Origin of the sequence: Candidatus Sulfotelmatobacter sp., from assembly GCA_035504415.1 — a bacterium.
GTDB lineage: Bacteria > Vulcanimicrobiota > Vulcanimicrobiia > Vulcanimicrobiales > Vulcanimicrobiaceae > Vulcanimicrobium.
On sequence record DATJRY010000010.1, the window covers coordinates 56,686 to 287,371 of the forward strand.

216 protein-coding genes, 10 tRNA genes, 1 other RNA gene, 1 pseudogene and 1 riboswitch (1 of these 229 cut by a window edge) are annotated in these 230,686 nt (G+C 70.9%); of the genes and pseudogenes, 111 read left to right on the forward strand and 117 right to left on the reverse strand.

Annotation, left to right across the window (positions count from 1 at the left end):
* On the reverse strand, positions 1–277 hold the 5' portion of the coding sequence (locus VMD91_05130) for an LAGLIDADG family homing endonuclease (GenBank protein HTW83436.1). 4,370 nt of this gene lie to the left of the window's left edge; only the first 277 of its 4,647 coding nucleotides appear in the window; its start codon is at positions 275–277; the stop codon falls past the left edge of the window.
* Between the two features lie 275 nt (positions 278–552).
* Here VMD91_05130 and VMD91_05135 point away from each other — a divergent pair, with 275 nt between their 5' ends.
* From VMD91_05135 to VMD91_05150, 4 genes are read left to right on the forward strand one after another with little or no spacing between them, the layout of a single operon-like run.
* The gene (locus VMD91_05135) at positions 553–1,038 is read left to right on the forward strand and encodes a YqeG family HAD IIIA-type phosphatase (protein HTW83437.1); all 486 of its coding nucleotides are present in this window, start codon (positions 553–555) and stop codon (positions 1,036–1,038) included.
* Positions 1,039–1,704, forward strand: coding sequence for a haloacid dehalogenase type II (locus tag VMD91_05140; protein ID HTW83438.1), 666 nt, complete (start codon positions 1,039–1,041; stop codon positions 1,702–1,704).
* Between the two features lie 52 nt (positions 1,705–1,756).
* Complete coding sequence (locus tag VMD91_05145) at positions 1,757–1,993, forward strand: hypothetical protein (protein ID HTW83439.1); 237 nt, start codon at positions 1,757–1,759, stop codon at positions 1,991–1,993.
* A 44-nt stretch (positions 1,994–2,037) separates the two neighbouring features.
* A complete protein-coding gene (locus VMD91_05150) occupies positions 2,038–4,710 on the forward strand; it encodes a valine--tRNA ligase (GenBank protein ID HTW83440.1) in 2,673 nt (890 codons plus the stop codon).
* On the opposite strand, the gene VMD91_05155 is transcribed toward VMD91_05150, so the two are convergent.
* Entirely contained in the window at positions 4,707–5,156 is a 450-nt protein-coding gene (locus VMD91_05155) for a DUF2214 family protein (GenBank protein ID HTW83441.1), read from the reverse strand. The two genes, VMD91_05150 and VMD91_05155, sit on opposite strands and share 4 nt — an antisense overlap.
* A gap of 103 nt (positions 5,157–5,259) precedes the next feature.
* Between VMD91_05155 and VMD91_05160 the strand changes: the two genes are divergently transcribed.
* Positions 5,260–6,762, forward strand: coding sequence for a CoA-acylating methylmalonate-semialdehyde dehydrogenase (locus tag VMD91_05160; protein ID HTW83442.1), 1,503 nt, complete (start codon positions 5,260–5,262; stop codon positions 6,760–6,762).
* A 9-nt stretch (positions 6,763–6,771) separates the two neighbouring features.
* Here the strand turns inward: VMD91_05160 and VMD91_05165 are convergent, their stop codons facing one another.
* A complete protein-coding gene (locus tag VMD91_05165; protein HTW83443.1) occupies positions 6,772–7,389 on the reverse strand; it encodes an ATP-dependent Clp protease proteolytic subunit in 618 nt (205 codons plus the stop codon).
* A gap of 120 nt (positions 7,390–7,509) precedes the next feature.
* Here VMD91_05165 and VMD91_05170 point away from each other — a divergent pair, with 120 nt between their 5' ends.
* Positions 7,510–7,746 carry a hypothetical protein gene (locus VMD91_05170; GenBank protein HTW83444.1) on the forward strand — a complete coding sequence of 79 codons (237 nt, stop codon included), beginning with the start codon at positions 7,510–7,512 and terminating at the stop codon, positions 7,744–7,746.
* Here the strand turns inward: VMD91_05170 and VMD91_05175 are convergent.
* Positions 7,743–8,225: a helix-turn-helix domain-containing protein gene (locus VMD91_05175; protein HTW83445.1), complete on the reverse strand. Its 483-nt coding sequence runs from the start codon at positions 8,223–8,225 to the stop codon at positions 7,743–7,745. The two genes, VMD91_05170 and VMD91_05175, sit on opposite strands and share 4 nt — an antisense overlap.
* Before the next feature lie 56 nt (positions 8,226–8,281).
* On the opposite strand from VMD91_05175, the gene VMD91_05180 reads away from it, so the two are divergent.
* From VMD91_05180 to VMD91_05230, 11 genes are all read left to right on the forward strand, one after another.
* A complete protein-coding gene (locus tag VMD91_05180) occupies positions 8,282–8,773 on the forward strand; it encodes a PaaI family thioesterase (GenBank protein HTW83446.1) in 492 nt (163 codons plus the stop codon).
* Between the two features lie 28 nt (positions 8,774–8,801).
* Entirely contained in the window at positions 8,802–9,353 is a 552-nt protein-coding gene (pyrR, locus tag VMD91_05185) for a bifunctional pyr operon transcriptional regulator/uracil phosphoribosyltransferase PyrR (GenBank protein HTW83447.1), read from the forward strand.
* Entirely contained in the window at positions 9,340–10,254 is a 915-nt protein-coding gene (locus VMD91_05190; protein HTW83448.1) for an aspartate carbamoyltransferase catalytic subunit, read from the forward strand. Before pyrR ends, VMD91_05190 begins: the two co-directional genes overlap by 14 nt.
* Before the next feature lie 78 nt (positions 10,255–10,332).
* Complete coding sequence (locus VMD91_05195; protein ID HTW83449.1) at positions 10,333–11,640, forward strand: dihydroorotase; 1,308 nt, start codon at positions 10,333–10,335, stop codon at positions 11,638–11,640.
* Entirely contained in the window at positions 11,637–12,710 is a 1,074-nt protein-coding gene (gene carA / locus VMD91_05200; GenBank protein HTW83450.1) for a glutamine-hydrolyzing carbamoyl-phosphate synthase small subunit, read from the forward strand. Before VMD91_05195 ends, carA begins: the two co-directional genes overlap by 4 nt.
* Positions 12,689–13,573: a hypothetical protein gene (locus tag VMD91_05205; protein ID HTW83451.1), complete on the forward strand. Its 885-nt coding sequence runs from the start codon at positions 12,689–12,691 to the stop codon at positions 13,571–13,573. The genes carA and VMD91_05205 overlap by 22 nt, the downstream gene beginning before the upstream one ends.
* Complete coding sequence (locus VMD91_05210) at positions 13,570–14,487, forward strand: AAA family ATPase (GenBank protein HTW83452.1); 918 nt, start codon at positions 13,570–13,572, stop codon at positions 14,485–14,487. The genes VMD91_05205 and VMD91_05210 overlap by 4 nt, the downstream gene beginning before the upstream one ends.
* Positions 14,484–15,272, forward strand: a complete 789-nt coding sequence (locus tag VMD91_05215) for a DUF58 domain-containing protein (GenBank protein ID HTW83453.1) — start codon at positions 14,484–14,486, stop codon at positions 15,270–15,272. The genes VMD91_05210 and VMD91_05215 overlap by 4 nt, the downstream gene beginning before the upstream one ends.
* Complete coding sequence (locus tag VMD91_05220; protein HTW83454.1) at positions 15,269–16,189, forward strand: VWA domain-containing protein; 921 nt, start codon at positions 15,269–15,271, stop codon at positions 16,187–16,189. The genes VMD91_05215 and VMD91_05220 overlap by 4 nt, the downstream gene beginning before the upstream one ends.
* Positions 16,186–16,827, forward strand: coding sequence for a pyridoxamine 5'-phosphate oxidase (gene pdxH / locus VMD91_05225; protein ID HTW83455.1), 642 nt, complete (start codon positions 16,186–16,188; stop codon positions 16,825–16,827). Before VMD91_05220 ends, pdxH begins: the two co-directional genes overlap by 4 nt.
* A 9-nt stretch (positions 16,828–16,836) precedes the next feature.
* Positions 16,837–17,763, forward strand: a complete 927-nt coding sequence (locus VMD91_05230; protein HTW83456.1) for an alpha/beta hydrolase — start codon at positions 16,837–16,839, stop codon at positions 17,761–17,763.
* Between the two features lies 1 nt (position 17,764).
* On the opposite strand, the gene VMD91_05235 is transcribed toward VMD91_05230, so the two are convergent.
* Together VMD91_05235 and VMD91_05240 are read right to left on the reverse strand one after the other, a co-directional pair.
* Positions 17,765–19,423: a helix-turn-helix domain-containing protein gene (locus tag VMD91_05235; protein ID HTW83457.1), complete on the reverse strand. Its 1,659-nt coding sequence runs from the start codon at positions 19,421–19,423 to the stop codon at positions 17,765–17,767.
* Positions 19,420–21,054, reverse strand: coding sequence for a LuxR C-terminal-related transcriptional regulator (locus tag VMD91_05240; GenBank protein ID HTW83458.1), 1,635 nt, complete (start codon positions 21,052–21,054; stop codon positions 19,420–19,422). The genes VMD91_05235 and VMD91_05240 overlap by 4 nt, the downstream gene beginning before the upstream one ends.
* Before the next feature lie 293 nt (positions 21,055–21,347).
* Here VMD91_05240 and VMD91_05245 point away from each other — a divergent pair, with 293 nt between their 5' ends.
* From VMD91_05245 to VMD91_05255, 3 genes are read left to right on the forward strand one after another with little or no spacing between them, the layout of a single operon-like run.
* Positions 21,348–22,337 (forward strand): aliphatic sulfonate ABC transporter substrate-binding protein, encoded by a 990-nt coding sequence (locus VMD91_05245; protein HTW83459.1) that lies wholly within the window; start codon positions 21,348–21,350, stop codon positions 22,335–22,337.
* Complete coding sequence (locus VMD91_05250; GenBank protein ID HTW83460.1) at positions 22,330–23,073, forward strand: ABC transporter permease; 744 nt, start codon at positions 22,330–22,332, stop codon at positions 23,071–23,073. The genes VMD91_05245 and VMD91_05250 overlap by 8 nt, the downstream gene beginning before the upstream one ends.
* A complete protein-coding gene (locus VMD91_05255; protein ID HTW83461.1) occupies positions 23,070–23,771 on the forward strand; it encodes an ATP-binding cassette domain-containing protein in 702 nt (233 codons plus the stop codon). The genes VMD91_05250 and VMD91_05255 overlap by 4 nt, the downstream gene beginning before the upstream one ends.
* A 19-nt stretch (positions 23,772–23,790) precedes the next feature.
* Here VMD91_05255 and VMD91_05260 read toward each other — a convergent pair whose 3' ends face one another.
* Both VMD91_05260 and VMD91_05265 read right to left on the reverse strand, forming a co-directional pair.
* Positions 23,791–24,291 (reverse strand): SRPBCC domain-containing protein, encoded by a 501-nt coding sequence (locus tag VMD91_05260; protein ID HTW83462.1) that lies wholly within the window; start codon positions 24,289–24,291, stop codon positions 23,791–23,793.
* Positions 24,288–24,632, reverse strand: coding sequence for a metalloregulator ArsR/SmtB family transcription factor (locus VMD91_05265; protein HTW83463.1), 345 nt, complete (start codon positions 24,630–24,632; stop codon positions 24,288–24,290). Before VMD91_05265 ends, VMD91_05260 begins: the two co-directional genes overlap by 4 nt.
* A gap of 86 nt (positions 24,633–24,718) precedes the next feature.
* Here VMD91_05265 and VMD91_05270 point away from each other — a divergent pair, with 86 nt between their 5' ends.
* The gene (locus VMD91_05270) at positions 24,719–25,102 is read left to right on the forward strand and encodes a hypothetical protein (GenBank protein ID HTW83464.1); all 384 of its coding nucleotides are present in this window, start codon (positions 24,719–24,721) and stop codon (positions 25,100–25,102) included.
* Positions 25,103–25,106: 4 nt separating this feature from the next.
* Positions 25,107–25,904 carry a phosphodiesterase gene (locus VMD91_05275; GenBank protein HTW83465.1) on the forward strand — a complete coding sequence of 266 codons (798 nt, stop codon included), beginning with the start codon at positions 25,107–25,109 and terminating at the stop codon, positions 25,902–25,904.
* A 3-nt stretch (positions 25,905–25,907) separates the two neighbouring features.
* Here the strand turns inward: VMD91_05275 and VMD91_05280 are convergent, their stop codons facing one another.
* Together VMD91_05280 and VMD91_05285 are read right to left on the reverse strand one after the other, a co-directional pair.
* Complete coding sequence (locus VMD91_05280; protein ID HTW83466.1) at positions 25,908–27,068, reverse strand: MFS transporter; 1,161 nt, start codon at positions 27,066–27,068, stop codon at positions 25,908–25,910.
* On the reverse strand, positions 27,050–27,784 hold the full coding sequence (locus VMD91_05285) for an NTP transferase domain-containing protein (GenBank protein ID HTW83467.1): 735 nt from the start codon (positions 27,782–27,784) through the stop codon (positions 27,050–27,052). The genes VMD91_05280 and VMD91_05285 overlap by 19 nt, the downstream gene beginning before the upstream one ends.
* Before the next feature lie 99 nt (positions 27,785–27,883).
* Between VMD91_05285 and carB the strand changes: the two genes are divergently transcribed.
* From carB to VMD91_05325, 8 genes are all read left to right on the forward strand, one after another.
* Positions 27,884–31,069: a carbamoyl-phosphate synthase large subunit gene (carB, locus tag VMD91_05290; GenBank protein HTW83468.1), complete on the forward strand. Its 3,186-nt coding sequence runs from the start codon at positions 27,884–27,886 to the stop codon at positions 31,067–31,069.
* A gap of 167 nt (positions 31,070–31,236) precedes the next feature.
* Positions 31,237–33,048 (forward strand): thiamine pyrophosphate-requiring protein, encoded by a 1,812-nt coding sequence (locus tag VMD91_05295; GenBank protein ID HTW83469.1) that lies wholly within the window; start codon positions 31,237–31,239, stop codon positions 33,046–33,048.
* Entirely contained in the window at positions 33,045–34,151 is a 1,107-nt protein-coding gene (locus VMD91_05300; protein ID HTW83470.1) for an enolase C-terminal domain-like protein, read from the forward strand. Before VMD91_05295 ends, VMD91_05300 begins: the two co-directional genes overlap by 4 nt.
* Positions 34,152–34,190: 39 nt before the next feature.
* Complete coding sequence (locus VMD91_05305; protein ID HTW83471.1) at positions 34,191–37,313, forward strand: FAD-binding and (Fe-S)-binding domain-containing protein; 3,123 nt, start codon at positions 34,191–34,193, stop codon at positions 37,311–37,313.
* The gene (locus VMD91_05310; GenBank protein ID HTW83472.1) at positions 37,310–38,305 is read left to right on the forward strand and encodes an SDR family oxidoreductase; all 996 of its coding nucleotides are present in this window, start codon (positions 37,310–37,312) and stop codon (positions 38,303–38,305) included. Before VMD91_05305 ends, VMD91_05310 begins: the two co-directional genes overlap by 4 nt.
* 109 nt (positions 38,306–38,414) lie before the next feature.
* Positions 38,415–39,632 carry an ABC transporter substrate-binding protein gene (locus VMD91_05315; protein HTW83473.1) on the forward strand — a complete coding sequence of 406 codons (1,218 nt, stop codon included), beginning with the start codon at positions 38,415–38,417 and terminating at the stop codon, positions 39,630–39,632.
* 40 nt (positions 39,633–39,672) lie between these two features.
* Complete coding sequence (locus tag VMD91_05320; GenBank protein ID HTW83474.1) at positions 39,673–40,512, forward strand: branched-chain amino acid ABC transporter permease; 840 nt, start codon at positions 39,673–39,675, stop codon at positions 40,510–40,512.
* Positions 40,509–41,453 (forward strand): branched-chain amino acid ABC transporter permease, encoded by a 945-nt coding sequence (locus VMD91_05325; protein HTW83475.1) that lies wholly within the window; start codon positions 40,509–40,511, stop codon positions 41,451–41,453. Before VMD91_05320 ends, VMD91_05325 begins: the two co-directional genes overlap by 4 nt.
* A 24-nt stretch (positions 41,454–41,477) precedes the next feature.
* Here VMD91_05325 and VMD91_05330 read toward each other — a convergent pair whose 3' ends face one another.
* From VMD91_05330 to VMD91_05345, 4 genes are all read right to left on the reverse strand, one after another.
* The gene (locus VMD91_05330) at positions 41,478–42,548 is read right to left on the reverse strand and encodes a PHB depolymerase family esterase (GenBank protein HTW83476.1); all 1,071 of its coding nucleotides are present in this window, start codon (positions 42,546–42,548) and stop codon (positions 41,478–41,480) included.
* Positions 42,549–42,643: 95 nt separating this feature from the next.
* A complete protein-coding gene (locus VMD91_05335) occupies positions 42,644–42,847 on the reverse strand; it encodes a hypothetical protein (GenBank protein ID HTW83477.1) in 204 nt (67 codons plus the stop codon).
* A gap of 67 nt (positions 42,848–42,914) precedes the next feature.
* On the reverse strand, positions 42,915–43,607 hold the full coding sequence (locus VMD91_05340; protein ID HTW83478.1) for an ABC transporter ATP-binding protein: 693 nt from the start codon (positions 43,605–43,607) through the stop codon (positions 42,915–42,917).
* The gene (locus VMD91_05345; protein HTW83479.1) at positions 43,607–44,359 is read right to left on the reverse strand and encodes an ABC transporter ATP-binding protein; all 753 of its coding nucleotides are present in this window, start codon (positions 44,357–44,359) and stop codon (positions 43,607–43,609) included. Before VMD91_05345 ends, VMD91_05340 begins: the two co-directional genes overlap by 1 nt.
* A 17-nt stretch (positions 44,360–44,376) precedes the next feature.
* Here VMD91_05345 and VMD91_05350 point away from each other — a divergent pair, with 17 nt between their 5' ends.
* From VMD91_05350 to VMD91_05360, 3 genes are all read left to right on the forward strand, one after another.
* Entirely contained in the window at positions 44,377–45,648 is a 1,272-nt protein-coding gene (locus tag VMD91_05350) for a hydroxyacid-oxoacid transhydrogenase (GenBank protein ID HTW83480.1), read from the forward strand.
* Complete coding sequence (gene dtd, locus VMD91_05355; GenBank protein ID HTW83481.1) at positions 45,645–46,094, forward strand: D-aminoacyl-tRNA deacylase; 450 nt, start codon at positions 45,645–45,647, stop codon at positions 46,092–46,094. Before VMD91_05350 ends, dtd begins: the two co-directional genes overlap by 4 nt.
* Positions 46,095–46,165: 71 nt before the next feature.
* Complete coding sequence (locus tag VMD91_05360) at positions 46,166–46,936, forward strand: hypothetical protein (GenBank protein ID HTW83482.1); 771 nt, start codon at positions 46,166–46,168, stop codon at positions 46,934–46,936.
* 25 nt (positions 46,937–46,961) lie between these two features.
* Here the strand turns inward: VMD91_05360 and VMD91_05365 are convergent, their stop codons facing one another.
* On the reverse strand, positions 46,962–47,732 hold the full coding sequence (locus tag VMD91_05365; protein HTW83483.1) for an enoyl-CoA hydratase: 771 nt from the start codon (positions 47,730–47,732) through the stop codon (positions 46,962–46,964).
* Positions 47,729–48,934 (reverse strand): CoA transferase, encoded by a 1,206-nt coding sequence (locus tag VMD91_05370; GenBank protein HTW83484.1) that lies wholly within the window; start codon positions 48,932–48,934, stop codon positions 47,729–47,731. The genes VMD91_05365 and VMD91_05370 overlap by 4 nt, the downstream gene beginning before the upstream one ends.
* Before the next feature lie 73 nt (positions 48,935–49,007).
* Between VMD91_05370 and VMD91_05375 the strand changes: the two genes are divergently transcribed.
* Entirely contained in the window at positions 49,008–50,018 is a 1,011-nt protein-coding gene (locus tag VMD91_05375; GenBank protein HTW83485.1) for a TRAP transporter substrate-binding protein, read from the forward strand.
* Positions 50,019–50,030: 12 nt separating this feature from the next.
* Here VMD91_05375 and VMD91_05380 read toward each other — a convergent pair whose 3' ends face one another.
* From VMD91_05380 to modA, 3 genes are all read right to left on the reverse strand, one after another.
* Entirely contained in the window at positions 50,031–50,444 is a 414-nt protein-coding gene (locus VMD91_05380; protein ID HTW83486.1) for a hypothetical protein, read from the reverse strand.
* A 128-nt stretch (positions 50,445–50,572) separates the two neighbouring features.
* On the reverse strand, positions 50,573–50,947 hold the full coding sequence (locus VMD91_05385) for a LysR family transcriptional regulator (GenBank protein HTW83487.1): 375 nt from the start codon (positions 50,945–50,947) through the stop codon (positions 50,573–50,575).
* Between the two features lie 6 nt (positions 50,948–50,953).
* Complete coding sequence (modA, locus tag VMD91_05390) at positions 50,954–51,736, reverse strand: molybdate ABC transporter substrate-binding protein (GenBank protein HTW83488.1); 783 nt, start codon at positions 51,734–51,736, stop codon at positions 50,954–50,956.
* Positions 51,737–51,849: 113 nt separating this feature from the next.
* On the opposite strand from modA, the gene VMD91_05395 reads away from it, so the two are divergent.
* The 14 genes from VMD91_05395 to VMD91_05460 all read left to right on the forward strand — a co-directional run bounded on the left by VMD91_05395 (position 51,850) and on the right by VMD91_05460 (position 70,579).
* On the forward strand, positions 51,850–52,611 hold the full coding sequence (locus VMD91_05395; protein ID HTW83489.1) for a hypothetical protein: 762 nt from the start codon (positions 51,850–51,852) through the stop codon (positions 52,609–52,611).
* Positions 52,608–54,002 carry a penicillin-binding protein 2 gene (locus VMD91_05400; GenBank protein ID HTW83490.1) on the forward strand — a complete coding sequence of 465 codons (1,395 nt, stop codon included), beginning with the start codon at positions 52,608–52,610 and terminating at the stop codon, positions 54,000–54,002. Before VMD91_05395 ends, VMD91_05400 begins: the two co-directional genes overlap by 4 nt.
* A 13-nt stretch (positions 54,003–54,015) precedes the next feature.
* Positions 54,016–56,139, forward strand: coding sequence for a Stk1 family PASTA domain-containing Ser/Thr kinase (pknB, locus tag VMD91_05405; protein ID HTW83491.1), 2,124 nt, complete (start codon positions 54,016–54,018; stop codon positions 56,137–56,139).
* Positions 56,136–56,684 (forward strand): crossover junction endodeoxyribonuclease RuvC, encoded by a 549-nt coding sequence (locus VMD91_05410; GenBank protein ID HTW83492.1) that lies wholly within the window; start codon positions 56,136–56,138, stop codon positions 56,682–56,684. The genes pknB and VMD91_05410 overlap by 4 nt, the downstream gene beginning before the upstream one ends.
* A 45-nt stretch (positions 56,685–56,729) precedes the next feature.
* Complete coding sequence (gene ruvA / locus VMD91_05415; protein ID HTW83493.1) at positions 56,730–57,362, forward strand: Holliday junction branch migration protein RuvA; 633 nt, start codon at positions 56,730–56,732, stop codon at positions 57,360–57,362.
* Between the two features lie 126 nt (positions 57,363–57,488).
* Positions 57,489–58,574, forward strand: a complete 1,086-nt coding sequence (ruvB, locus tag VMD91_05420; protein HTW83494.1) for a Holliday junction branch migration DNA helicase RuvB — start codon at positions 57,489–57,491, stop codon at positions 58,572–58,574.
* The gene (locus VMD91_05425) at positions 58,571–59,566 is read left to right on the forward strand and encodes a SpoIID/LytB domain-containing protein (protein ID HTW83495.1); all 996 of its coding nucleotides are present in this window, start codon (positions 58,571–58,573) and stop codon (positions 59,564–59,566) included. Before ruvB ends, VMD91_05425 begins: the two co-directional genes overlap by 4 nt.
* Positions 59,559–59,903 carry a PilZ domain-containing protein gene (locus VMD91_05430; GenBank protein ID HTW83496.1) on the forward strand — a complete coding sequence of 115 codons (345 nt, stop codon included), beginning with the start codon at positions 59,559–59,561 and terminating at the stop codon, positions 59,901–59,903. Before VMD91_05425 ends, VMD91_05430 begins: the two co-directional genes overlap by 8 nt.
* A gap of 4 nt (positions 59,904–59,907) precedes the next feature.
* Positions 59,908–60,984 (forward strand): tRNA preQ1(34) S-adenosylmethionine ribosyltransferase-isomerase QueA, encoded by a 1,077-nt coding sequence (gene queA / locus VMD91_05435; GenBank protein ID HTW83497.1) that lies wholly within the window; start codon positions 59,908–59,910, stop codon positions 60,982–60,984.
* Positions 60,985–61,007: 23 nt separating this feature from the next.
* A complete protein-coding gene (locus tag VMD91_05440; GenBank protein HTW83498.1) occupies positions 61,008–63,668 on the forward strand; it encodes a response regulator in 2,661 nt (886 codons plus the stop codon).
* A 38-nt stretch (positions 63,669–63,706) separates the two neighbouring features.
* Positions 63,707–66,400, forward strand: coding sequence for an MASE4 domain-containing protein (locus VMD91_05445; GenBank protein HTW83499.1), 2,694 nt, complete (start codon positions 63,707–63,709; stop codon positions 66,398–66,400).
* 60 nt (positions 66,401–66,460) lie between these two features.
* Positions 66,461–69,220 (forward strand): response regulator, encoded by a 2,760-nt coding sequence (locus VMD91_05450; GenBank protein ID HTW83500.1) that lies wholly within the window; start codon positions 66,461–66,463, stop codon positions 69,218–69,220.
* Positions 69,210–69,563, forward strand: a complete 354-nt coding sequence (locus VMD91_05455) for an Hpt domain-containing protein (GenBank protein HTW83501.1) — start codon at positions 69,210–69,212, stop codon at positions 69,561–69,563. Before VMD91_05450 ends, VMD91_05455 begins: the two co-directional genes overlap by 11 nt.
* Positions 69,560–70,579: an HD domain-containing phosphohydrolase gene (locus tag VMD91_05460; GenBank protein HTW83502.1), complete on the forward strand. Its 1,020-nt coding sequence runs from the start codon at positions 69,560–69,562 to the stop codon at positions 70,577–70,579. Before VMD91_05455 ends, VMD91_05460 begins: the two co-directional genes overlap by 4 nt.
* Here VMD91_05460 and VMD91_05465 read toward each other — a convergent pair.
* A complete protein-coding gene (locus VMD91_05465; protein HTW83503.1) occupies positions 70,525–72,165 on the reverse strand; it encodes an NFACT RNA binding domain-containing protein in 1,641 nt (546 codons plus the stop codon). The two genes, VMD91_05460 and VMD91_05465, sit on opposite strands and share 55 nt — an antisense overlap.
* An 87-nt stretch (positions 72,166–72,252) precedes the next feature.
* Between VMD91_05465 and gmk the strand changes: the two genes are divergently transcribed.
* The 12 genes from gmk (at position 72,253) to VMD91_05525 (ending at position 86,253) form a co-directional block, all read left to right on the forward strand.
* Positions 72,253–72,852, forward strand: a complete 600-nt coding sequence (gene gmk, locus VMD91_05470) for a guanylate kinase (protein ID HTW83504.1) — start codon at positions 72,253–72,255, stop codon at positions 72,850–72,852.
* 2 nt (positions 72,853–72,854) lie between these two features.
* Positions 72,855–73,073, forward strand: coding sequence for a DNA-directed RNA polymerase subunit omega (rpoZ, locus tag VMD91_05475; protein ID HTW83505.1), 219 nt, complete (start codon positions 72,855–72,857; stop codon positions 73,071–73,073).
* Between the two features lie 281 nt (positions 73,074–73,354).
* Positions 73,355–75,193, forward strand: a complete 1,839-nt coding sequence (gene glmS, locus VMD91_05480; protein HTW83506.1) for a glutamine--fructose-6-phosphate transaminase (isomerizing) — start codon at positions 73,355–73,357, stop codon at positions 75,191–75,193.
* A 5-nt stretch (positions 75,194–75,198) separates the two neighbouring features.
* On the forward strand, positions 75,199–75,918 hold the full coding sequence (gene rph / locus VMD91_05485) for a ribonuclease PH (GenBank protein ID HTW83507.1): 720 nt from the start codon (positions 75,199–75,201) through the stop codon (positions 75,916–75,918).
* Positions 75,911–76,246 (forward strand): hypothetical protein, encoded by a 336-nt coding sequence (locus VMD91_05490; protein HTW83508.1) that lies wholly within the window; start codon positions 75,911–75,913, stop codon positions 76,244–76,246. Before rph ends, VMD91_05490 begins: the two co-directional genes overlap by 8 nt.
* A complete protein-coding gene (locus tag VMD91_05495) occupies positions 76,243–77,019 on the forward strand; it encodes an ABC transporter permease (GenBank protein HTW83509.1) in 777 nt (258 codons plus the stop codon). Before VMD91_05490 ends, VMD91_05495 begins: the two co-directional genes overlap by 4 nt.
* Positions 77,019–77,774, forward strand: a complete 756-nt coding sequence (locus VMD91_05500) for an ATP-binding cassette domain-containing protein (GenBank protein HTW83510.1) — start codon at positions 77,019–77,021, stop codon at positions 77,772–77,774. The genes VMD91_05495 and VMD91_05500 overlap by 1 nt, the downstream gene beginning before the upstream one ends.
* 5 nt (positions 77,775–77,779) lie before the next feature.
* Positions 77,780–79,339 (forward strand): MlaD family protein, encoded by a 1,560-nt coding sequence (locus tag VMD91_05505; protein HTW83511.1) that lies wholly within the window; start codon positions 77,780–77,782, stop codon positions 79,337–79,339.
* A gap of 7 nt (positions 79,340–79,346) precedes the next feature.
* Positions 79,347–80,045 carry a rhomboid family intramembrane serine protease gene (locus tag VMD91_05510; protein ID HTW83512.1) on the forward strand — a complete coding sequence of 233 codons (699 nt, stop codon included), beginning with the start codon at positions 79,347–79,349 and terminating at the stop codon, positions 80,043–80,045.
* Positions 80,045–80,974, forward strand: coding sequence for a 2-dehydropantoate 2-reductase (locus VMD91_05515; protein HTW83513.1), 930 nt, complete (start codon positions 80,045–80,047; stop codon positions 80,972–80,974). The genes VMD91_05510 and VMD91_05515 overlap by 1 nt, the downstream gene beginning before the upstream one ends.
* Positions 80,975–81,009: 35 nt before the next feature.
* Positions 81,010–82,341 carry an efflux RND transporter periplasmic adaptor subunit gene (locus tag VMD91_05520; GenBank protein ID HTW83514.1) on the forward strand — a complete coding sequence of 444 codons (1,332 nt, stop codon included), beginning with the start codon at positions 81,010–81,012 and terminating at the stop codon, positions 82,339–82,341.
* On the forward strand, positions 82,342–86,253 hold the full coding sequence (locus VMD91_05525; protein HTW83515.1) for an efflux RND transporter permease subunit: 3,912 nt from the start codon (positions 82,342–82,344) through the stop codon (positions 86,251–86,253).
* Between the two features lies 1 nt (position 86,254).
* Here VMD91_05525 and VMD91_05530 read toward each other — a convergent pair whose 3' ends face one another.
* Positions 86,255–87,271, reverse strand: a complete 1,017-nt coding sequence (locus tag VMD91_05530; GenBank protein ID HTW83516.1) for a hypothetical protein — start codon at positions 87,269–87,271, stop codon at positions 86,255–86,257.
* A 135-nt stretch (positions 87,272–87,406) separates the two neighbouring features.
* Between VMD91_05530 and VMD91_05535 the strand changes: the two genes are divergently transcribed.
* Positions 87,407–88,207, forward strand: coding sequence for a hypothetical protein (locus tag VMD91_05535; GenBank protein HTW83517.1), 801 nt, complete (start codon positions 87,407–87,409; stop codon positions 88,205–88,207).
* Positions 88,208–88,211: 4 nt separating this feature from the next.
* Here VMD91_05535 and VMD91_05540 read toward each other — a convergent pair whose 3' ends face one another.
* The 4 genes from VMD91_05540 to VMD91_05555 all read right to left on the reverse strand — a co-directional run bounded on the left by VMD91_05540 (position 88,212) and on the right by VMD91_05555 (position 92,756).
* Complete coding sequence (locus VMD91_05540; protein HTW83518.1) at positions 88,212–89,198, reverse strand: tyrosine-type recombinase/integrase; 987 nt, start codon at positions 89,196–89,198, stop codon at positions 88,212–88,214.
* Between the two features lie 194 nt (positions 89,199–89,392).
* Positions 89,393–89,986: a DUF4142 domain-containing protein gene (locus VMD91_05545; protein ID HTW83519.1), complete on the reverse strand. Its 594-nt coding sequence runs from the start codon at positions 89,984–89,986 to the stop codon at positions 89,393–89,395.
* 93 nt (positions 89,987–90,079) lie between these two features.
* On the reverse strand, positions 90,080–91,093 hold the full coding sequence (locus VMD91_05550) for an iron-containing alcohol dehydrogenase (protein ID HTW83520.1): 1,014 nt from the start codon (positions 91,091–91,093) through the stop codon (positions 90,080–90,082).
* Positions 91,094–91,106: 13 nt separating this feature from the next.
* Positions 91,107–92,756 (reverse strand): glycosyltransferase, encoded by a 1,650-nt coding sequence (locus VMD91_05555; protein HTW83521.1) that lies wholly within the window; start codon positions 92,754–92,756, stop codon positions 91,107–91,109.
* A gap of 71 nt (positions 92,757–92,827) precedes the next feature.
* Between VMD91_05555 and VMD91_05560 the strand changes: the two genes are divergently transcribed.
* Together VMD91_05560 and VMD91_05565 are read left to right on the forward strand one after the other, a co-directional pair.
* Positions 92,828–93,307 carry a hypothetical protein gene (locus tag VMD91_05560; GenBank protein ID HTW83522.1) on the forward strand — a complete coding sequence of 160 codons (480 nt, stop codon included), beginning with the start codon at positions 92,828–92,830 and terminating at the stop codon, positions 93,305–93,307.
* A gap of 21 nt (positions 93,308–93,328) precedes the next feature.
* Complete coding sequence (locus VMD91_05565; protein ID HTW83523.1) at positions 93,329–94,234, forward strand: AIM24 family protein; 906 nt, start codon at positions 93,329–93,331, stop codon at positions 94,232–94,234.
* 13 nt (positions 94,235–94,247) lie between these two features.
* On the opposite strand, the gene VMD91_05570 is transcribed toward VMD91_05565, so the two are convergent.
* Genes VMD91_05570 through ilvD form a run of 4 tightly spaced genes read right to left on the reverse strand, consistent with a single transcriptional unit; the run spans position 94,248 to position 98,539 of the window.
* Positions 94,248–94,667: a hypothetical protein gene (locus VMD91_05570; protein HTW83524.1), complete on the reverse strand. Its 420-nt coding sequence runs from the start codon at positions 94,665–94,667 to the stop codon at positions 94,248–94,250.
* A 55-nt stretch (positions 94,668–94,722) separates the two neighbouring features.
* Positions 94,723–95,607 (reverse strand): homoserine kinase, encoded by an 885-nt coding sequence (gene thrB, locus VMD91_05575; protein HTW83525.1) that lies wholly within the window; start codon positions 95,605–95,607, stop codon positions 94,723–94,725.
* Complete coding sequence (gene thrC, locus VMD91_05580) at positions 95,604–96,857, reverse strand: threonine synthase (GenBank protein ID HTW83526.1); 1,254 nt, start codon at positions 96,855–96,857, stop codon at positions 95,604–95,606. Before thrC ends, thrB begins: the two co-directional genes overlap by 4 nt.
* Positions 96,854–98,539: a dihydroxy-acid dehydratase gene (gene ilvD / locus VMD91_05585; protein ID HTW83527.1), complete on the reverse strand. Its 1,686-nt coding sequence runs from the start codon at positions 98,537–98,539 to the stop codon at positions 96,854–96,856. Before ilvD ends, thrC begins: the two co-directional genes overlap by 4 nt.
* A gap of 35 nt (positions 98,540–98,574) precedes the next feature.
* On the opposite strand from ilvD, the gene VMD91_05590 reads away from it, so the two are divergent.
* Positions 98,575–99,921, forward strand: a complete 1,347-nt coding sequence (locus VMD91_05590; GenBank protein ID HTW83528.1) for a (Fe-S)-binding protein — start codon at positions 98,575–98,577, stop codon at positions 99,919–99,921.
* On the opposite strand, the gene VMD91_05595 is transcribed toward VMD91_05590, so the two are convergent.
* The 10 genes from VMD91_05595 to VMD91_05640 all read right to left on the reverse strand — a co-directional run bounded on the left by VMD91_05595 (position 99,918) and on the right by VMD91_05640 (position 106,479).
* Positions 99,918–100,310: an STAS domain-containing protein gene (locus tag VMD91_05595; GenBank protein HTW83529.1), complete on the reverse strand. Its 393-nt coding sequence runs from the start codon at positions 100,308–100,310 to the stop codon at positions 99,918–99,920. The genes VMD91_05590 and VMD91_05595 overlap by 4 nt on opposite strands.
* On the reverse strand, positions 100,307–100,654 hold the full coding sequence (locus VMD91_05600) for a nuclear transport factor 2 family protein (protein ID HTW83530.1): 348 nt from the start codon (positions 100,652–100,654) through the stop codon (positions 100,307–100,309). The genes VMD91_05595 and VMD91_05600 overlap by 4 nt, the downstream gene beginning before the upstream one ends.
* On the reverse strand, positions 100,651–101,661 hold the full coding sequence (locus VMD91_05605) for a tetratricopeptide repeat protein (protein HTW83531.1): 1,011 nt from the start codon (positions 101,659–101,661) through the stop codon (positions 100,651–100,653). The genes VMD91_05600 and VMD91_05605 overlap by 4 nt, the downstream gene beginning before the upstream one ends.
* Positions 101,662–101,713: 52 nt before the next feature.
* Positions 101,714–101,788 (reverse strand) — tRNA-Gln (locus tag VMD91_05610).
* Positions 101,789–101,847: 59 nt separating this feature from the next.
* The gene (locus VMD91_05615; protein HTW83532.1) at positions 101,848–102,243 is read right to left on the reverse strand and encodes a hypothetical protein; all 396 of its coding nucleotides are present in this window, start codon (positions 102,241–102,243) and stop codon (positions 101,848–101,850) included.
* A gap of 16 nt (positions 102,244–102,259) precedes the next feature.
* Positions 102,260–102,802 carry a C40 family peptidase gene (locus tag VMD91_05620; GenBank protein ID HTW83533.1) on the reverse strand — a complete coding sequence of 181 codons (543 nt, stop codon included), beginning with the start codon at positions 102,800–102,802 and terminating at the stop codon, positions 102,260–102,262.
* Positions 102,803–102,910: 108 nt separating this feature from the next.
* Positions 102,911–103,053, reverse strand: a riboswitch (cyclic di-AMP (ydaO/yuaA leader).
* A gap of 139 nt (positions 103,054–103,192) precedes the next feature.
* On the reverse strand, positions 103,193–104,539 hold the full coding sequence (glmM, locus tag VMD91_05625; GenBank protein HTW83534.1) for a phosphoglucosamine mutase: 1,347 nt from the start codon (positions 104,537–104,539) through the stop codon (positions 103,193–103,195).
* Positions 104,540–104,589: 50 nt separating this feature from the next.
* Entirely contained in the window at positions 104,590–105,327 is a 738-nt protein-coding gene (locus VMD91_05630; GenBank protein ID HTW83535.1) for a hypothetical protein, read from the reverse strand.
* Positions 105,293–106,159 (reverse strand): diadenylate cyclase CdaA, encoded by an 867-nt coding sequence (gene cdaA / locus VMD91_05635; protein ID HTW83536.1) that lies wholly within the window; start codon positions 106,157–106,159, stop codon positions 105,293–105,295. The genes VMD91_05630 and cdaA overlap by 35 nt, the downstream gene beginning before the upstream one ends.
* Positions 106,156–106,479: a hypothetical protein gene (locus tag VMD91_05640; GenBank protein HTW83537.1), complete on the reverse strand. Its 324-nt coding sequence runs from the start codon at positions 106,477–106,479 to the stop codon at positions 106,156–106,158. Before VMD91_05640 ends, cdaA begins: the two co-directional genes overlap by 4 nt.
* A gap of 18 nt (positions 106,480–106,497) precedes the next feature.
* Here VMD91_05640 and rsgA point away from each other — a divergent pair, with 18 nt between their 5' ends.
* Entirely contained in the window at positions 106,498–107,409 is a 912-nt protein-coding gene (gene rsgA / locus VMD91_05645) for a ribosome small subunit-dependent GTPase A (GenBank protein HTW83538.1), read from the forward strand.
* Between the two features lie 34 nt (positions 107,410–107,443).
* Complete coding sequence (gene rpsT, locus VMD91_05650; protein HTW83539.1) at positions 107,444–107,689, forward strand: 30S ribosomal protein S20; 246 nt, start codon at positions 107,444–107,446, stop codon at positions 107,687–107,689.
* A 47-nt stretch (positions 107,690–107,736) separates the two neighbouring features.
* Here the strand turns inward: rpsT and priA are convergent, their stop codons facing one another.
* Positions 107,737–110,127, reverse strand: a complete 2,391-nt coding sequence (priA, locus tag VMD91_05655; protein HTW83540.1) for a primosomal protein N' — start codon at positions 110,125–110,127, stop codon at positions 107,737–107,739.
* 39 nt (positions 110,128–110,166) lie between these two features.
* On the opposite strand from priA, the gene VMD91_05660 reads away from it, so the two are divergent.
* Positions 110,167–111,228 (forward strand): uroporphyrinogen decarboxylase family protein, encoded by a 1,062-nt coding sequence (locus tag VMD91_05660; protein ID HTW83541.1) that lies wholly within the window; start codon positions 110,167–110,169, stop codon positions 111,226–111,228.
* Here the strand turns inward: VMD91_05660 and VMD91_05665 are convergent.
* The 3 genes from VMD91_05665 to VMD91_05675 are packed head-to-tail and all read right to left on the reverse strand — an operon-like array spanning position 111,225 to position 115,806.
* Complete coding sequence (locus tag VMD91_05665; GenBank protein ID HTW83542.1) at positions 111,225–112,373, reverse strand: GGDEF domain-containing protein; 1,149 nt, start codon at positions 112,371–112,373, stop codon at positions 111,225–111,227. The genes VMD91_05660 and VMD91_05665 overlap by 4 nt on opposite strands.
* 34 nt (positions 112,374–112,407) lie before the next feature.
* Positions 112,408–113,088 carry a Crp/Fnr family transcriptional regulator gene (locus VMD91_05670; protein HTW83543.1) on the reverse strand — a complete coding sequence of 227 codons (681 nt, stop codon included), beginning with the start codon at positions 113,086–113,088 and terminating at the stop codon, positions 112,408–112,410.
* 45 nt (positions 113,089–113,133) lie between these two features.
* Entirely contained in the window at positions 113,134–115,806 is a 2,673-nt protein-coding gene (locus VMD91_05675) for a hypothetical protein (GenBank protein ID HTW83544.1), read from the reverse strand.
* Between the two features lie 83 nt (positions 115,807–115,889).
* On the opposite strand from VMD91_05675, the gene VMD91_05680 reads away from it, so the two are divergent.
* Both VMD91_05680 and VMD91_05685 read left to right on the forward strand, forming a co-directional pair.
* A complete protein-coding gene (locus VMD91_05680; protein HTW83545.1) occupies positions 115,890–118,622 on the forward strand; it encodes a hypothetical protein in 2,733 nt (910 codons plus the stop codon).
* A complete protein-coding gene (locus VMD91_05685) occupies positions 118,619–118,990 on the forward strand; it encodes a hypothetical protein (GenBank protein ID HTW83546.1) in 372 nt (123 codons plus the stop codon). Before VMD91_05680 ends, VMD91_05685 begins: the two co-directional genes overlap by 4 nt.
* On the opposite strand, the gene VMD91_05690 is transcribed toward VMD91_05685, so the two are convergent.
* A complete protein-coding gene (locus VMD91_05690) occupies positions 118,975–119,475 on the reverse strand; it encodes a YbhB/YbcL family Raf kinase inhibitor-like protein (protein ID HTW83547.1) in 501 nt (166 codons plus the stop codon). The genes VMD91_05685 and VMD91_05690 overlap by 16 nt on opposite strands.
* Before the next feature lie 51 nt (positions 119,476–119,526).
* Between VMD91_05690 and VMD91_05695 the strand changes: the two genes are divergently transcribed.
* Complete coding sequence (locus tag VMD91_05695) at positions 119,527–119,964, forward strand: hypothetical protein (GenBank protein HTW83548.1); 438 nt, start codon at positions 119,527–119,529, stop codon at positions 119,962–119,964.
* A gap of 30 nt (positions 119,965–119,994) precedes the next feature.
* On the opposite strand, the gene clpX is transcribed toward VMD91_05695, so the two are convergent.
* The 6 genes from clpX to VMD91_05725 all read right to left on the reverse strand — a co-directional run bounded on the left by clpX (position 119,995) and on the right by VMD91_05725 (position 124,585).
* On the reverse strand, positions 119,995–121,263 hold the full coding sequence (gene clpX / locus VMD91_05700) for an ATP-dependent Clp protease ATP-binding subunit ClpX (protein ID HTW83549.1): 1,269 nt from the start codon (positions 121,261–121,263) through the stop codon (positions 119,995–119,997).
* A gap of 9 nt (positions 121,264–121,272) precedes the next feature.
* Positions 121,273–121,884: an ATP-dependent Clp protease proteolytic subunit gene (locus VMD91_05705; GenBank protein ID HTW83550.1), complete on the reverse strand. Its 612-nt coding sequence runs from the start codon at positions 121,882–121,884 to the stop codon at positions 121,273–121,275.
* Positions 121,885–121,909: 25 nt separating this feature from the next.
* Positions 121,910–123,214 (reverse strand): trigger factor, encoded by a 1,305-nt coding sequence (tig, locus tag VMD91_05710; GenBank protein ID HTW83551.1) that lies wholly within the window; start codon positions 123,212–123,214, stop codon positions 121,910–121,912.
* Between the two features lie 60 nt (positions 123,215–123,274).
* Positions 123,275–123,349: transfer RNA gene (locus VMD91_05715), tRNA-Gly, on the reverse strand.
* Between the two features lie 95 nt (positions 123,350–123,444).
* Positions 123,445–123,526: transfer RNA gene (locus VMD91_05720), tRNA-Leu, on the reverse strand.
* 57 nt (positions 123,527–123,583) lie between these two features.
* Positions 123,584–124,585 carry a fumarylacetoacetate hydrolase family protein gene (locus VMD91_05725; protein HTW83552.1) on the reverse strand — a complete coding sequence of 334 codons (1,002 nt, stop codon included), beginning with the start codon at positions 124,583–124,585 and terminating at the stop codon, positions 123,584–123,586.
* 125 nt (positions 124,586–124,710) lie between these two features.
* Here VMD91_05725 and VMD91_05730 point away from each other — a divergent pair.
* Positions 124,711–124,787, forward strand: a tRNA-Pro gene (locus tag VMD91_05730).
* Between the two features lie 9 nt (positions 124,788–124,796).
* A tRNA-Arg gene (locus VMD91_05735) sits at positions 124,797–124,869 on the forward strand.
* A gap of 9 nt (positions 124,870–124,878) precedes the next feature.
* On the opposite strand, the gene VMD91_05740 is transcribed toward VMD91_05735, so the two are convergent.
* A complete protein-coding gene (locus VMD91_05740; protein ID HTW83553.1) occupies positions 124,879–125,847 on the reverse strand; it encodes a hypothetical protein in 969 nt (322 codons plus the stop codon).
* 563 nt (positions 125,848–126,410) lie between these two features.
* On the opposite strand from VMD91_05740, the gene VMD91_05745 reads away from it, so the two are divergent.
* From VMD91_05745 to VMD91_05755, 3 genes are all read left to right on the forward strand, one after another.
* Positions 126,411–126,486 (forward strand) — tRNA-His (locus VMD91_05745).
* A 31-nt stretch (positions 126,487–126,517) separates the two neighbouring features.
* Positions 126,518–126,589 (forward strand) — tRNA-Lys (locus VMD91_05750).
* Positions 126,590–126,654: 65 nt separating this feature from the next.
* A tRNA-Lys gene (locus tag VMD91_05755) sits at positions 126,655–126,729 on the forward strand.
* A 45-nt stretch (positions 126,730–126,774) separates the two neighbouring features.
* On the opposite strand, the gene rdgB is transcribed toward VMD91_05755, so the two are convergent.
* The 6 genes from rdgB to ffs all read right to left on the reverse strand — a co-directional run bounded on the left by rdgB (position 126,775) and on the right by ffs (position 131,103).
* Positions 126,775–127,383, reverse strand: a complete 609-nt coding sequence (gene rdgB / locus VMD91_05760) for an RdgB/HAM1 family non-canonical purine NTP pyrophosphatase (GenBank protein ID HTW83554.1) — start codon at positions 127,381–127,383, stop codon at positions 126,775–126,777.
* 56 nt (positions 127,384–127,439) lie between these two features.
* A complete protein-coding gene (lepA, locus tag VMD91_05765; protein ID HTW83555.1) occupies positions 127,440–129,266 on the reverse strand; it encodes a translation elongation factor 4 in 1,827 nt (608 codons plus the stop codon).
* A gap of 4 nt (positions 129,267–129,270) precedes the next feature.
* Positions 129,271–129,540 (reverse strand): YggT family protein, encoded by a 270-nt coding sequence (locus tag VMD91_05770; GenBank protein ID HTW83556.1) that lies wholly within the window; start codon positions 129,538–129,540, stop codon positions 129,271–129,273.
* Between the two features lie 5 nt (positions 129,541–129,545).
* On the reverse strand, positions 129,546–130,496 hold the full coding sequence (locus tag VMD91_05775; GenBank protein ID HTW83557.1) for a peptidoglycan DD-metalloendopeptidase family protein: 951 nt from the start codon (positions 130,494–130,496) through the stop codon (positions 129,546–129,548).
* Complete coding sequence (locus VMD91_05780) at positions 130,493–130,984, reverse strand: DUF4446 family protein (GenBank protein ID HTW83558.1); 492 nt, start codon at positions 130,982–130,984, stop codon at positions 130,493–130,495. Before VMD91_05780 ends, VMD91_05775 begins: the two co-directional genes overlap by 4 nt.
* Positions 130,985–131,004: 20 nt before the next feature.
* Positions 131,005–131,103: signal recognition particle sRNA small type (gene ffs, locus VMD91_05785), an RNA gene on the reverse strand.
* A gap of 128 nt (positions 131,104–131,231) precedes the next feature.
* Here ffs and VMD91_05790 point away from each other — a divergent pair.
* The 3 genes from VMD91_05790 (at position 131,232) to deoC (ending at position 133,691) form a co-directional block, all read left to right on the forward strand.
* A complete protein-coding gene (locus VMD91_05790; protein HTW83559.1) occupies positions 131,232–132,389 on the forward strand; it encodes a diguanylate cyclase in 1,158 nt (385 codons plus the stop codon).
* An 8-nt stretch (positions 132,390–132,397) separates the two neighbouring features.
* The gene (locus VMD91_05795; protein ID HTW83560.1) at positions 132,398–132,712 is read left to right on the forward strand and encodes a hypothetical protein; all 315 of its coding nucleotides are present in this window, start codon (positions 132,398–132,400) and stop codon (positions 132,710–132,712) included.
* Between the two features lie 88 nt (positions 132,713–132,800).
* Positions 132,801–133,691, forward strand: coding sequence for a deoxyribose-phosphate aldolase (gene deoC, locus VMD91_05800; protein HTW83561.1), 891 nt, complete (start codon positions 132,801–132,803; stop codon positions 133,689–133,691).
* Between the two features lie 3 nt (positions 133,692–133,694).
* Here deoC and VMD91_05805 read toward each other — a convergent pair whose 3' ends face one another.
* The 3 genes from VMD91_05805 to VMD91_05815 are packed head-to-tail and all read right to left on the reverse strand — an operon-like array spanning position 133,695 to position 135,948.
* The gene (locus VMD91_05805; GenBank protein ID HTW83562.1) at positions 133,695–134,078 is read right to left on the reverse strand and encodes an ATP-binding protein; all 384 of its coding nucleotides are present in this window, start codon (positions 134,076–134,078) and stop codon (positions 133,695–133,697) included.
* Positions 134,075–134,404 (reverse strand): STAS domain-containing protein, encoded by a 330-nt coding sequence (locus VMD91_05810; GenBank protein HTW83563.1) that lies wholly within the window; start codon positions 134,402–134,404, stop codon positions 134,075–134,077. Before VMD91_05810 ends, VMD91_05805 begins: the two co-directional genes overlap by 4 nt.
* Complete coding sequence (locus tag VMD91_05815; GenBank protein HTW83564.1) at positions 134,401–135,948, reverse strand: SpoIIE family protein phosphatase; 1,548 nt, start codon at positions 135,946–135,948, stop codon at positions 134,401–134,403. The genes VMD91_05810 and VMD91_05815 overlap by 4 nt, the downstream gene beginning before the upstream one ends.
* Before the next feature lie 80 nt (positions 135,949–136,028).
* Here VMD91_05815 and VMD91_05820 point away from each other — a divergent pair, with 80 nt between their 5' ends.
* The 4 genes from VMD91_05820 to oxlT all read left to right on the forward strand — a co-directional run bounded on the left by VMD91_05820 (position 136,029) and on the right by oxlT (position 143,077).
* Positions 136,029–137,462 (forward strand): aldehyde dehydrogenase family protein, encoded by a 1,434-nt coding sequence (locus VMD91_05820; GenBank protein ID HTW83565.1) that lies wholly within the window; start codon positions 136,029–136,031, stop codon positions 137,460–137,462.
* Positions 137,459–140,341 (forward strand): EAL domain-containing protein, encoded by a 2,883-nt coding sequence (locus tag VMD91_05825; GenBank protein HTW83566.1) that lies wholly within the window; start codon positions 137,459–137,461, stop codon positions 140,339–140,341. The genes VMD91_05820 and VMD91_05825 overlap by 4 nt, the downstream gene beginning before the upstream one ends.
* Before the next feature lie 9 nt (positions 140,342–140,350).
* A complete protein-coding gene (locus VMD91_05830; GenBank protein HTW83567.1) occupies positions 140,351–141,622 on the forward strand; it encodes an SUMF1/EgtB/PvdO family nonheme iron enzyme in 1,272 nt (423 codons plus the stop codon).
* 159 nt (positions 141,623–141,781) lie between these two features.
* Positions 141,782–143,077, forward strand: a complete 1,296-nt coding sequence (oxlT, locus tag VMD91_05835) for an oxalate/formate MFS antiporter (GenBank protein ID HTW83568.1) — start codon at positions 141,782–141,784, stop codon at positions 143,075–143,077.
* Positions 143,078–143,155: 78 nt separating this feature from the next.
* On the opposite strand, the gene VMD91_05840 is transcribed toward oxlT, so the two are convergent.
* From VMD91_05840 to VMD91_05855, 4 genes are all read right to left on the reverse strand, one after another.
* Complete coding sequence (locus tag VMD91_05840; protein HTW83569.1) at positions 143,156–145,303, reverse strand: acetate--CoA ligase family protein; 2,148 nt, start codon at positions 145,301–145,303, stop codon at positions 143,156–143,158.
* A gap of 14 nt (positions 145,304–145,317) precedes the next feature.
* On the reverse strand, positions 145,318–146,580 hold the full coding sequence (gene frc / locus VMD91_05845; protein ID HTW83570.1) for a formyl-CoA transferase: 1,263 nt from the start codon (positions 146,578–146,580) through the stop codon (positions 145,318–145,320).
* A 10-nt stretch (positions 146,581–146,590) separates the two neighbouring features.
* Complete coding sequence (locus VMD91_05850) at positions 146,591–148,297, reverse strand: thiamine pyrophosphate-binding protein (protein ID HTW83571.1); 1,707 nt, start codon at positions 148,295–148,297, stop codon at positions 146,591–146,593.
* A gap of 62 nt (positions 148,298–148,359) precedes the next feature.
* Entirely contained in the window at positions 148,360–149,037 is a 678-nt protein-coding gene (locus VMD91_05855) for a GntR family transcriptional regulator (GenBank protein HTW83572.1), read from the reverse strand.
* Positions 149,038–149,222: 185 nt separating this feature from the next.
* On the opposite strand from VMD91_05855, the gene VMD91_05860 reads away from it, so the two are divergent.
* Entirely contained in the window at positions 149,223–150,386 is a 1,164-nt protein-coding gene (locus VMD91_05860) for a PrpF domain-containing protein (protein HTW83573.1), read from the forward strand.
* Here VMD91_05860 and VMD91_05865 read toward each other — a convergent pair.
* The 3 genes from VMD91_05865 to VMD91_05875 are packed head-to-tail and all read right to left on the reverse strand — an operon-like array spanning position 150,383 to position 153,486.
* Positions 150,383–150,979 (reverse strand): hypothetical protein, encoded by a 597-nt coding sequence (locus tag VMD91_05865; GenBank protein ID HTW83574.1) that lies wholly within the window; start codon positions 150,977–150,979, stop codon positions 150,383–150,385. The two genes, VMD91_05860 and VMD91_05865, sit on opposite strands and share 4 nt — an antisense overlap.
* A 3-nt stretch (positions 150,980–150,982) precedes the next feature.
* A complete protein-coding gene (pfp, locus tag VMD91_05870) occupies positions 150,983–152,245 on the reverse strand; it encodes a diphosphate--fructose-6-phosphate 1-phosphotransferase (protein HTW83575.1) in 1,263 nt (420 codons plus the stop codon).
* Entirely contained in the window at positions 152,242–153,486 is a 1,245-nt protein-coding gene (locus VMD91_05875; GenBank protein ID HTW83576.1) for an NADP-dependent isocitrate dehydrogenase, read from the reverse strand. The genes pfp and VMD91_05875 overlap by 4 nt, the downstream gene beginning before the upstream one ends.
* A 44-nt stretch (positions 153,487–153,530) precedes the next feature.
* Here VMD91_05875 and VMD91_05880 point away from each other — a divergent pair, with 44 nt between their 5' ends.
* The gene (locus VMD91_05880) at positions 153,531–154,376 is read left to right on the forward strand and encodes an ABC transporter substrate-binding protein (protein ID HTW83577.1); all 846 of its coding nucleotides are present in this window, start codon (positions 153,531–153,533) and stop codon (positions 154,374–154,376) included.
* Between the two features lie 652 nt (positions 154,377–155,028).
* Here VMD91_05880 and VMD91_05885 read toward each other — a convergent pair.
* Positions 155,029–155,568: an inorganic diphosphatase gene (locus VMD91_05885; GenBank protein ID HTW83578.1), complete on the reverse strand. Its 540-nt coding sequence runs from the start codon at positions 155,566–155,568 to the stop codon at positions 155,029–155,031.
* 82 nt (positions 155,569–155,650) lie between these two features.
* On the opposite strand from VMD91_05885, the gene VMD91_05890 reads away from it, so the two are divergent.
* The gene (locus VMD91_05890) at positions 155,651–157,393 is read left to right on the forward strand and encodes a chloride channel protein (protein ID HTW83579.1); all 1,743 of its coding nucleotides are present in this window, start codon (positions 155,651–155,653) and stop codon (positions 157,391–157,393) included.
* 9 nt (positions 157,394–157,402) lie between these two features.
* Here VMD91_05890 and VMD91_05895 read toward each other — a convergent pair whose 3' ends face one another.
* From VMD91_05895 to VMD91_05920, 6 genes are all read right to left on the reverse strand, one after another.
* A complete protein-coding gene (locus tag VMD91_05895) occupies positions 157,403–157,759 on the reverse strand; it encodes a VOC family protein (protein ID HTW83580.1) in 357 nt (118 codons plus the stop codon).
* 37 nt (positions 157,760–157,796) lie between these two features.
* The gene (locus tag VMD91_05900) at positions 157,797–158,513 is read right to left on the reverse strand and encodes an adenosylcobinamide-GDP ribazoletransferase (protein ID HTW83581.1); all 717 of its coding nucleotides are present in this window, start codon (positions 158,511–158,513) and stop codon (positions 157,797–157,799) included.
* On the reverse strand, positions 158,510–159,574 hold the full coding sequence (gene cobT, locus VMD91_05905) for a nicotinate-nucleotide--dimethylbenzimidazole phosphoribosyltransferase (protein ID HTW83582.1): 1,065 nt from the start codon (positions 159,572–159,574) through the stop codon (positions 158,510–158,512). Before cobT ends, VMD91_05900 begins: the two co-directional genes overlap by 4 nt.
* Positions 159,571–160,173, reverse strand: a complete 603-nt coding sequence (locus tag VMD91_05910) for a histidine phosphatase family protein (GenBank protein HTW83583.1) — start codon at positions 160,171–160,173, stop codon at positions 159,571–159,573. The genes cobT and VMD91_05910 overlap by 4 nt, the downstream gene beginning before the upstream one ends.
* Positions 160,174–160,179: 6 nt before the next feature.
* Entirely contained in the window at positions 160,180–160,707 is a 528-nt protein-coding gene (locus VMD91_05915; GenBank protein HTW83584.1) for a ferritin-like domain-containing protein, read from the reverse strand.
* An 81-nt stretch (positions 160,708–160,788) separates the two neighbouring features.
* Positions 160,789–161,598: a DUF429 domain-containing protein gene (locus tag VMD91_05920; GenBank protein HTW83585.1), complete on the reverse strand. Its 810-nt coding sequence runs from the start codon at positions 161,596–161,598 to the stop codon at positions 160,789–160,791.
* A 42-nt stretch (positions 161,599–161,640) separates the two neighbouring features.
* Here VMD91_05920 and VMD91_05925 point away from each other — a divergent pair, with 42 nt between their 5' ends.
* Both VMD91_05925 and VMD91_05930 read left to right on the forward strand, forming a co-directional pair.
* Entirely contained in the window at positions 161,641–161,874 is a 234-nt protein-coding gene (locus VMD91_05925) for a hypothetical protein (protein ID HTW83586.1), read from the forward strand.
* 37 nt (positions 161,875–161,911) lie between these two features.
* A complete protein-coding gene (locus tag VMD91_05930; protein ID HTW83587.1) occupies positions 161,912–162,778 on the forward strand; it encodes an aldehyde dehydrogenase family protein in 867 nt (288 codons plus the stop codon).
* A 3-nt stretch (positions 162,779–162,781) separates the two neighbouring features.
* On the opposite strand, the gene VMD91_05935 is transcribed toward VMD91_05930, so the two are convergent.
* Both VMD91_05935 and VMD91_05940 read right to left on the reverse strand, forming a co-directional pair.
* Complete coding sequence (locus tag VMD91_05935; GenBank protein HTW83588.1) at positions 162,782–163,309, reverse strand: uracil-DNA glycosylase family protein; 528 nt, start codon at positions 163,307–163,309, stop codon at positions 162,782–162,784.
* A 7-nt stretch (positions 163,310–163,316) separates the two neighbouring features.
* Positions 163,317–163,404 (reverse strand) — tRNA-Ser (locus tag VMD91_05940).
* A 133-nt stretch (positions 163,405–163,537) separates the two neighbouring features.
* Between VMD91_05940 and VMD91_05945 the strand changes: the two genes are divergently transcribed.
* On the forward strand, positions 163,538–164,953 hold the full coding sequence (locus tag VMD91_05945; GenBank protein HTW83589.1) for an FAD-dependent oxidoreductase: 1,416 nt from the start codon (positions 163,538–163,540) through the stop codon (positions 164,951–164,953).
* Here the strand turns inward: VMD91_05945 and VMD91_05950 are convergent.
* From VMD91_05950 to glp, 6 genes are all read right to left on the reverse strand, one after another.
* Positions 164,920–166,056 (reverse strand): P1 family peptidase, encoded by a 1,137-nt coding sequence (locus VMD91_05950; protein ID HTW83590.1) that lies wholly within the window; start codon positions 166,054–166,056, stop codon positions 164,920–164,922. The two genes, VMD91_05945 and VMD91_05950, sit on opposite strands and share 34 nt — an antisense overlap.
* Before the next feature lie 14 nt (positions 166,057–166,070).
* Positions 166,071–166,595, reverse strand: a complete 525-nt coding sequence (locus VMD91_05955) for a hypothetical protein (GenBank protein HTW83591.1) — start codon at positions 166,593–166,595, stop codon at positions 166,071–166,073.
* A 145-nt stretch (positions 166,596–166,740) separates the two neighbouring features.
* Positions 166,741–168,531 (reverse strand): aldehyde ferredoxin oxidoreductase C-terminal domain-containing protein, encoded by a 1,791-nt coding sequence (locus VMD91_05960; GenBank protein HTW83592.1) that lies wholly within the window; start codon positions 168,529–168,531, stop codon positions 166,741–166,743.
* Positions 168,531–168,800, reverse strand: a complete 270-nt coding sequence (locus tag VMD91_05965; GenBank protein HTW83593.1) for a hypothetical protein — start codon at positions 168,798–168,800, stop codon at positions 168,531–168,533. Before VMD91_05965 ends, VMD91_05960 begins: the two co-directional genes overlap by 1 nt.
* Positions 168,797–170,743 (reverse strand): molybdopterin biosynthesis protein, encoded by a 1,947-nt coding sequence (locus VMD91_05970; GenBank protein HTW83594.1) that lies wholly within the window; start codon positions 170,741–170,743, stop codon positions 168,797–168,799. Before VMD91_05970 ends, VMD91_05965 begins: the two co-directional genes overlap by 4 nt.
* Positions 170,740–171,984 carry a gephyrin-like molybdotransferase Glp gene (glp, locus tag VMD91_05975; protein ID HTW83595.1) on the reverse strand — a complete coding sequence of 415 codons (1,245 nt, stop codon included), beginning with the start codon at positions 171,982–171,984 and terminating at the stop codon, positions 170,740–170,742. The genes VMD91_05970 and glp overlap by 4 nt, the downstream gene beginning before the upstream one ends.
* A 68-nt stretch (positions 171,985–172,052) precedes the next feature.
* Between glp and pckA the strand changes: the two genes are divergently transcribed.
* On the forward strand, positions 172,053–173,696 hold the full coding sequence (pckA, locus tag VMD91_05980; GenBank protein ID HTW83596.1) for a phosphoenolpyruvate carboxykinase (ATP): 1,644 nt from the start codon (positions 172,053–172,055) through the stop codon (positions 173,694–173,696).
* A 10-nt stretch (positions 173,697–173,706) separates the two neighbouring features.
* Here the strand turns inward: pckA and VMD91_05985 are convergent, their stop codons facing one another.
* Both VMD91_05985 and VMD91_05990 read right to left on the reverse strand, forming a co-directional pair.
* A complete protein-coding gene (locus VMD91_05985) occupies positions 173,707–174,921 on the reverse strand; it encodes a hypothetical protein (GenBank protein ID HTW83597.1) in 1,215 nt (404 codons plus the stop codon).
* Between the two features lie 96 nt (positions 174,922–175,017).
* Positions 175,018–175,443, reverse strand: coding sequence for a secondary thiamine-phosphate synthase enzyme YjbQ (locus tag VMD91_05990; protein HTW83598.1), 426 nt, complete (start codon positions 175,441–175,443; stop codon positions 175,018–175,020).
* Between the two features lie 172 nt (positions 175,444–175,615).
* Here VMD91_05990 and VMD91_05995 point away from each other — a divergent pair, with 172 nt between their 5' ends.
* From VMD91_05995 to VMD91_06010, 4 genes are read left to right on the forward strand one after another with little or no spacing between them, the layout of a single operon-like run.
* The gene (locus VMD91_05995) at positions 175,616–177,022 is read left to right on the forward strand and encodes a GspE/PulE family protein (GenBank protein ID HTW83599.1); all 1,407 of its coding nucleotides are present in this window, start codon (positions 175,616–175,618) and stop codon (positions 177,020–177,022) included.
* Positions 177,019–178,092 (forward strand): PilT/PilU family type 4a pilus ATPase, encoded by a 1,074-nt coding sequence (locus VMD91_06000; protein HTW83600.1) that lies wholly within the window; start codon positions 177,019–177,021, stop codon positions 178,090–178,092. Before VMD91_05995 ends, VMD91_06000 begins: the two co-directional genes overlap by 4 nt.
* Positions 178,089–179,315, forward strand: a complete 1,227-nt coding sequence (locus tag VMD91_06005) for a type II secretion system F family protein (GenBank protein HTW83601.1) — start codon at positions 178,089–178,091, stop codon at positions 179,313–179,315. The genes VMD91_06000 and VMD91_06005 overlap by 4 nt, the downstream gene beginning before the upstream one ends.
* The gene (locus VMD91_06010) at positions 179,312–180,025 is read left to right on the forward strand and encodes a sigma-70 family RNA polymerase sigma factor (GenBank protein ID HTW83602.1); all 714 of its coding nucleotides are present in this window, start codon (positions 179,312–179,314) and stop codon (positions 180,023–180,025) included. Before VMD91_06005 ends, VMD91_06010 begins: the two co-directional genes overlap by 4 nt.
* A 17-nt stretch (positions 180,026–180,042) precedes the next feature.
* Here VMD91_06010 and VMD91_06015 read toward each other — a convergent pair whose 3' ends face one another.
* The gene (locus tag VMD91_06015; GenBank protein HTW83603.1) at positions 180,043–181,221 is read right to left on the reverse strand and encodes an MBL fold metallo-hydrolase; all 1,179 of its coding nucleotides are present in this window, start codon (positions 181,219–181,221) and stop codon (positions 180,043–180,045) included.
* Positions 181,222–181,322: 101 nt separating this feature from the next.
* Between VMD91_06015 and VMD91_06020 the strand changes: the two genes are divergently transcribed.
* Positions 181,323–181,754, forward strand: coding sequence for a ChaB family protein (locus tag VMD91_06020; protein ID HTW83604.1), 432 nt, complete (start codon positions 181,323–181,325; stop codon positions 181,752–181,754).
* A gap of 35 nt (positions 181,755–181,789) precedes the next feature.
* Positions 181,790–183,154 (forward strand): MFS transporter, encoded by a 1,365-nt coding sequence (locus VMD91_06025; protein ID HTW83605.1) that lies wholly within the window; start codon positions 181,790–181,792, stop codon positions 183,152–183,154.
* A gap of 5 nt (positions 183,155–183,159) precedes the next feature.
* Here the strand turns inward: VMD91_06025 and VMD91_06030 are convergent, their stop codons facing one another.
* On the reverse strand, positions 183,160–183,924 hold the full coding sequence (locus VMD91_06030; GenBank protein ID HTW83606.1) for an SDR family NAD(P)-dependent oxidoreductase: 765 nt from the start codon (positions 183,922–183,924) through the stop codon (positions 183,160–183,162).
* A 31-nt stretch (positions 183,925–183,955) separates the two neighbouring features.
* Positions 183,956–184,699, reverse strand: coding sequence for a methyltransferase domain-containing protein (locus tag VMD91_06035; GenBank protein HTW83607.1), 744 nt, complete (start codon positions 184,697–184,699; stop codon positions 183,956–183,958).
* Positions 184,700–184,776: 77 nt separating this feature from the next.
* On the opposite strand from VMD91_06035, the gene VMD91_06040 reads away from it, so the two are divergent.
* Positions 184,777–185,616, forward strand: coding sequence for an alpha/beta hydrolase (locus VMD91_06040; GenBank protein HTW83608.1), 840 nt, complete (start codon positions 184,777–184,779; stop codon positions 185,614–185,616).
* Positions 185,616–186,350 (forward strand): SDR family oxidoreductase, encoded by a 735-nt coding sequence (locus VMD91_06045; protein ID HTW83609.1) that lies wholly within the window; start codon positions 185,616–185,618, stop codon positions 186,348–186,350. Before VMD91_06040 ends, VMD91_06045 begins: the two co-directional genes overlap by 1 nt.
* 3 nt (positions 186,351–186,353) lie before the next feature.
* Here VMD91_06045 and ygiD read toward each other — a convergent pair whose 3' ends face one another.
* From ygiD to VMD91_06060, 3 genes are read right to left on the reverse strand one after another with little or no spacing between them, the layout of a single operon-like run.
* Positions 186,354–187,130 (reverse strand): 4,5-DOPA dioxygenase extradiol, encoded by a 777-nt coding sequence (ygiD, locus tag VMD91_06050; GenBank protein HTW83610.1) that lies wholly within the window; start codon positions 187,128–187,130, stop codon positions 186,354–186,356.
* 35 nt (positions 187,131–187,165) lie between these two features.
* Positions 187,166–188,383, reverse strand: coding sequence for a beta-ketoacyl-[acyl-carrier-protein] synthase family protein (locus VMD91_06055; GenBank protein HTW83611.1), 1,218 nt, complete (start codon positions 188,381–188,383; stop codon positions 187,166–187,168).
* Between the two features lie 15 nt (positions 188,384–188,398).
* A complete protein-coding gene (locus VMD91_06060) occupies positions 188,399–188,959 on the reverse strand; it encodes a CGNR zinc finger domain-containing protein (GenBank protein ID HTW83612.1) in 561 nt (186 codons plus the stop codon).
* 88 nt (positions 188,960–189,047) lie between these two features.
* Between VMD91_06060 and VMD91_06065 the strand changes: the two genes are divergently transcribed.
* Positions 189,048–189,323, forward strand: a complete 276-nt coding sequence (locus VMD91_06065) for a hypothetical protein (GenBank protein ID HTW83613.1) — start codon at positions 189,048–189,050, stop codon at positions 189,321–189,323.
* Between the two features lie 13 nt (positions 189,324–189,336).
* Here VMD91_06065 and VMD91_06070 read toward each other — a convergent pair whose 3' ends face one another.
* From VMD91_06070 to VMD91_06090, 5 genes are read right to left on the reverse strand one after another with little or no spacing between them, the layout of a single operon-like run.
* Positions 189,337–189,924: a class I SAM-dependent methyltransferase gene (locus tag VMD91_06070; GenBank protein ID HTW83614.1), complete on the reverse strand. Its 588-nt coding sequence runs from the start codon at positions 189,922–189,924 to the stop codon at positions 189,337–189,339.
* Between the two features lie 2 nt (positions 189,925–189,926).
* Positions 189,927–190,769, reverse strand: coding sequence for a sulfite exporter TauE/SafE family protein (locus VMD91_06075; protein HTW83615.1), 843 nt, complete (start codon positions 190,767–190,769; stop codon positions 189,927–189,929).
* Positions 190,766–191,569, reverse strand: coding sequence for a hypothetical protein (locus tag VMD91_06080; GenBank protein ID HTW83616.1), 804 nt, complete (start codon positions 191,567–191,569; stop codon positions 190,766–190,768). Before VMD91_06080 ends, VMD91_06075 begins: the two co-directional genes overlap by 4 nt.
* A gap of 20 nt (positions 191,570–191,589) precedes the next feature.
* Positions 191,590–192,459 carry a 2-oxoacid:ferredoxin oxidoreductase subunit beta gene (locus VMD91_06085; GenBank protein HTW83617.1) on the reverse strand — a complete coding sequence of 290 codons (870 nt, stop codon included), beginning with the start codon at positions 192,457–192,459 and terminating at the stop codon, positions 191,590–191,592.
* A gap of 1 nt (position 192,460) precedes the next feature.
* Positions 192,461–194,227: a 2-oxoacid:acceptor oxidoreductase subunit alpha gene (locus VMD91_06090; GenBank protein HTW83618.1), complete on the reverse strand. Its 1,767-nt coding sequence runs from the start codon at positions 194,225–194,227 to the stop codon at positions 192,461–192,463.
* A gap of 147 nt (positions 194,228–194,374) precedes the next feature.
* On the opposite strand from VMD91_06090, the gene VMD91_06095 reads away from it, so the two are divergent.
* Positions 194,375–196,042, forward strand: a complete 1,668-nt coding sequence (locus VMD91_06095) for a long-chain-fatty-acid--CoA ligase (protein ID HTW83619.1) — start codon at positions 194,375–194,377, stop codon at positions 196,040–196,042.
* Positions 196,043–196,326: 284 nt separating this feature from the next.
* Here VMD91_06095 and VMD91_06100 read toward each other — a convergent pair whose 3' ends face one another.
* From VMD91_06100 to VMD91_06135, 8 genes are all read right to left on the reverse strand, one after another.
* Positions 196,327–196,611: a hypothetical protein gene (locus tag VMD91_06100; GenBank protein HTW83620.1), complete on the reverse strand. Its 285-nt coding sequence runs from the start codon at positions 196,609–196,611 to the stop codon at positions 196,327–196,329.
* A gap of 52 nt (positions 196,612–196,663) precedes the next feature.
* Positions 196,664–197,284, reverse strand: coding sequence for a cytidylate kinase-like family protein (locus VMD91_06105; GenBank protein ID HTW83621.1), 621 nt, complete (start codon positions 197,282–197,284; stop codon positions 196,664–196,666).
* A 196-nt stretch (positions 197,285–197,480) separates the two neighbouring features.
* Positions 197,481–198,338, reverse strand: a complete 858-nt coding sequence (locus VMD91_06110) for a CHAD domain-containing protein (protein HTW83622.1) — start codon at positions 198,336–198,338, stop codon at positions 197,481–197,483.
* Positions 198,338–199,831, reverse strand: a complete 1,494-nt coding sequence (locus tag VMD91_06115) for a retropepsin-like aspartic protease (protein HTW83623.1) — start codon at positions 199,829–199,831, stop codon at positions 198,338–198,340. Before VMD91_06115 ends, VMD91_06110 begins: the two co-directional genes overlap by 1 nt.
* On the reverse strand, positions 199,828–200,370 hold the full coding sequence (locus VMD91_06120; protein HTW83624.1) for a CoA pyrophosphatase: 543 nt from the start codon (positions 200,368–200,370) through the stop codon (positions 199,828–199,830). The genes VMD91_06115 and VMD91_06120 overlap by 4 nt, the downstream gene beginning before the upstream one ends.
* Before the next feature lie 4 nt (positions 200,371–200,374).
* Complete coding sequence (locus VMD91_06125; GenBank protein ID HTW83625.1) at positions 200,375–202,327, reverse strand: S9 family peptidase; 1,953 nt, start codon at positions 202,325–202,327, stop codon at positions 200,375–200,377.
* A 40-nt stretch (positions 202,328–202,367) separates the two neighbouring features.
* On the reverse strand, positions 202,368–203,183 hold the full coding sequence (locus tag VMD91_06130; protein ID HTW83626.1) for an SDR family oxidoreductase: 816 nt from the start codon (positions 203,181–203,183) through the stop codon (positions 202,368–202,370).
* A complete protein-coding gene (locus VMD91_06135; GenBank protein HTW83627.1) occupies positions 203,183–204,148 on the reverse strand; it encodes an alpha/beta hydrolase in 966 nt (321 codons plus the stop codon). Before VMD91_06135 ends, VMD91_06130 begins: the two co-directional genes overlap by 1 nt.
* A 56-nt stretch (positions 204,149–204,204) precedes the next feature.
* Between VMD91_06135 and VMD91_06140 the strand changes: the two genes are divergently transcribed.
* The gene (locus VMD91_06140; GenBank protein HTW83628.1) at positions 204,205–205,518 is read left to right on the forward strand and encodes a DUF2252 domain-containing protein; all 1,314 of its coding nucleotides are present in this window, start codon (positions 204,205–204,207) and stop codon (positions 205,516–205,518) included.
* Here the strand turns inward: VMD91_06140 and VMD91_06145 are convergent.
* Positions 205,508–205,969 carry a GNAT family N-acetyltransferase gene (locus VMD91_06145; GenBank protein HTW83629.1) on the reverse strand — a complete coding sequence of 154 codons (462 nt, stop codon included), beginning with the start codon at positions 205,967–205,969 and terminating at the stop codon, positions 205,508–205,510. The genes VMD91_06140 and VMD91_06145 overlap by 11 nt on opposite strands.
* An 82-nt stretch (positions 205,970–206,051) precedes the next feature.
* Between VMD91_06145 and VMD91_06150 the strand changes: the two genes are divergently transcribed.
* Positions 206,052–209,024 (forward strand): hypothetical protein, encoded by a 2,973-nt coding sequence (locus tag VMD91_06150; protein ID HTW83630.1) that lies wholly within the window; start codon positions 206,052–206,054, stop codon positions 209,022–209,024.
* A gap of 5 nt (positions 209,025–209,029) precedes the next feature.
* On the opposite strand, the gene VMD91_06155 is transcribed toward VMD91_06150, so the two are convergent.
* Positions 209,030–210,703 carry a hypothetical protein gene (locus tag VMD91_06155; GenBank protein ID HTW83631.1) on the reverse strand — a complete coding sequence of 558 codons (1,674 nt, stop codon included), beginning with the start codon at positions 210,701–210,703 and terminating at the stop codon, positions 209,030–209,032.
* A gap of 146 nt (positions 210,704–210,849) precedes the next feature.
* Between VMD91_06155 and VMD91_06160 the strand changes: the two genes are divergently transcribed.
* Entirely contained in the window at positions 210,850–211,110 is a 261-nt protein-coding gene (locus VMD91_06160; protein HTW83632.1) for a hypothetical protein, read from the forward strand.
* A 7-nt stretch (positions 211,111–211,117) separates the two neighbouring features.
* On the opposite strand, the gene VMD91_06165 is transcribed toward VMD91_06160, so the two are convergent.
* Positions 211,118–211,588, reverse strand: coding sequence for a hypothetical protein (locus VMD91_06165; protein ID HTW83633.1), 471 nt, complete (start codon positions 211,586–211,588; stop codon positions 211,118–211,120).
* On the opposite strand from VMD91_06165, the gene VMD91_06170 reads away from it, so the two are divergent.
* Positions 211,582–212,409, forward strand: a complete 828-nt coding sequence (locus VMD91_06170) for a YihY/virulence factor BrkB family protein (protein ID HTW83634.1) — start codon at positions 211,582–211,584, stop codon at positions 212,407–212,409. The two genes, VMD91_06165 and VMD91_06170, sit on opposite strands and share 7 nt — an antisense overlap.
* A 32-nt stretch (positions 212,410–212,441) precedes the next feature.
* Positions 212,442–213,413, forward strand: a complete 972-nt coding sequence (locus tag VMD91_06175; GenBank protein ID HTW83635.1) for a hypothetical protein — start codon at positions 212,442–212,444, stop codon at positions 213,411–213,413.
* A gap of 3 nt (positions 213,414–213,416) precedes the next feature.
* Here the strand turns inward: VMD91_06175 and rimM are convergent.
* The 9 genes and pseudogenes from rimM to VMD91_06220 all read right to left on the reverse strand — a co-directional run bounded on the left by rimM (position 213,417) and on the right by VMD91_06220 (position 219,866).
* Positions 213,417–213,914, reverse strand: a pseudogene (gene rimM, locus VMD91_06180) (ribosome maturation factor RimM).
* Between the two features lie 13 nt (positions 213,915–213,927).
* A complete protein-coding gene (locus tag VMD91_06185) occupies positions 213,928–214,488 on the reverse strand; it encodes a KH domain-containing protein (protein ID HTW83636.1) in 561 nt (186 codons plus the stop codon).
* Between the two features lies 1 nt (position 214,489).
* The gene (rpsP, locus tag VMD91_06190) at positions 214,490–214,783 is read right to left on the reverse strand and encodes a 30S ribosomal protein S16 (GenBank protein HTW83637.1); all 294 of its coding nucleotides are present in this window, start codon (positions 214,781–214,783) and stop codon (positions 214,490–214,492) included.
* A gap of 21 nt (positions 214,784–214,804) precedes the next feature.
* Positions 214,805–216,133 (reverse strand): signal recognition particle protein, encoded by a 1,329-nt coding sequence (gene ffh / locus VMD91_06195; protein ID HTW83638.1) that lies wholly within the window; start codon positions 216,131–216,133, stop codon positions 214,805–214,807.
* Positions 216,134–216,190: 57 nt separating this feature from the next.
* On the reverse strand, positions 216,191–216,439 hold the full coding sequence (locus tag VMD91_06200) for an acyl carrier protein (GenBank protein ID HTW83639.1): 249 nt from the start codon (positions 216,437–216,439) through the stop codon (positions 216,191–216,193).
* A 38-nt stretch (positions 216,440–216,477) separates the two neighbouring features.
* Positions 216,478–217,218, reverse strand: coding sequence for a 3-oxoacyl-ACP reductase FabG (gene fabG, locus VMD91_06205; GenBank protein ID HTW83640.1), 741 nt, complete (start codon positions 217,216–217,218; stop codon positions 216,478–216,480).
* Positions 217,215–218,162 (reverse strand): ACP S-malonyltransferase, encoded by a 948-nt coding sequence (fabD, locus tag VMD91_06210; GenBank protein HTW83641.1) that lies wholly within the window; start codon positions 218,160–218,162, stop codon positions 217,215–217,217. The genes fabG and fabD overlap by 4 nt, the downstream gene beginning before the upstream one ends.
* Before the next feature lie 5 nt (positions 218,163–218,167).
* Positions 218,168–219,175, reverse strand: coding sequence for a beta-ketoacyl-ACP synthase III (locus VMD91_06215; protein ID HTW83642.1), 1,008 nt, complete (start codon positions 219,173–219,175; stop codon positions 218,168–218,170).
* A gap of 175 nt (positions 219,176–219,350) precedes the next feature.
* A complete protein-coding gene (locus VMD91_06220; GenBank protein HTW83643.1) occupies positions 219,351–219,866 on the reverse strand; it encodes a DUF177 domain-containing protein in 516 nt (171 codons plus the stop codon).
* Positions 219,867–219,973: 107 nt separating this feature from the next.
* Between VMD91_06220 and VMD91_06225 the strand changes: the two genes are divergently transcribed.
* From VMD91_06225 to VMD91_06240, 4 genes are all read left to right on the forward strand, one after another.
* Positions 219,974–220,348, forward strand: coding sequence for a hypothetical protein (locus VMD91_06225; protein ID HTW83644.1), 375 nt, complete (start codon positions 219,974–219,976; stop codon positions 220,346–220,348).
* A 9-nt stretch (positions 220,349–220,357) separates the two neighbouring features.
* Complete coding sequence (locus VMD91_06230) at positions 220,358–220,729, forward strand: hypothetical protein (protein ID HTW83645.1); 372 nt, start codon at positions 220,358–220,360, stop codon at positions 220,727–220,729.
* Positions 220,729–221,040 carry a hypothetical protein gene (locus VMD91_06235; GenBank protein HTW83646.1) on the forward strand — a complete coding sequence of 104 codons (312 nt, stop codon included), beginning with the start codon at positions 220,729–220,731 and terminating at the stop codon, positions 221,038–221,040. Before VMD91_06230 ends, VMD91_06235 begins: the two co-directional genes overlap by 1 nt.
* 82 nt (positions 221,041–221,122) lie before the next feature.
* Positions 221,123–221,199: transfer RNA gene (locus VMD91_06240), tRNA-Ile, on the forward strand.
* Between the two features lie 2 nt (positions 221,200–221,201).
* On the opposite strand, the gene VMD91_06245 is transcribed toward VMD91_06240, so the two are convergent.
* A complete protein-coding gene (locus VMD91_06245; protein HTW83647.1) occupies positions 221,202–223,049 on the reverse strand; it encodes a bifunctional diguanylate cyclase/phosphodiesterase in 1,848 nt (615 codons plus the stop codon).
* Positions 223,050–223,270: 221 nt separating this feature from the next.
* Here VMD91_06245 and VMD91_06250 point away from each other — a divergent pair, with 221 nt between their 5' ends.
* From VMD91_06250 to cysC, 3 genes are all read left to right on the forward strand, one after another.
* The gene (locus tag VMD91_06250; GenBank protein HTW83648.1) at positions 223,271–225,847 is read left to right on the forward strand and encodes a BTAD domain-containing putative transcriptional regulator; all 2,577 of its coding nucleotides are present in this window, start codon (positions 223,271–223,273) and stop codon (positions 225,845–225,847) included.
* A gap of 84 nt (positions 225,848–225,931) precedes the next feature.
* Entirely contained in the window at positions 225,932–226,732 is an 801-nt protein-coding gene (gene cysD, locus VMD91_06255) for a sulfate adenylyltransferase subunit CysD (GenBank protein ID HTW83649.1), read from the forward strand.
* Positions 226,732–228,561 (forward strand): adenylyl-sulfate kinase, encoded by a 1,830-nt coding sequence (gene cysC, locus VMD91_06260; protein HTW83650.1) that lies wholly within the window; start codon positions 226,732–226,734, stop codon positions 228,559–228,561. Before cysD ends, cysC begins: the two co-directional genes overlap by 1 nt.
* 18 nt (positions 228,562–228,579) lie before the next feature.
* On the opposite strand, the gene VMD91_06265 is transcribed toward cysC, so the two are convergent.
* Positions 228,580–230,643, reverse strand: a complete 2,064-nt coding sequence (locus VMD91_06265) for a prolyl oligopeptidase family serine peptidase (GenBank protein HTW83651.1) — start codon at positions 230,641–230,643, stop codon at positions 228,580–228,582.
* Positions 230,644–230,686: the final 43 nt, after the last annotated feature.

Genomic DNA, 230,686 nt, shown 5'->3' on the forward strand with positions numbered 1-230,686 from the left:
CGATGAAGGTCGCGTCGGAGGCCGGCTCCGAGCGCCAGAGCCACTCCGGGATCCCCTCTTCGGGCACACGCACCGTCGCCGTCGGGACCCCGGCCCGCCGGAAATACTTCTGGGCCAGGATATCCGCCGCCACCTGGCTCCAGGCGCTCGGAATCTGGACGTCCTTGGCCTCGAAGACGACCTTGCCATCCGGGTTGGCGATGCGCGAGGTCCGGGGCTCGAAGGTGATGCCGGCGTAGGGATCGCCGGGTTGAGAATAGGTGCGCGCGAACTTCATGCCGGCTGCGTCCTCACGAGGGAGATGCGTGGCGGAGGGACGACCATTCTCGAACATGCGTTCGAGAATGTCAATCCCCGCCGAGTTGCCCCTGGGCGGGCTTCGGCACCAGATATGGTGGCCGTCCCCGTCGGGCTGTACTAGATATTGTACACCGTCCGAAGTCCCTTGTGAATGATGGGGGACACGAATCATATTCCCGTGGACAACCCGACCGGGCGCTGTGGAGGCCCGGCGAGCGGGGTGAGGGCCCTGTGGACGGAATCGGGGATAGCGTGGAGAGGCTTCGCGCGGACCATCACGCGGACACGCTGCCCGAGGTCTCGCTCGACCGGCTCGCCGCCTGGGGGATCCGCGGCATCGTCGTCGATCTCGACAACACGGTCTGTGCCTATCACCAGCCGGAGCTGGCGCCCGGCGTCGCCGAGTGGGTCGCAGCCGCGCGGGGACGCGGTTTTTCGCTCGTCCTGGTTTCCAACAACTTCACCGAGCGGGTCGCCTCGGTCGGTGCGCGGCTCGGCATCCCGGTGGTGCCGAACGCCCTCAAACCCTTGCCGTTCGCGTTTTTGCGCGCGTTGCGGCTGCTCGGCACGCCGCGCCGCGACACCGTCGTCATCGGCGATCAGCTCTTCACCGACGTGCTCGGCGCGAAGCTGGTCGGCCTGCGCAGCGTGTTGACGCGACCGCTGGTCGCGCACGATTTCCCGCTCACGCGCGTACTGCGCTATCTCGAACGCACCATCGCAGGAAGGACACCCTGAGTGGCCACCCGTGCCGTCGTCTTCGATCTCTATGGAACGGTCTTGCGGCTCGAAGGCCTGCAAGACGCGGCCGCCGTCGCCGGCGCGGCCGACCCGGCCGCGTTCGTCGCGACCTGGCGGCGCAAGCAGCTGGAGTACGCCTTCCTCAGCTCGCTGGCCAATGCGTACCGCAACTTCGACGAGCTGACCGGTCTCGCGCTCGAGCACACCTGCGCGCAGCTGGGACTGCGGCTCGACGCGATCGGCAAGGCGCGGCTGTTCGAGGCGGCGAGCTCGTTGCCGGCGCACGCCGACGCGCTGCCCGCGCTGCAAGCGCTGCAGGCGCGCAACGTGCCGCTGGCGGTGCTGACGAACGGCGTGCAGGCGTCGGCGCAGCGCGCGATCGCGAACGCCGGCTTGGGCGGCCTGTTCTCGGCCGTGCTGAGCGTCGAGACCGTGCGCGCGTACAAGCCGGATCCGCGGGTTTACGGCATCGCGACGACGCACTTCGACTGCGCGCCGCTCGAGATCGCGTTCGTCTCCTCGAACCCGTGGGACGCGTGGGGCGCCGCGCACTTCGGCTTCCGCGTACTCTGGTGCAACCGCACCGGCGCGCCCCCCGAGCTGCTCACCCCGGCGCCCGAAGTGACCATGACCAGCCTCGCCGAGCTGCCCGCGCACGTCTAGCGGGCGGCCGCCGGGATGGCGCCCGCCGTTCGGCGGGTAGAATCCGGACGTCATGGCAAGCGAGGACACGACGCGGGACGATGTGACCAAATCGACGACCGACGTGACGAGCGGCGCGCGCAGCGAGCCGGATCTGACCGAGGTCAACTCGGAGACGGTCCGCGAGGAGATCGACCTGAGCAACCAGAGTGCCCCGCCGCCCCGCAGCGGCGCGATCCCGTCTTCGTACGGTGCGCCGGGCGGGACGGTGCGCGGCGAGTCCGACGAGCGGGCGCGTAAGCAGCAGTAGCGCCCGAGGGAGTCGGGGCCGCCGGGCCCGTAGATTGGCGGGTTGTGAACGGTCGTCCCGAGCTCCCGAAGACCTTCGATCCCGCCGAGGTCGAGCCGCGCCTGTACGCGCGCTCGCTCGCGGCCGGGGTCTTCCACGAGGAGCCCGACCCGGCGCGGCCGCCGTTCATCATCTCGATGCCGCCGCCGAACATCACCGGCCGCGCGCACCTCGGTCACGGCTCGACCTACACGCCGATGGACGTGCTCACGCGCTACCATCGCATGCTGGGCGACAACGCCGACTGGATTCCCGGCCAAGATCACGCGGCGATCGCGACCGAGGCCGTGTTGGTTCGCGAGCTGGCGAAGGAAGGCCTCACGCGCGACGGCCTGGGCCGCGCGGAATATCTCGCCCGCGCCTGGGCGTGGCGCGAGCAGTACGGCGGGGCGATCAACGAGCAGTTCCAGCGGCTGGGTTTCGGTCCCGATTGGGCGCGCGAACGCTTCACCCTGGACGAGGGACTCTCGAACGCGGTCGTCGAGGTGTTCGTCGCGCTCTATCGCGACGGGCTGATCTATCGCGGCACGCGCCTGGTCAACTGGGATCCGCAGGCCGGCGGCACGCTCTCCGACGCCGAGGTCGAGAACGAAGACGTCGACACGTTCCTGTGGCACATCCGCTACCGCGCGCAGGACGGCGGTGACGGACTGGTCATCGCGACGACGCGGCCCGAGACGTTCCTGGCCGACGTCGCGGTCGCGGTCAATCCGGACGATCCGCGCTACGCGAGCCTGATCGGCAAGCACGTCGTGCTGCCGTTGATCGAGCGCGCGATTCCCGTCATCGCCGATCCGGCCGTCGAGTCGGGTTTCGGCACCGGCGCCGTCAAGGTGACGCCCGCCCACGACCCGACCGACTACGAGATCGGCCAGCGCCACGGCTTACCGATGCCGACCGTCATCGACTACGACGGCACGATCGCGGCACCGCTGTGGCGCTACGACGAGACGCCCGAGCGCCGCGCGCCGATCGACGCGCAAGCGCCGCGCATGGCCGCGTTCGTCGGGCTCGACCGGTTCGAGGCACGCAAGCGAATCGTCGCCGCCCTGCGCGCGGCCGGCGCCCTGGTGAAGGAGGAGCCGTACCACACGACGGTCCCGACCAGCTCGCGCTCGGGCGCGATCATCGAGCCGCTGCTCTCGCTGCAGTGGTTCGTCGCCGTCGCCGAGCTGGCGAAGCCGGCTCTGGAGGCGTATCGCGACGGGCGCATCACCTTCGTTCCCGAGCGCTTCGGGCGCACCTACGCGGCCAGTCTCGAAAACATCCGTGACTGGAACATCTCGCGCCAGGTGTGGTGGGGGCACCAGCTGCCGGTCTGGTACACGCCGAACGACGACATCGTGGTCGCGCACGACGAGGCCGAGGCCCGCGCCATCGCGCAGCGCGAGCACGGCACGACCGAGCTGCGCCGCGATCCCGATACGCTCGACACCTGGTTCTCCTCGGGCCTGTGGCCGTTCTCGATCCTGGGCTGGCCGGACAAGACGCCCGAGCTGGCGCACTGGTATCCCAATCAAGTCATGATCACCAGCCGAGACATCATCTTCTTGTGGGTGACGCGGATGGTGATGCTCGGCATGCGCTTCGCCGGCGGCATCCCGTTCAAGACCGTGTTCGTCACGCCGCTGGTGTTCGACATGCACGGTCGCAAGATGTCCAAGTCGCTCGGCAACGCGATCGATCCGATGACCGACCTCGTGCCGAAATACGGCGCCGACGGGACGCGCTTGGGGATCCTGCGCCAGATGCGGCTCGAATCGCAGGAGCTGCGCTTCGACGAGCGGGTGTGCGACGAGGCCAAGCGCTTCGGCACCAAGCTCTGGAACGCGCTGCGCTATACGGTCGCGCTCGAGGAAGGGTTGCCGACGGCGTACACGCTGCCGCCCGCGGCGCAGCTGACGGTCGCGGATCGCTGGATCCTCACCGAGCTGCACGAGCTCGTCGCGACCGTCGAACAGGCCTACGACGGCTTCGCGTTCGGCGTGGCCGCGGACGCGCTCGTGCAGTTCGGCTGGTACACGTTCTGCGATTGGTACGTCGAGGTCACCAAGGCGCCCGCGCAGCGGGCGACGCGCGCGGCCGTGCTCTCGTACGTGCTCAACGCGCTGGTGCGCGCGCTGCACCCGATCGCGCCCTTCATCACCGAAGAGATCTGGCTCAACCTGCCGCACGACGGCACCACGATCGTGACCACCTCGTGGCCGGACCTAGCCGAGATCCCGACCTTCCCCGAGGACGCCGCCACCTTCCGCGCGGCGATCGCGAAGGTCGAGGAGCTGCGCAACGCGCGCGCCGCCTGGGGCATCCAGCCCAAGGAGACGATGCGGCTGGAAGCGCCGGCCGCATTGCTCGCGAGCGCGCCGCAGTTGGTCGAAGCGATCGCGACCTTGGTGCGCGGCGAGGTCAGCGCCTACGACGGCGCCGCGCAGGGCTCGCTGCGCGACCAGGTCGCGAGCATTCGCGCCGTCGCCGACGCGGCGAAGCTGCGCGAGCGCTACGCGAAGGACCTCGAGCGGCTCGAAGGCGAGGTCGCGCGTTCGGAGAAGAAGCTCGCCAACCCCGGCTTCGTCGAACGCGCCGCGCCGGACGTCGTCGCCGCCGAGCGCGAGAAGCTCGACGGCTACAAGCGCGACCTCGAGCGCGTGCGCTCGGCGCTGGAGACCGTCTCGGCTTAGATCCCCCGCGCCATGAAGGTGGCGCAGAGCGGGATGAAGACGAAGATTCCGATCTGCAGGTAGACCAAGCCGCGGATGCGCTCGTACTCCGCTTCCTCGAGCGCGAGCGAGCCGTCGGGCTCGGTGCGCTTCTCCCAGCGCAGGTACGCGACGGTCGGGACGATCGAGATCAGCCCGACGATGACGAACAGCGAGATCTTGGCCCAGAACACCGCGTTGCCGCTGTAGAACGCAACGCCTTTGGGGCTGGTGAACAAGCGCAAGAGGCCGGTGACGATGACCAGGCCCGCGATGATGCCGTACCATCGGTCGACCGCCAACAGTCGCCGGAACGTACCGGCGGGCAGCGTGCGGCGCAGCAGCAGCGCCTCACCGACCAGCACGCACGCCAGCGCGAAGATGGCCAGGAAGTGCGCATACGCCACCAGCGCATCGCGGACGAGCATGGCGCGCACTTCCGTGCGGCCGGCTCGGCCGCCTGGTCCCTTGGTACAGCCGCCGGGGCGGCCGGTTGGAGCGTTCGTTCGACCGGGCGGCGAACGGGCGGACATGCAGATAGCGGTGCGCGAGCTCGGCCACTACGTCGCAGGCGCGGAGGTGCCGGGCACCTCGGGGCGGTTCGGTGAGGTCTACGACCCGGCCACCGGCGAGGTCACCAAGCGGGTGGCGTTCGCCACCGGCGCCGAGGTCGACGCGGCCGTCGCCGCCGCCCGCGCCGCGTTCGACGAGTGGTCGCAGACGCCGTCACCGCGGCGGGCAGCGGTCATGTTCGCGTTTCGCGAGCGGCTGCGCACGGAGTCGGACCGGATCGCGCGCCTGATCACCAGCGAGCACGGCAAGACGCTCGACGACGCGCGCGGCGAGGTCACCCGCGGCTTGGAGGTCGTCGAGTTCGCGTGCGGCATTCCAACGCTCCTCAAAGGCGAGTACAGCGAGAACGTCGGCCGCGGCATCGACGTCAAGGCGGTCCGGCAGCCGCTCGGCGTATGTGCGGGCATCTCGCCGTTCAACTTTCCGGCCATGGTCCCGATGTGGATGTTCCCGGTCGCGATCGCGTGCGGCAACACGTTCGTCATGAAGCCCAGCGAGAAGGACCCCTCGTGCGCGCTCGAGCTGGCGAAGATGCTGGCCGAGTGCGGACTGCCGGCCGGCGTGTTCAACGTCGTCAACGGCGACAAGGACGCGGTCAACGCGATCCTCGAGCACCCCGGGATCGACGCGGTCAGCTTCGTCGGCTCGACGCCGATCGCGCAGCACGTGTACACGCGCGCCGCCGCGACCGGCAAGCGCGTCCAGGCGTTGGGCGGCGCCAAGAACCACTTGGTCGTCATGCCCGACGCCGACCTCGATCAGGCCGTCGACGCGCTGATGGGCGCGGCCTACGGCTCGGCCGGCGAGCGCTGCATGGCGATCTCCGTCGCCGTCGCCGTCGGCGAGGAAACGGCCGATGCGCTGGTCGCGCGGTTGCGCGAGAAGATCGCCAAGCTCGCGGTCGGCCCCGGGCTCGAACCCGGGGTCGAGATGGGCCCGCTGGTCACCGGCGTGCACCGCGATCGCGTGCGCGGCTTCGTCGACCTGGCGAGTGAAGAAGGGGCGACGGTCGCGATCGACGGCCGCACCGCCGACCTGCCCGCCGACGGATTCTTCTTCGGGGCGACGCTGCTGGACAACGTCACCCGTGACATGCGCGTCTACAAGGAAGAGATCTTCGGGCCGGTGCTCTCGCTGGTGCGCGCCAAGACCTACGACGAGGCGCTGACGCTGATCAACGAGCACGAGTTCGGTAACGGCGTCTCGATCTTCACCCGCGACGGCGACACCGCGCGGCACTTCGACACCAACGTCAAAGCCGGCATGGTCGGGATCAACGTCCCCATCCCCGTCCCGGTCGCCTTCCACAGCTTCGGCGGCTGGAAGCGTTCGCTGTTCGGCGACACCTACGTCCACGGCAACGAAGGCGTCCACTTCTACACCCACCTCAAGACGACGACGATGCGCTGGCCGACCGGCATCCGCGCCGGCGCCGAGTTCCACTTCCCGACGATGAAGTAGCGGCCGCGCTTAAGTCTCGACCGGCGGCAGCGTACCGTTGCGGTTGTCGCCGTTGAGCACGGTGTCGATCAAGCCGTAGGTCTTGGCCTCCTCGGCACTCATGTAGAAGTCGCGCTCGAGGTCGCGCAGGATCTCGTCGACCGGCTTGTGCGTCGTGCGGTGGTACAGCTCGGCGATCTGTAGCCGCGTCGCGACCAGCTCGCGGGCGTGGATCTCGATGTCGGTCGCCTGGCCGCCGATCTGACCGATCGACGGCTGATGGATGAGGATCTTCGAGTAGGGCAACGCCATACGTTTGCCGGGCGCGCCGCCGGTCAGCAGCAGGGTCGCGGCCGACGCGGCGAAGCCGGCGCAGATGGTCGCGATCCCCGGCTTGATCAGCTGCATCGTGTCGTACATCGCGAGCGCGGCGCTGACGCTCCCGCCCGGGCTGTTGATGTACACGTCGATGTCGCGGTCGGGATCGCTGCGTTCGAGAAACAGCAGCTGCGCGATGACCAGATTCGCCATCCCGTCGTCGATCGGACCGGTCACGAACACGATGCGCTCTTGCAGCAGCCGCGAATAGATGTCGTACGAGCGCTCACCGCGTGCGGTTTGCTCGACGACGATCGGAACCAAGCTCATGCGCGCAGTATACGCGCGGCCCACGCGCTCGGATACGCCGCACCGGCCAAAAGCGGCCAGGCGCGCAAAAGCGGCCACCGCGCGCGGGGATGCGAGCGCATCGCGGGCGAAGCGCCGTTCATGAACACGCTGACGGACGCGCAGCGGGACCGCATCCTGGCCCTGCTGCGCGAGGGGAAGACGCTCCGCCGCATCGAGCACGAGACGGGCCACCGGCGCGAGACGATCGCGGCCTACGGCCGGCGTGCCGGTCTGCTGCCCGAACCGACCGTGACGCGGCTCGACGACGTGCGCCCGACGACGCTGCCGGCGACGACGACCGGAACGTCGAACGGCACGCAGATGCGCGCGGCCTAGGCGCTCGGAACCAGGCTGGGCGCGTCCTCTGCGGCACCGCGGCCCGGCAGCGCGCGTGTTTGGCGCGCGTCGATGCGCTCGCCGCAGTGGTCGCAGACCATGACCGCCCGGGTGCGGTGGCCGCAGGGGATGTGCTCGAGCGCGACCGGAGGCCCGTCCTGGGCGTACCAGCGGTCACCCCACTGCAAGAGCGCCAGCAGCACCGGGAAGAGCTCGCGCCCCTTGGGCGTCAGCCGGTACTCGACGCGCAGCGGACGCTCCTGATACACGCGCTCGGCGAGGACGTCGTGCTCGACCAAGCGGCGCAGCCGCGCGGTCAGGATGTTGGACGCGATCCCCAGCCGGTCGGCGAAGACGTCGAAGCGGCGCACGCCGCGAAACGCCTCGCGCACGATCAACAGCGTCCACCACTCGCCGATCACGTCGAGCGAGCGCGCGATCGAGCAGTTCATGTCCTCGAAGCTGCGGCGTCGGGCCATCGGTGCGTCCCCCTTTGCAGGAGGTATCGACGGCACGGCGATAGGTCCCTTGCGTCATGCAATCGACGCGCGAACGCATCGTCCGCTGGGACGACCCGGCCGGAGTGGTCGAGCTGGTGCGAACCAGCGCGGGGCTGGACGCGCTGCGCCGGCTGGTCGCCGGCGAAACGCCGCCGCCGCCGATCGCGCAGCTGATGAACTTCCGGCTGGTCGAGGTCGCCGACGGCTATGCCGTGTTCGAGGGCGAGCCGGGAGAGGAGCACTACAACCCGATCGGCAGCGTGCACGGCGGCTTCGCGCTCACGCTGCTGGACTCGGCCCTCGGCTGTTCGATCCATACGATGCTGCCGGCCGGCATCGGCTACACGACCAGCGACGTCCAGGTACGGTTCGTGCGCGGGATGACCAAGGACACCGGAACCGTCCGCTGCGAGGCGACCGCGCTGCACGTCGGCCGCTCGACCGCGGTCGCCGAAGGCAAGCTCTATGACCGCGAACGGCGGCTGTTGGCGGTCGGCACCACCGCCTGCGCGATCCTGCGAGGCTGACCCCCCGCGCACGCCGAAGCCCAGCGCGATGCAGACCGCCGCCCGGCGACGCGTGCTCATGTCGCCCGACGAGATCGAGCGGGCGATCGCGCGTATGGCCCACCAGATCGTCGAGCCCGAGGATGCCCAGGACGGCCTGCTGTTGATCGGGATCCGGCGCGGCGGCGAGGCGCTGGCGCGCCGGCTGGCGGCGCGGGTGGGTGAGATCCGCGGCACGGTTCCCCAGCTGGGCTTTTTGAACGTCAACCTGTACCGTGACGACGACGTGGCCCGCGAGCTGCCCGAGTCGGAGATTCGCAGCGCGATCACCGGCCAGACGGTGGTGCTGGTCGACGACGTCCTCTATACCGGTCGCACCGTCCGGGCGGCGATGGACGCGATCACCGATCTCGGCCGCCCGCGCGCGATCCGGCTGGCGGTCCTGATCGACCGCGGCCTGCGCGAGCTGCCCATCCAGCCCGACTACGTCGGGAAGGCGATACCGACCAGCCGGCGCGAGCACATCGACGTCGTCCTAGCCGCCCAACAGGCGGCCGCCGACGCGGTGACGCTCTCCGTCGACGACCGTGCCGCCTCGTAGCCTGCTCGACGTCGACGACCTCACGCCGCAGGAGCTCGTCGCCGTCTTGGACCGCGCGGTCGCCTTTCGCGACGCGCCGCCCGCGCGCGACCTGCTGGCCGGCGTCCCGGTCCTCAACCTGTTCTTCGAGGCCTCGACCCGGACCGCGACCTCGTTCACGCTGGCCGAGCAGCGGGTGGGCGCCGACGTCATCTCGTTCGCGCCCGGCGCGTCGAGCCTGGGCAAGGGCGAGACGATCGCCGACACCGCGCTGACGCTGCGCGGCATCGGCGTGCGCGTCATCGTCGTGCGCCACGGCGAGTCGGGCTTCGCGCGCCGGCTGGCCGACGCGTTCGACGGCCACGTGATCAACGCCGGCGACGGCACGCACGCGCACCCGACCCAGGCGCTGCTCGACCTGATGACGCTGCGCCAGGAATTCGGCCGTTTCGCCGGCTTGCGCGTCGCGATCGTCGGCGACATCCTGCACTCGCGCGTCGCGCGCTCCAACATCGTCGGGATGCGCGCGCTCGGCATCGACGTCGTCCTGGTCGGCCCGACCACCCTGCTGCCGCACTCCTTCGGCGGCGGCGGCGTGCGGATCGAGCGCGACTTCGACGCCGTCCTGCCGCAGGTCGACGCCGTGATGATGCTGCGCATCCAGCGCGAGCGAATCGCCGGCGGCCTGTTGCCGACCCTCGACGACTACACGCAACGCTTCCAGCTCAATCGCAGCCGGCTGCGCGCGCTGCGCAGCGACGCGGTCATCCTGCACCCCGGTCCCTACAACCGCGACGTCGAGCTGACCGACGACGTCCTGGCCGACCCGCGCTCGCGCTACGTCGCCCAGGTCCACAACGGCGTCTTCGTCCGCATGGCCGTGCTCGATACGCTCGTCAACGGGGCACCGGTCGCGGCATGACGGTTCGTTGCGAGGCCGCGTTCGGGGGCCCCACGCGAAGCGTGGGGGGCGCGGAGCCTGGGGCGGAGCGCCGTTAAAATGAGCACGACCTTGATTCGTGGCGGGCGCCTGATCGATCCGGTGTTGGGGATCGATGCGCACCGCGACGTGCTGATCGAGAACGGGTTCGTGGCGCGGATCGGCGAGCACCTCGAGGCGGGCGACGCGCGCGTCGTCGACGCGTCGAACGCGATCGTGGCACCGGGCTTCATCGACATGCACGTCCACCTGCGCGAACCGGGGCAGACGCACAAGGAGACGATCGCGACCGGGGCCGCGGCGGCGGTGGCCGGCGGCTTCACCGCCGTCGCCTGCATGCCCAACACCGAGCCCGCGCTCGACAGCGCGGCGATCGTCTCGGAGGTCGTGCGGCGCGGCGAGGCGGCGGGCTTGGCGCACGTCTATCCGGTCGGCGCGATCACGCGCGGACGCGCCGGCCACGAGCTGGCGCCGTACCACCTGCTGGCCGCGGCCGGCTGTGTCGCGTTCAGCGACGACGGCTCGACGCCGCGCGACGCGCGCGTGCTGCGCAACGCCGCCCGCTACGCCGGCGACCTGGGCCAGGTGTTCATCTCGCACTGCGAAGACCCCGATCTCAAGGGCGACGCGGTGATGAACGAAGGCGCGGCCTCGGCGCGCCTCGGGTTGGACGGCTCGCCGGCGCTGGCGGAAGACGTCATCGTCGCGCGCGACCTGCTGATCGCCGGCGAGACGGAGAAGAGCTGGCACATCGCGCACGTCTCGACCGCGACCTCGCTCGATCTGATCCGCTGGGCGCGCGCGCGCGGCGTGCGCGTGACCTGCGAGGTGACGCCGCACCACCTGGTGTTCCTCGACGACCGCTTCGACGACTACCGCGCGGACTCGAAGGTCAACCCGCCGCTGCGCGCCGCGCACGACCGCGACGCGCTGCGCGCCGCCGTGCTCGACGGCACGATCGACGTCTTCGCGACCGATCACGCGCCGCACGGCGCCGACGAGAAGGCGCAGCTGCTCTCGCAGGCGCCGGTCGGGTTCAGCGGGCTGGAGATCGCCGTCGGAGCGTACGCGCTGGCCTTGCGCGAGCTGCCGCTGGCGCGCTTCGTCGCGATGCTCTCGAGCAATCCCGCCCGCATCCTCGGGGTCCCGGGCGGCACGCTCGACGTCGGCAGCCCGGGCGACGTGACGGTCTTCGCCGAGCGTCCGTGGACGGTCGACGCGCGGCTGTTCCGCTCGAAGGGGAAGAACACGCCGTTCGACGGGATGACGCTCCCGCGCCGCGCGCTCGCGACGGTCGTGCAGGGTGCGGTCGTCTACGAGCACGGCCAAATCGTACCGCGCGAGACCTTCGTGGAGACGCACGCGTGAAGGCGACCCTGTTGTTGGCCGACGGCACCCGCTTCGACGGCGAGGGCTTGAGCACGACCGGGACGGCGCTCGGCGAGGCGGTGTTCTTCACCGGCATGACCGGGTACGAAGAGGCGCTGACCGACCCGTCGTACGCGGGGCAGATCCTCACGTTCACCTATCCGCTGATCGGCAACTACGGCGTGAGCGGCGACGTCTCGCAGCACCCGCACGCGTGCGTCGCCGGCGCGGTCGTGAAGCACCTCGCCGCGCATCCCTCGCACCACGCCGCGCGCTTCGATCTGGGCAGTTGGCTGGACGCGCAGGGCGTCCGCACGATCGTCGGGATCGATACCCGCGCGCTGACGATCGCGCTGCGCGAGCACGGCACGATCGCCGCCGCGCTGGCGGTCGGCGACGAGGCGATCGCGAGCGTCGAGGCGACGCTGGCCGAATACGCGCGGACGGCCACGACGCAAGGGCTGGTCGCCTCGGTCGTCGACGCCTACACGCCGGGTCAAGAGATCGGCGCCGGGCGCAAGCACGTCGTGCTGCTCGATTGCGGCGTGAAGAAGAACATCATCCGCGATCTGACCGCGCTCGACGCGCGCGTCACCGTGCTGCCGTACGGTGCCGGCAGCGCCGAGATACTTTCGCACGCACCGGACGCGGTCGTCGTCTCGCCGGGGCCGGGCGATCCGCGCGACTTGGGCGAGACGGTGATCACGCTGCGCGAGCTGGTCGGGAAGACGCCGGTGTTCGGCGTCTGCCTGGGCCACCAGCTGCTGGCGCTGGCGTTGGGGGCCCAGACCTACAAGCTGCCCTACGGGCACCGCGGCGGGAACCAGCCGGTCAAGGACCTCATCCGCGACGAGGTGCTGGTCACGGCGCACAATCACGGCTACGCGGTCGACGGCGCGACGCTGCCGCCCGAGCTCGAGCCGACGATGGTCAACCTCAACGACGGCACGAACGAAGGCTTTCGCCATCGCACGCTGCCGATCGAGGCGGTGCAATTCCATCCCGAAGCGTCGCCCGGCCCGTTCGACGCGCGGAGCCTGTTCGCGCGATGGCTCGACCGCGTCCCGTAATTGCGGGCGCCGCGGCGCTGCTGACGCTGCTGACGGCGTCGGTGAGTCCGGCGTGGGCCCAGCGGTACCGTACGCTGCACGTCGACGCGCTCTCGATGGTCGCCGACCGCACGCGCGTGCCGGTCGGACAAGTCTTCCACATCGCGATCCACGTACACGTGCGTGAGAACGTGTCGAATCTGGACGAGCTGGTGATTCCGGATCTGGGCCGCATGGAACCATTGGGCGACGAGCGCACCGTCTCGCACGCGCGCGGCGGCACGGACGTCGTCGAAACGTTGACGCTGGCACCGGTCCAGCCGGGCACGTTCGCCTTTCTGCCGGCGTATCTGGACGCGATTGACGCGCGGACCGGTCGCCCCTCGCGGTTCTCCTCCCGGGCGGTGCGCGTCACGGTGATCGCGGCGCGTCCCGCTCTAGGCGCGAGCGTCGTCGACGCCGGTGTGCGGCCGCTGCTGCTGCGCGTGGTCCAGTGGGCGGTCGGGATGATCCTCGCCCTGATCGCGCTGATCGCCGTCCTGCGCATCGAGCGCGCGCGGCGCCGCGCGGTCGTCGTCGCCGCCGCTCCGGTGGTCGTGGCGCCCCCCGAACCCGTGCGCACGCCGCGCGACGAGGTCGCCGCGGCCCTGCGGCGTTACCGGACCTCGCCCGCGAACGGCGTGCTGCTGGAGCTGCGCGCGGCGCTGTTCGCGGCGGCCGGCGTGCCGGCCGGGGCGACCCTGCGCGACGCGCTCGCCGCTGCGACCGATCCGTCGTTGCGCGCGGCGCTGAACGCGGCCGAGCAGGCGGCGTTCGGGCCGGCCGCGCTGCGCGACGTCGCGTCGGCGGAGCTGATCGGCGCGACGGAACGGTGGCTGTCGTGAGCACGCCGCGTGCGGTGCTCGAGGCCTTGCACGCCACCATCGTCGGCCAAGACGAGGTGTGCGAAGGCCTGGTGCTGGCCGTCGTCGCCGGCGGTCACGTCTTGCTCGAAGGTGCGCCCGGCGTCGCCAAAACGCTGGCCTGCCGCGCGCTGGCCGCCGCCGTCGGCGGGGTGTTCCGGCGCGTGCAGTTCACCCCGGACCTGCTGCCCTCCGACGTCACCGGAACGCGTATCTTCGACCAGAAGACGGGCGAGTTCGCCACCGTCTTCGGACCGCTGTTCGCCAACGTCGTGCTGGCCGACGAGATCAACCGCGCGCCGGCCAAGGTGCAGTCGGCGCTGCTCGAGGGGATGCAGGAGCGGCGTGCGACGATCGGGCCGCAGACGTACGACTTGCCGGCGCCGTTCGTCGTCCTGGCGACGATGAACCCGTACGACGCCGAAGGCACCTACCCGCTCCCGAGCGCGCAGCTCGACCGGTTTCTGGCCAAGCTGGTGGTCGCGTATCCCGCGATCGAGGAGGAGCGCGCGATCGTCGACCGCTTCGGCGCCGGCGAGCCGCCGCTGGTCGCCAACGTCTGCACGCTCGACGACGTCCGGCGCTGGCAAGGCGCGGCGCACGAAGTCTTCGTGGACGCCAAGGTGCGCGACTACGCGGTGGCGATCGTGCGTGCCAGCCGCGGCGCCGAGCTGGTCGTGCACGGCGCCTCCCCGCGCGCGGCGCTGGCCCTGATCGCGCTGGCGCGGGCGCGCGCGTATCTCGTCGGACGGCCGTATGCCACCCCCGACGACGTGCGCGACATCGCGCCGTCCGTACTGCGTCATCGGCTCTCGTACGACGACCGCATCGCGCTGCGCAGCGAGGATCCCGAAGCGGTCGTGCGGCGGATCATCGCCGCGGTGCCGGCGCCGTGAACGCGCTGCGGGCGGCGATCCTGCGCGGCGCCCGCGCCACCCCGCGTCCCGGCGGCGCCACCCGCGGGTCGCGTCCGGGCGACGGCTTCGTGTTCTCGCAGCTGCGCGCGTACGTCGAGGGCGACGATCCTCGGCGCATCGACCATGCCGCCAGCGCGCGGGTGGGGGCGCTGCAGACGCGCGTGTACCTCGAAGAGACCGCGCTCGTGCTGGCGGCGATCGTCGACGAGTCCGGCTCGATGCGCGTCGGCCGGCGCAGCACCTTGGCGGCCACCGCCGACGACGCCGTCCGCGCGTGGTTCGGCGCGGCGGAAGGCGAAGACCGGGCCGCCCGCGTCGTCGACGAGCGCGTCGTGCGCGACAAGCGAGCCGCGCCGCTCGTGCACGCCGCGGCGCCGTTCCGCTTCGCGCCCGCGCTGACGCTCGCGCTGCGCGCGCTGCCGCGCGGCGCCTCGTTGCTGGCGATCGTCGACGGCTTCGATCTGCCCGACGACGAGCTGCTGGGCCGCGCCGCGCTGCGGTTCGACGCCACGGTGCTGCTCGCGCGCGACCCCTGGCAGGACGATCTGCCGCTGCGCGGCTTCGTCCGCTTGCGCGATGCCGAGAGCGGCCGCGTGCGTCGCGCGTTCGTCGGCACGCGAACGCGTGCCCGTTACCGCGCCGCCAGCGAGCGGCGCGCGCGCGCATTGGAGACGCGTTTCCGCACGGCCGGCTGGCGGGTCGGCGCGCTGGTCGAAGGCGACGGCCGCGGCTCGCTCCATCGCGCCTTCGGTCTCGCGCCGTGACGCTGGCGCATCCGCTCTGGCTGTTGATCGGGCTGCTCGCGGCGGCGGCCTTCCTCGCGCTGGCCCACCTCGCGTCGCGCCGCGGTGCCGCGGCCGCGCTCGCCTACAGCGACCTCGCGTTCTTCGAGTCGGCGACGGCGCGCCGGATCGACCCGGCCCTGGTGCTGGCGTTGCTGTGCGCGGCGGGGATCGTGCTGCTCGGCGGCGCGCTGGCCGGACCGCACATCGTCGCCAACCTGCCCGCGCGCGGCGCGGTCGTGCTGTGCGTCGACGTCTCGGGCTCGATGCGCTCGACCGACGTCACGCCGACGCGGGCCGAAGCCGCGGACGCGGCGGTGCGCGCGTTCATCGACGAGGCGCCGGCCGGAACCCGCATCGGGATCGTCGCGTTCTCGAGCGGGGCGGGGGTCGTGCAGGCGCTCAGCGACGACAAAGACGCGCTGCGCGACGCGGTCGCGCGCATCCCGCCGCCCAACGGCGGGACCGCGATCGGCGACGCGCTGATCACCGCGGCGCGGCTGCTGCCGGCGAGCGGAAAACGAGCGATCGTGCTGATCACCGACGGCGTGAACAACCTGGGCGCGGACCCGCTCGCGGTCGCGCCGCAGATCGGCGCCGCCGGGATCGAGATCGACACGATCGGGATCGGTACCAGCGACTCCGGGCAGCTGGTGCCGGGCACGGACGAAGAGGCGACGATCGACGAGGACGCGTTGCGGCAGATCGCCGCCGCCGCGAACGGCGCGTACGCGCGCGTCGCCGACGCCGGCAGCCTGCGCAGCCGGCTGGCGTCGCTGGCCTCGTCGACGACGCGCGAGCGGCGGCGCGTCGACGCGTCGTTGCCGCTGGCGCTGGCGGGCGGCGTCGTGCTCGTGCTCGGCCTGGGGGGCGGGATGGTGGCGGGGAAATTTCCATGAGCGACGACTTCAGCGCCCGCCGCGTGCACTACGAGCGCGGCCACCTCGACGAGGCGGACGTCGCGACCGATCCGTTCGCGCAGTTCGGCGCGTGGTTCGCCCAAGCGCTGGAGACCCCGGAGATCGACGAGCCGTACGGCATGAGCGTCGCGACCGTCGATCCCGACGGCCGGCCCTCGTCACGCATCGTGCTGCTGCGCGGCTGGGACGAGCGCGGCTTCGTGTTCTACACCAACTACGAGAGCCGCAAAGGCGCGGCGCTCGCCGCGCACCCGCGCGCCGCGCTGCTGTTCTGGTGGGGCATCCTGCAGCGCCAGCTGCGCGTGGAGGGCACCGTCGAGCGCGTCGCTCCCGCCGAGAGCGACGCGTACTTCGCCAGCCGCCCGCGCGGTCATCGGCTCAGCGCGTGGGCGTCACATCAGAGCACGCCCGTCGCCGCCGCGAGCGATCTCGAACGCGCGATGGCCGACGCCGAAGCGCGCTTCCCCGACGCGGTACCGCGGCCGCCGTATTGGGGCGGCTATCGCGTCGTCCCCGAGCGCTTCGAGTTCTGGCAAGGCCGGCCCAACCGCGTCCACGACCGCCTGGTCTACGAGCGCGACGGCGCCGCCTGGCGGCTGATCCGGCTCTCGCCGTAGGAGGTTCGCATGCGGCTCGCTCACGTCGTCGTGTTGACGACGACATTGCTCGTGGCGACTCCGTGCGTCGGCATGGCGGCGACGCTGCCGCCCGCGCCGCTCGCGGCGTCGTCCTTCCAAGTCGGCACGCTCCACGTCGACACGTATGGGACCGGCGGCGAGCCGATCGTCCTGCTGCCGGAGCTTGCCTGCGGCACCTGGGAGTGGTACGGGCTGATCCCGCACCTTGCCGCGACGCACACGGTGTACGCCGTGACGCCGGCCGGTTTCGCGGGTCAGCCGCCGCAGGGGACGCCCTCCGTTGCCGGCTTCGTGCGTGACCTCAACGCGGTGCTCGATCGCGCACACGTCGAGAAGGCCGTGCTCATCGGGCACAGCCTGGGCGGCACGCTGGCGCTCGCCTTCGCGGAGCAGCATCCGACGCGGGTCCGCGGCGTCGTCGCGGTCGACGCGCTGCCGATCTTCCCCGACACCGACGACCTCACGCCCGCGCAGCGCAAAGAGGCCGCCGGGCGCAGCGCCTCGACGTTACGGCTGCAAACACCCGCACAGCTGGTCGAATACGAGACGGGGTTCATGAGCGCGCAGGGCGTGACCGATCCGGCGTTGGCGACGGCGATGGCCGCACTCGCCGCACAAAGCGACGCGACGACCGCTGCCGACTGGATCGCGGCCGATCTCGAGGTCGACCTGCGCCCGCGCCTGGGCGCGATCACCGCGCCGATCGAGGAGATCGTACCCTACGATCCGTCGGAGGCGAACCCGCAGGTCGCCGTCCACTATACCGAGCCGGAGAAGGCCGCAGCGTACAAGGCGCTCTTCGCGCACGCCCGCAAGCTGACCGTGGTCTCGATCGCGCCCGCGAAACACTTCGTGATGCTCGATCAGCCCGACCGCTTCCTGGCCGCGGTCGACGCGTTCTTGACGACGCTCTAGATCACCCGGATCGTGGCCATGTAGGTTCTGCGCTCACCGATACCACCGGTACGCCAGGGCTGCCGTACGGGGGATTCGGCGGGCCGATGCCGCGGCGTCGCGCGGCGACGATGAGCTCTTGCATCGAGTGGGCACCAAAGGCTGCTTGGATCTCGCCGATATGATTGCGCACCGTCCCGATGGCCAGGCCGAGCAACGCTGCCGTTTCTTTCGGGCTGACGCCGTCGAGCAGGCGGCGCAAGACGTGTCGACGCATCGGCGAGAACGCCGCGACGATGGGATCGTCGTACGCGCGCAGCCACGGTCCGAGACGATCGGCGAGGAACGAGGCCGGGTAGTCGCTTCGAACCAACCGGGCTGCGCGGTCGAGATGCGCTGCGGCATCCCCACCCGGCATCGGCACCGTATCGAGCTCGACGAGCGTTCGGGCGACGCGCCAGTGATTCGATATCCGGGCAAAGAGATTGCTGGCGTCCAGGAAGGAGCGGTGAGCACCAGCGAGGTCACCGTCCGTCCGGCGCGCAAGGCCGTCGATAAACGCAAAGTGCGCGGCGATCCGGTCGTCGTCGCGATTGTTCGTATTCGGATCCAGCGTTCGCAACGCGATCTCGACCATCCCCAGCAGCTCACGCGCGGCCGCAGGGTTGCGCGTTGCGAGCGTCTCGGCGACCAGAACCGGAGCGTGACCGTCGAACTCGTCGTGACGCGCCCAATCGATCCGCCGGCACAGCTGAAGGGCTTCATTCGCGTAATCGAGAGCGGCCTCGCGATTGGCCAGGACGTCGGCGAGCAGCGCGCGTTGGCCCAACGCCCAGACGAGTCTGGCCGGCGAGTCCGCCAAGTCGACGGCACGCCGACTCAGGCGCAATGCTTCGGCGCGGTCACCGTCGAGCGCGGCGAGCCACGCATCCATGCCGAAGGTGATGTGGCCCAGGAAGCGCATACGCTTCGAGGCCGTATAGTCGAGCGCGCTCCGACGCCGCACCGGTCTGGTGTCACGGACCTCTGCCGATCGCAAGACCAGCTCGAGCTGTGTGATGTTCGAGTGGTACAGCGCTTCAGCCACGTCGTCGCGATCCCCACCGCGCTGGTAGGCGGCCACGGTCTCGCGGAAGAGCGCGAGTGCCTCATGGTATTCGCCTCGTCTCAGCCTGCGAGAGGCGAGGGTCGACCGCGCGTGGATGGACCAGGTCGGATGCTCGTACGCCCGGGCGATCGAGGCGCGCTCCTCGCACGTCACGTCGTCGCCGGCGACGAAATAGGCGTACCCCTCGTGATAGGCGCACTGCGCTTCGAGATCCGGCGTGTCGACCGCGCCGGGGGTTCGGCGAAGCTCCGCGAGCAGGGCGAGCGCGCGATCCGGCTGACCGCTGCGCGTGAGTCCGGCCGCGAGCATCAGCCGTACGCGCGCGGCGTCCCGCGGATCTGCGAACACCCTGGGGTCGACGTCGAGGCAGGCCACCATCGCGCTGAACGCTCGCGTGCGCCAAAGCGCGAACGCGCGCAGGACGAGGACGTCAGCCGCGGCTGAGCCGGTGAGGCCGCCGCTTGCCTCGAGTGCGTCGAGGGTTTCCAAGCAATGCTCGAACGCCGCGCGCGACCAGAGCTCGCGCGCGGCGCGCAGGGCGCGCTCGGGATGGACGGCGATCGCCGCGTTCATCGGTTCCAAGACTGCGGCGGACCGAGGCCGCGCAGGCGCGCGGCGACGAGCAGCCCTTGCATCGAGTGCACCCCGAAGGCTGCCTGGATCTCGCCGATGTGGTTGCGTACCGTACCGATGGCCAGGCCCAGCAGCGCGGCGATCTCCTTCGGTTTCACGCCGTCGAGCAGACGCCGCAAGATTTGGCGACGCATCGGTGAGAACGCGGCCGTCACGGGGTCGTCGTATGCGCGCAGCCATGGGCCGAGCAAGTCGGCGAGAAACGACCGCGGGAAGTGAAAGCGTACTGCCTGCACGGCGCGTTCGAGCAGTTCCGCGGCGTCGCCATCGGGAACCGGAACGGTGTCGAGCTCGATGAGGGCGTGCACTTCACGCCACAGGAAGGTGACCGAGGCGAAGAGTCGACTCGCGTCGAGCAGATCCCGGTGTGCGCCGGCGTGATCGCCCTCGGTGCGACGGATGAGGCCGGAAACGAACGCGTACATGCCGGCATTGCGACGATCGTCGACGTTGGTCGAGTACTGTTCGATCGTCTTGACCGCCAGCTCGTACATCCCGAGGAGCTCACGCGCGACCGCCGGATTTCGCCGCGCGAAGAACTCCGCCAGGAAGAGCGGCCCGTAGGCCTGTCCCTCGGTCATTTGCGCCCAGTCGATGCGCCGCGCGTACGAGAGCCCTTCCGCCGCAACGTCCGCGGCGGCTTCTCCGTTGTCGAGCAAGTCCATCACGACCGCGCGCGTGGCCATCGGCCAGATGCTCCGCTCGGGCTCGGGATTGAGGTCGACCGCTCGTCGCAGCAGTCGGAACGCTGCCGGACGGTCGCCATTCAACGCCGCGAGCCAGGCGTCGACGCCGCACACGGTGCTGGCCAGCCTGCGGGATACGAGCGATGCGGTGTAGTCGAGGCCGGCCTCGCGCCGCGCGACGTAGGCGCCCGCAACGCCGGCGCTGCGCAGGTGCAGTTCGAGTGCCGCGACGTGAGCGACCAGCAGCAGCTCGTGATGGTCGTCGCGATCGTGCTCGCGGCCGCGGTCGTACGCGGCGAGCGCGTCCCGAAGCAGTCGCAGCGCAGCCGGATAGTCGCCGTGGCGCTGTCGCCACCACGCGCGCACTTCTCTGCTCGAGACCGACCAGTGCGGATCGTCGAACGCTTCGCACGTCAGCGCGGCGTGGACGCTCGCGTCCTCCGCACCGAGCACCCAATGCATGACCGCCTCGCGGTAGGCGCACTCGGCAGCCAGGCGCGGGTTGTCCAGGGCGCCCGGCGTCCGGCGAAGTTCCGCCAGCATGTCGAGCGCCCGTTCGACGTCGCCGGTGCGTGTAAGCGCCGCGGCGCGTTGCAGCTGTACGCGAGCGGCGTCCTCGATGGTCGTCACCGTTGCAGCGTCCAAACGCGCGAGCGTCTCGCTATACCTGCGTAGGCGCAGGAGCGCGCGCGCGCGCAGGATGAGTGCATCCGCTGCCGTCGCCGTCCCGGCCACGAGGCCACCGCTCGCCTCCAGAGCGTCGAGGGCCTCCAGGCAGCGCTCGAAAGCGCCACGCGCCCAGAAATCGGTCGCCTCGCGCAGGGCCAACCCCGGGTGGATGACCAGAGCGGCGCTCACCGCCGCGCCGATCCGAGCCGTGGTCATCCTTGACGATTCTGCTAACGAGCAGCCTCGTCTTTTCGACGTCCCGCGCCGCTCCGGCCGGCCTCCGACCGAACAACTTGACGCCGCGCCGGGCACATGGTATGGTCGGCGCACTCATGCGTTCGATGAGCTGTCGGCTCGCAATGTCCATGTGCTGCTCCCCCGGGGGTCGGCCAGGGTCCGTATGAGCTGATCGCGCGCCGCGCGACCACCGTCTACAGAGCCCTCGCCGACCGGCGGGGGCTTTCGTTTTCGCTCCGCTCGCTTTCCCATCGCATCAGGAGGCGTCCACCGTGACCTCGTTCCCTCGCTCTCGATTTCTCGGCCTAACCGGCGGCGTCGCGCTCGCCGCGGCCGTCCCGCGCGCCGTGCGCGCGGCGGAGCCGGACCGCATCGGCGTCGACTACGCCTACTACAACCCGCCCAGTCTGGTGCTCAAGTCCAAGGGTTGGCTCGAAGAGGCGCTCCTCAAGCGCGGGACCGCGGTCGACTGGGTGCTCTCGCTCGGATCCAACAAGGGCAACCAGTTCGTGCAGGCCGGGACCGTCGCGTTCGGCTCGACGGCCGGCAGCGCCGCCTTCCTCGCGCGCGCCAACGGCACACCGCTGCACACGGTCTTCCTCTATTCGCGGCCGGAGTGGACCGCGCTGGTGGTGGCCAAGGACTCCCCGCTGCGCTCGCTGCGCGATCTCAAAGGGAAGAAGATCGCCGCGACGCGCGGGACCGACCCGTGGTTCTTCCTGCTGCGTTCGTTGGCGACGGTCGGCCTGACGCAGGACCAGGTCACCATCGTCGATTTGCAGCACCCCGACGGGCGGGTGGCGCTCGAACGCGGCCAGGTCGACGCCTGGGCGGGCCTCGACCCGCACATGGCGGCCTCACAGCTGGAGGCCGGATCGCGGCTGCTCTATCGCAACGTCGCGTTCAACACCTACGGCACGCTCAACGCGCGCGAGGACTTCCTCGCGCAGCATCCCGATCTGACGCGCATCGTGTTGCAGCAGTACGCGCGCGCTCGGCAATATGCGGCCGCGCACGTCGACGAGACGGCGGCTCTGTTGGCCGACGCCTCGCACCTGGACCGCAGGGTCGCCGAGCTGCAGCTGCGTGAGCGCACGAGCTACCCGGGCACGGGCGTCCCGGACCGGGACTTCCGCGCGGCGATCGGCGGAGTGGTCAGCTTCGTGCGCTCGGAGAAGCTCGCGCGGCCCGACGCGGACCTGGACGCTTCGGCGGCGAGCTTGGCCGACGCGGCGCCGGCGACGTTGGCGCTCCGTGGCTAGGTTCGCGCTGCCGCTCGCGTTGCTCGCCGGCTGGTGGCTGGCGACGGCGCGCGGCTGGGTGAAGTCCTACCAGTTCGCCTCGCCGCACGACGTGCTCGCCGAGCTCGGAAACCTCGCGGCGACCGGCGCGTTGTGGCACGACTTGGCGGCCAGCGTCGCGCGGGTCGCAGCCGGGTTCGCGATCGCGCTGGCGGCGGCGATCGTGCTGGGCGCGGTGGTGGGCGGCTCGCGCACGTTCGAACGCGCGCTGGATCCGACGCTGCAGGCGATCCGTGCGGTTCCCTCGCTGGCCTGGGTGCCGTTGATCTTGCTGTGGCTGGGCATCGGCGAGTCGGCGAAGATCACTCTGGTCGCGATCGGCGCGTTCTTTCCGATCTACGTCGCGCTCGTTGCCGGCATTCGCGGCGTCGACCGGAAATTGGTCGAGGTCGGCACCAGCTTGGGGCTCTCGCGCGCCGCCCTGATCGCGCGCGTGCTGGTGCCCGCGACGCTGCCGCAGCTCTTGGTCGGTGCGCGCATCGGGCTCACGCAAGCGTGGCTGTTCTTGGTGGCGGCAGAGCTGCTGGCGGCGACGAACGGCATCGGGTTCTTGCTGACCGACGGGCAGCAGACCACGCGCACCGACGAGATCTTGGTCGCGATCCTGCTGTTCGCGGCGTGCGGCAAGCTCTCGGAGAGCGGGATGCGCTGGCTCGAGCGGCGGCTGGTGGGCTGGACGGACACGGTGCCGGCATGAGTCTGGCGGCGCGCATTCGCGGCCTGCGCAAGGCGTACGGCAACCACTTGGTGTTCGACGGACTCGAGCTCGATGTCGCGCGCGGCGAGCGCGTGGCCATCCTCGGCGCGAGCGGCTGCGGCAAGTCGACGCTGCTGCGCTGCATCGCGGGACTCGACGCGCCCGACGCGGGCACGATCGCGACCAGCGGTGAGGTCGGCGTCGTCTTCCAAGAGCCACGGCTCTTCCCGTGGCTGGACGTCGCGCGCAACGTCGCGTTCCCGGCCCGCACCGACGCGGAGCGCGCGCGGGTGGACGGCGTGCTGGGGCTGGTCGGGCTCGCGCACGCGGCGAAACGCTTGCCCAAGCAGCTCTCGGGCGGGATGGCGCAGCGGGGGGCGCTGGCGCGGGCGCTCGTGCGCGATCCGCAATTGCTGCTGCTCGACGAGCCGTTCGCCGCGCTCGACGCGTTGCGGCGGATCGAGCTGCGCAGCGCCGTGCGCGAGATCCTCGAGTTCACCCGCGCTTCGGCGATCCTGGTGACGCACGACGTCGACGACGCGCTCGCGCTCGCCGACCGCGTCGTGGTGCTCGCGGGCACGCCGGCCGAGATCGCCTTCGCGGGGACGGTCGGCGAGGATGCGACGCGCGCGGCGATCCTCGGCGCGCTGGGAGTCGCCGAGCACGACGGCCGGGTGCGTCGCGCCGCGTCGCGCTAGCGGCGGCGCGCCGCGCCGGTCAGGGCGTCGCCAGCAGCGCGGCGAGGTGGTTGAAGCCCATCGTCCAGCCCGCGCGCATCTGGTCGCGCTCGGGGAAGTCGCGGGGGACGGTCTGCTCCATCGTCATCTCGGTCCGGCCGTCGCGTTCGACGAGCGTCACGGTGACGACCGTTTCGAGCGGATGCTGTTCGCTCAATCCGTACGTCGTCGCATGAACGCGGTTGCCGGCTTCGTCTTGGAAGCCCCACCGCAAGACGATCCGTTCCGGGGCGACGACCTCACGGTAGGTGCCGCCGATCCACGGCTCCATGCCCTCGCAGAGCATGTGGAAGCGCAGGCTGCCGCCCGGGCGCGCGTCGAGCGTGCACGCCTCCGTCGTACAGCCGTCGGGACCGAACCAGCGCGCGAAGTGCTCGGCGGTGGTCCAGGCGGCGAAGACGCGCTCGCGCGGGGCCGCGAAGACGCGCTTCATCACGATGCGCTCGTCGGCGGCGGGAGTGGTCGGGCTATGGTCGATCACGAATTCGTCTCGTTTCTCTGCATCGTCTGCAGGTAGTCGTCCAGGCGATCGAAGCTCTGCGCCCAGAGCTGCTCGTAGTAGCGAATCCAATTCGCGAGCGGGGCCAGTCCGCGCGGGTCGGCGCGGTAGAACACGTTACGGCCTTCCCGTCGGCCGACGATCAAGCGCGCGTCCTGCAGCGCCTTGACGTGCTGCGAGACGGCCGGCTGTGAGACGCGTCCGGCCCGGGTGAGCACGCCGACCGTCGTCTCGCCGCCGCGCGCGATCCGTTCGAAGATCGCGCGCCGGGTCGGATCCGACAGCGTGCGCATGAGCATCGAGACGTGCGGCGACGGGGTCACGCCTGATATATAAGTTGATACTTATGTGTTTGTCAAGCGGTGGTCGAACCCGCGCCGTGGGGAAGAAGAAGGCTGGAGGTCACCGCATGCCCGAGGCATCGTCGCCACGCCCCAACCGGGCGGCGTTGAACAACATCGTCTGCGGTCTGCTCGTCTTCGCGTCCCACTGGACGGCGACGCCCGCGACCGCGCCGCGCGAGAACCTATTCTGGTGCGGTATCGCGATCGTCGGGGTGGCCCTGGCGACGCTGATCGCGCACGGCCAGGTCCCGCACAACTACTGGTCGGCGCTCAACGTGGGGCTGGGGATCTGGGTCATCGTCTCGGCCAGCATCTTCGTGCCGCCGGCCGGGATCGGCTGGGCGCAGACGTGCCTGGGCATCCTCACGACCACACTGGCGCTGACCTCGCTGGCCAACGAACGCGGGGCCCGCGTGCCACCCAGTTGGCACGTCGCCGACCGATCATAGGGGCGTGCTGATCGCGCAGATCACCGACTTGCACGTCCGCCCGAAGGGGGCCGTCGTGCACCACATGGTGCCGACGGCACCGTACCTGCGGCGCGCGCTCGAAGCGATCGATGCGCTCCAGCCGCGACCCGATCTGGTGCTGGCCACCGGCGACCTGACCGATCGCGGCAAGCCCAAGGAGTACAAGCGCCTGCGCAAGCTGCTCGCGCACGCGAGCGTTCCGGTCTTCGTCCTGCCGGGCAATCACGACGACCGCGCGGCGTTGCGCGCCGCGTTCGCGGACCACGCCTACCTGCCGGCGCACGGCCCGCTGCAGTGGTGCGTCGACGCCGGGCCGCTGCGCGTCATCGGCCTCGACACGGTGCGCAAGAAGCACCCCGGCGGCGAGCTCGACGCCGAACGGCTCTCATGGCTGGCCGAGCGGCTCGAAGAGGCGCCGACGCGACCGACGCTGCTCGCGATGCACCACCCGCCGTTCGCGATCGGGGTCGCTCCGGTCGACGCGCACGGCTTCCGCGGCGTCGAGGCCCTCGCCGAGCTGATCGCCGCGCACCCGCAGGTCGCGCGCATCGTCTGCGGTCACGTCCACCGCGCGGTGACGGTCGCCTTTGCGGGCTCGGCCGCGTCGACCGCGCCCAGCACCGCGCCACAGCTCGTCCTCGACCGCGCGGGCGTGCTCTATGGGTTGCGCCTCGAAGCACCGGGGTTCGCGCTGCACCGATGGACCGGTTCGCGCGTCGTCACCGAGGTGCGGTATCTCGGCGGTCGCTCCGCCGAAGAGCGCATCCAGCTGCGCGCCTGAGCGCTAGCGCGCCTCCGTGCGCGGCAGCCGCCACAGCCACGCGGTGCCGATCGCGAACTCGACGATCACGCAGCAGAGCGCGACCCGTGGGCCCCATCCGAGCGCGCGCGCGTCGAGCGCGGTGACCAGCGGCGCGGTGATCGCCGGGGCGAGCACTTGCGGGATCGCCGCCGCGAGGTTCCAGACGCCCATCGCGGCCGCCAGCGCGCCGCGCGGCAAGACCGCGTACGCCAGCGCCCAGTCGGCGGTGAAGAACGCGCCCCAGGCCGCGCCCGCGCCGGCGGCACAGACGAGTGCGACCGGCACGGTCGGCGCCGCCGCGAAGGCACCGACGGCGAGCGCGATCGCGCCGCCGGCGATGCTGACCACCACGCGCTTGTCGAGGCGATCGGCCGGGCGACCCGCCAGCGCGGCGCCGGCCACGCCGGCGACCGTGAAGAGCAAGAACAGGATGCCGGTCGTCGTGCGCGCGTCGGCGACGCCGAGCGATTCGCGCACGAAGAAGAACAAGAAGCCGAACAGGGTGTAGAAGCCGACGTTGATCGCGGCTCGTGCCGCGATGAGGGTGCGCGCGCTCGCGTCGAGGCGCAGCGGGACGTGCGCGTCCGCGATCAACGGCAGCCGCCGCGCCTGCGCGTCGGTGACGGCCCAGCCGGCGAGCAGGCAGGCCGCGAGCGTCACACCCAGGGGAAGCCCGTGCAGCAGCGTCGCCAGCACCAAACCGGCGACGCTGCCGCAGAATTGCGCCGTGCTCATCCACGACGACGCGCGTCCGACCTGATCCGCCGCGACGTAGTCGCCGACGACGGCCTGGTACGGGCCGCCGGCCAGGTTCATCCCCAGCTGCAGCACGATCGTCGCGACCCACAGCCAGCCCAGCGAGCCGGCCGCCGGGAACGCGACGATCGCGGGCAGCGCGAGTGCCACGCCGGCGGCGTAGAACGCGCGCCGGCCGCCGGCCGACGTGCGCATCCGGTCGGAGGCGAAGCCGGCCGCGACTTGCACGACCGACGCGAGGGCGGCCCCGACCGCGGCCAGCAGCGCGTACGTGTCGACCGCGTGCGGCGCCAACGCGCTCACGCGGTCTTGCAGCACGACGCCGAGGATCGCCGTCCAGACCGCTTGGATGCCGAACCACAGGCCCGCTAAGCGCGCAGCGCGCACGCGTACCGGTAGTCGTCGAGCGCGTCGACGTCGTAACAGAGTCCGGGGTCGCAATCGCGAATCGCGCCGACGGGGATGCCCAGTCGCCGCGCCGCGAACGCTTCGACGCCGGCCACCTCGAGCCGCCGCAGCGCGAAGCGCAGCGTCATCGCCGGGCCGAGCAGCAGGGCCATCCGCAGCAAGCTCTTGCGCGCCGCGAAGAACCGCGTCGCGAAGCCGCGCAACGGCGCGACCGCCTCGGGCGCGATCACGAAACCGCAGGCGTTGACGACCCGCTCGCGTCCCAGCCGCACCGCGCGATCCGCCGCGCCGGGGAAGCGCGCGCGATACGCGCCCGCGCCGGCGATGCCCATGGTGAGCGCGTAGGGCGCGCTGCGCGCGATCAGGTCGCGCACGCCCGCGCTGCCGGCGAACGGCAAGTCCGAGGTCAGGTAGACGATGCGTTCGCCGGGCCACGCGTCGAGCGCGTGCAGCACGTTGACGGATCCGTCGTCGACGGCGTCGAGCACGCGCACGTCGTCGCGCCCCGCGAGGTGCGCGCGCACGGCCGCGCCGCCAACGACCGCCGTGCGTTCGACGCCCGCACCGGCACATGCGGCGAGCACGGCATCGAGCAGCGTCCCGGTTCCCCACGGCGCGAGCGCTTTGACCGGCGTGCCGATCGCCTCGGCGAACGCGCCGTCCACGGTTCCGCCGGCGGTGATGACGGCACGCATCGACGAGCACGGTTGCGAGCGCCGGGCCAGGGCTCCTCTCGCCGAGCGAGCGAGAGAGCGGGGCAGGACCTCGCATCAGCCGGCCGTATCCTGGACTGGATGTCCCGGCGAACCGTCATGGTGATCGGCTCGGGCCCGATCGTCATCGGGCAGGCCGCCGAGTTCGACTACGCCGGCGTGCAAGCGTGCCGGGCGCTGCGCGAGGAAGGCCACCGGGTCGTCCTCGTCAACTCCAACCCGGCCACCATCATGACCGATCCGGAGATCGCGGACGCGGTCTACCTCGAGCCGTTGACGGTCGCGTCGGTCGAGCGGATCATCGCGCGGGAGCGCCCCGACGCGCTGCTGCCGACGCTGGGCGGGCAGACGGGGTTGAACCTCGCCGTCGAGCTGGCCGAGGCCGGCGTCATCGAGAAGTACGACGTGGAGCTGCTCGGGACGCCGCTCGACACGATCAAGCTGGCCGAAGACCGCGAGCGCTTCAAGGCCAAGATGATCGAGATCGGCGAGCCGGTGCCGCGCTCGGAGATCGTCACCCAGGTCGAGGAAGGCGTCGCGTTCGCGGCCGAGGTCGGCTATCCGCTGGTCGTGCGCCCGGCGTACACGCTGGGCGGGACCGGCGGCGGCATCGTGCGCGACGAGGCCGAGCTGCGGGCGACGCTGCGCACGGGTCTGGACGCCTCGCTGATCCACCAGGCGCTGGTCGAGACCTCGCTGCTGGGCTGGAAAGAGATCGAGTACGAAGTCCTGCGCGACCGGGCCGGCAACTGCATCGTCGTGTGCAACATGGAGAACATCGATCCGGTCGGCGTGCACACCGGCGACTCGATCGTGGTCGCGCCCTCGCAGACGCTCTCCGATCTCGACTACCAGATGCTGCGCACCGCCAGCATCAACGTCATCCGCGCGCTCAACGTGCAGGGCGGCTGCAACATCCAGTTCGCGCTGCACCCCGATCGCAACGAATACCAGATCATCGAGGTCAACCCGCGCGTCTCACGCAGCTCGGCGCTGGCCTCCAAAGCGACGGGCTATCCGATCGCCAAGATCTCGACCAAGATCGCGCTCGGCCAGACGCTCGACGAGATCCCCAACCCGGTCACCGGCGGCCGAACGAAAGCCGCCTACGAACCGACGCTGGACTACTGCATCGTGAAGTTCCCGCGCTGGCCGTTCGACAAGTTCCCGCTGGCGGATTTCCGGCTCGGCACGCAGATGAAGTCGACCGGCGAGGCGATGGGGATCGGCCGCACGTTCAAAGCGGCGCTGATGAAAGCCGTGCGCGGCCTGGACCTCAAGTTCGAGACGCTGACCGGCGGCACGTACGAGCAGTGGAGCGACGACGAGCTCGAGCGCGCGACGACGGAGCCGACGCACGACCGGCTGTTCGCGGTGACCGAGCTGTTGCGCCGCGGCCGCGACCTCGACGCGCTGCACGCGCTCTCCACGATCGACCGCTTCTGGCTGTGGGAGTTCGCCGAGCTGGTGGCCCTCGAAGAGCGGTTGCGGGCCGGCGCGAACGACGCCGATCTCACCGCGGCGGTCCGGGCGGGGTATTCCTCGCGCGGCATCGCCTCGTTGACCGGCGGCGCCACCGTGTTGCCGGACAACGGGCAGTTCCGCATGGTCGACACCGCGGCGGCCGAGTTCCCCGCGCGCTCGCCCTACTATTACCTCTCGCGCGGCGAGAGCGACGAGATGCGCCCCGCGCCCGGCGAAGCGGTCGTCGTGGTCGGCAGCGGTCCGATCCGCATCGGCCAAGGGATCGAGTTCGACTACTCGTGCGTGCACGCGGCCTGGGCGCTGCGCCAGGCCGGCCGCGCCGCGGTCGTCATCAACAACAATCCCGAGACCGTCTCGACCGATTTCGACGTCTCCGACGTGCTGGTGTTCGAGCCGCCGGGCGCCGACGAGGTCGAGATGGTCGCGCGCGCGACCGGCGCGCGAGGCGTCATGCTCGCGTTCGGCGGACAAACGGCGATCAATCTGGCCGGCCAGCTGGCGGCGCGCGGCATCGCGATCGTCGGCAGCGACCGCCGTTCGCTCGACCTGGCCGAGGATCGCGAGAAGTTCGAAGCGGTACTCGAGAAGCTGGGCGTCGCGCGCCCCAAGGGACGCGCCGCCAACACGTTCCGCGAAGCGCGCGCGATCGCGCGCGAGATCGGCTTCCCGGTGCTGGTGCGGCCGTCGTACGTGCTGGGCGGCCGCGGCATGGAGATCGTCTACAACGAAGGCCAGCTGGCCTCGTACGTCGAGTCCGCTCCGCCGATCACGCCCGGCGCGCCGCTGCTGGTCGACAAGTACATGCGCGGCCGCGAGGTCGAGGTCGACGCGGTGTTCGACGGCGACGACGTCCTGATTCCGGGCATCTTCGAGCACGTCGAGCGCGCCGGCATCCATTCCGGTGACTCGATCAGCGTCTACCCGACGCAGACGGTCTCCGACGCGATGGAGGCGCGCATCGCCACCGTCACCGAGGCGATCGCGCGCGAGCTGGGCATCCGCGGGCTGATCAACATCCAGTTCGTCATCCCGGCCGGCACCGACGAGCTGTTGATCATCGAGGCCAACCCGCGCGCCAGCCGCACGGTGCCGATCATCTCGAAGGCGACCGGGATCAACCTGGTCGCGGCGGCGACGCGCATCGCACTGGGTGAGAAGCTGCGCGATCTGCCCTGGGGCACCGGCTTGGCGCCCAAGCCGAACTACGTCGTCGTCAAAGTGCCGGTCTTCTCGTTCGCCAAGATGCGTGGCGTCGAGACCGCCCTCGGGCCGGAGATGAAGTCGACCGGTGAGGTGCTGGGGATCGACGAGACGTACGCCGGCGCGCTGCGCAAGGGCTTCGTCGGTGCCGGCATTCGGCTGCCGCGCGAGGGCGGGCGCGTGCTCGTCTCGATCAGCGACGAGGAGAAGGGCGAAGCCGTCGACCTGATGCGGCGCCTGGTCGCGCTCGGCCATACGCTGGTCGCCACGCCCGGCACGTACGACGTGCTGACCGCCAACGGCATCCTCGCCGAGCGGATCGACAAGATCGGCGAGGGCACGCCCGACGTGCTGACGATCATCCAGCAGCGCACCGTCGATCTGGTCATCAACGACTTCCGCACCGGTCGCGGTCCGACGGACAACTACCGCATCCGCCGCGCGGCCGTCGAGGCGTCGATCGCTTCGCTGACCTCGCTCGACACCGCGCGCGCGCTCGTCACCGCGTTGGAGTCCGAAGCCGGGCCGCCCCGCTCGCTGCAAGAGTACCAAGCGGCGCACCGCGGAGCGCTCGCGACCTAGCGCCTGCGGACGCGCGAGCGTTCCGATTGAACCGCGTCATCGTCGGGGTACGTAGCCCCCGAGGAGAACGCGCGTGCAGTCGATCGGGGGAACGGTATGGGTGATCGCGGCCCGCGAACGCGCCGCGCACCAGCATCACTACCGCGCCGCCTGAAGAGGAACGAGCCGTGTCTGCTACCGTCAGCGATTTTCTGATCGAACGCCTGATCGCTTGGGGCGTCAAGCGCATCTACGGCTATCCGGGCGACGGCATCAACGGCATCATCGCCGCAATCGATCGCGCGCACGATCGCATCGACTTCGTCCAGGTGCGTCACGAGGAGCAAGCCGCCTTCATGGCGACCGCGCACGCCAAGTACACCGGCGAGCTGGGCGTGTGCCTGGCGACCTCGGGTCCGGGCGCGATCCATCTGCTCAACGGGCTGTACGACGCGAAGAACGATCACACGCCGGTGCTGGCGCTGGCGGGTCACACCGCGACCAGCGCGATCGGCAGCGAGTACCAGCAAGAAGTCGACCTGCACGCGCTCTACAAAGACGTCGCGAGCGAGTATCTGGTCACGGTTACCAACCCGGCGCAAGCACGTCATGCCATCGATCGCGCGATGCGCGGCGCATTGTCCGAGCGCACGGTCACGGCGCTGATCTTCCCCAAGGACGTGCAGGAAGAGAAGGCGATCGCGCAGCCGCCGCACGCCATGAACTTCACCTCCTCGAGCATCGGGATCGCGCTCGGCCGCATGCTGCCGTCGGATGCCGACCTGCGGCGCGCGGCCGACGTCCTCAACGCGGGGAGCAAGGTCGCGATCCTGGTCGGAGCCGGCGCGTTCGGCGCCCAGGAGGAGCTGATCGCCGTCGCGGATCGGCTGCAAGCGGGCTGCGCGAAGGCGCTGCTCGGCAAGGCCGTGCTGCCCGACGACTTGCCCTGGGTGACCGGCACGATCGGATTGCTCGGCACCAAGGCCTCGAGCGACCTGATGCGCGAGTGCGACACGCTGCTGATGGTCGGGACGAACTATCCGTACGCGCAGTTCTTGCCGCGGCCGGGTCAGGCACGGGGCGTGCAGATCGACGTCAACGGCTCGCGGCTGGGCGTGCGGTACGCCACCGAGGTCAACCTGCAAGGGACCGCGCGCGACACGCTGGCCGCGCTGTATCCGTTGCTGGCCGAGCAGACCGACACGTCGTGGCGGGCGACGATCGCCCGGCACCGCGACGAACAAGCGCGCGTCGACGCCGGCCGCGCGCGTATTTCGGGCACCGACGGGCAGGTCAACCCGGAGGACGTCTTCGTCGAGCTGAACCGGCAGCTGCCCGATCGCTGCATCCTCAGCGCCGACGCCGGAACCTCGACGAACTGGTCGGCACGCCATCTGCAGATGCGGCGCGGCATGCGCTGGTCGCTCTCCGGCGGCTTGGCGACGATGGGCTCGGCCGTCCCGTACGCGATCGCCGCCAAGTTCGCGTTTCCCGATCGGGTGGCGATCGCCATCACCGGTGACGGCGCAATGCAAATGAACGGCATGAACGAGCTGATCACGGTCGCCCGCTACTGGAAGACCTGGAGCGATCCGCGGCTCGTGTTCGTGGTGGCCAACAACCGCGACCTCAACCAGGTGACCTGGGAGATGCGCATCGAGAGCGGCGCGCCGGACTTCCCGGCCTCGCAGCACCTGCCCGACGTCTCGATGGCGCAGTTCGCGCGCACCCTGGGCTTCGAGGGCATCCGCGTGGAGCACGTCGACGACCTGGCGGCGGCGTTCACGCGCGCGCTGGCCGCCGATCGTCCGGCGGTGGTCGAGGTCATGACCGATCCGAACATCTCGATGCTGCCCCCGTACATCGAGCCGGAGCAGGCGCGCAGCTTCACGGCTGCGATGCTGCAGCACGATCCCGAGGCGGGGCCGGCCATCGTGCAGTCCGTCAAGGGCGTCTTGGCCGGCATCATGCCGGGCCGCGGCGAGAAAACGAAGCGGTGAGCGTCGCGGCGGCCCCGGCCGGGACGCTTCCGATCGATCGCATCACCGTCAGCGCGTATCGCATCCCGACGCGGACGCCGGAGTCGGACGGGACCGCGCGCTGGTCCGCCACCACGCTGGCGCTGGTCGAGCTCGAGGCCGGCGGCGTCGTCGGGACGGGGTGGACGTACGCCAGCGCGGCAGCGGCGCTGTTCGTGCACGAGCGGCTGGCCGAGGTCGTGCGCGGCGCCGATGCGCTCGGCGTGCGCGCGCTCTGGCGTACGCTGATCGACGCGGTGCGCAACGACGATCGGCCGGGCTTGGCGTCGTACGCGATCGCGGCGGTCGACGTCGCGCTGTGGGACCTGTGCGCGCGGCTGCACGGCGTTCCGCTGTGCGACCTGCTCGGCCGCGCGCGCGAGAACGTGCCGGTGTACGGCAGCGGCGGCTTCACCTCGGAAGACGAACGCTCGCTGTGCGACCAGCTCGCCGGCTGGGCGCGCGACGGCTTTCGCGCGGTGAAGATGAAGGTCGGCCGCGATCCGCAGGCCGATCCCGCGCGGGTCGCCGCGGCGCGGCGCGCGATCGGGCCGGCGTGTGCGCTGTTCGTCGACGCCAACGGCGCGTACGACGTACCGCAAGCGCTGGCGATGGCCGAACGGTTCGCCGCCCATGACGTCACCTGGTTCGAGCAGCCGGTGGATCCGGCCAATCACGCCGGCTTGCGCCGCGTGCGCGAACGCGCGCCGGCCGGCATGGCGATCAGCTCCGGCGAGTACCTCACCGACAGCTCCGACGCCGCCCGCGTCGCGCCGAACGTCGACGTGCTGCAAGCCGACGCCACCCGTTGCGCCGGGTACACCGGCCTGGCGGCGATCGACGGGTACTGCGAGGTCGTGCGCGCTCCGCTCTCGACCCACTGCGCGCCGGCGCTGCATCTCCACGTGGCCGCCGCGCTGCTGCGGCTGCGGCACGTCGAGTGGTTCGCCGATCACGTCCGCATCGAGCGCGAGCTGTTCGACGGTTTCGTCGAGCCCGTCGGCGGCGTGCTCCGGCCGGATCGCTCGCGCCCCGGCCACGGCCTGACCTTCAAGCGTGCGGACGCGCAGCGCTACGCCGTCTGAGGGGCGCGCGGCCGCCACCACCGAGCGGAGGGCCTCGCCGTGCTGATCGACCTCATCGCCGGCGTCGAACGGACGCGGCTGGCCGCGCTGACGCCGCCGCCGTCCGGGGCACGGCCGGACGCGCGCGGCGCCTGGCACGGTGATACGGCGGCCCTCGAGGCCGCGTTGCGCGCGCGGGTGGCCGGCGAGGTCCGGTTCGACGCCGGCAGTCGCGCGCTCTACGCGACCGACGCGTCGAACTACCGCCAAGTGCCGATCGGCGTGGTCGTCCCGCGCGACGCCGACGACGTGCTGGCCGCGCTCGCGGTGGCCCGTACGTTCGGCGCGCCGATCTTGGCGCGCGGCGGCGGGACCTCGCTGGCCGGGCAGTGCTGCAACGTCGCCGTCGTGCTGGATTGCTCGAAATACTTCAACCGGATCCTGGAGATCAACCCCGAGGAAGGCTGGGCACGCGTCGAGCCGGGCTTGGTGACCGACGAGCTGAACAAAGCGGTCGCGCAATACGGCTTGATCTTCGGACCCGACCCGGCGACGCACGATCACAACACGTACGGCGGGATGATCGGCAACAACTCGTGCGGGATGCACGCGCAGATGGCCGGCAAGTGCGAGGAGAACGTCCTCGAGCTCGACGTGGTCACCTACGACGGCGTGCGGCTCACCGTCGGTCCGACGAGCGACGCCGAGCTGGCGGCGCTGTGCGGGCGAGCGGACCGGGTGGGAGACCTCTACCGCCAGATGCGCGCGATTCGCGACGCCTACGCCGAGGAGATCCGGCGCGTCTTTCCCGACATCCCGCGCCGCGTTTCGGGTTATCCGCTGCAGGAGCTGCTGCCCGAGCACGGCTTCAACGTCGCCCGCGCCCTGGTCGGAACGGAGTGCACCTGCGCGTTCGTGCTCTCGGCGAAGGTGCGGCTCGTCCACAACCCGGCGCATCGCGTGCTGCTGGTGCTCGGCTTCGCGGACATCTTCGAAGCGGCCGACCGCGTTCCGCAGATCAACGCGTTCCGCCCGCTGGCGCTCGAGGGGCTCGACGAGACGCTGATCGACGACATGCGGTTGAAGAAGATCGAGCTGCAGGACATGCAGCTGCTCCCGCGCGGCGCGGCGTGGCTGATGGCCGAGTTCGGCGACGACGACAAGGACGCGGCGATCGCAGCCGCGCAGGCGTGTCAGCACGCCTTGCGGGGCGAGTACGAGCATGCGATCCTGCACGCCGATCGCGCGCCGCAGCAGGACCTCAAGGAGCTGCGCGAAGCGGCGCTCGGCGCGTCGACGAAGCGGCCCAACAAGCCCGAGAACCACGAGGGCTGGGAAGACTCCGCCGTCCCGCCCGACAAGCTCGGCGCGTACTTGCGCGACCTGCGCGCGCTGTTCGACAAGTACGGCTACGATTCGCCGATGTACGGTCACTTCGGACAGGCCTGCGTGCACTGCCGGATCACCTTCGACTTCGCCAGCGCGCCGGGCGTGGCCGCGTACCGCTCGTTCATGCTCGAAGCCGCGCACCTGATCAAGCGCTACGGCGGATCGCTCTCCGGCGAGCACGGCGACGGGCAGGCCAAGGCCGCCTATCTGAACATCATGTACTCGGACGCGATCGTCGACGCGTTCCGCGCGTTCAAGCATGCCTGGGACCCCGAGCACAAGATGAACCCGGGCAAGGTCGTCGACCCGTATCCGCCCGAGAGCAACCTGCGCGAAGGCCCGCACTACGAGCCCTGGAACCCGCGCACGCGGCTGCGCTTCCAGCAGCAGGACTACGGCTCGTTCGCGTACGCGGCGAACCGGTGCGTGGGGGTGGGCAAATGCCGGCGGCACGAGCAGGGCACGATGTGTCCCTCGTATCGCGTGACTCGCGAAGAGATGCACTCGACGCGCGGCCGCGCGCGGCTGCTGTTCGAGATGCTGGAAGGCGAGCCGCTGCGCGAGGGCTGGCAGTCGGAGGCCGTCAAAGAGGCGCTCGACCTGTGCTTGGCCTGCAAGGGCTGCAAGGGCGACTGTCCGGTCAACGTCGACATGGCCTCGTACAAGGCCGAGTTCCTCTCCCACTACTACGAGCGCAAACGCCGGCCGATCTGGGCCTATGCGTTCGGGCTCATCCCGTGGTGGGCGCACCTGGCCTCGTTCGCGCCGCGGGTCGTCAACGCGGTCAGCCAGACGCCGCCGTTCTCGAGCGTGGCCAAGGCGCTGGTGCGCATGGCACCGCGGCGCACGGTGCCGCTGTTCGCCGAGCAGTCGTTCCGGGCGTGGTGGCGCGCGCGCGGTCCGCGTGGCGAGGGGCGCAAGGGCCGCGTCGTGCTGTGGGCCGATACGTTCAACACCTACCTCCACGCGACGACGGCGCAGCACGCGGTCGAGGTGCTCGAGGCGGCGGGTTACGCGGTCAGCGTGCCGGCGGGGACCTTTTGCTGCGGGCGCCCGCTCTACGACTACGGCATGCTCGACCTCGCGCAGATCATGCTGCGGCAGATCCTCGACGGGCTGCGCGAGGAGATCGAGGCCGGCACGCCGATCGTCGTGCTGGAGCCCTCGTGCGCCAGCGTCTTCGTCGACGAGCTGATGAACCTGCTGCCCGACGATGAGGACGCGAAGCGCCTGAGCCGCCAGGTCACGCTGCTCGGCGACTTCTTGACCCGCGATCCCGACTGGACGCCGCCGCAGCTCGACCGCGAGGCGATCCTGCACGGCCATTGTCATCAGAAGGCGGAGCGCGCGCTGGGGATGGCCGGGACGCAGCGCGCGCTCGAACGCAGCGGCGTGCGCGCGCGCTTCCTCGACGACGGCTGTTGCGGAATGGCGGGGGCGTTCGGCTTCGAGGCCGGCGAGCACTATGACGTCTCGATCGCGGCCGGTGAGCTGGCGTATCTGCCCGCGGTGCGCGAAGCGCCGCCGGAGCAGCTCGTCGTCGCCGACGGCTTCTCGTGCCGCGAGCAAGTGATGCAGACCGGCGAGCGGCAACCGCTGCACCTGGCCGACGTGCTGTGGCTGGCGCTGCACCCGGGGGCGCACCGGGCGGGAGCATATCCGGAGTCGGCCGCGATGCCCGACCGGCGCGCGCAACGACGCCGGGCGCAGCGCGACGCCGCCGTCGGCTTGGCGGCCGCGACGCTCGTGCTCGGCGGCGTGCTCGGCACGCTGATCGCACGGGGGCGCCGGTGAGCGGCCAGCGCAAGGTTGCGGTCGTCACCGGCGCTTCGGCCGGCGTCGGGCGCGCCGTCGTGCGGGAGTATGCGCGAGCCGGCTACGACGTCGGGCTGATCGCGCGCGGCGTCGACGGCCTGGCGGCGGCGCAGCGCGAGGTCGAAGCGCTGGGCGGCCGCGCCCACGCGGTCCCCACCGACGTCGCCGACGCCGACGCCGTCGAGCGCGCGGCCGCGGAGATCGAAGCCGCGCTCGGGCCGATCGAGGTGTGGACGAACGTCGCGTTCTCGAGCGTCTTCGCCGAGTTCGTCGAGCTGACGCCCGCGGAGTACCGGCGCATCACCGAGGTCAGCTACCTGGGCTACGTGTGGGGAACGCAGGCCGCGCTGCGGCGCATGCTGCCGCGCGATCGCGGCACGATCGTCCAGGTGGGTTCGGCGCTGGCTTACCGCAGCATCCCCTTGCAGGCGGCGTACTGCGGCGCGAAGTCCGCCATCCGCGGCTTCACCGACAGCATCCGCTGCGAGCTGTACCATCGCCGCAGCAAGGTCCGCATCACGATGGCGATCCTGCCGGCCGTCAACACGCCGCAGTTCAGCTGGCTGCGCAACAAGCTGCCGCGCAAGGCGCAGCCGGTTCCGCCGATCTACCAGCCCGAGGTCATCGCGCGCGGCGTGGTCTGGCTCGCCGAGCACCGGCGGCGGGAGCTCGTGATCGGGTGGTCGGCGCTGCAAGCGCTGGTCGGGCAGATCCTCGCACCGGGCTACACGGACCGCTACCTCGGTCGGACCGGCTACGCCAGCCAGCAGTACGACGGCGGCGACCCGCCGGGGCGGCCCGACAACCTCGAGCGGCCGCTGCCGGGCGACTGGGGCGCGCACGGCGCGTTCGACGACCGCGCGCGCACGACCAGCTCGCAGCTATGGTTGTCGACGCACCGCGCGACGGCCGGGATCGCGTGCGCCGCGGCGCTGGTCGCGGTGCTGGCGACGGCGCGCCGGCGCGGGTAGCGCGAGCGCGCACCGATACACCCGAACGGGTGCATTCGGACCGCCACCGGAGGAACGTGCGCACCGGCGGGAAACCGACGACGCAACTCATCTTCACGAGGTGATTCGAATGCGCATTCATTCTTCCGTCCCGGCGGCGTTGGCCACGGCGCTGCTGGTGACGTCCCTGGGCGGCCCGACGCCGGTCGCCGCCGCCGACAACGGGCCCATCAAGATCGCCGTCATCACCGACATGAGCGGCGTCTACTCCGCGTTGTCGGGACCGGGCGCAGTCGACGCGGTCAAGATGGCCGTGGAGGACTTCGGCGGCAAGGTGCTCGGGCGCGAGCTGGTCGTCGACGGGATCGATCATCGCAACGACGGCCCCACCGCCGCGGCGAAAGCGCGCGAGGAGTTCGACAGCGGCGCCGAGCTGGCGCTCGACCTGACCAACTCGGCGACGGCGCTGGCCGTCGACGGCGTGGCGAAGGAGAAGCACAAGCTCGAGATCGTCACCGGCGGCGCGTCGTCGGCGCTGACCAACGAAAACTGCAGCAAGTACACCTACCACTACGCCTACGACACGTACGCGTTGGCTCACTCCACCGGATCGTACATCGCCAAGACGGGTGGGAAGACGTGGTACGGCTTCGTCGCCAATTACGCGTTCGGCAAGCAGATGCTGGCAGACTTCAGCGCCGCGATCCAGCCGTTCGGCGGATCGTTCATAGCGAACAGCGAGATTCCGCTGGGTACGACCGACTACAGCTCGTACGTGATCGCGGCGAAGAACTCGCACGCGCAAGTGCTGGGCCTGCTCAATGCCGGCGCGGACACGGTCAACAGCATGAAGGCCGCGCATCAGTTCGGCCTCGACCACGACATGAAGATCGCCGTCGGGTTGCTGTTCCTCAGCGACGTCGACGCGTTGCCGGACGTGTTCGCCGGATCGCGCATCACCACGTCCTGGTACTGGGACGAGGACAAGGCCGCGCGCGCATGGGCGGACCGCTGGAGCGCGCGCAATCACGGTCTTCGTCCGACCGACATCCAGGCCGCCGACTACTCCGCCGCGACGCAGTGGCTCAACGCGGTCAAGGCGGTCGGCTCGACCGACGCGGACAAGGTCGTCGCGTACCTGGACGGTCGCAAGTTCAACGACTTCTACGCGCACCACGGCGAGTGGCGCGCGCGCGACCATCGCGTTCTGCACGACATGTACGTCGTCGACGTGCTCCCGAAGGGCGAAGTCAAGGAGCCGCACGCGTGGTTCAAGATCCTGCAGACGATCCCGGGCGAGGAGGCCTTCCGTCCCGTCTCGCAGTCCAAGTGCGTGAAGGACTGGTAGCCTGAGCCCAGACTACCTCGTCACCCAGGTCTTCAACGGGCTGGCGAGCGGCGCGTTCTTCGCGCTGCTCGCCCTCGGGCTGAGCGTGATCTTCGGCATGCTGCGCGTGGTGAACTTCGCGCACGGCACGATGTACATGCTCGGCGCGTTCGCGACCTACTACGGCGCGCAAGAGCTGCACCTCCCGTTCTACGCGGCGCTGATCGTGGCGCCGGTCGTCGTCGGCGCGTTCGGGATCCTGCTCGAGACGACGCTGCTGCGCCGCCTGTACGGGCTCGATCCGCTCTACAACCTGCTGCTGACCTTCGCGCTCACGCTGGTCATCGAAGACCTGATGCGCATCCTGGCCGGACCGCTGGGCTCGCCCTACTCGGCGCCCGACGCGCTGAGCGGGATCGTCAACCTGGGCTTCACGCTCTACCCGCTCTACAAGCTGTTCGTCATCATCGTCGCGCTGCTCGTCTGCGCGGGGACCTGGTGGATCGTCGAACGCTCGCCGGTCGGTGCGCGCATCCGCGCCGCCACCGAGAACCCGGTGCTGGTGCGCGCGCTCGGCATCGACACCCGGCGCCTGGTCACCCTCACGTTCGGCTGCGGCGTGGCACTGGCCGCGCTGGCCGGCGTGCTGGCCGCCCCGACCACCAACGTCCAGCCCAGCATGGGCGACAGCATCATCATCTATACGTTCGCGATCGTCGTCATCGGCGGCCTCGGTTCGGTGCTCGGCTCGATCGTGGCGGGCTTCGCGCTGGGCGTGCTTCAGGCGCTGGGCAGCGTGTTCTACGCGCCCATCTCGACCACGCTGATCTTCATCGTCATGGTGATCGTGATCGTGCTGCGGCCGGCCGGCCTGTTCGGGCGAGCGGAGGGGAGCCGGTGAAGCGGCCGCTGCTGCTCATCGGTGCGGCGCTGTTGCTGCTGGCGATCGTCCTGCCGCTGCCGCCGATTCGCGTCTACCCGGTGGTCGCGATCGACCTGGTGTGCTTCGGGCTGTTCGCGGTCTCGCTCGACTTGCTGTTCGGCTTCGTCGGGCTGCTCTCGTTCGGTCAGGCGATGTTCTGGGGAGGCGGCGGCTACGTGACGGCGATCTTGCTCGCGCGCACGCAGCTGGACGCGGTGCCGGCGCTGTGCATCGGCGTGGCCTACGCGCTGGTGCTGGCGTTCGTCGTCGGCCTGATCTCGGTCCGGCGCTCGGGCATCTACTTCGCGATGGTGACGCTGGGCATCGCGATGATCCAGTATTTCTGCGTGTTCCAGATGACCGACGTCACCGGCGGCGAGAACGGGCTTTCCTTGAGCTCGCGCGGCCATTACTTCGGCCTGCCGCTGGAGAACGACGTCGCGTTCTACTACATCCTGGTCGCGGTGGTCGCGATCAGCGTGTGGCTGACGTTGCGGCTGGTCGCCTCGCCGTTCGGCATGGTGCTGCGCGGGATGCGCGAGAACGAGCAGCGCATGGTCGCGTTGGGCTACCGGGTCAACCGCTACAAGCTGGCCGTGTTCACCATCGCCGGTGGTCTGGCGGGCTTCGCCGGCGCGCTCTACGCGCTGGGCAACCGGCTGGCCGGGCTCGACATGGTCGACTGGCACACCTCGGGCGCGGTCGTCATGATGACCGTGTTGGGCGGCATCGGCACCATCGTCGGCCCGATCGTCGGCGCCGGCTTGTTCGAGTCCCTCGACTACTTCGTCTCGAAGACGCCGATCGGCGACAAGACGAACTTGGTGATGGGGACCATCTTCGCGCTGTGCGTGCTGCTCTTCCGGCGCGGCATCGTCGGCGAGCTGCTGGCGAAGCTGGGACGGCGCGCGGAGACCTGACCCCGCGCGCCGCACCGCCGGCGGTCAGATCAGGTGTTGGACCATCCCGTCGATGGCTTCCATCTGGATACCCTCGGTCGCCGAATAGTCGGAGCCGGTGTAGCCCCACCAGTCCCAGCACCCGTAGGGGTTGTACGACGTCGGGATCGCCTGCGGGTAGAGCACGATCAAGTCGTTCGTGTCGGCCCACTCGTTGAGCCCCGACTTGGTGATGAACGCGTTGCCGACGTCGGTGTAGCTCTGCGCGCACCCGTGCAGCGCGACCAGCAGCTTGCAGGTCGTGCCGCTCGCGCACGCGGCGGGGACGTACAGCCAGCCGTTGCTGTCCATCGAGTAGGTCGCGGCGACGCCGCCGGCCACGAACGGGTTCTGGTTGAACTCCAGCAGCGAGCCCGTCAGCGTCCCGTTGTTGCGCGCGTTCAGCGTGCCGTAGAGCAGCGTGAGGAACGTCTGTTCCGCGTCGAAGCCGCAGTTGATCAGGTACGGGCTGGCGGTCGTGCCGCAGGCGGTCGAGACGTCGGGGGTCACCCAGCCGTGGCCGGCGGCGGTGGTGAAGTTGGTCGTCGTCGCGATGCCGTAGTGCTGGTCTTCGGTGTTGAGCGCCTTCACCACGCTCTGGTACACGGTCGTGTCCTGCGTGCCCGAGAAGAGATAGCTCTTCTGGCCGTTCAGATTCGAGGTCGGGTTGTCGTACCCGAAAGCGGCGGCGTTGTTGAAGTCGGTCTCGATCGTGCCCAGCGGGATCGTCGGCGAGTCGTCGGTGCACTGCGTGAGGGCGAGATCTTCGTTGTCCTCGGCGCAGAAGTACGGGCCGCCGGCGAAGATCGCGGAGCCCTTGAACGTCTTCGAGTACGCGTAGTCGAGCTGGACGGCCATGAACGCGCCCGACGAGAGGCCGGCGACCATGATCGACGACGTGTTGATGTGATAGGTGCCCAGGCTCGCGCTTTGCGCGGAGCGCTGTTGGTGCGTCGCGTCGAGCGCGGCGGTCGGCGTGTTCGCGCCGCCGGACGCGCCGCCCGAACAGGCGGCCAAGCTCAAGCCCGCGAGGGCTGCGACGGCGGCGATACCGGCGCGAAGGTGCGTAGAACTCATCCCCACTCCCTTTCGTGGATGAACGCTGGTCGGAGTGGCAAGCCCCGCCGAATCCTTCGGCACCTTCGCGCTACGCGCCGGAACGCGGAGTTCCTTCAGCCGCCGTACGTCGTCATCTGATGGTCGAAGGGATACAGGAGCGGGTCGATCGGGTTGGCCTCGCGCATCGCGTGCGGCGCGGGCGCCGGCGGCGCATCGGCCGCTCGACACGCGGAAGCGCCGGCGCTCGCGTCGGCGAAGCCGGCGGTCGGCGTGGTGAGGAGCGCGGCGAGGGCGAGCCCCGCGAGAGTGAGTCGCATCATGTCCTCGGATGGAAGAGAGGGTGTTGATGCGAGGAGTACGGCGCCCGCGGCGCGCGCGGATCAGTCAGACGCCCAGGAGATCGAGCAGCTCGCGCTCGCGCGCGACGACTTCCGCGTTGTCGAGCGTCTGCGCGACGCGGCCGTGAACGACGATGTGATGGCGGTCCGCGACCCCGGTCGCGAAGCGGACGTTCTGCTCGACCAGCAAGACGGTCATCCCGTCGGCCTTCATGGTGCGGATCAGCTCGCCGATGCGCTCGACGATCACCGGCGCGAGGCCTTCGGTCGGTTCGTCGAGCAAGATCGTGCGCGCGCCCGAGCGCAGCACGCGCGCGATGGCGAGCATCTGCTGCTCGCCGCCCGAGAGCGTCGTGCCGGGCGCCCGCGCGCGCTCGCGCAGGTTCGGGAAGGCCTCGTAGACGCGCTCGACGCTCCAACCGTCGGCGCCGACGATGGGCGGCAAGGTCAGGTTTTCCTGCACGCTCAGGCTGGCCAAGATGCCCCGCTCTTCGGGCACGTACCCGACGCCCAGCCGCGCGATGCGGTCGGACGGGCGATCGGTGAGCGAGACGCCGTCGAGCTCGATCGTACCGCTGCGCGGCGGCAGGATCCCCATGATGGTGCGCAGCGTCGTCGTCTTGCCGACGCCGTTGCGGCCCACCAGTGTCGCCACCTCGCCGGTGCGGACCTCGAAGGTCATGCCGTGCAGGACGTGCGACTCGCCGTAGTACGCCTGTACGTCGCGCAGCGCCAGCATCAGTGCGTCCCCGCGCCCAGGTACGCGGTCACCACGCGCGCGTCGGCGCGCACCTCGTCGTACGTCCCTTCGACCAGCACCTTGCCGCGTTGCATGACGGTCACCCGATCGCACAGGTGGTTGACGACCTGCAAGTTGTGCTCGACCAGCACGATCGTGCGGCCGGGCGCGATGCGGCGAATCAGCGCGACCGTCGCGTCGACGTCCTCGAGGCCCATCCCGGCCGTCGGCTCGTCGAGCAGCAGCACGCGCGGCTCTTGCGCCAGCGCGATCGCCAGCTCGAGCGAACGCTTGCGGCCGTAGGGCAGATTGACCGCCAAGCGGTCGCGCTCGCCGTCCAGGCCGACCGCGTCGAGCGCGGCGCGGGCGGGGTCGTCGAGGACCGCGGTCACGCCCGGCGAGGCCAGCAGCCGGCGCGAGAGCGCGGTCTTCGCCTGCAGCGAGAGCTTGACGTTGTCGAGCACGGTCAGGTGCGGGAAGATGCTGTTGATCTGGAAGCTGCGCACCATCCCCAAGCGCGCGATCGCGGCCGGGTCGAGCTGCACGATCTCTTCACCGCCGAAGCGCACGCTGCCGCGGGTGGCCGGTGCGAACCCCGAGAGGACGTTGAAGAGGGTGGTCTTGCCGGCGCCGTTGGGGCCGATGACGGCGTGGATCGCGCCGGCCGCCACGTCCAGCGAGACGCCGTCGAGCGCAACGAAGCCCGCGTAGACTTTGACGACGTTGCGCGTCGAGAGGATCGGCTCGGCCACGAGGGGGACTTCCCACCGTGCACGAGACGGTCCTGGAGATCGAAGCCCCGCGAGTCAAGTTCGGTCGCGGGGCGATCGACGAGCTCGGCGCCGAAGCCGCCGCGCTCGGCCTGCGACGGGTCGCGCTGTTCACCGATCGCAACGTCGCCAAGCTCGAGCTGACGGCGCGCGCGCTGGCGTCCTTGCGCGCGGCCGGCGTCGACGTCGCGCTGTTCGATCGCGTTCGCATTGAGCCGACCGACGGCTCGTTCCGCGATGCGGCCGCCTTCGCCATCGACGCCAAGGTCGACGGGTACATCTCGGTCGGCGGGGGCTCGACGATCGACACCGCCAAGGCGGCCAACCTGTACGCGACCCATCCGGCGCCGTTCGAACGGTACGTCAACGCGCCGCTGGGCGAGGGCGCGGCGGTGCCGGGCCCGCTCGCGCCGCACATCGCCTGCCCGACGACCTCGGGGACGGGCAGCGAGTGCACCGGCATCACGATCTTCGATTTCGAGGCGCACGCGGTGAAGACGGGGATCTCCTCGCGCCGCCTGCGGCCGACGCTCGGGCTGGTCGATCCCGACGCGACGCGCACGCTGCCGGCCGGGGTCGTCGCCTCGAGCGCTTTCGACGTGCTCGCGCACGCGCTCGAGTCGTTCACCGCCAAACCCTACCGGCAGCGGGTGCGGCCGGCGACGCCGCTCGCGCGGCCGCTCTCGCAGGGAGCGAACCCGTACAGCGATCTCGCCTGCGTCGAAGCGCTCGAGCTGTTGGCGCGGCACTTGGAACGCGCGGTCGTCGACGCCGGCGACGAGGAGGCGCGCGAGAAGGTCATGTACGCCGCGACGCTGGCCGGCATCGGCTTCGGCAACGCCGGCGTGCACGTGCCGCACGGGATGGCGTACGCGGTAGCCGGCCTGGTGCGCGACTTCCATCCCATGGGCTACGATGCCGATCATCCGATGGTGCCGCACGGCATGTCGGTGATCGTGAGCGCGCCGGCCGTCGTGCGCTTCACCGCACCGGCCGCGCCGGAGAAGCATCGACGCGTGCTCGGCATGTTCGCGCACCACAAACGCCTGGCCGACGACGAGGTCGGCGAGGCGCTGGCCGGCGCGCTGATCGCGTTGATGCGCAAGACCGTCATGCCGGTCAGCTTGCGCGAGCTCGGCTACGCGCCGAACGACGTGCCGGCGCTGGTCGAGGGCGCGTACGCGCAGCAGCGGCTGCTCGCCAACGCGCCCTTGCCGGTCGAGCGCGAGCATTTGGTCGAGCTGTTCACCGACGCGCTGCGCATTCCGTGAGGGCGGTCGTCCAGCGCGTCACGCAGGCCGCGGTCACCGTCGCGGGCGAGCGGATCGCCGGCATCGAACGCGGCTTGCTGGTGCTGGTCGGGGTCGCCGTCGACGACGACGAGCGCGCCGCCGCCGCGCTCGCGAGCAAGGTCGCCGGGCTGCGCGTCTTCGACGACGGCGCGGGCGCGATGAACCTGGGACTGGCGGACGTCGGCGGCGCGGTGCTGCTGGTCTCGCAGTTCACCTTGCTCGGCGACGTGCGCAAAGGCCGCCGGCCCTCGTTCATCACCGCCGCGCGCGGCGAGCCGGCCGAGCGCCTGTACCTGCGGGTCGCCGACGGCTTGCGCGCGGCCGGGATCGCCGTTCAGACCGGCCGTTTCGGCGCCGACATGGCGGTCGCGCTCGTCAACGACGGTCCGGTCACGATCCTGATCGACACCGAGCGGAGCTTCTGAACCGTCTACAGCGTAGACAAACGGGCCCGCCGGCAGCAGCCGGCTCGCCGCGTGGCGTAGGGGAAGCGGATATGATCGGTGCGGCCGCATTCACCGTCTTCGCACTCGGGCTGCGCCACGGCGCCGATCCCGATCACCTGGCCGCGATCGACAACGTGACGCGCAACGCGTATCCGCGCACGCCGCGGCTGAGCCGCTTCGTCGGCGCGCTGTTCGCCGGCGGCCATAGCGTGATGGTGCTGGCGATCTCGATCTTGCTGGGCGCGCTGGGCGCGCGCCTGGCCGGGCACGGCGCGCTGATCGAGACGGTCGGGACGTGGATCTCGATCGTCGTGCTACTGCTGGTCGCGGTGCTGAACCTGCGCGCGCTGCGCGGCGGCGCGCCGCAGCCGGCCGGCCTGCGCGCGCGGCTCGTCCCGCGCGCGTGGCGCGAGAGTGCGAACGCGCTGTGGGCGATTCCGATCGGGCTGTTGTTCGGCTTCGGCTTCGAGACCTCGAGCCAGATCGCCGCGTATGCCGTCGTGTTCGGCGCCGACGCCGGCATCGCCGGCGCGCTGATCGTCGGCGCGACGTTCTCGGTCGGGATGATCGTCACCGACACGCTCGACTCGCTGCTCGTGCACCGGCTCGTCTCGCACCACGGCACGCAGCTTCCCGCGGTGATGCGCTTGTGGATCGGAACGGTCAGCGCGCTGGCGGTGCTGGTGGCGGCGTACGAAGCGGCGCAGCTGTGTGGGTGGCAGTCGCCGTTCGGCGACCTCGCCCTGAGCTTGGCCCTCGTGCTGGCACTGATGGCGGTCTTCGGGATCGTCCTCTTGCGCACGCGCACCCGCACCGCTTGACGCCGCCTTCGCTCTGCCGGTCGGGCTAGGTGCCGCTCCAGCGCGGCGCGCGCTTTTCGAGAAAGGCCGTGACGCCTTCGCGGAAGTCGTCGCTGCCGTAGCACGCGCGGATCAGATCGCTGCCGGCGGGCAGCGCGCGCGCGGCGCGCAGGCGGCGAAAGCCCTCCTTCGTCGCGCGCAGCGTCAGCGGCGCGAGCGCAAGCATCCCGCGCGCGATCTCGTGCGCGCGCGGGAGCAGCGCGTCGACGTCGAGAACGACCTCGTTCAACAGACCGGCGTGCAAGGCCGCCTGCGCGTCGAGCAGCCGCGCGCTGAACAAGAGCGCCTTGGCCGCCGGAACGCCGACCAGGTCGGCGACTCGGGCCAGGTTGGCGATCGACAGACAGTTGCCCAGCGTGCGCGCGATCGGGACGCCGATGCGTACCGCCGGCTCGCCGATGCGCAGGTCGCAGGTCGAGGCGATCGCGACGCCGCCGCCCGTGCAGGCGCCGGCGATCGCCGCGATGACCGGGACGCGGATCGCTTCCAGCGCCTCCATGACGGCGTCCATGCGCCGTTCGTACGCGGCGCCGTCGTCGGCGGTGAAGCCGCGGAACTCGGTGATCGCGGTCCCGCTGACGAACGCCGCGCCGCCCGCCCCGGTGATGACGACGACCCGCACGCTCGGATCGGCGTCGAGTGCGCGCGCGTGGTCGCGCAGCGCGTCCCACATCGCGAACGTCATCGCGTTGCGCGCGGCCAGGTTGTCGATGGTGACGGTCGCGATCCCCTCGCCGTCGTGCTCGACCCGAATCACGCCTGCACCGTCACGCCGGCGGCGGCCAGCGCGTCCAGCTCACCGTCCGCGAAGCCCAGCTCGCGCAAGACCGCCAGCGAGTCCGCTCCCAAGAGCGGTCCCGCACGCTCGATCCGCGGCGGCGTTTCGCTCAGACGCAGCGGCGAGCCGATCTGCCGCACCGCGCCGAGCGTCGGATGCGGCGCGTCGCTGAAGAACCCGCGTTGCTGCAGGTGTGGATCGGTGAACACGCGGTCGTAGCTCCAGATCGGTCCGCACGGGATCCCGGCCTGCGTCAGCGCCGCGATCCAGTCCTCGACCGGCCGCGTCACGGTCACCGCTTCGAGCGCGGCGATCAGCGCGTCGCGATGCGCCACCCGCTGCTGGTTGTCGGCGAAGCGCGCGTCGTCGGCGAGCGCGGGCACCCCGAAGACCTCGCACACGCGCAACCAGTGCGCCTGCGTGTTGGCGCCGAAGGTGAAGAACCCGTCGGCGGCCCGCACGGCTTGGTACGGCGCGATCGACTGATGCGCCGAGCCCGTCGGCTGCGGGACCTCGCCGGTCGCGAACCAGCGTCCGGCCTCCCAGACCGCGAACGAGACGGCCGACTCGAGCAGCGAGACGTCGATCGACTGTCCGCGGCCGTCGCGCTCGCGCGCGCGCAGCGCCGCCAGGACGGCGATCGTCGCGTACAAGCCGCAGGTCAGGTCCGCGATCGGAACGCCGACCTTGACCGGGGGCCGACCGGGTTCGCCGGTGATGCTCATGAGACCGGACATTCCCTGCGCGATGATGTCGAGCCCCGGTCGATCCGCGTACGGACCGTCGGCGCCGAAGCCCGAGGCAGCGCAGTAGATCAAGCCGGGATTGCCGGCTCGCAGCACCGGCTCGTCGAGCCCCAGATCGCGCATCGTGCCGGGCCGCAGGTTCTCGATCACGACGTCGGCGCGCGCCGCGAGCCGGCGGAACACGTCCTTGCCGGCCTGCGCCTTCAAGTCGAGCGCGAGGCTGCGCTTGTTGCGGTTGAGCCGCACGAAGTTCGAGCTCTCGCCCGCGACGAACGGGCCGGTCGCGCGCGTCAGGTCGCCGCCGTGCGGGTTCTCGACCTTCACCACATCTGCACCGAGATCGGCCAGCTGCATCCCGCAAAACGGGACCGCCATGAAGTTGCCGACCTCGACCACCCGGAGGCCGTGCAGCGGGGGAAGGCTCGTCGTGGGCATGGCGGAGGAGATTTCTTCGGCGAGACGCTACTCCTTGGTGCACATTATACCGAGCTCATCGGGGAGGCCAGAGATGCAAGGCAAGACCACGCGCGGTGCATTCATCACGTCGTCGGCGGCGGCGTTCGCCTCGATCGCCGTCGTGCGCAGCCCCGCGCGCGCGGCGCAATGGACGTACAAGGCGGGCACGAATCAGCCGGTCGACCATCCGCTCAGCGTCGCGATGAAGAACCTGTGGGACACGGTGCGCGCGGAGACCGGCGGCAAGCTCGACGTCCAGACCTTCCCCAACAACCAGCTGGGCGGCGATACCGCGATGCTGCAGCAGATGCGCTCGGGCGCGCTGCAGTTCATGACGCTCGACGGCGCGATCCTGGCCTCCGTCGTGCCGGTCGCCGCGATCCAGGGCGTCGGCTTCGCGTTCAAGGACTCGGCTCAAGCCTTCCAGGCCTTCGACGGCAAGCTGGGCGCGTACATCCGCAACGACATCGCGAGCAAAGGGCTCTTCGCGTTCGACCTGATCTGGGAGAACGGGATGCGGAACATCACCTCCTCCACGCATCCGGTCAAGAACGCCGCCGACCTGTCGGGCTTCAAGATTCGCACGCCCGAAGGCCGCCTGTATCTGGATCTGTTCAAATCACTGGGCGCGGCGCCGACGCCGATCAACTTCAGCGAGCTCTACACCTCGCTGCAGACGCACGTCGTCGACGGACAGGAGAACCCACTGCTCAACATCGAGTTCGCGCGCTTCTACGAGGTGCAGAAGTACCTGAGCATGTCGGCGCACATGTGGAGCGGCTATTGGCTGATGGGCAACGCCGACGTCTGGAAGGGCCTGCCGCCCGACGTACAGGCGATCGTGAGCAAGAACGCGCGCCTGGCCGCGCAAAAGCAGCGCACGGCCGTCGTCAACTACAACAACAGCTTGGCCGGCAAGCTCCGCTCGCAGGGGATGGCGATCAACGAGGTCGACCGGGAAGGCTTGCGCGCCAAGCTGGGCGCGTTCTACGGCCGCTGGAAGGACGAGTTCGGGCCGACGGCGTGGGGACTGCTCGAGGAGTACAGCGGCAAGCTCGGCTGACGCCGCCGGCGATCAGGGCGTCGTCGCCGCGCTGCGCGCGACGACGCCGTCCGCCTCGAGCCAGCGATCGAGGTGGGCCACGTACGCCGGACCGAACGTGTCGAGCAGACAGCCGCGATAGGTCTGGTAGCGCGCCGGCTCGCCGGCCGCGAGGTCTTCCAGCACGCGGCGGTGCACGGCCATGTAGCCCTCGCGCAAACGCAGTCCGCCGTGGATCAGCTCGAGCAAGATCTCGCTGACCGAGCGGTCGCGATGCACGAGCAGCCGCGACTCGAGCCATGCGTCGAGCTCGGCGGGCAACCGCGTCGAGCGGGTCGGTCCCATCTTGCCGCGCCGCGGACGGTGGTCGGGATCGGTGCGATCGTGCGGATGACGATGCGTCGTCCCGTCCGCGTGCGTGTGCACGTGCTCGGCGATGGGTTCCATCGCGCACGCTTGCCGATGCGCGCGAGCGTGCCCTGCCGCCAAACGCAGCACCGCCCTCGGACGCTCAGGGAGGGCGTACGAGGGCGGTCCGGTGGTGCGGTTCCCCGCGGCCGTCGGCAGGTCCTCCGTTATGTCCGACGAGATATAACGACGGATCCGCGGCGGGCCCGCCGCACGGCGTGCTCGAGCGCCGCGACGTGGGGCTGCCCGTCCTCGCGCAGGAGCGCTTCGAGGGCGCGATACTCGCGCACCACCAGCTTGCCCAGCGCGGTCACCTGCGCGCCGCCGCCCTGCGCGCCGCCCGGCCGAGCGCGCACGAGCGGCGTGCGGAAGAGCGCGTTGAGCTCCTCGACCAGGGTCCAGGCACGCCGGTAGGACATCTTGAGCGCGCGACCGGCGGCCGAGATCGAGCCCGACTCGGCGATCGCCTCGAGCAGCGCGATCTTCCCCGGCCCCACGGCGGCGGCTTCCCCGAAGACGACGCGGATCGTCAGCCGTGCCACGAGGCGCTACGGAGCGGCGAAGCCGCGGTCGTGCAAGAAGCGCTGTCCCTCGGGAGCGAGGACGAACGCGACGAACGCCTTCGCGCCGGACGGGTTCGGCGCGGCCTTGAGGGCCGCGATCGGATAGACCGCGTCGGGCGAAGCGCCCGGCGGATACGGGATCATCGTCACCTGCGGCGCCAGCGCGGGCGTCACGTCGGTCAGGTAGACGATGCCGACGTCGCCTTCGCCCAGCGCGATCTTGGTCGCGACGGCCTTGACGTCGATCTCCTCGGAGACGACGTTCTTGGCGACGGCGGCGGCGAAGTCGGCCGGATAGCCCGGCTTGCCGGCGACGGTGGTGAACGAGGTGCGCGCGTAGCTGCCGACCGGGACCGTCGGCGCGGCCAACACGACTTTGACGCCGGGGTGCGCCAAATCGGCCAGGCCGGTGATGTGGGCCGGATTCGCCTTGGGGACGATCAGCACGAGCCGGTTGCGCACGAAGGTGCGCGCCGGCGCGGCCAGGAGTCCCGCGGCGGCCACGGCCGCCATCTGTTTCTCGTTGGCGGAGGCGAAGACGTCGGCCGGCGCGCCTTGACGAATCTGCGTCGCGAGCGTGTCGGAGCCGCCGTACGAGAACGTCACGCTCACGCCGGTGGCTTTGGTGAAGGCGGGCGCCGCGGCGTCGAATGCTTCTTTCAGCGACGCGGCGGCGAAGACGGTGATCGAGCCGGGCGCGGCGGTCGCCGGCGCGCCGAGCGTCACGATCGCCGCGAGCGCGGCGACGAGTGCGGAGGATCTCTTCATGGCGCGCCGCCTTCGACGCCCCCACGCGATATCCGCCGGAACATAACGCATGCCGCGCGCGCGGTGGCCCTTCCAGCGGGAGCGTTTGCGCCGGGTGCCGTACGCCAGGGCCGATGAACGAGCGTCCCGACGAGCCCGCCGCCCGCGCTTTCGTGCTGGGCGGCAACGCGAGTACGCTCGCCTTCACCGCGAGCCTGGTGGCGGAAAACCGTCAGGTGACGGCATGGCTGGTGCCGCTGGCATGGACGCCGATCGGCGTCGTGCTCGGCGAGGCATGGCAGCGCGTCGGGATCGCGGCCGACAACCTGGCCGCGTGGACCGATCAGACCTTCGAGCCGTCGGACGAGCGCTCGTTCGTTTCGTCGCTGCGCGAGCTCGAGCTGTTGGCGCGCGTCGGTTGGCAGGCCGCCGTGCCGGAAACCTTGAGCGACGAGACGGTCGTCAACGCCGACGACGTCCCGGAAGACATCCTCGACGCGCTCGGCCGGCCGGCCGAGGCGCTCGCGCAGTGCGCGATCTGCCGTCGCACCTGCGTGCGCGACGACTTCGTGTGGAACGAGCGGCGCTTGTGCGCGTGGGACTATCACGCCAGCGTGTTCGGGAAGCGCGGACCGTGGCGCGAGGAACCGTACGAGGAGCGTTTGTTCGAAACGCTGCCGCGCGCAGCGTACGTCGCCGGCCCGCTGCTCGAGGAGGTCGGCGTCGACGCGGTGCTCGCGATCGACGGCGTCGACGACGAGCTGGCGCACCGCTTGATCAACGAGGTCATCGCCGCCGGTGCCGGCGGCGGCGCGTATCTGGCGGTGCGCACGGGCGCCACCGGCTACACGCTCTTGCGCGAGCGGCCCGCGGCCGCGGCGAGCGAGGAGGCTTGACCGACCGGGCGATCGCGCGGCTGGGCGTCCTATTCCTCGCCCTGTTCGCGCTGCTCGCACTCCGGCAGGTATGGCTGCAGGTCGTCAGCGGCCCGCAGCTGGCCGAGAGCCGCTACAATCCGCGCACGACGGCGATCGCGGTCGGGCGCGGCTCGATCCTGGCCTCGGACGGGACCCCGCTGGCCGTCAGTCACGGCAACCGGCGCACCTATCCGCTCGGCGCGCTGGTCGCGCAAGCGGTCGGCTACGCCTCGCCGCGCTACGGCACGACCGGGATCGAGGGCGCGTTCGACGCCGACCTGACCGCGCACCGCAAGTCCGACGACCCGATCGATCAGCTGCGCGAGATGTTCAGCGGTCGCGGCGGCACACCGCGCGGCGCGGACGTCGTCACGACGCTCGATCTGCCCACGCAGCGCGCGCTGGTCGCCGGCCTGGCGCGCTTCCACCGCGCCGCCGGGATCGTGCTCGATCCGCGCACCGGCGCGGTGCTGGCGCTGGCGTCGATCCCCTCCTACGACCCCAACCGGCTCGACGCGCGCTGGAAGAGTCTGGTCGACGATCCGGCGGCGCCGCTGCTGGACCGCTCGACCAACGGTCTGTATCCGCCCGGCTCGACCTTCAAGATCTTCACCGCCGCCAGCGCGCTGCAGAACGGCGTCGTGACGCCGCAGTCGACCTTCGAGGATCCGGGCTACTTCACGATCGGCAACGCGACGATCCACGACGACGAGGAAGAGCGCACCGGCACGCAAGACCTGGCCGGCGCGTTCGCCCTCTCCTCGAACGTCGACTTCGCGCAGATCGCGCTCAAGATCGGCGTCGACAACTGGCTGGCCGACGCCGCCAAGTGGGGGCTGGGCAAGAGCGTCGAGTTCGACCTGCCGGTCGTGCGCGACCGCATCCCCACCCGCGCCGAGCTGCAGCCCGGCGTGCTGGCGCAGCTCGGCTTCGGCCAAGCCTCCCTGCTCGTCACGCCGATGCGCATGGCGCTGATCGGCGCCACCATCGCCAACGGCGGCACGACGCCGCGGCCGTACATCGTGCGCCGCATCGCCGGCGCCGAGACCTCGCTGGCGGTGCAGCCGGCGCCGCTGGCCACGCCGATCGACACCGACGTCGCGAACGAGGTCCGCGATCTGATGATCCAGGTCGTCAAGCGCGGGACCGGCACGGCCGCGCAGCTGCCGAACGTGGTCGTCGCCGGCAAGACCGGCACCGCGACCAACCCGCACGGCGCCTCTCACGCTTGGTTCGTGGCCTTCGCGCCGGCCGGCCACCCGCGCGTCGCGGTCGCGGTCGTGATCGAGAACGTGGGGTACGGTGGAACCTACGCGGCGCCGGTCGCGCGCGACGTCCTGCGGGTCGCGCTGAGCCGGTCGCGAAGCTAGCAGCCACCTCCCCGTGCAACAAGAACAGCTTCTGAACAACCGCTATCGCGTCGACGGGCTCCTCGGCAACGGGGGGATGGCCATCGTGTACGTCGGGACGGATACGCTGCTGCGGCGGCGCGTCGCGATCAAGGTGCTGCGCGACCAATACGCCTCCGACGACGACTTCGTCAAGCGCTTCTCGTACGAGGCGCAAGCCGCGGCCAAGCTCTCGCACCCGAACATCGTCAACATCTACGACTTCGGGCAGGAGAACAACGCCTACTACATCGTGATGGAGCTGGTCGACGGCGTGACGCTGGCCGACCTGTTGCGCGACGAGCACGTCCTGCCCGAACCGGTCGCGATCGACTACGCGATCCAGGTCGCGAGCGGCCTGGCCTATGCGCACCGCCAGGGCCTGCTGCATCGCGACGTCAAGCCGGCCAACATCCTGGTCACCACCGACGACGTCGTCAAGCTGAGCGACTTCGGCATCGCGCGCGCCGTCTCGGAGCACACGATGGGCGTCACGCAGCCCGGCATGGTGATGGGCAGCGTCGCGTACCTTTCGCCCGAGCAGGCGCAGAACCACGAGCTCGACGAGCGCAGCGACCTCTACGCGCTGGGCGTCGTGATCTACCAGATGCTGACCGGAACGCTGCCGTTCACCGGCGACACGCCGGTCGCGGTCGCCCTCAAGCACGTGGCCGAACCCGCGCCGCCGATCGATCCGCGCGCGACCGGCGTCAGCCCGGCGCTGACGGCGATCGTCGCACGGCTGCTGCGCAAGCGCCCCGACGAGCGTTTCTCGTCGGCGACCGAGCTGGCCAGCGCGCTGCGTGAGGCGCGCGAGCGCCCGCAGGGCGGCGGCGAGTTCGTCATGCCGGAAGCACCGCTCGGCCGGCCGCCCAAGCCGCCGCCGCCGCGCGCCTCGCAATCGCCCGACCGCTCCGCGACGCCGGCGCACGGCATCGAGGTCGTCGAGACGCAGGGGTTCGACCGCCGCTGGGTCGTCATGCCGATCCTGTTGCTGCTGACGATCGCGCTCGGGTTCTTCATCGCGCGCGGCGGCATGTTCGGCCCGGTCCCGAACATCGCCGTGCCGGACCTGACCGGCCAGGAGTCCAACGCGGCGCGCGAGGCACTCTTCCACCTCGGCTTGCAGTCGACGATCACCGATGCCGACAGCGAGACGGTTCCGCCCGACCACGTGATCAGCCAGACGCCGGCGGCGGGCGAGAAGCTGGCGCACGACGGCAAGGTCAATCTGGTCGTCTCCGACGGGTTGCCGAAGGTCGGCATCCCCGACGTCAAGGGCTTCGCGGTCGCCGATGCCCAGCGCAGCCTGCAGAACGCGAAGCTGCGTTCGAGCATCAAGAGCGTCTACGATTCGACCGTCCCGGCCGGCCAAGTCGTCAGCCTCGACCCCGACGTCGGCTCCCAGGTCCGCGAGGATCAGGTCGTCACCCTGACCGTCTCCAAAGGCGTGCAGCCGATCGACGTGCCGAGCGTGGTCAGCCTGTCGCTCGACGACGCGCGCAAACGGCTGGGCGCGAAGGGCCTGAGCCTGACCGTCGGCCAGCAGACCGCCAGCGACGCCGTCCCGGCCAACGTCATCGCCTCGCAAGAGCCGCCGCCCGGCGCGCAGGTCCCGCCCCGTTCGTCGATCACCGTCGTCGTCAGCACCGGGCCGACCGCCGTCGCCGTCCCCGACGTCGTCGGCCAGGATCCCGACGCGGCGCAGACGGCGCTGCGCAACGCCGGGTTCTCGCCGCAGCTGGCCTACAACGTCGACGCCACCGACGCCGACGGCAAGATCGCGATGCAGAGCCCGGACGGCGGGACGCAGGCCAAGCGCGGCTCGGCGGTGACGATCTACGTCAACGTACCCGGCAGCGTCCCCGACGTGACCGGGATGCCGCTGGCCGACGCGGAGCGCGCGCTGCGCGCGCAAGGCTACCAGATCGGCAACATCGCCTACACCACCGACGGCACCGGCCAGCCCGGCCAAGTCGTGCGGACCGAGCCCGAGGCCAACAGCTCGCTGCGCCCCGGTGAGTCGGTGAACCTGACCGTGTTCCAAGCCGCGACGCCCGGCGCTCCCGGGCAGCAGCCGCAGCAGCAGCAAAACCAGGACCAGCAGCAGCCGCGATGAGCGGCCGGGTGATCCTGGGGATCGATCCGGGACTGCGTACCACCGGCTACGGCGCGATCGAGGCCGGGCCGGCCGGCCTGCGGCTGGTCGAGGGCGGGGTCGTCCAGCCCGACCCGGGGCTGCCCCTCGAGCAACGGCTGCTGCAGCTGCACGACGGGATCGTCGAGGTGCTGCGCGCCGTCCGGCCGGCCTGCGTGGTGATCGAAGAGCTGTGGACCGACTACGCCCACCCGCAGACGGCCGTGCTGATGGGACACGCGCGCGGGGTGATCGCGCTGGCGGCCGGCGCGCACGGGGTCGCCGTCCACGCGTTGGCCCACGCCATGGTGAAGCGCGCCCTCGCCGGCAGCGGCGCCGCCCGCAAGTCCCAAGTCAGCGGCATGGTCGTCCAGCTGCTCGGCCTGACCGCGCCCCCGCGTCCCAACGACGTCTCGGACGCGTTGGCCTTGGCGATCGCGTTCGCGTTCCGGTTTGAAGGCGCTCCGCCCCAGGCTCCGCGCCCCCCACGCCTTCGGCGCGGGCCCCCCGCGCTACGGGGCGCTTGACGAATTGCGGCGAAGCGCAATTCCCCGAGGGCGCCCCCCAACACCATGTTCTCTAGAATAACCGGCACCGTTCTCGAACAGACGGGCGAGCTCGTGCGCATCGACGTCGGCGGCCTGGTCTACGACGTTACCGTGCCGCCCAGCGTCGCCGCCAAGGTGCCCGCGAGCGGTGAGACGACGCTCGAGATCTTCCCACACTTCGCGCTCGACGGCAACGCCGGCCGGTTCACGTTCTTCGGCTTCAGCAACGGGATCGAGCGCGAGTTCTTCGAGGCGCTGCTCTCGGTCGCGTCGATCGGACCGAAGTCGGCGGCGCGCGCGTTCTCCGCGCCGATGGCGCGCATCGCGCGCGCGATCGACGAAGGCGACCACGTCTTCCTCAAGACGCTGCCGGGGATCGGGCAGCAGAAGGCGCGCGACATCGTCGCCAAGCTGCAGGGCAAGGTCGCGCGCTTCTTGCTGATCCAAGACGCGCCCGCACGTGCCGTCCCCGACGCGCCGCCGATGCCGGAGTTCGCGGGCGAAGCGCTGGCGGTGTTGCTGCAGCTGGCCTACAAGCGCGCCGAGGCCGAGGCGATGATCGCGCAGACGCTCGAGCGCGCGCCGCAGATCGCCGACGCCGAGACGCTGCTGGCCGAGATCTACCGCCAACGCCACGCCGCCGGAATCACCGCATGAGCGGCAGGCAGGGTGGTGTTGCGCGCGCCCTCGGGGAATGTCCCCCGGTGACATTCGTGAGCGCGCGCTCCGGCTGGGGGACCCACGCGTAGCGTGGGGGGCGCGGAGCCTGGGGCGGAGCGCCCTGTGCGCAGAAAGGTCGTCGGGCCTACAGACGCAACGCCGGCATCATTCGAAAACCAAGAAGAAGACGTCGCCGAACGTGTAGTCGGTGCCGACGCGAGCCTCGAAGACGAGGTCTACGGCGCGACGCTGCGGCCGCGCACGTTCGAGGACTATGTCGGGCAGACGCAACTGGTCGAGAACCTGCGCATCGCGATCGACGCGGCGGCACGGCGCGGCGAACCGCTCGAGCACGTGCTGTTCTCCGGACCGCCGGGGCTGGGCAAGACGACGCTGGCGAACTTGATCGCGCGCGCGACCGGCGGCACGCTGCGCCCGACCTCGGGGCCCACCCTCGAGAAGCCGAAGGACCTGGTCGGCATCCTGACCGCGCTCGAGCCGGGCGACGTGCTGTTCATCGACGAGATCCATCGCCTCGGCACGGTCGTCGAAGAGTATCTCTACCCGGCCATGGAGGACTTCCAGATCGACTTCGTCGTCGATCGCGGCGCGTACGCGAAGACGTTGAAGCTGCCGCTCAAACGCTTCACCCTGGTCGGCGCGACGACGCGAGCCGGGATGCTCTCGGCGCCGCTGCGCGACCGCTTCGGGATCGTGCACCACCTGGCGTACTACGAGCCGGCCGAGCTGCAGGCGATCGTCGAGCGCAGCGCGCGCGTGCTCGGGATCGCGATCGAGCCCGCCGGCGCGCACACGATCGCCGCGCGCAGCCGCGGCACGCCGCGCATCGCGAACCGCCTGTTGCGCCGGGTGCGCGACTTCGCCGAGGTGCGCGCCGACGGCGTCGTCACCGCGGCCGTCGCCGACGAAGCGCTGCGCCGCGAAGGCGTCGACACGGCCGGTCTGGACCGCCTGGATCGGGCGTACTTGGAGACGATCGCGCAGCAGTACGGCGGCGGCCCGGTCGGGATCAACGCGATCGCCGCGACCCTGACCGAGGACCTCGAAACGCTCGAGGACGTCGTCGAGCCGTACCTGCTCAAGATCGGCTTCGTGCAGCGTACCGCCAGCGGCCGCAAGACGACGCCGGCGGCGCTGGCGCACCTGGGGATCGCGCCGCGCGGCGGCAGCCAGCCGCGGCTGCTGTGATCGATCGGCTGGGCTTCCTGCAGCTGCTGGGCGCCGGGGTCGTCGCGACCGGCGGCCTGGACGTGTGGGAGCCCGACGGCACGCAGATCCGGGTGCTGGTCGCGAGCGATCTGCGCGGCGAGCAGCCCACGCTCTACCCGGACGGGACCTTCGCCTTCGGGGGCCGGCGTTGGCGTGGCGCGCCCTCGACCGTCCCGGTGAATGGAGACCGGCTGGGTCTGGTGACCGCGCTGGACGTCGACCAGTACCTGCTCGGGGTCGTCCCGCTCGAGCTCTCGCCGAGCTGGCCGGCGGCGGCGCTCCAGGCGCAGGCGATCGTGGCCCGGACCTACGCGCTCGCGCACCGGACGCTCTCCCGGCCGTGGGACGTCACCGCCGACGAGGGCGACCAGCGTTGGGGTGGCGTCGACGCGGAAGCGCCGGCCGCCACCGCCGCCGTGCAGGCGACCACCGGACAGGTGCTGGGCTACGCGGGCGGCCCGGCCGCGATCTTCTATTCGGCCTGCTGCGGCGGCCATACCGCCGACGTCGCCGCGATCTGGGGCCACAGCGCGATCCCGTACCTGCGCGGCGTCGCCGACCCGTACTGCGTTCCGGCACCCGACTATCGCTGGAGCCGGACCGCGCCGGTCGAGCGCGTCTTGGCGAGCGTGGGCGATCGCATCGGCGGCAGCCTGGTCGGGGCGGCGCTGGGCGCGCCCGACGACACCGGCCGGCCGACCAGCGTGACGCTCGAAGGCGCGCGCGACGCGACGCTCTCGATCGAAGAGTTCCGCCGCGCGGTCGGCGGCGATGTCGTGCGCAGCAGTTGGGTGCGCACCGTTCGCGTCGACGGTACGCAGGCGGGGGCGCGCCTGGTCATCGAAGGGTCCGGCCGTGGACATGGTGTCGGCCTCTGCCAGTGGGGAGCGCGATATTGCGCCGCCGCGGGCGCGTCGGCGGCACAGATCTTGGCGTTCTATTTTCCGGGTACGTCGGTGAACGGTGCCTGAGGAAAAACGATCCGACGGAAGCGTCCGCCTACGCAAGTTCATCGACGTCGTCGTCGAGGACAAGCTCTCGTTCACGCTGTTCCGCGGTGCCATCGCCGACCTGAGCGTGACCGGGATGCGGCTGATCTCGGACCAGTACTTGCCCAAGGGGACGCGCTACACGTTTCAGATGAAGCGCGCGCCGATGCTCACCTTGCGCGGCGAGGTGCGCTGGATTCGCGCCTTCGAGCGCGACACGTTCCAGTGCGGCATCCAGTTCGTCGACGTCGACGACGAGGACCGCAAGCGCCTGCAGTCGTTTCTCGACATCGAGCGCCAGCGCGTTCCGACCTCGTAGCCCGGTGGCGGCCGAGGACGGGCCGCGCGAGGTCGCCGCATACGACTACGCGCTGCCCGACGCGCTGATCGCGCGCCAGCCCGCCGACCGGCGTGAAGCGGCGCGGCTGCTGGTGCTGCGCGCCGACGGCAGCCTCGAGCACGCGACGTTCGCGGCGTTCCCCACGCTGCTGCGCGCGGGCGACGTGCTGGTGCTCAACGAGACGCGGGTCGTGCGCGCGCGCCTGCGCGGCGAGCGCGAGGGCGGGGGCGCCGTGGAGTTGCTGCTGCTGCGCCCGCACGCGCACGCCGCGTTCGATCCCTCGGCCCGCGAGTGGCTGGCGCTGGTCAAGCCGGGACGGCGGGTCCGGGCCGGCGTGCGGTTGCGGATCGGCGAAGCCGGCGCCCAGGTCGTCGCGGTATTGCCGGACGGCCCGCGGGTCGTCCGCTTCGACGAGGGGGTCGAGGTCGGGGCGCTGCTCGAGGCGCACGGCGAGGTCCCGCTGCCGCCGTACGTCGGCCCGGGCGACGCGGCGCGCGAGGCGCGCTACCAGACGGTGTTCGCGCGGGTGCCCGGCAGCGTCGCGGCGCCGACGGCGTCGCTGCACTTCACCCCCGAGATCCTCGCCGCGCTGCGCGCGCGCGGCGTGGTGCTCGCGCCGCTCGTCCTGGACGTCGGCATCGGGACGTTTCGGCCGATGAGCGGCGCCGGCATCGACGAGCACGTGATGCACGCCGAGCGCTACGCGATCCCGGCCGAGACGGCGCGCGCGGTCGCCGACGCGAAGCGCGAGGGACGCCGCGTGATCGCGGCGGGCACCACCGTTCTGCGCGCGTTGGAAGGCGCCGCCGTGGAGAGCGGTCTCCCGCCGGCCGGCGAGGGCGAGACGGCGCTGTTCGTCACGCCCGGCTTCCCGTTTCGCGTGGTTGACGTTTTGCTCACGAACTTCCATCTGCCGCGCTCGACGCTGCTGGTCTTGGTGGCGGCGTTCGGCGGCTACGCGCGCGTGCGGGCCGCATATCGGGCCGCGATCGCCGATCATTACCGCTTCTTTTCATTCGGGGACGCCATGCTGGTCGAACGCGACGGGGAAAACGCCTAGCCGCGCGGGAGTTCGCAAGCGGGATGACGGGCCCGCCACAGAACCCCAGCCTCTCGACCTTGCCCGCCACGCGCCGCCAACGCGTGACGGCCTTCGTCGTGCTGGCGCTGATCGGCACGGTCGTTCTGGCGCTGCTGCCGTGGGCGCGCCATCCGGTGCCGGCGGTGACGCCGTTCCTGCCGACCTTCGCGACCTTCGTCGCGCTGACCGATCTGCTGACCGCGATGCTGCTCTATCGCGACGCCGCGCACGCCCGCTCGATATCGTTGACCGTCCTGGCCAGCGGATATTTCTACAGCGCGCTGATCGTCATCGGCCACGCCGCGACGTTTCCCGGCGTCTACGCGCCGGGGGGGCTGTTCGGCGTCGGGCCGCAGGCCACCGTGTGGCTGTGGTCGGCATGGCACGCGGGGTTCGCCGCCTTCGCGATCGTCTTCGCGGCGCTCGAGCGCTCGTCGCCGCGCCTCGACGCGCGCGCGGCACAGCTGACGCGCATCGTCGCGCCGCTGGGCACGCTCGCGCTCGGCTTCGGCGTCGACGTGCTGGTCGTGCTGCGCAGCCACCGTCTCCCCGCGCTGCTCAGCGACAGCGGTCCGCACGCGATCGTGACCTGGCACGGCGGCTGGTTCTTGTTGGGCGCGTCGGCGGTGGCGATGATCGCGCAGGTGGCGCTGCCCGGAACGCGCACCGTCGCGCCGCTGTGGCTGTGCGTCTCGGCCGGGGCGATGGTACTCGACGTCGCGGTCTCGCTCGACGGCGGGGCGCGTGACAGCGTCGGCTGGTATCTCGCGCGCAGCATCTCGCTGGTGTCGGCCGGCGTCGTGCTCTCGGCGCTGTTGGCCGAGACGAGCCGGCTGCTGACGATCGTCACCGGTGCCGAGAGCCGGCTGCGCCGCATCGTCGACGGCGTCGGCGACGCGTTGCTCGGATTGGACGACCAGGGCCGCATCCTCGACGCCAACCCCGCCGCGATCGCGCTGCTGGGGCTGAGCGAGGACGAGCTCCGCTTGCGCTCCGCCAGCGAGGTTCTGGGCGCCAGCCTCGTCCCGCTCGAGCTGAGCGTGGGCGAGAACGTCGTCATCGCGCGCGACGTCACCGAACGGCGGCGCGCCGAGGCGGCGACGCTGGAGGCGATCGCGCGCGCGAACGAGGCGGCCGAGGTCAAGAGCCGGTTCCTGGCGACGATGAGCCATGAGATCCGCACCCCGATCAACGCCGTGGTGGGGATGTCGGAGCTCATGCTGCAGACGCCGCTGACCGACGACGCGCGCGACTACGCGCACACCGTGCGCGAGTCGGCCGAAGCGCTGCTGGGTGTCATCAACGAGATCCTCGACTACTCGAAGATCGAAGCGGGCGCGACCGAGCTGGAGACCATCGCGTTCTCGCCGTTGCTGGCCGTCGAGGGGGCGGCCGACATCCTCGCGACCACCGCTCGCAAGAAGCAGCTCGCGCTGGCCACCCACGTCGCGTCCGACGTCCCGGGCCAGGTGCTGGGCGACGCGCACCGGGTGCGCCAGATTTTGCTCAACCTGATCGGCAACGCGGTGAAGTTCACCGCCGCCGGCTACGTCACGGTGCAAGCGACGCTCGTGCGCGCCGGGGATCCGCGCCGCGCGCTGGTGCGCTTCGCGGTCACCGACACCGGCCCGGGCATCTCCGGCGACGCCGTCGAGAGCCTGTTCGAGCCGTTCCGGCAAGCCGACGCGGGGACGACGCGCCGCTTCGGTGGCACCGGCCTGGGTCTCTCGATCTCCAAGCGGCTCGTCGAGCTGATGGGCGGGGAGATCGGCGTCGAGAGCGTCCCGGGCGCCGGCGCGACCTTCTGGTTCACCGTCCCGTTCGAGCGCGCGCCCGACGAGCACCCACGCGACGCGGCGCCGGCGCTGCGCGGGGCGCGTATCCTGATCGTCGAGCCGGAAGACGCGACCCGCGTGGTCGCCGAGCGCTATTTGCAGGCATGGGGTGCGCACCCGCTGGGGGCGGCCGGGCTGGAACAGGCCATCGCGTTGGCGCGCGGCGCTCCTGATGGCGGCCACGACGTCGACGCGGTCCTGCTGGCCGCGCCGCCCGGCGCGGATCCCGCCGAGGCGCTCACCCGGTTGCGCCGAGAGAGCGGCAGTCACGCCCCGGTGGTGCTGGTGACCACCGGCGAGGAACCGGGGCGCACGGCGCGGGCGTTGGCCGCCGGGTACAGCGCGCACGTACGCAAACCGCTCAAACAGTCGATGCTGCACGACGCCCTGGCCGAGGTGCTGGCCGGTGTGGCGCCGGTCGCGGTGCCCCCGGCACGGGAAATGGCGGCGCCGGTCGAAGGGTTGGTCATCCTGGTCGCAGACGACAACGCTGTCAATCGCAAGCTCACCCTCCAACAGCTCAAGAAGCTCGGCTATCACGCCGACGCGGTCGAGGACGGCCGCGCGGCAGTCGACGCCGTTTTGCGCGGTCGGTACGACCTCGTCCTGATGGACTGCGAGATGCCCGAGCTCGACGGCTTGGCGGCCACGCGCGCCATTCGCGACGAGGAGCACCGGCGCGGTGGACACGTGCGGATCGTGGCGATGACGGCGAACGCGCTCGACGGCGATCGCGAGGCGTGTCTGGCCGCCGGGATGGACGATTATCTCGCCAAGCCCGTGCTCTTGGACGCCCTGCGCGGCGCCCTCGAGGGACAGCCGACGTAACGAATGCGACCCGTCACGACGCGGGGTCCGTCGACGGCATGAGGAGCGTTGCGGCCGTCGGGAGTCTGTCGACGTTTCCGGCCTCGCGTTTGCAGCGCACGTGGGCCTGCGCGGTGCTGGTCGTGCTCGGCCTGTTCGTGCTGGCGATCGTTCCGATCGCGGGCCGACACTTGCTCGCGATCCCGCCGTTCTTGCCGACCTTCACGACGTTCGTCATCGTGACGGACCTGCTGACCGCCGCGCTGCTCTACCGCGATGCGTGGAACGCCCGTTCGCTCTCGCTCAACGTGCTGGCTTCGGGCTACCTGTTCAGCGGCCTGATCGTCATCCCGCACGTGCTCACGTTTCCCGGCGTCTACGGGTCGACCGGCTTCGCGTCGGCGAGCTCGCAGACCGCGGTCTGGCTGTGGGCCGCCTGGCACGCGGGCTTCCCGGCGTTCGCGCTGGCGTCGGCGATCTTCGCGCGCTGGCACCCGCGGCTGGCCGCGAGCGGCGGCATGCGCTCGCGCCTGGCCGCGCCGGCGGCGACGATCGTGCTGGCGGTGCTGGTCGCCGCGCTCGTCCTCGGCAACGCCGCGCGCCTGCCGGTGCTGCTGGTGGGCTCCGATTATCACCGCATCATCATCTCGGGTGTCGGACCGGCGATCGTCGTTCTCTCCGCGCTGGCGATGATCGCGCAAGTCGCGCTGCCGGGGACGCGCACCGTCGCGCCGCTGTGGGTCACCGTCGCCGTCGGCGCGATGCTGCTCGACACCGTGCTCACGCTCGACGGCGGGGGCCGCTACAGTGCGGGCTGGTACCTCTCGCGCTGCATCGCGGTGTTCGGCTCGGGCATCGTCCTGTTCGCGCTGCTGCGCGAGACCGGCCGGCTGGTGGAGAGCGCGACGCAGGCCGAACGGCGCCTGCGCACCATCGTGGACGGCGTCGGCGACGCGCTGCTGGGGCTCGACGACGAAGGCCGCATCGTGGACGCGAACCCAGCCGCCATCACGCTCTTCGGCGTGCCCGAAGCCGCGCTGCGCGCGCGTTTGGCGAGCGAGGTCGTGCGCACCAGCCCGGTGCCGCTCGAGCTGAGCGTGGGCGAGAACGTCGTCATCGCGCGCGACGTCACCGAACGACGCCGCGCCGAGGCGGCCGCGCGCGAGGCGATCGCCAGCGCGACCGAGGCGGCCGCGATCAAGAGCCGGTTCCTGGCAACGATGAGCCACGAGATCCGCACGCCGATCAACGCCGTGGTCGGGATGTCGGAGCTGATGCTGCAGACCCCGCTGACCGACGAGGCGCGCGACTACGCGCACACCGTGCGCGAGTCGGCCGAAGCGCTGCTGGGCGTCATCAACGAGATCCTCGACTACTCGAAGATCGAAGCCGGCGCGACGGAGCTGGAGCGCATCGCGTTCTCGCCGCTGCAAGCGGTCGAGGCCGCCGCCGACATCATCTCGACCGCCGCGCGCAAGAAGCACCTTGCGCTCGCCACCCACGTCGCGCCCGACGTCCCGCGCCGCGCGCTCGGCGACCCGCACCGGCTGCGCCAGATCCTGCTCAACCTGATCGGCAACGCGGTGAAGTTCACCGCGGCCGGCTACGTGACCGTGCGCGCCAGCGTCGAGCGCACCGAAGGCGAACGGATCTCGGTGCTGCGCTTCGCCGTCAGCGACACCGGGCCGGGCGTCTCGCCCGACGCCGCCCCGCGGCTGTTCGAGCCGTTCCGGCAAGCCGACGCGGGGACGACGCGCCGCTTCGGCGGCACCGGCCTGGGTCTTTCGATCTCCAAGCGGCTCGTCGAGCTGATGGGCGGCGAGATCGGCTTCGAGAGCGCGCCCGGCTCCGGCGCGACGTTCTGGTTCACCGTTCCGTTCGAACGCTGCGCCGAGGACGAGCCGGGCGGCGACGTCGTGCCGGCGCTGCGCGGCGCGCGCGTGCTGGTCGTCGACGGCGAAGACGCGACGCGGGGCGTCGTCGAGCAGTACCTGTTCTCGTGGGGCGCGATCGCGATCGGCGGTTCGAGCGTGCAGCAGGCGATCGATCTCGCCTCGGCGGCGCTGGGCCGCGGCACCGACCTCGACGCGATCCTGATGGCCGAGCAGCCGGGCAGCGATCCGGGCGCGGCACTGGCGCGTCTGCGCGAAGCGACCGGGACGCGCGCCCGCGCGCTGCTGCTCACCGAGAACGATCAGCCCGGTCAGGCCGAGCGCGCGTTCGGCGCCGGCTACAGCGGCAGCGTGCGCAAGCCGCTCAAACAGTCGATGCTGCACGACGCGCTGGCCGACACGCTGGCGGGGACGCCGGCGCCGGCGGCGCCGGTCGAACCGGTCCGCGCGGCGCCCATCGACGGCCTGGCGATCCTGATCGCCGACGACAACGCGGTAAACCGAAAGTTGACGTTGCAGCAGCTCAAGAAGCTCGGGTATCAGGCGGAGGCCGTCGAGGACGGCAAAGAAGCCGTCGACGCCGTGCTGGCCCGCCACTACGACTTGATCTTGATGGACTGCGAGATGCCGCGTCTGGACGGGTATGCGGCCACGCGCATGATTCGCGCCGCCGAACGGCACGGCACCACCCACATCCGCATCGTCGCGATGACCGCGAACGCGCTCGACGGCGACCGCGAAGCGTGCCTGGCCGCCGGGATGGACGACTATTTGGCCAAGCCCGTGCAGTTGGAGTCGCTGCGCGGCGCGATCGAACGCGGGGCGTCCGCCCGCTTCTCTCACCAGCGATCCGAGAGGTAAACCATTCTTCACACCCGGGTGCGGGCGTCGCGCCCGTGAGCTGAGAAAAACAGGCCTAGCGTGACTGGCTGGGGCGTCGACATCGTGACCCTCCCCGCGTCCAACGAGCAACGGCGCCTGGCGCTGATCGCGGTGGGCGCGCTTGGCATTTTCGCGCTGGCGATCGCTCCCTTCGCACGCATCCCGGCCGGCGTCTTCCCGGGCTTCCTGACCCTGTACGGCGGCGCCGGGCTGATGACGCTGGCGATCACCGGCGCGATCCTGTTCGTCCAGTTCACGCTCTCGCGCAAGCCCTCGCTGCTGGCGCTGACCTGCGGCGTGCTGTTCTGCGAGATCATCTTCGGCGCGTACATTCTGACCTTTCCGGGGACGGAGACGACGGCGCTGTTCGGCGCGTACGGCTCCGCGTTCGCCTATCTGTGGGAGCTGTGGCACACCGCGCTGCCGCTCGCGTTCGCGGCCTACGTCGTGCTGCGCCGGCTCGGCGATCGCGGCCGCGTCTCGAACGCCGCCACCGCCGCCGCCCTGACCGGCACCATCGTGGTGGCCTGGATCGCCATCGCGGTGCTGGGCGCATACGACCGCACCTTGCCCAGCCTGGTCCACCACGCGCGCTACGGACCGTGGGCCTACGTGCTCACGCTGCTGGTCGCGCTGCTCGCGTTCGGGGTGGCGATCGCGCTGCTGCGCCGCGGCAAGGGACAGACGATGCTCGACGCCTGGCTCGCCGCGCCGGCGATGGCCTTCGCGGTCGACGCGTTCATCAATTGCGTCGGCGGAGCGCAGTACAGCGTCGGCTGGTACGGTTCGCGGCTGGGCGTCATCCTGGCGACGTGCTTGTTCGTGGTGGCGCTGCTGCTCGAGACCAACCGGCTGGCGCGCTTCCTGGGCACCAGCGAGAACCGCTTGCGCGGGATCGTCAACGGCGTCGCCGACGCGCTGGTGGTCGTCGACGCGCGCGGCGCCGTCGCGTCGGTCAATCCGGCCGCTGCCGCGCTGTTCGGCTTCGTCGCCGAGGACCTCACCGGCACCCCGATCACGCGCCTGTTGCCGGAGTTCCCGACCGCGGCGCAAGCGCCCGAAGCGACGGTCGTCGAGACGACCGCGCGCGACGCGCGCGGGACGCCGTTCCCGGTCGAGTTCGCGCGCGGGCGCGACACGACCAGCGCGTCGGGCGAGACGATCCTGATCTTGCGCGACATCACCCAGCGCAAGCACGCCGACGAGGCGATCCGGCTCGCGCACGACCGTGCGGTCGAAGCGGCCGAGGTCAAGTCGCAATTCCTGGCCACGATGAGCCACGAGATCCGTACCCCGATCAACGCGGTCGTCGGCATGTCGGAGCTGCTCCTGCAGTCGAACCTCGACGACGAAGCCCGCGAGTACGCCTCGACGGTGCGCGACTCGGCCGAGTCGCTGCTGGCGATCGTCAACGACATCCTCGACTTCTCGAAGATCGAGGCCGGCCGCATGGAGCTGGAAGTCGTGCCGTTCTCGCCGGTCGTCGCGGTCGAGAACGCGACCGACATCCTCGGCGCGGCGGCGCGGAAGAAGGGGCTCTCGCTCTCGACCTACGTCGCGCCGGACGTGCCGGCCCGCGTGATCGGCGATGCCGACCGCTTGCGCCAAGTGCTGTTGAACCTGCTCGGCAACGCGGTGAAGTTCACCGGCACCGGCAGCGTGACGGTCCGCGCCATCGTCGACGCGCACGACGGCGAGTCGACCGTGCTGCGCTTCTCGGTCACCGACACCGGCCCGGGCATCGCCACCGACGTCGCGGAGCGCCTCTTCGAGCCGTTCCGGCAGGCCGATCAGTCGACGCGCCGGCGCTACGGCGGGACGGGCCTGGGGCTGTCGATCTCGCGCCGCATCGTCGAGCTGATGGGCGGCAAGATCGGCTTCGACTCGAGCCTGGGCCGCGGCTCGACGTTCTGGTTCACCATTCCCTTCCCGCGCGTGCCCGACGAGGCGAAGGCCGCCAACGACGCGGTGCGCGGCGCGCGCGTGCTGCTGGTCGACGACGAGCCGGTCGCGCGCCAGGTCGTCGATCAGTATCTGCTGGCCTGGGGCGCGATCGCGTCGAGCACCGGCAACGCGCCGCACGCGCTCGAGCTCGCGCGCGCGATGGCCGCGCGCGGCAACGCCTTCGACGTCGTGCTGATCGATCGCAACGCCGGCGGCGACGGCCTCGCCTTCGCCAGCCGTCTGCGCGCGCTGCCGGGCCTGAACAACATCCCGCTGGTGCTCATCAGCGGGACGGACGAACCGGCCTCGGCGCCCGAAGTGCGCGCGCGCGGCTTCAGCGCGGTCGTGCGCAAGCCGATCCGCCAGAAGAGCCTGCACGACGCGCTGGTCGGCGCGCTGTTCGGCGCCGCCTCCGGCACGGTGCCGCCCGACATGCGGTCGGCGTACACCGCGACCGCCGCGCGCGCGCAGGCGCGCGTTCTGGTCGCCGAAGACAATCCGGTCAACCGCAAGTTGGCGCTGCAACAGCTCAAGAAGCTCGGCTACGGCGCCGACGCGGTCGCGGACGGACGCGAAGCGATCGAGGCGATCGCGCACGGTGACTACGACTTGGTCTTGATGGACTGCCAGATGCCCGAGGTCGACGGTTTCGAGGCGACCCGCGAGATCCGGCGGGCGGAGAACGTACGCGGCGGCCACGTGCCGATCGTGGCGATGACGGCCAACGCCCTCGAGGGCGATCGCGAAGCGTGCCTGGCCGCGGGGATGGATGACTACCTCGCGAAACCGGTGCAACTGTCCGCGCTGCGCGCGACGGTGGAACGTTTCGTGAACGGAGTCGGAGTTGCCGGATAAGCAGATCCTCGACATCACGCGCCTCGAGGAGGCCTTCGAAGACGACACCGCCGGGATCGTCGAGCTGCTGGAGATGGCGCTCGAGACCGGCCGCAAGCATTGCGTGGTGCTGGGCGAGGCGATCGCGGCCGGCGACGCGACCGCGGCCGCTCGCGCTGCCCATGGGATCAAGGGCAGCGCCGGCAACATCGGCGCCAACGGCGTGATGGGGCTCGCAGCCGAGCTGGATAGCCGGGCCCGGACGGGCGATCTGACCGGAGCTGCCGATCAATTACGTGAGATCGAGCGCGGCTACGCGCAGGTCGCGGAACAAGTACGAATATACCGGGAGAGCCTCTCGTGAGCGAAGTTCTGGTCGTCGACGACCACGAGCCCAACCTCTTGCTCTACGCCAAGGTGCTGGCGAAGATCGAGGGCGTGACGCCGCGCTGCTTCACCGATCCGCGCGCCGCGCTGGCCTACGCGGAAGCCAAGGTGCCGCTGCTGGCGGTCCTCGACCAGACGATGCCGGGGATCAGCGGGCTGGATTTCGCGACCCGCTTGCGCTCGATTCCGGGCCGCGAGAGCACGCCGTTCCTGATGGTCACCGCGACCGACGAGCGCGAGCTGCGCCGCGAAGCGATGCGCCGCGGCGCATTGGGCTTTCTGACCAAGCCCGTCGATCCGGTCGAGTTCCTCGCGCTCGCGCAAAACGTGCTGACCACCGACCGCGACCGGCGCGACGCCGTCGCGCGCGCGGAACGGCAGGTGCTGCGCGTGCGCGAGATCGAGGACCTGCTCGACGAAGGCGCCGGACGCATCATCGACGCGCTCGTCGCCGCGATGCGCGCGCGCGATCCGGCCTTGGTCGAGCACGAAGAGAAGGTCGCCGCGTTGAGCGTGAAGCTGGCGCAACGGCTCGGGGTCGCGCCCACCGAGCGCGAGCTGCTCGCGCGCGCCGTCGTCGTGCACGACGTCGGCAAGCTGAGCTTCTCCGACCGTATCCTGCGCGCCACCCCGCGCATGGAGAAGCCCGACGCGCTCGACGTGCAAGCCCACGTCGCGCACGGCCGCGCGATCCTCTCGGCGGTCGGCGACGCCGCGAGCCCGCTGCTGCGGATGGCGCTGGTGCTGGCCGGGACGCACCACGAGCGCTTCGACGGCGCCGGCTATCCCGGTGGTTTGCGCGCCGAGGCGATCCCGTTCGTGGCCCGCATCGTCGCGGTCGCGGACGCATATGCCGCGATGACCGCGCCGCGGCCCTGGCGCGCGGCGATCAGCCCGGGCCACGCGCTCGCGCAGATCGAAGGCCAGCGCAACACGGCCTACGATCCGCGCGTCGTCGCGGCGTTGCGCGAAGCGCTCTCGACCGGCGCATAATCCGCGGGCACGACGCCCAGCCGTGTGCGGGCGTGCGTGTACCACACCAGTCCCGGCGCCGCGTCGCGCTGCTTGCGCACGTGCTTGCGCTCGGTGTAGTCGACCTCGACGCGGCCCGCGGCGCGGCCGCGGCTGTGCGCCGCGGCGAGGTCCGCGGCGGCGGCCAGATCGTCGTCGGCCGGCGTGCCGCCGGCCGGCGCCTGCAGCACGACGTGCGAGCCCGGCATCCCCCGCGCGTGGAACCACAGATCGTCGGGCCGCGCGATGCGGAACGTCACCTCGGCGTTCTCGCGCGGCGAGCGGCCGACGTAGATGCGCGCGCCGGACGGACGGTCGACCCGTAACGGCGCGCGCTTGCGGCCCGGTGCCGCGGCGCGCTGCGCCGGGCGTCCTTCCAGCGCATCGAGGTCGGCGGTCAGCTCGGCCAGCGTCGCGCCGTCGCTCGCCCGCTCGACCTCGAAGGCCAGCTCGTCGAGCGCCTCCGCGCGCGCGCGCAGCGCGGCGGCCCGGCGTTCCAGGTGCGGCAGCGCGTCCGTCGCTTTGCGGTACTGCGCGTAATAGCGCAGCGCGTTGGCCTTGCCGTCGAGCTCCGGGTCGAGCGCGATCGTGAGCGTGGGATTCGTCGCCGGGACGAACGTCGTCGCGCCGCCCGGAACCTCGTGCGCGTGGGTGAACAGCGCGTCGCCGCTCGCGCGCAGCCGGTCGCGGCGCGCGGCGTCCTCCTGACGCTCGCGCAGCGCCTGCAGCTCCTCCGCCGTGGCCTCTCGCCGGCGCGCGACCCGGCTCGCCAGCGACGCGCGCAAGCGCTCGCGACGGTCGCCCAGCTGCGCGGCCGTCCGCGTGCCGCGTTCGCGCGCCCACAGCGGCAGCAGCAGCGGCTCCTGGTCGTGGATCGCCGCGGCGAACTGGTCCAGCGGGACGACGTGCGCGGCCAGCAGCGCGCCGGTCTCGTCGCGGTAGACGTGGATCGGGCCCAGCTGCTCGGCGGCCGCCTCGGCCTCGCGCCACAGCACGGCGGTCGCGTCGGCGTCGCCGTCGCGGCCGTCGGCGACGAGCGACGCTTCGAGAGCGCGCGGCAGCCGCACGAGCGGCAGCGGCGGGGGCTGGTACGGCATGCCGACCTGGACCGAGCGCTCCGGGTTCTCGGCCGGCGAGAACTGCTTGGCGGCCGCGACCACCGTCCGCTCGCGCAGCACCAGGACGTTGCCGTAGCGGGGCACCAGCTCGAGCACCAGCCGCGCCCCGCTCTCGACCCCGAAGCGGGACGCCGAGCCGAACAGCAGAACGAGGAGGCGATCTCCGCGCCGGGCTTGCACGGTTGAGAGGCGCATCCCGCGCAGCGCGGTGCTCGCGGCCCGCAGCCACCCCGGATCGGCGGCCAGCGCCGGCTCCGCGTCTTCGAGCGTCACCAGCGGTGGGGTGCCGAAGGCGTCGACGACCAGCGTCGCGGGCCCGCGCCGGACGCCGCCGAAACGCAAGGCGACCCGCCCGTCCTCGAGCAGGCCGGCGTCGTCCAAGCGGGCGCCGCGTAGGGCTGCCTCCAGTTCGGTCGCCGCCCGGCGGATCAGCATCCAGTCGGTGGTCATCGCGGGCAGGTGCTTTCCCGCCCTCTCCGTATTTGTCCGGTTTGACCCTAGCGGAGGAGGGAGCTGGTCCTGACGGGGCCCGGTCTGTTGTTCGTCGTGTCGGGGCCGTCGGGGGCGGGGAAGGACACGTTGGTGGAAGGCCTCAAGGCCCGGCACGAACGTCTCTTGTACTCGGTCTCCGCGACGACTCGTGCACCGCGCGCGGGTGAGCGCGACGGGGTTGATTACTTCTTTCTGACCCGCGAGGAGTTCGAGCGGCGCCGTGATGCCGGCGGCTTTCTCGAACACCGCGAGTACAACAGCCACCTCTACGGCACGCCGCGCTCGTTCATCGACGAAGCGCTGCGGGCCGGTTACGACGTGGTCTCCAAGCCCGAGGTCAACGGGGCGCTGGCCGTCCAGCGCGCGTTCCCGGGCGCCGTCCTGATCTTCATCGTCCCCGACAAGTTCTCACACCTCCGCTCGCGTCTCGAGGCCCGCCGGACCGAGACCAACGAGCAGATCGCCGCGCGCCTGGAGATTGCGCACGACGAGTTCACCTTCGTACGACACTTCGACTATCTCGTCATCAACGAAGAGGCCCGCCCGCAGCAAGCGGTCGACGACCTCGAAGCGATCGTGCGAGCCGAACGGTACCGCATCAACCGGTATGCCGACACCCGACTGAAAGAATTGGAAAGTACCTGATCATGAGCGATAGCGTTTTCGGCGATCTCGACGGCCTGCTGCAGCACGTCGACTCGAAGTTCTCCCTGGTCAACGTCGTGACGAAGCGTGCCAAGCAACTCAACAACGGCGCGCCGCCGCTGACCGAGCGGGTCAACCCCAACAAGCCCGTCTCGACCGCCTTCAACGAAGTGCGCTCGGGCAAGATCCCCTACCACCGCACCAAAGAAGGCATCAAGTAACCCCTCTGCGCTGTCTGAGGTCTAAAGATAGCAACATGGTGATGGACCGAGCGCAGCAGAATAGTGCCCCGATGAAACGCTGTTGCGAGGTCGGACCCGGGGGCCCCACGCTACGCGTGGGGGGCGCGCAGCCCAGGGCGGAGCGCCGCTAAAATGTGCAACATGGTGATGGACCGAGCGCAGCAGAACAGCGCCCTGATGAAACGTCGTTGCGAGGTCGGACCCGGGGGCCCCACGCTACGCGTGGGGGGCGCGCAGCCTAGGGCGGAGCGCCTTTAAACATGTGCGGCATCGTTGGGTACGTCGGGAAGCGTGACTCGGTTCCGATCATTCTCGACTCGCTCGGGAAGCTCGAGTACCGCGGCTATGACTCCGCCGGTATCGCGGTCATCGATGCCGACGGGCGGTTGACCGGGTCGAAGGCCGAGGGGAAGCTGGCGAATCTGACCGCGCGCCTGCGCGACGGCCAGACGCTGGCGGGCACGACCGGCGTCGGGCACACGCGCTGGGCGACGCACGGGCGGCCCTCCGACGCCAACGCCCACCCGCACATGGACTGCAGCGGACGCTTCGCGGTCATCCACAACGGGATCATCGAGAACTACGCCGGGCTGCGCGCGCAGCTGCTGGCCCACGGTCACGTCTTCAAGAGCGAGACCGACACCGAAGTGCTCGCGCACCTGATCGAAGCGCACTACGGCGGCGACCTGGTCGCCGCGGTGCGGCAGACGCTGGGCGAAGTCCGTGGCGCGTTCGCGCTGGGCGTCATCTCGCAGGACGATCCCGAGACGCTGATCTTCGCGCGCAACGGCGCCTCGCCGCTGATCGTCGGCTTGGGCGAGGGCGAGATGTTCGTCGCCTCCGACATCCCCGCCATGCTGCCGTACACGCGCCGCGTGGTCATCCTGCAAGAGGGCGAAGTCGTCACCGTCGGGCGCGACGGCTACCAGGTGACCGCGTTCGACGGCGAGCCGATCGAGCGCGAGGTGCAGCAGATCGCGTGGGACGCCAGTGCCGCCGAGAAGTCCGGCTACAAGCACTTCATGCTCAAGGAGATCTTCGAGCAGCCGACGGTCATCAAAGAGACGTTGGCGGGCCGGATCGACGAGAGCCACGACGTGCAGCTTGGCGCGGAGCTGAAGATCGACGAGATCGTGCTGCGTGCGATGACGAAGATCTCGATCACCGGCTGCGGGACCGCCTATCACGCCGGCATGGTCGGGATGTACCTGATGCGCGCGCTGTGCAAGCTGCCCGTCGAGATGGAGTTGGCCAGCGAGTTTCGCTACGGCGACCGCTACATGGACGCGCGCACGCTGACCGTCGCGATGTCGCAGTCCGGCGAGACGGCCGACACGATCGAGGCCGTCAAGATCGCCAAGGAGCTGGGAACGCCGATCATCGGCATCTCGAACGTCGTCGGCTCGGCCTTGACGCGGCTGGCCGACGCGACGGTGTACACGCGCGGCGGCCCCGAGATCTCGGTCGCGGCGACCAAGACCTATGTCTCGCAGGCGATCGCGGCGACCCTGTTGGCGCTGTACCTGGCGCGCGTGCGCAAGTCCGCGCCGATCGAGCGGCTGCGCGAGATCGCCGAGGGAACCAAGCTGCTGCCGGCGGCGATCGACGTCGTGCTCGACACCTCCGAGGCCATCAAGAAGGTCGCCAAGCGCGTTCGCAAGGCGCGCTCGGCGCTGTTCCTGGGCCGCTACGTCAACTACCCGACCGCGCTCGAAGGCGCCCTCAAGCTCAAGGAGATCTCCTACATCCACGCCGAGGGCTACGCCGCCGGCGAGATGAAGCACGGGCCGATCGCGCTGCTCGACAGCAAGACGCCGGTCATCGGGATCGTCACCGAAGGCCGCGTGCGCGAGAAGATCCTCTCGAACATCGCCGAGTCACGGGCGCGCGAAGCACCGATCATCCTGGTCGCCAATCACGGCGACGAAGAGGCGGCCGCGCTGGCCGACCACGTCCTGTGGGTGCCGCGCGTCGACGAGATGCTCTCGCCGATCGTCAACGTGATCCCGCTGCAGCTGCTGGCGTACCACATCGCGGACATCGACGGCAAGGACGTCGACCAGCCGCGCAATCTCGCCAAGACCGTCACGGTCGAGTAGTCCGCGTGCGTCCCGACGGCCGCGCCGACGACGCGCTGCGTCCCATCTCGATCGAGCCGGGGTACCTCGCCTTCGCCGACGGCAGCGTGCTGATCTCGCTCGGCCGCACCCGCGTCATCTGCGCGGCGACGATCGAAGATCGCGTGCCGCCGTGGATGCGCGGGCGCGGGACCGGCTGGATCACCGCCGAGTACGCGATGCTGCCGCAGGCTACGCCCGAGCGCAACCAGCGCGAGTCCGTCAAGGGCCGGCCGGGCGGCCGCACCCACGAGATCCAGCGGCTGATCGGCCGCGCGCTGCGCGCCGTCGTCGACCTCTCGAAGCTGGGGGAGCGTTCGGTGCTGATCGACTGCGACGTCATCGGCGCCGACGGGGGGACGCGCACCGCCTCGATCACCGGCGCCTGGGTGGCGCTGGCGCTGGCGCTGCGTAAGCACGTCGATCCGGCCAAGACCGCGCTGTGGCCGCTGCGCGGCCAGATCGCCGCCATCTCGGTCGGCATCGTCGACGGGACGCCGGTGCTGGACCTGCCCTACGAGGAGGACAGCCGCGCCGCGGTCGACATGAACGTCGCCATGACCGACGCGGGCGGCTTCGTCGAGCTCCAGGGGACGGCGGAAGGAGAACCGTTCAGCCGCGCCCAGCTCGAGAGCTTGTTGGGGCTGGCCGAAGGCGGAATCCGCAGCCTGTTCGCCGCCCAGCGTGACGCGCTCGATCGTGGCTGACCGCGAGCGCCTGGCGGCGCTCGTCGCGGCCGTCGGAGCGTTCCACGTCACCGACCGCGCCCTGCGCGCGGCGCAGGCGCGCATCACCGCCGCGCTGGCCGCCGGCGACGCCGACGCGGGCGCGGTCCGCGCCTACCTACAGGCCGTCCGGCGCTACTTCGAGCCCTACGAGCGCGAGGCGCAGGGGCAGTTGCGCTACGTCGACCGCGAGCTCGAGCGCCTCTATCAGACGCAGTACAACCTGAGTGCCGAGCGCGGCGTGGTCGGCAAGCGGGTCGAAGCCGTGCGAGGCGTCCTCGACGCGGTCGCGGAACTGCGAGAGGAATGAAGGTCCTCGAGAAGGTCGGCCGCGAGACGTCGGACGTCTTCGCCTATGCCGGCGGTGTCAGCGAGTTGCTCGCCGACACCCTGCGCTTCGTCCTTCAGCTGCGCATCCGCATGGGCGAGACCTTCGACCAGGCCTACCTGCTGGGCGTGCAGTCGTGGCCGATCGTCCTGTTGACCTCGCTCTTCACCGGCATGGTGTTCTCGCTCGAGAGCGCGGTCCAGGCCGTGCAGTACGGGGTCGGCAACCTGGTCGGCGGCGTCGTCGCGTACTCGACCTTGCGCGAGCTGGGCCCGATGCTCTCGGCCGTCGTCGTGGCCGGCCGGACCGGGGCCGCGATCGCCGCCGAGCTGGGCTCGATGGTCGTCACCGAGCAGATCGAGGCGCTGCAGTCGCTGGGCCTCTCGCCGACCCGCATGCTGGTCGTGCCGCGGCTGGTCGCGCTAGTCGTGATGCTGCCGCTGCTGACGATCCTCGCCGACGTCGTCTCGATCTTGGGCGGCGCGTGGGTCGCGCACATCTACGCGCACATCTCGTACGAGTCGTTCCTCGAATCGATGCGCTCGACGGTCGGGATCAACGACCTGTTCAAAGGTCTGGTGAAGTCGGTGGTGTTCGCCGTCATCATCGCGATCGTCGGCGCGTATCAAGGCTTGAGCACGCGCGGCGGCGCCGCCGGCGTCGGCCGCTCGACGACCAGCGCGGTCGTCGTCTCGATCATCCTGATCTTCATCTTCAACTTCACCCTCTCGTACCTGCTCTACGGTGGCAGCTGATGCCGCAGATCTGGGCGCGGCTCGAGGACGTGAGCGTGCGGTACGGTCCGAAGATCGTGATGGAGAACCTGACGCTCGACATCGTCGAAGGCGCGATCACCTGCATCATCGGGCTCTCCGGCGCCGGCAAGTCGACCACGCTGCGTCTGCTCAACGGGCTCAAGCGCCCCGACAGCGGCCACGTCTACGTCGGGGGCCGGGACATCACGCAGATGCACGAGCGCGAGCTGATCGAGCTGCGCCGCTCGATCGGCTTCTCGTTCCAGTTCGCGGCGCTGTTCGACTCGCTCACCGTCGGCGAGAACATCGCCCTGCCGCTGCGCGAGAACACCAAGATGTCCGAAGCCGAGATCGCCAAGGCCGTCGCCCAGACGCTCGAGTCGGTCGGTTTGGCGCACCTCGAGAACCGTTATCCCGCCGAGCTTTCCGGTGGCATGGTCAAACGCGCGGGCTTCGCGCGGGCGGTCGTGAGCAACCCCCACGCCGTGCTCTACGACGAGCCGACGACCGGACTCGATCCCATCATCACCCACGTGCTGACCGATCTGATCGTGACGCTGCGCCGGCGCCTGAACGGGACCGCCGTCGTCGTCTCCCACGACCTCGCGAGCATCTACCTGATGGCGGACTACATCGCGTTGCTCTTCGAAGGGGCCATCGTCGCATACGGACCGACCGACGAGATCCGCCGGTCCGAGAACCCGATCGTGCAGCAGTTCTTGCAGGGGAGCGAAGTCGGGCCGATCCCGATCTGAAACGCATGAGCAGACAGGCCGTCGTCGGACTCTTCACCATCATCGCGCTCCTGGCGCTGTTCGGCATCTTCCTGGTGCTCGAGAACATCGGCACGCAGGGGCGCTACCAGGTCGGCATCCACTTCAAGTCGGCGGCCGGGCTGCACAAGGGCGCGCTGGTCTACGAGAGCGGCGTGGTCGTCGGCGTCGTCGACCAAACGGTGCTTCAGCCGGACTTCACCGTCGAGGTGATCCTGGCGATCAACAACAGCGTCGACGTGCCGCGCGACGCGCGGTTCCTCATCCAGGCGCCGCTGACCGGCGACTCGTCGCTCGAGATCGTCCCGGTCTCGACCGAGCGCGTCGTGGCCGCCAACGTGCTGCCGCGCCAGGTGCTGCCGATCGACCAGCAGCCGACCGGGACGAATCCGGCGACCCTGCAAGACCTGCTCGATCAGGGGCAGGGCGAGGTGCACCGGCTCGACGCGATGCTGGCCGAGCTCGAGACGCGCGAGCCGAAGCTGCTCAACACGCTGCAGTCGGCGCTCGACAACGCCAACCAGGTCGCGGTCACGACCAATCACACCTTCGGCAAGCTCTCCGCGCGCATCGACTCGCTGACCGACACGCTGCAGCTGGCCTTGCAGCAGGGCAGCGCCAACATCACCGACATGACCTCGCAGCTCGACCAGGCCGTGCACCGCAACACCGGCCACTTCGACTCGATCGCGCTGGCGCTGGACAACTCGGCGCGCGACCTCAACCGCACCGCCGACCGCATCCAGCAGCTGGCCGCGGATCCGAAGCTGCACGACGACATCCTGCAGACGACGCACGGTCTGGCGCAGACGGCGACGACGTTCGCTTCGCTGGCCGCCGACCTGCGCACCGTGACCAGCAATCCGCAGACGCAGGCGCAGCTGCGCGACACGATCGCCAGCGCCGACGCCGCGATGCAGAAGGCGGACTCGCTGCTGGGCAAGCTCGGCGGCACCTCGAGCGTCTACGGCATCGACGCCGGCGCGACGCCGGCCCCGCACGGCGCGGGCGCGTCCGGCGCCGCGCCCGTTCCGGGGACCTCGCCCGCTCCGCACGGCGCCTCGCCGCAGGCACTCAAGTTCAAGGTCGGCGATCTGGTCCACCAGCTGATCGCGCTGCAGGTGCGCGTCTCGGAGCTCGACGCGGAAGAAGTCGGCAGCAACTCCTCGCCGCTGCTGACCAAGGATCGCGGGCCGTCGACCGACGTCAACGCGATCCTCTTCCCGCACGGCAGCACCTACCTGTACACCGGCGTCAACGACGTCGGCGGTCCGTCGGCCACGGCCAACGTCGCCGCGATGACGCACGTGTCGTCGCACCTGCTGTTCGGTGGCGGCCTGCTCTACTCGCGGCTGGGGATGCGGGCGGACTACGACCCGGGCTCGAGCGGCGTCGGCGTCGAGGGGCTGGTCTACGATCCGCGCCACCCGACCGCCGACGGGTATCTCAACCTCAAGCTGGGCGGCGGCCTCGAGCTGTTCGGGGGCGAGCGCGACATCTTGCACACCGGTCGCCGCACGACGTTCGGACTCCAGTACCAGTTCTGAGCCCGGCGTGATCCCGCTCTGGGGCAACCGGCGGATTCCGATCACCGCCTGGAGCGTCTACCTGATCGTCGCGCTCAACGTCTGGGCGTACGTGCAGGAAGCCGGCGCCGCGCACCCCGACGCGCTGATCTCCAGCTTCGCGGTCATCCCGTACGACGTCACGCACGACGTCGTGCTCGCGCCGCCCTCGCCCCCGGTGCCGTCGCTCACGCTCCTGACGGCGCAGTTCTTGCACGCCGGACTCGCGCACATCGGCTTCAACATGCTCTTCCTGCTGGTGTTCGGGCCGGTCGTCGAGTACCGCTGCGGGCACCTGCGCTTCTTGGCGTTCTACCTGCTGTGCGGGATCGTCGGCGGCGTCGCGCAGATCGCGGCCGCGCCGGGCAGCCACGTGCCGGAGATCGGCGCGTCGGGCGCGATCGCCGGCGTGCTGGGCGCGTTTCTGGTCATGGACCCGTTCGCGAGCATCGAGACGGTGACCCCGATCGGGTGCTTCCCGCTGTTCCTGCGGCTGCCCGCGCTGCTGGTCATCGGCGTGTGGGCGGTCGCGCAGTTCCTGGCCGGCTACGGTGCCCTGACCGCCCGCGCGGCGGAGTCCAGCGGCGGCATCGCGTATTTCGCTCACATCGGAGGGTTTTGCACAGGCGTGTTGCTGATCGGTGTGTTCGCTCGACCCATGACGACGCGGCCGCGGGTGCGGCACTGATGCGGGTCGGCATCGTCGGAGCCGGCGCGCTCGGCACGCTGTTCGGCCACCGGCTGGCGGCCGCCAACGAGGTCGTGCTGCTCGAGCGCCGGCCGGAGATCGTGGCGGCCGTCGAGTCGGCCGGCCTGCGGGTCGACGGGGACGCGCGGCGCGTGCAGATCAGCGGCGAGCCGCGCGCGCTGTTCGGCGTCCAGGTCCTGTTCGTGTTCGTGCGCGCGACCGACACGCTGCGCGCGCTGCGGCCGTTCGCCGGCGAGCTGAGCCCGACGACCGCGATCGTCTCGCTGCAGAACGGCCTGGGCAACGAAGAAGCGATCAAGACGTCGTTGGGCGGCGCGATCCCGCTGGTCATCGGCGCGACCACCGAGTCTGCGCTCACGACCGCACCGGGCGACGTGCGGCGCGTCGGCGACGGCACGACCGTCTTGGGCACCGCCGGCGCGTCGCCCGAGGTGGTCAACCGCATCGTGCGGCTGTTGGCCGACGCGGGTCTGCGCGCGAGCGCCGCCTACGACATCCGCCCGCACCTGTGGGGCAAGCTGATCGCGAACGCCGCCATCAATCCGGTCGCGGCGCTGCTCGAACGCCCCAACGGCGTCGTGCTGCGCGACGCGCATGCCGGCGAGGTCGCGCGGTCGCTCGCCCAGGAGGCGGCCACCGTCGCCAACGCGATGCGCATCCCGTTGCCGTTCACCGACCCGTGGACCTACGTGCGGGGCATCGTCGAGCAGACCGCCGAGCTCGACAACTCGATGCTGTACGACCTGCGCATGGGCGCGCCGACGGAGGTGGACTTCATCAACGGCGCGGTGGTCGCCGCCGGACGCCGGGCCGGTGTGCCGACGCCCTACAACGAGACCCTGGCCGATCTCGTGCGCGCTCGCCAAGCGACGCGCAACATCCTGGGAGAAGGCTTGGAAAGCGTTTAAGCTGGCGGTCGCGGGGCAGAACATGCCTGACCGCCGTGAACCACCGCTCTCTTTTTTGCAGCCTGACGATCGCGCTGCTCGCGTTCGCGAGCGGTTGCGGCGGCTCGTCGGGACGAGCGGACGCGAAGCCCTCACCGCTGCCCTACGTGGCGACCGTCGTCGCGCAACAGGGGACGCTCCAGCCCAAGCTCCTCATCGCCGGCGTGATCGCGCCCTACCGGCAAGTCGGCATCGCCGCCGACCTGTCCGAGCCGATCACCGAAGTCGACGTCCAGGAGGGCGACCGTGTCCGCGCGGGTCAGGTCCTGGCACGCCTGTTGACCGACGACTTGGAAGCGTCGCTGGCCTCCGCGGAGCGCGTCGTCGCCGAAGACGTCGCACGCTACAGTCAGACCTCGTATCAAACCACTGCCGTCAACGCGCAGGACGCGGCCGCGATCCGCTCGGCTCAAGCGACGCTGCACCAGGCCGAGGTCAACTTGTCCGGCGCGCGCACGGACCTCAACCGCTATCTGCAGCTGCAACGCCAAGGCTACATCGCCAACCAAACCGTCGACCAGCAGCGCACCTCGGTCGCCAGTGACGCCGCGGCGGTCTACTCCGCCCGCGCCGCGCTCAATCAAGCGATCGCGAACGCGAACGCCAACGGGAGCGGCGCCAACGCCGGCGAGCAGCAGCAAGAGCTGGCGGCCGCGCGCGAAGCCGCCAACGCCGCCGAGGCCAGCGCCGAACAATTGCGCCGCGAGATCGCGCGCGCGACGATCGTCGCGCCGGTCGACGGCGTGATCGACGCGGTCAACGCCAACCCCGGCGAGTATCCCTCGGGCCGCCAGCTGTTCACCGAAGAGCAGGTGAACCAGGTCTACGCGATCTTGCCGGCCTCGACCGCGCAAGCGGTGCAGATCCGCAACGGCGCGGCGGCGACGATCACCGCCACCGGCAGCACGCGCACCGACCACGGGACGGTCGCCGCGGTGCTCGACCAAGTGCAGCCCGGCACGACGAACTTCACCGTCAAGGTCCTGGTCGCGAACCCCGACGACCACCTGCGCGCCGGCATGCCGGTCACCGGCGTCGTCGACGAGCCGCCGCTCAGCGGCGTCATCGTGCCGTTGACCGCGTTCCTCGACGACAGCCGCACCGCCGTGTACGTCGTGAGCAACGGCGAAGTGCGCACGCAGACCGTGAGCGAGGTCAACGACGACGGCACGAACGCCGTCGTGCGTGGTCTTGCGGCCGGCGCGCACGTCGTGAAAGACGTCACGACCGCGACGGTCGGGAACGGCGATCGCGTGACCCTGGTCAGCCCGGCGCCGCGCCCGAGCGGGAGCGGTGCGCCCGAGGCCGGCGCGACGACGGGTCCGTAGATGGGGCTGACGCGGCTCTTCCTCAAGCGTCCGACGCTGGTCTTCGTGCTGGTCATGCTGACGCTGCTCGGCGGCATCATGGCGCTGCGCAATCTGGTGGTCCAGCAGCAGCCCAACAGCGGGCTGCCGGCCGTGTCGGTCAGCGCGTCCTATTCGGGTGCGTCCACGACGGAGCTGGTGACCGAGATCGCCGAGCCGATCGAAGACCAGTTGGCGGGCACGCCGTACCTCGATCACATCAACACGACGATTCAGACCGGTCAGGTCAGCATCACCGCGTCGTTCACCACGCAGTCGACGGACACCGAGAACATCGCCAACGTCGAGAAGGCCGTGCAGGCGGCGTCGCGCAGCCTGCCGACGACGATCGCCGCTCCGACGCTGCGCGTCTCCGACCCCAGCGAGCCGACCGTCGTCTCGCTGGCGCTGGTCTCGGCGAAGTATCCGCAAGCGGTGCTGGCGTCGATCGCCAACAACTCGATCGTCCCCGTCATCGAGCAGCTGCCGGGGATCTCGAACGTCAACGTGACCGGCACGACGCAGCCGGCCTTCATGGTCACCGTCAACCCGCAGCTGCTCGCCGCCGACAACCTGACCTTGACCGACGTCGTCAACGCGATCACGCCCAACAACGTGCGCGCGCCGGGCGGCTACGTCTACGGCCCAGGCCACGAGACGCAGCTCGACGTCCGCGGCGACCTGCCCAACCCGCAAGCCGTGGCGAACCTGCCGATCCACGTCACCTACACCGCCGCCAGCGGCGGCGGGACCGGGGCCGCCGGCGGCACCACCTCCGGCACGGGCGGCGGCGCCGCCGCGGCGGCACCCGCGGCGGCGGCCGCGACGAGCGGCACGGGAGCGGCCGGCGCGGGGACGACCAGCACCACCGCGAGCGCCGCGGCGCCGACCTACACGGTGCCGCCCGCGCAGTTCGTCGCGCCGGGCAGCGGGACCACGGCGGTCGCGAACGCGACGATGCCGCCGGTCCCCGCCGGCGCGGTCGGCTCCGCGAGCGGCGCGACCGGCACGTCCGCCGGCGGCACGAGCGCCGGCACGAACGCCGGCACCGGCGGGACGTCGACGAGCGGTGCCACCGGCACCACGGGGACGACCGGCACCACCGGCACGACGGGGACGACCGGCACGTCCGCGACGCGCAGCACGGCGGCGCAGACCGCCGGCGGCAGCACAACGTCCACCACGAGTACCGGCTCGACGACCACGGCCGGTGGAGCCGCGTTCGCGTCGGGGACCTCGACGACCGGCTCCTCGAGCACCAGCGGCACCAGCGGCGCCAGCACGTCCAGCGGCAGCATCGTGCAGGGCGAGAGCCCGGTCGCGAACGCCCCGATCGCGCAGCCGGTCACGCCGGGGACGATCAACTCGAACGCCAGCGCCGTCACCGCGACCAGCGGTGCGGGCGCGCTGCCGTCGGGCGGCTCGAGCTCGTTCGGCAGCGGCGCCGGCACGACGACCTCGGCGTTCGTCGGCGCGCTCGATCCGTGGGCGGTCCCCAGCGCGGACAAACGGATCTCCGACGTCGCGACCGTCGTCGACGGCAGCGTCGTGCAACGCGTGTTCTCCTCGCAGAACGGGCGCCCCGGCGTGACGCTGCTGGTGCAGAAGGCCACCCAAGCCAGCGAAGTGACCGTCGCCAACGAGGTCATCGCCGCGCTGCCCGCGCTGCGCCAGCAGTTCCCCGGCGTCGACTTTCAGCTCGCGCACGTGCAAGCGACGTACACCGAGCAGCAGGTCGAAGGCGTCGAGCACACGCTGGTCGAGGGCATCGTCCTCACCGCGATCGTCATGCTGTTCTTCCTGGGCTCGTGGCGCAACGCCGTGGTCGTGATGATCGCCATCCCGACCTCGCTCGGGGTGACGTTGTTCGTCATGATGGTCATGGGGCTGACGCTCGACACGATCTCGCTGATGGCGATGACGCTGGTCATCGGCATCCTGATCGACGACTCGACCGTCGTCTTGGAGAACATCGAGCGCCACCGTGCGCTGGGCGAAGCGCCGGCCGACGCCGCGCTCAACGGGCGCAGCGAGATCGGTCTGGCGGCGATCGTCCTCACGCTGGTCGACGTGATCGTCTTCCTGCCGATCATCTTCGTCGGCGGCCAGGTCGCGCAGCTGCTGACCGAGTTCGCCATCGTCGTGACGGTGGCGACGCTGACCTCGCTGTTCGTCTCGTTCACGATCACGCCGACGCTGGCCGGCCTGTGGTCGATGCAATCGACCTGGCGGCCGTGGCCGGCGATCCGCTGGTTCGACGCGCGCTTCGACGCCGTGCGCGCACGCTACGCGGAGCGCTGGCTTCCGTTCGCGATCCGCACGCCGTGGCCGTTCGTCATCGGCGCGGCGATCGCGTGCGTGCTGGCGTTCCTGCTCGTCCCGACGGGTTTGGTCGGCGAAGAGTACTTGCCGCCCGCCGACCAAGGCATCGTCACGGTGCAGGTCACCTTCCCGGCCGGCTATCCGCTGGCCGACACGCACGCGACGATGGAGCGGCTCGAAGCGGAGACGCGCAGCGTCATCCCGGCCAAGATCCTGCAGTACGAGACGACCGTCGCCGGCGCGTACAGCGCCGCGTTCGGGGGCTTCGTGCAGGAAGGCAACGTCGGGCAGATCTCGGCCTACCTGTACGACGCGACGAAGACGCAGGACGTCGTGCAGCTGCTCACGCAGCACCTGCCCGGGCTGGTGCACGGCGGTCAGGTCGCGGTGACCGCCGCGACGGGACAAGGCGGCAGCGCGCAGCAGCCGATCGACGAGGAAGTCTCGACCACCGACAACTCCGATCCGACCGCCGACGCGGCCAAGATCTTCGCCGTGCTGCAGCACACGCCGGGGGCGACCGGCGCGCAGGACAGCGCCAGCAACGCGGCGCCGCAGATGGAGGTCGACTTCGACCGGGCGCGGCTGCAAGCGCTGGACGTCAGCGACGGCACCGCCGCGGCGGCGGTCGAAGCGTCGTTCGGCGGCGACGTCGCCTCTCAGATCGAGACGCCCGATCGCGGCTTGACCGACATCGAGGTCATCTATCCGACCTCCGCGCAGACCTCACTCGCCGACGTGTTGGCGATCCCGCTGCGCACCGAGGACGGCGGCATCATCCATCTCGGCGACGTCGCGTACCTGAAGTGGTCCCCGGCGCCGCTGCTGATCACCCGCGAGAACCGCGCCACGATCATCCACGTCTCGGCCAACCTCGCGCCGGGCGCGAACCTCTCCGACGTCACCAAGGACTTCTTGCAGCGCGTGCGCGCGAGCCACTTGCCCAAGAACGTGCGCGTCAAGCCGGCGGCGCAAGGCCAGCAAGACTTGATGGGCCAGGCGCTGCGCACGCTGGGCGCGAGCCTGGCGGTCTCGATCGTGCTGGTCTTCCTGATCATCGTGGCGCTCTACAACAGCTACCGCACGCCGTTCGTGACGCTGTTCGCGATCCCGGTCGCCGCGATCGGCGGCTTGGGCGCGCTGTGGATCACGCACCAGACGCTGAACCTGTACTCGCTGATCGGCACCATCCTGCTCGTCGGGCTGGTGACGAAGAACGGCATCCTGCTGGTCGACTACGCCGATACGGTGCGCGTGCGCGACGGCCGGTCGCGTTCCGAGGGTATCGCCGAAGCCGCGCAGACGCGATTCCGCCCGATCGTGATGACGACCGTCGCGATGGTGGCCGGGATGCTGCCGCTCGCGCTCGGGCTCGAACCGGGCGCCGGTCAGCGCGCCTCGCTGGCGATCGTGGTGATCGGCGGCCTGCTCAGCTCGCTCGTGCTCACGCTGTTCATCGTGCCGATCATGTACAACTGGCTCGCACCGGCCAAGCTGCGCGAGGAGACGCACTTCGCCGACGAGGCGCCGCGGCAGCCGCCCCAGCCGCCGCCGCACCCGCAGCCCGCCTAGCTCAGACCGCGATCAGCGTCCGGGTGCGCGGCAGCGCGCGCACCAACAGCGCGATCCCGCGCAAGAGGTCGTGCGCGCGAGCGGGATCTTCGAAGGTCGTGAGCGGAACGTGCAGCCCCTCGACGACGAACGGCGCGCCCTCGAGCGCGTCGAGCTGGCCGATCGCGGCGTAGGCGGCGGCACTGCGCGCCAAGCTGTCGGCGTAGGCGCTCTCGATGCGCCCCAGCGTCTCGCGCGTCTGCCGGTTGCGCGCGGCGATGCGTTGCGCTTGTTCGCGCAAGTTGGGCGCGGCCTCGCGCAGCGCCGCCAGCTGTCCGTTGACGGCGGTGTCGAAGCGCGCCTGGCGCGCGCGCACGAGCTCGCTCTCGCGCAGCTCGCCGCGGCGCCGTTCGGTGGGGTTCGACGAGGCGCGGCTGGCGCGCGCTGCGTCCATTTGCAGGCGTTCGAGCGCGGTGTAGTCGCTCTGCCGCTCGGCGTCGCGACGAATCGCTTCGGTTCGCTCGCGCAGCAGCACGTCCAGCGCGGTGTCGGCGGAGAGCGCCGGGAGGCAACGCCGCTCGACGGCCAGGCGGTCGCGCCGCGCGACCTCGCTGGTGCGGATCAGCGCGATCGCGTTGCGCAGGGTCTCGACCCAACGGCGGTCGTCGGGGAGTATCGCCTGCCGTTCGAAGCGCACTTCGGCGGCCAGCCGGAACGGCTCGTCGACCAGCAGCTTCCAGGTCGCATCGCCGTCGTAGGCGCCGACCAGCCGCACCGCACTGGCGACGGGCGGCACCGCCGGGAACCGGCCGACCGCCGCCACCAGCCGGTCGCCGCCGTCGACCACGACCAGGGTGCGGACGGGGTCGATCGTATGCGCGTAGACCAAAATGCCGGCGTAGAGCCGGTCGATGAGCGGGCGGGCGTGGTCGATGTCGACGTGGCCGCGCATGTACGCCAGCCGCCAAAGATCGTCGCTGACCTCGCGAGGGACGCGAACGCCCAAGGCGTCGGTGATTCCCACGAACCCTATCGCCATGCCGCGATCGTACATGCGGTCGCCCGCATTCCCACGTAAGCTGCATCACAGCGAGAAGAAGAAGGGGCGCCGATCACACGGGCGAGCGGTTCCGATCCGTGGTTAAGATCGGCGTGCGACCATCCGGTCGACGTGATGTACCGAACGCTTCTTCGGCTCGGCGCCACCCTCGTCGCAGCAGGCGGCACCCTCGCCGCGAGCGCGGCGCCCATCCCACCGTTCGTCCCGAGTCAGCCCGCGGCGAGCGTCGTCTACGGCTACCGGGTGGACGGCGCCGGCCCGCGCGGAACGCAAAGTGAGCAGGGCGTCCTGGTGATTACCCGTCTGGCCGGCGGCCGCGCGGTGGCGACGCTCGTGCCCGACGGCGGCACGGCATCGGCCGTCGCCTTCGCGGTCACGGCGGACGGGACGCTGCACGCGCTCCCGCCGGCGGCCGACGCCGGCGCCGAGGAATGGCGCGGCGGGACCGCCACGACGCTGCCCGGGTTGCGCGCCCTCGCCGCGCTGCTCGCGACGCCGGCCGCGGGTGCCGCGTGGCCGGTCGCGGTCGAAGCCGGCGACCCGGGCGCGCCCGCGACGATCGGCCTGACCGCGCACCTCACGCTGCACGGCACCGACCGGACCATCAGTGCCGACGGCAGCGGAACGGTCGACGTTCTGCAGCCACCCTCGTCCACGGGCGGGCGGGGCGGCTTCGGACGGGGCGGCGGATTCCCGGGCGGTGGCGGCGGCGGTTTCCCCGGCGGGATGGGCGGCGGACGGCGGCGCGGCGGCGCGAGTACGGCGCCGCAACGGGTCTCGGCGACGCTCGCGGTCCACGTCGAAGCGACGTTCCGCAACGGGGCGTTCTTCGGCGCCCGCGGGACGGAGACGACGACCCCGCAATCCGGCGACACCACCCCGCGCACCGCGACGTGGGAGCTCTCGCCGACCTAATCGATCAGTCGCCGTCCTCGCCCTGCGGGTGAAATTTCTCGAATTCGGCGCGCAGCCGGTTGTGAGCGAGCTTGGTGTAGATCTCGGTCGTCGCGGTCGACTCGTGGCCGAGAAACTCTTTGAGGAACAGCAGATCCGCGCCGTGCTCGCGCATGATCGTCGCGACGGTGTGGCGCCAGGTGTGCGGCGAGGCGTGGTCGGCGATGCCGGCCAGCTCCATGTAGGTGCGCACGATCTTGTAGAGCCCGGAGGCGCTCAGCCGGCGGTCGCCGCGGCCCAAGAACACGGCCGGCACGGCGCTCGCGGGCCGCAGGTCGAGGTACGCGCGCAGGGTCGCGGCAGCCGGCACCGTCAACGGCACGAGCCGGTCTTTGTTGCCCTTGCCTTTGACGACCCGGATCAGACGGTTCTCGAGGTCGACGTCGGTCAGGTCGAGCCCGATCAGCTCCGCGCGCCGCATCCCACATGACCACAGGCACGCGAACAGCGCCCGGTCGCGGCGGCGCTGCAGCTCGCTCTGCCCGGCCAGCCCGCGCGTCACCAGGCCGAGCACGTCCTCGACGTCCTCGCGGCGCAGCGCCTTGGGCAGCGGCTTGCCGATCTTGGGCAGGATGGCGTCGGCGGCCGGGTTGTCGTCGCGCCGCCCGGCCATCCGCAGCGACTTGTAGTACGTGCGGATCGAGGCGATCTTGCGACGGACCGACCGCGGCGCGTAGCGGCGCGAACGCGCCAAGTGCGTCTGGTAGGCCAGCACGTCGGCGTACACCGCGCCGGCCAGCTGCTCGTACGGCGGCGGCTGCTTGACGTCCGGCTTCGCGTCGAGCGCGCGCGCCTTGAGGAACGATCCGAAGTGCTCGAGGTCGCGCTGATACGCTTCGCGGGTGCGCGCGGTCGTGCCGCGGATCAGCAGGTGCTGCTCGGCGAAGCGGGCGATCTCCGGATCGGCGGAGGCGTACTCCGGCGCCTCGTAGACCGCTCCGCGCTTCTTCATCGATCCCTCCAGGGTGACGATAATCGGTATTTCCGTTACTGAGCGAGAAGCAGAATCCCTCCCGCCGGCGGTGTGTCGCGGACCCATGACGGCGAAGCGACGCCGATACGTTGGTCGCGCACCCGCGCGGCGGCGCGCCGGTGACGGTCGGGCGCACCCGCCGCAGATCGGCGCGGCCGCGCAGCTCTGAGCCGTTAGGGCGTCGGCGAGGGCATCGGCATCGACATGCTCGATCCGCCGTTCGCCGAGCCGCCCATCGCGGCGTCGCTGTGGCGGAGTCCCGCCAGCACGCTCTTGGCCGCCGTCAGATGCGCGTTCACGATCGGCAGCGTCGACTTCGCGAACGCGACCAGGGCCGGATTCTTGCCGCCGTTGATCTCCGTCTGCATGAGGACCTGCATCGACTCGTGAGCGGACACCTGGCCGTGCATGTAGGCGAGGTTGAACGCGTGACCGCTCAGGCCTTGCAGCTTGGCCATCGCGGCGCGGCTGTCGGCGTCGAGCCCCGCGGGCGCGGGGATGCCTTGCGCCTTCATGATTCCGGCCAGCTTCGCGTTGTTGGGCGTGTGGTCGGCGATCATCCGGTGTGCGAAGGCGCGGACGTCGGGATTGTGCGAGGTCTGCAGCGCCAGCTGCGCCATGCTGACCTCGGCCGTGCCGCCTTGTGCGGCACGGTGCGCGAACTGCACGTCGGGCGACATCGTCGCCATCGACGATTGGGCGAACGCGGGCATCGCCACGGCCGCGAGCGCGAGCGCCATGCCGGCGCGAACGAGACTACGAATCACCGAGGACCTCCGGACGAGAACGAGTGCAAGGTCGTACCGGAGGTCTTGTATCGTCTCAGGCCGCCGTTCAAACCGGGCAGGCGCCGGCGCGCGTCAGCCGTAGGCGGCGGTGAGAACGGTGCGAACGGTCGCTTCATCGACCGGCGCGGCGTTGTTGGCCAGCAGCGGCGAGGCCATCACCCGCGGCAGCGCGCGCTCGATCAGATCGGCCGGTGCGCCGAGTTCCGCGAACGTGCGCGGTAACGCGAACGCCCGCGCGATCGCTTCGGCTTCGCCGGCGAGGTCCGCGATACCGAACCAGTCGGCGACCGCTTCGACGACGTTCGGATCGAGCCGCGCGTTGCCGCGGACCGCGTGCGGCAGGACGATCGCGTTGACGATCCCGTGCGGGATCTGGGTGAGGCCGCCGATCACGTGACAGATCGCGTGGTGCAGCCCCATCGAGCGCGTGTCGAGCGCGTAGCCGGCGAGGTGCGCGGCTTGGAAGAGCGCGCCGTCCAGCGTCCAGTCGCGCACCTTCGCCGCGGCGCGCAACAGCGCCGGCAGGCGGCCGCCGGCGAACACCGCGGCGGCCAAGCCGGTCGCGTGCTCGGTCCGAGCGTAGGCGGCCTCGATGCAGTGCGCCCAGGCGTTGATGCCGATCGAGCCGAGCTCGCGCTGCTGCAGCGATGCGAGCAGCGTCGCGTCGTAAATCACGACGGGCGGCGGCGTCTTGAGCCGGCCGCCGCCTTTCACGTCGCCCGCGAGGAACCCGTAACCGCGCGACATCTCGGCGCCCCCGAGCGCGGTCGGGATCACCACCAGCGTCAGCGCGCGTCCGTCGGACACGGCCTTGCCCAGATCGATCGCGCTCGAGCTGCCGATCGCGACGAGCGTCTCGATCTGCTGCTCGTCGACCAAACGGGCGACGGCGTCGATGCCGGTGCGCGGGTTGTGCGGGCGCACGTCGTCGTACACCGTCGTGACGGTGACGGCTCCCGGCGGTATCAACGCCACCGACCGCCGCGTCCCGACCAGCCCGATCGGCTCGGCCGGCGCGATCGCGCGCAGCGCCTCCTCGAGCGGACCGAAGACGATCCGGCGCTGGTCGATCCGCTCTTCGTGCATCGTCCGCCCTTCTTCAGCCGGCCGGCGCGCGCCCGCGCAGCGCGCGCAAGCGCTCGGCCGCGACCCGCGCGGCGTCGTCCCACGTCCAGGCGCCGCGTGCGCGCGCCGCGCCCAACGCGGCCTTGGCGCGTGCAGCCGCCGGCTGCTCCGCGACGGCGCGCAGCGTGCGCGCGAGGGCGTCGACGTCGGGCTCGAGCCACCATCCGGCGCCCGCCAGCGGCGCGCCGACCACCTGCGCCGGCACCGCGCGCCGCTCGGCCGGGATGAGAAACGCGACGCTCTCGTCGAGGAACGCATCGGCGGCGCCGCCCGCGGTCGCGATCACCGGAACGCCGCACGCCAGCGCCTCGAGCATCGGTAAGCCGAAGCCTTCGCCGCGATACGGCGCGACCAGCGCATCGCAGCTGCGGTAGAGCCGCGCGACGTCGTCGTCGGCGACCTCGGTCTCGACGACCTCGAGCTCCGGTGCGCGCGCGTCGGCGAGGAACGATCGCAGCCGCTCCGCCAGCGCGCCGAGCGGGTAGAACGAGCGCGTTCCGAACAGCTTGAGCACCAGCACGACGTCGTCGTCGCGGGTGAAGGCGCGCCGATAGCCGTCGAGCAGCACGTCGACGCCCTTGCGCGGCAGCGCGCCGCCGACGTACAAGAACTTCGTCGTCTTGCGCGTCGCGAACGGATACGGCGCGAACGCGCGCTCGGGTGAGAAGCGTGCCGGGTCGACGCCGTTGGGCACGATCGCCACCCGCTCGGCCGGAACGCCGGCGTCGAGGAACATCCGGCGGCAATACGCGGACGGCGTCCAGACTTCGTCGGGCGGCCGCGCGTGCAGCGCGTCGACCCAGGCTCGCGGCAACGCGCCGTACTCCCACGGCAGGATCTGCACGAGCGCGCCGGCCGCCGCCGGGTGGGCGAAATCCGGCGCGCCGTTGGACTGGCGGACGAGCACCTCGCAGGGCGGCACGCCGCGGCGCACCCGCTCGCGCAAGCCCGCGTAACGCACGTCGGCGAGCACGGCCGGCTCGGGCACGGGCTCGTCGGGGACGATCAGCGGTGCGAGATCGCCGTGCGCCGCGAGCGCACGCGCCAGCTCGCGATTGACGACCGCCATCGAGTTGTAGGCGAAGAACTCGCCTTCGAAAGCGACCGGCACGCGCGGCGCGTCCGAAGCGACGGCTGCCGGCGCGCGACCGAGCACGTAGGTGTGCTGCCAGCCGTCGGGCTCGTTGCCGGCACCGACGATGCGTAACCCGTGCGCGCGCAGCTGCGCGTGCAGCGTCTCGAGCGGCCATGGCGTGACGTTGGCGGAATCGCGGCGAAAGCCGCCGGCTTGCACGACCGCGCTGCGCGGGTTGAGCGCGCGCACGATCAGCACGCCATCGGACGCGAGCAGCGCCGCCGCGTCGCGCAACGCGGCCGTCCCGGTCGGCACGTCCATCGTCTCGAGCACGAAGCTGAGGTAGACGCCCTCGAATCGTTCGCCGACTGCCGGCAAACCGTCGCGCACGTCGGCACGCGCGATCGCGACGACGCGACCGACGCCGCGCTCGTGCAGCGCGCGGTGAAAGACCGGGTCGCCGCAGCCGACGTCGAGCACCGCGCGCGCGCCGCGGAAGACGTCGGCGAAGGCGGCGTATGCGGCCAGCTCCGCCGGGCGCTCGCTCACCCCGGCCCGCGCCTCGCGTTTTCGCCCGCGCGGCGATACCTTTGCCGTCCCTCCGGGTACACGAACGCTCGATGTTCCGCATCATCGCCGGGGTGGTCCTGGCCCTGGTCCTCACCGCCGGCGTCGCGCTGGCCGTCGCGCCCGGCCAGCACCTGCGGGTCGACCTGAGCGCCGGCAGCCCGTCCGTCGAGCGCCAGGGCGACTACGCCAGCTCGCAGCCGATCGAGCTGCGCGTCCGCGCGCCGCGCGCCTCCTCCGCCAGCGTCGTCGGGGTCGGCCCGGACGGTTCGAACCTCAACGTCCCGCTCGCGCGCGAGGCCGACGGCTCGTTCCGCGGCGCGTTGCGTCTGGCGATCCCCGGCGCGTGGTCCCTGGCGGTCGCGACGCTGGCCGGCGACGAGGGAACGACCACGCAGAGCTTTCCGATCGACGTCGCCGACGGCGACGCGCTGTTCGGCCAGGCCGGACTCCTCTTCTTCCTGGCGGCGGCCTCGATCGTGGCCGGGATCGCAGTCTTGCGGCGGCGGCCGCACCCCGCACCGTCTAGCTAGGGAAGCGACCAAGGCCGCCGAATGGCGGCCGGCATGACGTGCCCGAGCTGCCAAGCCAACGTTCCCGACGGCGCGCGCTTCTGCCCCAGCTGCGGCGCGCCGGCGCCGCAACCGGTCGCGGTCGGAAGCTGGACCGAGCCGGTCGCCGAGGGCGACAATCCCAAAGCGCCGCTGCAGATCGGCGACACGACCGTGCGCATCGAGGGCGAGCTGGTCCCGGTGGTCGACGTCGAGCTCGGGCCGCGCACCGCGGTCTACTTCGAGCACCACATCCTGCTCTGGAAGCAGCCGGCCGTCAAGCTCGGGTTCATGGGCGTGCAGAACGCCGGAAAGCGCTTCTTCGCGGGGCTGCAGATCTTCATCTCGACCGCGCAAGGGCCGGGCAACATCGCGTTCTCGCGCGAGGCGCCGGGACAGATCGTCTCGCTGCGCTTGCGTCCGGGACAGACGATCGACGTGCGCGAGCACCAGTTCTTGCTGGCGACGCATGCGATCGACTACGACTTCTACTGGCAGCAAGGATTGGCGAACGTCTTCTTCTCCCGCTCGGGACTGTTCATCGATCGCTTCACCGCGCGCAACGAGGAAGGCTTGTTGCTGCTGCACGGCTACGGCAACGTCTTCGAGAAAACGCTGGGCCCCGGCGAGTCGATCGACGTCGAACCCGGCGCGTGGCTGTGGAAGGACGCGAGCGTGAAGCTCGACACGGTGACCGTGCTGCAGTCGGGCGGCGGCGGCGGGATCATGGGCGCGCTCGGCGCGCTGGTCGGCGGCTCGTCGCTCGTGCTCAACCGCTTCACCGGTCCGGGCCGGCTCGGCTTGCAGTCGATGACGTATCACGAACCGCAGGCCGAAGGCGCGCAACAGGCAGGCGGCACGAGCAACATCGGCGGCGTGCTCGGTTCGTTGTTCAACAACCGTCAGTGACGACGGCTAGCGTCTACGAAACGTAGCTGACGTTGACGCTGAAGCCGCCGGCTTCGGCCTGACGGAGCACCCCGAGCACCGCTTCGATCTCGGCGTCGATCGCGATCATGTCGACGGCGCTGATGCCGACCGGTCCGGCGTTGGTCCACAGCAGGCGGCGCGCGGTCTGAAACGCGGCTCGCAGGCGCTGCGGGGTCGCTTCGAGCACCGGCCAGTCCTCGTAGGACGCCGCGGGGACGATGCGCCAGCCGTCGCCGGAGCACTCTTCTTCGTCGGCGTAGGCGTGCGGCACCGCCGCGAGCACGTCCAAGTGCGCGCGATCGATGGGGCTGACCGAGACGGGAGCTTCGGCGAGGCGCAGGACGTAGCGGTAAAACGCGGGGTTCGCGACGCTACACATCCCGGCCGGCGAGCCGACGCTCACGCTGATCACGCCTCACCCGTTCTCTCGCGCCCCGGCGGCCCCTCTCGACCGGTTGGTCGCGAAGTCAAGAAACGGTGATTCCAGTCACGGCCAGCGCGGGCGTGAGAACCTCGACGGCGAGGCCGTGCGCGCGAAAGCGCGCGGCCAGGTCCTCGCCGATGCGACGCGCCTCGCCGCGCACGAGCGCCAGCACCGACGGCCCCGCGCCGGAGAGCGCCAACGCGACCAGCTGCGGGTCGTCGTAGCCCAGGACGTCCTCCAGGCCGGGGATCGCCTTGGCCCGGTAGGGCTGGTGCAAGCGGTCGCGGACCGCCGCGCGCAGGAGGTCGAGCCGGCCGCTGGCCAGCGCGGCACCGAGCAGCGCGGCGCGCTGGATGTTGTGGACCGCGTCGGCGCGGATGTAGGCCCGCGGCAGCAGCGCCCGCGCCTGCGAGGTCGGCAGCGTGAAGGCCGGGACGACGACGACCGCCTCGGCGGCCGGCGGGGCGAAGCGCACCGAGGTCAGCCCGTCGTCGGCCAGCGCGGCCACGATCGCGCCGCCGTACCACGCCGCCAGCGCGTTGTCGGGATGTCCTTCGAGCTCGGCGACCGCCAGCGCCAACGCGTCGTCGTCGGGCGCTCGTTCCGCCAACCGCGCGCCCAAGGCGACGCCGATCGCGTAGGCGGCGGCGCTGCTGCCCAGTCCCGCGCCGAGCGGGATCGCGTTGGTCAGGGTGACGTCCAGCGGCGGGGGCACGGGGACGATGCGCGCGAGCGCCGTCTCGACGCAGCCGCGGATCCCCTCGTGGGTCGGTGCGTGCGGGCCGGCGTAGCGCCACACCGAGCTCGCACCCGGCTCGAGCACGCGCACGCGAGCGCTCATGCGAATCTCGATTCCGACGCCGACCGCGTCGAAGCCCGCGCCCAGGTTCGCGCTGGACGCGGGAGCGGAGACGAGCAGTTCCCTCACGCGGTGGTGGCCAGCAAGGATTCCAGATAGTCGGCCAACCCGCGGCCGCGCACGATCGCGTTCGCGAGCGGTGCGTTCGACGCGTGGAAGCGGGTCGCGTACGCGCTGTCCTTGAGCAGGTGCCCGGTCAGCACGCAGACGACGTCGGCGTTGTGCTCGATCTCGCCGCGCGCGACGAGCAGCTTGAGCCCGGCCAGCGAGGCGGCCGACGCCGGTTCGCAGCCGACGCCGTCGCGACCGATCACCGCCCGCGCCTGCGCGATCGCCTCGTCGTCGACGTCGAGCACCGTCCCGCCGGACGCGCGCACTTCGGCGCGCGCTTTCTTCCACGACGCCGGCGCGCCGATGCGAATCGCCGTCGCGTCGGTTTGCGCGCGCACCGGAACCAGCTCGTTCCCCGCGCGCCAGAGGCGCGCGAACGGCGCCGCGCCCGACGCTTGCACGACCCCGAGCTTGGGCGTGTGGGTCGCCAAGCCGATCTCGACCGCTTCGCGAAAGCCCTTGCCCAGCGCGCTGGTGTTGCCGAGGTTGCCGCCCGGGAGCATCACCCAGTCGGGCGGCCCCCACGCGCGCTGCTCGAGCAGGACGAAGGCCGCGGTCTTCTGCCCCTCGATGCGGTACGGATTGACGCTGTTGACCACCGCCACGCTGGCCGGGTCGAGCGCGCGCACCGCGCGCAGCGCGTCGTCGAAGTCGCCGTCGACGGCGACGACGTGCGCACCGTAGTCGAGCGTCTGCGCGACCTTGGCCTCGCTGATCCCGTCGACCGGCGCGACGACGACCGCCGTCAGTCCGGCGCGCGCCGCGTAGGCCGCCATCGACGAGGACGTGTTGCCGGTGCTGGCACAGACGACGATCCGCGCGCCGCGCTCGCGCGCCCGCGAGATCGCGACCGTCATCCCGGTGTCCTTGAACGAGGCCGTCGGGTTCATCCCCAGGTGGTAGTACGCGACGCGTTGGACGCCGGCGTACGCCGCGCCGCGCGGGCCGTCGTAGAGCGGGACGTCGCCTTCGCGCAGCGTCGTGATCGCGTCGTGCGCGATCGGCGGCAACAGCTCGCGGAAGCGCCAGACGCCGCTGCGATCGATCGCGGCGAGCGACGCGCGCCGCGCGCGGGCGGTCGTGTCGACCGTGTGCGCGTCGATCCGCGCGGCGTCGAGCTCGAACGCGAGCAGCTCGCCGCACGCCGCGCACGCGAGCAGGTCGGGATCGGCGGCCGGAATGCCGCACTCGCTGCAGCGCAGCGTCACGCGGGGGGCCGGGTGATGGCGCCTTCCGCCGCCGAAGAAACCAGGGCCGCGTATTTAGCGAACACGCCGCTGGTGTAGCGCGGTGCGGGCTGCTTCCAGCTCGCCAGCCGTTGCTGCAGCTCGGCGTCGCTCACGTCGAGCTGCAGGCGGTTGTGCTCGACGTCGATCGTGATGGGGTCGCCGTCGCGCACCGCCGCGATGGGGCCGCCGACGAACGCTTCCGGCGCGACGTGCCCGATCATCAGCCCGCGGGTCGCGCCGCTGAAACGGCCGTCGGTCACCAGCGCGACGCTGTCGCCGAGCCCTTGACCGACGATCGCCGCCGTCACGCCGAGCATCTCGCGCATCCCCGGCCCGCCTTTGGGCCCTTCGTAGCGGATGACCACGACGTCGCCGGGGACGATCTCGCGCGCGTCGACCGCGTGCATCGCGTCTTCCTCGCGCTCGAACACGCGCGCACGGCCCGCGAACTGGGTCGGCTCGTGCCCGGCGACCTTGACGACGGCGCCGTCGGGAGCGAGGTTGCCGCGCAGGATGCGCAGGCCGCCGGTCGGCTTGAACGGACGCTCGACGGTCGCGACGACGTGCTGTCCCGGCGTCTCGGTGGCGCTCGCCGACGCGTCGCGCAGCGTCTGACCGGTCGGCGTCAGCGTCGACCCGTCGACGACGCCGCCCTCGATCATGCGCTTGGCGATCAGTTGGATCCCGCCCGCCGCGTCGACGTCGAGCGCGACGAACTCGCCGCCCGGTCGCAGGCTGGCGACGATCGGCGTACGCTCGGAGATGCGCGAGAAATCTTCCAGCGAGAGCGGGACGCCGGCTTCGCGCGCCATCGCCATCAAGTGCAGCACGCTGTTGGTCGAGCCGCCGGTGCCGGTCGCGGCGGCGATCGCGTTCTCGAACGCGGCCCGCGTCGCCAGCTTGCGCGGGGTCAGATTCGAGCGCAGCATCTCCATCACGGTCACGCCCGCGCGGTACGCTTCGGTGTCCTTGCGCGGATCGACCGCACCGGGACTGGCGCTGCCGACCATGGAGAGGCCGAGGAACTCGAACGCGGTCGCCATCGTGTTGGCGGTGAACATCCCGCCGCACGCGCCGGCGCCGGGACACGCCGCCCACTCGATCGCCTTGAGCTCCTGGTCGTCGATCTTGCCGGCCGCGTGCGCCCCGATCGCTTCGTAGACGTCGCCGATCGTCAGATCGCGGCCTTGGTACTTGCCGGGCGCGATCGAACCGCCGAACAGGACCAGCCCCGGGATGTCGAGCCGCAGGAGCGCCATCCCGGCCGCCGGGATCGTCTTGTCGCACGCGACCAGCGCCACCATCGCGTCGAAGCCGTAGCCGCGCGCGACCAGCTCGAACGAGTCGGCGATCACCTCGCGCGAAACGAGCGAGGCTTTCATGCCCTCGGTGCCCATCGTGATCCCGTCGGAGATCGCGATCGCGTTGAACTCCATCGGCGTCCCGCCGGCCGCGCGAACGCCGGCCTTGACGTGATCGGCCAAGGCGCGCAAGCCGAAGTTGCACGGCATCGCGTCGGTCCACGTGTTCGCGATGAGGACCAGCGGTTTGGCCAGGTCGGCGTCGTCGAACCCGACGGCGTGGTAGAACGAACGGGCGGCGGCGCGGTCGCGGCCGTCGACGACGACGGAGCTGCGGGCGCGGGTGTGGTCGGCGGGCATGGTCGCCGTTTCGCGTTCGCGAACCGAGGTTCATCGTGATCGAACAGATCGATTTGACGGCGCTCCGCGGCTTCACCGCGCCCGACGTCCCGCCCGACGACGTCTACGACCGCTGCGTGCGCTGCGGGCTGTGCTTGCCGACCTGTCCGACCTATGTCGAAACGCTGGTCGAGACCTCGGGACCGCGCGGCCGGATCGCGCTGATCAAAGCGGTCGCCGAGGGCAAGCTGGACCTGACCTCACCCGGCTTCGTCCACCAGATGTCGGAGTGCTTGGACTGCCGCGCCTGCGAGGCCGTCTGCCCGTCCGGCGTGCGCTACGGCGAGATCCTCGAACCGGCCCGCACCCAGATCGTCCGCGCCGGCGACGCGACCCGTTCGTGGCAGGCGCGGCTCGGCCGGGCGGTGCTGATCGGCCAACTCTTCGGCCGGCTCGGCCATATGCGCGCCGCTGCCACGCTGCTGCGCTTCTACCAGCGCAGCGGCCTGCGCGATCTGGTGCGGCGCAGCGGTCTGCTGCGCGCGCTGGGCCTGCAAGACGCCGAGGCGCTCGCCCCGCGCATCTCGGACCGTTTCTTCGTCCCGCGCGATCAGCGCTTTCCGGCGGCGGGCGCGGCGCGCGCGACGGCCTTCCTGCACGCCGGCTGCATCATGCACGTCGCCTTCGCCGACTGGGACGAGGCGACGGTGCGGGTGCTCAACGCCGCCGGCGTCGACGTCGTCGTACCGTCGGACCAAGGCTGCTGCGGCGCGATCACGATCCACGCCGGCGATCTGCCGCGCGGCCGCGAGCTGGCCAAACGCAACATCGCCGCGTTCGAACGCAGCGGGGCGGACGTGTACGTCATCAACGCGGCCGGCTGCGGCTCGGCGCTCAAGGAGTACGGCCACCTGCTCCACGACGATCCCGACTGGGCGGAGCGCGCGCGCGCCTTCTCCGCCAACGTGCGCGACGTGCTCGAGTACGTCGACGAGCTCGGCTTTCCGGCAGGCGCGCTGGGGCCGCTGCGCGGCATCGTCACCTACCAGGACGCCTGCCACCTCGCGCACGCGCAGCGCATCACCGCGCCGCCGCGCCGCCTGCTGGCGGCGATTCCGGGCCTGGAGCTGCGGGAGATGAGCGAGTCCTCGCTGTGCTGCGGCTCGGCCGGGATCTACAACCTCACCCAGCCCGAGATGGCGCAGCGGCTGCAGCGCCGCAAGGTCGAGCACGTCCTCGAGGTCGCGCCCGAGATCGTGGCCACCGCGAACCCCGGCTGCGCGCTGCAGCTGCGCAACGGCCTCGACCGCGCCGGCGCACCCGCCGTCGCGATCAAGCACGTCATCCAGCTCCTGGACGAGAGCCTCGGGGTAGCGCTCGCAGACCGAGCGCCCTTGACCTAGAGGTCGCCGACGCGGGCGCCGTCGCGGGCGGCGTCTTCGAGGGTCGGGTAGACGGCGAAGACCTTGAGCAGACCGGTGATGCGCAGCAGGCGCAGGATCTGCCCTTCTTTCGCCACCAGGCGGACTTCGCCGTGGAACTCGCGCGCGCGGCGTTGTGCGCCGATCAGCGCGCCCAGGCCGGTCGAGTCGAGGAAGTCGACGCGCGTCAGGTCGACGATCAGGCGATGGTCACCGCGTTCGGACGCGTCGGTGAGCGCGGCGCGCACGCTCGGCGAAGTCGCGATGTCGAGCGAACCGACGAGATCGAAGACCTGCACCCCGTCCACGGCGTGCACGCGGATCGAGATATCCTCGTGCTGATGCGGCGTCGTCGAGCCGTTTACGTTCATCCTTCGTACTCCCGCCATAGCGCTATCTGGCCACGTTCATCCACCCGCACGATCGCGCACCCGCCGCGTTCGCTCCAAGCGGCCTCCTCGCCTTCGCGTACGGCAAAACGGTACACCACGCACGCTCGCGCGCCGTCCTCGATCACCTCGTCGAGCAGGAAGCGCCACGCGACCGGCGCCGCCGCGTACGCGGCGAAGTGGAGGGCGATCGCGGCGCGGCCGTGCACGGCCGGCTTGTGCGGTTCACGGTAGACCGCATCCTCGCTGAAGCAGGCAGCCGCTTCGTCTAGCGCACGCGGGCCGCGGGCGAACGCCTCGACCAGCGTGCGCAAGGTGGAGCTCATGGCGCCAGCGGCGCTCCGGCCTGCACGGCCTTGCGCAACGCGGTGACCTGCTCGATCTCGGCGCCGTCGCCGCCCTTGCGGTAGCCGTGCAAGGCCGCGTCGAGATCGGCCAGCGCGCCGTCCTTGTCGCCGCTTCCGTAACGCGCGATCGCGCGCTCGCGGTAGCCGTCCGGATCGTCGGGCGCGCGCTGGACGTACGTCTGCGCGTCTTCGAGCGCGAGCCGGTAGCTCTGCACGCGGTTGTAGGCCAACGCACGATAGTAGTAGCCGCTGGTCGAACCCGTCGGATCCTGTTCGATGTACGCGTTGAGCGCTTGAATCCCGTCGCGGTAGCGGCCTTGGCTGAGCGCGAGCCGCCCGCTGGCCCACAGCCCGCGCCGGTTCTTCGGATCGAGCGCCAACGCGTGCACGCAGTCGGCCGCGGCCTGCTCCGGCTTGCCGACGAGCCGTTCGACGTCGCAGCGCGCGGCGAACAGCCACGCGCCGCCTTCGCCCAGCGTGACGGCCTGGTTGTCGTCGGTCAGCGCGGCGTCGTACGCACCCGACGAGAACTCGACCTCGGCCCGGTCCTTGTACGCCAAGCCGTCGCGCGGATCGAGCTGGATCGCGCGGCTGCAGTCCGCCAACGCGCCGGCCGCGTCGTCGACGTCGAGCCGCGTCTCGCAACGCGTGACGTAGGCGTACTCGTACTCCGGATCGATGCCGATCGCCGCGTTGTAGTCTTGCAGGGCCGCGTCGTCGTCGTTCAACTCGGCTTTGGCGTCGCCGCGCATGACAAGCGCCCGCGCGTCGCGCGGATGCGCGCCCAGGTACTCGGTCAGCTCGTCGACCGACTCCTTGTACTTGCGCTCGCGAAACAGCAGCTGCGCGTGCGCCAGCGGATCGGCCGGCTCGCTCGCCGGCGTGACGAGCGCGGGCGCGGCGGGCGTATCGGCGCCCCGGGCGGGCGCGCCGAGCAGCAGCGCGCCGGCGAGAGAAAACACGGTGGCGGCGACCCGAAGGCGCATGCGCCCGACTTGCGCGCGGCCGGCCTCGCTCCTGCGGACACGAGAACGGTGATGGCTGGGGCGGCTGGATTCGAACCAACGCATGGCGGAGTCAAAGTCCGCTGCCTTACCGCTTGGCTACGCCCCAATGGTGCCCGAAGGCAGCAATGGTGCTGCGCTCGCGCCGGGCCGTTGTCCTGCTTGCGGCTAGCTCGTGAGGCGGGCCAGCCAGTCGGCGATCGGACTGACCAGCGGGATGGTGAACAGTTCCCCGTGCAGCGTCTTTTCCCGGAACGTCATGGCCAGGCCGAAGAGGGCGAAGGCGCCGATCAGGTCGGCGAACAGCCCCAGGGCGTAGATCCATACCACCGGGGTGAGGCCGACGCCGGGGATCGCCAGCACGATCAGCAGCGGGAGCGCCAGCAGCACGAGGTAGCCCAGCGCGGCGAGGATCCCGAACACGAACGCCTGGCGGACATGAACGCGCGACCAGTCGGTCGCGTCCGGCCGGTCGCGGAGCAGATCGAGCACGGCTAACGGCCAGACGATGTACGCGCTGGCCGTTCGCTCACGCAGGTCGGAAGACGATTCGCCGCCGGTCATGCCGACGGCGGGTCTTCTACTCGACGATCCGTTTCGCCCCGAGGTAGCGCGCCGCCCAATAGCGGTCGTGCAGGCTCGAGACGGTCACGCCGTGGCTGGACGAGGCGTGGATGAACCGGTCGCCGCCCAGCGAGATGCCGACGTGCGACGCGCCGGCGGCGTAGGTCTGGAAGAACACCAGGTCGCCCGCTTTGGGCGTTCCGTGGATGCGGTGGGCGACGTCGAACTGCGCGTCGGCCGTCCGCGGCAAGTGCCTGCCGATCATGGCGAACACGTGCTGGACGTAGCCCGAGCAGTCGAACCCGTTCGCCGTCGTGCCGCCGAAGACATACGGCACGCCCAGAAACCGCATCGCGTTGCGGGTCAGCGCCGACGCCATCGCGGCGCCGCGGGCGGCGATGCCGCTGGCGAACTTCTGAATGTGCAGCAGACGCGAAACCTTGGGCGTCGACTCGCTCGACAGTTCCGTCTTGGGTTCCGCATTCCACATCGCGAGGTCGGCGCCGTCGGTGGGCGCCGCGACGTCGGCCGAAGCCGAGCTGGCGGCGGCCGCGCTCATCGCGGCCGTAGACCCGGGATCACCCGTCTGCGCTGCGCTGGCCAGAGCCGGAATACCGGCCGCGAGCATGCACGCAAAAAACCCGGTCAGGATGGAACGTAGCAACAGCTGCTCCTTCTTCCACACGTACGGGGTTAGTTGACGGGTTCGGACGGAAGAATCGCCCGCGCGCCGACCGGCGCGTTCACCCCTGCCCTGGGAAGTCCCCCGCTCCGGTGCGTTGCGGGCACCGGACTCCGTGATCCGTTAGCAGGATAACGACGTATCCGGCGGAGCGATAGACGCTTCACCGAACCGGTGACCCGAATCCGGGCCACGCGGCATGGATAGGACCCGGAGCTCCCCGTCTCCTCCCGGGCTCGGCCGGGGATCGTAAAGAATCCCTGGGAGCTACCCGGCGATGCCGCGAATCGTTCGGGCGACCGCCTCCGCCACGGCGTGCGTGCGCGCTTCATCGCGGCTCTCGACCATCACCCGCACCAGCGGCTCGGTCCCGGAGGGCCGTACCAGGATGCGCCCCTGCCCCGCCAGCTCGCGCTCCGCGGCGCTCACGGCGGCCCGAACCGCGGGGTGCTCCCACACGCCGCGGTCCTCGACCCGGACGTTGACGAGCACCTGCGGATAGACGTCGAGCCCCGCCGCCAGCTCGTGCAGCGGCGTGCGGGTACGCGCCGCAACGGCCAGCAGCGCCGCTGCGGTCATCGGGCCGTCACCGGTCGTTCCCCGCGTCAGGTCGATCACGTGGCCCGACTGCTCGCCGCCGAACCGGTACCCGCCCGCGCGCAGCGCCTCGAGCACGTACCGGTCGCCGACGGCGGCGCGGACCAGCTTCACCCCGGCCGCGCGCAGCGCGACCTCGAAGCCCATGTTCGCCATCACGGTGCCGACGACGGTGTCGCCGGGCAGCTCGCCGCGCGCGTGCAGATCGCGCGCCAAGATCAGCATCGCGTGATCGCCGCTGAGCAGCTCGCCGGACTCGTCGACGAACAGCGCGCGATCGGCGTCGCCGTCGAACGCGACGCCGACGACCGGTCCGGTGCTGCGCGCGATCTCCTCGCGCACGCGCGCTTGCAGCGCCCGCAGGTTGGTCGCGCCGCAATCGACGTTGATGCGGCTGCCGTCGTCTTCGGCGTGCAGCGCGATCACGCGCGCGCCCATGCGTTCGAAGATCGCCGGGCCCACTAGATACGCCGCGCCGAACGCCGCGTCGACGACGACCGTCATTCCGTGCAAGTCGGCGCCGGCCGCCACCACCTTGGCGAACCAGCTGTCGATCAGCCCGCGGTTCGCGCCGACCGTCCCGACGCCCACGCCGGTCGGACGCGGCAGCGAGGGATCGTCGAGCAGCGACTCGATCTCCGCTTCTTCCGCGTCCGAGAGCTTGAAACCGTCGGCACCGAACAGCTTGATCCCGTTGTCCGCGATCGGGTTGTGCGAAGCCGAGATCATGACGCCGGCCGCCGCTTCGATCGCGGCGGTGATCGACGCCACCGCCGGCGTCGGCACGACGCCGAGCTGCACGACGTTGCGCCCGGTCGAGGTGATCCCCGCGACGATCGCGCCCTCGAGCATCGGGCCCGACAAGCGCGTATCGCGCCCGACGACGATTGGCTTGTCCAGCGCCTGCGCGTGCGCGATCACCGCCGCCCCCGCCCGACCGACCTTGAACGCCAGCTCCGGCGTCAAATCCGCGTTCGCAACCCCGCGCACGCCGTCGGTGCCAAAAAGCCGTTTCATGGTTCGCAGACCCGACGATGGTGATGGACCGAGCGCAGTAGCATCGTGCCTTATCCGTGTCGTTGTTGCGAGGTCGGGCGGGGGGCCCCATCGCTGTGCGATGGGGGGCGCGCAGCCCGGGGCGGAGCGCCTTGAGACGACACGAACTTCACTTGTACGCGAACTAGGTTCGGGGAGACTTGGATGCCGGGGATCTCGTGGCCGTCGGCGTCGGTCGGGGTGGGGCTGATCATCTCGTCGAGGTCCTGCGGCTTGCGCGGGATCGGCACCTCGACGCGCACGGCCGCGACGTGGTCGAGCGCGGTCGCGACGCCGCGCACGACGGTCGCGGCCGGCGTCACCGCGGCCGAGTCGACGACGATCCCCGCGCGCTGGCCGGCGTAGTCGAGGCTGACCGGCATCGCGCGCTGCTCGAGCCGGTCGAGCGAGACGATCACCGAGGCCGGCGAGAGCGAACGGATCGCGACGTCCGGTGAGACGACGTGGACCGGAACGTTGTGGAAGCCCGGATCGAGCAGATCGCTGACGTCGACGACGGCCTGGAACTGATCGGTCCGGAACGACTCGCCGTTGCGCGGCACGTCGATCACGACGGTCGCGGTCTTCTCGTTGCTGGTCGCCTGGTAGCCCGCGCGCACCCCGGTCACCACGATCGGCACCGCCAGCGTCTGGTCGAAACGGGCGAAGGTGCCGGGCGCCGCGGCGAGATGGAAATACGCCCAAGCAGCGACGGCCAGCGTGAGCGAGAGGAGCTTAAGTCCGAAGTTGTTCCTGAGGCGACTGAGCACGCGGAATCCGGGTCAGCAGATTGGCCAGCGGCCCGCCTTCGGCCTGGGAGCGCCGGCGCGAAGGTCGCACGCAAGCCGCCAGCACGCGCCGCAGCCGCTCCTCGTCGTCGATCGGGACCGAGAGCCGGCCGGCTCGGGCGACCGAGATCGAGCCGTGCTCTTCGCTGACGACGACCACCACGGCGTCGGTCTGCTCGGTCAAACCGACGGCCGCGCGGTGGCGCGTCCCCACGTGGCGGTCGACGGCGATCGCGTTGTCGGTCAGCGGCAAGAAGCACGAGGCGCCTTCGACGATCAAGTCGCGCACGATCGCGGCGCCGTCGTGCAGCGGCGAGCTCTTGGTGAAGATCGCCAGCAGCAGGTCGAGCGACAGCCGCGCGTCCAGCGCGGTCCCGCTCTCGACGTACTCGCGCAGCCCGGTCTGCTGCTCGATGACGATCAGGGCCCCGATCCGCTCGCGCGCCAGCAGCGCGCCGGCATGGGCGACGATGCGGATCTGCTCGGCCGCGATCTCGTCCTCGGCCAGCCGGTCGCGCACGAACAACCGCCCGCGGCCGAGCTGCTCGAGGCCGCGGCGCAGCTCGGGCTGGAAGATGATCGGCAGCGTGACGGCCGTGCCCAGCAGCAGGTACTGCATGACCGTGGCCAGGACCAGCAGGTGCAACAGGTTCGAGCCGGCCAGCACGACGACCAGCGCGAAGAGGCCCAGCATGATCTGGACCGCGCGCGTCCCGCGAATCAGGAGCAGCAGATAATAGATGAGCAGCGAGGTCGCGATGATGTCGATCGCGTCGCTGAGGCCGAAGCGAATCGACCCGATCGGCCAGCTCACGAGCGCCTCGCTCGCAGGGCGGCCTCGATGGTGCGGCTCGCGTCCAGCTCCGGATCGCCCAGGCCGGCGGCCGCGATCGCGGCGGCGCCGTCTTCGGTCAGCGGCTCCGTGACGCGCGCGGGGACGAACACCGACTCGATCGCGATCAGGTCGTCGACCAGGTCGCTCGAGGTGATCGCGTCGTCGAAGCGCACGGTCACCGCCGCGCCTTCCTCGACCACGTCGAGTACGCCGACGGGCGCGCCCGGCCCGCGCAGCGCGTCGACGACGTTCGCGCGCGCGAGCGGATCCAGAACGGATGCGGTCCGGGTGACGATCACGGTCACGACGACCTTCGCGTGAGCGAGGACGGACTCCGCCGCGCGCGGGTGATCGCCGTCGGCCGCAACGCGGCATGGATCGTCGCCGACGACGAGGTCGAGCCCCAACTGGCCTCGCTGCGCAAGGGCAAGGGCCACGTCATGCTGGCGCCCGGCGACCTCGTCGCCGCGCACACGATCGCCGACGACCGCGTCGTCGTCGACGCGCTGCTGCCGCGCGCGTTCGCGCTCGAACGCCGCACGCCGGGCGGCCGCACCAAGACGATGGCCGCCAACGTCGACACGCTGGCGATCGTCGCCGCGCTGGTCGAGCCCTCGCTGCACCTGGGGCTCGTCGACCGGCTGCTCGCGTTCGCGGAGCAGCACGGCTTGGCGCCGCTGCTCCTGCTGACCAAGGTCGACCTCGCCGGCGAAGCGGCTGGCGCCGAGATCGCCATGCTCTACCGTGGTCTGGGCATCCCCACGCTGCTGCTGCACCCCAAGAGCGGTCGCGGGCTCGACGACCTGCGCGCGCAGCTGGCCGCCCGTCACGCGCTGCTGGTCGGCAACTCCGGGGTCGGCAAATCCAGCATCTTCCGCGCGCTGGGCGGGATCGCCGTGGTCGGCGACCTCTCGCGCTTCGGTCGCGGCCGGCAGACGACGACCTCGGCGCGCCTGGCCCGCCTGGGCGAGGGCTGGCTGATCGACAGCCCCGGGATCGGCGAGTTCGCGCTGGATCCGATGCCGGCCACCGCGGTGGCCCAACTCTTTCCGGAGATCGCCGAACGAGCCCCCGACTGCCGCTTCGCCGACTGCCGGCACCTGAGCGAGCCCGACTGCGCGGTTCGCGCCGCGGTCGACGCGGGCGCGATCGCCGCCAGCCGCTACGCCTCGTATCGCGACGTGGTCCTGGAGGGCGGCGCGGTGCCGGAATCCTTCCGGCGACCGTAGACTGGACCCCCTTCGGTGTGGTAGTCTACTCCTCGTGCCCAACATCAAAGCCGCCGAGAAGTGGGTTCGGCAGAGCGAGACCCGCACGCAGCGAAACCTCGCGACCAAGACCAAGCTCAAGACGCTCTTCAAGAAGGCCGTCAAGGCCGCCGATGCCGGCGTGACCTCCGCCGTCGAGGGGCAGTTCGACAAGGCCGCGCGCAAGGGGATCATCCACCCCAACAAGGCCGCCCGCAAGAAGGCGCGCCTGGCGCGCGCCGTCGCCGCCGCCGCCAAGTAGCGGCCGGCCGGCTCGACCCCGCACGGCCGCCCGACGGGCGGCCTTTTTCATGCCTCGACGGCAATGACCAGCCGGACGCCCGGGCTGCCGGCCGCCAGCGGTACGATCCGCTCGCGGATCGCGGTCCGGATCGCGTCGTTGTCCTTGGCACGGACGGCCAGCCGGTAGCGCCACTCCTCGTTGACCCGTGCCACCGCGTACGGCGCCGGGCCGAGGACCTCGAAGCGCGGGTCCTCGCGCAGCACGGCCGCCCAGCCGCCGATCGCGTCCTCGACGGCGCGCCGCGAGCGCCCGATCGCGCCCAGCTGGGCCAGCCGCACGAACGGCGGCCAACGCAGACCGCGCCGTTCGGCCAGCTCCGCGCGCGCGAAGCCGTCGTAGTCGTGCCGGGCGGCGAACGCGATCGCCGGGTGCTCGGGGGAGTAGGTCTGCACGATGGCCGTGCCGGGCCGGGCACGCCCGCTGCGGCCGCAGACTTGCGTGAGCAGCGCGAAGGTCCGCTCCGCGGCGCGGAAGTCGGCGACGTGCAGATCGAGATCGGCGGCCAGCGCGCCGACCAGCGTCACCTGCGGAAAGTCCAGCCCTTTGGCGACCATCTGGGTGCCGACCAGGATGTCGCCTTCGTGCGCGAAGCGCTCCAGCAGCCGCGCGTGCGCGCCGACCCGCGTCGTCGTGTCCGAGTCCATGCGCACCACCACGGCGCTGGGGAACAGCCGCTCGAGCTCCTCGACGACCCGCTGCGTTCCGGCCCCGAACTCGCGGATCGGACCGTCCCCGCACTGCGGGCACACTACCGGTACCGGCTCGCGATGGTCGCACCAGTGGCAGCGCAGCAGCGCTTCGCTGCGGTGCAGCGTCAACGCGGTCGAGCAGCGCGGACACTCCGGCACGTGGCCGCAGCCGCGGCAGAGCACGAAGCGTGCGCTGCCGCGCCGGTTGATGAACAGCACGGTCTTCTCCCGCCGCGCCAGCCGCTCGTCGATCGCCTCGGTCAGCGCGCTCGAGAACACGCGCTTGTTGCCGGCCGCGAACTCGGCGCCCATGTCGACGATCCGCACCGCCGGCAGCGGCTGCGCGGTCGCGCGCTGCGTCAGCCGGATCAGCGGGATGCGCCCGGCGATCGCGCGCGCGTAGTCGTCGAGTGCCGGGGTCGCGCTGCCCAGCACGACGACGCCGCCGGCGCGGCGCATGCGCTCGCGCGCGACCGCGACCGCGTCGTAGCGCGGGACGCTGTCTTGGCGGTACGAGCCCTCGTGCGCTTCGTCGACGACGATCAGCCGCACGTCCTCGAGCGGCGCGAAGACGGCGCTGCGCGCGCCGACGACGACGTCGATCTCACCGCGCGCCGCCGCCTGCCAGGCGTCGAAACGCTCGCGTTCCGAGAGCGCGGAGTGGAGCACCGCGACCCGGTCGCCGAACGCGTCCTCGAAGCGCGCCGCCGTCTGCGGCGTCAACGCGATCTCGGGGACCAGCACGATCGCACGACCGCCTTCGCGCAGCACCCGTTCGATGGCGTGCAGGTAGACCAGCGTCTTGCCGCTGCCGGTCACGCCGACCAGCAGCACCTGCGCGAAGGCGCGCTCGTCGAGCAGCGCGCCGATCCGCTCGATCGCCGCGCGCTGCTCGTCGGTCGGCGTGAAGGCCGGCAGACGCACGTGCGCGCTGCGCTCGCGCCGCAGCTCGCGCACCTCTTCGCGCAACGCGCCGGCCTGCAGCGCGCGCCGGATCACCGCGTCAGAGAACCCGGCCAGCACCGCGTCGCTGCGCCGCAGCTCGCCCGAGGCGCAGACCAGCGCCACCAGCGCGGTGACCTTGGCGCCGCGCACCGCGCGGTCGCCCGGGACCAGCACGCGGACGGTGGCGGCGCCGATGCGCGCGCCGCCCAGCACCCGCCGCCGCGCCAGCGCGCCGGCCCGCACCAACGCGTCGATCGCGCGCAGCAGCGTCGTGCGATCGCCGGCGCGGCGCGCCTCGGGATGCCGCAGCAGCGCGTCGGGCGAGACGCCTTCGCGCAGGTCGGTCCAGAGCAGCCGGATCAGCCGCTCGGGAACCGCGGCAAAGCGTTCCGGGAGCGGCGGCTCGCCCTGCGGCACCAGCCGCTCGACGGCGCGCGGGACGGCGGCGGCCAAGACGAGGACGCCCAGCGCCTCGCGCAGCGAGCACACGTAGCGCTCCGCGATCCAGCGCGCCAGCGCGAGGCCGCTCCGGTCGAACGCGCGCGGCCCCTCGACGCGCGCGGCCACCTCCTTGACGGCGCGCTGCTCGCCGTACGCGTACGGCGCGGTGACGACGTAGCCGTACACCTGGCGCGTTCCCAGCGGTACGCGGACGACCTCGCCGACCGCTAGTGCCATACCGGCGGGGACGCGATACGTGAGCGCTTGATCGAAGCGCGCGGTGCGCAGATGCGGCAGGACGTCGACGACGAGCACGCTCACCGAGCAGGACCCGCGCAGAGCGGACGCGAGGACATTCAGGTGACGATTCCCGCGAGCGCCCTGACCGCCCCGCTGCGCACGACCGTGGTCGGTAGCTACCCTCAGCCGGACTGGCTGGTCGACCGCGACCTGCTCGGCGCGCGGCTGCCGCCCCGCGTTCGCGCGCGAGAGATCTGGCGCGTCCCCGAGCAGTGGCTCGAGGCGGCGCAAGACGACGCGACGCTGATCGCGATCCGCGACATGGAGCGGGCCGGCGTCGACATCATCAGCGACGGCGAGATCCGCCGCGAGAGCTACTCGAACCGCTTCGCGACCGCGCTCGAGGGGATCGATCTGGAACACCCCGGCACCGCGCTCGACCGCACCGGGCATCCGAATCCCGTCCCGCGCATCGTCGGCGAGATCCGGCGCCGCGAGCCGGTCATGGTGCGCGACGTGCAGTTCTTGCGCGCCAACACCGACCGGCCGATCAAGATCACCGTCCCCGGGCCGTTCACCATGTCGCAGCAGGCGCAGAACGACGCCTACCCCGACCTCGCGTCGGCTGCGATGGGCTTCGCCGCCGCCGTCAACGCGGAGCTGCACGATCTGGTCCGCGCCGGCGCCGACGTCGTGCAGATCGACGAACCGTACCTGCAAGCGCGCTCCGACGCGGCGCGCGAATACGCGCTGCCCGCGATCGCGCGCGCGCTCGAGGGGATCGGCGGCGTGACCGCGCTGCACACCTGCTTCGGGTACGCGCACGTCGTGCACGCGCGTCCCGAGGGCTATCCGTTCCTCGACGAGCTCGACGGCGTCCCCGCCCGGCAGATCGCGATCGAGTCGATGCAGCAGCACGTCGACCTGGGCGTGCTCGAGAAGCTGCCGCACAAGACCGTCATCTTGGGCGTGCTGAACCTGGACGACGGCGCGGCCGTCGAGACGCCCGAGCAGGTCGCCGCGCAGATCCGCGCCGCCCTCGTGCACACGACGCCGGAGCGGCTGATGATCGCGCCCGACTGCGGCATGAAGTACCTGCCGCGCGCGACCGCGTTCGCGAAGCTGCAAGCGATGGTCGCCGGCACCAAGCTCGTCCGCCGCGAGCTGGGGATCGCCGACTAGAGCCGCGTCAGCCGGCCGTCGACGCCGTAATACGAGACGGCGTCACGGCCGCCGCGTTTGCTGTGATACATCGCGGCGTCCGCGTTCTCGAGCAGCGCGCTCGCGGTGGCGGCGTCGGCCGGAAAGCAGGCCACGCCGATCGAGGCCGTGATCGTCACCGGTTCCGGCGCTTGCGCCGGCCGCAGGTGCGCGAGGTCGAGCGACGCGATGCGCGCGCGCAGCGCTTCGGCGCGTTCGATCGCGTCGGCCTTCCCGCTCTCGCCGAACACCAGGCAGAACTCGTCGCCGCCGTTGCGGGCGACCAAGTCGGCGTCGCTGCGCGCGGCGCCGCGCAGCACGCGCGCCAGCTCGCGCAACAGCGCGTCGCCGGCGGCGTGCCCGTAGCGGTCGTTCCAGGCCTTGAAGCCGTCGGTGTCGACGAACAGCAGGGCCGACTGCGCCAGCGGGGCGTGCCGCGCGGCCTCGATCAGCGCACCCAGCCGCTGCCGGAGCGCGCGCGGCCCGAGCAGACCGGTCAGCGCGTCGTACTCCGCGCGGTGACGATCGATGGCGCGATCGAGCGCGATCACGTACGCCGGCGAGGCGTGGTCGGCCAGCGCCGCCACCCGGTCGACGGCGTCCGCGTCGAGCGGCCTGCGCGACGATGCGACCAGGACGCACGACCGGCCGCCGTCGAGCGCCAGCGGCACCGCCACCGCGCCGGCGTCGCTCGGGTGCACCGGCCGCGGCGGCGTCTTCCCGTTCAGCTGCACCCGATGGCCGGCCCGGTAAGCCAGCACCGGCAGCGCGGTCGCGTCGTCGAGCGCGAGCGCGGTCCCCGCGAAGTACGCCGTTCGTTCGCCGGCGGCGAAGACGCAGCGCAGCTCGCCCTCGTGCGCCTCGAACAGCAGCACGGCGTCGATCGCGGGCACGAGCCGTCGCACCGCGAGCGCGATCTCCGCGCGCACGTCGTCCACGCAGCTGCGCGCGGCGTCGGCCAGCCGCCGCGCGGCGTCGACGAAACCCGCTTCGCGTTCGCGGGCCAGCCGCAGCGCGAGCCGATCCGCGCGGCCGCCGGCGCGCGTGCGCAGCGCGACGAACAGGCCGCCCAGCCCGACGGCGAGGCTGCCCGCGCACGCGATCTCGAGCGCCGCGGCCGCCGCCATGACGCGCACGGTGCCCGCCCGCGCGGACGCGCAGTTACGGGATCAGCGCGCGCAGCTTGTCGGGCTCGGTGACCACGACGTGCGCGGTGCGCATGTCGACCAGTCGATCGTCCCAGAACCGGTTCAAGGTCCGGTTCACGGTCTCGCGCGTCGTCCCGATCATGTTCGCCATTTCCTGGTTGGTCAGGCGAAGCGTGATGCGCGTCCCGTTCTCGACGTGCTCGCCGAATTGCTCGCTCAGGTTCAGCAGCAAGGAGGCGAGCCGGGCGCGGATGTCTTGCGAGGTGGTGGCGGCGATCAGCGCGTTGGCCGCCCGCAGGCGCTCGGAGAGCTCGATGACGAGCAGCTTCCCGATCTGTGGATTGCGGTCGATCAAGCCCAGGAAGTCGTCGCGGCGGACGGCGCCCACCTCGACGTCGGTCAGCGTCTTGATCGACGCCGAGCGCAGGGAGCTGTCGAACATCGACATCTCGCCGAAGAAATCGCCTTCCTTGAGGATCGAGAGGATCGTCTCGCGCCCGTCCGGACCGACCCGGCAGACCGCGACCGAACCGGCCGCGATGACGAAGAACGTGTCGCCGGGCTCGCCCTCGCGCACGATGAACTGGTGCTTGGGATACCGCCGCTCGGCGACGGTAGCCAGCACCTGCCCCAGCTGTTCGTCGGAGAAATCCCGAAAGAGCGGGATCCGACGCAGGGTGGCGAGGTCGATCATCGCGTGGTCATTCGCAGGGGCTGTACGGCGCGCCCTCTCGACCGCTCATTTGACCTTGACGCGGAAGCAGATCGTGCCTTGGGAGGTCCCGGTGGCCCCGCTGGGGACGATCTTCCCGGTCGTGCCGCCGATGGTGACCGTGAACGACTTGGACCCGGCGGTCCCGCCGGTGAACGTCGAGCCCGCCGTCGTGTCGCCGTAGGACGTCCCCGAACACGTGGCGCCGGCGACCAGCGCCTCGTTCAGGCCGTTCGAGTTCACGCCCCAGGTCGCGGTTCCGTTCTCCGTGATCGTGAACGAACCGGCCGTCGTGGTCGGATACGCGCCGGCGATCGTGCTCTCGCTCGAGCCGCCCGCGATGACGTTGCGGTAGTCGATCGTGTAGAGCACGATCCCGCCCGGACATACCGTACCGGCCGGCGGGCTGCCGCTGCAGCCGCTGCTCTGGATCGTCTCGTTCTTGGTCAGCACGATGTAGCCCGGATAGAGCTCGTTGTGCGTGTAGTTGATGTTGGTGCCCTGGCTGGCCGCGATGACCGCGTCGTAGCGCGAGAACGCGACCACATCGGCCGGCGCGCTGTAGACCGCGTAAACGGTGATCTGGCCGTTCGTGCGGCGCGGCACCGCGTACGTCCCGGTCGACGTCGCGCCGGCCACGCCGTTCGTGAAGTCCGTGCCCGTACCGCACGTCGTGCCGGTGACCGCGCCGCAGATGCGCACGGTCCAACCGCTCGGCACGGTCGGCGCGGTGCCCGTCACCGTCACGTCGACGGTCGCATTCGTGGTGTTGTCGTACTCGAGGTCGTTCTGCACGACGAACGTCGTCGGCCCTTGCGTGATCGTATTGCCGATCGGCGACCCGGCCACCGTTCCGCTGTTCGTCAGCGTCGCGCCGGTCGGAAAGAATCCCACCGCGGTGAAGTCGTTGTTGTTGTTCACCGCGACGTTGCCGTCGTAGCTGCCGGTCGCGTCGTAGTTGCCGGTGCCCGGCGGCCCGATGTACGGCACCGTCCCGGTCGAGCCCGCCGTGTAGCACTCCGCGCCCGACGCGACGCCCGGGATCTGCGCGGCGCTGACGATCTGCGCGCTGCCGGCGGTGCCCGCCGTCGCGCCGTAGGAGTCGGCCATCGTCGTCGTCGTGCCGTTGGCGCCGCCGGCGACGGTCGCCGTCACGCTGCTGCTGGTCAACACGGTGCCGCCGCCGCCGCCGCCGCCGGGGCCGTGCTGGATCGCGTACGTCGTGTCGCTGCTCGTGTCCGCGGCGGTCGTCCCGGCAGCGCCGTCCGCGTGGACGGTGATCCCGGTGAACGTGTTCGGCGAGGTGATCTCGACCGTGCCGCCCGCGCCGCCGCCGCCGCCGCCGTCGTTGTCGGGCGCAAGGCCGGTCGTGCCGTCCGCGTAGACCGTGGCCGCGGTGCCGCTGGTGTCGGCGATGCGCATCATGACGATGCCGCCGCCGACGCCGCCCGAGCTGCCGTAGTTGCCGACGCTGTTGTTGTTCGAGCCGTTGTTGTTGGTACCCGCGCCGCCGCCGCCGCCCATGAACACGCGCGTGACGGACGGGGTGAGCGCCGCGGCACCTCGGCCGCCGATGTCACCGGTATTGGTCGTGCTGTAGTTCGCAGCCGTGTGCAAGCCGGGCGAGCTCTGCGAGTACTCCGAGGTGTTGCCGCTGTAGTTCGGGGTCCACGGGTAGCCACCGTTCCCGCCGGCGCCGCCGTTACCGCCGCCGCCGCCGCCGCTGTTCTGGTCGTTCGCGACCGGGTCCATGTCGTTGCCGCCGCCACCGGCGTTGGCCGGCGCGCCTTTCCCCATGTCGCCGCCGGGATAACCGTCGGCGGTGCCGTGCGTCACGGTCGGTGAAGCGGGGGTCGACGGCGTCGTGAAGCTCGTGTAGTAGAACAAATAATCCGGCGTGCCCGCGACGCCTTCGCCCTTCGAGCCGAAGCCCGGTGCGTTGCCGGCGCCGTTCATCTGCGAGGAGTCGGTCCAGTCGCTGTTGAGCACGCTGGTCGGCGTGGTCGATGCGACGCTGACGCCGCCGCCGCGGAAGCCGTTGCCGGTCGCGTAGATCGTCGCCCCGCCCAAGTTGAGCGTCGTCGCTATGTCGAGCGCGGCGACGCCGCCGGTCTTGCCGTCCCAATATGCCGCGTGGAACGTGCTGCTCAGCGTGGCGGAGACGTACTGCGGCACGCGAACGATTTGATAGGTCTGCTGTCCTTGACCGGCGTTGCCGGCGCTCTTGACGTAGGTGTTGATCAGGCCGTTACCGCTGCCGGCGCCTTCGATCGTCGCGGTCGTCCCCGTCACGCTCTGCACGCCGACGTACTCGTAGAGTCCCGCCTGCCCGAGCGTCTGATAGCCGCTCCCGCTCGCGCCGTCACCGTAGGCGCTCGAGTTGCTGGTGCTGATCGTCCCGTCTTGCATCTGGATGATCAGCAACAGGTCACCGGCCGCGACCGCGGTGCTGGCACCGCCGCCGCCGGTGTCGATCGTCCCCAACGAGACCGTGGTCGCGCCGGCAGCGAGCGTTCCGCTGGGCGGACTGTAATACGTGTCGTAGACGCCCGAGAGCGTGCCCGGCGAGCCGTCCTTACCTGCGGTCGAGGCGCATATCGGAGCGGCCAGCGCCGGCTGCGCGCGAAACGTCGCCGGCGCGAGTACGACGATCTGCGCGCACGCAATGAGGAACGCGACGAAACGGCGACGCGAGAGCACGAGGTCCATTCTACGTCGCCGCTGCGTACCGCGTCCCCTTGCTTGGGGAACTTTTTGCACTCGAGGCGGGCACCACGCACGGCGTGGACGCCGACGAACCGAAACTTTACGCCCTGGCGGTGACGCCGCGCCGCGTGCGACCCGGGGAGACCGCTCGCCTGCTCTTCCGAACGGCGAACCTGTCCGGCGCCGCGCACGAGGCGCGCGTGCGCTTCGTGCTCGACGCCGGGCTCGAGCCGCTCGGCCCGACCGAGGTCGCCCTCACTCCGGTCGCGCCCGGCGACGCGTACGCCGCGCAGCTCGACGTACGCGCCGTCGCGGCGTCCGCGTCGGAGCTCGCGGCGAGCGCCGTCTTTGCGCTGGGCGAGCGGTGCTTTCCGACCAACGACTGCACGCTGCGCGTGTGCGGGCGCGCGGTGCTCGACGGCGCCGCCAGCGGCGTACGGGTCGAATGGCTCGACGCGCACACGGTGCGCGTCGAAGCGGTCCTCACCAACGAGGGCGACGCCGACGCGCACGATCTCGAACTGATCGTACCGGCGCCGCGCGGCACGCGCGCATGCTCGTCGCCGGCCGCGACGAGAATCGCGGTGCTTGCGCCGGGCGCATCGGCGCGCACGGCGTTCGAGGCGTCACTCGTCGCGCCGGTGCCGCTCGTGCGGTGCGAGGACGCGTACGTCGTCGCCGGCGACGGCACGCGCTACGCGTTGCCCGCCCGCGCGCACGTCCGGACCCAAGCCGCGTTGGCACCGCCCGCGGTGAGCGTGCGCTGCGTGGCGCGCACGCTCGACCTCGCGATCGAGCTGAGCAACGACGGTTGGGCCGACGCGCTGGGCGTGCCCGTCCAGCTGCAGCTGCCCGGCGGCGTACGCGAGGTGCCGGGCAGCCTGCGGCTGGACGACGTGCCGCTGCGTCGCGTGCGCGGCGAGCCGATCGTGGTGCCGCGCGTTGGCGCCCGCGGCAGGTGCCGTGTCTCGCTGCGCGCGACGGTGCCGCCCGGCACGGGGCCCGGCTCGCTGTCGGTGCTCGCGGCCGAGCACGCCGTCAGCGCCGCGTTCGTTCCGGCGGTGATTCGCGAGCTGCGGCTGCGCTGGTTGGACGGCCTCGCGCACGCCACGCCCGGCGAACCGGCCGCCGTCGTGCTCGAGCTGCACAACGCCGGCGACGTCCCCGTGCGCGCGGACGTCGCCGTCGGCGAGCCGTGGACGATGCTCGGCCACGACCTCGCGCCCAAGCCGCTCGCCGCCGGCGCGCATGTCGTGGTGCGCGTCGAGCTGCGTCTGGACGAGCAGGTGGCGGACGGCGAGGAGGTTCCGTTGACCGTGACCGGTACCGAGGCGGCGGGCGAGGCGCACGCATGCGTCGAGGCCTGCGTGCTCGTTCGCGACCGCCCCTGGCTCGCGCTCGACGATCTCCCGGTGCGTGACGGCGACGACGCGGTGCGCTACACCGTGCGGCACGTCGGGACGACGCCGGCGCGCGCGCTGACCATCCATGCCGGCGACCTGACGCGGCCGCTGGACGACCTGGATCCCGGCGAGCGCGCCGAGGTCGTGCTGCCGCTCGAGGTCGCACGACGCGGCGCCGCCGTGCACGTGCGTGGGCGGCACGCCCTGCAGCTGCCGGCGCGCGACGGCCGGCCCGCCGCACGCGTCGAGCTCGACGCCGAGCTGCCCGACGCGGTCGTCGCCGGCGCGCCGTTCGCGTTGCTGATACGCTGCGCAACGGCCGACGACGTCGATGCGCTGCGGCTGCGCCTTACCGGCATGCGCGGTGTTCGGCACGTCGCGGGTTCGACGGTGCTCGACGCGGTGCCGTTGCTCGACCACGGCGACCGCGCTCCGCTGGCCGAACCCGGCTTGCAGTTGCGCGGCCTGGCTGCCGGCACCCGGTTCGTGGTGCGCTGCCTGTTGGTCGCGGATGCCGGCGAGGGTGAGCGCACGCTCCAGCTCGCGGTCGACGTCGACGACGAGCCGGGGCCGATGCTCGCGCGTACGCTGACCGTTACGGCGTACGACGGTTTCGCCACGCGCCCGCAGGGTCTGGCGTACCACGTCGACGCGTGCAGTCTCGTCTGCGCCGCCGTGCCCGCGCCGGCCGCGCCGAGCGAACCCGCGGCGTTGCAACCCGAACCGGTCGTGGCGGGCGGCGAACAAGTCGAGGACTATACGCTGCTGCACCGCTTCGACGACGACCGGGTCGCGTTGCTGGTGCGCGCGCTGCGCGCGGCGGCACCGCGCGGGTTGGCCAGTCGATTGCTCCCGCTGCGCGCGCTCTTCCCCGACGCGGAGGGTGGAGGCGATGCCGACGCGCAACGCGCGCTCGCCTGCGCGGGCGAGGCGTTGGGCGACGTCTTCGACCGGCTTTCGGTCAAGCTGTGCATCCCCGGCTTCGCCGCCGACGGCGACGACCTCGAGGACGGCGTGCTGCGTGTCGCGCTCGACGCGCTGTGCGCGCAGCTGCTGGCGACGCCCACGACGAGCGCGGCGGGTGACGCGGCCTGCGTGCAGCTCAGCGCGTCGCGCGTGCGCGAGGCGCGCGCGACCTTGGCGGTCGCGCCCTACGGCGCCCCCGAGGTCGTGCAGCTGCTGCTCGATCTGGTGCCGAACCGCTGCGAGGACCCGCTGCTCGGCGCCGCGCTGACGCGCTGGGCGCAGGCCGCGCGCGCAGCGGTCGACGCCGCCGCGGCCGGCGGCCGGCTCGCCTTCGACGACGCGCTCGCGCGCGGCCCGATCGCCGACGCGCTCGACGACGCCGGCGCGAGCGTGCTGGCCGCCCTGCGCGCGCGCGGCGCCGTGTCGGGAGGTGTCGCGTGATCGAGCTCTCCTCCGCGCTGGCGGTGGCCGGAACGGGCCTGGCCGCCTTCGCCATCCTCGCGCCCCGCACGGTGGCGCTCCTCCCCGCCGCGGCACCGGCTCCACTCTCCCGCCCGCGGCCGCCCTCGTACGACGAGGGCTGGCCGCCCCCGTTCGTCGCGCTCGGCCCGGAACCGCCGGCGACCGCGCGCTGGCCGGCGTGGGTCGATCCCGCGGCGACCGGCGCGGACCTGCAGCTCCGCGGCGTCCTGATCGACGCGCTCGGCGCGGCGCGCACGACGTGGGCGCGCTCGATCCTCGAACGCGCCCTCGACGACGAACCCGATGCCGCGCTGCGCGCGGCGATCCGCGACTACGTGCGCTCGTAGATGCCGACGAGCTCGCCGCTCGCCAGCACGTGCGCGTTCGAGACGAACTTGAACTTCGCATAGCTGGTCGTCTTGTCGAGGCCGAGCTGCGGAACGTCCAGCGCGTAGACGGTGATGTGGTAGTGGTGCGGGCCGTGGCCGGGCGGCGGACACGGACCGCCGTAGGCTTGTGTCCCGAAATCGGTCGTGCCGTGGATGCCGCCGACGCCCGCGTCGGACTTCGCGCCCGCACCCTCCGGCAGCGACGTCGTCGTGGCCGGGATGTCGAACAGCACCCAGTGGACGAAACCGACACCGGTCGGCGCGTCCGGATCCCAAATCGTGATCGCGAAGGACTTGGTGCCGGCCGGCGCACCGGACCACGACAACTGCGGGCTGCGGTTACCGCCGGTGCACCCGAACCCGTCGAACACCGCCGTGTCCGGAATCGTCTGGCCGTCTTTGAACGACGTGCTCGTCACAGCGAGCTTCGTTTTCGTCTCCATGCGACCGAGTGTACCCGAAACAGATGCGCCGCGGGTGAGGTAGTATCGCGCGTGATCGCCGTGCCTGGCCTCCGCGTCGTGCTGCCGCTGGCAGCGGCCGCGGTGCTCGCGGCCTGCTCGGGCCCCGCCGGCTCGGCCGGGACGTCGGCCGTCGCATGCCCGCAGGTGATCGCCGCCACCGATCTCGTCTATCCGGCATCCGGCTCGAGCGGGATCCCCGACGCGATCGGGCAGGTCGTCGTCTCCGGTCCGGCCAGCACGGTGGCCTTGACGCCGTCCGGCGGCGCCGCCGTCACCTCCAGCACGCAGGTCGCCGTCCCGACCCCGCTGCCGAGCCCCAACACGCAGCCGGTGAACTGGCAGACCGCGTTCGCGTTCCCGACCCTCGCGGCCGGCACGACCTACACCGTGAGCATCACCAACGCGGACGTCGCGCCGGGCTGTCCCGGTGCCGGCCCGACCGACCTGGGAACGTTCACCACGAAATGAAGAGGGTTCGCCTTTCGGCGAACCCTGCGTCTACGCGCTCTGGTCTTTGGGGCGTTCGGCGAAGATGAGCGTCGGCTGCTCTTTCTTCTCGACGACCTCTTTGTTGATGACGCACTTCTTGACGCCTTGCAGCGAGGGCAAGTCGTACATCACGTCGAGCATGATCTCTTCGAGGATCGAGCGCAGGCCGCGCGCGCCGGTCTTGCGCGACTGCGCCTTGACGGCGATCGCGATCAGCGCTTCTTTGGTGAAGGTCAGCTCGACGCCGTCCATCCCCATGATCTTCTGGAACTGACGGACCAGCGCGTTGCGCGGCTCGACCAGGATGCGGCGCAGCGCGAGCTCGTCGAGCGCGTCCAGCGTCACCACGATCGGCAGGCGGCCGATGAACTCCGGGATCAGCCCGAACTTGAGCAGATCCTCGGGCATCAGCTGCTGCAGGAGCTTGGCCTGGCGCGCGTCCTTCTTCGATTCCGGGCTGGCCCGGAAGCCCAGCGAGTTCGAGGCGACGCGGCCTTCGATGATCTTCTCGAGCCCGTCGAACGCGCCGCCGCAGATGAACAGCACGTTGGTCGTGTCGATCTGGATGAACTCTTGGTGCGGATGCTTGCGCCCGCCCTGCGGCGGCACGTTGGCCGTCGTCCCTTCGAGGATCTTGAGCAGCGCCTGCTGCACGCCCTCGCCGCTCACGTCGCGCGTGATCGACGGGTTCTCGCTCTTGCGAGCGATCTTGTCGATCTCGTCGATGTAGACGATGCCCTTCTCGGCGCGCTTGACGTCGTAGTCGGCGGCCTGAATGAGCTTGAGCAGGATGTTCTCGACGTCTTCCCCGACGTAACCGGCCTCGGTGAGCGAGGTGGCGTCGGCCATCGCGAGCGGGACGTCGAGGATCTTGGCCAGCGTCTGCGCGAGGTACGTCTTGCCGCTGCCGGTCGGCCCGACGAGCAAGATGTTGCTCTTCTGCAGCTCGACCTCTTCGGGGCTGCCCGTCGCCGCGCCGCCGTTGACCCGCTTGTAGTGGTTGTAGACGGCGACCGCCAGCGACTTCTTGGCCCGCTCCTGGCCGATGACGTACTGGTTGAGGATGTGGTTGATCTCCTTCGGCTTCGGAATGTTCCGCAGCCGAAGGTTCTCATCGACGTTCTTGTAGAGCTCTTCCTCGATGATCTCGTTGCAGAGCTCGATGCACTCGTCGCAGATGTAGACGCCCGGGCCCGCGATCAACTTGCGCACCTGCTCCTGCGATTTGCCGCAGAAGCTGCACTTCAGCTGACCCTTCTCGTCCCCGAAACGAAACATGCGTTGACCCTACAGGCTCTGGGAGTTGGGCGAGACCGTGCGATTCTCTTTGGAGAAGACCTGGTCGACGATCCCGTACTCCTGCGCTTCCTGCGAGGTCATGTAGTAGTCGCGCTCGATGTCTTTGAGGATCTTGTCGATGGGCTGCTTGGTGGTCTGCTCGTAGATGCCCGCCAGGGTCCGCCGGGTCGCGATCAGGTCGCGTGCGTGGATTTCGATATCCGTCGCCTGGCCACCCACCTGCTGGACCCAGGGTTGGTGGATCAGGATCTTGGCGTACGGGAGCGCGAAGCGCTTCCCGGCCGCCCCGCCCGTGAGCAGGATGGAGGCCATGGACGCGGCCATGCCGGCGCAGATCGTCGCGACGTCCGGCTTGATGAGCTGCATCGTGTCGTAGATCGCCAGACCCGCGGTCACCGACCCGCCGGGGCTGTTGATGTACATGTCGATATCTTTATCGGCGTCCTCGCGCTCCAAGAAGAGCAGCTGCGCGATGACCAGCGAGGCCATGCCGTCGTCGATCGGTCCGTGGACGAAGACGATGCGTTCTTTGAGTAGGCGCGAGTAGATGTCGTACGCGCGTTCACCGCGTGCGCTCTGCTCGACAACCATCGGTACCAAGTGTCCCATGTGCGCCCTCCGTGACCTACTCGGATGCGACTTCAGTTGCAGGCACGCGTTTGGCCTGCTCGATCAGCCGGTCGATGGTCTTGGTACGGACGATGCCGTCGATCATGGCCCCCACGTTCGACTGCAGCGCCTGGATGATCCGCTCGCGCGGCTGCCCGTATTGGGCCGCCAGGGCGTCCAGCTCGGCTTCGACGTCCGCCTCGGTCGCCTGGACGCCTTCCTTCTTCGCGATCGCTTCGATCAGCAGCGTGGTCTTGACCCGGCGCTCGGCCTCGCCGCGGAAGGTCTCGCGGATCTCGGCCTCGCTCTTGCCGCTCTGCGCGACGTAGTCGTCCCACGGCACGCCGGCCCGGGCGATGTACTGCTTGGACTCCTCGAGCAGGGCGTCCAGCTCGCGCTCGACCAGCACCTCGGGCAGCGGGAAGTCGTTGGCCGCGACGATCTTGTCCAGCAGCTCCGAGGACATCCGCCGGCGGCCGTTGGTCCGCACCTGGTCGTCCAAGCGGCGCCGCAGGTCGGCCTTGAGCTCGTCGAGCGTCTCGAAGCGCGAGACGCGCTTGGCCAGCTCGTCGTCGAGCGGGCTCAGCTCCGGCTCCTTGACCTCGTGGACGGTGATGGTGAAGACGGCGTCCTTCCCGGCCAGGTCGGCGTTGCCGTAGCCCTTGGGGAAGCTCGCCGAGACCTCTTTCGTCTCGCCGGCGCGCATCCCGACCATCCCGGCGGCGAAGCCGGGGATGAACTGCTCCTCGCGGACCTCGGTCTCCTGACCCTGGGCCGTCCCGCCGTCGAAGGCGACGCCGTCGATCTTCCCTTCATAGTCGACCGTGACGACGTCGCCGAGCTGCACCGGCCGGTCGGCCGGGACCAGGGTGGCGGCGTTGCGGCGCAACTGGTCGAGCGTCCGCTCGACGTCCTCGTCCGAGGCCGTCTCCGGAACGTCGGTCACCTCGACCCCCAGGTAATCCTGCGGCTCGATCGGCGGGCGGACGGTGACGACCGCCTTGAAGCTCGGCGGCTCGCCGCCCTCGCCGCCGACCAAGTCGACGGACGGCTGCGCCAAGGGCTCGAGCTGATGTTCCTCGATCGCGGCCCGGTACTTCGTCGAGAGCAGCTCTTCGAGCGCCCGGTCGATGATCTGGGCGTTGCCGTAGGCGCTCTCGAAGACTTTGCGCGGCACCTTGCCGGGGCGGAAGCCCGGCACTTTCACGTTGCGGACCAGGCGACGGAACGCGGCATCCTGCGCCGCGCTGTACTCTTCCGGCGTGATGCTGATCTCGAGCTCGACGCGAGTGGGGTCGAGCGGCTTCAGCGTCGAGGGCACGAGCGAGGAAAACCTCCGGAAGCGGGGACGGCGGGCAAGCGCCCGCCGTCGAATCGTACATGGAGCGGAAGACGAGATTTGAACTCGCGACCCTCGCCTTGGCAAGGCGATGCTCTACCGCTGAGCTACTTCCGCGCGAGCCGGACGCACACTTCGTGGCCCCCGGCGCGAACCCTCGGAGTGTACCCAACCGCCACAACCCGCGTCAAGCAGGAGCGGGACCTTCAATCTGGGCGCACTGAGACTCGAACTCAGACGGGTTGCCCCACGGGAACCTAAATCCCGCGCGTCTACCGATTTCGCCATGCGCCCGTCGCTGAGGCGGGCGTTTCGCCCCGAGCGGCGAGGACACCGCCCGGGGCGCGGCCTTCACACGAGGCTGAAGTGGAGCTCGCCGAGCTTCGAGATCGACGTGCGCACGCGATCGCCCGGCTTGAGCCAGACCTGCTTGTCCTTGGGATAGCCGAGGATCACGCCGCTGGGCGTGCCGGTGAAGATGATGTCGCCCGGCTGCAGCGTGACGAACTGCGAGGTGTAGCTGATGATGTGCGCGACGTTGAAGATCATCAGCGAGGTGTTCATGTTCTGGCGCGGCGTCGTCTCGTCGTTGACGAACGTCTGGATCTGCAGCGTCTGCGGATCGGGGATCTGATCGGCGGTGACCAGCCACGGCCCGAGCGGCGCGAACTGATCGGGCGTCTTGCCGGTCATCCACTGCGACACGCGCATCTGCGCGTCGCGCGCGGTGAAATCGTGGCCGCACGAGTAGCCGAAGACGTAGTTCAGCGCTTGCGCTTCCGGCACGTTCTGCGCCGTCTTGCCGATGTAGACGACCAGCTCGGACTCGTAGTCGAACTGCGAGACGGGCAGATGGCTGACGGCGACCGTGCCCTTGTGGCGGTTGAGCGCGGTGTTGAACTTGTTGAACAGATCGGGATAGGGCGGCAGCTTTTCGCCCGTCTCCGCCAAGTGCGCGCGGTAGTTCAGGCCGACGCAGACGATCTTCGGCGGGCTGCCGACCAGCGGGCCGAACTCGGCCGTGCTCTCCGAGCGCAGCGCGCTGGCCGGTGCGTTCGCCGCGATGCGCTGCAGGGCGCCGACGTTGCCGCGGCCGGCGATCACGTCGTCGACGGTGCGCGGCGGGTCGGTGACGCCGAGCGCCGCCGCGGCCGCCGCGACGTCGACGATCCCGCGCGAGGTCCGCACGCCGACGTGGTCGACGCCGTGGTCGCGCAAGGTGGTCAGGGTCAGGCCGCGGGTCGCCGCGGCGACCTCGTCGGGGCCGGCCATCGCGGCCAGGGTGGGCGCCGCGGCGGCCGCCGCGAGCGAGCCGGCGGCGCCGGCGAGAAATGTTCCGCGAGAAGGCTTCATGACTGCAATTCCCCTCCAGTGATGAGCGTCGGGGGCTTCTCTGCTCGTCGTGTGGGCCCTGGCATACCAGAGCGATTCCGGCCCGCGGCGCTCGGTTGGCGCCGCGTGGTACGATGGGCCGGTCGCGGGACGTAGCTCAGCTTGGTAGAGCGCTTGCTTTGGGAGCAAGAAGTCGCAGGTTCAAATCCTGTCGTCCCGACCATGTCCGCTCGCGCCGGTGGTCTAACGGATAAGGCATCCGCCTTCTAAGCGGAACGATGGGGGTTCGATTCCCTCCCGGCGTACGACGGTCGTCAGCTGAAGTACCGGCGCGGGTTCTCGACCAGCATCGTCGCGATCTGCGCCTCGGTAACGCCGCGCTCGCGCAGCGCCGGCAGCACGTCGTCGTGGATGTGCACGTAGGTCCAGCGCGGCATCGCCGCCTCGCGCTGGGCGGCCGGCATCCAGTCGATGAAGCACGCGGCGTCCTGCGAGAGGACCATGCGCTCCGCGTAGCCGCGCCGGCACAGCTCGGCGACCGTGTCGACGCGCTGCTCGAACGGCAGCAGCCGATCGATCCCGAACCGGTCCATCCCCAGGTACGAGCCCGCGTCGGCGAGCTCGGTCAGATAGGCCAGGTCCGTCGAGTCGCCGCTGTGACCGATGACGACCTTGGTCAGGTCGACGCCCTCTTCGCGGAAGACGCGCTGCGCTTCCAGGCCCGAGCGCGTGTGGACGTTGGTGTGCACCGTGATCGGCGCACCCGTCTCGCGGTGTGCCGCCGCGACCGCGCGCATCACGCGCTCGACGCCGCGCGTCAAGCCTCGCCGTTCGATCACGCACTTGAGAAAGGCGGCCTTGACGCCGGTGTCGGCGATGCCCTCGCGGATGTCGTGCACGAACATCTCGACCAGCGGCTCCTCGCCGCCGTAGGGCAGCCCGGGGCCGACCAGGTGGAACGCGAACGGAACCTCGTCGTAGGTGTAGAGCCCGGTCGCGACGATGATGTTCAGGTCGACCTCGGCGTTGATGCGCGCGATGCGCGGGATATACCGGCCCAGGCCGATCACGGTCGGATCGACGATCGTGTCGACGCCGCGCGATGCGAGGTCGCGCAGCTTCCGGACCGCGTCGCGCACCCGCTCTTCTTCGTCCCAGTAACCCGGATAGTTCTGGCGGATCTCCTCGTTGAGGACGAAGACGTGTTCGTGCATCAGCGTCGTCCCAAGCCGATCGACGTCGACCGGACCGCGAACGGTCTCCACGCGTGCGTGCGCGCTCATCGTTCGCGGCGCTTCGGGCCGCGAACCGGCCGTCCTTGCGACACCCTGGGATTGCAGGATGCCACCCCGTTGGCATCGTCGAGCGCGACAATAAAACATGCGCATTTGCGGTCACTGTCGCGAACAGCGGCAGGACGAGGACTACGGGATTCGCGACCGGAGGACGGGCCGCCGGCACACGATCTGTGTCCACTGTCGCCGCGCCTATGCGAACGCGTACGCGCGTCGCCACCGTGTCCGCTACAACGCCGAGAAGCGGCGACGCGTCGCGTTGGTGCGAGCTCGCAATCGCGCGATCCTCGACGCTTATCTCGCAACGCATCCGTGCGTCGACTGCGGCATCACGGATCCGCTCGTACTCGAGTTCGACCACGTCCGCGGCGTCAAGATACGCGACGTTACCACCTTGGCGCACGAGGCCGCTCGCGTGGACCGCCTCTCTACGGAGATCGGGAAGTGCGAGGTGCGTTGCGCGAACTGTCATCGGCGGCGTACGATGGTGCAACTTTGGGGCAGGAAACCGTGTCCACCATGTCGATCCTAGTCGGGTCGCGCGTGTCGCGGTGACTGTAGCTCAGCTGGTAGAGCGCTCGACTGTGACTCGAGAGGCCGCGGGATCATGCCCCGTCAGTCACCCCAAAACTCGCTTGCGCGGCTCCTCCGGCGGGACGCGCCCGTAGCTCAGTGGTAGAGCATCCGCCTTTTAAGCGGTTGGTCGATGGTTCGATCCCATCCGGGCGCAATTGCCCCAACAACTCCGAGGTGCTTGACGAACCCCGACCTGCCCGGTAACCTACTGTATCGTTCGCACCGCTAGCTCAATGGTAGAGCAGTTGACTCTTAATCAATTGGTTGTAGGTTCGAGTCCTACGCGGTGCACCAGTCCCGACGGCGGCCGAGGTCGAGAGACCCGGCCGCCGCCGCTTTTCAGCCGACGCCGGCGCGGCTGAGGGCGGCGACCAGCGCCGCCGCCGCGATCGCGCGGTGGCTGACCCGGTTCTTCTCGTCGCCGCGCATCTCGGCGAACGTCTTCCCCGTCGGTGGATACAGGAATACCGGATCGAACGAGAAGCCGGCCTCGCCGCGCTCCTCGGGCGCGATCGCGCCGTCGACCGTCCCCATCGCCGCGAACTCGCGGCCCTGATCGTCGATGAAGTGCAGCGCGCTGACGAACCGCGCGCGGCGGTCGGTCAACCCGTGCGGCGCGTCCGCGAGCTCGGCCAGCAGCTTCTTGCGCCGCTCGCCCCACGACACTTCGGCGCCGCCGTAGTACGCCGTCAGCACGCCGGGCCGGCGGTCCAGCGCGTAGACCTCGAGTCCGGAGTCGTCGGCCAGCACGTTGGCCGGCCGGCCTGCCCGGGCGAGCTGCGCGGAGAGTGCGCGCGCCTTGAGCGCCGCGTTCTCGGCGTACGAGACGTCGCCTTCGATCGGATCCTCGTAATCACCGTACGTGGCCAACTCGAAGCCCGCGTCGGTGAAAAGGGATTCCATCTCGCGGAGCTTGCCGAAGTTGGTCGTCGCGACGTAGACGCGCATGACCCGATTCTACGCGATCGGACCCGCGATCACCGTCCGGACGACTGTCCCGACGACTACGATTCGTCGAGCCGCAGCACGGCCATGAAGGCTTCCTGCGGCAAGTCGACGCGGCCGACGCGCTTCATCCGCTCCTTGCCGGCCTTCTGCTTCTCGAGCAGCTTGCGCTTGCGGGTGATGTCGCCGCCGTAGCACTTGGCCAGGACGTTCTTGCGCATCGCGCTGACCGTCTCGCGGGCGACGATCTTGCCGCCGATCGCGGCCTGGATCGGGACGTCGAACATCTGGCGCGGGATCAGCTCCTTGAGCTTCTCCGTCAGCGCGCGCCCGCGCGAGGCGGCCTTGTCGCGCGCGACGATGAACGAGAGCGCGTCGACCGGCTCGCCGTTGAGCAAGATCTCCAGCTTGACCAGGTCGCCCTCTTTGTAGCCCGCCAGCTCGTAGTCGAGCGAGGCGTAGCCCTTGGTGCGGCTCTTGAGCTGATCGAAGTAGTCGACGATGACCTCGGCCAGCGGCATGTCGTAGGTCAGGATCACCCGGCCGTCGTGGAGGTACTCCATGTTGCCCAGCGCGCCACGGCGGTTCTGGGTCAGCTCCATGATCGTGCCGACGTACTCGGGCGGCGTGATGACGGTCGCCTTGACGTACGGTTCTTCCATCACGGCGATCTTGTCGCGCGGCGGCAGCTTCGCCGGGTTGTCGATCGTCTCGACCGTCCCGTCCGTCATCGTCACCCGGAACACGACCGACGGCGACGTCGCGATCAGGTCGAGGTTGAAGTTGCGCTCCAGCCGCTCCTGGACGATCTCCATGTGGAGCAGGCCCAGAAAGCCGCAGCGGAACCCGAAGCCCAGCGCGATCGAGGACTCCGGCTCGAAGTGCAGGGCCGAGTCGTTGAGGGCGAGCTTCTCGAGCGCGTCGCGCAGCTCGGAGACCTCGACGCCCTCGTTCGGGTACAAGCCGCAGTAGACCATCGGGACGATCGGCTTGTAGCCGGGCAGCGGCTCGGAGGCCGGATCGGCGGCCAGCGTGATCGTGTCGCCGACGTCGAGCTCGCCCAGCGACTTGATGTTGGCGATCACGTAGCCGACGCTGCCCGCGCTCAGGCTGCCGGTCTTACGCATCTCGGGCTTGAAGACGCCGACCTCGGTCGCCTCGTAGACGCGCCGGTGCGCCATCGACATGAAGCGCGAGCCGACTTTCAGCTCGCCGTCGACGACGCGCACGTACGCGACGACGCCGCGATAGGTGTCGAACTGCGCGTCGAAGATCAGCCCGCGCAGTTTCTGCTCGGTGCCGCGCGGCGGCGGGATGCGGGTGACGATGGCCTCGAGGATCTCCTCGATCCCGATCCCTTCCTTGGCCGACGCGGGGATCGCCTCGGAGCCCTCGATGACCAGCATCTCCTCGATCTCGCCCTTGACCCGCTCGACGTCCGCTGCCGGCAGGTCGATCTTGTTGATGACCGGGATGATGGTCAGGTTCTGCGCCAGCGCGAGGTGGTAGTTGGCCAGCGTCTGCGCTTCGATGCCTTGCGCGGCGTCGATGACCAGCAGCGCGCCCTCGCAGGCCTGCAGCGAACGCGAGACTTCGCTCGAGAAGTCGACGTGGCCGGGCGTGTCGATGAAGTTCAGCTCGTACGTGTTCCCGTCGTGCGCCGTGTAGGTCAGCGTGACGGGGTGCATCTTGATCGTGATCCCGCGCTCGCGCTCGAGATCCATCGCGTCGAGCATCTGCTCTTCGATGTCGCGCTGCGCGATCGTCGAGGTGAACTCCAACAGACGGTCGCTCAGCGTCGTCTTGCCGTGATCGATGTGCGCGATGATGCAGAAGTTGCGGACACGGGACGCGTCCACGCCGACCGCGGCGTCGGGCTGGGTCACGGGCTCAGAAGCACGCGTGGGCCTGCGGGCTGACGATCCCGTTCTCGACCAGCAAGATGACCAGCATCACCACCAGGAACGAGAGATCGAGTCCTCCCATCGGCGGGATGACGCGGCGTACCGGCGTGATCACGGGTTCGACCAGCATCGCGAGGTAGTCGCTCCAGCGGCCGCGCAGGCTCGGCACCCACGAGAGCAGCGCGTACACGAACAGCACGAGCAAGTAGAGCTTGAAGAGGACGTCGAGGACCGACCACAGCTGACAAGTGAGCACGTTGCTTATACGCCCGACCCGTCGGGAAGTGTCGCCAGGACGTGCGGCGGGACGCCGTTGAGGAACGGTGCCGGGTCGATCGCATGTCCCTCGTACATCACCTGATAGTGCAGGTGCGGCCCGGTCGACTCGCCGGTCGAGCCGGTGTACGCGATCGGCGCGCCCTTGGTGATGTGCTCGCCGACGGTGACGATCGTGCGCGAGAGGTGGCCGTACCAGGTCTGGTAGCCGTTGCCGTGGTCGATCGCGACCTTGATCCCGAAGCCGCCGTCCCAGCCGGCCGTGACGACCGTTCCGGCCGCGGCCGCTCGCACCATCGTCCCGTAATCGACCGCCAGGTCGACGCCTTGGTGGTACTCGGGCCACGGCGTGCTGCGCCAGCCGAAGCCGCTCGCGATCCGCGCGCCCTGAACCGGCATGAGCGAGGGAATCGAAGCGATCATGCGGTCGCGGGCCAGCGAGGCCAGCCGGCGCACGTTGAGCACGCGCAGCGCCAGCGCTTGCAGCGCCCGCGCGTCGCGCTGCGTCGCCGCGCTCTGCGAGGCCAGCTGGCGCAGCCGCGACTGCACGCTGGCGAGGTTCGCACCCGCGCCCGGGCGCGCCGGGGCCATCGCGTGCGGTTTGCGCGCGCTCGGGCCGACGCCCATCAGCCGCTTGATCTCGGCGTTCTCGTGCTGCACCGTGCGCAGCTGCGTCGCCAGCGCGTCGGCCTGCTTGTCGAGATTCTGCAGCTGCGCTTGCTGCGCGGTGGTGACGCCCTGCAGCGTGCGCACGTCGACCTCGGCGACGTGCAGCTCGTAGGTGTGCACGCCGATCGCACCCAGCACGACCGCGATCAGCGCCGCCGCCGCCAGCGCAAGGTGGCGGCGCGTGAAAGCCAGCCGATAGACGGAGTAGCCCGTCGGCGGGATGATCTTGATCAGGAAGGTCGACTTGGTCGACTTGGTCTGGTTCACGTCGCGGCAGTCCGAGCTTTGGCGATTGCGGCCAGCTCTTCTTCTGAAGGGTCTTGGGCCGGCTTGAACGCCGTCACCGCCTTGCCGTAGGTGCGCGTCTCCTCGCGCGACCAGATGCTGCTGAGCACCACCCCGTCGCCGTCTCGGTTGAGCAGAGCGAGCGCGTACGAGAGGTCGCTCCCGACGTCGCTGAAGGCGTTGTAGCGCACGAAGCCGACCCGCGGGACCTCGCTGCGCGCGATCCGCTCGAGCGCGTCGATCCTCGCCAGCTCGGCGGCCCGAGCAGCCGTCTGTGCAGCCGCCTCACGCTCCAGCGCGGTAAGGCGGTCGGTTGCGCGGCTGGCGCCACCGCCGAGCATAGCGTCGTGCGTGTCGAGTGTGGCCGTGAGGCGGCGCAAGCGCGGTCCGAGGACGAGCAGATGATATCCGCCCGTCACGAGGAGCGCGCTGCCCAAACCCACGAGCAGGGCCGTGATGAGTTGCTGCATCGCAAAGAAAAAACCAGGACGAGGGCCAGGTGGCTCGCGGCACACGGGAAGGTCCGCTTACCGTTGCTCCCTTCCGGGCCTGGCGGGGTTCACGGGTTGCCGTTGCGCGAGGCCCAACCCTCGTCGAGGCTCCGCTCATCATACCGATTGACGCCGGGTTCGGGAACCCCTTCGATCGCAGCCCCTCCGCTGCACGCCTCGTGCAGCCGCGGGGGGAGCGGCCAACCTCCGGGTATACCGACCGTACGTGCCGCTCCTACCGAGCTCCGCCGCGTTCTTCTTGGGCTTCTTCGTCGCCATCGGCGCGTTCAATGCCCTCCTCTACCTGGTCGCACGTGATGCGCCGTTCGGCTGGTATGCGGCTGCGATGTTCGCGCTGGTCGGCGTCACCTCGGTCGCGGCCGGCGCCAACTTCCCCGCGCCCGAGCTGGTCTCGGCGACCTCGCTCTCGCTCTACTGGCTGACGCTGACGGGCTTCTGCCGTGCGTTCCTGGGCGTGCGGCGAACCATGCGCGGCTTCGACGTGCTGACCGTGCCGGTGCTCTTGGCCGCCGGGGCCGCGCCGTTCGTCGCCGCCGGCGCGCCGCCGCACGGTCTGCGCGACGCGTTCGGCGACGTCGCGCAAGCGGCCCTGATCGTGTTGCTGGTCGCGCGCGGCATCTCGGCGCGCGCCGAAGGCTTTCGACCGGCGCGCTTCTATTTGCTCGCCTTCGCCTTTCTCGCCGTGGGCGTCGCGATCGACGACACCAACCATTGGGGCCCGCTGCTGCACGGGCTGGACTTGAGCGCCGCCTTCGACGGGGGCCTCGCCTTGCAGGCGCTGCTGTTCGCGCTCGCGTTGGCCGACCGCGGCCGCGCCGTCACCGCGCTGGTCGCGCTCGACGGCTTGACCGGCATCCCGAACCGCCGTTCGTTCGACTCCGTCTTGCGCGAGGCATGGGAACGCGCGCGGCGCGCGCACCTCCCGCTCGGCGTGCTGATGATCGACGTCGATCACTTCAAGCGCTACAACGACGGCTACGGTCACCAGGCCGGCGACGAGGTGCTGCGGCGCGTCGCGCGGGCGGTGCAAGACGCCGCGCTGCGGCCCGATGACGCGGCCGCGCGCTACGGCGGCGAAGAGTTCGCCGCGGTGCTCCCGTTGGCCGACCTCGAGTCGGCGCGCGCGATCGGGGAGCGCGTGCGGCACAACGTGCGTGCCCTGGCGATCCCGTATCCGGCGGTGGTGGCGGGGATCATCACCGTGAGCATCGGCGCGGCATCGGTCCGGCCGACCCGGGCGCTGACGCCCGAGCAGCTGCTGACCGCCGCCGACCGCGCGCTCTACCGCGCCAAGGAAGAGGGCCGCGACCGCGTCGTGGCCGGCGACGTCGGCGCCTCAACTCCCGATCCCGGACTCCGATAACGAAGCCAATGAGGGATCGCACGTTCGCCGACTTCATGGTCGGCGCACTCGCCTGCATCTCCGTGCTGGGCGTCTACGCCGTGCTCAAGGAGTCCGAACTCTACCGGGCCGAGCAGCGGCGCCGCGCCGCCCTGCGCTGGGAGCTGCCGCGCCCGCGCCGCCGCCGCCGCTCGCCCGAAGACGACTGCCGGCACTGCGCCGGCAGCGGGACCTGTACCGAGTGTGCTCCGGTCGCTTGCCGAGTCTGCTCGGGAACGGGACTGCAGCCGCGCGACGAGACGCTCTCGCGCCGGCTGACCTCGATCTGGGACGGCGCCGCCTAGCCGGCTTCGGCTCCGCCGAAGCCGTGGCGGTCCTCGCTGCGCTGCGGTCCGCACGGGGCGTTATCGCCGGAGAGGCGAACTTCGTCTGGTGACCGTTACCTTTGCATCCGCGTCGCCGACCGTCGACGCGGTGATGCTCGAAGCGCGCGCGGCCGGCTTCACCAAACGCTCGATCAAGAACGAAGCCAAGCTGGCGGCGATCGACCTGGCCATCCGCTGCATCGATCTGACCACCCTGGAAGGGCGCGACTCGCCCGGACGCGTGCGCTCGCTGTGCGCCAAGGCCGCGCTGCCGGCACCGGGCGCGCCACGCGTCGCCGCGGTCTGCGTCTACCCGAACCTGGTGGCCGTCGCGAAGGACGCGCTGCGCGGGACCGGCGTGCTGGTGGCCTCGGTCGCGACCGCGTTTCCCAGCGGCCTCTCCTCGCTCGACGTCAAGCTGCGCGACACCGAGGCGGCCCTCGCGTCCGGTGCCGACGAGATCGACATGGTGATCGATCGCGGCGCGTTCTTGGCCGGCGACGAGGCGCGCCTGGTCGAGGAAGTCGCCGCCGTCAAAGCGCTGTGCGGCGACGTGCACCTCAAGGTCATCCTCGAAACCGGCGAGCTGGGCTCGTACGACGCGATCCGGCGCGCCTCGGATCTCGCGCTCGACGCGGGCGCCGACGTCATCAAGACCTCGACCGGCAAGATCGGCACCTCGGCGACGCTGCCGACGGCGCTGGTGATGGCCGAGGCGTTGCGCGACTTCCACCGCCGTACCGGTCTGCGCCGTGGCTTGAAGGTCGCCGGCGGTGTGCGCAACACCAAGACGGCCATCGCGTACCTCGTGCTCATCGACGAGACGCTGGGCGGCGCGTGGCTCTCGCCCGATCTGTTCCGCATCGGCGCGTCGGCGCTGCTCGACGACCTGCTGCTGCAGCGCGAGAAGCTCGCGACCGGACGCTACGGCTCGCTCGACTACGTCGCCAAAGACTGACCGCTAGCGCGCGTCGAACGTCATCGAGATGCGCGTCCCGCCGTTCCGCTCGATGCGCACCTCGCGCGCGATCGCGCGCACGATCTGCAGCCCCAACCCGCGATCGGGATGCCGCGCGCGCTCGGTGAACACGCCGCGGTCGCGCACGTCGACCTGGAGCGTCGCTTCGTCCTCGGCCAGCGCGTGCAGCTCCACCGTTCCGGGTTCGCCGGGATAGGCGTGCTCGACCGAGTTCGCCAGCGCCTCGCCGACCGCGACCAGGATGTCCTCGCTGACGATCTGCTCGACCTCGAGCGCGCGCAGGAACGCCGCCAAGGCGCCGCGCAGCGGCCGCGGCGCCTGCACGGTGGCCGTGCACAGCACCCGCAGCTCCGAACCGCGCGTCACGCCGGCCCTCCCGCCAAGAACGTCAGCGCGCGCCCGCGGTCGTCGAACACCGCGAACGCGTCGCCCAAGCCCGCGTATTGCAGCAGACGCCGGAATTGCGGGCTGCCGATCAGCAGTGCGATCTTGCGGCCGCGGGCTTCGGCCTCGTTGCGGAATCGCAGCAGCTGGCTGATGACCGTCGAGTCGGCGTAGGAGACCTCGCTCAGATCGATCAGCACGGGGCCGCCGCCCGCGTCGAGCTGGAGGGCGGCCTGCACCGCTTCGCGTTGCGCGATGTCGAGCTCGCCGGTCAATTTGAGCACGGTCAGCGACGATTGTGGGCTCACGACGCGATCCTCCGCGGCTCGGAAACGCCCGGCGGCCGGCGCCGCCGGACCCGGTCGTACAGCGAGACGATGGTGCCGCCGATCGACGCCGAGCCGCCGCGCGTGCCCTCGGCGACGATGCGCGACGCATCCCGGTCGCCGGTGCGCATGTCGCCGGGCGCGGCGAAGCTGACCGTCAGGATCGCCACGTCGTCGCCGACCGCGCGGCCGTCGAAGATGCGCGCGTGGATCGCCGCCGCGACGTGCTCCACCGGGTCGCCGCCGCAGACGCTGGCGACGGCCTCGAGCAGCCGCTGCTCGCCCTCGAACACGTCGCGCGAATGCTCGACGGCGCCGTCGGTGTAGAGCACCAGCATCGCGCCGGGCAGCGTCTGGACGCTGTGACTGCGATAGACCGCGGAGTCCATTACCGCCAGCGGCAGGCCGCCGAACTCGAGCAGCCGCGGCGCGCGACCCGGCTCGACGAGCACCGGCGGCGGATGACCGGCGGTCGCGTAGGTGAAGACGTAGTTCTGCGAGTCGGCGTAGCCGCACACGGCGGTCACCATGCGCGAACGGTCGCGCATCAGCTCGGCGTTGACGCGCGACAACAGGCTGGCCGGATCGGCGTCGAGCACGGCGGCCTGCACCAACGCTTGACGCGTCCGGTTCATCGCGACGGCCGCCTCGAGCCCGTGGCCGGCGACGTCGCCGATGACGAACATGACCCGGCCGCGGGAGAGCTCGACGCCGTCGTACCAGTCGCCGCCCACCTTGGCTTCCTCGCTGGCGGGCACGTAGGTCGCGCTGAAGCTGACCGAGGCCGTCGTCGGCAGCGGCCGCTGCAAGAACGCGTCCTGCAGCGTCTCGGCGACCCGCCGTTCCGTCTCGTAGGCGACACGCAGCTCGCCGGCCAGCCGCTCTTCGGCCTCCAGGCGCTGGACGGTGCGCGTCTGCACGATCCCGAAACCGAGCGCGGCCAGCGAGACCGCGACGACCGCGACCAGCACCAGCAGGTTGATGCGATCGATCGCTGCGCGGGTCGAGGCGTCTTGCAGCGCTTGCCGGGCCGCGATCATCGTATCGACCCGGTCGGCGTCGAGCCGGAAACGGTCGATCAGCGCCTTGCCGTGCAGTTGGATCACGTCGCCGTCGCGCGCGTTGCGCAGCAAGGGCTCCGCCACCAGACGCTGCCACCGCTGGTTCGTCGCGCGCATGTCGGCGATCGCCGTGCGATCGTCGAGCTGCAGCGCAGCCGCGTCGCGCTCGACCGCCGCCATGCTGCCCGCGAAGTCGTCGCGGCCGTGCTGATACGGCGCGAGAAAGAGGCGATTGCCGGTCGCCGCGTAGCCGCGAACCCCGGTCTCTTCGTCGAGCTGCGCGTTGAGCACCGAGCCCAGGTCGAGTTGGGCCTGATGCACGCGCAGCTCCGCGCCGAAGCCCCGGTCGACCAGCTGCCGCACGAGGGCGCCCCCGCCGATCAAGATCGGGACGACGACAATGAGCAGCAGCGCCGTTACCGCAAGCGGGCGTGCCGACGTGCGCGACATCTCGTAGCGCGACATTCCGACGCGCATTTGCGCCGGCCGGGTCGACTCCCTCCGCGCGCGGGGTCGCTGCGCTCGGCGGCGAACTCCTACGCGACATGGCCCTCGCCTACGCTCCTTCGCCCGAAACCGCACCGGTCCGTCTCCGGGAGCGCTACGACCACTTCATCGGCGGGCGCTGGGTGCGCTCGTCGGACGAGGAGACCTTCGCGACGGTCAACCCGGCGACCGAGGCGGAGCTGGCCCGCGTGGCCGTCGGCACCGCCGCCGACGTCGACCGCGCCGTCGCCGCCGCGCGCGAAGCGTTCGAGCGCTACTGGCGGCCGATGCGTCCCGCCGACCGGGCCAAATACGCCTATCGCATCGCTCGGGCACTGACCGAGCGCTCGCGCGAACTGGCGGTGCTCGAGTCGATGGACGGCGGCAAGCCGATCAAGGAGTCGCGCGACTTCGACCTGCCGCAGGCCGCGGCGCACTTCTTCTACTACGCGGGCTGGGCCGACAAGCTGCGCTATGCGATCCCCGGCGTCCCCGATCCGGCGCCGCTGGGGGTCGTGGGCGCGATCGTTCCCTGGAACTTCCCGCTGCTCATGGCCGCCTGGAAGATCGCCCCGGCGATCGCGACCGGCAACACGATCGTCCTCAAGCCGGCCGAGACGACGCCGCTGACCGCGCTCGTGCTGGCCGAGATCTGCGAGGAGGCCGACCTGCCCCCCGGCGTGGTCAACGTCGTCACCGGAGACGGCCGGACCGGGGCGGCGCTGGTCGCTCACCCCGGGGTCGCCAAGGTCGCCTTCACCGGCTCGACCGAGGTCGGCAAGATCATCCAGCGCACGCTGGCCGGGAGCGGCAAGAAGCTGACCCTCGAGCTGGGCGGCAAGGCCGCCAACATCGTGTTCGCCGACGCTCCGCTGGACCAAGCCGTCGAAGGGATCGTCAACGGCATCTACTTCAACCAGGGCCACGTCTGTTGTGCGGGCTCGCGCCTGCTGGTGCAAGAGTCGATCCACGACACGATCGTCGAACGCCTGACCGATCGCATCGAAACGCTGCGACTGGGCGACCCGCTCGACAAGAACACCGACATCGGCGCCATCAATTCCGCCGCGCAGCACGCGAAGATCCGCGAGCTGGTGCAGAGCGGGATCGACGAGGGCGCAACGCTCGTGCAGCAGAGCTGCGCGCTGCCCGACCGCGGCTGGTTCCACCGCGCCGCGTTCTTCACCGGCGTCACGCAAGCGCACCGCATCGCGCGCGAGGAGATCTTCGGACCCGTCCTCTCGATCATGACCTTCCGCACCGCCGACGAAGCGATCGAGAAGGCCAACAACACGCCCTACGGGCTCTCGGCCGGGGTGTGGACCGACAAGGGCGCCAAATCGATGTACGTCGCGCAGCGTTTGCACGCCGGCGTCGTCTGGTGCTCGACCTTCAACCAATTCGATCCCAGCTCGCCGTTCGGCGGCTATCGCGAGTCCGGCTTCGGCCGCGAAGGCGGCATCGAGGGACTGCGACCGTACCTCACGGCGTGAGCACGGCGGCCGTGGACGGGTGGGCTTGGCTGGCCGACGCCTGGTACGACGCGCTCTTCGCCGTCGACGCGCAGTATCGCGTCGTCGCGATGAGCACGCCGGCCGCCGCGCTGTTCGGCCTCGCACGCGACGCCGCGGTCGGGCGGCTGCTGCGCGAGCTCTCGCCGCGCGCCGCCGACCTGATCGACCCGCTGATGGCGCGCGCCTTGACCGACGGCCGCGCCTCCGGCACCGGGCTCGAACCGTTCGCCCCCGGCGAAGCGTACACGATCGTCGCGATTCGCACCCCCGACGGCAGCGCCGTCGGCGTGACGGTGCACCGCGCCGCCGACGCGACCTGGCCCACCGACGACGGCTTCGTGCGCGCCGAGCTCGACCTCGCCTACGCGCAGCTGCGCGCCTACACCGACAACGGGTCGCTGGCGTTCGTGCGCTGGGACGCGCAGCTGCGCATCGTCGAGTGGTCGGAGCGCGCGACCCAGCTGTTCGGTTGGCGCTTCGAGGACGTCTTCGGCAAGACGTACGCCGAGCTGGGCCTGGTCCTCGACGAGGATCGGGCGCAGGTCGAAGGCGCCGCTCGCGCCCTGCTCGACGGCACCTCCAACGTCTCGGAGAACCGCAACCGCACCCGCGACGGCCGCATCATCGACTGCCGCTGGTTCAACTCGGCGATCCGCCGTCACGACGGCTACCACATCGTCTCGCTGGTCGAGGACGTCAGCGACGTGCTGCGGGCGCGCGCCGCGGCGCAGGAGAGCGAAGAGCGCTTTCGCTCGCTGTTCGACTGGAGCCCCGATCCGATGTTCGCGCTCACGCGCGAGGGGATCATCACCCGCGCCAACGGCGCGGCGGCGCGCAACCACGGCTACGACGAAGCGCAGCTGCTGGGGCGGCCGATCGTCGACCTGATCGCCCCCGGCGACGAGCGTGACGCGAGCGAAGTGCTGCGCCGGGCCGCCGACGGGCGCGCGGCCAGCGTCGAGCTGCTGGCCCGCGGGGCGCGCGGCACGACCTATCCGATCCTGGCCACGATGGTGCCGATCGTGCTGCGCGGGCAGATCGCCGGCGTCCACCTGGTCGCGCGCGACCTGACCGCGATCCGGCGCGCCGAGCGCGCCGTCGCGACCCACACGGCGCGCCTGCGCGAGCTGTACGTCGTCGCCGCCGCCGCGAACGCGACCGCCGAGAACCAGATTGCGGCGACCATCGAAGCCGGTTGCCGGCTGCTGAACCTGACCTGCGGCGCGCTCTACGACGCCGAAGCGGACCGCTGCGTGGCCACCGTCGGCACGCCGATCTCGACCGCGTTCTGCCGGTTGGCGCTGGCGACCGACGGCGCGCTGGCGATCGAGGACCTGCGCGAGCTGCCCAAGCTCGACGAAGAGTGCGCGATGCCCGGTTCCTACATCGGCACGACGATCGAAGTCGGCGGTGCGCCGTACGGCTCGCTGTGCTTCGTCGCCCCCGAGCCGCGCGCCGAGCCGTTCACCGAGAGCGACCGCGACCTGGTCCAGCTGATGGGCGCGCTGGTCGCCTCGGCGATCGAGCGCAGTCGCGCGCGGGCGCGCCTCAAGCATCTGGCCTACAACGATCCGCTGACCGCGCTGCCCAACCGCGCGTGGTTCACCGAGCGGCTGCGCGACGAGCTGGAGCTGGCGCGCGTCGACGGCGCGCGGGTCGCGGTCATGTTCCTCGACCTCGACCGGTTCAAGGACATCAACGACACGCTCGGCCACGCGCTCGGCGACCGGCTCTTGCGCCAGATCGGCGACCGTCTCACGACCGTCGTGGGGGGCGAAGGACTGGTCGCGCGGATGGGCGGCGACGAGTTCATCGTGCTGGTCGCGCACGACCCGACGACGGCGCGGCTGGACCGACTCGCGCAGCGCATCGTCTCCGCCATCGACCAAGTGATCTTGCTCGACGGGTACGAGCAATACGTCACGACGTCGATCGGGATCGCGGTCTTCCCGACCGACGGCGACGACGCCGACACGCTCATCAAGCACGCCGACGTCGCGATGTATCGCGCCAAAGAACGCGGCCGCAACACGCACCAGTTCTTCACGCCGGCGCTGGGCGCGGGCTTGCGCACCCGCATCTCGCAGGAGAAATCGCTGCGCCGCGCGCTCGAGCGCGAAGAGTTCGTCATCCACTATCAGCCGCAGATCGATCTGTCCAGCGGCGAGATCGTCTCGGTCGAGGCGCTGGTGCGCTGGCAGCACCCCGAGCTGGGCTTGGTGATGCCCAACGACTTCATCCCCAGTGCCGAGATGAGCGGCCTGATCGTGCGGCTCGGCGACTGGGTGCTGGAGACGGCCTGCCGCGACGTCCGCGAATGGGAGACGGTCTCGCCGGAGCTGCGGCTGGCCGTCAACCTGTCGGGGCGGCAGTTCCACCAAGGCGCGCTGGCGGCGAAGATCGGCGAGGTGCTCGCGCGGACCGGTCTGCGCGCCGACCGGCTGGAGGTCGAGATCACCGAGTCGGTCGCGATGAGCGACGCCGCGCTGTCGGTCCAGATCCTCGAAGAGCTCGGCCGGACCGGCGTGCGCGTCGCCGTCGACGACTTCGGCACGGGCTATTCCTCGCTGGGGTATCTGCGCCGCTTCCCGCTCGACTCGCTCAAGATCGACCAATCGTTCGTGCGCGACGTGATGACGGAGCCCGACGACGCGACCATCGTGCGTACGGTGATCGCGATGGCCCATAGCCTCGGGCTCGAGGTCTGCGCCGAAGGGGTGGAGACCGAGGACCAGCTGGCCTTCCTGCGCCGCGAGCGCTGCGACCGGGTTCAGGGCTTCGCGATCGCGCGGCCGATGCACGCCGGGGCGATGACCCTGTTCCTGGCCGCCCGCGGGATTCGGCGCGCAGTCGGGTAAGCTCTGGCCGTGGACACGCTCGCGCCCCCTCTGATCGATCGGGAGGCCATGGCGTCCCGCTATCGCGCGAACCGCCGGCGCACCGCCGGTCTGTTCGCGACGATCGCTCCCGACGCATACACCGACGCCCCGATTCCGTTACGCCACCCGTTCGTCTTCTACGACGGACACCTGCCCGCGTTCGCGTACATCACGCTGGTGCGCGACGCGCTGCACCGCCCCTCGCTCGACGCCGCGCTCGAGACGCTCTTCAACCGCGGCATCGACCCGCGCGACGCGGCGCTCGCGGCGCAACACAAGCGGGCCGTCTGGCCGGAGCGCGCGGCGGTCGAAGCGTTCGGCGCGGCCTGCGACGCGGCCGTGCTCGACGCCTACGCGCACGCGACGCTCGAAGACGACGACAATCCGAACCTGGTCCGCGGGCAAGCGGCGTTCAACATCCTCGAGCACGAGGAGATGCACCACGAGACGCTGACGTACATCATTCACCGCCTGGAGCGCGCGAAGCAGCGCGGACCGCGCACCGCGCATCGCGACGTCGCGCCGCCGCGCCGCGACCCGATCGCGATTCCGGCCGGACGCGCAACCCTGGGCGCACGCCGCGACGTGCTGCCGTTCGGCTGGGACAACGAGTTCGAGGAGACCGTCGTCGACGTCGCCGCGTTCGGTATCGACCCCTACGACGTCACCAACGGCGACTATCTGGCCTTCGTCGACGCCGGCGGACCGGTACCCCCGAACTGGTTCCGGCGCGATGGCGCCTGGTGGCTGCGCGCGGTCTTCGACGACCTGCCGCTGCCGGCGTCGTGGCCGGTCTACTGTACGCAGGAGCAGGCCGACGCCTTCGCTCGCTGGAGCGGCGCCCGGCTCATGACCGAACCCGAATACCATCGCGCCGCGTACGGCACGCCCGCGGGCGCCGAGCGGCCGCAGCCGTGGGGCGACGCGGAGCCCGACCCGGCCCGGCACGGGAACTTCGGCTGGCGCCGGTTCGACCCCGAGCCCGTCGGGAGCTCGCCGGGGGGCGCCAGCGCCTGGGGCGTCGAGGACCTGGTCGGCAACGGCTGGGAGTGGACGTCGACCCCGTTCGGCCCGCTACCCGGCTTCGCGCCGATGGCCTCCTACCCGCCCTACTCGACGGACTTCTTCGACGGCGCCCACCTGGTGATGAAGGGCGCCGCGCCGGTCACGGCCGCGACCCTGGTCCGCCGCTCGTTCCGGAACTGGTTCTACCGGGACTATCAGTTCATGTACGCGACGTTTCGGCGGGCGTATGGGTAAGGACGGAGAAACGGACGCTCGCTCGGTCTCCGAGGAACCTGCCCGATCGGGGGGCCTCCTCGCCTCGCTCTTGCCCTGGTATACCAGCTTCGAGTAGACTTTTGTCCAAGTGTAAGAAAGTTGCTGCAGCGCGCAGTTACCGCGACGGAGGAAAACGCTTTGACTGACTCCTCACCCTTGCGCAACCGATGGCTCCAGCTCGCGTTGGCCGTCCTCGCGATGATCTGCATCGCCAACCTTCAGTACGGTTGGACCTTGTTCGTCAAACCGCTGACCGATGCGACCCAGAACGGCGGCCACCATTGGACGAAGGCCGCGGTCCAGTCCGCCTTCACGCTGTTCGTCCTGTTCGAGACCTGGATCGTGCCGTTCAACGGCTGGTTCGCCGACCGTTTCGGCCCCAAGCCGATGGTCGCGCTCGCCGGCATCCTGGTCGCCGCCGGGTGGATCGTCAACGCGCACGCCGGCAGCATCGGCGGGCTGCTGACCGGTGAGGCGCTCAGCGGCATCGGCGCCGGTCTGGTCTACGGCACGATGGTCGGGGTCGCGGTGAAGTGGTTCCCCGACAAGCGCGGCCTCGCGGTCGGCCTGACGGCGGCCGGCTTCGGCGCCGGCGCCGCGCTGACGGTCATTCCGATCGCCCACATGATCCACGACAAGACGGCCGGCTACCAGGCCGCCTTCCAAACCTTCGGCATCGCCCAGGGCGTGGTCGTCCTGATCATCGCCGCGTTCTTGGCCTTCCCGCGCCAAGAAGAGATCGTCGCGGTGACGCCGGTCAACGGCGGCGCGCTCGCGCGGCAACGCAAGAACAGCTACACGCCGCTGCAGATGCTCTCCAGCCCCTCGTTCTACTTGCTCTACATCATGATGACGATGATCGCGACGGGCCTCTTGTTCGTCACCGCGCAGGTCGCGCCGATGGCGGGCGACTACGGCGTCGCGGCGATCCTGCCGCTGGCACTCGTCATCGACAACCTCACCAACGGCGGCAGCCGCATCTTGTTCGGCTGGATATCCGACCGCATCGGGCGTGAAGCGACGATGGCGATCGCGTTCACGTGCGAGGCTCTTGGGTTGCTGGGCCTGATCTTCGCGGCGCACAACCCGGCGCTGTTCATCATCTGCGCCGCCGCGACGTTCCTCGCGTCGGGTGAGATCTACAGCCTGTTCCCCGCCAGCTGCACCGACCTGTTCGGCACGAAGTACGCGACCACGAACTCGGGGCTGCTCTACACCGCGAAGGGAACGGCGTCGTTCGTCGTTCCGATCGCGAGCCTGATCTACGCCTCGACCGGTTCGTGGTCGGCGATCCTGGGCGTGCTGGTCGCGTTCAACATCATCGTCGCCGCGCTCGCCTTGGGCGTCCTCAAGCCGATGCGCGAACGCGCGGTGGCGTCCGAAGCGTCTCCCTCGCCCGTGCTCGGTGCGGCCGGCGCAGCTCCTGCTCGCTAGCGCTCGGACCGACCCGAACAAAGAACGCCCCCGGCTCCGGCCGGGGGCGTTCTTCGTTTCGGCTCCGTGCGAGCGCGACTACAAGAGTCCCGCGCCGCGGGCCCACTTGTACTTGGCGCCCAGCGCCAGGACCGGCGTCTCGCAGTTGTACGGATACGCCGGGATGCCGTGGTCGAACAGGTACTCCGAGGCTTCCTCGACCTCGACGTCGCCGGCCAGCGAAGCGACGACGGGCTTGTTGATGCCCTTGGCCCGCAGCTCCTCGACGACCTCGGTGATGACCTTCGCGAACACCATCGGCGGCGTCACGATCGTGTGCCAGTAGCCCAGGATGAGGGCGTGAATGCGGTCGTCCTCGAGGCCGAGGCGGACCGTGTTCTGATACGTCTTCGGCGGTTCGCCCCCGGTGATGTCGACCGGATTGCCCGACGCGCCGAACGGCGGGATGAACTTCTTGAACGCCTCGTCGAGGTCGTCCGGGAACTTCATCAGGGAGAGGCCGGCGTCGACGCACGAGTCGGAGAGCAGCACGCCCGAACCGCCGGCGCCGGTGATGATCACGACGTTCTCGCCCTTGGGCGTCGGCAGGATCGGCACCGCGCGCGCGAACGCCAGCATCTCGTTGAGGCCGCGGGCGCGGATGACGCCGCTCTGGCGCAGCACGTCGTCGTAGACCTTGTCGTTGCCGGCCAGCGCGCCGGTGTGCGAGCTGGCCGCGCGCGCGCCGAGCGAGGTGCGGCCGGCCTTGAGGACGATGACCGGCTTCTTCTTCGAGACGCGCTTGGCGACGTCGGCGAAGGAGCGGCCGTCCTTGAGGTCTTCCATGTGCATCGCGATCGCCTGGGTCGCGTCGTCCTGCTCGAAGAACGTCAGCAGGTCGTCTTCGTCGATGTCGGACTTGTTGCCCAAGCCGACGATGGCCGAGACACCCATCTTCGCCGAGCGGCTGAAGCCGACGATCGCCATGCCGACGCCCCCGCTCTGCGAGGAGAGCGCGACGTGGCCCTTGACGTCGTACGCGGTGCAGAAGGTCGCGCACAGGTTCTTGGGCGTGTAGTAGAAGCCGTAGATGTTGGGGCCCATCAAGCGCACGTTGTACTTGCGCCCGATGGCCTGGATCTCGAGCTGACCTTCGACGTTGCCGGTCTCGGCGAAACCCGAGGGAATCAGCACCGCGCCGGGGATCTTCTTCTCGCCGACTTCGGTCAGCGCGGCGGCGACGAACTGCGCCGGGATCGCGAAGATCGCGACGTCGACCTCGCCCGGGATGTCCTTGACGGACTTGTACGCCTTGAGGCCGAGGATCTCGTCGGCTTTGGGGTTGATCGGATAGATCTTGCCCTGATAGCCCCCGTTGATGAGGTTCTTCATCACCGAGTTGCCGATCTTGCCGTCTTCCCCCGACGCGCCGATCACCGCGACCGCGTCCGGCCGCATGATGCGGTTCATCGCGGTGACGATCTCGTCTTGGCTGGGCCGATAGCGGGGCGGTGCCGGGTTGAAGTCGACCAGGATGCGCACGTCGACCGCGGTCGCGCCCTTGGCCGTCGCGAAGACCGGGTTGAGGTCGACCTCGCTGATCTCGGGGAAGTCGGTGACGAGCTGTGAGACGCTTTCGATGATGTTCGCCAGCGTCTCGCGGTCGACGGGCTCGGAGCCGCGCACGCCGGTCAGCATCTGCGCCGCTTGGATGCCGTCGAGCATCGAGAGCGCGTCCTCCCGGGTGGCCGGCGCGAGCCGGAAGGTGACGTCCTTGAGGACCTCGACCAGCACGCCGCCCAGCCCGAAGGCGACCAGCTTACCGAAGCTGGGATCGGTGACGGCGCCGACGATCACTTCTTGCGCGCCGGTCGGCAGCATCTGCTGCACCTGCACGCCGGTGATCGTCGCGTCGGCCTTGTACTTCTTGGCGTTGGCGACGATCGTCTCGTAGCCGGCGCGCGCGGCCGCCGCGTCGGCGACGCCGACCAGCACGCCGCCCGCCTCGGTCTTGTGCAGGATGTCGGGCGAGACGATCTTCAGGACGACCGGAAAGCCGAGCTTCTCGGCCAGCTTCGCGGCCTCGTCGGGCGAGGTCGCGAGCCCTTCCTGCGGGACGGGGATGCCGTACGCGTCGGCGACGGTCTTCGCTTCGGGGGCCGAGAGCGCATCGCGCTTCTCGGCTTTGACGCGATCGAGAACAGCGCGAACCGCAGCTTGGTCGCGCGAGGTGCGCTCGAGCAGCATGGTAAGGGTGCCTCCTACAGGACGCCGGCGGCTTGGAGTTCCTGGACGCCGTTGCCGGTCCAGCCGATTTCTTTGAGGATCTGTTCGTTGTGCTCGCCGAGCAGTGGTGAACGCTTCACCTCGACCGGAGTGTCCGACAGGTTGAGCGGACAGCCGACGGTGACGTACGTCCCGCGTTCGGGGTGCTCGACCTCGGCGATCATGCCGCGCGCGCGCAGCGATTCGTCTTCGATGAGGTCTTTGGTGCTCAAGATCGGTCCGCACGGGACGTCGATCGAGTTGAGCTGATCCAGCACTTCGTGCTTGGTGAGCGTTTGCGTCCACTGCTCGATCACGCCGAACACCTCGTCGAGGTGCTTGAGGCGTGCTTCGGGCGTGGCGTACTCCGGGTGTTCGACCAACTCGTCGCGGCCGATGAGCTTGGCCAGCGGCGCCCACACCGGCGGCTGGATGATCACGTAGACGTAGTCGTTGGGGCCGCCCGGCTTGCAGCGCAGCGCCGCGCCCGGTTGTCCGCCGCCCGACGCGTTCCCCGAACGCGGGACGAAGTCGCCGAACTCTTTGTTCGGGTACTCGTTGAGCGGCCCGTGCGCCAAACGCTGCTGATCGCGTATCTTGACGCGGACCAGATTGAGCACGGCGTCCTGCATCGCGACGCTGACGCGCTGGCCGCGACCGCTGTGCGTGCGCTGGAAGAGTGCGGCCAGGATCGCGGCGACCATGTGGATGCCGCTCCCCGAGTCGCCGATCTGCGCGCCGGTCGAGGTCGGTGGGCCGTCCTCCCAGCCGGTCGTGCTCATCGAGCCGCCCATCGCCTGCGCGACGGTCTCGTACGCCTTGAAGTCCTCGAACTTGCCGGGACCGAAGCCTTTGATCGAGGCGTAGATCATCCGCGGATTGAGCTCGCGGATCTTCTCCCAGGGAAAGCCCTGCCGGTCGAGCACGCCCGGGCCGAAGTTCTCGACCAGGACGTCGCAGTGCTCGATCAGCTTGGTGAAGATCGCCTTGCCGTCGGGCGTCTTGGTGTTCAGGGTGATGCTCCGCTTGTTGCCGTTGAGCATCGTGAAGTACAGGCTGTCGACGTTCGGCACGTCGCGCAGCTGGCCGCGGGTGATGTCGCCGCGGCCCGGCAGCTCGACCTTGATGACGTCGGCGCCGAGCCAGGCGAGGATCTGCGTGCACGACGGCCCGGCCTGGACGTGGGTCATGTCCAGGACCTTGATGCCGTCGAGCGCCTTGCGCGGGGACGCGCCGTTGGGGGAACCGTTGGTCGCCATGGTGCGCGGCCTACTTGTACATCGTCTGGTTCATCGTCCCCGGCGCGAACTCGTTGGGGTCGATCCAAACGTTGATCAGCGCCACCTTGCGCGTCGAGTTGACCGCTTCACGCGCGCGCTGCAGCGCCGGACCGATCTCCTTGGGATCGCGTACCGCCTCACCGTAGCCGCCGAACATCTGCGCGAACTTCTCGAAGTCGACGTCGCCCAGGTAGTTGCCGACGTCGCCCTTCTCCTTGCCGTACTTCATGATCTGTCCGGCGCGGATCTGGTTCATGAACGAGTTGTTGCCGATGATGCCGATGAACGGCAGATCGAAGCGGTTGGCGGTCTGGATGTCCCAGCCGGTCATCCCGAAGGTGCCGTCGCCGAACAGGCAGACCACTTCGCGCTCCGGCTCGGCGAACTTCGAGGCCATCGCGAACGAGACGCCCACGCCGAGCGTGCCGAGCGGACCGGGGTCCATCCACAAGCCCTCGCCCTTGGGCTGCACGATCCCGCCGGCGCAGGTGACCACGTCGCCGCCGTCGCCGATGAAACGCGTGTTCTCGGTCAGGAACTCGTTGATCTCGTAGCCGAGCCGCAGCGGGTGGATGGGCGTCGCGTCGTTGGTGATCTTCGGCAGCCGCTCGTCGCTGAGCTTCTTCTCCTCGGCGCGCAGCTCGTCGATCCAGGCCTGGCGCCCCTTCGCGCTCTCCTTGAGGTTCGACGGCGCGGCTTGCAGCACGGCGCCCAAGATGGCGCCGACGTCGCCGACCAGCCCCAGCGAGATGTCGCGGTTCTTGCCGACGGTCTGATAGCCCATGTCGATCTGCACGACGGTCGGCGCCTTGAGGCGCTTGCCGTAGCTCATGCGGAAATCGAACGGCGTGCCGACGATGACGATGACGTCGGCCTTGCCGAACGCGTAGCCGCGCGTGAGCTGGAAGCCGTGCGGGTCGCCGGGCACGAAGGTGCCGCGGCCGGCGCCGTTCATGAAGGCCGGAATGTTGTAGGTGCGGGCCAGGGCGCGCGCTTGTTCGCCGGCGCGGCAGGTCCAGGTCTGCTGCCCGAACAGGATCGCCGGGCGCTGCGCCTTGGCCAGGATGTCGGCCAGCTTCTGCACGTCGGCGGGATCGCCGATCGACTTGGTCGAGGCGCGATAGTGGCCGGGCTGCGGGATCACCGCGTTCTTGAGCGGGACGTGCCCGTCGAGGATGTCGCGGCCGATCTCCAGATACGCGGGACCGAACGAGCCGTTGTGCGCCTCGCGGAATGCCATCGAGCACATGTCGGCGACGCGCTCCGTCGTCACGACGCTCGAGGCGAACTTGGTGATCGGCTTCATGATCTCGACGTGCGGCAGATCCTGCAGCGAGCCCATGTTCTTCTGATTGAGCGCACCCTGACCGCCGATCAGCAGGAACGGGCTCTCGGCACGGAAGGCGTTGGCGACACCGGTCACCGCGTTGGTCGTGCCGGGGCCGGCGGTGACGACCGCGCAGCCGGGCTTGCCGCTGACGCGCGCGTAGCCGTCGGCCGCGTGCGCGGCCACCTGCTCGTGGCGCACGTCGATGATCTTGATGCCTTCCGACTCGCAGCCGTCGTAGATGTCGATGATGTGGCCGCCGCACAGCGAGAAGATGACGTCGATACCTTCGTTCTTCAGCGCTTTGGCGACCAAATGGCCGCCGGAAATCGTCGCATCGGCAGGTCGCTCGGCGTCGAGTTTGGGCAACTCACCGGCGATTGGTAGGGTCTGGGCCATTCCGGCTCTCCGTCTCGAAGGGGAAAGGGTGATCAGAGGTCGTTGTCGTTCGCGTCGACGTGTGCGGCCAGCGCCAGGGCGTGGTCGCGAACGAGCTGCTCCGCCAGCTCCGCATCGCGGCGCTCGAGCGCCTCGATGATGTGCATGTGGTCGACGATCGAGCGCTCGAAGCGCTTGTTCTCGCCGATGGTCCGATGCCGGATCGAACGGACGTGGACGAAGATTCCCTCCGCCGTCTTCTCCAGCGGGTCGCAGCCCGCGAGCTCGATGATCCGCGCGTGGAAGGTGAGGTTGGCCTCGGAGTACTCGTCGAGCTGCGCGGCGAGGCGCTCGCCGTCGAAGGTCGCGAAGATCGTGCGCAGCGAGCGAATCGCGTCGTCGGTCGCGCGTTGTGCGACCAGGCGAGCGGCCATGCTCTCGAGCGCGGCCCAGACGAGGATGATCTCGACCAGCTCCGCTTTGCTCTTGCGAACGATGTAGTACCCGCGCCGAGGGACGCTGCGGACCAAGCCCTCGTGCTCCAGCCGCCCGAGCGCTTCGCGCACGGGGGTCCGGCTCACGCCGAGGCGCGCCGCGAGCTGTCGCTCGTCCAAGCGCAGGTCCGCCTCGTCGATCTCGTAGAGGTTGGCGCTGGTGATGGCATCGTGAATCGCCTCGTAGACGCGGTCGGCGACGCTGATCTCCGATCCAAGCGCTCCCAAACCCAACATGGCCATCGCGGCCGTCGAGCCCTCCTTCTGTGGTATACGGTATACCAGGTGACGCCAGCCCTTCAGAGACGTGAGGAAACTTTCCTCCCTTTTCGTTTCCCTTACGATTCTCACCCGGCCATCGCTTGCCTGACCTGCTCGGGCCGCAGGACGGAGCGCGCGCGGCGCGCGAAGCGCGAGCAGCGATGAGCCTGCGAAGCGTTCGTGCGACGTTCATGCGCGGCGGGACCAGCAAGGCGCTCGTGTTCCGCGCCGCCGATCTGCCGGCGGACCGCGGCGCATGGGACGCGATCTTCCTGGCGGCGATGGGGTCGCCCGATCCCAACGGACGACAGCTCGACGGAATGGGCGGCGGCCTCTCGTCGCTCTCGAAAGTCTGCGTCGTCGGGCCGCCGAGCCGCGCGGACGCGGACGTCGACTTCACCTTCGCGCAAATCGCGATCGATGCGGCGTCGGTGGACTATGCGGGAACGTGCGGCAACATGTCCTCGGCGATCGGTCCGTTCGCGATCGACGAAGGGCTCGTACCGCTGCCGCCCGGCGACGAGGCGACGGTACGCGTGCACAACACCAACACCGGCAGAGTGTTCGTGGCGCGCTTCCCACTCGAAGACGGGCGCAGCGCGGTCGACGGCACGTTGGCGCTCGACGGCGTCGCCGGCACGGCGGCGCCGATCCGCCTCGACTTCCTCGATCCGGCCGGCGCGAAGACCGGTGCGCTGCTGCCGAGCGGCCACGCGACCGACGTCCTCGACGTTCCCGGCGTCGGCGCCGTGCGCGCGACCCTGATCGACGCCGGCAATCCGTTCGTCCACGTCGCCGCCGCCGACGTCGGCGCGCGCGGCGAGGAGTTGCCGGCTGAGCTGGAGCGCGACGCCGCCTTGCTGGCCCGACTCGAAGCGATCCGCCGCAGCGCCGCGGTCGCGATGGGACTCGCTCCCGACCACGCCGCAGCGGCACGGATCGTCAGCATCCCGAAGATCGCGATGCTGTCGGCGCCGCGCGCGACGCGCCTGCTCGACGGACGCACGCTCCGTGCCGACGACGCCGACGTCGTCGCGCGCACGATCTCGGTCGGGCAACCCCACCGCGCGATCCCGCTGACGGGCGCGCTGTGCTTGGCGGTCGCCGCGCGGGTGCCGGGCAGCATCGCGCACGCCTTGGCGCGCGCCACCGCGCCGGACGCGCCGCTGCGCATCGCGCACCCGTCGGGCACCATCATCGTCGCCGCCGACGTGCGCGCCGAGGCCGGCGCGCTGCGGGTGCCCTCGGCGACGGTCTACCGCACCGCACGCCGCTTGTTCGCCGGCGAGGTCTACTATCGGGCTGCGGTGCCCGCGCTGGTCTAGTTCGACGCCGGCCGCGCCGTCGGCGCCGGCGCGGGGACGCCGGCGCGGGCGATGTCGATCAAATTCGCGGCGGTCGGTGCGAGCACGCTGGGAGACCGCCGCGGCCGGAACGGGCCGAATTCTTCGACGATCGGAACGATCGCGTTCTCGCCGTTCGCCGCCGGCGCGTTGCGATAGGCTTCGTTGAAAGACACTTGCGGATCGGCCAGCAGCGGCTGGAGAATCGCGATCGCGTTGCGGCGCGAGGCAATCGCCGCCTCGCCGGTTTCGCGCTCGGCGGCCAGCAGCTCGGCGGCGCCGGCCATCAGAAAGTAGCGGTTGAGCCGTGTCTGCTCGACCGCGCCGGCCGCCGCGCAATCCAGGAAGGCTCGCGTCGCCGCGTGCGCCTCGGCGGCGCTCGCCGCTCCCTGGCGCGCCGCGAACCGATCGGCGTCCTGGCGCGCTTGGTCGCACGTCTGATCGATGTTCTGGCGATAGTTGAGCGCGAACGGGGTCAGCGCGTCGGCCAGACTCGCGCGCGCCGGGATGCCCGTCGCGCCCAGCGCGAGCGCGGCACAGCACGAGGCGACGATCGACCGTCCGAACGTGACCAACTCCTACCTCCTCAGGACGCGTCCGAAGCGCTCGGCGAACGTTTCGGCGCTCATCGCCGTACGCGCCGCCAGCCGTGAGAGCCGCGGCTCTTGCAGATCTTCCGGTTCCAGGCGGATCATGTACGAGCGCGCGACCTCGAACGACTCGGTCGTGACGTCGACCAGCCGCACGCGGATGCGGCCGGTCTGCGGGTCGAGCATCTCGTCGAGCGTGACCGGGACGATGCGGCCGCCGGCAAGCGCGATCAGCGCGCCGCTGCCGCCGTTCATCAGATAGCGCACCGCGCCGTAACCGAGCGTGCGCGTATATTCCGCATCGAACGGGATCGGCTTTGCGCTGCGCAGCTCGTAGCCGATGTCCTTGGGCACCACGGTCGTGTCCAGCCCCAGCTCGCGCAGGCGCGCGCGGGTCGCGTCGCGCAGCACCGCGCCGAGCGGGACGTCCGCCAGGCGCACGTGCCCGTACGCGTCGCGCGACACGCTCGAGACGGCCGCCAGCTCTTCGGGCGCGATCCGCTCGGCCAAGCCTTCGGCGATGACGGCCACGCCGTGATCGGCGCCGATGGCCAGCCGTTTGACGATCGAGCCGACGATCGTGTCGACGACGTCGTCGAGCGGGATCGGCCCGGCGCCGAACTCTTCGGGGATGACGGCGAGCGTCGCGCCGGCGGCCTTGCAGATCCCCAGCGCCAGCGCGCCGGACTTGCGCCCCATGGTGACGGCGAGATACCAGCGCTGCGCCGTGCGCGCGTCCTCCATCAGGTTCTCGACGATCGCCGAGCCGACGGCGCGCGCGGTTTCGAACCCGAACGTCGGCGCGTTGTCGGGCAAGGGCAGGTCGTTGTCGATCGTCTTCGGGACCGTCGCGACGCCGATCCGCCCACGCGTCTCGGCGGCGATGCGGGTGGCGCCGTACGTCGTGTCGTCGCCGCCGATCGTGATCAGGTAGCGCACGCCGAGCACGTCGAGCGAGTGGATGCAGCGCTTGAGCGACTCGGGGTCGGCGGCGGGATTGGTGCGCGAGGTGCGCAGATACGAGCCGCCGGTGAAGTGGAGCCGGGAGACCGTGTCGATCTCCAGCTCCTTCACGTGGGTGGTGTCGCCGGCGACGAGATGACGGTAGCCTTCGTAGATGCCGATGACGCGCAGCCCGTGGTTGCGCGCCTCGATCGTCGCCGAGGCGATGACGCCGTTGATCCCCGGGGCGGGTCCGCCGCCCACGAGGATCCCGAGCGTCTCTTCCGCGTTCATCGCACCGCTGATCACACGGCCGCGGGCGTGCTCGCGGTCGAGGCGTCCATGCGCGCGCGCAGCTCGGTGTCGAGCGCGTCGAGGAACTGGGTGGTCGTCAGCCAGGGCTGGTCGGGCCCGATCAGCAGCGCGAGGTCCTTGGTCATCTTGCCGGCCTCGACCGTGTGGATGCACACCTTCTCCAGCGTCTCGGCGAAACGCACCACCTCGGGCGTCTGGTCGACCTTGCCGCGGTGCGCGAGCCCGCGCGTCCAAGCGAAGATCGAGGCGATCGGGTTGGTCGAGGTCTCGCGGCCCTTCTGGTGCTCGCGATAGTGACGCGTGACGGTGCCGTGGGCGGCCTCGGCTTCGACCGTCTTGCCGTCCGGCGAGGTCAGCACCGACGTCATCAGTCCGAGCGACCCGAAGCCCTGCGCGACGATGTCCGACTGCACGTCGCCGTCGTAGTTCTTGCAGGCCCACACGAACGCGCCGTTCCACTTGAGCGCGGCCGCGACCATGTCGTCGATCAGGCGGTGCTCGTAGGTCAAGCCGCGCTTGTCGAACTCGGCCTTGAACTCTTCGTCGAAGACCTGCTGGAAGATGTCCTTGAAGCGCCCGTCATAGGCCTTGAGGATCGTGTTCTTGGTCGAGAGATAGACCGGCCAGTTGCGCAGCAGGCCATAGTTGAGGCTGGCGCGCGCGAAGCCGCGGATCGACTCGTCGACGTTGTACATCGTGAGCGCGACGCCGCCGCCCTTGAACTGGAAGACCTCGCGCTCGATCGGCGCCGAGCCGTCGGCGGGCGTGAAGGTCACCGTCAGCTTGCCGGCGCCGGGCACCACGAAATCGGTCGCGCGGTACTGATCGCCGAAGGCGTGGCGGCCGATGACGATCGGCTGCGTCCAGCCGGGCACCAGGCGCGGCACGTTGCGGCAGATGATCGGCTCGCGAAAGACCGTGCCGTCCAGCTCGTTGCGAATCGTGCCGTTGGGCGACTTCCACATCTGCTTGAGGTGGAATTCCTCGACCCGCGCCTCGTCGGGGGTGATCGTCGCGCACTTGACGCCGACGCCGTACTGCTTGATCGCGCGCGCCGCGTCCAGGGTCACCTGGTCGTTGGTGGCGTCGCGGTGCTCGATCCCCAAATCGTAGTACTTGAGGTCGACGTTCAAGTACGGCAGGATCAGCTTCTCTTTGATGAAGGCCCAGATGATGCGGGTCATCTCGTCGCCGTCGAGCTCGACGACGGGGTTCTTGACGGTGATCTTCTCCACGAGGGCCGGGGATTCGGAGCCTGGCTCCGGCGAACCCGCTGGGGATGCGCGTCGTCAGCTTGCTCCCCAGCGCGACGGAAATTCTTTTCGGGATCGGGGCCGGCGAGCTGGTCGTCGGCGTCACGCACGAGTGCGACTTCCCCGAACCGGCCCGCGCCCTGCCGGCGCTGACGTCGTCGCTGCTGCCGCAGGACCTCGACGCGGCGGGGATCGACCGTCACGTGCGGGCCAAGGTCCACGCCGGCTCGTCGCTCTACGGCCTCGACGACGCGCGCTTGGCAGCGCTGGAGCCCGACCTGATCGTGACCCAGGAGCTGTGTGCGGTCTGCGCGGTCTCCTACGAGATCGTCGACCGCGCGGCCAAACGACTGCGCGGCGACCCGCGCGTGGTCTCGCTCGAGCCCTCGTCGCTCGAGGACGTGTTCGCGACCATCGCGTTTCTCGGCGAGCTGACCGATCGCCGAGACGCCGCGGCCGCGCTGCTCGCGCAGCTGCGCGCGCGGGTCGACGCGTTGCGCGCACGGGTCGCCGGCCGCCGCCGCCCGCGCACCCTGGTGCTCGAGTGGACGGACCCGCCGATGAGCGGCGGGCACTGGACGCCGGGTCTGGTCGAGCTGGCCGGCGGCGAACCGATCCTGGCCGATCCCGGCGCGAACAGCCGCGTCCTGAGCTGGGACGCCATCGCGGCGGCGCAGCCCGAGGTCACGATCGTCGCGCCCTGCGGCTTCGACCTGCCGCGCACGGAAGCGGCGCTGGCGGCGATCCCGCCCGGCGAGCGCGCGACGCTCGGCGCGAACGTGCACACCATCGACGGCAACGCGTTCGTCAACCGTCCCGGTCCGCGGCTGGTCGACACCGCCGAGCTCTTCGCCGACGCGATCGCGAAGTGACAGGGAGTCCGAGACGCGTGCTTCAGCTTGCAAGTGGCGTAGCAGGGGTAGCGCTAACTGTAAATTGCGCGACGGTTCATGAACCAACTACCAGACTGGGCTCCCATCCGCCGCTCGTGGAATCACGCTCTGTTCGGCATGGTATTGCGTGCCTGATCGACGGTCGGCAATATGGCCCGATAAGCTACAAAATAGGTGACGCGGGGCGTCCTGGTGTTCCGCGCCTCACTGCGTCAGATCTCGCGATGATCAATAGTATCCGGCACTATGTCCATTCGCCAACGCTACGATTTGTGGTCATTGGGAAGTCGGTAAGCCAGCTGATCGTTTTCAATGCGCGGCTCGGACCGTGCACAGGGATTATTCCTGGCTATCAGGTTCTGAACGACCCCGGCTGTAACGCCGTATGGGCGCCGACTGCGGGAACGGGAGCCGGCCCGGGATGCTGGAACCCCCCGCGACCTTGGATTCAGAATGACCGTGGAATGGGCAGCCCCAGTCGCTGGGCCACCGGAAAACCCTATTAGCGTACGTCGTTCTCGTCCGCTCCACAACGGGCGCTGCTCGCGTTTCTGCGCCATCTGAATCGGCGGCGCGTCTTCATCTGACCGTCGGTAACGTCACTACCGAGACCCGTCACGCCAGCCCGTTCTCAGCTGCCGGCATCGAAACGCTGCGCGGCTTCGGTGATGATCCGGCGCGCGGCGGCGGCATCGTCCCAGCCCCCAACCGTCGTGTGCTTGCCTTCGAGCAGCTTGTAGGTCTCGAAGAAGTGCTGGATCTTGCGCAGCTGGTGCGGGAAGATCTGTGAGTAGTTGTGTACGTCGGCGTACTCGGGCTCGCCGACCGGAACGGCCAGCACCTTGTCGTCGGGCTTGCCGTCGTCGACCATCGCCAACAGGCCGATCGGGCGCGCCGCGACCAGGCAGCCGCTGAAGGTCGGCTCCGAGACCAGGATCAGCACGTCGAGCGGATCGCCGTCGAGCGCCAGCGTGCGCGGCGCGAAGCCGTAGTCGCCGGGATAGAAGATCGGCGAGTGCAGCGCGCGGTCGAGTCGGAAGATGTCGAGCTGCTTGTCGTACTCGTACTTGTTGCGCGCGCCGCTGGGAATCTCGACGATGACGTTGATCTCGTCGGGCGCCCGCTCGCCCAGCGGCAGCACCAAGCGATTTTGGCGGGTCTCGAGGCTCACCCGCTCCCGCTTCCCCGCGGTCCAGGCGCGCGCCTCGCCGGCCCTGGGCGGGTGACGCCGCACGCGGCGGGAACGAACGCGGGTGCGCCTTTCCGCGACCCTCCCCTCGATCGCCTATCGTCAGGCCGCGCGCGGATACGAGCTCCGCGTCGGACCGCTGCGGATCCCGCAGAGCACGTATCTGCTCGTCGCGGCACTGCTGGTCGGGCTGGGGGGCGGTGAGGGCGCCGTCCTCTTCCGCGCCTTGATCGCGCTCGAGACCAACGCCGCGGGCCAGCTCACGCAGTTCCTCGCCCACGGGTTGGGCCGCTGGGCGCTGGTCGTCACGCTCGCCGTCGGCGGTGCGGCCGCCGCCTGGGTGGCGGCGCGCTTCGCGCCCGAGGCGCGCGGGCACGGCGTCCCCGAAGTGATGGCCGCGGTCGCGCTGCGCGGCGGCATCATCCGCCCGCGCATCATCCTCATCAAGGCGCTGTGCTCGGCGACGACGATCGGTTTCGGCGGCGCGGCCGGCCGCGAGGGTCCGATCGTGCAGATCGGCAGCACGATCGGTTCCGTCCTCGGGCAGTGGGTGCGCGCGCCCGCGCCGGTCGTGCGCACGCTGGTCGCGTGCGGCGCGGCCGCCGGCATCTCGGCGACGTTCAACGCGCCGATCGGCGGCGTCTTCTTCGCCAGCGAAGTGATCTTGGGCGAGTTCGCACCGCGCTCGTTCGCCGTCGTCGTCGTCGCCAGCGTCGTCGCGGCCGTCGTCGGACGGGCGCAGCTCGGCGATCGCCCCTCGTTCGACGCGGCCGGCTTCGCGCTCGTCTCGCCGCGCGAGCTGTGGCTCTACGCGCTGCTCGGCGTGCTGTGCGCGGTCTGGGCCGCGCTGTTCGTGCGCGGGCTGTACGCCTGCGAAGACTTCGCCGACCGCATCCACGCGCCCGCCGCGCTCAAGGGTGCGTGCGGCTTCGCGCTGGTCGGGCTGCTCGGCGTCGCCGTGCCGCAGATCCTCGGCGTCGGCTACGAGGCGATGCAGCACGTCCTGGACGGCCACGTCGGCTTGGGGCGCGCGTTCGCGCTCGCGCTCGCCAAGCCGATCGCCACCTCGCTCACGCTCGCGGCGGGCGGCAGCGGCGGCGTCTTCGCGCCCTCGCTGTTCACCGGGGCAATGTTGGGCGACGCGTTCGGCCGCATCGTGCACACCGTGTTCCCGGCCTGGACCGCCTCGCCGGCCGCCTACGGTTTGGTCGCCATGGCCGCGCTGTTCGCCGCGGCGGCCGAGGCGCCGATCACCGCCATCACCATCGTCTTCGAGATGTCGTACGACTACACGATCATCTTGCCGCTGATGATCGCGACCGTGATCGCGACGATCCTGGGCCGCCGGCTGCTCGGCGCGACCGTCTACGAGATGAAGCTGCTGCGGCGCGGCATCGATTGGCAACGCGTGCGCCGGCCGCGCGCGCTCGCGCACGTGCGCGCCGGCAGCATCGCGAACAGCGACGGCGCGGTCGCCGCGCCGGACGAAACGCTCGCCGCGCTGCTGGCACGCATGCCGCCCGGGATCGGAGCGGCCGTCGTCGTCGAGGACGGCCGGCTGTTGGGGGTGCTCGACGCGCGCACGCTGGCCGAAGCGGCCGCGCGCGACCCGAACCGCCACGTCACCTCGCTCTTGCCCGCGCCGAGCGTCTCGATCGGCGACGACGAACCGCTCGAACGCGCCGCCGATCTGCTGGTCGATCCGGCGATCCCGCTGGTGCCGGTGCTGGGCGCCGACGGTACGTTCGCCGGCGTCATCAGCCGCGCCGACGTGCTCGCCGCATACCGGAGCGCGGCCGCGACCTGAGCGCCGCGCTCAGCCCCGCGGCTTGCGCTGATGCAGCCAAACCTGATTTCCGTCGGGGTCGCGCACCATCGAAATCCAGCAGGCCGGCAACTCGTGCGGGTCGGTGATCTCGACGCCGCGCTCGGCCAAGCGCCCGTGCGCCGCCGCGATGTCGTCCACCTCGAGCGCGAGCGCGTTGCCGGTGCCCGGCGTGCCGACTTGTTCGAAGGTGCCGATCCCGAACGTCTGGCCGTCGACGTCGAACTCCGTCCAGAAGCTCGACGCGACGTCGGTCGGGGCGATGCCGATCTGATCGCGGTAGAACGCGACCGAACGGTCCATGTCGGTGACGGGATACATGATGAACGCCAAGCCGGTGACGGCCACGGGAAGCTCCTCTCGGAATGCGGTGCGACGGTGGAGGTTAGACGGCGAACGCGACGAGCCCGGCTACTTCGGCGACGACGATGCTGAACCCGTACGCATCGCCGGTCAATCCGCCGCCCAGCTGCCGGCGCGCGAAGAGCCCGGCCAGCACCGCGAACGCGAGCGCCGCCGGAACGATGATCGCGCCGCGCACGCCCATCGCCGCCCCCACGCACAGAACGAAGACCAGTCCGATGGTCAGGCCGATGATCGACGGCCGCCCGCGCAGCGCGGGCGCGGGCTCGCCGGCCCGGCCGTAGGGCACGAACCGCGCCAGCGAGATCGCGCCCAGTCGCGCGCTGGCGCCGGCGCAGGCCAGCGCGAGCGCGAGCCGGGCCGGCGCGATGCAGCTCACCGCCGCGATCCAGAACGCGGCCGCGATCGCGCCGCCGGCCAGCGCGTAGGTGCCGTGCCGCGGGTCGCGCAGGATCTCCAGGCGTCGCGCCGCCGGAACGCTGGCGAAGAACGCGTCGCATCCGTCGAGGAATCCGTCGACGTGCAGCGCGCCGGTCAGCAGGATCGGCAGCGCGAACGCGACGGCCAGGGCGAGCGCCGGCGGCGCGACGCGCGCCACCCCGTACGCGGCACCGCCCGCGACCGCGCCGACGACCGCCCCGACGAGCGGCAACCACACCAGGGCGCGCGCGTCGGGGGCGTCGACGTCGCCGACCGGGACGATGGTGAAGTACCCGAACGCGTCGCGCAGCCCGTTCACGCCTCGGATTCTTTTTCGGCCACGCCGGCCTCGGCGAACGTCTTCATCTCGCGCACCATCCGTGCCGCCGCTTCGACCAGCGGGAGGGCCAGCGCGGCGCCGCTGCCTTCGCCCAGGCGCAGGCGCAGATCGAGCAGCGGCTCCAACCGCAGCGCCGCCAGCGCGATCGCGTGGCCGGGTTCCTGCGAGCGGTGCGCGGCGATGCAGTACGCGAGCGCGTTGGGCGCGATGCGCTGCGCGAGCAGCGCGGCCGCCGACACGATGAAACCGTCCAGCACGACCGGGATGCGCGCGCGTGCCGCGCTCAAGATCACGCCCGCCAGTCCGACGATCTCGAAGCCGCCCAGCTCGGCCGCGATCGAGACGACGTCGGTCGTGTCGACGCGCGCCAGCGCGCGCTCGACGACGGCGCGCTTGACGGCCAAGCGCGCGTCGTCGATGCCGGTGCCGCGCCCGACGACCTGCGCGACCGGCGCACCGGTGCAGGCGGCGACGATGGCGGCCGCCGCGGTCGTGTTGGCGATCCCCATCTCGCCCAGCGCGAGCACGTCGAACGCCGCGCGCTCCCGCAGCGCGGCGAAGGCCGCGGCGCCCGCGTCGAGCACGCGCGCGACGGCGTCGTAGCCGATCGCCGGCTCGTGGGCGAGGTTGGCGGTTCCCGGACCGCAGCGCACCTCGATCAAGCGCGGGTGTGCCGCGAACGGCGTGCGCACCCCGAAGTCGGCGACGTAGACCTCGGCGCGCACCGCGCGCGCGAACGCGTTGATCGCGGCGATCTCGGCCAGGAAGCCGCCGACCATCTGCGGCGTGACCTCGGGCGGATACGCGCTCACGCCCTCGATCGCGACGCCGTGATCACCGGCTCCGACCAGCACCGCGCGGCGCTCGAACGCGTGCGGCGGCGGGACCGCGCCCGCGATCGCGCACAGCTGCACGCCGAGCTCCTCGATCTCGCCCAAGCTGCCCAGCGGTTTGGTCAGGTTGTCGATCCGCTCGCGCGCCGCCGCCGCGAGCGCCGGATCGGGGGCGGCGATCGCCCCGCGCCACGCTTGCAGCGTCACGGCGCCACCGCCGTCTCGTTGAGCGCGCCCAGCGACCACCGTTCGCCGTCGTAGTCGAAGCGGGTCAGCGAGGCGGGCGCGAAGCGCACCTGCAACGCGAGGCTCCGTGCTTCGCCGAGCAGCACGCGCAAGAGCGCGTGCAACGGCCCCGCGTGCGTCGCGACCAGCGCGGTGCCGACCGGCGAGAGCGCGCCCTGCACGACGGCGACGGCGCCGGCGACGCGCTCGCAGAGCTGCTCGAACGACTCGCCGCCGCGCGCGGCGTAGGTGCGCGGGGTGACCTCGTCCATCGCCAGCTCCGGGTTGGCGGCGACGATCTGGTCCCACGTCAGCCCTTCCCACCGGCCGAAGCGCATCTCGCGCCACGCCGCGTCGAGGCGCAGTGGGACGTCACGATCGCCCAGCACGATGCGCGCCGTCTCGACGGCGCGGCTCAGGTCGCTCGAGACGGCCAGGTCGATCGGCTCGTCGCGCAGCGACACGGCGAGGCCGTGCGCTTGCGCACGGCCCACCTCGTCGAGCGGGATGTCGCTATGGCCCTGGAATCGCCGCTCGGCGTTCCAGGCCGTCTGTCCGTGGCGGACGCAGATCAGGCGCACACGGGACTAGTCCCGGGGCAGCATCGGCCTTCCTTCGTGCGCGACCAGCAGGTCGTGCATGTCGTTGGCGTGATCTTCCTCCTGCGCCAGAATCCCCTCGAGCATGACCCGCGTGGTCGGGTCCTTCTCGCCGAAGAACCGGATCAGGTCGCGGTAGTGTTCGACCGCGATCCGCTCCGCGACCAGGTTCTCCTTGAGCATCGCGACCAGGTCGAGGTCGCTCGCGCCGTACTCGGTGGCCGAGCGCATCGCCAGCCCGTCGGGATCGAGGTTCGGCGTCCCGCCGAGCTGATTGATGCGCTCAGCGATGAGGTGCATGTGCCGGCGCTCGTCGTTGGCGTGCTCTTCGAACTCGTCTTTGGGTCCGTCGCTCGCGATGCCGGTCGCGGCGATATAGTGCATCGTGTAGCGCAGGACGCAGACGATCTCGGTCGCGAGCGCACCCTGCAGCAGCCCGATCGCCTGTTTGGGATCGAGCTCGTAGTTGTCCGTGATCGCGCCCTTCTCGAGTTCCTTGCGAGCGCGTTCACGCAACTCTTTGATGTCGGTCAAAAAAGGTTGACCGTTCGTCGTCTTTGTGGCCACGGGGCAAGGATACCCGATTTACCACCGGCCTCAAGCAAGCAAGGCGGCCGAGCAGTGGTGTCCCGCGTGAACGCCGGTCGGGTTCGGCACCAAGATGTGCCCGTGATCGACCCCGTCGCGCAGCGCGCCGTAGGTACACACCTTGCCGCCGGTGGTGCCATGGCGCCAGACCCACGCAGCAAGGTAAGCGCAGAACACCCCGTCGATCCGATCGTCCCAGCTCTTGTACCGTTCGCGCTGCGGCTCGTCCGCGAGCAACGCGTCGTCGAGCACGAGCGGCGGATCTGCGCTCGCCAGGGTCGCGAGGTGACGGCGATACCGTCCCCACTCCGCGAGCACCGACGGCCACGGCCGGTTCTTCTTCTTGTACTTGATCGTCGTGCAGAGGCCGAACAGCCGGATCATCGCCGGATGCGGATAGACCTCGAACGCCACCGCACGCCGGTCGAACGGCTCGACGTCGCGCGTGTGGACGACGCCGTCGCGCGCCAGCTCCGCGAGCAGCCGGTGCGCACGGCCGGGCCCGGCGAAGCGCCGCAAGTTCGCCGGGTGCGCGCCCGCCTGGTGACGGTGAAAGTCGCGGCCGAGGTCCCGCTCGCACGCACGGCTGCCCTCGCGGTTACGCACGATGGTCGGCATGTCGATCGCGATCGCGCCGGCGCGCCCGGCCAGCAGGCCGACGATCCACGCGCCGATCGCCGCGTTGTCCCAGCGCTCGACCCGCGCCTCGATCAGCCTACCGTTGCCGTCCAGGGCAGCCAGGCCGGAGCCGTTGCGCTCGGACCAGGCCAGATCGAGCCCCAGGAAGCGGACCGCTTGCTCGTTCGGAACGTTCGGCATATGATGGGTGCTCCGCGGAACTACCAGAGGGGATGACGTCCAGTGGGTTACGACGACCACTCCTTCAAGTTCTTGGCGTCGGTCTTGGGCAAACCGGCCCGGACCTTCTCCTACACGCACCGCAATCGGCCGACCGTCGACGAGCATCGCTGGACGTGCGGCTGCGCCGCCCGCGAAGAGGAAGGGCGCTGCGGCCTGAGCGCGTGCGACACGCACCGCGGACTCAATCGCCGGCGCGACCCGTGGTCCGCCGAGCGCGCCGACCGGCTCGCATAGGCAGGCCGCGCACGCGCCGGCCGGAAGTCCATCGCCGATGGACGACCACGACGGGCGCGTTGCGATCCGCAAGATGTACAAGCTCTACGTGAACGGGGCGTTCGCGCGGAGCGAGTCCGGTCGCAGCGACGCCGTCGACGGCGAGAACGTCGCGCACGCTTCGCGCAAGGACGTGCGCGACGCCGTCGTCGCCGCGCGCGCGGGGACCGCGGCGTGGGGCGCGCAGTCGCCCGCGCTGCGCGGTCTGGTCCTCTACCGGCTCGCCGAGATGATGGAAGCGCGTGGCGCCGAGCTGGCGGCGCAGCTGGTGCGCGGCGGGACGGTCGACCCGGACGGCGCCGCGGCGGAGGTCGCCGCCGCGATCGACCGCACCGTCTGGTACGCCGGCTGGTGCGACAAGTACGTCGCCCTCGCGTCGACCCGCAATCCGGTCGCGGGCCCGCACTTCAACTTCTCGACCACCGAGCCGACCGGCGTCGTCGCCGTGATCGCGCCCGACGAGCCGGCCCTGCTGGGACTGGTCACCGCGGTGGTTCCGGCGCTGGTCAGCGGCAACGCGGTCGTCGCCGTCGCCAGCGCGCGCGATCCGCGCACCGCGATCGTCTTCGCCGAGTGCCTGGCCACCAGCGATCTGCCCGCCGGCGCCTGCAACGTGCTCACCGGACTGGCGGCGGAGCTGGGCCCCGTCCTCGCCGGCCACATGGACGTCAACGCGCTGTTGGCCTTCGGCCTGAGCGAGGAGGCCGCCAACACGCTCGGCGTGCTGGGCGCCGAGAACGTCAAGCGCACCCGCTTCGAACCCACGCCCGAGCGCGCGCGCTGGTTCAGCGCCGACTACGACGACCTGCAGCGCGTCCTCGTCCACACCGAGGTCAAGACGATCTGGCATCCGGCGCGCATCTGACCCTCAGTCGCTCGATTCTGGCAGCAGTGCGCTTTCTCGACCCAGCGTAGTCGGCGCTGCCCGGATCGCGATCCGCCGAACCATCGGGATCACAACCGCGCTGAACGCGCGGCGGTGGTGCACCCACCGGCCGGGATACGAGACGGTGACGCGTTGGCCGTGCCAGCCGGCCGCATCGACGGCGCGCGCGACGTTCGCGTCGATCGACCGCAACAGCGTCACGATCGCCTGCGGGCGCAGCTGCTCGATCGTGCGCGCAAGCGCGCCCTCACCGGCGCGGTGCGCCCGCCGCCGTTCCGCCGCAGTCAGCCGGTCGACCGGCTCGGCGCACAGGTCGACGAGGTAGCACCCGAGCTCGCGAAAGGCGGCCAGGAACTCGCCGGCGGCGAGCGCGGGCGCAGCGAGGACGAACGTCTCGCGGATCGCCCGGTACAGCCCCGAGTCGGCCTGATAGAAGAATCGGCCCGACGCCGGCGGCGACTCGCCCACGAAGAGCATGCGCACGCGCTCGGGACGGTAGCGCTCGCGCAAGAGCTCCTGGCGGAGAGGGGGAGATTCGAACTCCCGATACCTTGCGGTATGCTCGCTTTCCAAGCGAGTGCATTCGACCACTCTGCCACCTCTCCGCGGCCGACGCCCGCACTTCACGGCCGGGGGCCCCGATGCCTATGAGAGCCGGATGAAGGACCGGTAAGGTTTTGCGTCGCGGCGCGGCGTGGCGGCGCCGTTCGTGCGGCGCGCAGCGTTTCTCGAACAGCCATGATCTCCAAGGTCCTCGGGGCGGCGGCTACGCTCTCCGTCTTCTTCTCGTTGTTCTCGCTCGCGCCGGCCGCCGCGCAGAGCGCGACCGGCGCGGCGCCGGTCCTGGTGGTCGGCGGAACGCCGGCCGGCGTCGCCGCAGCCGTCGCCGCGGCACGCCACGGCGCCGACGTCGCGCTCGTCGCGGCGCGGCCCGAGCTGGGCGGCGTCCTGACCGACGCGATGATGGACCAGTGGGATCTCAACGTCGCCCCCGCCGGCGAGGGGGTCGTGCAAGGCGGCCTCTTCGACGAGATCCACGCGGCGCTGGGCGATGCGTTCTCGCCGCAGCAGGCGGCGGACGCGTTCGCATCGCTGGTCGCCGGCGAGCCGCGCATCCATCTGATCCGCGATGCCCGCGTGATCGCGGTGAGCGCGCAGCCGACGCCGGCCGGCCGCCGTGTCTCGGCCGTCACCTTCCGCCGGCCCGACGGCTCGACGTTCACCCTCGACGCCACGACCGTCGTCGACGCGACCGACGACGGCGACGTCGCGGCGCTGGCCGGCGCGCGCTTCGACCTCGGCCGTCAGGACACCGGGATCGACGAGCGCATGCAGGCCGTCACCTTGATGTTCACCCTGCGCGGCGTCGACTGGGCGCAGGTCGTCGACGGCTACGACGTCGCGCGCGACGGCGCCGGCGGCGCGGTGGAGCGGCGCGCCTGGGGCTACGCCGCGCTGCTGGCGCGCTACGTGCCGCGTTCGCCGGAGGTCGTCGTCCGCGACCTCAACCTGGGCCACGAGAGCGACGGCGAAGTCACCGTCAACGCGATCGACGTGCTGGGCGTCGACGCGCTCTCCGACGCCGACCTGGCGCGGGCGCGCGCGCTGAGCGAGCGCGAGGCACCGCGTCTGATCGCGTGGCTGCGCACGCGCATCCCGGGTTTCGCCGACGCGCAGCTCGGCCGCTTCGCGGACGCGCTCTACGTGCGCGAGACGCGGCACTTCGCTGGCGTCGAGCGGCTGACGGCCGACGACGTGTGGGGCGGCACGATCCCCACCGACACGATCGGCCTCTCGTCGTATCCGCTCGACCTGCACCCGGTCGACGCGCGCGACAAGCTGGCGTACGCACCCGAGCGCCACGTCTACGGCATCCCGTTCGGCACCCTGGTCCCGCGCGATCTCGCCAACGTGCTGCTGGCCTCGCCCGCCATCAGCGCGACCCACATCGCCGCCGGCAGCGCGCGCGTCATCCCGACCACGATCGAGGAAGGCGAAGCGGCCGGCGACGCCGCCGCGCTCGCGCTGCGCGAGCACCTCGCCTTCGCGGCGATGGCGCGCGACGCGGGCGACGTCGCGGCGCTGCGCGACATGCTGCGCCGCGGCGGGACGATCCTGAGCTACCGCGGCAGCAGCGGCGCGACGCGCGAGTAAGGCAGGTTGTAGTAGGTCACGCCGCCGCGGCCGGTCACGGTGTGCGCGCTGAACAGCGCGTCGTCGATCGCCTCCTCCGTCGCGTCGGCGGTGGCGGCGAACAGCGCGTCGACCTGATCCTCGTCGGTGACGAGCGCCGGCCCGACGATGCCGCCGGCGCGCGGGTAGCGGTGGGTGGTCGAGAACGCGAAGAACAGATCGCCGCTCGACACGTGCGAGGTCGCGCCGGTGCGTCCCAGGCCCAGCGCGACCCGCTTGGCCAGATCGATCAAGCGCAGGTGATCGAGTGGCGCGTCGGTCGCAACCACGGCGATGATGCTGCCGTCGGCCGCGCGCCCGTGGGTGGGGACGTAGCCGGCGCGCCGTGGATAGACCGGCAACAAGTCGTGCGCGAAGACGCGTCCGATCGGCACGCCGCCGATCTGCAGCTCGGTGCGCGAGCCGGTGTTGGCGTTGACGAGCACGCCGACCGTATAGCCGCCCAGATCCTTGGGCAGGACGCGCGACGCCGACCCGATCCCGGCCGCGAAGCCGAAGGCGCGCATGCCGGTTCCGGCGCCCACGTTGCCGCGCGGAAAGTCGCCGCCGCTCGCGCCGTCGAGCATCGCGACGACGTCCTCGGCGTGGACGTGACGGCCGCCGATGTCGTTGATCCCCTGATCGTCGCACTCGGCGACGACCGGGAGCGGCACGTCGTCGCGGATCCCGATGTCGGGATGGTGCGCGATCAGCCACGACACGACGCCGTCGTCGGCACGGCCCACGTCGAGCGTGTCGGTCAAGACGATCGGTACCTCGAGGAAGCCGGACTGGTTGACCCAATGCGAGCCGCTCATCTCGCCGTTGCCGTTGAGCGTCCACTGCGCGGCCGCGACGCGATCGTTCCAGATGTCCGCGTCGGGGATGATCCCGGTCGCGCCGGTGCGCACGTCGCTGCCCTCGACCTTGGTCACCTCGCCGACGCGCACGCCCGGGACGTCGGTGATCCCGTCGAGCGGGCCGGCCGCCAGCGTGCCGACGTGCCACGGACTGCGCGCTTGCGCGACCGAAGCGGCCCCCAACGCGGCCAGCAGGGCGATCAGAGCGGAGACGCGGCGCGGCATCTCGCCACGTTGGCTCAGGGCAGGACGCGAACCTGGTCGCTCTCGATCGCCGCCAACACGCGCGTGCGATGCTCGCGCGCCAGCACCGTCTCCGACGTTTGGCTGCGCACGGTCAACACGTACCAGCGTTCGCCGTCGCGGACGGTCGAGCTCTCGTACGCGTAGCCGAGAACCGGCAGCTTCTGTCCGCGCCGATACGTCACGCGTCCCGCCACCGCCAACTGCTCGGCGATGCGCTGCTGCTTGTCCCCGCTCAGCAACAGGTCACGTTGTTCGTCGGTGAGCGCTTTGCCGGGAGCGATTCCGGCCTCGTCGAGCGCGAGCCGCATCAGGAAGTCCCAATCGGCGTCGGCGATCGAGGTCGTGCGCAAGCCGTGGCGGTACCGCGTGCCGCCGGCCGAGACGACCGGCGAGCTCCAGCGCGGGTAGGCTTCGAGGTGGACCTGTCGTCCGTCGAGCACGGCGACCAGCGAGAGCGGTTTCTTGCCGTCGGTCGCCAGCGGCTCGCGGGTCAACAGACGCAGGCCGCCTCCGCTCACGTCCAAGCCGTAAGCGGGGTGGGCGGTCTGGCCGTCCAGACTGTACGTTGCCGGAAACGTCCGTTGCCGCCGCACATAGACGCGGCGGTTCGGCGCGCTCCGGGCCGAGGAGGCGCGCGGTGGGGTCGAGCCCATACCTGTTCGCTTAGGCGACCGGGGCGGCGGTCCCCGCTGCGGCCCGCAGGCGCTCGTAGGCGTCCTGCATTCGGGCCAGGCGCTCGGGCTCGAGGCGGCGCCCGGCCAGCGGCCCATCGGCGATCGGCTCGGTCAGCAGCCGTTCCGGCAGCCGGTCGTCGTCCGGGGTCCATCCCAGCCGGGCGTTGATCGCGCGCTTGCGCTCCCAGGTCCGCTGCGCGGCCGCCCGCAGCGCGGCACCGTCGAGCGGCAGGCCGGCGACGGCGCTCCACAGGGCCGCCGCCTCGGCCTCGAAATCGACGAAGCAGTCACGCACGAACTTGCACAGCACCAGGCTGTCCCAGGCCACCGCGCGGTCCTCGGCGGCGATCGCGTCGGCGGCACGAGCCTGCGGGTCGGGATCGGTCGACGGGTCGCGCAGGTCGCGGTCGTAGGTGGCCGAGCGGTTGTGGCACGCGCCGCGGGTGCAGGTCGCCAGGCCCAGCGCGTAGGTCGGCAGCGCGCGCGGCTCGTAGCCGGGCAGCTCGAGTCCCTTGGCGTGCATGGCGAAGGCCGCGGCGTCGCCGCCGATCGCCGCGGCCGCCGCGCGCACACCGCGCGCGAGCAGGTCGCCCACCCCGCGCCGCTGCGCGATCGCGTCGATCGCCGGCAGCAAGACCGCGCCGTTGCCGAACGCGAGCGCGGGACCGAAGGCGTCGCGCGGCAGCAACCCGTGCTCGGCGCACTCCATCGCGAACGCGATCGCCGATCCGGTCGAGATCGTGTCCAGCCCGAGCTCGTCGCAGCGGCCGATCGCGTCGAGCACCGCGTCGAGATCGTCGACGCCGCAGTTCGGCCCGAAGGCCCAGGTCGACTCGTACTCGCTGGCCGCCGCGCGCCGGCGGTCGCGATCCTTGCGCACGTAGAGGTGCTCGCACTGCACCGGACAGCCCGCGCAACCGGCGCGCAGCTCGACGTAGGTGTCGTGCGACTCGCGCGCACGCTCGGGCGTCACCGCGTCCGTGCCGGCGAACTGCGCCGCGGTGAAGTTGCGGGTCGGCAACTGCCCCATGCGCTGCAGCACGCGCATGTTCGCCCCGGTGCCCAGGATGCGGTACTTGGCCGTCTTCGGCCCCAGCGCGCGTTCGCGCAGCGTCGCGGCGAGCGACGCGGTCGCGGCAGCGTCGGCGACCCCGACCTCGCCGCGTCCGCGCAGTGCGACCGCCTTGAGGCGCTTGGCGCCGAACACCGCGCCGGTGCCGCCCCGCCCGGCTTGCCGGCCGTCGTTCTCGACCGAGGCGAACCGCACGCCGCGCTCGCCGGCGACGCCGATCGCGCAGACGCGCAACGAACGGTCGCCGTAGCGTTCGCGCAGCGCCTTGGTCGCCTCGCGCGCCGACAACCCGACCAGCGGCTGCGCGTCCTCGAACCGAATCGCCTCGCCGTCGACGACCAGCGTCGTCCAGGCGTCGGCGACGCCGGTGACGACGATCGCGGCCAAGCCGCAGCGCCGCAGCACGGCGGAGAAGTGACTCGACGAGAGCCCCTCGTTCAAGAGGCCGGTCAGGGGCGAGATCGCCGCCAGGGCGTGCTTGTTCGCGGCCGGCACCGGCGTCGACGCGAACGGACCGGCGGCGAACACGATCGGATTGTCGGGTCCGAGCGGGTCGATCGGACCGTGCACGCGCTGCTCGAGCAACAGCACCGCCAAACCGACGCCGCCCAGCGCGTCGGCGAAGACGGCGTCCGGCAGCGGCGTGCGCCGCGCGGTGCGCGCCGTCAAGTCGACTTCGAGCAGGTCGCGCGGTCCGGCGTACGCCATCAGCCGCCGCTCGCCAAGAACAGCACGCACGGCCGGTCACCGGCATCGAACGTCTCGCCGGCGCGCGGCGCGCGCCGGCCGTCGAGCAGCAACAGGTTCGGCTCGACGAACGCGTCACGCGCGGGCGCGATGACGTCGGGAACGAGTGCCGGCACGGCCTCGGCGAGCGCGTGCACGAACTGCGGCAGCGCGACCGGCCCCTCCAACGCGAGCTCGACGTGCGCGACGCCGGCCAGCGAACGCGCCATCCCGAACAGCTCGACGGTCACGGTGCCACCGCCGCGGGCACGATCGTGCGCACGCTGCCGGCGTGCGTGCAGTCGTACCCGCCCAGCGCCTCGACGTCGGCGCGGAAGCGCGGGTCGCGCAAGACGGCGAGCAGCGTGCGAATGCGCGGGGCGTCGAGCGCGGCCGCCGGCAGGGCCAGCTCGTACGGTTCCCACGCGATCGAAACGAAGTCCAGGCCGAACGCGCGCGCCGCGGCGCGAATGGCCAGCCCCACGTCCGCGCTCTCGCTCGCGATCAGCTGCCCCACGGCCAGGTGCGAGAACTCGAGCCGCTCGTAGCCGTCGATCGCTGCCGGCGAGATCTCGTCGCGCGCCAGCAGCGCGTCGAGCAGAATGCGCGTCCCCGCGTCGGGCTGCCGGTTGACGTAGCGCGCCGCGCGCCGCGCGACGTCGCCGAGCGTCCGCAGGCCGAGCGGATTGCCGGGGGCGACGAGCAGTCCTTGTTCGCGCTCGGCCAGGCGGATCAGCGCGACCGGCTCGTGCGGTCCGTACCGGCGCACGGCCGCGTCGTTGTAGGTCCCGGTCGCCGGATCGAGCACGTGCGTCCCGGCCAGGTGCGCCGCGCGTTCGCGCAGCGCGACCAGCCCCGCGATGCTGCCGACGTGCGCCGAGACCAGCTCGATCTCGTGCTCCGCCAAGCGCCCCGCCAACAGGTCCAGCGCGACGTCATGGCTGCCCACCGCCAACAGCGTGCGTTCGATCGCGGCCAGCGGCCGCAATGCGCGCGCGGTCAGCCGCGTGCCGGCGCGCGCGCCCTCGCTGAAGCGCGGAATCGTCAGCAGCACGTTCGCGCGCGAGAGCGAGGTGATGACGCCCGCCCCGCGGCGCAGCGGCGTCGCCACCAGCCGGCCGTCGACGCGCGCGGCGACGGCGCGCACGTACTCGTCCTCGCCCAGCGGCGAGAACAGCTTGCGCGTCAGCTCGACCTCGAGCTCGCGCGGCTCGGCGGCGTCGCGCCGGCCCAGCCGCTCCAACAGCGGCCGCAAGAACAAGTCGGCGCAGATCGCGGCGCTGACCGGATAGCCGGGAATGCCGAGCAGCGGGACGCGCGACTCGCGCGCGACCGCCAGCACCAGCGGATGACCGGGCCGGATCGCGACGCCGTGCACGACCACCGGGCCGAAGGTCGCGAACGTGCGCGCGGTGTGATCGTCGCGTCCGGCCGAGGAGCCCGCGTTGACGACCACGACGTCGGCGGCGGCGATCGCGTCGCCGACGGCGTCGGCCAGCGCCTGCGCGTCGTCGCGCACGCGCCGGCGCAGCACGACCTCGCCGCCGTGGGTGCCGACGATCGCGTCGAGCAGCACCGCGTTCGAGTCGAGGATGTCGCCCGGGCGCGGCGCGCGCGTCGTCACGTCGACCAGCTCGTCGCCGGTGGTCAGGATCGCGACCCGCGGGCGCCGCACGACGGTGACGGCGGCGACGCCGGCCGCCGCGCACGCCGCCAGGTCGGCCGCGCCGAGCCGCCGGAACGCCGGCGCGACGACCTCGCTGGCGACGACGTCCTCGCCGATCGCGCGCACGTGCTCGAACGGCGCGACCGCGGCGCGAATCGCGATCCGTTCTTCGCCGCGCGGCTCGAGCTGCTCGACCGGGATGACCGCGTCGAAGCCCGCCGGCAACGGATCGCCGGTATCGACGACGATCGCCTGCGCACCGAGCACCAGCTCCAACGGCGCGGTCGCGCGCGCGGCGGACGTCTGCGCCGCGACGACCGCGACGCCGTCCATCGCGCACGCGTGATAGTGCGGCGACGACAGGCGCGCGATCACCGGGACGGCGGTCACGCGATCGAGCGCGGCGCCGAGCGGCAGCGTTTCGGTCGCCTCGTTGCGCACCCCGGCCGCCAGCAGCGCGTCGTCGAAGCGCGCGCGCGCCGTCTCGAGCGGCACGTCGTGCAGAAAGATCGTGCGTTGCGCGCTCACGGGACGATCACCCGCACGCGCTCCCCGGCGCCCAAGCCGCTGCGGTCGAGCGGGACGGCGATCAACGCGTCGGCGCGCACGTGGGTGAAGATCAGGTTCGAGGCGCCGAACACCGGCGTCGCGTGCAGCGTGCCGTCGGCGTCACGCGCCAGCGTGCACGGCAGATAGTCCTCGCGTCCCGGCCGCGAGGGGACCGGCACGTCGAGCACCGCGGTGTGCTCCCGCTCGTCGCCCAGACCGTCGGCGGCGACGGGCTCGCCGCCCAGCACGCGCACCAGCGGGCGGACGATGCGCCATGCGACGACCAGCGCGCTGGCCGGATTTCCCGGCAGTCCGACGACCGGCTTGCCCGCGCAGCGGGCCAGCACCGTCGGCTTGCCGGGCTTGATCGCGATGCCGTGCGCCAGCACCCCCGGTTCACCGAGCCGGCCGACCACCTGCGCGGTCAGGTCGCGCGTCGACACCGACGAGCCCGCCGAGAGGACCAGCGCGTCGGCGTCGCGCAGCGCGGCGCGCGCCGCGCTCTCGATCGCGGCCGGCTCGTCGGGGGCGATCCCGGCCGGCAGCGGCACGCCGCCGGCCTGACGGACCGTCGCGGCGATGGTCGACGCGTTGACGTCGCGCACCTGAGCCGGTCCCGGCGTCGCGCCGGCCGGCACGACCTCATCGCCGGTGGACAGGATCGCCACCCGCGGCCGCGGCCAGACCAGGACGTCGGCCGCGCCCAGCGCCGCCAGGCCGCCGACGTCGGCCGCGCGCAGCCGGCGCCCGGCGGGCAGCGCCAGCGTCCCGGCGCGCACGTCCTCGCCGATCGCCAACACGTCTTCGCCGACGGCGACGGCGGCCAGCACCTCGACCTGCGCGCCGTGCAGGTTCGTGTCCTCGACCATCACCACCGCGTCGGCGCCGGCCGGCATCATCGCGCCCGTGTGAACCCGGACCGCCTGGCGTGGCCCGACCGTGACCGCCGGGACGATCCCGGTCGGCACGTCGCCCACCAGCTCGAGATAGGCCGGCGACTGCTCGGAGGCGCCGTGCGTATCGGCCGAGCGGACCGCGTAGCCGTCCATCGTCGAGCGGGCGAAGCCCGGCAGGGTCTCGGCCGCGACGACGTCGGCGGCCAGCACGCGGCCCAGCGCCTCGTCGAGGGCGACGCGTTCCGTGGGCGAGTTCGGGGAACAACCGCGCACAACCGCGGCGAACGCCTCGCCGGGGGACAACACGGTGAACAGCTCGTGCACCTCTCGGTCAGAACCGTTTCGGGTCCGAAGGGTGTCGAAGGACGAGGCGCCCCCTTTCATCCGAGCGAATGTCCCTTCTTTCCCCGGCGCCCTACGCGAGGAGCACGCCCATTCTCACGCTACCGAATCCTTCGCAGACGTTCGAGACCCACCTGGCCTCGTTGGGGCTGGGCGGCGTCGGCACCGTCTACCGCAACCTGAGCGTCGCGGAGCTCTACGAGCACTCGCTGCGCCGCGGTGAGGCGCGACTCGGGGCGGACGGTCAGCTGGCCGTCGAGACCGGCAAGCACACGGGCCGCTCCCCGAAGGACAAGTTCTTCGTGCGCGAGCCGGGCAGCGAGACCCACATCGACTGGGACGCGAACCAAGCCGTCGACGCCGCGACCTTCGACGCGCTGCTCGGCCGGGTCGGCGAGTACTTCCGCGGCAAGGACGTCTATTCGCTCGACGCGCACGTCGGCGCCGACCCGCGCTACCGGCTGCCGGTGCGCATCATCACCGAGTACGCCTGGCAGAACCTGTTCGCGCGCGACCTGTTCATCGACGACGCCGACGGCGAGGATGCGTTCGCGCCCGAGTTCACCGTCATCGACGCTTCGCTCTTCCAGGCCGATCCCAAACGCGACAACACGCGCAGCGAGACGTTCATCCTGATCAATCTGGCCCGGCGCATCGTCCTGATCGGCGGAACGCGCTACGCGGGCGAGATCAAGAAGTCCGTCTTCACGATCATGAACTACCTGATGCCGCTGCGCAACGTGCTCTCGATGCACTGCTCGGCGAACGTCGGCGAACACGGCGACTCGGCGATCTTCTTCGGCCTCTCGGGGACCGGCAAGACGACGCTCTCGTCCGATCCCCATCGACCGCTGATCGGCGACGACGAGCACGGCTGGTCGAACGACGGCGTGTTCAACTTCGAAGGCGGCTGCTACGCGAAGATGATCAAGCTGCGCGAGGAACAGGAGCCCGAGATCTGGGCCGCCTCGCACCGCTTCGGCTGCGTGCTCGAGAACGTGGTGCTCGACCCCGACACGCGCGCGCTCGACGTCGATTCCGACAAGCTGACCGAGAACACGCGCTCCGCGTATCCGGTCGCGTTCCTGCCGAACTTCGTCAAGAGCGGGATGGCCGGCCATCCCAAGACGATCCTGATGCTGACGGCGGACGCGTTCGGCGTGCTGCCGCCGATCGCCAAGCTCAGCGGCGATCAGGCGATGTACCACTTCCTCTCGGGCTACACCGCGAAGGTCGCCGGCACGGAGAAAGGCGTCGAGGGCGTCGTCCCGACCTTCTCGACCTGCTTCGGTGCGCCGTTCATGGTCCATCACCCGACCGTCTACGCGAAGCTGCTCGGCGAGCGGATCGCGCACCACGAGGTGACGTGCTGGCTGGTCAACACCGGCTGGACCGGCGGCCCCTACGGCACCGGCAACCGCATGAAGATCGCCTACACGCGCGCGATGGTCAACGCCGCGATCGAGGGCAAGCTCAACGGCGTCGCGTTCGAGACCGAGCCGTTCTTCGGGCTCGCGATCCCGACGAGCGTGCCCGGCGTGCCGTCCGAGGTGCTCAACCCGCGCGCGGCGTGGAGCGATCCGGCCGCGTACGACGCGCAAGCGAAGAAGCTGGCCGGCTTGTTCGCCGAGAACTTCAAGCGCTTCGAGGCGCACGCCGCGCCGAGCATTCTCGCGGTCGCGATCAAGCCCTAGCGACCACCGCTCACGGAGCGGGAGTCGGAAACGCGCACGGGTGGCGCGCCGGCGTCACGTGCGCCCACAGGTGGATGAGCCCGGTCCAGTGATTGGGGTCGTGCGCCGCCGGCGTCTTGCCGCGGATGTACTGCTCTTCGACGAAGACCAACACCGGACGCACGTCCTGATCGACGTCGACGCACGTTCCGGCCGGGATGACGCCGCGCACCTGTCCGAGCGTCCCGCGCATGAAGGTGCCGTCGGGGTTGACCATGACGACCGGCGGCGCGTCGTGCAGCAAGCGCGGCGCGAGCACCAGCAAGCTCGTCGGATGCGGCGCCGGCGAGACCCATGACGCCGGCCCGATCAGCGGCGGCACGGCGCCGGCCGGCGGCCGGGAGCAGGGCGGCAGCGAGCCGCTCGTCGGCGGGGCCGCGGCCGGCGTCGGCGTCGGCGCCGGCGCGTCGCGCGGCAGCGCGATGGCGAATTGCTCGCGCACGTCACAGGCGACGCGCAGATCGCCGCCCGCGACCGCGACCATGTCCGCGACGAACGCGACCGCGGTCCGGCCGGCGGCCGCGCCCGGGGCGTGGGCCGCACCGGCCGGCGCGGGCGTCGGCGAAGGCCACTGGGTTACCGCCGGCGCGACACCGTAGCGGTAGCGGGTCGAGAACGTCGCGAGGTGGATCCAGCCGGTGCGCAGCGGCGGCTGACCGCCGAGCTGATCGAGCAGCGTCACCTCCGCGTCGCTGGTGACCGGAGAGTCGCCCAGCGCCGTCGCCATCAGCTGCGGATAGCGCGGATTGTCCTCGAAATACGACGTCGCGTAGCCGGAGGTCACCAGCGCGAAGAACGGCCGGCTGTCGATCGCGGCGGGCCGATTCCGCGCGTCGCGATCGTCGTTGAGCATCACCGCCAAGGTGCGCGCCGCCGCCGCGACGGCACTCGGATCGCTGCTCGCGTGCACCATGCGCGCGGCGATCAACAGCACCGTCTCCTTCTGCCGCTCCGTCTGCGCCAAATCTTGTAGGGCGAGCAGCGTCATCGCGCTGCGTTGCGGGTCGGCCGTGAACGACGCGCCGGCGACGGTCTCCTGGAGGAGCTTCTCGAAGCCCGAGTTGTACGTCTGCGCGTTTTGCAGCGCCGTCGCGTGCGCGCCGAGCAGGCCGGTGATTAGGCTGGCCAGCACGCCGAACAGTGCCGCGACCGCCGAGAGCGGCGCCCAGGTTTGGAGGAACTGCACCCAACCCGGCGGCTTTGCGTCCGGCGACTCGACACCCATCCCGCTAAGCCTACACGAGCGAGCCCCGACTTCCTTCGTGGCTTCCTTCGCGGCCGTCTATCGCGTCAGGCCGAACGCCTTGAGCAGCACCCGTTTGGGGCGGCGGCCGTCGAACTCGCCGTAGTGCACCCGCTCCCACGGCCCCACGTCGAGCCGACCGTCGGTTACGGGGACGAGCACCTGGTGGCCGAGCAGCATCCGCTTGAGGTGCGCGTCGCCGTTGTCCTCGCCGGTCTGGTGGTGTGCGTAGTCGAGGCCGGCCGGCGCCAACTTCTCGACCCATGCCAGGATGTCGCGCCAGAGCCCCGGTTCGTGGTCGTTGACGAACACGCTCGAGGTGATGTGCATGGTGCTCACCAGCACGACGCCGTCCCACAGGTCCGCCGCCGTGCGGACGCGCTCGACCTCGTCGGTGATGTCGCGGATCTCGTAGCGCGACGGCGTGGTGATCGTCAGGTACTCGGTGTGCGTGGTCGTCGTCATCGTCGTTCTCGCGGGCGAAGGGAGCTTAAGAAAGTTTAAGGCTCGGGCCGAAATGTTGCCTCCTTTTTTCGGTTCGCTCTCCGAATCGTGAGCTACCGGGTGTGACGAAACCGCCGAGCGCTATGCTCGGACGGTCCGCTCGGCATCCCGCGACGGAGGTCGATGCGGCACGATGGAAGCCATCTCTCACCCGGCGGCGCTGGCGCGAGTCCCGCGCGCGTTCGCCTACAAGCACGACGCGCTCGCACTCGAGCTGAGCGAAGGCATCCTCTGCGTCGGGTTGCCGGAACCGGAGGACGCGCCGCTGCTCGACGCGCTGCGCGCGACGACGCACCTGCCGATCCGCGCGGTGCGGATGCCGCGCGAGACGATCCGCCATCGGCTCCGCCTCGCCTACGGCGAGCCGCCGCCGAGCGCGGAACCCGCCGGCGACGTCGCGCGCCTGGTCGATCGTCTCTTCGGCGGCGCCATCGCCGCGCACGCCAGCGACGTGCACCTCGAGCCGTCGCGCGACGGCGGCCGGGTACGGATCCGGGTCGACGGCGTACTGCGCGAGCTGGAGCGGATCGATGCCGCGCGCTTTCCCGCCGTCGTCGCGCGGGTCAAGGTGCTCGCTGCGCTCGACGTCACCGAACGGCGCCTGCCACAAGACGGCCGTTGGGCGATACCGTACGAACGCCGCGAGATCGACGCGCGCGTCGCCTCGGTGCCGACGCTCGACGGCGAGCAGCTCGTCGTGCGTCTACTGGACCGCCACGCGTCACCGCCCGATCTCGACGCGCTCGGGATGCCGCCGGCGCTGCTCGCCGGCTATCGCGCGGCCGTCGCCGCCCCGTGGGGCTTCATCGTTCTCGCCGGTCCGACCGGCAGCGGCAAGACGACGACCCTGTACGCCTCGCTAACGCGCCTGGACGCGCGAACGCGCGGCATCTGCAGCGTCGAGGATCCGGTCGAGATGCGGCTCGACGGCGTCGCGCAAGTCCAGGTCAACGCGCGCGCCGGGCTCGGCTTCTCGACCGTGCTGCGCGCCTTCTTGCGCCAAGATCCGGACGTCGTCGCCGTCGGCGAGATGCGCGACGCCGAGACCGCCGCCGTCGCCGTCTCGGCGGCGCTGGCCGGACAGACGCTCTTCACCACGCTGCACGCCAACGACGCGCCGCGCGCGATCGACCGGCTCGTCGAGCTGGGCGTCAACCGGCACGCGCTCGCGTCGGCGCTGACCGCGCTGGTCGGACAACGGCTGGTGCGCACGCTGTGCGAGCGCTGCCGCGTGCGCGCGCCGATTCCGGCCGCGCTGCGCGCGGCGCTCGCCGAACGTACGCATTGGTACGTCGCCGGCGGCTGCCCCGCGTGCGAGGGCACCGGCTACGGCGGCCGGACCGGCGTGTACGAGCTGCTGACGGTCGACGACGACCTGCGCGACGCGATCGCCGGCGGCGCGTCGACGACCGCGATCGCGCACCTGGCCGCACGCGGCGCCTACCGTCCGCTGCGCGCCGACGCGCTGGCGAAGGTCCAGGCCGGGCTCACCTCGTTCGACGAGCTGACGCGCGTGGCGGGCTGGAGCGCGCCCGCGTGAGCCTGGCGAGCGTGCGCATCGCCGATCTCATCCGCCTGGCGCGAGGACGCGGCGCCAGCGACTTGCACCTGGGGACGGCGGAGCGTCCGGCGCTGCGCGTCGACGGGCGCCTGCTGCACCTCGAGGGGCCGCCCCTCGACGCCGACGGCATGGCGGAGTACCTGCACGCGCAGTTCTCCGCCGCGCAGTTGGCGCGTTTCGACGCGCACGGGAGTGCCGACGCCGCCGCGCTCGCGGACGCGGACGGCGCGCCGTTCCGCGTCCACGCCTTCCGCCACGCCGGCGGCACGCGCGTCGCGATTCGCCTGCTGGCGACGGCGGTGCCGGCGCTCGAGGAGCTCGGCCTGCCCGCCGTCGTCGGCACGCTCGCCGAGCGGCAGGTGGTCCTGGTCGTCTTCACCGGACCGACCGGCAGCGGCAAGACGACCGCGCTCGCGGCGCTGGTCGACCGCATCAACCGCGGCAGCGAACGCAACATCCTCACCGTCGAAGACCCGGTCGAGTACGTCCACCGGCCGCTCCGTTCGCTGATCACGCACTGCGAGGTGGGACGCGACGTGTGCGGCTACGCCGACGCGCTGCGCGCGCTGCTGCGCGCCGACCCCGACGTCATCCTGGTGGGCGAGCTGCGCGACGCGCCGACGATGGAAGCGGCGCTGGCCGCCGCCGAGACCGGCCATCTGGTCCTCACCACGCTGCACACCGCCGACGCCGCGCAGAGCGTCGAGCGAATCGCCGACGCCTTTCCCGCGGGCGCGCACGGTCAGGTGCGCGCGCAGCTCGCGAGCGTCGCGCTGGCCGTGGTCGCCCTGCGGCTGGTTCCGCGTCGCGCCGGCGGACGGATCGCCGTCGCCGAAGTGCTGATCGCGACCGATGCCGTCCGCGCGCTGATCCGCGAGGGGAAGACCCACCAGCTGCGCAACGCGATCGTCACCGGGCGGGCCGCCGGGATGCAGACGCTCGAAGCGCACCTGGCCGAACGGGTCGCGCGCGGCGAGATCGCGCCGGCCGACGCGCGCGCCGCCGCACTGCGGCCCGACGAGCTGCGCCTCGCGGAGCAGGTCTCGTGAGCGTCTCCGTGTACCGCTACGCGGCCCGAACGGCGCGCGGCGAGCCCGTGCGCGGCGCGATGCAGGCCGCCGACCGTGACGCCGTGCTGGCGACGCTGCGTACCCGCGCGCTCTTCGTCACCGCGATCGAACGCGAGGGACCGGTCCGCGCACGGCTGGCGCGCTGGCTGGGCGTGCACCGGCCGGCGCGGAACGCACGGGTCGCGTTCTTCCGCGCCTTCGCCACCCTGATCCGCGCGGGCGTCCCGCTGCACCGCGCGCTCGGGGTGACGATCGAGCGAACCACCGATCGCGTGCTGCGCGAGGCGCTGCGCTCGGTCCGCGCCGACGTCGAGCAAGGTGCGCCGCTGAGCGCGGCGCTGCGGCGAGCGCCGGCCGCGTTTCCGCCGCTCGTCTGCGCGATGGTCGCCGCCGGCGAGGCCGGCGGGATCCTCGACGACGTCCTCGACCGGCTGGCCTCGTTCCTCGAACGCGACGCGGACGTGCGCAAGAAGCTGCGGGCGACCTTGGCCTATCCGGCCGTCGTCTCGTGCACGGCCACCGCGCTGATCGCGTTCCTGCTGGTCCGGATCGTGCCGATGTTCGCGCAGATGTTCACCGCGTTCCACGTCGATCTGCCGTTGCCGACGCGCGTGCTGCTGGGCACCGGCGCGCTGCTGCAGCGGCCGGCGGCGTGGCTGAGCGCGTGCGCCGCCGCCGCGCTGGCATCGGCGCTGCCGCTGGCCGCGCGGCGGTCGGCGGCGCTCGCCGGTGCGCTCGATCGCCTGCGGCTCGGGGTACCGGTGCTCGGGCCGCTGGTGCGCGCGGCGATCACCGCACGCGTCGCGCGCACGCTCGGCACGCTGCTGCGCGCCGGCGTCGAGCTGCTGGCGGCGATCGACGTGGTGCGGCCGGTGACCGGCAGCCGCCTCTACGGCGCCGCGCTGGAACGCGTCGCGCTGGCCGTGCGCGGCGGTGAGTCGCTCACGCCCGCCCTGGCGGCGTGCGGATTGTTCGACCCGCTCGTGCCCGCGCTCGTGCGCGCCGGCGAGGAGACGGGACGGGTCGACGAGATGCTGCTCGCCGCCGCGCGCGCCTTCGAGGCCGACGTCGACGCGGGCGTTACGACCCTGGGCGCCGTCGTCGAACCGGCGCTGATCGTCGTGCTCGGGGCCGTCGTCGGCTTCGTCGTGTTCTCCGTCTTCTTGCCACTCTATGCCTTGATCGGGAGCGTTTCGAGATGATGCAGCGGGATGTGGTCCTCGCACGCTATTGCACCGAGCGGACCGTCGAGCGGCGCAACGCCGTCGTCGACGCGTACCGCCACTTATGCCGGCGCGGCGCGCGCAAGTTCAAACGCGCCGTCAACGACTGGGCCGACCTCGAACAGGTGGCCGCGATCGGTCTCATCAAGGCCGTCGATTACTACCGTGCCGAGCTGCGCACGCCGTTCGAGGCCTACGCGTGGCTGCTGATCGTCGGCGAGCTCATGCACTACGTGCGCGATCACGAGCGGCTGGTGCGCGTACCGCGCGCGCTGCGCTCGCTCGAACGGCGCTCGGTCGCGGTGTGGGAGGCGTTCGTCGTCGATCATCAGCGCGAGCCGACGCGCCCGGAGCTGGCCGCGGCATTGGGCGTGCCGCTCGCGCTGCTCGGCGACGTGCAGGCCGTGCGCGGCATCGACCACGTCGCGCTGCCCGACCCCGGCCTCGCCGAGGACGCCGTGCGCGTCGACCTGCTCGCCGATCGCACCGACCCGCTCGGCTTCGAAGAGCGGGTCGCGCTGGCGCTGGCGCTCGACGAGCTGGGCGAGCGCGAACGCGCCGTCGTGCTGGGGACCTTCGGCGCCGGGCTGACCCAGAGCGAGATCGGCAGCCGGCTCGGCCTCTCGCAGAGCCACGTCTCGAAGTTACTTGCCCGCGCGCTCGGCCAGCTCGGCCCGCTCGTCGCGTGAGCTCGTGCGGACCGACCTTACGCCGTGCGACCTCCGCGCACGTCGAAGCGGGCGAGGTCGGTGCCGACGGTGATCGGGCCGTCGTAGCCGCCCAAGCGCGCGCTGCGATCCGCCAGCGCCTGCCACTGCGCGGTCGTCAGATAGCGCATGTCGCCGGGCGCGAGGTGCGAGAGGACGACGCTCTTGACCTGCGCGGCGCGCGCGATCCGGCCGATGTCGGCCACGTCGGTGTGCGAGGTGGCCAGGTGCGAGAGCATCGCCGGCGGCATGCCGCGCGTGTGATACGACTCGAGCGCGATCGCCTCGTGCACCAGCAGGTCGGCGCCGTACGCGAGCGCGATCAGGTTCGGCGTAGGCGTCGTGTCGCCCGAGAACACGATCGACCCGTGCGGCGTGTCGAAGCGGTAGGCGTAGGCCGGAAAGCAGGCACCGTGCGGCACCAGCAGCCCGGTCACCGTCACGTCGCCGAACTGCGCGATCGTCACCGGCGCCATCGGCGGCGCGGTCGGCCCGAGCGGGTGCGCGCCGACCGGCGGCAGCGCGATCTCGCGCACGTCCATCAGCCGGCTGATGTCCAACACGCCGGTGTCGCGCATGAACACGTTGATCGAGTACGCGTACGCCTGCGTGCAGTGCCGCATCAGATCGGTCAAGCCGGGGACCGGGTGATCCGGCTCGGCCGTGTCGACCGTGCGGCCCGGTGGAAACGCCGGCGGCAGCGGCAGTCCCGCCGAGCCGGGACCGTACACCGGCACCGGACGGCGCAAGCTCTTCTCCGCCGCCGGCCAGCCGGCGCCCAGCAAGAAGAAATTGTAGAGATCGCAGACGTGGTCGGCGTGCAGGTGGGTCACGAAGATCCCCGCGACGTCTTCGTACTCGAGGCCCGCGTTGACGAACTGGTTCACGCTCGCGCGGCCGCAGTCGATCACGTAGATCTTCCCGTCGATCACCAGCGCGCTTGCGATCCCGGCGCGGCCCGGTGCCGGCGGCGGCCCGGCCGAGGTTCCGAGCAGGATCAGCTCGGCGCCCGGCGTCACGCTCGCGGTCGTCGTGACCGCGGCGCGCGCCTCGCTTTCCGTCGCGAGCAGCGCCGCGCCGGCCAGCGCCGACGCGCCGAGCGACAAGAAGCCCTTGCGGCCCAGCAGCTCGTGCGAGCACCCGGTCCGGCAGGCCTCGTGCGGATGATCGGAATCCATCGCGCGCCCTTGGCACGGGCGCGGAAGCAGTCCTCTTCAACCAGCAGTCAGCCGGTCGGCATCCGCCTGTGGCCGCCCCGCGCGCCGGGTACACTGGCGACATGCCGAAAAAAGGGCCGCACGGCGAGTACGCTCCACTGCCCTCGACGCTGGAACGCTCGCCGCAGAAGGCGCAAGACACCTACGAAGACACGCTCGAAGCCGCCGAGAAAGAGTACGACCACGACGAGGCGCGCGCGCACCGCGTCGCTTGGGCGTCGGTCAAGCACTCGTTCGAGAAAGTCGGCGATCACTGGGAGCCCAAGGACGAGCGCGGCCCATCGGACCCGCGCTCGGAGAGCGGCGGCCCCGATCCGAGCGGCGCGTCGTACGGCGGCGTCGACCTCGAGGGGCACACCAAGGACGAGCTGCTCGCGATGGCGCGCGAACGAGGCGCGCACGTCACCACCCACATGACGAAAGCCGAGATCGCGAGCGCGCTGCAGCACGCCAACGACCGCGAGACCGCGAGCGCGCGCACGCACTCGTCTTGAACCAACCTTAAGCTGCGGGGGGTAGGGGCCTGTCGATGGCTACGCAGGCACCTGCCCTCTTCGGATCGATCGACGACGCGCACGTCTCGCGCGCGCAGTGGATGATCGTCCTCGTCGCCGGGATGGGCTTCTTCACCGACGCCTACGACCTGTTCGTGATCGGCGTCGTGCTCAAGCTGCTCACCCCGGAGTGGCACATCCAGCCGCTCGAGCAGGCGGTGATCGGCGCGACCGCGCTCGTCTCGGCCGCGATCGGCTCGGCGATCTTCGGACGCGTCGCCGACGTCTTCGGGCGCAAGTACATCTACGGTTTCGAGGTGCTCGTGCTCGGCGCGGGCGCGATCGCGTCGGCGTTCTCGCCGAACATCTGGTGGCTGATCGGCTTCCGGTTCGTGTTGGGGCTCGGCATCGGCGGCGACTATCCGGTCAGCGCCACGATCGCCAGCGAGTTCGCCGGCTCGAAAGTGCGCGGACGACTGGTCTCGACGGTGTTCGCGATGCAGGGCATCGGACTGATCGTCGGACCGCTGCTGGCGATCGCGCTGATCGCCGCCGGCCTCTCGAACGACGTCGTGTGGCGCATCCTGCTCGCGGCCGGCGCGATTCCGCCGCTGGCCGTGTTCTGGGCGCGCCGGCACCTCAAGGAGACGCCGCGCTACGAGCAGCTGCTCGGGCGCGAGACTGCCGGCATCAAGCCGGTCGCGCGCGAGCACGAACTCTTCGGCGAGATCCGCGAGGCCTACGGCGACGGAAAGCTCCTCCGGTGGCTGGTCGGCACGTCGCTGGCGTGGTTCTTGCTCGACCTGGCGTACTACGGCAACACGATCTCGAACCAACAGTTCGTCACCGCCGTCGCGCCCCGCGCCGGCGAGACGCACACGCTCTTCATCTCGCTGCTCGTGTTCGCGTTCGCTGCCTTTCCCGGCTATTTGCTCTCCGTCTACGGGATGGATCGCTGGGGCCGCAAGACGATCCAGATCCTCGGCTTCGGGATGATGGCGATCAGCTTCGTCGGCATCGCGCTTATCGGCGACGCGAAGGCGATCCTGGTGCCGTTTGTCGCGCTCTACTGCCTGAACTACTTCTTCACCGAGTTCGGGCCCAACACGACGACCTTCGTGCTGCCGGCCGAGATCTTTCCGGTGCGCGTGCGCAGCACCAGCCACGGCATCTCCGCCACCGTCGGCAAGGTCGGCGCGGCCGTCGGCACGTTCTCGTTCCCGCTGCTGCAGGCGCAATACGGTCTGCCGGGCCCGATGTGGGTCGCCGGCGTCGCGTCGGTCGCGGGCCTGGCGATCACCTGGGCGCTGCTCCCCGAACCGAAGGGACTCGACCTCGAGGTCGCCTCGCGCGACACCGCGTTCGCCCCGGCTGCTCGACTGCAGCCGGCGGTCACGTAGCGCCGTCAGCGGTCCTGGACGGTCGGCCGGATCAGGACCTCGTTGATCGCGACGTGGCGCGGACGCGTCACCACGTAGACGATGGCGTCGGCGATGTCTTGGGCCTGCATGCCCAGGCCCGGTTCGACCAGGGTCTGGATCTGCGCTTGGATCTCGGGCCGGTTGTGGCTTTGCAGCTCGGTGGCGACGAAGCCGGGCTCGATCAGCGCGATGCGCACGAAACGCTTGGTGATCTCTTGGCGCAGCGACTCACTGAACGCGTTGACGGCCCATTTGCTGGCGTTGTAGCCGCCGCTGCCGGCGCGCGCGAGGCGCCCGGCGACCGAGCTGACGTTGACCAGATCGGCGACGCGGCGCGGATCGCCCTCGGCGGCCTGCAACAGGTGCGGCAGCGCGGCGTTGGTCACGTGCATGAGGGCGCGCACGTTGAGGTCGAGCATCAGGTCCCACTCGTCGGGATCGGCGCCGACGATCGGGCCGAGCAGCATGACGCCCGCGTTGTTGACGAGGACGTCGAGCCGTCCCAGCGCGCTGACCGTGTCCTCCACGATGCCGCGCGCTTGTTCGGGGTCGGTGACGTCGGCCTCGAGCACCAGCGCCGCGCCGCCGTCGGCGGCGATGCGTCCGGCCAGCGCTTCGAGGCGGTCGCGGCGGCGCGCCGCGATGGCGACGTTGGCGCCGTGCGCCGCCAGCGCGGCGGCGGTCGCCTCGCCGATCCCGGAGCTGGCGCCGGTGACGAGCGCGACGGTTCCTTGCAACGATGTCGGCATAGCGTAGGGTCTCGACCCGACGCGGCCGCCGTCAGTTTCGGTGCGCGCGCACCCGCAGCCGGACGTAGTCGGCCGTCCAGCGGCCGCCCGCATCGCAGAGCACCGGCCGCAACAGGGCGACCGTTTCCGCCAGCGCCTCCGCTCGGTCGGCCGGCGCCAGCGGCGCGAGGAACGGCTGCGCGAAGGTTTCCAACCAGTCCGCCATCTCGCCGGGCAGCGGCGTGAGGCGCGGCTGCAACACGATCCGCTCGACGACGAACCCGGCCGCTTCCAGCCGCGCGCGATACTCGTCGGGCGTGGGCAGATACCACGGCATCAGCGCGGCGGCGTCGACGCCGCGGCGCGCCAGCACGGCGTCCAACGCGATGCGCGGCGCGGCGACGTTGCCGTGGCCGCCGAACTCGGCCACGAAGCGGCCCCCCGGGCGCAGCGCGCGAGCGATGCCGGTCAGCACCGCATCGGGATCCTGCATCCAGTGCAGCGCCGCGTTCGAGAAGACGGCGCTGAACTCGCGCAAGAACGGCAGCGCGTGCGCGTCGCCTTCGCGCACGTCGAGCCCGCGTGCGCGCGCCGCCGCGAGCAGCTCGCTCGAGGCGTCGAAGCCGACCAGCTCCGCCCCGCTGCTCGCCAGGCGAGCCGTCAGCGCGCCGTCGCCGCAGCCGAGGTCGAGAATTCGCTCTCCCGGTTGCGGATCGAGCCACGCCACCGCCTCGCCCGCCATATCGGCGACGAAGCGCGCGTTGCGCTCGTAGGACGCGGGATCCCAGCGCTGCATTCGGCCGCCAGGACTCGCCGCATGCCGCGCCCGGTTGCGCCGAGCGGAACGAACCGCCGGGCTGCGAAGCATCGCCCATGCGACATCACCGCGTGGCCGGCGGCGGCGGAACACAGCTGCACGTCGTCGAGAGCGGCGATCCGGCCGGCCCGCCGATCCTCTTCCTGCACGGATGGTCGCAGGCGCACGCATCCTGGCAACGGCAGCTCAACGCCGCCGCCCTCCAGTCGTTTCGTCTGATCGCTTGCGATCTGCGCGGTCACGGTGACTCGGACAAGCCACTCGACGGGTACGGCGAGAGCGCGCTCTGGGCCGCGGACGTCGCGGCGATCCTGTCCGCGCTCGCGCTCGACCGCCCGGTCCTCGTCGGCTGGTCGTACGCGGGCTATGTCATCGCGGATTACGTGCGCGCGCACGGTGACGGCGCGCTGCGCGGCATCGTCTTCGTCGGCGCCGCAACCGACACGGGCCGCACCAGCTACGCGCCGCCGGGCGACGGCTGGGCCGGCATCCTTCCCGACGGGACGGGCAACCCGAACATCTACAGCCCGGGCGCCGAAGAGGCGGCGCTCGCGATGCGGCAGTTCATGCGCGCGTGCTTCGCCGCGCCGGTCGATCATCTGACCGAGCTCGAGCTGCTCGGCATCGCGCTCTCGACGCCGCCGCGCGTGCGCGAAGCGCTGTTCGCGCGCCGGCTGGCCAACGACGACGTGCTCCAAGCGATCCGCGTCCCCGTCTTGATCGCGCACGGCGAGCGCGACCGCATCGTCGACGTCGCGACCGCACGCCACATCGCCGCGCAGATCCCGCAGGCGACGCTCTCGCTCTATCCGCAGGCCGGCCACGCGCCGTTCTGGGAAGCGCAGGAGCGCTTCAACGCCGAGTTGGCCGCCTTCGCCCAGCCGGCGCGCGCATAGTGGTCGCGTTCGTCAGCGGCGGGAGCCGCGGGATCGGCGCAGCGATCGTGCGCGCGCTCCGGCGAGCGGGCGCGCAGGTCTTCTTCACCTATCGCGAGCGCGGCGACGACGCCGCGGCGCTGTGCGCCGAGCTCGGCGACGACGTCGCCGCCTACCCGCTCGACGTCGCCGACGCCGACGCGATCCCGGCCGCGATCGAGGCTTGCGTCGCGCGCTTCGGCCGCCTCGACGTGCTGGTCAACAACGCCGGCATCTACGTCGAGAACGCGTTCGAAGGCGACGACTACGCCGCGTGGCGGGCGGGATGGCAACGGACCTTCGACGTCAACCTGTTCGGCGCCGCGAATCTGACCTGGTGCGCGCTGCGCGTGATGCGCGCGCAGGGCTCGGGGGCGATCGTCAACGTCGCCTCGCGCGCCGCGCATCGCGGCGAGCTGACCCATCCGAACTACGGCGCGTCGAAAGCCGCGCTGGTGAACCTGACCAAGTCGATCGCGCGCCGCTGCGCGGCGCAGGGGATCGTCGCCTTCGCGGTCGCGCCGGGCTTCGTCGAGACCGAGATGGCGGCCGACGACCTGGCCGTGAACGGCGCGGCGCTGGCCGCGGAGATCCCGCTCGGCCGGGTCGCGAGCGCCGACGAGGTCGCGCACGTCGTCGCCTTCGTCTGCACGCCGCTCGCGCGGCACCTCAACGGCGCGACGCTCGACGTCAACGGCGGATCGTACGTGCGCTGAGCGTCAGCCGAGCACGGCGGTCAGCATCGAGATCGAGCCGAGCTGCACGCCCGACACCGGGAAGCGGACGGCGTCGTCGATGCGGCGCGCGCCGAGCACGTAGAGCAGCGGCAGATAGTGCTCGGGGGTCGGGACGGCCAGCAGCGCGTCCCCTCCGTGACGGCCGTAGTCGACCAACGCCGCGTCGTCGCCGGTCTCGAGCGCGCCGCGCACGATCGTCTCGAAGCGGTCGGCCCAATCGTACGGGCGCGGCTCGTGTCGCCCCCACGCCAGCGCCTCGAGGTTGTGGACGACGTTGCCGCTGCCGATCAGCAACACGCCCTCGTCGCGCAGCGGCGCCAGCTTGCGTCCCAACTCGTAGTGGAACGCGGGCGGCTGCGTCTCGTCGATGCTCAACTGCACCACCGGAACGTCGGCGGCGGGAAACGCGTGCACGAGCACCGACCAGGTGCCGTGATCGAGCCCCCAGCTCGTGTCGCGCGCGACCGGCGCGGGCGCCAGCAGCGCGGCCACCCGATCGGCCAGCCACGGCGCACCGGGCGCGCGATACGACATCTCGTAGAGCGCGCGCGGAAAGCCGCCGAAGTCGTGGATCGTGCGCGGCTGCTCGGCCGCGGTGACCTTCGTCCCGGGGATGAACCAGTGCGCCGAGACGGCCAGGATCGCCCGCGGTCGCGGCAGGCCCACGCCGAGCTTGGCCCACGCCTCGGTCGTCGGGTTCGTCTCGAGCGCGTTCATCGGGCTGCCGTGGCCGAAGAACACGACCGGCATCGTCGGCATGCGTTGCGCTTCCGTGACCGTACGCGCCGCGCCTGTCAGGGACGGTCGGCGAGCACCAGCGACGCGTTCTGGCCGCCGAACCCGAAAGCGTTGACCTGCACCGTGCGCATCGCCAGCGCGCGCGGCGCGCCGGTGACCAGGTCGAAGCGCGCGGCGGGGTCGAGGTGGGTGGAACCGAGCGTCGGGACGAGCGTCGCTTCGGCCATTCCGCGCAACGCGACGATCACCGAGGTGACGCCGCTGGCCGCCATCGCGTGCCCGACGTGGCCCTTGAGCGAGGTCACCGGGATCGGCACTGCACGGCCGCCGGCGATCGCGTCGATGGCGGCGATCTCGACCGCGTCGCCGACCACCGTCGCCGTCCCGTGCGCGAAGATCGCGTCGATCGCGTCCGCCTCGACCTGCGCGTCGCGCAACGCCAGCTCCATCGCGCGCGCTTCCCAACGGCCGCTGGGCTCGGGCGAGGTGGGATGGTAGCCGTCGGCGATCGAGCCGTAGCCGCGTACGTAACCGAGCACCGGAGCGCCGCGCGCGCGTGCGCGCTCGCCGGCTTCGAGCACGACGACGCCGCAGCCGTCGCCCATCACGAAGCCGCTGCGCGCGACGTCGAACGGCAACGACGCGCGGGCAGCGTCGGGCGCGGACGAGAGCGCGCCGGCGTGTTGCAGGCTCCAGGCGACGACCGGCGTCAGCAGCGTCTCGGTGCCGCCGCACAGCGCCACGTCGGCGTCACCGCGCTCGATCAGCCGCGCGCCGTGACCGATGGCGTCGATCGAGCTGGCACACGCGGCGGCGATGGTCAGCTGCGGGCCGTGCAGACCGTAGCGCAACGCGAGCGCCGCGGCAGCCATGTTCGGGATGACGTAGGCCATCAAGCGCGGCGGCACGTGCGCGGAGCCCTGCGTATCGAGCTGCGCGCGCGCGTCGACCAGCGCCGGGACACCGCCCATCGACGTTCCCAACACGATCGCCGTGCGCTCGGCATCGGGCTGCGCGATCCCGGCGGCACGCAGCGCTTCGTCGGCGCAGATCAGCGCGTAGCGGGCGAAACGGTCGGTGCGCTTGGCGGTCGTCGCGTCGAGCCGGCCGTCCAAGAATGCGTCGGGGACGCCGGCCCACCAGCCGTGCCAGCCCGTCGATGCGGGGGCGCGCACGATCCCCAGGCGGCCGCTGCGAAAGCCGTCCCAGTTGGTCGCGACGTCGTGCCCGATCGGCGTGAGCAGGCCCGCGCCGGTGACGGCGACGTCTCGCATGCGAACGCGCGCTCGTCAGGCGTGTGCGCGGCGACGGCGCGCTTTGTTGCGGTTGCCGCACGAGGCCATGCTGCACCACACGCCCGAGCGATTCTTCGAGTGATCGTAGAACGCCCACACGCAGGCCGGATCGCCGCAGGTCTTCATCCGCTGCCACGCGCCGGTGCGCATCGCGTCGTGAACGATGGCCAGTAACCGCGAGAGCGCGCCGTCGATCCCACGATCGGTCGGCGCGAGCCGCGTTTCACCGTCCGCGAAGTGCACGCACAACGGGGCGCGCGCCGCGGCGGCGTCGAGCAGCGCGGCCGCCGCGGCCGCCGCCGGCGGATCGCCCTGGCTGGCGATCAGCGCCCGCAACGCTTCGCGGACCTCGAGCGCGCGCCGCCAGCCGGCCTCGTCCACGGACGCGTCGGCGGCCAGCAGACCGCGCTGCGCCAACCACGTCCGCAGCTGTCCGGGCGTGCCGAGCTCTTCTTTGCCCGGCAGCGGCATGAGGTCGTAGGTGTTGATGAACGTCCGGACGAGCTCGAGGTCGCCGGGCGCCGATTCGTCGTGTACCGAGGGCACCAACCCCACCATAACACCGGCAAAACGGATTGACAAGTTACTAGTACCCGGCGTACCATGTTTGCAGGTTACCGACCCGTCTCCCGAGGTGTCCTCCGTGTCGATCCTCTCTCGCCCCCTTCCGACCCATGTGACCGGTACCGACCCCATCGCCGCCTCGCTGCGGCCGCTGCTGAACGGCTCGCTGGTGGCGCAGGCCCTCGACCGCCAAGGCGAGGTGCGCCGCGCCGTCGCCGCGTGCCGTCCGGCCGCGCTCGCGACCCGTCCGGCGCCGGCGAGGGCGCGCCGCCGTTCGCGCGGACTGCGCCGCGCGCTGGCGCTGGCGCTGTTCGCGCTGGTGCGCCGCCTCGCGCCCGACGTCGTCCCCTGCTGACGCGCACCCCCGATCAGCGTGCGGGCCGGATCGTGAGGCCGTAGTGATACGCGAACGGGTGCGTCGCGAGCACCGCGAACCCGCTCGCGCGCAATCGATCCGTCGCTTCGCGCTCGCCGAAGACGTGATCGCGCGGCGGCCCGACCGGCCGTTCCACGTCGGCGTTCCAGTCGACGATCACCGCCCGTCCGGCCGGCGCCAGCAGCGCGCGCAGGTGCGCGAGCGCGTCGTCGCCCAGCTCGTGCAGCACGTTGAGCGCCAGTATCCGCTCGACGCCGCCGCGCAGCGCGGGCAGCGCGTCCGGGCCGATCGGCTCGACGTTCGGGAGCGGCGCCGCGGCGAGTTTTGCGCGCAGCTGGTCGAGCATCGCGTCCTGCTCGTCGAGGGCGAGGACGCGCACGTCGGGGCGCGCGCGAGCGATCGCCAGCGCATACGTCCCGGTCCCGGTGCCGAAGTCGAGCAGCAGGCCGTCCGCCGGCAGCTCGAGCAGTGCCAGCAGCTCGTCGGGCGGGACGTGCGCGAAGCGCGCCTCGTCGTCGAGCAGGGCGCTGCGCCGCGGGTCGAAGCGATGCGGCTGGCGCGCACCGTGCCGTTCGTCCATCGTCACCGCGAGTGCGCGTCGCGCGCGCCGCGCCAGAGCAGCCGGAAGGCGATGAACGCCAGCATCGCCGCCAGGATGCGGATCAGCGTCCGCCCCGGCACGTAGCGCGAGACGCGCGCGCCCAACGGCGCGCCCAGCAGCGCGCCCAGTGCCGTCGCCAGCGTCAGGGTCAGGTCACCGTGGTAGTCGCCCTGCGCCGCGTGGATGATCGTCGCGACCAGCGAGGTCACCGCCAACACGGCGTGCGAGGTCGCGGTCGCGACGTGCTCGGGATAGTCGAGCACGGTGACCAGGAACGGTACCTGGATCGGGCCGCCGCCGATCCCGAACAACGCGGAGACGACGCCGACCACGACGCTTCCGAGCAGCCCCCAGCGCATGTCGAACGACCAGGCATAGCGGTTGCCGTGCGCGTCGGTCAGCGTGCGGTGCGTACCGCCGCGCGAGCCGCCCGGTGGGGTGCGCGGCTGGAACGCGAGCCAACCTGCCATGATCAGCAGCAAGACGCCGAACAGCGGATCGAACCAGCCGCGCTCGAGGTTGTCGGCACCGGCGACGCCGGCGAACACGCCGGGGATCGCCGCCAGCGCGAACGGAATCGCGCTGCGCAGATCGACCCGCCGCTGACGCAGGTACGCGATCGTTCCGCTGCACGCGTTGGCGCACACGACCGCCAGCGAAAACGCCGTCACGGTCCGCGTCTCCCAGCTCGGCTCGATCAACGCGACGACCGGCACGATCAGAAAGCCGCCGCCGACGCCGACCAGTGTCCCCAGCGCGCCGATCGCGACGCCGAACAGGAGCGCCGCGAGATCGAGCAGCGAGAGGGCGTGAACGAAGCTCACACCTCTGCCAGGACCGCGCGCCGCGCGGCCGCGGCGATGCGGCGCAGTACGACCAGCTCGGTCAGCGCGAAGACGTGCGAGAGCGCCTGGTCGGGGCCGTAGCGGCCCAGCTCGGCGAGGTTCGGCAGATCGAGCTTGCCTTCGATCATGCGCACCAGCATGCGGCGCAGCTCCGCGGCCGCCTCGGTGTTCGGATCCGCGTCGAGAGCGATGCCGTCGGGCAGCTCGCGGTCGTCGACGAACTCGACGCCCGCATGCGTGTAGCGGACCCGCACGTACGCGAACGCCGACTGCGGCTTCACGTAGAGCCGGTAATCGGCGCGGCGCTGCTCGCGCGCGTCGCGGACGCGGCCGTCGTCGTCATCGGGCGACAGGTCGCGGTGCACGGTCCAGGGCAGGCGCAGGTCGTCTTCGCGTTCGAGCCAGACGGTGACGTCGAACAGCGAGCGCAGCACGTGCGTGTAGAGCGGGAAGCGGCCTTGCACGATGACGATCGGGCGGGACTCGACGATCTCGGTGCCGGCGACCGTGCCCGCAAGATGGTCGTACGCCGGCTTGTTGATCGCGAAGCCGTTGGCCAGCTTCCACACGTCCTCGTCCATCGCGGCGAAGTCGTGCGTCTTCGGATTCATCGGCGTCAAGCCGACGGCGTTGCGCTGCGCGCGGTCGAGCGCGAAGTACCCGTCGAGGCCGGCGACGGCGCATTGGCCCTCGCCCAGCACGCGGCAGAGTCCCGCCGCCAGCGACGACTTGCCGGTACCCGAGTCTCCGGCGATGGCGACCATGATCGGACGGGCCATGGCCGCCCCTTCGCCGCGCGTCAGCGGAACGCTGCCTGCAAATCCTCCAGACGCGGGTCGTCGGCACGCAGCTCGAGATGCGCGATCGGCGTCCGCGCCAAGCGTACGCCCTCTTCGAGCGTCGGGCGGTCATCCTGGTAGATGATGCCCAGCGGGATGTCGCCGTCGCGCGTCAGCGCCGCGAATGCGGCGCCGCGGTCGTTCGGCGCGTAGTCCGGCCGCTGCGCGACGTCCTCGGTGTGCTCTTTGAACCACGCGTAGGTGTTGATCTTGTTGTAGGTCACGCACGGCGAGGCGACCTCGACGATCGAAAACCCCTTGTGCTCGATGGCCGCTTTGATCAGCGCGACGAGCTGCTTGGGCTGCGCCGAGAAACCGCGCGCCAAGAACGACGCGCCGGCCGCCAGCGCGACGGCCAACCCGTTGATCGGCGCGTCGGGATTGCCGTTGGGGCTGACCGAGGCGACGTAGCCGGTCGCGCTCGTCGGCGAGGCCTGCCCTTTGGTGAGCCCGTAGGTCTGGTTGTCCATCACGATATAGGTCATGTCGGGATTGCGGCGCACGGCGTGAATGAAGTGGCCGGCGCCGATCGCGTAGCCGTCGCCGTCACCGCCGGCGGCGATGACGGTCAGGTCGCGATTGGCCAGCTTGACCGCGGTCGCGACCGGCAGCGCGCGCCCGTGCACGCCGTGGAACGCGTAGCTATGCAGGTAGCCCGAGATCTTCCCCGAGCAGCCGATGCCCGAGATGAACGCGACGTCCTTGGGCTGTCGGCCCAGCTCCGCCAGTGCCTGTTTGAGGGCGGAGAGCACGCCGTAGTCGCCGCAGCCGGGACACCACCACGACGGCGTCGCGGTGGCGAAATCCTTGGGCGTCAACGCGATCGCCATCTCAGCTCACCTCCGCGGCAACGTCCGCTTCGCTCAAGTTGCTGATCGGTTCGATGATCTCGATCGGGCGGAACGGCCGGCCGTCGTACTTGCGCAAGCCGTGCAGCCCCTCGAGCGGGCCGACCACCGCGCGGATCAGCCGCTCGAGCTGTCCCGTGTAGTTGTTCTCCACCACGAACACGTGGGAGGCGCCGCGGAAGAACGCGCGGATCTCGTCCTCGGGGAACGGCCAGAGGGTGCGCAGCTGCAAGAAGCGGGTCGGAATGCGCATCGCCGCGAGCCGGTCGACGGCCTCCGCGATCGGGCTGCGGTTCGCGCCGTAGCCGATGATCCCCACGTCGGCGTCGGCGACGCCGTGCAGGATCGCACGCGGCAAGTCAGGCCGCATCGCCTCGAGCTTGCCCATGCGCTTGTCCATCATGCGCCGGCGGTTGCGCGCGTTCTCGGTGATGACGCCGCGCTCGTTGTGCTCGGAGCCCGCTTCGAGGTGCATCCCGCCTTCGACGCCGGGGATGACGCGCGGCGAGACGCCGCTCTCGGTGAACGCGTAGCGCTGGTACTCGCCGAAGGTGACCGCGCCGTCGGCGATCAGCTCGCCGCGGTCGATCCGCACGCCCGCGAGCTTGGGCGGCGGCAGCGTCATCTTGCTCTGGCAGAGCGCCTGTTCGGTCAACAGGAACACCGGCAGCTGGTACTGGTCGGCCAGGTTGAGCGCGAGCCCGGCGAACTCGAACGACTCCGAGACGGTGCCGGGCGCGATCACGACCCGCGGGATCTCACCGTGCCCGCCGTAGATCAGCGTGTTGAGGTTGCTCTGTTCGGTCTTGGTCGGCATCCCGGTCGAGGGACCGGCGCGCGCGCACTCGACGACGACGACCGGGATTTCCAGCGTCCCCGCCAGCCCGATCGCTTCGGTCATCAGCGACTGCCCCGGTCCGGAGGTCGCCGTCATCGCACGCACGCCGGCGAAGGCCGCGCCGATCGTCATGTTGATGGCGGCCAGCTCGTCCTCGGCTTGCACCGCGACGCCGCCGAAGCGCGGCAGCTGCTTGGACATCCACTCCAGGATGTCGGTGGCCGGCGTGATCGGATAGCCGGCCATGAAGCGGCAGCCGGCGACCAGCGCGCCGTACGCGATCGCGTCGTTGCCCATCATGATGAGCCGATCGCCGTCCTCGCTTGCGATCAGGCCGTAGCCGCTGGGCTGCTGCGCGTAGTGTTCGCGCACGTACAGCTCGCCGGCTTCGATCGCGCGCAGGTTGAGGTCGACGACCTTGTCGCCCTTGCGCTGGTAGACGCCGCGCACGTCCTCGCGCACGATCGTCGCGTCCATGCCGAGCAGCGCGCCCAGCACGCCCAGCGAGATCGTGTTGCGCACCAGCTCGAGGCCCAGCTCTTCTTTGGCGATCTTGGCCAGCGGGATCTCGTACCACTGGACGTCGCCGCGCCGCACGTGCTCCGGTATCGTCTCCGCGCTGCTGTCGAAAACGACGAAGCCGCCGGGCCTCATCTCTTCGATGTGCGCCTCGACGGCTTCCAGGTCGAAGGCAACCAGGACGTCGACGGCATCGGCCATGCCGTAGTCGCGGCTGACCCCCGCACGGATGACGTAGTTGGTGTGTCCGCCACGGATCCGTGAGGGGAAGTCCTTGTAGGTGTAGACCTCCAAGCCCATCCGCTTGAACACGCCGGCGATCAGGTCGCCTGTCGTCAGGCTGCCGTCACCGGCTTGGCCGCCGAACATCACTTCGACGCTGTTGAGGATCATGCCGACCTCCGGCGCGGCCGTCCGGCCTGCGCCTTCCTGCGGCCCGGTGTTCCAAGGTGTCAGGGGGTATCCCTCGTCGGCAGGGGGCCTTCTGGCCAAATGCGGAAAGGCCGCGCGTTGCTTTCTGGGACCGGAGGCCAGCGCTGGATGAACACCCGTCACTACCCCCACTGGCCGCGCCGGCGACCGTTCGAGATCCCGATCCCGGTCACGAACCTGGCGCACAACCTGCTCACGACGGCGCAGCGCTACCCCGACCAGCCGGCGATCGTGTACTACGACACGCCGCTGAGCTTCGCGCGGATCGCGCGCGAGGTCGAGGCGGTCGCCGGTTGGCTCGAGCAGCGGGCGGGGGTACGCCGCGGCGACCGGGTCGTGCTGTTCATGCAGAACTCGCCGCAGTTCGCGATCGCGTACTACGCGATTCTGCGCGCCAACGCGGTGGTCGTGCCGCTCAACCCGATGCTGGTCACCGAAGAGCTGGCGAAATACGTCGAGGACAGCGGCGCGCAGGTCGCGATCGTCGGCCAAGAGCTGTTGCCCAAGCTGCAGCCGCTCGCGCCCGCGCCGCTGCGCACGCTGCTGGTCGCCGCCTATAGCGACTACGTCGAGCGCGAGACGCAGCTGAACCTGCCGCCCGCGGTCGCGGCGCCGGCGGCACCGCTCGACGGCAGCGTCTGCGTCGCCTGGCGCGACGCGCTGGCCGCGAACCTGACGCCGGGCCCCATCACGACCGGCGGCGACGACATGTGCCTCTTGCCGTACACCTCGGGGACGACCGGTCGCCCCAAGGGCTGCGTGCACACGCATCGCTCGCTGCAGACGACGACGCTGACGATGGCCAACTGGGGCATCTCGACGCCCGGCGCGCGCGTGCTCTCGGTGCTGCCGTATTTCCACGTCACCGGGATGACGTGCGACATGAACCACGCCTTCTACCAGGGCGCCACGCTGATCATGACGACGCGCTGGGAGTCGGCGACGACGCTCTCGCTGATCGAACGCTATCGCGCGACGACGATGACCGCGATCTCGACCATGGTCGTCGATCTGCTCGCGAATCCGGACTTCCGCCCCGAGAAGATCGCCTCGCTCACGCACCTGGGCGGCGGCGGCGCGCCGCTCCCCGCCGCCGTCGGCGAGCAGCTCAAAGGCCGCATGGGCCTGAGCTACATGGAAGGCTACGGCCTGACCGAGACGATCTCGGTCACGCACGCCAACCCGCAAGACCGGCCGAAGCTGCAATGTCTGGGCATCCCGACCTTCGGCGTGGACTCACGCGTCATCGACCCCGACAGTCTGGTCGAGCTGGCGCCGAACGAGACCGGCGAGATCGTCATCCACGGCTCGCAGGTCATGCAGGGCTACTGGAACCAGCCCGAAGCGACGGCCGAGGTGTTCGTCGAGCTCGACGGCAAGCGATTCTTCCGCACCGGCGACCTGGGTTACGTCGACGACGAAGGATACTTCTTCATGGTCGACCGCCTCAAGCGCATGATCAACGCCGCCGGCTTCAAGGTCTGGCCGGCCGAAGTCGAAACGACGCTCTTCGCCCACCCCGCCATCAAAGAGGCCTGCGTCATCGCCTCGATCGATCCGCGCAAAGGCGAGCAGGTCAAAGCGATGATCGTCCTGCGCGAGGGCCAACACGCGACCGGCGACGAGATCGCCGCCTGGGCGCGCGAGCACATGGCCGCCTACAAAGTCCCGACGCTCTACGAGTTCGTCGACACGCTCCCGCGCTCGGGCACCGGCAAAGTCCAATGGCGCGAGCTCCAAGAAGCCGACCACCGCAAAACGATGGCCGGCGTGTAGCGTCCGCTACCTCCGGTAGGCGTCTCTTCGGTCATCGACCTGAAATCACGATGATCGAAGAGCCGCTGAACCGTAGCTTCGCACGCCACTTGCCGGCGCGTAGACGCCATGCGGGAGGCGTGATACCCTTCAATTTCTTGAGGTCGCCGATGCCCGTTGCAGCAAAACGCTCGAGTGCTCCAATGATCGCTCGCGCGTCAGCCGTTGGCAGCTTCGCGAGCTCACGCCGCGCACGATGATCGTATTCTAGGTCCACATGATGCGAGAGGCGCTCGCGGTGCTATCTATTCGATTCCGAGTTGCCTCCGAAGCTCATCGTGCCCCATCCGCTCGTCGGACGACTGACGCAGCGACTCATCGAGAGCTGCCTGATCCTCGGGTTCGGACTCGATCTCCTCGGCAAGCAATAAGGCGACGAGCGCGGCGTTCCCGGCGCGAGCAGCTGCCAGAACGTCCTCGGTGAGCACCACCGGGCGTCCCAGCGGCACGACGCGAGCGATGAGCGTCTCGGCGGCCGCAGCCTCTCGATCGTCGGCTCCTGTTGCCAGCAGGTGATCGTGAACAGTCACGCCTCCCTTTTCCTCCACGGCTGAGCGGTGCCCCGCAAGCGTCTTTTCGAGTTTACGTCGTCGCGATCGCGTTTGCCGTGTCGACGGCGATGGCGATGGCGCGCGGGAGGCCGAGGGTCTCGGTGCACAGGACGAGGTCGTACTGGCGGCTGTCGTAGAGGTCGGTGTTGAAGTAGTGGCGCTGGTAGCGCTGGCGCGCTTCGTCGGTACGGGCGATGCGCGCGTCGGCTTCTTCTTCCGGAATGCCGATGCGGCGGGCGAGCTGCCCGACCCGCCACGCGCGCGACGCGCGCAGCAGGATCGCCAGCACCGGGATGCCGTTGGGGCGCCAGCCCAGCAGGCTGACGCCCCCGTGGCCGATGACGACGACGTGGCCGCGCTGCGCCTGATCGACGACGACGTCGCGCACGCCGGCGACGATCTGTTCCTCGGGCTGCTCCCAGGTCTGCATGACCGGCACCATCGCGGTCGCCGCGGCCAGGTCGGCGATCAGGCGCGCGCCGGCCGACGGCGGCCGTTCGACGCGCGCGGCGACGAAGTCCGACGGGAGGCCGACGCGCGAGGCCAGACGCTCGATCATCGCGCGCTCGTCGAGCAGCGTCGCGCCCAGCGCGGTCGCGACGGCTTCGCCGACCGACAGTCCGCCGGCACCGAGTTCCCGGGAGATGCTCACGATCACGACGGTCCCTCCGAGGTCGTGCTACCCGCCGAAAAGCTTCACCCGGCTCTCATCGTACCAGGAACCGGGCGCCGGGAACACGGCGTTGACCGGACATGCCCGCCCTCGTCCTTCGCCTCCTGGTCATCGGCGCGACGGCACTCGGCATCTGGGCCGGAGCCGTGCTCCACGCCGCGCGTCTGATCGCCAGCTAGCGTTCCCAGAACCGCGCCCCCGGCGCGTTGATCCGTCGCCACGCGTCGTGCCAGCGCTTGCGCGCCTTGGCCGCGCACGCGGCCTCGACCAAGATCAACGCTCCGGCCATCAGCGCGTACGGCCCGCCGACCAGCGCGCGCAACGCCGCTTCGGTCGCGACGGCGTCGTGCTGCTCGCCCAGCACGTTCTGCAGCCGTTTGACGCGGCGCGCGAACCGGGCCGCCGGCTTGCCGCACGCGATTTCGGCGGCCTCGGCGGCGTAGCGCACGCGCTTGGCGCGAATGCGAATCTCGTGCAGCTCGGTGTCGCTCGGCGGTCGGCTGCGCTTGCGGACGCTGCTGCGCAGCCGTTTCCAGCTCGCGCGCATGACGTCGGCCAGCGCGTCGCGTGCCGATTCCCCGGCGCGGGCGCCCAGCACCGGATGCCGGCCCGCCCCGACGATCTTCGCCAGCAGCTCGGCGTAGCGCGCCTCGTGCAGGATCGTGCCGAGCTGCGCGTACGCGTCGTCGCGCGCGCTTCGGAACGAGGTGAGGACGAGGTAGGCGGACGCGCGGTCGGGGCCGGGCAGCTCGTCGAGATCGCGCTCGAGCCGCGCGAGCAAGATGTCGGCGTCGCGCACCGTGCCCAGCGCGTCGCCCAGCCAGCGCATCTCCTCGCGCAGCGTCGCGGCCCACGGCACCTCGAGAAACGGCTCGAAGCTACGCAGGTCCGAGCGCATCCGCCGCACGGCCAGCCGCGCCCCGTGAACCCCGTCGGGACCGCGGTCGAGCCGCAGCATCGCATCGCAACGCAGCAGCTCCTGCGCCGAGCCGGCCAGGCTCGCGCGCACGACTTCGGCGACGAGCTTGCGCATCAGCGCTCGGGCCGCATCGCGATGCGGCCACCGTCGTAATCGAACCACAGGTCCAGGTGCGAGAGAATCTCGTTGCCGACGATCGCGTCGAACGGCAGCTCGATCGCGTCGGCGGCCGGGTTCGCTCCCTGCACGCCCAGGACGAGGTCCGTGACGGTCAACGGGCCGAGCTGCAGCCGTGCGATCCGGCGCGCGTCCAAACGCACCGACCCTTCGAGAAACTCCTCGGTGCGCTGCGCGCGCCCCCACGCCGGGAAGATGGCCGGCGTCCACTGCCGGACGAGCGCCGGAAACGCCTGTGCGAACGCGCTGCTGACCTCGACGCCGTACGATCCCGTGTCGAGGGCGACGTCGGACGCGGTCGTGCCGTCGAAGCGCACGGCCGCCGTCGGCAGCCCTTGATCGAACGACGCCGGCACGACCGTCTCGCGCGGATCGGCGAACGTCGCAGCCGCCAGCGGTGGGTCGAGCAGCGCGTAGCGCTGATGCGGTTCGTCGACGTGGAACACCCGCCCCGCGAAGAAATCGTAGCCGATGATCCCGTGAAAGCTGGGTCCGGACGGCAGCACCAAGACCGAGGCGTTCGTCAACACGAAGCTGCCGATCTCCAGGCGCGCGGCGACGGCATGCCCGAGCACGGTCGTCATCCCGCGCTGCGCGGCGTATCCGCTTCCCATGATGATGCTCTGCGTTCCCGTGTCGAGGGTGAAGCGCGAAGTGTCCCCGTTGACGGCGACCGCGATCGAGGCTTGGTACCACGGTGGATCGGCGCTGGCCGGCAACGGGCGCTCGGACGCGCCGGGCATGCCGGCGAACAGGCGCGGCTCCGGCAGCGCCAGCTCGGCGTCGCTCACCGCCCCGGGCGTGACGTCGTCGACCTGCACGTCGAGATCGTCGGCGGCATCGCCGCTCGTCGCGACGTGCCAGCGCCGTGGGCGCGTGACGCCGGCGAACGGCGCGAAGTCCTCGTAGTCGATCGTGACCACCCGCTTTCCCTCGCGGGTTTGTTCGCGCACGACGCGACCGCTCGCCTCGTCCACCAAGAACCAGTGCTCGCGGTCGTCGGCGGGGCGGTCGACCACCGCCCACGCCGGCGCGGGGAGCTGCACTTCGCCGGCGAGGCTGCAGTCCGCGTCGCTGAACGGGAGCAGCGCGTTGGGCAGCCGGTCGATCGGATCGCCTTGCTCGTCGCCCCGCGTCGCGTGCGCGATCCCGTTCCCGTCGGCGCGCCACCGCACACCGTCCCGCACGCCGGCGTCGTAGTCCATCGCGCCGACCGCGACCGTCGCGCGAAACTCTGCGCCGCGGACCGCGACGCGCACCGGCAGCACGTTCGTGCCGTTGCGATACGTCCACCGTTCGTGCCGCTGCGCGTAGGCGACCGGCAAGCTCTGCGCCGCATGCAGGCGCGCCAGCACGTCCGGCAAGCCGGCACTCGTGGGGTGCACGCCCGCCGGCTGCCAGACCGCGACCGCCAGCAGCGCGGCGATCACCGCGTCAACGCCGCCTCGACCGCGGCGCGCAGCGGACTCGCTTCCGCCTGCCACGCTTCGTTGAACACGCGCAAGATCTGCGCGGTCAAGCCCCAGACGCGCTTGTTCTCGTAGTCGAGGACCAGCGAGGGGATCGTGAGTCCCGAGTACTCGACGATCCCGTCGGTCAGCGCTTTCGAGAGCACGGTCCGCAGCGGGATCGTGAACATGCCGGCCGTCTCGCTGCCGTCGATGGTGAACGGTCCCGGCTGCACGATCGCGACGAAGGCGGTGACGTCGAAGTTGTTGCGCCGCTGGCTGACCTCGCGCAGGCGGCCCACGATGCGCACGCGCTCGGGCACGACGCCGATCTCCTCCTCCAGCTCGCGCAGCACCGTGCGCTCGAGGTCGCCGCCGTCCTCCGGATCGACCGAGCCGCCGGGCAGGCCGATCTGTCCGGGGTGGTCGCGCAGATGCGCGCCCCGCTCGACGAACACGATGCCGTGCGGCGGCTCGGCGATGATGGCCACCGCGACGGCGGCCTTACGGCGCTCGCTCACCGGGTCACGGCGCCAGGTACTTGTCGAACCAGGCCAAGATGCGCGCACTGAAGTCGCGCTGGTGCGCCGGCAGCCGGATGCCGTGGCCTTCACCCGGATAGATCACCAGCGACGACGGCACGCCCAGCGTGTGCAGCGCGTGCCAGAACTCCAGCGACTGCGGTGCGGGGCACTCGACGTCGCGCTCGCCGACGAACACGAAGGTGGGCGTGCGCACGTTGGTGATGTACGTGATCGGCGAGCTCCTCGCGTACACGGCTGGATCGGCGTAGACCGACGCGCCGAAGAACGGGATCATCCACTCGTCGATGCCGTTCTCGCCGTAGTAGCTCTGCCAATTCGCGATGCCGGCGCCGGCGGCGGCCGCCTTGAAGCGGTGCGTCTGCGTGACGGCCCACATCGTCATGTACCCGCCGTAGCTGAAGCCCTGGATCCCCAAGCGCGCGTCGTCGATCGGCGCGACCTTCTCGGCCGCGTCGACGCCGGCCAAGATGTCGCGCAGGTCGCCGTAGCCGAAGTCCTTGACGTTGGCCGCGGTGAAGCGCTCGCCCTGACCGTAGCTGCCGCGCGGGTTGGGCTCGAAGAGGTAGTAGCCGTGCGCGAGCAGCTCGGCGAGCTGGCCGCGGGTGATGAAGCTCGGCTGCGCAGCCGCCGAGGGACCGCCGTGCACGACCACGATCATCGGCGACTTTTTTCCGGCCGGTGCGTTGAGCGGGGCCAACAGCCAGCCTTGGGCGTGAAAACCCTCGTTCGTCCAGGTAATGCTGCGCGCGTGGGTCAGCGGCGCGATCCCGTCGTTGTCGTGCGTGATGTCGGCGAAGCGGCCCATCGGGCCAGCCGCGATCTCCGGCGGGTGCTCGAAGTCTTGGTGCGCGAACGCGGCGCGCGACGCGTCGCGGCTGAGCGCGACGCGGTCGCCGCCGAAGCTACCGATCGCCTCGGGCGCCGACCACAGCATGGTGGTCGCGCCGGTGCCGGGATCGAGCGTCTCGATCGCGTTGCGGTCGTTCACCAGCGCGGTGATGGTCAGCTTGCCGTCCGGGCGCCACGCGATCGAGGTCACCGACGCGGTGATGCCGGGCGTGACGTCGGTGGCCCGGCCGCCGGCCAGCGGCATGACGTAGACGTCGCCGCCGACCGAGCCGAAGTCGCTCATCAGCCCGCCGATGAACGCGACGCTCTTACCGTCGGGCGAGATGCGCGGCGCGTTCATCTGCATCGCCGGCCGCAGCAGCTCGTGCGCGTCGCCGCCGATACCGATCGCGTACAGACGCGCGACCCACCATTCGTCGTCCCCGTTCCCGTACGCGCCGGTCGCGGCGAAGCCGTGACCGTCGGGCGCCCAGTCGTACTCGTAGACGAACAGCTTGTCGGGCGAGACGAAGCGGAGCGTCGCGTCGCCGCCCAGCACCGCGATACGCTGCACGTCCTGATCCAGATCCGCCGAGACGTCGCCGGTCAGCGCCGCGCCGGCCTGCGTCGCGCCGATCTCCTTGTGCGCGTTGGCCGTCGCCAGCAGCGCCAGCGTCGAGCCGTCGGGCGCCCAGCGCGGCGCGTTGAGGATGCCGGTGAAGCCGCTCAGCCACGGCTTGGGGTCGCTGCCGTCACCGTTCGCCGACCAGACCGCGGTCGTGCCGGCCTTCTCGTCGCGCACGAGATACGCCAAGCGGCGGCCGTCGGGCGACCAGGTCGGCGCGCTGATGCGGCACGCGGTCGCGCCCGGGCACGCGATCGTGCGCGGGGCGCCGCCGGTGAGCGAACGCACGACGAGCGTGCCGACCGGCGGTGCCGTCGCGTCGGGGGGCGCCTCGACACTCTCGACGTCGGCGACGGTCATCCCGTCCGGAGCGATCGCGACCTGGGCGAATTGGTGCAGCGGGCGGGACGCCACCGCGCCCGCCAGCGCGGGCATGGCGAAGACGAGCCCCGTGGCAAGGGCGAGAACACGACATCTCATCGCCGCGCTCTTCCGCGAGGGCGTTCGCGGGTGCCTCTAGCTAGCGCGGCCGAGCCGCGCGAGCCAGCCAGCGCGGCCCGCTGACCGGAAACAACCGGGTGACCCGGTCGATCCGGTGCGCGTCGGCCCCGATCAGCACGCGCTCGTGTCCGCGCGTCAGTCCCTCCACGATCGCCGTCGCGGCCGTCTCGGCCGGCGTGGTCAAGAAGCGCTTCTCGAACGCCACGCGCATGCGCGCCGCCAAGGCCGGGTCGGCCGCGCGCGCGACCCGCGTGCGCGCGGCGATCGCCGTCTTCACCCCGCCCGGATGGACGGTGATCACCCGCACCGGGGTTCCGTCCAGCTCCGCGCGCAGCGACTCGCTGAACCCGCGCACGGCGAACTTGCTCGCCGCGTAGGCGGCTTGGCCGGGCGGAGCCCAGAGACCGAACACGCTCGAGAGGTTGACGATGGCGGCTTCGGGGCGGGTCAGGAGTGTCGGCAAGAACGCTTGGGTACCGTGGACGACGCCCCAGAAGTTCACGTTCATCAGCCACGCGATCTCGTCGGCGGCCAGCTCGGCCACCGAACCGTACAGCGCGACGCCCGCGTTGTTGATCGCGACGTCGACGGTTCCGTGCGTCTGCAACACCGCGTCGGCATAGGCGCGCACCGCGGCGCCGTCGCTCACGTCGAGGACGTGCTCGCTGGCGCTCCCGCCGGCGGCCGCCACGCGCTGCGCCGTCTCGCGCAACCCGTCCGCGTCCTTGTCGGCGAGCGCCACCCGCGCGCCCAACCGCGCGAGCGCGAGCGCCAACGCCCGCCCGATGCCCGACCCCGCGCCGGTCAGCGCGACCACCTTGTCCTCGAGCCGCATCAGGCGGCCTCGGCGCGCCCCCTGAGCGCGGCGCGCAGCGCCATCGCCGCCGAGAGGAGCGCGCGGCGTGCGGCCGGGACGGCACCGGCGAAGTTGACGAAGCCGTGCGTGAGCGTCGGCCGCAGATCGTAGGTCACCGGCACGCCGGCCGCGCGCAGCTTCTCGGCGTACGCGCGGCCCTCGTCGACGAGCGGATCGTAGCCCGCGGCCAGCAGATAGGTCGGCGGCGAGGCGGCGATCGACGCCGGCGGGAGCAGTAGCGGCGCGAGCAACGGCGAGCGTTCTTCTTCGGGCGTGGTCGCGTTGTAGCGGTGGAACCACGCGATGGTCTGCTCCGTGAACGGCAGCCCGGCCGGAAAGTATCCCGGCGCGCGCGACGGGCACGAGCCGGTCGCGTCGGTGAGCGGGTACATCAGCAGCTGGAAGGCCGGCGCCGGCAGGCCGCGCTCGCCGGCGAAGGCGCCGACGACCTCGGCCAAGGTACCGCCGGCGCTGTCGCCGCCGACCGCGATGCGGCGCGGGTCGATCCCCAACGCCGCCGCGTTCGCGCAGGCCCAGCGGTAGGCGGCGAACGCGTCCTCGTGACCGCGCGGAAAATGGTACTCGGGCGAGAGGCGGTACTCGACCGAGAGCACCGCGCATTCGCTGCGGATCGCGAAGAACCGTGCCAGGTGGTCGTAACTCGGAACGTCGCCGATCACGAAGCCGCCGCCGTGGAAGAACACCAGCAGCGGCGCCGGGCCGGTGCCCGCGGCGACCCGGTACAGCCGGGCGGCGATCCCGCCCTCGTCGGTCGGGATGGTCAGGTCGCGCTGCGTGACCGGGGTACGCTCGCGCAAGCCGAGCTGCCGGTTCATGTCGGCATAGCCGGCGCGCAACTGCGCGACGGTCAGATCGGGGCGAAACGCGCGACCGCGACGTTGGGCGAACCACTGCAGCGCGCGGATTCGCCAATCCAATCCCATGCGTACGTCTTCCGCCCATTGACGACGAGGCCCCCCGGGCGCTACGGTGGCCGTGCATGGTCGAGGAGTCGCTGGGCGGCAAATCCCTCCGGGTCGCCGTCCCGCGTGCTGCGCACGCGGCCTGGGAGCCGCATCCCGCGCGCGACCCGTTGGCGATTCTGCGCGGCGTCTTCGCGACGCTGATCCCGGACCTGCGCGCGATCCGCGGCCAACGCATGGCCCGCTCGCCGTTCGCCTTCTACCGCGGCTCGGCGGCGGTGATGGCGGCGGACTTGGCGGCGACGCCGCGCACCGGCCGGCTGGTGCAGATCAGCGGCGACGCGCACGTCGCGAACTTCGGCGGCTACGCCGCGCCCGAGCGGCGACTCGTGTTCGACGTCAACGACTTCGACGAGACGGCCCGCGGGCCGTGGGAGTGGGACGTCAAACGGCTCGCGGCCAGCCTGATCCTGGCCGGCCGCGCCGCCGGCCTGCGCGTCGCCGCCAACGACGACGTCGTGCGCGCCGCGCTCTCGACCTACCGAGTGCGCACGCGCGAGTACGCGGAGATGGCTCCCCGCGACGTCTGGTACGCGACGATCGACATCCGCGGTTCGGTGCGGGCCGCGCTGGACAGCCGCGCCAAGCGTCCGGCGGAGCGCCCGGAACGCGACGGCCGTTCGCGCACGGCGCTCAACTTGCTCTCGAAGGTGACGGAGTTGGCCGACGGCCAGCTCCGTTTCGTCGAAGACCCGCCGCTCCTCGAGCATACCGACGGAACGCCGCTGGAGAAGGCGCAGCAGGTCCTGGACGCCTACCGCACGACGCTGCGCCCGGAAGCGCGCCTGTTGATCGACCGGTACAAGCTGGTCGACGCCGCGCGCAAAGTCGTCGGCGTCGGCAGCGTCGGCACGTGGTGCGTGCTCTTGCTGATGACCGACGACCGCAACGACGAGCTGCTGCTGCAAGCGAAAGAAGCGCGGGCGTCGGTGCTCGAGCCGTACGTCGGGCCGCAGCCGTACAGCTCGCACGGCGAACGCGTGGTGACCGGACAGCGGATGATGCAGGCCGCGAGCGACGTCTTGCTGGGCTGGGCCGAACTCGACGGCACCTGCTTCTACGTGCGCCAGTACCGCAACAACAAGACCGCGCCGGACGTCACCACGCTCGGCGCGTCGGAGCTGAGCGACTACGCCGCGCACTGCGCCTGGACGCTGGCGCGCGCGCACGCGCGCACGGCGGACGCGCGGCCGGTCGCCGACTACCTGGGCCGCGGCGATGCGTTCGACGAAGCGGTCGCGCTGTGGGCACGCGCGTACGCCGACCAGACCGAACGCGACCACGCCGCCTTCGTCGCCGCCCTCCCGACGGGCGGCTTCCTCACCGCGTAGCGATCGGCACGACGTAGCGGACGAAATCGTCCGCCGCCGCGAACCCGTCGTACACCCGCCGTGCCGCGGCGTTGTTCTCGCGGGTGTGCCAGTAGACGCGGTCCCAGCCTGCGCGTTCGCCCAGCACGATCAAACCGTCGATCAGCGCTTTCCCGGCGCCGCGCCCGCGTGCATCCGGTGCGACGAAGAGATCCTCGAGGTACCCGATCACCTGCGTTCCCCAGGTGTACGGGTGCACGACGTAGTTCGCGAAGCCGACGATGCGTCCGTCGCCTGCCAGCGCGACCAGCGCGGCGACGCCGGAGGCCGGATCGAGGATGCGCGCCCACGTCGCGCCCGTGACCCGTTCGGACACGGTGACCTCGTAGAACGCGCAGTAGCCGGCCCAGAGCGCGCGCCACGCCGCCTCGTCCTGCGGCTCGGCGGCACGGATCGTCAGCTTTGCGTTCATCCGGGCCGTCTTCGCCGCGTCGGTGCGCTTCGCCGTCCGGTGGAAGGCACGCCGAACCGGCGCGCGCAACGCGCCCGGAATGATGCGTCGTCTCGCCCCGTGTCTCGCGCTCGCGCTCGCGCTCGGCCCGGCCGTTCCGGCCGCCACCGCGGCGCAAGCCCCGCCCGATCCGGTCGCCGCGCTGCGCGACGTGCTGCATTGGCGGCCGATCGGGCCGTTCCGCGGCGGCCGTACCGTCGCGGTCACCGGCGTACCGGGGCGGCCCGACGAGTACTACATCGCGGCGGTCAACGGCGGCGTCTTCAAGACCGTCGACGGCGCGCGCACCTGGACGCCCATCTTCGACGATCAGCCGACCGCGTCGGTCGGCGCGATCGCCGTCGCGCCCTCGGCGCCCGACACCGTCTACGTCGGCAGCGGCGAGGGCCGCCAACGACCCGACCTCGCGGTCGGTGACGGGATCTACAAATCGACCGACGGCGGCGCGCACTGGACGCATCTCGGCTTACGCGACGGGCAGCAGATCGCGTGCATCGTGGTCGATCCGCACGATGCGAACCGCTTGTTCGTGGCGGTGCTCGGGCACCCGTACGGGCCGAACGCCGAGCGCGGCGTCTATCGTTCCACCGACGGCGGCGCGACCTTCGCGCGCGTGCTCGGTCCGAACGACGACGCCGGCGCGTTCGACCTCGCGCTCGATCCGCACGACGCGAACACGATCTACGCCTCGCTCTGGGCCGCGCGCCAGTCGCCGTGGGAGACGAGCGCGGGCGACTCGTTCGAGCGCCCCGACGCCGGCAGCGGGCTCTACAAGTCGACCGACGGCGGCACGACGTGGACGAAGCTCGCCGGCGGTCTGCCGGGCCTCGCCGACGGCGTCGGCCGCATCGAGGTCGCCGTCGCGCCGAGCAACGCTCAGCGCGTCTACGCCGCCGTCGACGCCGAGAAGAACGACGGTATCTACCGGTCCGACGACGCCGGTGCGACCTGGACGCATCTCAACGACACCGACCGCGTCACCGAACGCGGCGACGACCTGGCCGAGATCGCGGTCGATCCGCGCGATCCGAACGTCGTCTACGAAACCAACACCACGACCTACAAATCGGTCGACGGCGGCAAGACGTTCGAGGCGCTGCGCGGTGCGCCGGGCGGCGACGATTACCAGAACATCTGGATCTCGCCCGACGACCCGCGTACGATCCTGCTCGGGAGCGACCAAGGGGCGGTGCTCACCGTCGACGGCGGCGCGAGCTGGTCATCGTGGTACAACCAGCCGACGGCGCAGTTCTACCACGTCGCCGCCGACGACCGCTTTCCGTACCGTCTCTACGGCGGGCAACAGGAGAGCGGCAGCGCGGAGATCCTCACCCGCGGCAACGACGGCGCGGTCACCTTCCGCGACTGGCATCCGGTCGGCGTCGAAGAGTACGGCTACGTCGCACCTGACCCGCTGCACCCGGGGATCGTCTACGGCGGCAAGGTGACGCGCTACGACGAGCGCAGCGGACAGACGCGCGAGGTCGGTCCGGTCATCGGCTGGCGCGGCAATCCGCTCTACCGTTTCCGGCGCACCGCGCCGCTGGCGTTCTCGCCGGCCGATCCGCACGCGCTGTACCTGGGCGCCAACGTCGTCTTCGTCACCACCGACGGCGGCGAACACTGGCGCACCATCAGCCCCGATTTGACCCGCGCCGATCCCGCCAACACCCCCAACCTGGGCATCTTCGCGCAGACGGCCGCCGCGCGGCGGCCGCATCGCGGCGTGATCTACGCGCTCGGCCTCTCGCCACGCGACGCCAAGGTCGTCTGGGCCGGCACCGACGACGGGCTGGTGTGGCGCACCGCCGACGGCGGGGCGCACTGGGCCAACGTGACGCCGCCGGGCGTCGGGCCGTGGGCGAAGATCTCAATCATCGACGCCTCGCCGTTCGATACCGCCAGCGCCTACGTCGCCGTCAACCGCTTCCGGCTCGACGAGCAGCGGCCGCAGCTCTTCCGCACGCACGACGGCGGGAAGACCTGGACCGAGATCGACCGCGGCATCGAGGCCGCGCCGACGAACGTCGTGCGCGCCGATCCCAAGCGAGCCGGTCTGCTCTACGCCGGGACCGAACGCGGCGTGTGGGTCTCGTTCGACGACGGCGCCGCGTGGGAATCGCTGCGGCTGAACCTGCCGGCGACCTCGATCCGCGACCTGATCGTGCACGGCGACGACCTCGACGTCGCCACCCACGGGCGCGGCTTCTGGATCCTCGACGACGTGCGCCCGCTGCGCGACCGCGCCGCGCTGGCGTCGGCGACGCCCGTGCTGCTGCAGCCGCAACCGGTCTGGCGCGTGGAGCCGAACACCAACACCGACACGCCGCTGCCGCCCGACGAGCCGTTCTTCGCCAACGCGCCGGACGGGGCGTACCTGGACTACGTGCTGCCCCGCGCCGCGCAGCGCGTCACGCTGACGATCGCCGACGCCCACGGCGCGGTCGTCCGGCGGCTCTCGAGCGACGATCCGCTCACCTTCGCGGTCGATCCCAAGACGCTCGACGTCCCCGCCTGGTGGCTCGCGCCGCCGACCCGTCCGTCCGCGGCGGCCGGCGTGCACCGCTTCGTGTGGGACTTGCACCTGCCGCGTCCACGCAGCGAGGACTACTTCCCGACCATCGCGGCGATCCCGCACGCGACGCCGCTGGAGCCACAGGGCCCGCGCATCCCGCCGGGCACCTACACGGTCACCCTCGACGCGGACGGCGCGCGCTCGTCACGCTCGCTGCTGGTGCGCGAAGACCCGCGCGTCGTCGTGACGAGCGCCGACCTGCAAGCGCAGTACGCGCTGGCGAACGCGATCGTCGCCGACGCGAACGCGACGTATGACGCCGGGCGGCGCGTCGCCAAGACGAACGCCTTGCTCTCGCGCAACCTCGCTCGCGCCAACGGCACGCTGATCGGCCTGCTGTTCACCATCGAGGGCGCGGACGCGGCACCGACCCCCTCGCAGCGCGCCGCCTACGCGACCGCACACGCTCACGCGGCGGCGCTCCTGGCGCAGGCGAGGTAAGCGCGTTACGGGCTGACCGACACCGCGTACCCGCCGGCGACCGCGAGCAGGCTCGGCTGGTGCACGCCGGCGGGGATGCTCGTCGGCGTCCCCGTGTACGGCGGCACGAACTCTTGCACCATGTCGTTCCCGTAGTTGGCGACGAGCAGATCGCCGGCGCGGTCGAAGGCGAGCGCCGTGGGCTCATCCAGCCCGCTCGAGATCGTGGCGATCGGCGATCCCGTGAACGGCGGGGCGTACTCCGTCACCGTGTTGTTGCTGTTGTTCGCGACGTACAGATTGCCGCCGGCGTCGACCGCCACCGCATACGGGCCGTCGACGCCGACCGCGCCGTTGAGCGTCGTCGGCGTTCCGGTGTACGGCGGCGCGTAGACCGTCACGGTTCCGGCAACCCCTTCCACCACGAACAGGTCGCCGGCCGCGTCGAAGGTCACGTCGGTCGGGAAGGACACGCTGACCGACGTCGGCGTGCCGGTGTACGGCGGCGCGAAGACCGAAACGGACTCCTCGAGCAGAATCGCGAGCTCGCCGGCGGGGCTCAGCGCGATCGCGAATCCCGGATAGCTGCTCCCGGCGCTGGTCCCGACCACCGTCGGCGTGCCCGTGTACGGCGGCGCGAAGATTTCCGCCTGACCGAAGTTGCTCTCGACGAACAGGTCGCCGTTCGTTCCGACGACGTCGGCGTAACCAAAGCCCGCGAACGTCGAGCTGGGCGCGCCGCTGTACGGCGCGGTATACTCGGCGACGCTGCCGCTCTGGATCGATGCGAAGAGGTCGCCGGTGGCATCGCTCGCGATGCCCTGAACGGCCCCCGGGTTCTGCAGCACCGTGTAGCCGTCGTTTGCGTACGGCGTCGGGTGCGCGGCGATGCCGTCGGTCGTGTGGGACGCGACGAAGAACGGCAGCGTGCTGGTCAAGGTGACGTTCGCAGTGCAGACGGCGCCGCCGAGCGCGCACGCATTGGTTACGCCGCTGCCGCCGTAGGCGGCGGTCACGGTCAGCACCGCGGTTCCCGCGGTACTCGGCACGACGGTCGCGACGTTGGGCGCGGTCGTCGACGGTTGCGTGATCGTCACCGCGATCCCGCTGGACTGCGCGACGGTAAAGCTCGGCGCGCCCGGTCCGATGATCAGGTTCTCGTCGGCGTCGTACGCGTTGACGACCAGCTGGTTCGACGAGCCCGGCAAGAGCTGCGCCGTGACGGCTGCCGGCACGCCGGAGAGGACGAGCGGGACGGTCGTGTTCGTGCCGGCAGAGACGGTGAAGGCGATGCTCTGCGCCGTCGAGAGCGCGCTGCGGGCGGCGTCTTCCGCGGTCAGCGTCGCGACGTAGCTGCCGGCACCGAGCGAGATCGTCAGCTGACATTGCGTCGAGGCCAGCGTGCTGCTGCAGCCGGCGGAGGTCGGCGTGAGCGGGATCGTCGTGGGGTATCCGGCGACCGGCGTGCCGCCTTGCGTGATGTCGATCGCGAGCTGAGTCGTCGCCGGCGAGATGTACTGCGGGGCGCGGCGGTTCGACGCCCCGCTCGCCTTCGGAACGTCGATCGCGAACGTCACCCGCTGCTTCTGCGCCGCCTGCGCAGCGCCGGGCAGGCTTGCGCCTACCCCGCGGCCGCCGCCGCAGCCCGCCAAGCCGACGGCGCACGCGACGGCGCACGCCAAAAGAAACCCCTGTCGCATCCGGACCCCATCCTCAACGAGCGAGTCGATCGGGCCTGCGTTCTCGCGCGGCCATGCCTGGTACTCCCTTGCGTCAGGACGATCTGTCACGTACCGCTCGAACCGACGACCCGGAGACGTCCCCTCGCACCGGGAAGGAGGCCGCTATGAACGATTCCGGTCGGCCTGCTGTTCCTCACCCGCCCTACGACGAGCTGCGCGGCGCGCTCGGCGAGGACGACGACGCCCAAGGCGCGATCGACGCGCTGCAGGCCGACATGGAGGCACCGCGGCCCGACCCGAAGGCGCTACACAGCCACCTCTCGCTGCTGCGCGCGCTGCCCGAGCTCGAGGCGCGGATCGCGAACTGGTGGGACGCGCCCGAGACGCAAGCCTGGGTCAAGCAGATCACGGACTCGGGCTTGTAGGGACCGGCTAGGACGGCAGCGCGGGGATCGCCGTGCGCCGCGGCATCGGGACGCCGGAGAGGATCGGCCGCGGGCTCGCGGTCGGTGGCGGCGTCGCCGGCAGCAGCGTCGGGACCGGGCCCGGCGTCCCGGTCGGCGGCGTCGGGGTCGGGAGCGGCGCCGCACGCGGGAAGCTGAGCGCCAGCGTGCGCGCGCGGGGATCCCACCACACCCGCGCCCCCAGGCAACGCGCCAACGGTGCCAGCAGCACCAGCGGAGGATCGCCCGCGGTCACCGGCGCCGCCGTGCACGTCGCGCCGCCGCGTCGCGCGATCAGCGTGCCGTCGGCGTCGACGGCGACCCGGTCGGCGAACGCCGCCACCAGGCGCGGCGGCCCGGCCACGTGTCCGGCGACGACGAGAGCGGGCGGCACCGAGGGAACGAACGATCCGTCGACCACGACGGCGGCCAGAGCGAGGAGGTGAAGCGGCGATGTCACGCTGGGTGGAGGTCTTTCGCGCCGCGGGCGCGCGCTTCTCCGCGCAGGGGTCGGCCTTCACCGCGCAGGCGATCGCCTACACCGCCCTCTTCGCGCTGGTCCCGCTCACGTTGGTCGGCGTCTCGCTGCTGGCGTTCGCGTTCGGCACCGCCGACGGCATCGCGCAAGCGAATCGAGCGATCTTGTTCTACGTCCCCGCGCTCTACGATCTGCTGGCCAGCAACTTGCAGACGATCGTGCGTTATCGCGGCGTCTCCGGCGTGGTCGGCTTCGTCGGCTTGGCGTGGGGCGGCAAGAACCTGTTCCAAGCGCTGACCTACGCGCTGAACCGCTCGCTGGGGCTGGAGCACCAGCGCAGCCTCGTCTGGCAGGTCGCGATCGCGCTCACGCTGGTGCCGATCGCGGGCGTCGTGATCGCGCTGGCGACCGCGTTGCCGATCATCATCACGCTCGGCGTGCAATTCGCGGGCTTGGAATCCCTGCGCTGGGCGCCGCAGATCGCCTCGTACGGCGCGTCGTTCGCACTGGTCTTCGTGGTCTGCGCGCTGCTCTACGCCTATTTGCCGAACCGTCAGCCGAGCTGGCCCGCCGTCTGCGCCGGCGCCGCGGTCGCGGCACTCGGCTACTCGATCGCGCAGATCGCCTACGCCATCTACACGACGTACGCCGCGTACGCGTTCCAGATCTACGGCGCGCTCTCGGCGCTGTTCGTCCTGCTGCTCTGGCTGGACGTCATCGGGGTCGTCTTCTTGTTCGGCGCGCACGTCAGCGCGGCGTGGCACGAGCACGTCAAAACGCGCAAGCTGCCGCTGGCGTCGTAAGGGATCGCATGGTGCGCGCCGAACCCTCACGGGTGCGTCGTCTCCTCGTCGTCCTGCTCGCCGCGTCGTTCGGTTTGCCGCTCTTGGCAGCCGGGCCGTCGTCGATCCTCACCAACAAGCCGGTGGTGATGGTCTTCCCGTTCACGCCGAACGGCAGCTCGATCGACCGCGAGGCGGTGGCCTCGCTGGCGGTGCTGTTGGCCCAGCAGATGGCGAACACCGGCAAGGTCTCGGTCGTCCCGGCGCCGCCCGGTACCGATCGCCCGGCGTATCTCGAAGCGGCACGCAAAGGCGCCGCCGACTACTACGTGGCGGGCTTCATCTCACCGCTGGGCAACGGCGCATCGCTCGTCGAGCAGGTCGTGAGCACGAGCACCGGGATCGTCGTCTTCAGCCACAGCGCGCAGATCAACACCGTCGCCGACGCCGCCAGCGAGGGCGTCGATCTCGCCGACTGGCTCGGCATCTACTCGAACCGCGCGTTCGCGGACGTCGGCACGCCGCCGCCGGCGCCGACGGCGGCGCCGACCGCGGGCAACGAAGCGAACCTGAGCGGCTTGACCAAGCTGTTCCACAAGCGGTCGGGCGGTGCGGCGCCGGCCGCGTCCGCCGCACCGGCGTCCGCGGCGCGCGGCACCGCCGTCGCCGCGGCGCCGAATCCGGCCGAGTACACCGTGCTCCCGGTCGGCGGATCGGCCGACGCGAGCTTGCGCACCGCCGCCGCGCAAGTGCTGGCCGAGCGCGCGCACGGGCTGCGCGCGGAGAGCGGCGCGGCCGCCTGCAGCGCCCACCCCGACACCAAGCTGGTGACCGGCACGCTGGCCACCAAAGCCGCAGGCTTCGGCACCACCCGCGCGACCTTCGCGCTCAAAGTCTCGGTCTGCGGCGGCGTGACGCTCTGGAGCCAGAGCACGAGCGAGCGCGGCAAGCCCACCCAAGCGACGGAGAAAGCCGTCTCCGACGCACTCGCCGGCTACTTCACCGCCGCCAAGCGCCCGTCATAGCGGCTACGCCTCTTCGGCCGCGGCGGGGTCGAGCAAACCGGGCGGAAGCGCGACCGTGATCCGCTTCGCGTCGACGTCGATCGCGCGCACGAACGCGCGCACCAGCGGCACCATCGCACGCCGTTCCCCGACCACCAGGACGTCCTGCGCGCCGTGGTGCTCGACCGCGCGCACGGTGCCGAGCGCCGTCCCGTCTTCGTCGACCAGCTGACAACCGATCAAGTCGTCGTCGAAGTACTCGTCCGCGGCCATCGTCACCGCGTCGCGCGCGACGCTCAGCGTCGCGCCGACCAGCGCCTGGGCCGCGTCCACGTCGTCGACGCCGTCGAACGCCACCAGCGGGCGCCCTTGATGCCGGCGCAGCGAACGCACGCGCAGCTCGCGCGTGCTGCCGTCGCGCAGCCGTGCGCGAACGGCGAGGCCGACGGCGAAGGCGTCCGCGCCGGCCCGGCTGGCGTCGAGCTTCAGCTCGCCGCGCAGCGCGAAAACGCCGGCGATGCGGCCGGCGTTGACCTCAGTCGTCGCCGTTCGCCACGTCGGCGTCGCCGGCGTGCTCGGCTTCTTGTTCGAACTCGTCCTCGTCGTAGGCGACGATGTCGATCGCGATCCGGCCTTCGGCGCTGGCGCGCACCAGCGTGCGCAACGCTTGCGCGACGCGGCCGCTGCGCCCGATGACTTTGCCGAGATCTTCCTGGACGACGACCAGCTCGACGACGGGCCCTTTCGCGGTGTCGACCGTCTCGACCAGGACTTCGTTGGGGTGCGAGACCAGCTTGCGGGCCAGAAACGCCAACAGGTCGAGCGCGCGCTGCTGCGCGACGACCGGATCGGCCGCCTTGCGCGCGCCGCGGTCGGCACCGTACACGCGTCCTTCACGGCGGCGGTCGCCGCCCGGGCCGCCGGCCGTGCGATCGCGCGGGCCGCGGCCGCGCCGCGGGCGTTCGTCCTCGGGCTCGATGTCGTCGCTCGCCGCTTCGTCCGAGCCGATGCGCCGCGCGCCGAGCGTCGAGCGACGCTCCTCCTCCGTCTCCGACTCGTCGCCGAAGAGGCCGAACTCGTCGTCGAAGGCGCTCACGTCAGCTGCTCTTTGACTTCTTCGGTGCGCGCTTGGTCTCCGGGATCGGGCCGCGCTCGCACAGACCGAGCTCGGCGAACAGACGGCGAACGGGGTCGGACGGTTGTGCGCCCTTGGCCAGCCATTCCTTCGCCTTGGCCTCGTCGACGACGAGCGTGCGCGGTTCGGTGCGCGGATTGTAGTGCCCGAGGATCTCGATGAATCGGCCGTCGCGCGGCGAGCGCACGTCGGCGACCACGAAGCGGTACGTCGGTTGTTTCTTGGCGCCCATGCGCCGGAGTCTGATCTTGACCATGATTCTTTCTTGCTGAGGGATTTATCGGCCGATGCCGAGGGGGAGTCGTGGGAATCGGCCCTTCTTCATGCCGCCCAACTGTTTCATCATCTGACGCGAGGACTCGAACTGCTTGACGAGCCGGTTGACGTCGGATACTTGGGTGCCGCTGCCCAGCGCGATGCGCTTGCGGCGCGACCCGTTGAGGACTTCGGGACGTTCGCGCTCGCGGCGCGTCATCGAGCAGATGATCGCTTCGACCTTCTTGACGTCCCGCTCGTCGATGTCGACGTTCGGCATCGCCCGTGAAAGCCCGGGGATCATCTTCATGATGTCCGTCATCGAGCCCATCTTGCGCACTTGGCGCAGCTGCTCGAGAAAATCGTCCAGGGTGAACTGCGACTTGCGCAGCTTCTGCGCCAGCGCTTCCGCCTGCTGCTCGGAGTAGACGCTCTGCGTCTTCTCGATCAGCGTGAGGACGTCGCCCATCCCGAGGATGCGTGACGCCAGGCGGTCGGGATGGAACGGCTCGAGCGCCGTCACCTTCTCGCCGACGCCGACGAACTTGATCGGCGCGCCGGTCACCTTGTGGATGGAAAGCGCCGCGCCGCCGCGCGCATCGCCGTCCATCTTGGTGAGAATGACGCCCGTGATGCCCAGCCGCTGGTCGAAGGTCTTGGCGACGTTGACCGCTTCCTGACCGGTCATCGCGTCGGCGACGAACAGGATCTCGGTCGGCTTGACGGCGGCCTTGATCTTCTCGAGCTCCTCCATGAGGCGCTCGTCGATCTGCAGCCGGCCGGCCGTGTCGATGATGACGGTCGGAATGCCCAGCCGCTTCGCTTCGGCGACGCCGTCGCGCGCGATCTTCACCGGATCGCCCGCACCCTCGTCGAACACGGGCAGATCGATCTGCTTGCCGAGCGTGTGCAGCTGCTCGATGGCGGCCGGCCGGTAGACGTCGGCGGCGACCAGCAGCGTGCGGCGGCCCTGCTCCTTCAACCGCAGCGCGAGCTTCCCCGCGTGGGTGGTCTTGCCGGAACCCTGCAGCCCGACCATGAGGTAGACCGTCGGCGGCGCGTCGGCGTATTTCAGCCGCGCTTCGGCCCCGCCCATCAGCTCGACCAGCTCGTCGTGGACGAGCTTGACGACCGTCTGCGCCGGCGTCAGCGAGGTCAGGACGTCGGACCCGACGGCCCGCTCCTTGATCGCCGCGACGAAGTCTTTGGCGACCGGCAGCGCGACGTCGGCCTCGAGCAGCGCGACCCGAACTTCGCGCAGCACGTCGTTAACGTCCGACTCGGTGAGTCGGCCGCGGTTCGCCAGCCGGTCGAAGATCGCGCCTAAGCGCTCGGAGAGGGCCTCGAGCATATTTCCTTTACGCGGCGGCTCGACCGAAGGCCGAACGCTTCACGGAACGTGAAGCCACTATTCCTTGGCCGCCGCGACGGAGTCGATCTTGGTGACGGCGTCGCCGACCGTCTTGATCTTCTCGGCTTCTTCATCGGGGATGTCGATGCCGAATTCGGTCTCGAACGCCATCACGAGCTCGACCTGGTCGAGCGAGTCCGCGCCCAAATCGTCCGTGATCGACGCCTCGGGCGTGACTTCGTTCTCTTCGACGCCGAGTTGCTCGACGATGATCTTCTTGACGCGATCGAAGGTGTCGGCAGCCATGCTTTGTTCCGTTTCTCCTGAAGAACGCTGACGCGTGTTTACGTGAGGTATCCGCCGTCGACGACCACGGTTTGGCCGGAGACGTATCGGGCGGAGTCCGAAGCGAGGAAGGTGACCACAGGGGCAACGTCCTCGGGCGCCCCGGCACGGCCGAGGGCGATCGAGCGCAGGTAGTGTTCCCGGGCAGCGCCCGGCATCTCGGCGGTCATCGCGGTCTCGATGAGACCGGGAGCGACCGCGTTGACCCGAATGCCCCGCGACCCGAGTTCTTTCGCCAACGACTTGGCCAGGCCCAGCAAGCCGGCCTTGGTCGCCGCGTAGGCGCTTTGGCCGGCGTTCCCGGCCAGGCCGACGATCGACGAGACCAGGACGATGGAACCGCCGCGCTGCTTCATCATCGGCTTGGCGACCGCCGCGCAGAGGTAGAAGGCCGACTTGAGGTTGACGTCCAGCAAGCGGTCGAGGTCGGCGGCTTTGAAGCGCAGGATCAGGCCGTCGATCGACTGGCCGGCGTTGGCGACCGCGACGTCGATCCGGCCGTGTCGCCCCAGCACCGCGGCGATCGCCGCGTCGACGGCCGCCTGATCGGCGACGTCGCAGGTGAAGACGTCCGCGGCCGCGCCCGGCCGCGCCTCGCGGCAGGCCGCCTGCGTCTCCGCCAGCGCGCCGGGGTCGCGACCGATCAGCGCGAGGTCAGCACCCGCGCGGGCGAGGTCGACGGCGATGGCGCGGCCGATCCCCCGGCTCGCGCCGGTGACGACGGCGATCTTCCCGGTCATGACACGGAGGCGGGCGCCAGCAACGCGCGCAGCTTCTCGACGCCGGCGGCGTCGGAGACGGTCATCGCCTTGGGTGCGCCCTCGACCCGCTTCATCATCGGCCCGAGCACCGGCGATGCGGCGAACTCGACGATCAGGTCCAATTGCAGCGCGGAGAGCGCGAGCGCGACGTCGTGCCAGCGCACCTCGTCGGTGACGGAGCGGATCAGGTTGGCTTTGATCTGCTCGACGTCTTCGTACGGTTGCGCATCGACGTTGGAGATGACGGTGAAGCGCGGCAGCATGACGGTCGCGGCGCGCACGTGCGGCGCGAACTCCTCGCGCGCGGGATCCATCAGCGCGCTGTGCCACGCGCCCGAGACGTTGAGCGGGATGACGCGCTTGGCGCCCTTCTCCATCGCCAGCTCGCCCGCGACGCGCACCGCCGCGGCGTCGCCGCTGATGACGATTTGGCCGGGCGCGTTGAAGTTCGCCAGCTGCACGCGGCCGGCGCCGCGCGCGACGGCCTCGGCGACGGCGTCGCCGAGCGCCTGCGCGTCGAGCCCCAGCACGGCGGCCATCGCGCCCTGGGCCTTCTCGGCCGCACGGTGCATCGCCAGGCCGCGCTGGTTCACCAGTGCCAGCGCACTCTCGAAGGTCAGCGCGCCCGCCAGCGTGAGCGAATCGAACTCGCCGAACGAGTGCCCGGCCGACGCGACCGGGTCGAGGACGTCGCCGACCGCTTTGGCCAACGCGTAGTGCGCGACGAAGATCGCCGGCTGCGCGTAGCGCGTCTCGCGCAGCTTCTCTTCCGGCCCCTGCTCGCACAGGTTCAACAAGTCGTAGCCCAAGATCGTCTTCGCCGCCGCGAAGCACTGCGCGGCCGCCGGATACGCACGCGCCGCATCGACGCCCATACCCAGCTGTTGCGACCCCTGTCCGGGAAAAACGACCCCAACCCGCATGTTCTCTAGTGCCCCTTGCCGTTGGTGGACCAGCGCCAGGCCACGGCGCCCCAGCTCAGGCCGGCGCCGAAGCCGACGAACAGGATGATGTCGCCGTCGTGCAGCTTGCCGGCGGCGACCGTTTCGGAGAGCGCGATCGGAATCGAGGCCGCGCTGGTGTTGCCGTAGCGGTCGATGTTGACGACCACGCGCTCCGACGGCAAGTCCAAGTGCTTGGCGGCCGCGTCGATGATGCGGCGATTGGCCTGATGCGGGATCAGCCAGGTCACGTCTTTGGGTTCGATGCCGGCGTGCTCGAGCGCGGTGTTGGTCGAGTCGATCATCTTGGTGACCGCGAACCGGAAGACTTCGCGGCCGTTCATGACGATCGTGTTCTTCTTCTGCGCGATGTCGTCGCCGGTGAGCGGCGGGTGCGCGGTGCCGCTGAACGGGAGCAGCAGATCCTGCGGGCGCGAGCCGTCGGAGCCCAGCTCGGCGCCGAGAAAGCAATCGACGTCGCTCTGCTCGAGCACGACCGCGCCGGCGCCGTCGCCGAACAGGATCGCCGTCGAGCGGTCTTCGTAGTTGACCAGACGGGTCAGCTCTTCGGCGCCGACCAGCAGCACGCGCTTGAAGACGCGGCTGCGGACCAGGCTGGCGGCGACGGTCAAGCCGTAGATGAAGCCGCTGCAGCCGATCTCCATGTCGAACGCCGGCGTGCCGGGAACGCCGAGCTTGGCGGCCAGGACGCAGGCCGTGGCCGGGAACGCGTAGTCGGGCGTCACCGTGGCGATGATGACGCAATCCAACGCCGTCGCCGCGATGCCGGCGTTCGCCAGCGCGTGTTGCGCGGCGCCCAGCGCCAGATCGCTCGTCGGCTGATCGAGAGCGGCAGCGTGCCGCTCTTTCATGCCGGTCCGGGTCGTGATCCACTCGTCCGACGTATCGAACATCCGCTCGAGGTCGGCGTTGCTGATCACGCGCTCAGGGACGAAATGCCCGACCCCAGCGATCCGGACGCCGGTGTTCGTCAACGAACGTTCAAACTAGCCGTGGCTGTGGCCGGCGTGGTCGTCTTTCGGCTCGACGACCTGGCGGCCGTCGTACGTGCCGCAGAACGCGCACGCGAAATGCGGCCGCTTCGGCTGGTGGCACTGCGGACACTCGACCGTCGTGACGGCTTCGAGCTTCCAGTTCGCAGCGCGCCGGCTACGGGTCTTCGAACGAGGGGTCTTCCACTTGAGGTTTGCCATGATCGCCTTCCGTCGTCGCGGTCGGACAGGTGCACCCGCCGCCCGCGTTCTTGCTCCGTCCGCAGACGTCGCACAGTCCGCGGCACTCTTCCGTACACGTCCAGATCATCGGGAGCGCGCTGTCGACCAACTGTCGGACCAGATCGCCCACGTCCAGCGACGTGCCGCTCAGGACGTTGTTCTCCCCGAACGGATCGCTCGTACCGCCGGGCGGATCGAAGCGCTCCTCGACGTCGACCCGCAGCGGCGAGACGGCGTCCTCGAGGCACCGGTCGCAGGTGCCCGCGACGTCCACTTCGATGGTCCCGTCGATCTGCAAGCCTCGGTCGACGCGTTTCAGGTCCAGCCGAACGAGGGCCGGGTGCGGAAACGTGAACGAGGAGAACGGCGGAACCTCGACGTGCTCGTCGAGGACCATCGGGCGCCCCGCGAACAGCAGCGTCCCGACGTCGATGACCAGTGAAGAACCCATACCATAGAACGAGGCCCCCCGCGCGGAGAGACCCCATGCCAACCGAGATATGGTAGACCACCCCCGGACCCTTGTCAACGCAGGCGGTCGGCGTGAAGGGGAGCCGCATGGACACTCACTTCAGCGCTACCACCCCCTTCGCGGGCGGGGGAGCGATCCGTTCCTTCGGTCCGGCGGGCGCCGACGGACCCGCGCAAACCGGCGGGTCCACGATCACGCCGACCATCCTCGGGACCGGCAATACCGCCGGCCTGCTCGACTCGCTCGGGACCGGCTCTTCGGGCGCGACCGGCTCGTCGGGCGGCTCCTCGCTCGTCAACGCGCTCCAGGGGCTGGCCCAGCTGCTGCTGGGCGGCGGGGGCGGCAGCGGAGGCTCGGGCTTCCAGCTGAGCCTGCCCCAGTACCAGCCCATGGCGAAGCCCAACGAGCACGACACCAGCGACATCGCGCCCTCGCCGGCCGGCGGCGGCGGCGACGACTAGGGCTGCCCGATGGGACTCCTGAGCACGATCGGCGGCGCGCTGAGCGGCGCCGCCGAGGGCTCGATCTTCGGCAACCCGGTCAGCACGATCGGCGGCGGCATCATGGGCGCCCTGGGGCAGAGCGGCGCCAACACGGTGGGCGGTGCCAGCAACAGCTACCAGAACCTGATCAACGGCGGCTACTTAGGGGCCACCGAGGCCCTGGAAGCCCAGCAGATGACCTTCCAGCTCCAACTGCAAGCACAGTCGCAGCAGTTCGACGAGGTCACCTCGGAGCGCTCGGAGATCCTGCGCGAGTCGAACACGCTGCGCGAGGTCGCCATGGAGCAGCGCAAGGCTGACAACCAGATCACCCGCGAGTTCATCCGGACCATCGGCTGATGCAGGTCGTTCCGCTCCGCTCTCAACCGCCCGCCCGCGCGGCGACTCCGCGCGGTGCGGCCAAAAGCACGGCCACCGCCGCGCCGCACGCCGCCGCGGCGGCGCATCCGGCGACCGCGCACGCCGCCAAACCCGCCGACCGCCCCGTCACCACCGACGACGCGGACCTCATCGAGCGCCAGGCGGCCTTCGACCGCTTCATGCAGATGCGCGCCGAGCTCGACCGCGAGGCCAACGCCCTGCGCGAGCTGGCCATGGAGCAAATCAAGCGCGACGACTCGATCATGAACGCCTGGATCAAGCTGATCTAGCCGTCACCGGCGGGCTTCGCTCGTTTTTGGCGGGCGTTGACAACGGCGGAGCCCGCCCGTAAACTTAGTCGTCGTTCCCCTCGGGCCAATAGCTCAGTTGGTTAGAGCGCATGCTTGATAAGCATGAGGTCCCTGGTTCGAATCCAGGTTGGCCCACCAATTCAGACCTCGCGCAGCAAACGCTCACGCAGGTCGTCGAACGGCTGCGGCGGCGCGAGATGGAAGCCTTGCCCGTACCGGCAGCCGTGGGCGAGCGCCCACGCGATTTGCGCTTCCCGTTCGATCCCTTCGGCCAGCGTGGCGACGCCCAGTCGCCGGCCGAGCGAGCAGAGCATCTCACCGACGGCGGCGTCGCGCCCGTTCGACGGTTGCTCGTGCACGAACGTCCGGTCGATCTTCAGGATGTCGAACGGCAAGCGACGCAGGTATGGCAGTGAGGAGTGCCCGGTCCCGAAGTCGTCCAGTGCGACCGCAACGCCGAGCGCGCGCAGTTGGCTGAGCGCGTCGGCCGAGCGCGAGAGGTCTTCCATCGCGGCGGATTCCGTGACTTCGATGCCGAGATTCCGGGTGAGTCCGGGCCGGTGCTCGAGTGCGCGCCGCAGCTGGTCGACGAATGCTTCGTCGGCCAGATCCTTCGCCGAGATGTTCACGTAGCAGCGGAACTCGGCGGGGAGATGCGGCATGCGGCCGAGGTCGCGCAGCACCTCATCGATCACCCACGATGTGACGCGCCCGATGATGCCGGCGCGCTCCGCGAACGGGATGAACTCGCTCGGCGCGAGGAGACCGTGTTGCGGATGGTTCCACCGAATCAACGCCTCCGCTCCGGCGAGGCGACGGGATTCCAGCTCGAACGTCGGCTGATACACCAAGTGGAGCTCTTCGGTCTGAACCGCGCGGAGGAGATCCGCGCGGCTGATCCGACCGCGCTGGAACGCTTGCTCCATCGCGGCGTCGTAGCGCCGCACCGTCCCGGCACCCCGGCTCTTGCCGGCCTCGAGGGCGATATCGGCACGCCGCGCGAGGTCCTCGGCGCCTTGTCCGTCGTGCGGAAAGACGGCCACGCCGAACGACGCCGTCACGTCGATCGTCCGCGTCCCGTCTCGATCACCGGTACTGAAAGCTCGGGCGAAGCGGCGCTCGTACCGCGCAAGCCCCGCGGTGAGCGCGACATCGCAACCGGCGCCACGCATCAGAACGCCGAATCGATCCGCCGAGAGCCGCGCGACGAGGTCCGCCTCGTCGATGCCGTTCAGCTCCGCCGCCACTTCGACGAGCAGCTCGTCTCCGAACAGATGACCGTGCGCGCGATTGATCTCGCCGAAACCGTCGATGTCGACGATTGCAAGCGCGAACGGCGCTTGCGCTTCGATCGCCGAGCGGAGTGCGACCTGGAACTGGGTGCGGTTCGGCAGGCCGGTGAGCAGGTCGTGCTCGGCGGCGTAGCGCATGCGGTCGGATAGCCAGCGTCGGTGGAGGCGGTTCGCGAAGAGCGCTGCCAGCACGTCGACGTACGCGCGGTCGTCGTCACCGAAGGGGTCCCTGCTCATCGGCATCGGGGAGGCGAAGATGAGCAAATGCGTGGACCCGCCGACGGGGAAGCTCGTGCCGATGCAGCTGCCCCAGCCTTTCGCCCGCACCGCATCCAGGCTGATGCGGGTGAGCTCGTCCCAGGCGATGGCATGTCGCGCCGCCGCTACCTGCGCTGCGAGCGTCTGATGCACCGGTAGCGTATCGCCGGGCCCGAGAACGGCGAACGCGTCGCCTGCGGGTGGTCCCGCGAACGCGCACGCGTCGACGACGACGAGGCCGCCTTCGACGTGACTCAGATAGCCCGCGATCGGCACCTGCGGCCGTAGCGACGCGGCGCCGACCTCGAGCATCGCCTGGACCCAGGCGGCATCGTTGAGCCCGTCCAGCTCACCGCAGCGCGAGAGGCCCGCGAACCGTTCCGCCAGCAGGCGCGAGCGTCGCTCGGTGGCGGCGAGGACGGAAAGCACGGCGAGCATGGGACGACCCTAGCGCACGGCAATCCGGCTGCCGCACTCCTGCCTTCCGACCTTCGTCTCAGTGCGCACCGGGACGTGACGCTCCACCTCCGGAATGCGCAACCATGGGAGTGCCGCGGCTGGGCATCATCGACCGCTATCGCCTGGCGTCGCCTCGCTTGGTGCGGTTCACGGCGCCGGCAGGGTGGGGCAAAACAGTCGCCGCCGAGCAGCTCGCTGCCTTGAGCCCACGCCCCGTCGTGATCGACTGCCGCGGCATGACGTCTCCCGCCGCCGTCCAGGACGCGGTCGCGAACGCCGCCGACGCATCCTTCATCACCCTCGACGCCGCCGAAGTGCTGCTCACGATGCCGGGCGGAGAGGCCGCGCTCAACGCAGCGATCGCCGCGGCGGCGCAGAGGGCCGTCATCGCCGTTACGTCGCGCACGCCGAGCGAGCTCGCCTTGCGGGACGTTCCGCCGCACGACGTGCTCGTCTTCGGTCGGGCGGACCTCGGTTTCAGCGACGAGGAGATTCGCGCACTGTGTTCGCCCGGCGAACTCGACGACGAGGCGCTCGCGCTCATCCGCACGCAGACGCACGGGTGGCCGGTCGGCGTCCTCTTCTTCGTCCGGCTCTTCCGCGAGGGTTCGCTGCGCGCGAGTCTCCACGATCTGACCGGACCGTCCTTCGCGGAGCTGCGCGCGTACGTCGCGAGCGAGGTCATCGCCGCGTGGCCGCCGGACGTGCGGCAACTGTGCGTCGCGTGCGCGGCGCTCGATCATCCGACCGCCGACGACCTGCGCACGCTGACGGGCTTCAGTCCCGCGCGGCTGCACAGCCTCGCCGAGACGAACGGGCCGGTGATCGCGCAGGCAGACGAGTTCCACATCATGCCCATCGTCGCGACGACGATTCGCGAGCTGCTGCCGGAAGAGGTGGAGGCGCTGCGCCGGCGCGCGCTGGAGAGCTGGCAGCTTGCGGGGCAGCATCTGCGCTGCGCGGAGATCCGGCTGGCCTTGGACGAGCCGGCAGCCGCGCTGGCCCACCTCGAGCGCATGGAACTGCCGCACCCGGGGGAACCGATCCCGCGACGTTACCTCGACGTCGTGCGAGCCCTCCCGATCGAACTGCTGCTGAGCTCGCGCACGCCGTTCTTTCTGCTGCTCAGCTGCCCGGTGACCCACGCGCACCCGGACGCGCTCGCCGCTGCGGTCACGGCTTTCACCGAACGCCTCTCCGGCGACGACGATCCGGGCGTTCGGTCCGGGGCGTTGGTGGCCGCCGGTACCCTTCAGCATTACCAGTGCCGGTTCGTCGACGCGCAGGCGATCCTCGACCTCGCGGCGCGCACGCTCGCCGATGAAGCGCCGGTCGAGCACCGGCGCGTGCTGACCGCAGTCCGCGCGGCGACCGCAGCGTGGCGCGGGCGCGTGCACGACTCCCAGCACGAGCTCGCCGATGCGGGCATTCCAGCCGACGGTCCGACGTACTTCGAGAACGAACGCTTCGAGATCGATACGACGCGCGCGATGCTCGCCGGCGTCGATGCAGCGGCGCTCGACCGCTGGGCATCGTGGGAAGAGGCCGCGCGCACGTGGCAGGACGACGACGTGACCGCGCTCGCCATTTCGTACGCGGCGTCGGCCGCGTGGCTCGGCGGCGACGACGCAACGTTCGCGGTACGCAGCGCGGAGATCGACGCACTGCACAGCCGCGGCCGCCAGCGCGACCAACGGCGGCGCTTCGCCGAAACGACGACGCCGCTCGCGGAACCGTGGACGACGCTGCGCCTCTTGGATGCCGCACTGCGGCTCGACGATCCGGTGTTCGCGCGGCGGCTCGCCGCCGTGGCACTGACGACTGCCCAAGCGTCGGGCGCGGTGGTCTGGATCACGGTCGCCGCGATCGTCAACGCGGCACTCGAGGACGACCCCACGAGTTTCCTGACGCTGGCGAAACAAGCCGCGGCGGCGATCGACGACGCCGCATTTCGGGCCGGGGTCGATGCGCTCGCGGCGGGGCGCGCGAACCGCACGGGGCCGCTCGCGCCGTTGGTCCGCCGCATGCGGCAAAGCAAAGCGACGCGGCTCGACGTGGTGCGGGTCGACGTCTTCGCCGGCGTGGCATTACGCCACGGCCGGCCCCTCCCGGTGCGAGACCGCGAGATCGAGCTCTTGGCGGCGCTCTCTTTGGCCGGCGGCAGCATCGACCGTGAGGTCTTGGCCGAGCGTCTGTGGGATGCGGTCGATCCGCAGGCGGCGCAGGCAGCCCTGCGCGCATCGACGCACCGGCTGCGACGCGACGTGGGCGACCGCGAGGTCGTCCAGGTCACCGGAAACGCGTATCGGCTCACCTGGCGGGTCGTGACGGACTTCGTCGAGGCCGAGACCGTCGTCGCCGGCCTGCGGCGGCTGGGCGACCTCACCGACTCCGATCGAGCCTGGTTGCGCCGCTGGTTGGGAAAGCTGACGGCTCCGACGAGCCCCGCGTACCTCCGCTGGCGATGGTTCGTCACCTACGAGCCGCGCGTCGTCGAGCTGCGCCACCACGTGGCGATGCTCATCGCCGAGGATCTCTTGCGGTCGGGCGACCCGGAGGGCGCCGTCAACGTCGCCGAGACGCTGCTGTACGGCGACCCGCTCGACGAGCCGGCCAACGAGTTGGCCATCCGCGCCAAGTTCGCCGGCCACCACCCGGCCGAGGGGCTGCGACGGTTCCGGCTGTATCGAGACATGCTGCAGCGCGAGTACCAAGCCGTGCCGCCCGATGCGCTTGCGCGACTGGCCATGGGCCGGCCCGAGCCACCCGGAACCTGATCTTCGCAGCCTTCGCGGACGATAGTGCCTTAAGGGGTATTCCGGCGCGGCGCGGGTCCGTGCCGACCCCGACGGAGATTGTTGGTGGACGACCTCGAACTCAACCGTTTGGAGAGCCAGGCGATCGCAGTGATCCGCGACGCCTATCGGCTCTTCACGCCCTCCTGCGTGCTGTGGTCGATGGGCAAGGATTCGACCGCCCTCTTGTGGCTGATGCGCAAAGCCTTCCTGGGTCCGATCCCGATGAAGGTCATGCTGCTCGATACCGGCATGGAGCTGCCCGAAGTCTACGCGTTCCGCGACCGCATCGCGGCCGAGTGGGGACTCGACTTCCAGAACGAGGAGTGTCCGTCCGAGGAGGCGTGCGACCCCAGCCTGCCGCCGCAGTCACGCGCCGCGGCGCGTAAGTCGGAAGGGCTGCGCAACGCGATCGCGACCGGCGGCTACCGAGCGGTCTTCGTCGGCATTCGGCGCGACGAGCAGGCCACGCGCGCCAAGGAGCGGATCGTCAGCCCGCGCGCGCTCGACGGGAACTGGAACGTGCGCGAGCAGCCGCCCGAGTTCTGGGGCTACACGCTGACCGACATTCCGCACGGCGGTCACGTGCGCGTGCACCCGTTGCTGGCGTGGACCGAGCTCGACGTGTGGCGCTACACCAAGCGCGAGAACATCCCGATCGTGCCGCTCTATCTCGCGCGCGACGGTTACCGCTACCGCTCCCTGGGCGAGAAGAACATCACCAAGCCGATCCCGAGCACGGCCGACTCGATCGACGCGATCATCGAGGAGCTGAGCACCACGCGCGAACCCGAACGCGCGGGCCGCACCATGGACCACGAGAGCGAGGCATCGTTCGAGCAGCTGCGCGCCGGCGGGTACATGTGATGACCGCGGAAGCGCGCGTCGTCGTGCTCGGTCACGTCGATCACGGCAAGTCGACGCTCATCGGGCGCCTGCTCTACGACACCGGGTCGCTGCCGGAAGCTCGCATTGCCGAGGTCATCGCCAGCAGCCGTCGCCGCGGCTTGCAGACCGAATGGTCGTTCGCGCTCGACGCGTTGCAAGAAGAGCGCGACCAGGCCGTCACCATCGATACGACCCGCGTCTGGTTCACCTTGAACGGACGGCGGTTCGCGATCATCGACGCGCCGGGCCACGAAGAGTTCCTGGCCAACGCGATGACCGGCGCCAGCGACGCCGACGCGGCGATCCTGGTCGTCGACGCCGAACGTGGCGTCGAGGACCAGACGCGCCGGCACATCTATCTCCTGGGCCTGCTGGCGATTCCCGACGTCATCGTCGCGCTCAACAAGATCGACGCCGTCGACGATCCGCAGCGCGCGATCGCGGCCGGCGAGGCCGCGCGCACCGCGCTCGAAGCGGTGGGCGTCGACGTGCGCGCCATCGTTCCGATCTCCGCGCGCGACGGCGACAACGTCGTCCAGCGCTCCGAGCGCACGCCCTGGTACACCGGTCCGACGCTGGCCGAACTGCTGGGCGGCATCACCGCCGCCGAAGACTCCGCCGAGCGCGCGCCGCTGCGCATGTGGGTGCAAGACGTCTACCGCCGCGCGGACGAGCGGCTCGTCGTCGGTACCGTGCGCAGCGGTCGCGTCGCCGTCGGCGACGTCGTGCGCATCGCGCCGTCGGGCGAAACCGCGACGGTCGCCGCGCTGCGCGGCTGGCCGCACGACCCGCACGAAGCGCGGGCCGGCGAGCCGGTCGCGCTCGTGTTCGGCTCCGCCGTCTTCGTCGACCGCGGCGACTTGCTCTCGCACGTCGATCAGCACCCGGTCACGGTCCGCTCGCTGCACGTGCGCGCCTGCTGGTTCGACCGCGAGCCGCCGCACGTCGACGAGACCGTGCGGCTGCGCGTCGGCAGCGCCGACGTCGCGGCGCAGGTGACCGCGGTGCTCGAAACCGTCGACCCGCGCACGCTGACCGCGGTCGAACGCAGCGGCGGGACGCGCGGCACCGTCTACGCGCTCGCACTGCGGACCGCGGTTCCGGTCGCGCTCGACCAGAACGCCCGCTGCGCGATCGAGCGCCACGGCGTGCCGATCGCCGCCGCCCACGCCGAGCAGCTGACCGCGCAGGGTGCGAACGTCTACGCCGCCTCGCACCTCATCGGCGCACCCGAGCGCGCCGCGCGCAACGGCTATGCGGGGCTGGTGCTCTGGATGACCGGTCTGCCGGGCGCCGGCAAAACGACGCTCGGTATGCGCGCGGAGCGCGAGCTGTTCCGGCGTGGCTTCAACGTCTACGTCCTCGACGGCGACACGCTGCGCTCCGGCCTCAACGCCGACTTGGACTTCTCGCCCGAAGGACGGCGCGAGAACATACGCCGCGTCGCCGAGGTCGCCAAGCTGCTGGCGGACGCCGGCAATATCGTGCTGGTCTCGCTGGTCTCGCCGGGCGCGGCCGACCGTGCGCGAGCACGCGCCATCGTCGGCGGCACGTTCCACGAGGCCTTCGTGCGGGCGTCCCTGGCGACGTGCGAGGCGCGCGACCCGAAGAGCCTCTACCGGCGCGCACGTGCCGGCGAGATCCAGGGGTTCACGGGCGTCGATGCCCCCTATGACGTCCCCGAAGCGCCCGACCTGGTGCTCGACACCGAGAGCGCCGACGTCGAGACGTGCGTCGCCGAGCTGATCGCCTACGCCAGCGGCGCGGCGCGCATCGCGGCGCTGCCGACCTCGCCGGCGCGCAGCTGAGTCACGCGGGTGCCGGCGCTACGGCGCCGGCATCTTCAGCGTGGCGACCAAGAACGTATACCGGTCCGCGACCTCGTCGATGATCTTCGCGGTCGGTTTGCCGGCGCCGTGGCCGGCCTTCGTGTCGACGCGCAGCAGGATCGGCGCGTCGCCGGCCTGCGCGTACTGGACCGCCGCGGCGAACTTGAACGAATGCGCCGGAAAGACGCGATCGTCGTGGTCGCCGGTCGAGATCAGCATGGCCGGATAGCGCGTGCCGACGCGCACGTTGTGATACGGCGAGTAGGCCAGCAGCGTGCGCACGTCCTCGGGGTTGTCCGACGAGCCGTAATCCGACGCCCACGCCCAGCCGATCGTGAAGCGCTGGAAGCGCAGCATGTCCATCACGCCGACCGACGGGAGCGCCGCGCCGAACAGCTCCGGCCGCTGCGTCACGCACGCGCCGACGAGCAGTCCGCCGTTCGAGGCGCCGTGGATCGCGAGTTTCGGCGTCGCGGTCCACTTCTCGGCGATCAGGTATTCCGCCGCCGCGAAGAAGTCGTCGAACACGTTCTGCTTGTGCTGGCGCACCCCGGCCTGGTGCCAGGCCTCGCCGTACTCGCCGCCGCCGCGCAAGTTCGCCACCGCGAAGACGCCGCCCAGCTCGAGCCAGACCAGCACTGCCGAAGAGAACGTCGGGGTGAGCGAGACGTCGAAGCCGCCGTAGCCGTACAGAATCGTCGGCGCTTCCCCGTCGCGCTGCAGGTCGCGGCGGCGCGTGATGATCATCGGGATGCGCGTCCCGTCCTTCGAGGTGTAAAACACCTGTTCGCTGACGAACGCGTCGGCGTCGAAGCGCAGCGGCGGCGAGAAGACCTGCGTCGAGCGCCCGCTCTCCACGTCGTAACGGAAGATCGTCGCCGGCCGGCTGTAGCTGGTGAAGCTGTAGAACGTCTCGCGGTCGTGGCGCTTGCCGGTGAATCCGGCGACGGTCCCGAGTCCCGGTACCGCGACCTCGCCCAGCGGCGTGCCGTCGAGCCGGTGGACCGCGACGCGCGCGACCGCGTCGCGCAGCCGCATGGTGACGACGCGATCGCCGACCAGGTGCGCGCCTTCGATGACGTCCGACGTCTCGGGGACGATCTCGGCCAGCGCGCGCGACTCCAGGTCGACCGAGACGATCCGGCCGCGCGGTGCCTCTTTGCTGCTCAGAAAATAAAATCGCGTCCCGTCGTTGCCCAGGAATTCCCAGCGCGCGTCCCCGTCGGGCAACAGCTCGACGATGCGACGGCCGGCGTTCAGCACCAGCACGAAGACGCGATTCTCCGGCTCGGTGCCGCGATTCGCGCTCACGACCAGGTACTGGCCGTCCTCGGTGGCGTCGGTGTGGAAAGTCCACTCCTTGTGGTCGGGCCGCTCGTAGACGAGCACGTCGGTCGACTGCGGCGTCCCCAGCCGATGGAAGTAGACCTTGTGGTAGTAGGTCGCGTCCTTGAACTGCGTCTCGGCGCGCGGCTCGTCGTAGCGCGCGTACCAAAAGCCCGACCCGTCGTGCTTCCACGCCGCGACGCTGAACTTCGCCCAACGCACGAGATCGGGCAGGTCTCGTCCGCTCGCGACGTCGCGGACCCGCCATTCTTGCCAATCCGACCCCGAGCTCGAGACGCTGTACGCGAGCCGGCTGCCGTCGTCGCTGAACGAGGCCCCCGAGAGCGCGACCGTCCCGTCGGGCGAGAACGTGTTCGGATCCAATAGCACGCGGCCGGGCTCGGCGAGGTCGCGCGTGACGTAGAGAACGGCTTGGTTCTGCAAACCCGTGTTGCGGAACCACGCGTAGTGCTCGCCGATCTTCTCCGGCACCGAGCGCCGCTCGTAGTTCCACAGCTCGGTCAGGCGGACGCGAATCTTCTCGCGGCCGGGCACGGCCGCCAAGAACGCTTGCGTGAGCGCGTTCTCTTCGCTGATCCACGCCTGCACCTGCGGCGAACCGACGTCCTCGAGCCAGCGGTACGGGTCGGCTACCCGGACACCACCGTAGTCGTCGATCTGGTCCACCCGCGGAGCCCGAGGATACGGTAGGGCTGAAGTCGTTGCCGAGGACATCTCCTCCCACCTATGCTCGGCGCGAGGCCTTTCCTCACCTGCA

Excerpts from the sequence above, each read along its gene's own strand:
- VMD91_05145 (HTW83439.1), top strand. The coding sequence starts at position 1,757 with ATGGCAAGCGAGGACACGACGCGGGACGATGTGACCAAATCGACGACC.
- VMD91_05155 (HTW83441.1), bottom strand. The coding sequence starts at position 5,156 with ATGCTCGTCCGCGATGCGCTGGTGGCGTATGCGCACTTCCTGGCCATC.
- VMD91_05160 (HTW83442.1), top strand. The coding sequence starts at position 5,260 with ATGCAGATAGCGGTGCGCGAGCTCGGCCACTACGTCGCAGGCGCGGAG.
- VMD91_05165 (HTW83443.1), bottom strand. The coding sequence starts at position 7,389 with ATGAGCTTGGTTCCGATCGTCGTCGAGCAAACCGCACGCGGTGAGCGC.
- VMD91_05170 (HTW83444.1), top strand. The coding sequence starts at position 7,510 with ATGAACACGCTGACGGACGCGCAGCGGGACCGCATCCTGGCCCTGCTG.
- VMD91_05175 (HTW83445.1), bottom strand. The coding sequence starts at position 8,225 with ATGGCCCGACGCCGCAGCTTCGAGGACATGAACTGCTCGATCGCGCGC.
- VMD91_05180 (HTW83446.1), top strand. The coding sequence starts at position 8,282 with ATGCAATCGACGCGCGAACGCATCGTCCGCTGGGACGACCCGGCCGGA.
- pyrR (HTW83447.1), top strand. The coding sequence starts at position 8,802 with ATGCAGACCGCCGCCCGGCGACGCGTGCTCATGTCGCCCGACGAGATC.
- VMD91_05195 (HTW83449.1), top strand. The coding sequence starts at position 10,333 with ATGAGCACGACCTTGATTCGTGGCGGGCGCCTGATCGATCCGGTGTTG.
- VMD91_05205 (HTW83451.1), top strand. The coding sequence starts at position 12,689 with ATGGCTCGACCGCGTCCCGTAATTGCGGGCGCCGCGGCGCTGCTGACG.
- pdxH (HTW83455.1), top strand. The coding sequence starts at position 16,186 with ATGAGCGACGACTTCAGCGCCCGCCGCGTGCACTACGAGCGCGGCCAC.
- VMD91_05230 (HTW83456.1), top strand. The coding sequence starts at position 16,837 with ATGCGGCTCGCTCACGTCGTCGTGTTGACGACGACATTGCTCGTGGCG.
- VMD91_05235 (HTW83457.1), bottom strand. The coding sequence starts at position 19,423 with ATGAACGCGGCGATCGCCGTCCATCCCGAGCGCGCCCTGCGCGCCGCG.
- VMD91_05240 (HTW83458.1), bottom strand. The coding sequence starts at position 21,054 with ATGACCACGGCTCGGATCGGCGCGGCGGTGAGCGCCGCTCTGGTCATC.
- VMD91_05255 (HTW83461.1), top strand. The coding sequence starts at position 23,070 with ATGAGTCTGGCGGCGCGCATTCGCGGCCTGCGCAAGGCGTACGGCAAC.
- VMD91_05270 (HTW83464.1), top strand. The coding sequence starts at position 24,719 with ATGCCCGAGGCATCGTCGCCACGCCCCAACCGGGCGGCGTTGAACAAC.
- VMD91_05285 (HTW83467.1), bottom strand. The coding sequence starts at position 27,784 with ATGCGTGCCGTCATCACCGCCGGCGGAACCGTGGACGGCGCGTTCGCC.
- carB (HTW83468.1), top strand. The coding sequence starts at position 27,884 with ATGTCCCGGCGAACCGTCATGGTGATCGGCTCGGGCCCGATCGTCATC.
- VMD91_05315 (HTW83473.1), top strand. The coding sequence starts at position 38,415 with ATGCGCATTCATTCTTCCGTCCCGGCGGCGTTGGCCACGGCGCTGCTG.
- VMD91_05330 (HTW83476.1), bottom strand. The coding sequence starts at position 42,548 with ATGAGTTCTACGCACCTTCGCGCCGGTATCGCCGCCGTCGCAGCCCTC.
- VMD91_05335 (HTW83477.1), bottom strand. The coding sequence starts at position 42,847 with ATGCGACTCACTCTCGCGGGGCTCGCCCTCGCCGCGCTCCTCACCACG.
- VMD91_05340 (HTW83478.1), bottom strand. The coding sequence starts at position 43,607 with ATGCTGGCGCTGCGCGACGTACAGGCGTACTACGGCGAGTCGCACGTC.
- VMD91_05360 (HTW83482.1), top strand. The coding sequence starts at position 46,166 with ATGATCGGTGCGGCCGCATTCACCGTCTTCGCACTCGGGCTGCGCCAC.
- VMD91_05370 (HTW83484.1), bottom strand. The coding sequence starts at position 48,934 with ATGCCCACGACGAGCCTTCCCCCGCTGCACGGCCTCCGGGTGGTCGAG.
- VMD91_05375 (HTW83485.1), top strand. The coding sequence starts at position 49,008 with ATGCAAGGCAAGACCACGCGCGGTGCATTCATCACGTCGTCGGCGGCG.
- VMD91_05380 (HTW83486.1), bottom strand. The coding sequence starts at position 50,444 with ATGGAACCCATCGCCGAGCACGTGCACACGCACGCGGACGGGACGACG.
- modA (HTW83488.1), bottom strand. The coding sequence starts at position 51,736 with ATGAAGAGATCCTCCGCACTCGTCGCCGCGCTCGCGGCGATCGTGACG.
- VMD91_05395 (HTW83489.1), top strand. The coding sequence starts at position 51,850 with ATGAACGAGCGTCCCGACGAGCCCGCCGCCCGCGCTTTCGTGCTGGGC.
- VMD91_05410 (HTW83492.1), top strand. The coding sequence starts at position 56,136 with ATGAGCGGCCGGGTGATCCTGGGGATCGATCCGGGACTGCGTACCACC.
- ruvA (HTW83493.1), top strand. The coding sequence starts at position 56,730 with ATGTTCTCTAGAATAACCGGCACCGTTCTCGAACAGACGGGCGAGCTC.
- VMD91_05440 (HTW83498.1), top strand. The coding sequence starts at position 61,008 with ATGACGGGCCCGCCACAGAACCCCAGCCTCTCGACCTTGCCCGCCACG.
- VMD91_05445 (HTW83499.1), top strand. The coding sequence starts at position 63,707 with ATGAGGAGCGTTGCGGCCGTCGGGAGTCTGTCGACGTTTCCGGCCTCG.
- VMD91_05465 (HTW83503.1), bottom strand. The coding sequence starts at position 72,165 with ATGACCACCGACTGGATGCTGATCCGCCGGGCGGCGACCGAACTGGAG.
- rpoZ (HTW83505.1), top strand. The coding sequence starts at position 72,855 with ATGAGCGATAGCGTTTTCGGCGATCTCGACGGCCTGCTGCAGCACGTC.
- glmS (HTW83506.1), top strand. The coding sequence starts at position 73,355 with ATGTGCGGCATCGTTGGGTACGTCGGGAAGCGTGACTCGGTTCCGATC.
- VMD91_05495 (HTW83509.1), top strand. The coding sequence starts at position 76,243 with ATGAAGGTCCTCGAGAAGGTCGGCCGCGAGACGTCGGACGTCTTCGCC.
- VMD91_05500 (HTW83510.1), top strand. The coding sequence starts at position 77,019 with ATGCCGCAGATCTGGGCGCGGCTCGAGGACGTGAGCGTGCGGTACGGT.
- VMD91_05505 (HTW83511.1), top strand. The coding sequence starts at position 77,780 with ATGAGCAGACAGGCCGTCGTCGGACTCTTCACCATCATCGCGCTCCTG.
- VMD91_05515 (HTW83513.1), top strand. The coding sequence starts at position 80,045 with ATGCGGGTCGGCATCGTCGGAGCCGGCGCGCTCGGCACGCTGTTCGGC.
- VMD91_05525 (HTW83515.1), top strand. The coding sequence starts at position 82,342 with ATGGGGCTGACGCGGCTCTTCCTCAAGCGTCCGACGCTGGTCTTCGTG.
- VMD91_05530 (HTW83516.1), bottom strand. The coding sequence starts at position 87,271 with ATGGCGATAGGGTTCGTGGGAATCACCGACGCCTTGGGCGTTCGCGTC.
- VMD91_05535 (HTW83517.1), top strand. The coding sequence starts at position 87,407 with ATGTACCGAACGCTTCTTCGGCTCGGCGCCACCCTCGTCGCAGCAGGC.
- VMD91_05540 (HTW83518.1), bottom strand. The coding sequence starts at position 89,198 with ATGAAGAAGCGCGGAGCGGTCTACGAGGCGCCGGAGTACGCCTCCGCC.
- VMD91_05550 (HTW83520.1), bottom strand. The coding sequence starts at position 91,093 with ATGCACGAAGAGCGGATCGACCAGCGCCGGATCGTCTTCGGTCCGCTC.
- VMD91_05560 (HTW83522.1), top strand. The coding sequence starts at position 92,828 with ATGTTCCGCATCATCGCCGGGGTGGTCCTGGCCCTGGTCCTCACCGCC.
- VMD91_05565 (HTW83523.1), top strand. The coding sequence starts at position 93,329 with ATGGCGGCCGGCATGACGTGCCCGAGCTGCCAAGCCAACGTTCCCGAC.
- ilvD (HTW83527.1), bottom strand. The coding sequence starts at position 98,539 with ATGCCCGCCGACCACACCCGCGCCCGCAGCTCCGTCGTCGTCGACGGC.
- VMD91_05595 (HTW83529.1), bottom strand. The coding sequence starts at position 100,310 with ATGAACGTAAACGGCTCGACGACGCCGCATCAGCACGAGGATATCTCG.
- VMD91_05600 (HTW83530.1), bottom strand. The coding sequence starts at position 100,654 with ATGAGCTCCACCTTGCGCACGCTGGTCGAGGCGTTCGCCCGCGGCCCG.
- VMD91_05605 (HTW83531.1), bottom strand. The coding sequence starts at position 101,661 with ATGCGCCTTCGGGTCGCCGCCACCGTGTTTTCTCTCGCCGGCGCGCTG.
- VMD91_05615 (HTW83532.1), bottom strand. The coding sequence starts at position 102,243 with ATGACCGGCGGCGAATCGTCTTCCGACCTGCGTGAGCGAACGGCCAGC.
- VMD91_05620 (HTW83533.1), bottom strand. The coding sequence starts at position 102,802 with ATGAGCGCGGCCGCCGCCAGCTCGGCTTCGGCCGACGTCGCGGCGCCC.
- glmM (HTW83534.1), bottom strand. The coding sequence starts at position 104,539 with ATGAAACGGCTTTTTGGCACCGACGGCGTGCGCGGGGTTGCGAACGCG.
- VMD91_05665 (HTW83542.1), bottom strand. The coding sequence starts at position 112,373 with ATGGCGGCGGCCGCGGCGCTCGAGATCGCGTGCGCGGGCAGCCTCGCC.
- VMD91_05670 (HTW83543.1), bottom strand. The coding sequence starts at position 113,088 with ATGATCGACCTCGCCACCCTGCGTCGGATCCCGCTCTTTCGGGATTTC.
- VMD91_05690 (HTW83547.1), bottom strand. The coding sequence starts at position 119,475 with ATGGAGACGAAAACGAAGCTCGCTGTGACGAGCACGTCGTTCAAAGAC.
- clpX (HTW83549.1), bottom strand. The coding sequence starts at position 121,263 with ATGTTTCGTTTCGGGGACGAGAAGGGTCAGCTGAAGTGCAGCTTCTGC.
- VMD91_05725 (HTW83552.1), bottom strand. The coding sequence starts at position 124,585 with ATGAAGCCTTCTCGCGGAACATTTCTCGCCGGCGCCGCCGGCTCGCTC.
- VMD91_05740 (HTW83553.1), bottom strand. The coding sequence starts at position 125,847 with ATGAGCGCGCACGCACGCGTGGAGACCGTTCGCGGTCCGGTCGACGTC.
- rdgB (HTW83554.1), bottom strand. The coding sequence starts at position 127,383 with ATGCGCGTCTACGTCGCGACGACCAACTTCGGCAAGCTCCGCGAGATG.
- VMD91_05780 (HTW83558.1), bottom strand. The coding sequence starts at position 130,984 with ATGCAGCAACTCATCACGGCCCTGCTCGTGGGTTTGGGCAGCGCGCTC.
- VMD91_05795 (HTW83560.1), top strand. The coding sequence starts at position 132,398 with ATGAGGGATCGCACGTTCGCCGACTTCATGGTCGGCGCACTCGCCTGC.
- VMD91_05815 (HTW83564.1), bottom strand. The coding sequence starts at position 135,948 with ATGTCGCGCTACGAGATGTCGCGCACGTCGGCACGCCCGCTTGCGGTA.
- VMD91_05820 (HTW83565.1), top strand. The coding sequence starts at position 136,029 with ATGGCCCTCGCCTACGCTCCTTCGCCCGAAACCGCACCGGTCCGTCTC.
- VMD91_05840 (HTW83569.1), bottom strand. The coding sequence starts at position 145,303 with ATGCTGCTCGAGCGCACCTCGCGCGACCAAGCTGCGGTTCGCGCTGTT.
- frc (HTW83570.1), bottom strand. The coding sequence starts at position 146,580 with ATGGCGACCAACGGTTCCCCCAACGGCGCGTCCCCGCGCAAGGCGCTC.
- VMD91_05855 (HTW83572.1), bottom strand. The coding sequence starts at position 149,037 with ATGTTGGGTTTGGGAGCGCTTGGATCGGAGATCAGCGTCGCCGACCGC.
- VMD91_05860 (HTW83573.1), top strand. The coding sequence starts at position 149,223 with ATGAGCCTGCGAAGCGTTCGTGCGACGTTCATGCGCGGCGGGACCAGC.
- VMD91_05880 (HTW83577.1), top strand. The coding sequence starts at position 153,531 with ATGCGCGTCGTCAGCTTGCTCCCCAGCGCGACGGAAATTCTTTTCGGG.
- VMD91_05920 (HTW83585.1), bottom strand. The coding sequence starts at position 161,598 with ATGCCGAACGTTCCGAACGAGCAAGCGGTCCGCTTCCTGGGGCTCGAT.
- VMD91_05930 (HTW83587.1), top strand. The coding sequence starts at position 161,912 with ATGGACGACCACGACGGGCGCGTTGCGATCCGCAAGATGTACAAGCTC.
- VMD91_05945 (HTW83589.1), top strand. The coding sequence starts at position 163,538 with ATGATCTCCAAGGTCCTCGGGGCGGCGGCTACGCTCTCCGTCTTCTTC.
- VMD91_05950 (HTW83590.1), bottom strand. The coding sequence starts at position 166,056 with ATGCCGCGCCGCGTCTCCGCTCTGATCGCCCTGCTGGCCGCGTTGGGG.
- VMD91_05960 (HTW83592.1), bottom strand. The coding sequence starts at position 168,531 with ATGGCGTACGCCGGACCGCGCGACCTGCTCGAAGTCGACTTGACGGCG.
- pckA (HTW83596.1), top strand. The coding sequence starts at position 172,053 with ATGTCCCTTCTTTCCCCGGCGCCCTACGCGAGGAGCACGCCCATTCTC.
- VMD91_05990 (HTW83598.1), bottom strand. The coding sequence starts at position 175,443 with ATGACGACGACCACGCACACCGAGTACCTGACGATCACCACGCCGTCG.
- VMD91_05995 (HTW83599.1), top strand. The coding sequence starts at position 175,616 with ATGGAAGCCATCTCTCACCCGGCGGCGCTGGCGCGAGTCCCGCGCGCG.
- VMD91_06010 (HTW83602.1), top strand. The coding sequence starts at position 179,312 with ATGATGCAGCGGGATGTGGTCCTCGCACGCTATTGCACCGAGCGGACC.
- VMD91_06015 (HTW83603.1), bottom strand. The coding sequence starts at position 181,221 with ATGGATTCCGATCATCCGCACGAGGCCTGCCGGACCGGGTGCTCGCAC.
- VMD91_06020 (HTW83604.1), top strand. The coding sequence starts at position 181,323 with ATGCCGAAAAAAGGGCCGCACGGCGAGTACGCTCCACTGCCCTCGACG.
- VMD91_06025 (HTW83605.1), top strand. The coding sequence starts at position 181,790 with ATGGCTACGCAGGCACCTGCCCTCTTCGGATCGATCGACGACGCGCAC.
- VMD91_06030 (HTW83606.1), bottom strand. The coding sequence starts at position 183,924 with ATGCCGACATCGTTGCAAGGAACCGTCGCGCTCGTCACCGGCGCCAGC.
- VMD91_06035 (HTW83607.1), bottom strand. The coding sequence starts at position 184,699 with ATGCAGCGCTGGGATCCCGCGTCCTACGAGCGCAACGCGCGCTTCGTC.
- VMD91_06040 (HTW83608.1), top strand. The coding sequence starts at position 184,777 with ATGCGACATCACCGCGTGGCCGGCGGCGGCGGAACACAGCTGCACGTC.
- ygiD (HTW83610.1), bottom strand. The coding sequence starts at position 187,130 with ATGCCGACGATGCCGGTCGTGTTCTTCGGCCACGGCAGCCCGATGAAC.
- VMD91_06055 (HTW83611.1), bottom strand. The coding sequence starts at position 188,383 with ATGCGAGACGTCGCCGTCACCGGCGCGGGCCTGCTCACGCCGATCGGG.
- VMD91_06070 (HTW83614.1), bottom strand. The coding sequence starts at position 189,924 with ATGGACGAACGGCACGGTGCGCGCCAGCCGCATCGCTTCGACCCGCGG.
- VMD91_06080 (HTW83616.1), bottom strand. The coding sequence starts at position 191,569 with ATGGCCCGTCCGATCATGGTCGCCATCGCCGGAGACTCGGGTACCGGC.
- VMD91_06085 (HTW83617.1), bottom strand. The coding sequence starts at position 192,459 with ATGGCGATCGCGTTGACGCCCAAGGATTTCGCCACCGCGACGCCGTCG.
- VMD91_06090 (HTW83618.1), bottom strand. The coding sequence starts at position 194,227 with ATGATCCTCAACAGCGTCGAAGTGATGTTCGGCGGCCAAGCCGGTGAC.
- VMD91_06095 (HTW83619.1), top strand. The coding sequence starts at position 194,375 with ATGAACACCCGTCACTACCCCCACTGGCCGCGCCGGCGACCGTTCGAG.
- VMD91_06110 (HTW83622.1), bottom strand. The coding sequence starts at position 198,338 with ATGCGCAAGCTCGTCGCCGAAGTCGTGCGCGCGAGCCTGGCCGGCTCG.
- VMD91_06125 (HTW83625.1), bottom strand. The coding sequence starts at position 202,327 with ATGAGATGTCGTGTTCTCGCCCTTGCCACGGGGCTCGTCTTCGCCATG.
- VMD91_06130 (HTW83626.1), bottom strand. The coding sequence starts at position 203,183 with ATGCGGCTCGAGGACAAGGTGGTCGCGCTGACCGGCGCGGGGTCGGGC.
- VMD91_06135 (HTW83627.1), bottom strand. The coding sequence starts at position 204,148 with ATGGGATTGGATTGGCGAATCCGCGCGCTGCAGTGGTTCGCCCAACGT.
- VMD91_06140 (HTW83628.1), top strand. The coding sequence starts at position 204,205 with ATGGTCGAGGAGTCGCTGGGCGGCAAATCCCTCCGGGTCGCCGTCCCG.
- VMD91_06145 (HTW83629.1), bottom strand. The coding sequence starts at position 205,969 with ATGAACGCAAAGCTGACGATCCGTGCCGCCGAGCCGCAGGACGAGGCG.
- VMD91_06150 (HTW83630.1), top strand. The coding sequence starts at position 206,052 with ATGCGTCGTCTCGCCCCGTGTCTCGCGCTCGCGCTCGCGCTCGGCCCG.
- VMD91_06155 (HTW83631.1), bottom strand. The coding sequence starts at position 210,703 with ATGCGACAGGGGTTTCTTTTGGCGTGCGCCGTCGCGTGCGCCGTCGGC.
- VMD91_06160 (HTW83632.1), top strand. The coding sequence starts at position 210,850 with ATGAACGATTCCGGTCGGCCTGCTGTTCCTCACCCGCCCTACGACGAG.
- VMD91_06170 (HTW83634.1), top strand. The coding sequence starts at position 211,582 with ATGTCACGCTGGGTGGAGGTCTTTCGCGCCGCGGGCGCGCGCTTCTCC.
- rpsP (HTW83637.1), bottom strand. The coding sequence starts at position 214,783 with ATGGTCAAGATCAGACTCCGGCGCATGGGCGCCAAGAAACAACCGACG.
- ffh (HTW83638.1), bottom strand. The coding sequence starts at position 216,133 with ATGCTCGAGGCCCTCTCCGAGCGCTTAGGCGCGATCTTCGACCGGCTG.
- VMD91_06200 (HTW83639.1), bottom strand. The coding sequence starts at position 216,439 with ATGGCTGCCGACACCTTCGATCGCGTCAAGAAGATCATCGTCGAGCAA.
- fabG (HTW83640.1), bottom strand. The coding sequence starts at position 217,218 with ATGACCGGGAAGATCGCCGTCGTCACCGGCGCGAGCCGGGGGATCGGC.
- fabD (HTW83641.1), bottom strand. The coding sequence starts at position 218,162 with ATGCGGGTTGGGGTCGTTTTTCCCGGACAGGGGTCGCAACAGCTGGGT.
- VMD91_06220 (HTW83643.1), bottom strand. The coding sequence starts at position 219,866 with ATGGGTTCTTCACTGGTCATCGACGTCGGGACGCTGCTGTTCGCGGGG.
- VMD91_06225 (HTW83644.1), top strand. The coding sequence starts at position 219,974 with ATGGACACTCACTTCAGCGCTACCACCCCCTTCGCGGGCGGGGGAGCG.
- VMD91_06230 (HTW83645.1), top strand. The coding sequence starts at position 220,358 with ATGGGACTCCTGAGCACGATCGGCGGCGCGCTGAGCGGCGCCGCCGAG.
- VMD91_06235 (HTW83646.1), top strand. The coding sequence starts at position 220,729 with ATGCAGGTCGTTCCGCTCCGCTCTCAACCGCCCGCCCGCGCGGCGACT.
- VMD91_06245 (HTW83647.1), bottom strand. The coding sequence starts at position 223,049 with ATGCTCGCCGTGCTTTCCGTCCTCGCCGCCACCGAGCGACGCTCGCGC.
- cysC (HTW83650.1), top strand. The coding sequence starts at position 226,732 with ATGACCGCGGAAGCGCGCGTCGTCGTGCTCGGTCACGTCGATCACGGC.
- VMD91_06265 (HTW83651.1), bottom strand. The coding sequence starts at position 230,643 with ATGTCCTCGGCAACGACTTCAGCCCTACCGTATCCTCGGGCTCCGCGG.